Origin of the sequence: Asaia bogorensis NBRC 16594 (assembly GCF_001547995.1) — a bacterium.
GTDB classification, from domain to species: domain Bacteria; phylum Pseudomonadota; class Alphaproteobacteria; order Acetobacterales; family Acetobacteraceae; genus Asaia; species Asaia bogorensis.
Genome location: NZ_AP014690.1, coordinates 2,311,175 through 2,541,860, shown reverse-complemented (window position 1 = coordinate 2,541,860; position 230,686 = coordinate 2,311,175). Strand labels below are relative to the sequence as shown.

Genomic DNA, 230,686 nt, shown 5'->3' with positions numbered 1-230,686 from the left:
CGTGCCGTAGAACAGGTTGGAGGCGAGCGCGATCACCGTCTCGACATAATTGTTATCGACGAGATATTGTCGGATCTTCTTCTCTGCCCCGTCGCGATAGAAGATTCCCGGGAAGCATACGATCGCCGCGCGGCCCTTGGCCGAGAGATAGCTGAGCGCATGGAGCACAAAGGCGAAATCGGCTTTTGACTTGGGCGCCAGCACGCCTGCCGGAGCAAAGCGGTCATCATTGATCAGAGTCGGATCATCCGAGCCGACCCACTTCACTGAATAGGGCGGGTTGGAAACGATGGCATCAAAGGGTTTGTCATCCTGAAAATGCGGCTGGGTTAGCGTATCGCCACGCTGTATATTGAACTTGTCATAATTAATGTTGTGCAGGAACATGTTCATGCGGGCGAGGTTATAGGTCGTGTGGTTGATCTCCTGCCCGAAGAAACCCTCTTCAATGATGTGTTCATCGAACTGCTTCTTGGCTTGCAGCAGCAACGAGCCGGAGCCGCAGGCCGGATCGTAGATCTTGTTGACCTTTTTCTGCCCGTGCATGGCAAGCTGCGCGATGAGCTTCGAGACATGCTGCGGGGTGAAGAACTCTCCGCCAGACTTGCCCGCATTGGCGGCATAATTCGAGATCAGGAATTCATAGGCGTCGCCGAACAGATCAATCTGACTGTTGTGGAAGTCCCCGAAATTTAATTCTGCAACGCGCTTAAGCACCTTAGCCAATCGGCTATTCTTTTCCGTGACGGTATTGCCGAGGCGCGTGCTGGTCGTGTCGAAATCGGCGAACAGGCCCTTGATGTCTTGCTCAGACGGATAGCCATTGGCTGAGGCTTCAATAGCCGTAAAGACCTGTGCCAGATCGGTGTTCAGGCTGTCATTGGTGTTGGCGTTGTCCGCTACATTGGCGAATAACTGGCTAGGGTAGATGAAATAGCCCTTGGTCTTGATAGCGTCGTCCCTAATGTCATCAGTGATGACATCATCGGATAAAGCCGCATAGTCGATGCTCTCGTCATCCGCCTCGATATATGAGGCGAAATTTTCGCTGATGAACCGATAGAAGAGCGTGCCAAGGACATACTGTTTGAAGTCCCAGCCATCGACCGAGCCACGCACATCGTTCGCGATGTCCCAGATTTTCCGTTGTAGCACTGCGCGTTGTTCCTGGCCGGTCATCTCTCTTTATCCCTCTTTGGACCGGCTTTACGCTTGATCCAGTCCTTAATATCCACGCGCTGAAACCGCAGCGCGCCGCCAACTCGGAAGCTGATCAGCTCATTGTCGGCCGCAGCCAGACAGGTAGCTGGCGCACAAAACAAGTTTACCCTACATCCGGACGGCCGGGCAATTGGCCGTTGTCAGCAGTGTTCGTCCCAGATCCGGCCCGGTCCGCGCACTGCCTTCGAATAGCAATAAAGATTTGCGCTGGTCATGTTCGCTTTGCGGAAAGCGATCTGGGCAGCGGTACGCCCGATATAAAGCGGAAGCGGACGTCCTGAAATGTCTAGGCTTCTCTGCGTTCACCTGTCGGTAATCGCTAGATCAAGCGTCTCGTAACTGATTGCCTCGACAACACGCTTGAGATTAGGGACGTCAATTGCGGAGGTGTAGTTCATGGTCCCCTGGCTGCGATGCGTCGCTTCATGCCCCAGGAGACGATCAATCCAGATTTCGCGTAGTTCATGCCCGGTATTACGCAGCTTGGTCGAGACTGTGTGCCGGAAGCTGTGGAAACAGACTTCCCTGGGGAGACCGGCTCTGCTTCGCAGACGCGCAAAGGCCTGAGAGAAGCTCGCTGAGCGGTCGCCCGTTTTTGTGACGACCAGATCCGGGAACAGCCAGACCTGATCGGGCTTCATGAAAGACAGAATACCCTTTGCAATCAGCTCAGGGTGGATTGGTACAATGCGTGTGCCAGCTTGTGTCTTTGGGGACCACCCGCTCTCGCTGTGCGGGCGGACCTGGAAACAGGCGATACCTTCCATCATCTCGATATCGGCGCATCGCAGGTTGCAGATCTCACCCAGTCTCATACCTGTATAGGCAGCAATATTGATGATTGCGGCTGCCGTGCGTGCAGAGGGCATGCGGCTCGGCCATGGTGTCGCGCTGAGCTGCGCCAGCTCAGCGTCGCTGAAGCAGCGTCGTTCGACCTTCTTCGTGACATGGTAGTCCCAGCCTGCCCAGATATTGCGTGACACCAGATCACGCTGCAACAGGAGCGCCCAAAGAGCGGAGAGACGAGAGAAGTGGTTCTTGACCGTCTTGGCGCTGATGGTCTCGAGCTTCTCGGTTTCAGCGCGAGCGACCTCGTCACGGATCGAGCGGCCGTTGCGTTCCTTGCCATGGGTGGAGGGAAGGCGGAAGAGGAGATCACGGAACTCGCCTGCCGTCTCGCCGGTAATCCGTTCGACCTCCATGTCGCCGAAGGCATCGATGAACAGGTTAAGCGCTTTGCGCGTGCCGCGTTTCGTATCCTCTGAGCGATTGGTATCTGGATAGATAAAACGCTCCGCAGCCATGCTTACTGTAAGAAGCTTCGAGCGGGAACCAGAGCTTGCAAGCTTTTTCCTCGGCATGGATAGTTTGCGTGGGTCTGGTTCAGCAGTCAGCGGCACTGGGGCGATAGGTTCGCTCTTCGTGGCGGTTCCAATGTCGACGACGATGCTTTTCAGGAGATTGACCTGAGCGGCCAGATTAGCGGCCTCCGCACGCGCTTCAGGCAGATCCTTCTTCACGATTTTCCGCATCGTTTCGAGCCGCTCTGTATCCTTGGCAAGATAGGGGCCGATGATGGAGAGAAAACGCGTCACGAGGTTGTTGAACTCGAGGAAACGTACCTGAACCTCTGTCATTTCCCTCTCATGCTTGAGTTCGAGCAGGCGCATTTCGATGGCATGGGCAGACTCGGTATCGCGAACGAAGCTCTCATAAAAAGTGATGATCTCGTCTGGTGTGGGCGGTCGGGCTTTCGAGTCACTCATGGCGCGCACCTTATCGAAGAACTGTCCGGTCCGGTCATATAGCTGTGCCGCCCGTCTGCGAGCCTCGAGTTTAGCCGAAGTATCAAGCGAAAGGGAGATCTCGGACCGCCTCAGGAGAGGCTGGATATCCTTCGGCACGGCCCTGCGAAAATGGTAGCGGGACCCTATCAGACGCAGCATCAAAATTTCCCATTCTGGGAAGAAATCCGGAAAAACCCCGGTTTGACGCGTTGAGAGCCAAAAAAACCATTAATTTCAATGAGATAGTGGTGCGAACTATGGGACTCGAACCCATACGCCCTTACGGACTCGAGATTTTAAGTCTCGTGCGTCTACCATTCCGCCAAGTTCGCACAGCACGGCTCAGGCTCTAGCACGTGGGGGAGGGGGTGAAAATCCCTTGCGGGCTGCTTGGCCATTATCCCAGCGCCATCAGCGCTGCACCATGCTGCCTGAGCCAGGCTTGTGCCGGCTTGCGGTGTTCATGAAACCGCTCCACCAAAGTCCAGAAAGCCAGGCTATGGTCGAAATGCGTCAGATGGGCGAGTTCGTGCACCATCACGTAACGGCGAACAGATTCGGGCATCATAATGAGGCGCCAGTTCAGCATAATCCGTCCGGTTCGTGTGCAACTCCCCCAGCGCGTGCGGGCATTGCTGCAAGCGAAACGCGAGATCTGGCACGACATTCGTTCTGCCTCATGAGCGAGTTCGGCAGGGAGCATCAACCCGGCCCGATGCCTGAGGAAAACCAGAACACGTTGCTCGAAGCGCTCAATGGGACCGTTGATCCGTAGGCTACCCTTTTCCATAACGGCGCTCTGTCTTTGCTCCGGCGCATGAATCAGGGTGACCGGGTAATCATCAAGCAGGATGGTGCTTCCCGGAACAAGGGCGGTCACAGCTGGCAGGGCATTGAGTCGTTCGCGCACCCAGCTGTCATGAGTGAGCAGAAAGCGTCGCGCATGGGACAGCGGTAAATGGCGGGGGCATGTCACCACGACCTGGCGGTTGGCTCCGTCGATGCGAAGCGAAATGCGCTTGGCACGCGCAGAGTGTCGCCACGTCACCGGGTAGGCGGGTTCTGTCACCAGCGTCGTTTGGTTGAAGGCCGCTTGCGCCGTTTTTTCGCCACGCCGGGGGGAATTTCCGCCGGCCACTCAACGATATGGTCTTCCAGCATCCCGGCTTCGCGCTCGCTAATCATGCGGCCTTTTCCCGAGATTCCCGCTTCGTGCACAGAGTCAGCCGAGCCCGTGCGCAAATGGTGCCAGGCGGGGAGGTCCTGTCCGTCACGGATCAGCACATAGGCGCAGCTTGGCGGCAGCCAGTCGATATCGGCGAGAATTTCCGGTGTAAGCGAGACACAGTCAGGCACCTTGCGAAACCGCGTGGGATATTGCGAGCACTGGCAGGTTTCCAGATCGAGCAGACGACACGCGACATTTGTAAAATGGATCGCGTCGGTCTCTTCGTCGCGCAGCTTGTGCAGGCAGCATTTGCCGCAGCCATCACACAACGATTCCCACTGCGCCTTTGTCATCTCAGACAAGGGGATCACCTGCCAGAAAGGATGCTCGGGATCAGACATGAGTGAACCTGCCGAGAATGAGGCAAGAGGTCAGGGTGGCAAGGGAAATCAGGCCAGAGAGCAGGATAGGGCCTCTTAGCAAGGGAAACCAGAGCAGACGCAAGCGCGCGCGCGGGCCAGCGCCAAGGCCGGAGGCAGCCCGCGTCAGTCCTGCCACCTTTCCTGCCAGGCGCTGGCATATGGGCAGGATGCAAAATGGCGCAGTCAGAAAGCCGCTCAGAAACCATCCCGAATAGTGGGGCCAGTGTGAAGCTTCGCTTCCAAGCCAGAGTGCCGCTATGGCTGCGGCGTAGGCGCTATGGGTAAAAATTGTGTTCAGATGGAAAAATCCGGTGAGACGGGACGCTCCTCTGGACAGGACAGCCAGCAGGATCAAACAGGTGGCCCATCCGGCAACAAGGGCGAGAGCGGCGAGACTCATGGCGCTGCGGTCAGCCAGGTCTGAAAGCGTTTCTGAAGCGCATAATAATTGATGGCCCAGAAACTGTCGCTCACGGACAAAGCGCGAATGTCGCGTCCATCCTGCGGGGCATCCTGCGTGTCGTCATGCAGCGGGGTCTGGTCGCGCAGCATCCTGATCACAGCCTCTGCCTGCTCGGGAGGTACGTTGCGCGGTATGGCCCACGACACTTTCTGGCGAAGGGACTGACGCCATTGCGCGGCGAAGGTGGCTTTCTCTCCCAGATCGGCCAAGCGGTCATGGGGGGTTGAAAGCATCAGGGCAGCGCCGCTGCTCATGATGCGGGTCGCCTCTGCGGGTGTGCGCCACCAGACAAGATAGGGGCGCAATTGATCGAGCTTGCGAAATGCGCGATCTGTCCCTGCGGGAGAGGCCAGAACGGTATAGACGTCGCCGGGTGCAACACCATCAGCCATCAGAGCTATCTCAAGCGTGCCTCTGGGGTCGAGACGCAGGGCACGTTTGCCCGGATGGCGGGCAATATCCCAGAAATCGGCCCAGTTTGGCGCGTCGTCACCAAGTCTGCCTCGGTCCCACGCCAGGACGATACTCTCCTCCCCGGCGGCAATGCCGCAGGGTGAGCCCGGTGTGCTGCGTGACCGATCGCTGATGGGGAGCGCTGGAAGCGTCTGCACTATACCGTCACGACAGGCGGCATACAGGGTGGTGTTGTCGATCATGGCTGCAAGCCATACCGGCTTGTGTGCCAGAGCAGCGTCACGCAGCGTCGTTAGGCTGCCATCCCATTCCTTGAGCGGATAGGGCTGGTCGGGCATCAGCAGGGAATGGGCATCAAGACTGCCTGACAGCACGGCCAGACCGAGTTGTGACGTGGCTGCGTGGGAGAGCTTTCTGGTCTTGGCATGATGGGCAGCATGATGGACATGGTGCCCTGCTGCGGCAGCCTGAAGGGGAAAAGCGGTCGACAGTACGGGCAGGCACAGCGTCACGAGCAGCATCCACGCGGCCTTGTTCAAGGCAGCATGGGACCGGCGGTCAGGTCTGGAAGGGGAGAGTGACGCGTGCAGGAAACAGCCTTCCTGTTGAGGGAAATTGATCGGAACGCCTCTTATAGATCGTCTTTCATGGGAAAGGCCACAGCCTGACTGGCCTGCCATGCGAGTTGTAGTGTTGCGCCGGGGGTCATCTGCCGCGTCGACTGGATGAGCGGACGCCGCATTTCGATTTCTACCCCGTCAGAAAGGCGTAGCCGCAAGCGCATCTGTTCGCCGGTATGCAGTACCGATTGGAGCGTTGCAACAAGAGGGGCGGGGCCTTCTTCATCCCCGCCGGATGCGGCGAAAAGAGGCGTCATACGATCAGGGCGGATGCACAGCACGCAAAGGCTGTCATCTTGCAGATCGGCATCGGCCAGAGCTTCCACCACGCCGCCACAGGCAAGATGAATCGTGGCGATATCGTCCTCAATCGACAGAACGCGACCTGTCAGCAGATTGGCTTCTGTAAAGAGGGAGGCGACCCATGGGGTTGCCGGACGGTCAAGCAGGGTGCTGGCACTGGCACATTGAACAAGGGTTTCGCGATCGAACAGGGCAATGCGTCCCCCAAGCCATACAGCGTCCTCACGATCATTGGCGGCGTAGATCAAGGTCAGTCCGAGAGCCTTGTGAAGCTTCGCGATCAATTGCCGTGTCCGGCCAATCGCACGCAGATCAAGGCCGGACAGGACATCGTCAAGCACCAGCACAGATGGGTTGCATGCGAGCGCGCGCGCCAGTCTGAGCCTGACATCATATTCCGGTGGCAGGGTGTCGGCTCGCGTCGAGGCAAAGCCATCGAGACCGAGCAGGGCGAGAAAATGGCTCACGCTTGCACGGATCTCATGGGCGGCCATGCCACGTACACGAAGCGGAAAAGCGATATTGGCAGCGACCCCGAGATGACCAAAAGCAGGCTCGCGACGGGAAACAAGCACGATAGGGCGCTGCCCCGGAAGGGTATCGCTGGCGTCCAGACCTGCAAACGCCACGCGTCCGGCGGCAGGTGCGACAAACCCGCCCAGGATATCGCAGAAGAGGCTCAGTGTTCCGGGGGTTTCAGCAAGCAGGCTCAAAGCCTCGCCCTTCACGAGGTTGAGCGAAAAGCCGTCGGCCCCCGGGGTGAGCGCGAGCGAATGAACCGACAGGGGCGACCGATTGTCCCCCGATGAACCTGACATGAAACCTCGCCTGAACTCAGAACGTTATATCCGAAACCATAAGATGCGGTTCAGACCGTATGAGGAGTTGTGACATGAGCAAAACTGACGTCAAGAAGTCTGTCGACAATGCCAGCAAATCGGCTCAGGAACAGATCGACAGCCTGAAGGACCAGCTGGAGCAGCTGCTCAAGGATCGTATCAACCCCGCACTGCTGGATGTTGCCGGACGGGCCGATCAGGCCGTGGCCAATGCACGAGAAATCACTGACGTGCAGCTTCACAATGCCGAGGCTCGTGTACGCGCCCGCCCCATCGCTGCAGTTTTGATTTCTGCCGTCATTGGCTTTATTGCAGGACGTGTCTCCAAATAGGCTGTCTTCTCTCTCGGGCAAGGCGGCCTCCTGTTCCAATCCGTTTCAGGGTTGGATGTTCGGCGGCTACCCTGCCCGGGTTGATCTCTGGCGGGTTCGCCTCTGGCACGTCCAGCACTGGCACGACCACACCGTAAAGGCTTGCGAATCTCCATGAAGGTCATTGATGTCGGGCAGGAAGCCCTTCAGGCTCAGGGCGAAGTTCTGCAGCGCGTCGCAATGCGTATCGGCCGCCGCGTGGCCTACTTCATCATCGCTGCCATCTTCGGGCTGTTCGCGCTTGTGTCATTCCACGCTGTCCTGTGGGCCTTCGCTTTCAGCGTGCTCCACTTCTCGGCTTTCGCCTCAGCGTGTTCGGTGCTGGGGCTCGACCTGCTCTTTGTCATCATCTTTGGCTTGCTCGGCACGCGCAATATCGCTGATCCTGTCGAATTCGAGGCCAGACTGCGTCGTGATCGCAAGATGATCGAATTCAAGCAGACACTGGCTCTGTCGACCATTGCCGGGTTACTTGTCGGCCCTATTGGTCGCTTTACAGGCAAGCAACTCTTCGAGATTCTGCGCAATATTTTCACCCGGCGGTAAACCTGCTAACCGCGTTGTGAGGTTTGTTGCCTCGAATCTAATGCAAAATTCAGGTTTGCCTTCTGGCGGCGAACCTGGCTTTCCCCTATGACCTTCCGTTAGTTGCCTCAGGCGTCAGGTCCGGGGCTCATCCGGGTTCGGTCAGGTCGTCCGGTGTCTGCGCCCCGATAGCATTGCGGGAAATTCCGCACCTTATGCTTTCGGGCTTGGCTCTCTCCCTTCTGATCCCGCAAGGTTGATACTGGAAGGAGGAGGGAGGCTGATGCTCGCGGAATTCGATCTTTTCGGCGTGTTCATATCTCCCATCGCCGTCTACTCTCTTGCCGCTATCCCCGTAACGCTTTTCATCCGGTTCCTCCTCTGGCGCACAGGCGCCATCGAGTGGTTCTGGCATGTCGCCCTGTTCGAAGTGGCGCTCTATGTCTGCGTGCTTTGCCTGGTGGTGCTCTATGTGTGAGGTCGAGAGGCAACGTGGCACCCCGCCCGCCTCACAGAGGCGTATGATGGGTTATGTCGCCTGTGGTGTCTGGCGATCTCCCATGCATGCTGCCTGCTTTCCCGCCCCGAATAACCTGGCCTCTTACAAGGAAATTCCTCCGTGTTGCTCGCTCGTACACTGATCCGGGTCTTTCTGACATTCGCGGTGCTCGGGGTGACGATCCTGCTGGGCTACACGCTGTGGGAGACTTACATGATCGCACCCTGGACGCGTGATGGGCGCGTTCGCGTGTATGTGGTCGATGCAGCGCCTGAAGTGTCGGGGACGGTGGTGAGTGTGCCGGTGCACGACAATGATTTCGTTCATCGTGGCGACCCGCTTTTCGTGATCGACCCGGTGCGGTTCCGCCTCGCGATCAAGGAGGCGGAGGCCCATCTGGCGAGCGCGGAGGAAGATCTGAAGCTGCGTCGCAACGATGCCAAGCGTCGCATGGGATTAAGCGGTATCGTCTCGGCTGAAGAGCAGGAAATCTACAATTCCAATGTCGAGACGCAGGAGGATGCGGTCAATGCAGCGCGTGCCACGCTCGATGTGGCGAGGCTGAATCTCCAACGCTCCATCGTCTACTCGCCGGTTGAAGGTTACGTAACCAACCTCAATCTGCGCGTGGGTGACTATGCGCATGAGGGGCAGTCCCGCATGGCGGTCATCGATGCTGACAGTTTCTGGATCAACGCCTATTTCGAGGAAACGAAGATGTGGGGCGTGCATGTGGGCGACGTCGCCCGCGTGAAGCTCATGGGCTACCGCGAGATCATTCCGGCCCATGTCGTTTCCATTGCCCGCGGTATCAACGACCAGAACGGATCGCCGGACAAGCTGGGACTGCAGGATGTGAATCCCATCTTCACCTGGGTCCGTCTGGCGCAGCGTATTCCCGTGCGTATCCATCTTGATCGCGTGCCGCCCGAGGTCATTCTGGCGGCCGGAATGACCTGCACGGTCACGGTAGGCACCCCGCCACAGGGGCAGCGGGGCCGTCTGACCACCTGGCTGCAGAACCATCTCTGATCATGGTGTCTCTCCCCCGCAGGCTTTGCGCCTTCACTTTTGCTGCCTCGCTTCTTGCCGGATGCACGGTCGGGCCCGCCTACAAGCCCGACCGCATGAAACTGCCCGATGGCTTCGTCGAGACCGATCACGCGGCCACCGCAGAGGAAATCGCCCGCACTGAGGCCGAGATGAAGGAGTGGTGGGGGCAGTATAACGATCCGCTGCTCAACCGGCTCGTGGCGCAGGCCATCAAGGGCAATTATGACCTCCTCATTGCCGACCAGCGTATTATCGCCGGTCGCGCCATGCGTGAAGAGGCAGCCTCCGCCTGGTACCCGCAGCTTGATGTCAACGCAGGCGGTGGCTCAAGTCGGTATTCCATAAATATCGACAACTGGCCGATCAGACCCGGCAATCCTCAGAACCGGCCAGAGGCATCGGTCCTGACCTATGGTGCCCAGGCCAGCTGGGAGATCGATGCGTTCGGACGCATCAGGCGCGAGGTCGAGGCGAGCGAACGCGCCATCGATGTGAGCATCGAGGACCGACGCGCCACGTTGATGACGCTGCTTTCGGATCTGGTACGCGCCTATATCTCGCTCCGGGGGGCGCAATTGCGTTTCTCGATCGCGCAGGCCAACGTCAAGAATGCCCAGAGCGAGGTCGATCTGACCAAACGTCTCTATCTGGAAGGCATAGGCAACACGCTTCAGACCGCACAGGCGCAGAGCGAGCTCGATAGCGAACTGGCTTCGCTCGAACCTCTCAAGGCCCAGATCGACACGCTGAGCCACGGGGTAAGCGTCCTGCTGGGCGATATGCCGGGCGATCTCAAGGCAGAACTTGAGGCATTGCCCAATGGGACAGCCTCCCTGCCGGTCATGCCGCGCTTTCCGGCCACATTGCCCTCAATCGTCGTGGCCAATCGCCCCGATATTCGTGCCGCCGAGCGGGGCTATGCCGAAGCAACGGCTCGCATCGGCGTGGCCGTAGCCCAGCTCTACCCCAAATTCTCGATTCCCCTGACATTCAACCCGAATGCCTCCGCCATGTATCAGGCGTTTCAGGTCAATGCGATGAGCTGGTCCTTCATGATGCTGGCAACCTTGCCGGTCATGCACGGGGGGCGTTTCACCTCGCAGGTGGTCGAGGCGCGCGCACGGGCCGAGGCCAGCCGTCTGACCTATCGCAAGACCGTGCTCAATGCTTTCCGCGAGGTCGAGGACGCCATGACGTCATGGCTGCATAACGACCATTATGTCGCCCAGCTGCATCAGGCAGCAACCGATAGTGGTCTGGCAGCTGACAGGGCAAGGCGGCTCTATGCAGCGGGTCTGACCGATTATCTGAATGTCCTTACGACGCAGCGCACCTTGCTGGGGGCTCAGGACCGTGAGGCAGTGGCCCGTACGGCCAGACTGCACGATTCCGTGGCGCTCTACACGGCGATGGGCGCAGGGTGGCAGGGTGTGGCGATGCTCGATACGGCCTTGCCCATCGATGCGGCAAAGCAAAGTATCCTTGCAAAGGCCTTCTCGCGCTAGCTCACTTGAATTGCTGGCAATGGTCACAATATACAACTTATGAATTCTGTAGTATTCACGGAAAGCAAGGAGAAACAGGCGTGAAAGATCCTTATGCAGCGCTTGGCCTGACGCGCAGCGCCACGGATAAGGAGATCCGCAGCGCCTATCGCAAGCTCGCCAAGGAACATCATCCGGACCATAATCCGAACAACAAGAAGGCTGAGGAGGCCTTCAAGGCCGTTGGTGCCGCCTATGCCATTCTGGGCGACAAGGAGAAGCGCGCGCGCTTTGATCGCGGTGAAATCGATGCCGAGGGGAACGAGAGAGGGCCCTTCGGTGGCGGTGGCTTTGGTGGCGGCCAGGGTTTCCATGGCGGCGGTAACCAGTTCAATCAGGAAGATCTGGGGGCCTTTTTCTCGGAGATGTTCAGCGGCGGTGGCACCGGCGCCGATTTTGGTGGGGGGCCATTTGGCGGGCGTCGTCGGACGCGCCGCGGGGCAGACCGATCCTATACGCTGACAGTCTCGTTCGAGGATTCCGTACTGGGCACGACGAGCCGTGTGACCTTGCCCGAGGCAGGAACGGTTGAGGTCAAGATTCCTGCCGGAATCGAGGATGGTCAGACCTTGCGCCTGAGTGGCAAGGGTGGTGCCGGTATGGGAGAGAATGCCCCTGCCGGTGATGCGCTCATTACGATTTCGGTGACGCCAAGCACGACCTATACCCGCGATGGTCGCGATCTCAGGGCAAATGTGCCGGTTGATCTGGAAACAGCCATTCTTGGCGGTAAGATCGTGATCCCGACGCCCAAGGGGCAGGTGACCATGAAGGTGCCTCCCCATTCCGATACCGGTACGGTGCTGCGGCTGGGTGGCCGTGGTGTCGCCGAGCGCGGCCAGCACAAGGCGGGAAACCTGTACGTCACACTCCAGGTCAGGATTGGTGACGTCGATCCCAAGCTCGAAGCGTTCTTTGCCGAACAGCGCGCGCAGCAGGCTGAGGAGGCCTGATAACGGTGGCGAGGCCCGGTTTTTTCGACTGGAAGCTGATCTTCACCCGTGAGGTGATGGGGGCCATTGTCGCCCTTCTTTCCACCGCATTGCTCGTGGTCCTGTGCTATGGCGGCATGAGGATCTCGGGGATCTGGGCCGGACTTTAGTCTTTCCATCACGGGGGAGTGTGATATCTCGGGTCCACTGATCTGATTTCTTGACCCGGACCCCTCCTCATGAGCGCATCCTCTCTCACAGAGCTTCCGACGCGACGACAGGCCTTCTCGGTCGTCTTCGCGATCGAACTCTGGGAACGTTTTGGCTATTACGGCATGCAGGCCGTACTGACGCTCTATCTGGTTCAGCGTCTGGGGCTGAGCGACGTGGCAGCCAATGTCATGATCGCCGCCTTTGTTGGTCTTACCTACATCACCCCGGTTCTTGGCGGCTTTGCGGGCGATCGCATCCTTGGCCCAAGGCGCACCATGCTGATGGGTGCGTTTGCCTTGGTCTTCGGTTATGCAGCGCTTGCGCTTGCTGACCAGCATCGCTCATTGCTGTTTTTCGCCATGGCCCTGATCTCGGCAGGGAATGGCCTGTTCAAGCCCAATGCGGCCAATCTGGTACGTCGCATCTATGAGGGCGACGACGCCGCGCTCGATGCCGCGTTCACCATCTATTACATGTCGGTCAATGTGGGCTCGACCGTCTCAATGCTCATTACCCCGCTGCTGCAGGATCGCTATGGACCTGCAAGCGCCTTCCTGACCTGTTCGGGCGGTCTTGTCGTGGGTTTGGCCTATTATTTCTGGCGTCGCCGCTGGATCCATCACGCTGGCTCAGCGCTGGATCAGGGGCCTTTCCAGCTGAAACCGTTTCTGACTGTGTTTGGCGGGTTTGTACTGACCGTGCTTGTGCTGACAGGCATCATCGCGAGTCCCGGGATCGCACGGCTCTGCGTCTGGTGCGCCACGGCGGCCATTGCCTTCCTGTGGGGGCGTCTCTACTGGCGCTCGGGCAATGCAGCCCGACCCGGTTTACGCCTGACTTTCCTGCTCTGTCTGGAGAGCATGGCCTATCTGATTTTCTATCAGCAGATGATGACATCGCTTACGCTTTTTGCGCTGCGTGCTGTCGATGGTGATCTTCGTATCGGTGGCGTCACCCTGGTGCATCTCAGCGCGGGCCAGTTTCAGGCGCTCAATCCGATCTGGATCATGCTGGCGAGCCCGGTTCTGGCAGCGCTGTATAACCGTCTGGCCCGTCAGGGGCGCGACCTGTCCCTTGCGCACAAGATGGTGCTTGGCTTCGGCCTCGTGACGCTGGGCTTTCTCATCTGGTGGATTGCCGCTTCTCATGCCCAGCCTCTGGTTTCGGCTTGGGTCATGGTTCTGGGTTACGGTCTGATCTCGATTGCCGAGCTTCTGACTATGGCGCTGGGGCTGGCGATTATCGCCCGCTATACCCTGCCCGAGAGCAGTGGCTTCATGATGGGGTCGCTCTATCTGCTATGGGGCGTGGCCATGTACGCTGGCAGCCTGGTTGCCAATTTCGCTGCGGCCACAGGCACACCGGCGACGGGCGCTGCTGCGGCGGCGCTCTATGTGCCTCTCTTCCGCGATCTGTTCGTGGCAGGGTTGATCCTGACAGGTGTTCTCGTATGCCTCTTGCCGCTGGCGAAGCGCTGGGATCGTGAGCATGTTCTGGCGACAGGCCTGCACGCCAATCCTGATGCCCGCCCCGCCATGCCTGCCGAAATGGAAGGCTAGTCCTCCCGGGTCGGGGCGGTCTCTCTGGGCCGCCTCGACCCGCAGCTGTGATCCGGTTTTGCAGGTCGCAGGGGACGACAGGAACACTTGATGCTTTGCTGCGGTGCGTCGTCTACACCCCCCGGCAGAGGCGGTTATTTGTCACCTGATTATGGGTGCAAGGCCGAAACGTGCCGCTCTAATGCTTTTGAGAGCAGGCGTTTCTTGCAAGCGCCCCTTGCTCTCGATACGCCGCCTCCGGCGCGTGCGAGGTCGAGCGCTGACCATGCAACCTGCTTCAGGCCTGTTTCCAACATCCTGATATCCCTAAACGATGAGAAGCAGAATGCCACCGCACGCTCGGGTTTTGCCAATTGCTTCGCATGATGCCTATGATCCTGCCGTTCAGAATGACCCTGTTCAGAAGGACGACAACATGAAGCCGAACTCCCGTCTCGCTCTCGCCGGTCTTGCTCTCATGGCCGGTACGGCAGCTCTGCCCTGCCTGCCCGTCACAGGGCTCGTTTCACCGGCATTGGCTGCCAGTGCCCCGGCTGCCGACGCGCTGCTGACGCTCAAGATTCTCAAGGTCGAGGGCAACAAGGCCGTCTCGACTGACGAAATCATGGCAGCGCTCCCCTATCATGTGGGTGATACCGTCACGCGCGATCAGCTCGATGCAGGCGTGCAGAAAGTGGCGGATCTCTACAAGGCCAAGAATATGGGTGCCAAGTTCAGCGAGAAGGAGCGCTTTGTCAAAAACACGGTGCAGTTCTATCTCGTGATCGAAGAGCAGGCACCACAGGCCGCCGCAGCCCCCGCGCCGTTCGTGCTCGACAAGGTCGAGTTCGTCGGCAACAAAAAAGTGCCGACCGCCGAACTTGAAGCTGTGACGAAGCTGCGTCCCGGTGCCACTGTGACAGCAGAGGCCGCAACCGCTGATACGGTGGCTATCCAGAAGGTCTATCAGAAGCATGATCTGGGCGTGCAGATCCAGCCAGTTGCCACCCAACCCAATCACGACAACCATGTCGTGCTGACCTATCAGATCACCGAGAAGTAAGGCGGTCCGATATCGTCTCTCGCTATAAACCGGCGCAGGGTGCCGCGGTACCCTGCCTGCCGGATCACCCGACCTTTCCCGTCAAGGGGCAGGCTGACCGTCCAGCGCCTCGAAGAAGGCGTCGTCTAACCGGACCGGTTTCAGGGCAGACGGAAGGTAGAGGGGGTGCTCGGGTCGGCCTCCCTTGCTCAGCCTCAGAACGAACAGGGGAATCCCGGCGGCGTGCAGGGTCTGCGCGACATGGTTGCCGCGTGCCCGTAATGAAGGGTGGGTGGGTGAGCCATAGGCCAGTATCACCTTGTCGGCCTGCCGCGCCATATCGAGCAGCGCCGCATCATTGCCTGGCCCCACAGGGTCCTCGACTTCAAGCAGACGTTTCTGGTCTGTGCAGCGATAGCCAAAGCTATTGCCGACAAACATCGCGCCATACCCCCACTCGCGGGCATAGCGCTGGCATTTGGCAACGGTCCGGTCGTCGCCATACTCGGTGGCCACAGACGGGTTCATCATAAGCCACATGATGCTGGGCTTTTCCGGCGCCCATACCCTGTGCAGGCGGTAGCGATAGCAGTCACCGGGGCCATCGTAGAGGGCGGTGCTGGTCACGTCACCCTGCAGGCGCAGGGGACGCGACGCACCGACATGGTGGGTCTTGTCTGATGAAGTCATGAATGAAGTGGCCACCCGTCACAGCGCGTGGCCCGATCCCTATTTGCGGCGGTTCTTCATGGTATCTGCCTTGAAACTCTTCAGCGCTGCCAGCGCCTTGCTGACATGATTGCCCGGAGAGTCCGTGCTGATTGTGTCGATAATCTGCCCTTCAGGCGCGATCACGTAGGTAATCCGCTGCGCAATATCGAGCATAGGCATCTTGGCATCATACAGGCGCGTGACCTTGCCATCGGTATCGGACGCTACGGGGAACTGTCCCTTGATCTGGCTGACCGAGAAATCATCCAGTTTGTGGATGTTGTCCATCGACACGCCGATGACACTGGCGCCAAGCGCCTTGAACTGGGGCATGGCGTCCGCAAAACCATGCGCCTCGGCCGTGCAGCCCTTGGTGAAGGCCGCCGGGTAGAAGTAAAGCACCACGGGGCCGTTCTTGAGGGCGTCGTGCAGCGTATAGCTGGTTTCCTGCCCATTCTGCGTGGCGGGAAGCGTGAAATCCGGTGCTTCACCCCCTTGCTTAAGCGCAGCATGTGCCGAGGGGACCGCCGCTGCTATCGAGAGTGACAGGAGAGCGGCGGAAACGGGGATAAAACAGCGTTTCATGATGTCTCCACAGGGAGCTGGGTCAGAATGATGATCCCGGAGAGACGACGACGCAGGGTGTGTCGCGGCCCATCTTCCGGCAGGCGGCCACGGCATTGTCATGGGAGAGATTGACCAGACGCGCCCGATACAGATGCGCCCGGCCCGACTGCACCGTGGAAACCTGACTACGCGCACCGGAAAGCGAAGTTCCTGCATGATTCTGGGCCTGAGCCACGGCGCGGGTGGCCTGCACGGCAGAATTATAGGCACCTACCTGGATAGCCCAGTTGCCGGGTGTGATGGCCGGGGCCGCGCGGGATGGGGCTGTCTGGCGAGCGGGGCGCGGCGTCATGACAGCCAGTACCGGCTCGGCAGAAAGACGCCGTCCGACCGGGATAGGCTGTACAGGTGCCCGTCCCGCCCAGGCCTGCGCCACATTATCGGTCGATGAGTCAGAAGACGAATCCGACGCCGAACTTGTCAGGCTTGCCATCTGGACCGGGGCGGGAGTCGCCACGATACCGCGTGCGGCCCAGGCCGAACTGACGGAAGCGCGGTTCGATGCGGGCGCAGGCGCTTCTGCCACCTGCATGTCCTGCTGGTCGGCACTGTAAGTGGCTGCCTGCGCCTGATGTCGCCATGCTGCCCGGACAGTTGCCGTTTCACTGTCATTCTGGGCGACCATGGTCGCAGCCGAGGGGTCGTGCTGGGCTACCAGCAGATCGGCCGCCGAGCGATTGCGCGGCCAGATCCCTGCGATCTGCGGCCCGACATGAGCAACATAGCGGCGGGTTTCGCGCGGCAGGGCGCGGCCCCGGCGAAGATAGGAGTCGAGACTGCCGGGACCGTCATTATAGGCAGCGAGGAAGCCCGGAGAGCCATAGATGTCGTACATCTGCCGGATATAGGCTGTGCCCGCCATGATGTTGTCATGCGGGTCATAAGCGTCGTCGCCGAGGCTGTACTGCATGCGCATATCGTCATAGGTGGGCGGCATGAGCTGCATGAGCCCCATTGCACCCGGTGCCGACGTCGTGAACTGTCCGTTGCGATCGTACAGTCTGCCTCCCGATTCCTGCATCATGACGGAGCGAATCCAGGTGCTCGGGACGTCAAAACGCTGCGATGCCTCCTCGATATACGGTCCCCATGGGTCATCTGCCGGACCTGGCGGGGCGTAGTAGGATTTGGCGTGCTCGCGGTAATGGGCGGCTTCCTGTGCAACCGGTACCTGAGGGCGCTGCGGGGTGCTGGCGCAGGCGGAGAGCAGGGCTGTCATTCCTGTGATCAGCAGGAGACGATTGGGCGGTGCCCCCGCAAGACGGGACCGGCCGGCTTCTTGCTGTCCGGTCTGGAAAGTCGAATGACGGGGAGGAGCCATGATGGATTTCACCTGATGCAACCGAGCTTGATCCGTAATATGGGGCAGGATTGAGGCAAAACTACGGAGCCGATCAAGAGAAAGAAAGCCTAAAATCACGAGATAATAGGGTGGCGAGTGATTTCGCTGGCAACATTGTGTCCCGGTTGCGGAAAAGAACCTTATCAGCTACGCGAATTGTCCTGTGCCTGGGGTGTTTTCAGGCGCCTGTCCTACAAGAGACTGTCAGCACTCCCCGGAGAGACATGAGCAAGAGTCGTTATGCCCTCGCATGGAATGATATCGTGTCAGGGCTGCGCATGTGGCGCCTAGGCGCCACGCTGGGCTGGACCGATATTCGCCTGCGTTATCGTGGCTCGGTACTGGGGCCATTCTGGCTCACGCTCTCTGCGCTTGTCATGATCGCCTCGATGGGTGTGATCTATGCGCGTCTCTTCCATATGGTGCTTCGCGATTATCTGCCCTACCTCTCGCTTTCCATGGCGCTTTGGCAGGTCGGGATCGCCAGTCTGCTGACGGAGTCCTGTACCTGCTTCGTTGAAGCGGAAGGGACGATCCATGCAATGAAACTGCCCTACACCCTTCACGCCATCAGGCTGCTGGTGCGCAACCTGATCGTGTTTGGTCACAGTATCATTGTCCCCATCGGCGTCTTTGTTGTCTACGGTGTCTGGCCGGGAATCATCAGCGTTGCGGCCTTGCCGGGCCTCGTTCTGTGGGCGCTGAACGGTTATGCGGCCTGCCTGCTGCTGGGGCCTTTCTGCGCCCGGTTCCGTGATATCACATCCGTGATCGGAGCTTTCATGCAGATTGCCTTCTACGTGACACCGATCATCTGGCAGCCAGAACAGCTGGGCCCACGTGGCCGGTATCTCGTGTTCAACCCGTTTTATGACATGATGGAGCTGGTTCGGGGGCCCATACTGGGCCATTTACCCAGCCTCAGCGTCATCGCGGTCTCCTGTTGTGTCAGTCTCGTATGGTGCGTACTGGGCTTTCTGACCTTTGTCAGAACCCGTGAGCGCCTTGCGTTCTGGGTGTAAAGACGATGGCCTCCATTACCCTTCGGGATTACTCCCTGATTTATCCCATGTTTCATGGGAGCGCACGGTCGTTCAAGAAGAGCCTGTTCAAGGGTGTTCGGCAGAAGATCCAGAACAGGCAGGCGGTGGGCGGCAGTATCGTCAGTCAGGACGATACGACCATCATCGTGGCGCTTGACACAATCACGCTCTCGATCAGCACAGGTGAACGTGTTGGCCTGATCGGCCATAACGGCGCTGGCAAGTCCACCTTGCTAAGGGCTCTGGCCGGGATCTATGAGTCGTCAAGTGGCCATTTTGACGTGCAGGGTGAGGTTCACTCGCTCCTCAGCCCTCAGGCCGGGATGAATACCGAGCTGACCGGGCGGGAGAATATTCGCCTCTACGCTCGCATTCTTGGAATGAATGAGCAGGAAGCGAAGGTTCTCGAAACAGATGTAGAGGCTTTTGCGGAACTGGGCGCTTTTCTGGATCTTCCTGTCAGGCACTATTCCTCAGGCATGGCTATTCGTCTGGGCTTTGGTCTGGCAACCTCGCCACGCCCCGAGATCCTGCTCATGGATGAGTGGTTCATGGCAGGGGATAGTCATTTTCAGGAAAAGGCCCGCGACAGGCTGAGCCGTTTGATCGAATATGTCCGCATCCTCGTAGTCACCTCGCATTCCCTGCCCATCCTGCAAAAGTGGTGCACGCGCATCATCTGGATGGAGGGCGGACGCATCAGGATGGATGGGTCGCCAGGCGAGGTCATCGAGGCCTACAAGGCTGCGGGGCAAGCCTGAACGCCACCGTGCCCTGTAAGGGGGGGCGATGGAAAGGATGAACCAGAGCCGCTGCCCTTCAGACAATCCTGAAGGGCAGCGGTGCCTTGATCGGATCAATTCGTCTCAGCTTTTGAAAATGCCCGTGATGGTCGAGAGGAGCGACAGAGCCTCCTCACGCGGGCGCTGGAACGTGTTGCGACCGATGATCGAGCCAAACCCGCCGCCAGCATGGATGCCACGGATGGTATCCAGCAGGGCCTCGGTGCTCTCATGTTCACCGCCCGAGAAGATCACGATGCGGCGCCCGGCAAAGGTTGACTGCACGACGTGGCGTACACGCGCCTCCATGGTCGAGATGTCGATCTTCTGCTCGAGATAGACCTTTTTGGCGGCCGGCAGGGAAAGCGCGTCTGTCGGCGGTTTGACCTTGATGATGTGCGCTCCACATTCAGCGGCCATATGCGCGGCATAGGCGCAGATATCGATGGCGGTCTCTCCGGCCTTGTCGAGCATCGGGCCGCGTGGGTAGCTCCAGACGATGACAACAAGACCCGCGGCCTTGGCCTCCTGGGCCAGTTCACGCAGCTCGTTCATCTGATCGAAGCAGTACTCGCTGCCGGGATAGATGGTGAAGCCGATGGCCGAGCAGCCCAGCCGCAGGGCATCGGCAATCGTGCCGGTGACGGCCTGGTTCTTCTCGGTGGCCAGCGAGTTCGAGCTGTTGCATTTGAGGATGAGCGGCAACTGACCGGCAAAGGTCGAAGCACCTGCCTCAAGCATCCCGAGGGGGGCGGCGAAGGCATTCAGTCCGGCCTCGATCGCCAGCGAGAAATGATAATGCGGGTCATAGGCCGGAGGGTTCGCCGCAAAGGAGCGGGCAGGTCCGTGCTCAAACCCCTGATCGACGGGCAAAATGACAAGTTTGCCGGTCCCAGCCAGCACACCTGTGTTCATCAGACGGACAAGATTGGCCTTGGTGCCGGGATTATCTGACTCGTAGTTGGCAAGAATCGCTTTGACCTGCGGCGTAAGTGACATGCAACGCTCCTGTTTTACTGCCATGCCCGTCATTTTTGAGCTTCCGGGCGACCATCATACCGCTGTTTAACTAATGCGCGGGCGCTCCGTTTCTTTCGTAGCGTCAACAACTCTTCACAGATGCGATATCGTTTGCACGGACGATGGATCCTGTGCCGCTCTGCCGCGTTCGGGAGGTGGCTTCAAATGGCCTGTATGCGACCCGGATTGTCGCGGCGCGGTGGGTCTATGTGGGCAATAAAGGAGCTTTCATGCGATATTCCGGTCAGGTCCCGCTATTACCGGTCAGGCGCAGCAGGCTCGCGGTCCCAGTAGTTTCCCTCATTGCAGTCCTCGGTGTGTCATTTGCCAGCGGCGAACCAGCACGAGCCGAGCCGGTTGCGCTGATCCATGCGCGTGTTGTCGATGGCACAGGCGCACCGGCACGCACGGATCTTGCGATGGTGGTCGATCATGGCCAGATCATCGGTCTGGCCACGACACCGCCTGCGGGGGGCAGGATCATCGACCTTCAGGGCAAGACAATCATGCCCGCGTTGATCAGTGACCACAGTCATGTCGGGCTGGTAGACGGGATGAGTGCGGCTTCGGCCAACTACACACGCGCCAATATTCTCGCAGCGCTTAACCAGTACGTACGCTATGGGGTTCTGACCGTGACGGCGCTCGGGTTGAACAAATCCCCCCTGTTCGATCAGCTGCGTCACGAGCAGCATGAAGGGGCCAATGATGGGGCGGATCTTTTCGGTGTCGATCAGGGTATCGGTGCGCCTGCCGGGATGCCGCCCGAAGCCATGATTGACGGCATGGGGCGTGACCAGATTTTCCGCCCGTCCACCCCGCAACAGGCACGACAGGCGGTAGACCTGATGGCCGATGAGGGGACGGATTTCGTCAAGATCTGGCTCGATGATCTGCGTCTGACCAATCCGGGCAAACCGCCCTTGCCGCTGCTCGGTGCGCCTGTCTGGGATGCAGCCATCAAGGAGGCTCACCGACGTCATCTGCGCGTGGCGGTCCATATCCATGATCTGGACCTCGCCAAAACGGCCCTCCAACATGGGGCCGATATTCTGGCGCATGGTGTGCGGGACAAGCCGGTCGATCAGAGCTTCATCACCCAGATCAGATCCACCGGAGCCTGGTATATCCCGACATTGTCGCTGGATGAGTCGACTTATTATTTTGCCGAGCATCCGGAAACACTGGGGCAGCCTGTGGCGCATGATGCCATGTCACCGGCCCTTCGCGACAGGATTGCCGATGAGCAATGGCGCAAGGATAGTCTGGCGAAGCCTTCGGTCAGCGCGGCACGCGCCGCATTGGCAATGAACGAACGCAATGTTCTTGCCCTGTATCGTGCCGGCGCGAAGATCGGGTTCGGGACTGACTCCGGGGCGACGCCGCTTCGCCTGCCCGGCTACGCCGAGCATCGCGAACTTGTCCTGCTGACGGAATCAGGCCTTACGCCGTTGCAGGCTATCAATCTGGCGACTCAGAAAGCAGCGGCTCTTCTGGGGCTGCAGGATCGCGGCGTCTTGGCTGTCGGGAAACGAGCTGATTTTCTCGTCATTGACGGCGCGCCAGACCGCACCATATCTGATATCGACCTGATCTCTCAGGTCTGGCAGCGCGGCAAGCCGGTCTCGGATGGGCTCGTCATTAAAGGGAAGACATTATGATTCGTCATTTCGGGTCAAAGCGTATTCTGGGGGTGGCCCTCGGGGCGCTCTCTCTGGCTGCCCCCTCGCTTGCGTTCGCGCAGCAAGGCCCGGCACCCCACCGCTATGCGGACGGGACTGGCAACAACATGATTGAGCAGCTGAATTCATCCCAGCTGAATAACAATTACAAGGGGCCGTATTACAACCGCGGAGAGGCACCGCCGCCGTTCAGGCCCGTGCAGGTGCAGCCGCCGCCACCCCCTGTACGCCCGCACAGGCATCATCATCGCCCGCATCCGGTACCTCCCGGACCCATGCAACCTGTTCCCCCCGGCGGTCCACGCTGAGCAGGCCCTGCCCATGACCCCTGTTGTCATTCTGGCAGGGGGACAAGGCAGTCGGCTGGGGTATCGGGACAAGGCACTTATCCCAGCCGGGAGGGGGGCTTTGCTCGATCTGCTCCTCGACCGGTTACGGCCACAGGTCGGTCCGGTTGCGCTCTCGACACGACGCGATTGCGAAACAGCCTATGGCCGCAACCTGACACAGCTTCAGGATCGACATACCGGGGCAGGCCCGCTCTGCGGTGTGCTTGCGGCACTTGAATGGGCGCAGGATCTTGGCGAGACGGCCGTATTGACGGTACCGGTCGATACGGCGCTCGTCCCGAACGATCTGTTCAGACGGCTGAAAGCGCCGCCTTGTTGCGCCATGAGCCGAGGGCGCCCTCATCCTCTCGTTGCGTTGTGGCCCGTGTCGTCTCTACCCCTGTTGGATGACTACCTGAGCGCAGGCGTGGCATCGGGCGATCACCGACACTTGGCCGTCTGGAGCTTTGCACGACATATCGATATGACCCCAATCGCGTTCGATGATGAGGGGCCGGACCCGTTCTTCAACGTCAATACGCCAGATGATCTGCTGGCTCTGACAACGCTGATTGAGGCGTGATTACGCGGACTCAGTCATCAACAGCCCAAACTCACGCAATGCCGGAACAAAATTCTCGTTTTCATGGCGTGAGCGGGCAAGCTTGACCAAGGCGAAGCGTTGCAGCGACGTCAGCGAGCCCCATGCCTCGCGTGTTGGCGGTGAGACGTCATCTGAGGCGGCCTGCTGAAGGACACAGTCAGGAATCGCCGCGCTATCACGCCAGAGATGATCCTCATTTGCCGGAAGGGGCTTGGGTGGCGCATCACAGCGTTGCGCGATAAGGGACAGAAGATGAGCGTGATAGCGGCTCTGCTCGTCTGGCGTGACACAGGCGCGTTCCAGCAATTCACGACGTTCGTCTGGAAGAAACTGGCTCCATTGGCGCAGGCTTAGCTTGATACCTGTCAGATCGAGCTTCATTCGCACACACATCGGTATGCAGCGTAACGATCCTGCAAAATCCTGCTCGAAACCGAAAATTCCCTGTGAAGCTGGTGAGGAATTAGGGATCATGTGGTCATCATTTCCAGGGTTTCGGGTCTGACAAGGCGATGGCCGCCGCAGAATACAGAGAAGCGGTCCCGCCGCGCATTGCCGATCAGGGTCATATCTGCCTTGCGGGCAATCTGGATGGCGCGATCGGTTGGAGAGGAGACCGCGACCAGTGTCGAGATACCCAGGGTCAGTGCCTTCTCAACCATTTCGTATGAGCAACGGCTGGTCAGCAGGCAAAAGCCTCGCCCCGGATCCCTTGGTGACTGGCTTAGTATGCCGATCAGCTTGTCCAGCGCGTTATGACGCCCGACATCCTCCCGCACATAATGGATAATGCCATCGGGTGAGGCCCAGGCCGCAGCATGCACCATATGAACCTGCTGGTTCAGGACCTGCTGGTCTGGCAGGGCATTGAGCGCCGCGCGTATGGATGACACCGGAATACTGTGCGCGGGAAGGCTCGGTGTTGCAGTGGCAATATCGTCAAGCGAGGTCACGCCGCAAAGCCCGCACGAACTGCCCCCGGTCAGCAGGCGCTGACCCCGACGGATCAATCGGCTGAAATCGGCACCGGTGATGCGTATATGCGCCGTTAGCTGTTCTTCATGACGCTCAATATGGCAGGAGATCATATCGCTTGGTGCCGCAATGATTTTCTCGGTAAGCACGAAACCAAGCACGAAATCATGCAGATCCAGCGGTGTGACCATCATGACCGCATGAACATGGAATTCATTGAAAATCAGGGTAAGCGGTATCTCTTCCGCAATGCCAAGCTCGATCCGCTCCTGAACGCCCTCGGGGCCAATTTCGATGGCGTGGCGCAGCACATGGGCCGCTGCAAGACTATCCGGTCTCGTCGTCATGACGTCCCCTCCGCGAGGAAAACACGCACCGGGATCGATTTGGCGGCGGGTGTGCCACTGATCTCGTCGAAATGGTTGAGAGGCAGCAAGGGGTTAAGTTCGGGGTAGTAGCCCGCAATTGCGCCGCGCGGCATGGGATAGGCCACTGCCACGAGATCGTTCACGCGGCGATGGATGCCGTCTGTCGAGATCGTTTCCAGGCTGACAACCATTTCCTGTGTAATGCCGCGCTCTTCCATGTCCTCATCATTCATGAACACGACCATGCGGGTGTTGTAGATGCCCCGATAGCGATCATTCATGCTGTAAATGGTCGTGTTGAACTGGTCATGAGAGCGTATGGTGGAAAGACGCAGCATGGCAGGATCATCGACCGCATCATCGACGGCGAGGCCCGGAAAGAGCAGGAACTGCGCCTTGCCGGTCGGGGTTTTCCACGCGCGACGACGCGGTGGAATGTCGAGATGAAACCCTTGAGGGTTGCGTATGCGCGCGTTGAAATCGGCATAGATGTCGGGATAGACCGCCGCAATCCTGTCGCGGATCAGACTGTAATCGGTGGGGAACAAGGCCCATGGGATGGTGCTGTCCGGCAGGGTAGCCTGCGCCATGCCACAGACAATGGCGACTTCCGAAAGCAGGTCCGGGCTGGCGGGCTCGAGCACGCCGCGCGAGGCGGTGACATTCGACATGGCGTCTTCGATCGTCACGAACTGTTCGCCGGTCGCCTGACGGTCGATCTCCGAGCGGGCCACGACCGGCAGGATGAGCGCATCGCGCCCGTGGACGATATGGCCTCTGTTGAGCTTGGTTGCGATACCCACGGTCAGGTCCAGACGGCGCATGGCCTCATAGGCGCGCGGTGTGTCCGGGATGGCATGCACGAAATTGCCGCCCATGCCGATAAAGACGCGGGCCGTACCGGCAAGCATTGCCTCGACCGAATCAACAGCATGATGGCCATGGTCCCGCGGAGGCTCGAAACCAAAGACATCGCGCAGTCGGTCGAGATAGACCTGGCTTGGCTTTTCATCGATGCCGACGGTGCGATCGCCCTGAACGTTGGAATGGCCCCTGATCGGCGCAATCCCTGCGCCCTTCTTGCCAAAATTGCCCCGCAGCATGAGAAAGGCCGCAATCTGCTGGATCATGCGGGCACCCTGCTGATGCTGGGTAATGCCCATGCCAAAGCAGATGATCGTGGCATTCGACCGGGCATAGATGTCGGCTGCGCGCTCGATCTGGGCCTTGTCGATGCCAGCAATACGCTCGATTTCCGACCAATCCTGCTGCATCACCTCCTGGCGCAGGGCCGCAAAACCTTCAGTGTGGGTGGTGATGAAGTCATGATCCAGCACGCTCTCGCCTGCCTGATCCCGCTCGAACAATGCCTTCATCATGCCCTTGAAGAAAGCGAGATCACCGCCGATCCGGATATGAACAAATTCGGTCGCAATCGCTGTCGATCCCCCGGTTGCCATCTGCACGGCATCCTGTGGTTCAGTAAAGCGTATGAGCGATCGCTCCGGCATGGGGTTGACCACAACGATCGGCACGTTGCGTTTGCGGGCATGGGCCAGAAGCCCCATCATGCGCGGTGAATTGGTGCCGGTATTCTGCCCGACAATGAAAATGGCCTCGGCATGGTCAAAATCATCCATGACCACTGTGCCCTTGCCAATGCCAATGGCACCCGGAAGGCCGCGACTTGTCGGCTCATGGCACATGTTGGAGCAGTCGGGGAAATTGTTGGTGCCATAGGCCCGCACAAAGACTGAATACAGAAACGCTGCCTCGTTCGAGGTTCGTCCCGAGGTGTAGAATTCGGCCTGATGTGGCGAGGCGAGGCCCCGCAGATGCTGCCCGATCAGGGCGAAGGCGTCGGGCCAGCTGCACGGAACATAGTGATCCGTCTGGGCATCATAGCGCATGGGTTCCGTCAGGCGGCCCTGTTCCTCAAGCCAGTAATCGCTCTGTGCGGCAAGATCGCTGACGCTATGCTGCGCAAAAAACTCCCGTGTGACGCGTCGCTTGGTGGCCTCGACCGCCAGACCCTTCACACCATTTTCGCAGAACTCGATCTTCTTGTGCCGCGTGGGGTCCGGAAAGGCGCAGCTCGGACATTTGAAACCGCCCGGCTGGTTCATGGCCAGAAGCGCCCGCGATCCCTTGCCCACCACGCTCTGCTCCAGCAGGGCCTTGGCCGTTGCCTTGACCGCACCCCAGCCACCCGCAGGATGGTGATAAGGGCGATAAACGGTCTTGCGTTCGGACATGGACGGGTCTCCGGTGAGGGGGCAGAACCTCATCTTAAACGCATGAACCTTGCCAGCGTCGAAATCGCGGTCTCATTTCTGCGTGAGGGAAAGCACGAAACCCCTTACACCGAAGCCCCGGCGTTGCCCGTCGGTTCAGAAACTGCTGACCACTGAGAAGAACATGCCCCGCCGCTGGCCGTACTGGGCCTGGGTGACGCCCACGCCGCTGCCGTCACGCAGCTGGTAACGATGGTCGAAAAGATTGACCACATCGGCCCTGACCTTGAGGGAATGCCCAACCGGCACCCTCGTGAAGGTATGGGCATAGCCAATGTTGAAAATGGCATAGGCAGGCTGCTTCTCGAGATTGGCAAAGCCGCTGCGCAGGCCGTAGCCATACAGGAAGTCGAGATAGGCCATATCATGCTTGTTGGCATAGGAAACCCCGGCTGAAGAGGTGAACTCTCCCTGATGGTCGAGCTGTATGCCGTGGCGCTGGATATAGGCCAGCTCTGCTGCCTCGAACTGGTATTGCGCCGAGTTGATGTCCTTCGCCCAGGTCTTGACGAAGGAGAAATTGCCATAGACCGACCAGCCTCCGTGACGCCATGAGTTGCCGATTTCCGCCCCGTAAACGCGGCCGCGGCGATAACTGAACGGTGCAAGAATGACCGCGCGCCCGAACTGCCCCAGATCGCCCTGGTCATGTGCCCATTTGCCAAACGCATCGATCGTGATCTGATAGTCGCGCGTGACATGCTGGAGAATGCCGACATCGACGTAATGCGATTTCTCGACCCGTGTGGGTATATTCAGCATCGTATCGGGCGCATTGGTCGTGCCCGCGAATTTCTGAAGCGTCGCATCCGATATGTATTGCGGCGAGGGCGGCGCGAAGTAACGGGAATAGCCGAAATGTACCGTGGTCGACGGGCTGGCTTTCCAGACCATGTTGGCGCGCGGGCTGACCTGTCCCTCGCTATTGAAAGACGAGGCAAAGCGGTCATAACGCAACCCGTAATTGAACGTCAGGCGCGGCGTGATATGAAATTCATCCTGGATATAGGCCCCGGCCTCGACGGCCCAGTTTCCGCTATGATCGATGATGCGCCTCGGGTCGATCGTGCTTTGGGCACCGGTCTCATCAACAGGAAAGGCCAGCGTGTCGGTATCGAGCTTCTCTGAGGTATATTGCGCGAGCAGGCCAAAGCGCAGCACGTGATGCGGGGCAATATCGTAGGAATTGTCGATTTGCAGACCGCCCGTGGTGAAATCATTCACTTCGTGCTGCGATATGCCTGAAAAAGCGAGATCCCTGCTGGGGTCATTGCGATAGCCGATGCGTCCGTAGCGGAAATAGGGCGAGATCTGGAGGTTCGATTTCTCTGTGCTGCGCTGGTAGGACATCACGGCATAGTAGTTCTGCTCGCTTTGGCCGTCGCGCAACAGACGCGACTGGATGTCCGGATCATCGGGTGCAATGGTGGAGGACTGATAGAGAATGGGCAGGGCGGTTGTGTTGGGCAGCTCGAAATCGGCGTAGGAAGCGCTGGTCAGGAAACTCAGCCGGCTTTCATCGTCAATCTGATAGGCGGCATAACCGAAGGCCTTGCCCTGCTGGGTCGTGTCATGGGTGGCGCGAAAGCTGTTCGTCGGGTTTTCAATACCGATGTCATTGCGGTTGTAGGAGGCCGTCACGAAGTAGTCCCACCGGCCCTTCGATCCTCCCAGTTGCAGCGACGGAATGAATGTGTTGTAGCTCCCGCCATAGAGCGAGATCTGGTTCTCCTTGAGCGTTGCGCCACTCTTGGTCTTGACGTCGATGACGCCCGACGTGCGAAAACCGAACTGGGCGGGTAGCGTGCCTGTCAGCAGGTCCACCGACTGGATGATACGACTGTCGAGTTCCTGCCCGAAGCCGTTCAGCCCCTCAGGCAACAGCACGCCGTTCACGCGATAGGTGAGGCCACCATGCTCGCCACGCACATGCACCTCGCCATAGCTGTCCATCACGACACCGGGGAGCCGGAGCAGGATCTGGCTGAATGCGGCGTTTTCACCACCCGGTGTGACCTGTATCTGCCGCTGGTCGATGCCATAGGAAACGGCCCCCAACCCCGGTGCGAGACGGCCACGGGCCTGATCCATATGGGCAGTGACAGTAATTTCCTCCCGATGCGGGGGAGGGGCGGCACTTGCCACGGCAGGCTCGCTGCCTGCTTTCGACGGCTTTGCCCTGTCCTTTGACGTCGCAACAGATTGGCGGCCTGCATGCGTGGCAGACGGTGCCGCGGGATCCCGATGCGCAGGCGGTTCCGGCGGTGATACCAATGGGGATTTTCGTGCGGGATCGGCAAGGGTTGTACCCGACATAAGAAGGAGGGCCGTGGGCAGACCAAGCCAGAACGCAGGACGACGAAAAAAGCCTGCATTATGAGTGAGTGCTCTACTGAATTCCATATACTCATTATTATAGCATTTGCTAATTTCAAACTTGAGACGAGGCATGAAAGGGTCCTGAGCAGGGTTGAGAGGCCAATAGACGAATGGAGGTGGTAAGATGCTGGATTGCCGAGGCGTCATGGCTCGCTGCGTTGCAGGCTGCGCCATGACGCTGCGGAAAGTGCCGGACTCAGCTCATGAGTGTATCGTAGAGCAGCTTGAAATTAAGCAGCAGGATCACGCCAGCGACGCCCCAGGAGAGCAGCTTCATGGGTGTGCCAATCGTGAATTGACCCATCTTGCGCTTGTCAGAAACGAACATCACGAGTGGGATGACCGCAAAGGGTAGCTGGAGCGACAGGACGACCTGGCTGAAAATCAGCAACGTGCCCACGCCATGATTGCCATAGAGTGCCGTGACCACCACGACGGGCAGAATGGCGAGGCCGCGTGTGACGAGGCGCCGGGCCCAGTGGGGCAGGCCAAGATGAAGAAACCCCTCCATCACGATCTGCCCGGCAAGTGTGCCGGTAACTGTCGAGTTGGTGCCCGCGGCGAGAAGCGCGACCGCAAACAGGGTCGAGGCCATACCCATGCCCAAAATGGGCGAAAGCAGGCGATAGGCGTCCTCGATTTCCGCCACGTCCTGATGGCCGGTATTATGGAAAGCGGCGGCCGAAACGATCAGAATGGCGGCATTGATGAAAAGCGCCAGCATGAGCGCCACTGTGCTGTCGAGTGTCGCCCATCGCAGGGCCTCACGCCGCCCGGTCTCGGTACGCGGGTAATCACGGGTCTGCACGATGGATGAGTGCAGATAGAGATTATGCGGCATGACCGTCGCGCCGATGATACCGATCGCGATATAAAGCATGGCGGGATGCGTGACGATTTCAGCCCGTGGGATGAAACCGGCCAGCACTTCTGCCACAGGGGGGGCTGCCGCCACGATCTGCGCTGTAAAACACAGGGCGATGATGCTTAAAAGCGCGATGATGAAGGATTCGAGATAGCGAAAGCCCCGATTCATCAGAAACAGGACGATCAGCGCGTCAAAGGCCGAAATCAGCGCGCCTGCCAGTAGCGGGATATGGAACAGGAGTTGCAGGGCCACGGCCGTGCCGATCACTTCGGCCAGATCGCAGGCAATGATCGCAAGCTCGCAGGTGAGCCAGAGCACGAGGTTCAGAGCGGGCGGAAGATGGTCACGACAGGCCTGCGCCAGGTCGCGTCCGGTGACGATGCCCAGACGCGCTGCAAGGGCCTGAAGGAGAATGGCCATCAGGTTTGAGATCATGATGACCGAAAGCAGCGTGTAGCCGAACTGCGCGCCACCCTGCAGATCGGTCGCCCAGTTGCCGGGGTCCATATAGCCCACAGCCACCATGTAGCCCGGACCGACGAAGGAGAGGAAACGACGTATCCAGCCCGACCCTTCCGGCGCAAGACGCACGGATGAGAAAACCTCAGGCAGGCTTTGTCCCTCACTGCCCAATGCGCGGACGAACCGCCGGGCTTTGGGCCCGGGAGGAGCCGGGTCGGGATGCGTCCCGCGAGCAGGTGGAAGAGAGGACATGATGCGTTACTCAAACCCAAGGCTTAGAAATATGCAATATACTATATTCACGAGTGAACGGTTTTGTGGATGCTAACGGTCCTGATGGCGCGAAGTTGACCGGGTATTTCCTCGCGGGTCGATGAGACTGCGAGCGGCAACGTCTGGACCGATCACGCAGCCTCGTCATGGGGGGAGACAGGCAGAATAGAAGGGATACGCGGCGGGCGAAGCGATGTCGTTCGGTAGAGGATGTTGTCAGCCGTCCATACCCCAAACGAGATGCACGCTTCGTCTACCGTGTCAGGGCGGGTTGTACTGCGAGCAACGCGCGGACTGCTGAAGGGGAGGGTGTTCGTTCAGTCGATCTGCCGCGCAAGGCTGCTGCGGGCGGTGAAGACAGGCATGCGATGACTGGAGCGCTGGCGCCACCGCGCCCCCGTCGCGGGGCCGCCAGAAAGCGTGGTCAGGACCGAGGGGATGGCGTCATGAAAGCGGTCAGGCCTGCTTCAAGCGCCTTGTGGAAAGCGGCCAGGGTCTCGTCACTGACATAATGCTCGATCCCCTCTGCATCGACCCGCACCGTCTCTTCGCTGATACCCAGAGCGCGGAGGAAATTCTCGACGATCTGATGACGGTTCTTGGCCTGATTGGCGACATCCTGCCCCATCTCGGTCAGGAACACGCCGCGATAGGGGCGGCGATGCACGTAGCCCTCATTGGCAAGGCGGGTGAGCATCTTGGCGACTGTTGGCTGTGAAACCCCCAGGCGGGTTGCGATATCCACCTGCCGCGCCTCATGGCCTTCAGCCAGAAGATCGGCAATGAGTTCCACATAGTCTTCTATCAGGGCATTGCGCCGCGCCGCCCGATTGAGACGAAAGCCTTCGGACTGCGTGTCGATATCGGGCAGGGTCATGTCACCTGCGCCGCTATCAGGCAGACCCGGCGAGGCAAACGCCTTCTCGCCCGGCTTTACATTTGCCGTCCCGCCTGCATCCTTACCCGATCGTGTCTTGCCGCCATTCATGGGTTTCTCATCGCAGATTAGGCGGGCAAGCTCAACCGTGGCGCCGATATGGCACAGTCAGAAAAGAGGCGGTGTCATAGGGCCATAGCCGTCCTGTGATCACGTCACGGTGCCTGACCGCGGCCCGCCTGATCCGGCATTGTGCGCCGCCCTCGTGCATGTCATGTCTCTGGCCTCAGCCGGCTGTTTGGACCGGGTGATGAAGGGCCGATGTCTCGTGACGAAGGCGGGCCCCACGACGGAACAGGTAAAGGCAGGAAGGACAGGATATGGCCGATCTCGACAGCATCGTTGCCGAAATCGCGCGTGACATGCAGATGATCACCGAGCGTGGCCATGTGGCAGATTACATTCCGCCGCTTGCCTGCGTCGATCCTGCCAAGTTCGGTATTGCAATCATTGACGCTGGAGGCACCGCTCATGTGGCGGGCGATGCGGATGAAGCCTTCTCGATCCAGAGTCTCTCGAAGGTATTCGGCCTGACCCTCGCCCTCACGCTGGAGGGAAGCGAGCTCTGGAGCCGCGTGCGTCAGGAGCCGTCGGGAAGTGCCTTCAACTCGATTGTCCAGCTGGAGAGCGAGCACGGTATCCCCCGCAATCCGTTCATCAATGCCGGGGCCATCGTCATTTCCGATATTCTGGTCTCCCGGCTGGGTCGTCTGGGTGCGCGTCAGGCGTTGCTCGATTTTGCGCTTTCGCAGTCCGGCGCGCCAGAGGGGCTGCATATCGATGAGAACATGGCCCGCCAGGAGCGCGATACGGGGTTTCGCAATGCCGCCCTCGCCAATTACATGCGTACTTTCGGCAATATCAGAAATCCGATCGAGGACACGCTCGATCTGTATTTCCACCAATGCGCGCTTACCATGTCGTGCCGTCAACTGGCTGAAATCGGTTGTTACCTCATGACGGGCGGGGTGGATCTGCGCTCCGGGCGGATGATCACCTCTGTGCCCGATGCCCGTACCACCATGGCCCTCATGATGATGTGCGGCCATTATGATGGGTCTGGTGCCTTTGCCATCCGGGTGGGGCTGCCGGGCAAATCCGGCGTGGGCGGCGGTATTATGGCCATCGCGCCCGGGCTGGCTTCGGTTGCCGTGTGGTCGCCGGGGCTGAACAGCCAGGGAAATTCCCTGCTGGGAACGCTCGCGCTTGAGCGTCTGGTGCAGCGAACCGGCTGGTCGGTGTTCAACCCGTTCCCCCTCTCGGTTCAGACCATTCCCTGATTCACGCGTTAGGCCTGACAGGATGGCGCTGAACAGTGGCGCTGAGGAATGGAAGGAGAGTTACCGTCGTGAGCTGTATTACCCAGTTTTCGACCATTGGGGCCCTGATGGCCGGAAATCTGCGGGCTGAGCAGAAAATCGCATCGCTATGCGCCTGCCACGAAACCGGGTTCGGCCTCGGTTGCTCTGCCGGGCTCAATAGCGAACTCACGATCTGCGATGGCCGTGTTTATGAAGCAACGGCGGGTGAGCCCTTGCATGAGTTGCCGCAGCACGACGCAGTTCCTTTCATGCAGATCACGGCGTTTCGGCCTCAGTTTCAGGTCGAAGTCGAGAACATTACCCATGAGACGGCCTATGATAGGCTGTGCACCCTGATCGCGCCCGATAATATCTTCATGGCAGTCAGCGTGACGGGGCTGTTCGAGCATCTCGTGCTTCGCCGCCCCCATCGCGCCGCAGGCGAGAGCGATCAGCATCGCGATGTTGAAGCTGTTGCCGCGAGCCAGAAAATCGACAGGTTCGAGGGGATGCGGGGTCGATTGATCGGTTTCTGGACGCCCGCCCTGTTCGGTCGCATTTCAGTTCCCGGCTTTCATTTCCATTTCCTCGACGATGAACGCCAGATAAGCGGGCATGTGCTGGAATTTGCCGCCCGTCATGCAACGCTCAGCGCGGAGGAAAAACCGACCATCGAGATTACCAACCCGCAAAGCAACTCGTTCCGGAATCGAACCATCGAGACGGACAAGCTTGATGACATGATCCACCGTATCGAGAAATAACCCGCCCCGGGACACGGGATGCAGGGCCGGACAGGCTGAACTGGCACAAAGCTCAGGCCACGTGCTTGCCATGATGGTGTTCTTCGCCATCATAGGTATTTATTTGCCTTTCTGCCGGGTCCGACGCCATGCATCCGCTCGATCGTCTTGTCATCCTGCTTTATTTTGCAGGGCTATGTTTTCTGGTCTGGCGTGTCAGCCGCCGCTCCGCAGGGTCGTCGCGGGATTTTCTCTCTGCGCATCATGACCTGCCTTGGTGGGCCCTGTGTCTCTCCCTTGTGGCGACCGAGACATCGACCCTGACATTCATCAGTATCCCGGGTATCGGCTATACGCAGGGGATGGTTTTCCTCGGTATCGCCGGGGGATATTTCATCGGGCGTGGCCTGGTCGCCCTGTGGTTTCTGCCGCGCTATGTCGAGGGCTCGATGACGAGCGCCTACACCGTGCTGGGCGCCCGTTACGGGGCCCCCATGCAGCGTCTGGCGTCCGGTGCATTTCTGGTCACGCGTTTCATGGCCGAGAGTATCCGCCTGCTTGCCGGCGCATTGCCCATCGTCTGGCTGTTCACGCAAAGCGGGTTGCCTGTGGGCCGCTGGAGCGTTCTGTCCGCCATTCTGGTTTTCACGTTGTTCTACACAATTCTCGGCGGGCTTCGTGCGGTTGTGTGGTCAGACGCGATCCAGCTCGGCATTTACGGTTTCGGGGCCGTGTTCTGTGTGGTGTATGTCTGGCTCGGCATGGTGGGACATGGCGCGCCGGGGCATGGCGCGCCGGGATCTGGTGCAGCAGGGCAGGGCTGGTCCATGGCCGTTCAGTCGGGCAAGCTCGCGGTCTTTCATCCCCTGACCGCACAGAACTGGCTGGGTGACCCCTTCACCCTCGCCGCCTCCCTTTTTGGCGGGGCTGTGCTCTCCATTGCTTCTCACGGCACAGACCAACTCATGGTGCAGCGTATTCTGGCAGCGCGTTCATTGCGGGAAGCCCGCATGGCCCTGATTGGCAGCGCTGTTGTGGTGGCGGCCCTGTTCGGGCTTCTCTCCCTTCTCGGGGTTCAGCTCTGGGTTGCCCGCGCAGGGCGCAGCCTTGCTGCGGATCATATGATGTCTTCCGACGCGCTTTTTCCTCATTTCATGATTGAAGCGTTACCCGCCGGGATTGCCGGTCTGCTTATCGCCGGGGTGCTAAGCGCCACGATGGGGTCGCTCTCTTCCACACTCAACGCGATGGCCGGGGCAAGCCTGACTGATTTCGGTCCGAGGCCCCGTCGCTGGATCGAACAGGCGGTGCAGCATATCGGCTATCGGCCTGGCCCGCTCTCTGCGCCACGCTTCATGACACTTTTATGGGGGGCTGTGCTGCTTGTCGGGGCGGCCCTGTTCACGATGGGAAGCAAATCGGCGGTTGTTCTGGGGCTTACCATCGCCGGGTGGTCCTATGGGCCGACACTGGGGGCGTTTCTCTGCGCGCTGTTTTTGCCCGGCCTCGGGGCTCGGGCGGTCATGGCGGGATATGTCGCATCCCTTGCTTGCATGGCGCTTGTACTGATCGTTGGTCAGCTGCGTGGTGTCGCGATTGCCTTTTCATGGCTTGTGCCACTGGGCATCCTGTTTCACCTTGGTGCTGCGGGGCTGTATCGCGCTTTGGCGGGACAGCGCGCCGCTCGCCCAGAAGCTGCCAGTCAGGAGCCCCAACGTGACTGAAACACCGTCAGATATCCTTCCGCAGACGCATGCTGTGGAGAAACTCCAGACGGAGCAGCAGGACCCGCGCTACGCCACGATCGAGCTTTGGCCAACGGCATCGATCCTCGATGCGCTGGCTGAAGCGCAGATGGCGGCCACGGCGCTTGTCCGGGAGGCTGTTCCATCGCTTGAAGCGGTCATTGAGGCGGCCCTGCCGCGTTTACGGCGGGGAGGAAGGCTCTTTTATGTCGGTGCCGGCACGGCGGGCCGGGTAGGTATGCAGGACGGGGTGGAACTGACCCCCACCTATGGTTGGCCGCCGGAGAAGCTGGTGATGCTGCTGGCAGGAGGCAGTGCCGCCGTATCGCAGGCTGCCGAGGGGGCCGAGGATGATGAGCAGGCGGCCTGTGCGGAGATGAACGCCAACCATGTGGGTCCCGATGATGTGGTGTTTGGCATCGCGGCGAGCGGCAACACACCTTACAGCTGCGCGGCGCTCGGTTTCGCGCGCAGCAAGGGGGCGCTTACCATTGGCATAAGCTGCGTGGCAGAGGGTCGCCTGCTGCGTGAGGCCGAGCTTGGCATTGCACTGCCAACAGGCGCCGAAGCGGTCGCGGGCTCGACACGGCTCAAGGCAGGGACAGCGCAGAAAGCAGCGCTCAACCTGCTCTCAACCACGCTCATGATCCGTCTCGGGCATGTCTATCAGGGGCTGATGGTCGATATGCGTGTCACCAACGCCAAGCTGGCACGGCGAGCGATCGGCATGGTGCGCCGCATCGCCGGGGGAACCGATGCGGAGATCGGGAATGCGCTGAAACAGGCCGATGGCAACGTCAAACGTGCTGTGCTGCTCCGTCACGGCATGACGCTGGAAGAAGCCGAACTCGCCCTGAAGACGCATGGGGGTGATCTGCATGCGATACTGGGCCGCAAGACAAAGACCGGCTCATGATCTCGTCCCGACAGGATGACGGGCCCCCAACGGGGCATGACGGCAGATATGAAGGCACGGGCAGATTTCTGCGCGTGATCGGTCTGATGAGCGGTACATCGCTCGATGGGGTGGATGCCGCCCTGATCGAGACGGATGGCGTGAGCGTACGGTATCGCGGCGCTGCGGTTAGTCTGCCCTATGAGGCCTCATTGCGTGAGCGTGTTTATGCCCTGTTCGGCCAGGCAGCCGCCTTTGCCGGTGAGACGCTCGACGCCCTGCCGGAAGAATTCAGGGCGGTCGAGCGCGAACTGACCGATGCCCATGTGCGGGCTGTGCAGCAAGTGCTGAAGCAGGAAGGTACGGCCGATCTTGTCGGGTTTCATGGCCAGACACTTTATCACGCGCCGGAAAAGGGGCGGACATGGCAGATGGGCGATGCCTCTCGTCTGTCCCACCTGACCGGGCTGCCGGTCATCCATGATTTTCGTTCGGCCGATGTCGCGGCAGGCGGGCAGGGCGCCCCTTTGGCGCCCTGGTATCATGCGGCCTGTCTGGGCGATATGCAGGGGCCAGTGGCGATCCTCAATATCGGCGGCGTGGCCAATGTCACCTTCGTTGGGGCGGATGGGACCATTTTGGCAGGCGACACTGGCCCGGGGAACGCGCTGCTTGATGACTGGGCCCTGCGCCATACAGGCGTGGCGTGCGACCGGAATGGCGCTCTGGCGCGTGCGGGGCAGGTCGATCAGGCTATTCTGGCCGGTCTGATGGCCGATACTTTTTTCGCACGGCCCCTGCCCAAATCGCTGGATCGGCAAGCTTTTGCGATGGCGCTGGAGCGCGTGTCGGGACTGGGGGCAGAGGATGGCGCGGCGACCCTTGTGGCCTTCACGGTGCGCAGTATCGCCCAGAGCGCCCTACCGGAGGTGCCGCGTGGCTGGTTCGTGTGCGGGGGCGGGCGGCACAATCCGTCGATCATGCAGGCGCTGAGCCATGCTTTGCCGGGCACGGTCGCGGCGGTGGAAGCGCTGGGGTGGAATGGTGATATGGTCGAGGCCGAGTGCTTTGCCTTTCTTGCCATGCGCAGCTTGCGCGGCTTGCCGCTCTCATCGCCCGGCATCACAGGGGCGCCCGGTTTCGGCTCGGGGGGCAGGCTGAGTTGCTCAGCGCTCGTTCCATCGTCGGTTCTTGGAGGGGCATTCACCCGCTGATGGGATTTCAGGAGTGGGTCTGCGCGTTCTTTCATCGTGTCAGTCCAGCCATCCCCAAGGCGTGATGCGGATCCCGGCTAACCCCGATTGACACTCTGTCCAGGCTGGTGCGTTGATGACCTGTAACAAAGGATGGACCGAGCATGGGCAAATTGATGGCATTTCTGGTGGGCGCACTCGCTCTCACTTCCTGTAACGGGATCGATCATGCGGCTTGCGCCAATGATCCGACGGCCACCTCCTATCAGGTGACGAGCGCAAAATCGGTTCTGCATACCTGCAACTGACCCAGAATTTCCCGGCTGGCCGGCGTTCGCGCAGGCTGCCGGCCTTGCTTCAGCCGGTCTTCATGATCAGCGGCGCAACTCTGACCGTACCGTGAGTCATAAGGCTGGAGATGCGACGATTTCTCGCTATTGTCAGTAGAAATTCATGTCGCTGAAATATTAACAAATCAGACCAAAAATAGTCATCAAACTGTAGTTTGATACGCAGGAACCCCTCGCACAAAGTGCCGCCCGATATCGCAAGCGTAACGACACGCATGCCGTCACAGTATCGGAATCGGGTTATGTCGCGTCCTATTTCCTGCAAAATGGCTTCTCTGCTCGCGTCTGGCGCTCTTGTGGCCCTGCTTCCGCCGCGACCCGCCTGGGCGGTGCATCATGCCCCCCACTCGGCGCACAAGGGCATGCCTGTCAGTTCAGGCTCACGGCCTGCCGCAAGCCGGGCCAAACGGCATGAGCCGGTAAAAGGCCAGGATGAAAACGTCAGTGTCTCAGGGCGTCGTGCCGTTCTGGGGGGCGGCTTGATGGCGCGGCAAACCGTTGCGCGTTCGATCAGTACGGTGACGCAGGAATATATCGCGAGGCAGTCGCCGCTGGTCAATCCGGGCGTGCTGGTCTCCAGCCTGCCGGGCGTACAGGGAAATAACGAGGGACCACTCAGCACGAGCTCGGAGACAGTTCATATCCGTGGTCTCGACCAGACCCAGATCGGCATGATCTATGAGGGCATGCCACTGGCTGATCCTTTCACCTATAGCGCTTACACATCGGCGATGGTGGATAACGAGGATCTGGCAAATGTCTCGGTCAGCCAGGGATCATCGGACCTCACGGCGCCAACCTATAATGCCGATGGCGCCCAGATGACCATGAGCCTGCGTCATCCCTCGGACCATTTCGCTCTATACGCCGAAGGCTCCGGTGGAACGCACAGCACCAACAAGGAATTTGTACGCGTCGATACGGGCGAGCTGGGCCATAGTGGTGTGACTGGTTTCGTTTCCGGCTCGTATTCCAGCGGCAATCTGTGGCGTGGCCCCGGAAGCCTGTATCGCTGGCATCTGGACGGAGCGCTTCTGAAACACTGGACGCCTAAGAGCAGCTCCGAGGTAATTTTCGGATATAATTATGCGAACCAGACGGAGTGGGTCTATCCCAATCTCGCGCAATGGCATCAATATGGTACGGGCTATAATACGCATGGTCAGTATACACCGGGAGACACGCTGTATTACAAGCTGAATACCAAGGCCACCAATGCCGTGGTCGGCACCATCAAGAACCATTTCGATCTGGGGAGCGGTTGGTCGCTCGATGCCCAGCCCTACGCCGTTGAGACCTATGGCCCCAATAATTATGGCGCGAATATCCCTGTGACGAACGGGTATCGGGGTACCGAGAAATATGCCGTTCTCGATGGCTATACGCCGCAATCCGGCACGGTCACGGCCATCAGCATTCACCCCTGGGTACAGACCTCAAGCGGGCTGAACATGATCGCTGCCTGGCACCGTGGCATCAATACGCTGAAATTCTCCTACTGGTATTCCTACGCCGTTCATACCGAGTTTCAGAACCATTATCCGGTGAATGCCATGGGGCAGTACACGCAGAATAACAGCTATCTGACCGTGGGTGGAAAAGCGGTCACCCAGTATGACATCAATGGCTTCCAGCAGCTCAACGCGCTCGGTATCGAGGATCAGATCAAGCTGTTTCATGACCGCCTGACCATCGATGCGGGTTTGCGCGCCAATATGATCTCGCGCCAGTTCACTGAAGATCTACCCGGATCGACCCCGTACAAATCGATCAAGAACATGTTCATCCCTGCGCCGCAGGTGCTCATCAGCTATCAGATCAACCCCGATGACCAGATCTATGTGAACGGCACCACAGGTTATCGCGCCCCCTCATCGTTTCAGGCGCAGGTGCCGGTCTATACCTTCACGACGCCCGTACCTGTCACGCAACCTCTGGCAAATTTCACGCCCGAATACATGATTGGCGAGGAAATCGGCTTCCGGCATTATGGGCCGGTCATGCTGAGTGTGGCGGGCTTCAACTATAATCTTACCCATCACCAGATCAGTTCTGTATCCTATATTCCTGGGACCAGCATTCTCACCTCGCAACCTATCGATGCCGGGGGTGAATCAGCACAAGGCGTGCAGGCTGAGCTTTCGACCCGTCCCTGGCATCATTTCAGCGCCTATGCCTCGGGCCAGTACATGCACACCCGTATTGGCAATAATATCGCCTATATGGGCGACATTCTGCCCACCAAGGGGAAGCAGGAGGTGGCTTCTCCCAAATTTCTCGGAGCGCTCGGGCTGACCTTCGATGACGGCACGACATTCGGCAATTTCAATTTCCGTTACTCCGACTCTCAGTATTCAACCCTTATGAACGATCAGGGCATCCCGTCCTATTTCACGGCCGATGCCTCGATCGGCCGTTATCTGCCCCGCTTCGGGCATGTAAGACCCAAGGCGATGCTCAGCCTGATTAACATCGGCGATGTGCATTATCTGTCATCCATCACGGGTTTCACGCCGAGCGCTGCGAGCCAGATCAAGGGGCTGGGGGGCAAGACGCTTGTCGGGTCTCAGCCTGCCTATGCCGTAGGGACCGGCTTTGCAGCCATCGCGACCGTGTCTGCTACCTTCGAGTGAAAGGCAGACGGAACACGGCGATGTGAGAGCCTGCATGCGGAACATGCGGCGCGTCGCAGCCTTTCTTTTGGCAATCACTGCGAAAGGCTGTTCCGACCCATGAGCCAGGCTCTCATTATCCACGCGCCCCATGATCTGCGCCTTGAGACATTCGAGACGCAGCCCCTCCAGGCCGGTGAAGTCATGGTGCGGGTCGAGGCAGGGGGTATCTGCGGTTCGGACCTGCATTATTATCATCACGGCGGCTTTGGCGCGGTGCGCATCAGGCACAAGATGGTGCTTGGTCATGAAGTAGCTGGGCGCATTGCGCAAAAGGCACCGGATGTGCAGGGGCTCGAAATCGGTGATGTCGTGGCCGTCAATCCGGGTCTGGCCTGCGGCCATTGCGCCATGTGTCTGGCTGGACTGTCCAATCACTGCACCGATATGCGGTTTTATGGCAGTGCCATGCGCAACCCGCATGTGGATGGTGCCTTCAGGCGGAACCTTGTCTGCAAGGCCGTTCAATGCGTCAGGGGACATCACAAATCACCTGCCGATCTCGCCCTGGCCGAGCCCTTCGCCGTTGCGCTCCACGCTGTCAGACGGGCGGGCGCACTGCTTGGCAAAAAGGTGCTGATTACGGGGGCAGGGCCGATCGGAACACTCGTGGCGGTTGCAGCCCGACTGAATGGTGCGAGGCGGGTGATTGTGACCGATATCCTCTCCGAGCCGCTCGAAATAGCGCGCAAGGCTGGCGCAGATGAGGTGATCAACGGGCGGGAAGAGCCTGATGCGCTGGCGGCGCTCAAGGGGCAGGTGGATGTGATGATCGAGTGCTCAGGCAATGAGCAGGCGCTCAGAAATGGTATTGATCTGATGAGCCCTTGCGGGACGATCGTTCAGCTTGGTCTTGGGGATGATGTGACTCTGCCGCAAAGCCGTATCGTGGCAGGCGAGCTGAACTGGGTGGGGTCATTCCGGTTCCGTGAGGAGTTTGCCCTTGCAGTCGAGCTCATCGATAACGGCAAGGCTGACCTCTCGGCCCTCGTCACGCACCGCTTCGCGCTCGAGAGAGCGAGAGAGGCATTCGATCTGGCCTCGAACCGCAAGGAGGCCATGAAAGTGCTGCTTACGCTCTAGGCCTGATCCCCTCAGAAGGCTGCGGCGATCGACCCGATGAACTGCCTGGGCGATGCGACAAAGAGATTGCTGTTGTTATCGCCCGACACCGATGCCGCGCCATAAACGCCACCGATGTAATTCTTGTCAAAGAGGTTGGTGACGCCAAAGCTTGCCTTGAAATGCTCGGCAAAGCCGATACGGCCGAAATCATGAGCAAGAGTCAGATTGGCGAGCCAGTAGGACGGAATGTTCAGATCATTGAGAAATGTCATGGGTCGTGAGCTGATATAGTTCACGTTGAAATTGAACTGTGTCGCACGCCATGTGTAGGCCAGATTGGCCTTGTACATATAGGCTGGATAATACACCTGACGCTTGCCTTTCAGGCTGTAGATCTGACCGCCGTAATTGATGCCCGTGCCCTGATATCGCGCGTTGTTCCAGCTGAAGCTGTTGGTGATTTCGAGCCCCTTGACCGGACGGATGGCACCGAGGATATCGACCCCATCCATGGTTTCGCGGCCGACATTCATATAGGCATTACGCGTGTTGTTCGACGTCCCTTCGGTGATCGAAGCCAGACGATTATAGTAATCTGTGTGATAGTAATCGACTGTGCCGGTGAAAAATCTGGTGTCGTAGCGATAGCCCACGACGTAATTCCATGTCCGTTCGGGCTTGAGGATTTTCTTGTTCGCGTCAAACACCTGTTGCGCGGGCTGCGAGGCATTGCCGAGCCCACCCCAGGCCGTGCCGGAAGCAACCTGCGAGTAGTAGTCATAGGCGCGCAGGTTTTCGGCAATATCCCAGTAGATCTCATGATGATCGAGGAAATGGTAATCGAAGCTGAAATGGGGCAGGAAGGCGCCTGATGCCGTCAGGGAGCCACTGGCAGGGCGTCGATAATAGGTGTTCCAGCCCTCGGCCTTGAGGCGCTGCGTATAGTCATTTTTCGTGCCGCCATGCGTGGTTTGGGTGAGTGATTTGAAACCCGCCAGCAGTGTCATACCCCTGATGATGGTCCAGCGATCCTGCAGGAAGAACTGGAAACTGTTCGAGTTATAAGTGTCCTCGAACCACGTGGCCCCTGTTCCCTTCCTGAGGTCGGACATCATGTTGTGGGCGCTGGTTGGGGTGTCCTCGTACAGGCGTGCGTTGTAGATCCAGCGATTGTTTTCATACCAGAGCCCGCCCTCAACGAGATTATGATGGGGCGCTTCGTAGGAAAGCTTCTGCGTAAAGCCGATGCGCTGCATGCCGGCATGGGCCCTTTGCAGCGCCATGGGAACACCACTTACCGTACCATCCGCCAGAAGCATGGGCACACCGTAGCTTGGGGACGTCACGAAATTATTGGTGCCGCCATAAACACCGCTGGCCACATTGCCATAGGCCACCGTGTCAGAATGCAGGCGCGTAGAGATATCGAAATGACCGTTGACCGAGGACAGGTAGCTACGCTGGATCTGGGAGCCATCCCATGCGTAATTCCCCACCTCGCTGTTGGAAAGAACACCCTCATAGCCGGGCGGCACATCATCGGTGAACTGGGCATAATAGGCCCAGAGCTTCGCTTTCTCGTAATCGGGTTTGAGGTAGGTGGTATCGCGTCCGAGACGCTCCCACATGTTTTTCGTCAGACTCAGATAATTGGCCTGGGTGAAATTGCCGAACCCGAAGAACCCGGTGATCTTGCCGTGGTCTCCCACAGGCTGCACGAGTTTGGCATCGGCCTGTAATTCGCGCTGATAGCCTTCGCCCTTCCAGAGTTTGCTCTCGGTGCGGGCGAAGGACGCATAAAATTTCGTACCGCTCGGGTTGAGGATGCCGCTATCGGCCCTTCCATAGGTGCGAAAGGCGTTATAACTGCCAAAGCTCTGGCTCACCCGACCGCCGGCCTTGTCCGCAGGGTCGGAGGATGTGTACGTCATGGCGGCGCCCAAAAGCTGCCCCGAGAACGTATCGAGCGAGCCTGCGCCCTGCGAGATGGTCATCCCCGCCAGATCATCCTGAATCATGGCCTGGGTGATCGAGACGCCGTTCTGGTTGGTAAAGCCCTGCGTGCCGAGCGGTATGCCGTCAAGCGTTGCGCCGATCTGTGTCTGCGTGAAGCCGCGCACGTAAAAGGTATTGGCGGCGGTATCGAGGCCGAAAGCGTCGGACGACGTGAAATTGGCTCCCGGTGTAGTGAGAGAAAGGACCTGCATCGGGTTCGTGCCGGGAATGAAACGATCCATGACGCTGCGCGAGATCGCGACTTCGGCAGCATGGCTGCGCAGGCGCTTGCCGCTGACAGAGATCGACTCTTTCTGCGCAAGGACGGCCAGGGCAGCAGTCTTTCTGGCCGTTCCGGGTGTCTTTTTGCGTGCCAAAACGGATTTTTCCGCCTTCTGGCTGGCGTGAGACGCGGCCATGACAAGAGAAGGATTGTAGCCGATAGATATGAATACCATGAGGAAAGCGCCAGAACGGAGTCTGTTTTCTGGTATCATCACTTTCCATCGACGCATGACCGCTTTTCCGTAATCAGTTTCTTTCTGATTACGATAAAATGACGATATCGAAATGGTCAATCGCTTTTCGTTACGGAAAGTCACCAAATTTTCAGGTTCGTGCCGGGGGCTCAGGCAAGTGCGCCTGCGTCACGCTCTCTCGCTGGCACCGACAATCAGGCCTTGCCTGTCCACCACCAGCACCCCGATTTCACAGTCTGGACAAGCGAGCGTCTTGCGCGCGGTGGCGCAGGCCGCTTCGGCAATGAGTTTGCCCAGCCTTTCATCAGCGAGGGCGGCATAGCCCTGCGCAATAGTCTTGGCTGCATCGAGTTGTGCCATGCGGGAGGCGGATAAGCCCAAAGGCGCGGCGATGCTGCGCAGCGCGGCCGGATTGGCCAGGGTACGGCTGGAATGCAGATCGAGATGGCCCTCGGCTAGCTTGGTCATCTTCGCAATACCGCCAGCGAGAGTCAGGCGCGGCACCGGATGCCGATGGAGATATTTCAGCAAGCCACCCGCAAAATCACCCATCTCGATGAGGGCGGCCTCACTCACTCTGTAGCGCAACCGCGCAGCATTTTCCGAGGTCGCACCGGTGCTCGCCACGATATGGGGGAGATTGAGAGCGCGTGCGACATCGATGCCGCGATGGATCGAATGGATCCAGGCCGAGCAGGAATAGGGTATGACAATGCCGGTCGTTCCCAGAACGGAGAGACCGCCAATGATGCCAAGGCGAGCATTGAGCGTCTGTCTGGCCAACACCTCACCATCGGCAATCGAGACCGTCACGATGGCATCCGCCCCTTCTGGCGTGACCTGCAGGAGTGCTGCGCGGATCATTTGTCGGGGCACGGGGTTGATGGCGGGCTCTCCCGGCGGCAGGGGCAGGCCGGGCTGTGTGATGGTGCCAACGCCTTCGCCAGCGCGAAAGGCGACACCCGTGCCCGCAGAGGCTTGCTCCACTGTCACACGCATTATGGCGCCATGGGTTACATCCGGGTCGTCACCGGCATCCTTGATCACACTGGCCCATGCGGTTCGGCCGTCTTTCCCATGCCCGTTGAGCGCAAAACACGCTTCCTTGCCGCCGGGCAGGCTGATCGTCACCGGGTCGGGGCAGATATCGTGCCGCAGCAGAGACCAGGCTGCCTTGGCTGCGGCCGTAGCGCAGCTTCCGGTTGTCCATCCGCGACGCAGGGCCGTGGCTTGCGTCATGACGGCGTTGGCTCCTCTCATCGCGTGGGAGGAAATACCTCCTGTTGCAGGTCTGTGTGTTCTTTACATAGACGGCCCCGCGCCGCCAGTGCGGCGTGGTGGAGCGACGGCAACGGAAAGGCGCACGCCTTGTGCGTGCGGGCACGCAGCGCTTGTCTGGGGCGCTCAATAATGCGGACGTAACAATTCTCTCTGTATTGGCTGGATAACACGGCTATGGTTGGGGGCTTCTCCTGCAAGAAGGAAACACTGACCATTCCCGCGCCCGTTCTTCTCACCATTGTTGTGGTTCTCGCTCTCTTCCTTGTCTTCTGCCTGTTGTTCGGCGGGATCATGATCGTGCCGGGGCGGATGGTTTACGTCACCGAGTTTCTCGGCAAGCCGCAGCGCAAGCTTCTCGAAAGCGGCCTTCACTTCCGTATTCCGTTGCTGACACGCGTTTCGTACAAGGTGTCCCTCCAGCAGATGCAGGTAGAGACCTCTTCCGAGGTCAAGACGCTGGATGACGTGTTCATCGAGATACGCTGGGTGCTGCTTTACAGTGTCCGTGATGACAGCGAGGCCGTGTTCAACTACGCCTACAAGGTATCGCAGCCCGTCAAGCGTCTGGTCTTTCGGGTAGAGAATGAAATCCGGCAGATTGCGTCCACGATGACGCTGGCCGCGCTCTACTCGCAACGCAACGAGATTGCCCGCCGCGTCATTGCCGATCAGGTGGCCGATGCCCTTGAATCGGGTCTCGATATCCATGGCGTTACGATCGAGCAGCCCATGCCACCACGCGAGATTCAGGAGGCCATGAATAACAAGCTGGCCGCCATTGCGCGCAAGGACGCCGCGCAGGCTGAAGCCGAGGCCGAAATGGTGCGGCGCGTCGGTATTGCCCGCGCCGAGGCCGAGAGCAAGAAGCTGCAGGGTGAGGGTATCGCCAATGAACGCAAGGCGATTGCGGCAGGGTTTGCCGAGGCGGCGGAGCTGTTTCGCCAGAGCGTGCCGGGTGTGAGTGAAGAGGCAATCCTGACCCTCATGCAGAATGTCAATCAGGCCGATATGGTGGTGACCGCCAGCCGCTCAGGCAAGGCAACCGTCATCTTTGTTCCGACCGACATGAATGTTGGTCAGATCGCCGCGGCCACGTCAGGGCGATTCGTCTCATCAATCGTCTGATCTGAACGCGATAAATGCGGATCATGGGGGTGTAAGGCGCCCCTGACCGTCAGCAGGGGCGTCGGTCAGGGTGTTGAGAAAATCCACAATCCTGTCGCGTTCGGCCTCCGTCAGGGCAGGTTTGTCACGAGGCCCGAAAGGCGCGTCATTCCTGTCGACATTGGCGCGGTATTGCCTGGGCAGATCGTCATAAAGGGCGACCGTTCCGTCTCTGTTGCGAGGATAGAAGCGCGCGGGCTCGATATCGCGCAGCACATAGAAATCCATTACCTCACGCAGGGAGGTGAACACGCCATTATGGAAAAAATGCCGACGCGTGGCGCTGTTGCGCAGTGAGGGGGTGCGAAAGAACCCGCAATAGCCAGAGGCGGCGCCGATATCGGTCCGGCCGGCAGCGCACAGACCCAGATCCACACTGCCGGGCAGGGCGAGTTTCTGTCGTGGCGCGGCAAGGGCCTCGTATTGATGATCGGTGAAAAGCGGTGGTCGCCCCTCCGCATCGACCGTGCTGAGATGACAGGCGGCGCAATTTCCCTTTTCCGGATCATTGAAGAGTGCCAGACCCTCCGCTTCATGGGGTGTCAGACGCGCCTTGCCCTCAAGCCAGGCATCATAGCGGCTGGAGTAAGGGTGAAAGCCGGGGGATTCGATCTGATATCGGGCAAGAGCAAAGAGGGCTTCAGCGACCAGCATGTCATCGGAGGCTGAGCCACCGACCAGCGCCATCAATGAATTCGTGTAGGGTGCATGGCGCAGGCGCTGCACGACATCAGCCTGCGTGGCAGCCATTTCGCGCGGATCGAAAAGTGGACCCGCTGCCTGCGCCTGTAGCGTATCGGCCCGGCCGTCCCAGAATAATCCGCCCTGAGGCACGAGGGCCAGGGCAGAGGCCGCCGTGTTGTCTGCAGATTTGGCCGCGCGCGGCGTCTCTGGGCCTGTCTGCGCAGGAGCAGGGGGTGCGGCCTCGCTGGTGGCATCATCCGGCCCGACACTGAAGGGGGGCTGGCGCTCCCGATAGGTGAGAGACGGCACCGCCCTCACGCCCGCAGCCTGCATCGTCCGTCCACCGCGGGCAAATACACGGTCATCATCGGGCGCGTAATGAGCCTTTGGCACATGGCACGAAGCGCAGGAAAGCTGCCCCGACCCCGAGAGTTTAGGGTCGTTGAACAGATCGCGGCCCAGTCGGGCCATCGCGGAAAGGGGCGCTGTTGCCGGACGCAGGAGCGTGACGGGGCAGGGATTGCTGCCATCGGCACGTATGCTGCACTCAGGGGCGACGTTTTGCGAGGCGGCAAGGGCCAGACCGGGATGACATCCCAGCATCCAGACGGCCCCGATCCAAAGCGGGAAAACCCGCTTGATCAGACGGGCACGCCAGCCTTGCAAAGGCCTTGGTGCGTCAGTGCGGGATGCAGTGGGTGCAGGCGATTTTTCAGAAGACCGTCGGCGCATCATGCAGGATCGAGCCGTCTCTGGGGGCAAGATAGAGCGGCGACAGGTCAGGCTGTCCCTTGAAGTCGAACAGCGTATCGAGGTCGTTCGCGTCCTGATCGAATGATCCGCCACCCAGGCGCGCCCCGGCAAGCCAGTTATTCTCGATGAAGCGCAGGACTGAACTCTGGGTCAGCAGGGTATGGTCAATCGCATTACGGCGTGCCCAGGGGGAGAGAACCAGAAGCGGCGTCCTCGTGCCCGGACCGCATCGCCCGTTGACCGGTTTGCCCTTCAGCCCGGCAGGGGCAGGCGCGTTGCCGCACTGGCCAGGGCCATCCAGCTGATCGGCCTGCGGGTCATGAGAGCTGTGCTGGGGTTTGACGAAGGCATGGTCATACCAGCCATCGGAATCATCATAGGCAATGATGATGGCCGTGTCTTTCCATTCAGGACGGGACTGGATGAAATTGACCAGACGTACCACGCCCTCCTGCTCGTCCAGCGGGTTGGAATAGCCCGCATGGGCATCCTGAAAGGCGGGAAGTTTGAGGAACGACACCGCAGGCATATGACCGGCCCGTGTGGCGGTGATGAAATCCTCAAGATCATACTGGTGGTTGGCGGGGTCTTTCGTCCTGCCGTCCATGCCAAGCGTCTGACCGATGGCCGCAACACCCGAAGGGCGCAGATGTTTGGGATTGGCGGTGGAGGGATAATACTGGAACCAGTTGTGATGAGGAATGTAATCCACCACTGTCTGGGCAACGACGCTCGAATAGGTGGCGCGCTGGCACCCGGTTGTCCCGTTGCGGTTGCGGGCAGACAGATCAAACCCGGCCATGAAGCCGCCCCAGCTTACGCCTTTCGCCGTCAGCAGATCACCGATATTGCGGCCTTCCATCCAGACCTGCTCACCGGGAAGCGAACAGACGTCTCCGCTGGGGTCGATATCGTTGATCATGGTCATACGCCCCTGATCATCCGCTCCCGGCCCGCCATTGCCTGACCCATCCGGGATGAAGGGCGAGGGATGCTCGCGCGTGCTCCGTTTCTCGGCCGAGGCAGTGACATGTAGACCGTTGGTCTGACCCGAAACGATTTCGAGCGCGCCGGGCGTGGAGGGACCATAGGTATCGGTAAAGGCATTATCGCTCATGGCGAAACGCTGTGCGTAGCGCCAGAGGGCGGTAACCGTGTTGCCATCAAAATAGCCCATGACCTGACCGCGCGTGGAAAAAGCCCCGACACCGCCGGGTGAGGCCCTGCCAGTGTGAAGCGGAAACAGATCGGCCTTGCCGCCATTATAGGCCATCTGTTCGGCCGTGTAGCCGTGATTCTGGTCGGCCGTGCTGGCCTGCGTCCGGTCCAGCCGGAAGGGTAGCGCTGCGTCCGCACCATTGGCCGGGTTGGTGTTGGGGTTATGGGTCAGGAGATTGGCGCGCAGAAGGGTATTGGCAGGCGGTGTGCCAAGCTGCGGCAGAAAGATCGGCTCACCTTCGAGATTGGCTGCCTGGGGATAGGTGGCGAAATAATGATCGAAGGAAACGTTTTCATCGAAAATGACGACCACATGCTTGATGGGTGTCCTGGTTCGGAATCCCTCCGCCGCATCACGGACAGTCTGCGCCTGCGCCGGTTTCGCAACGAGGCTTGGGCTCAGGCAGGTCAGGGCAAGGAGGGCTGCGGCGAGAGAACGTGTCGGACGAGTCATGATCAACGGCGATAACATCTGTTCAGCGAGGAGAGAAGCGGCCTTTTGTCTGAAGCGTGGGGCCGGATGTAAAGCGGGTCACGCCTCAGGTCTGGTCATCCTCACGCAGGGGCTCTTCATCGAGAGCCATGAGCGCGCCGCGACGCGATTGCAGGGAAATGGCTGTCAGACGGTGCTCACGCCATGCCGCAACAAGCGTCTGGCGCCAGCGATCTGAAGGGGCTGAGGATCTGTCGTGCTGAAGCTGAAGTTCCATTGACCTGCTCCTTTTCCAGAAGAGTGCCGGGTTACGGCGCCTCGATAAAGGATTCCCGAGAGCCGGTGTGTGACCGTTCCATGAATTCGCCGCGTCGGAATGTTGCAGGCATTCGAGGTCGGCCTCTGGAGATTTCCCGGTTGGGAGACGGGCGCTCCTCCCAACCTGAAAATGTCACATCGGAAAAGGTAAAAACCGTGTTGAAACCTAGTTAAAGCCCGCCGAAACACCGGCGAAAACGCCAAAGCCGTCGCCGGGTTGAAACACCGCGAGCTGCTTGCCTGCGGCGATGTAGCCCGGCACGACGATCGAGGCGTAATGCGTGTTGGCGAGGTTGTTAAAGGACAGGAAGACCTGCCGGTGTTTGTGCGGCCACTCATACCCGATGGTGGTGTTGAAGATGTGGTAGGACGGTGCGTAATAGGTGTCATCATAGGAGCCGGAGACTTTTGACGAGACCTGTGTATTGAAATTGGCATAAAGCCCGTTCTTCAGGTCGAGGCGTATTTCCCCCTGATAGAAATGCGCCGGTATGCCCGGCAGGGCGTTATGGCCGAACACCGCGTCATGCTTGAAGTGGAAATCCTGCCAGGTATAGGACTGGCGCAGGCCAAGCTTGCCCCCTGACCATTTGATGAGATCGGTTTCCAGCGAGGCCTCGACACCCTGATGCGTCGTCGGGCTGGCATTGGAATAGGTGGCCGCACCGTAAAGCTGGGAGAGCGGCGTCATGACCGAGAGCAGCTCATTGCGTACGTCTGAATAGTAATAGGAGACGCTCCAGCGATTGTTTTTCCACTCTCCCCGTGTGCCGACTTCATAGGTCGTGGCGGTCTGGTTATCGAGCTTTACCCCCGAGGCATTGAGGCCCTGCGCCGGGCCGGAAGTGTAGAGCGCGCCGGAGAGCAATTGCCAGTCATTGGGCGGCTGGAAGCTGCGGCTGACATTGCCGTAAATCGAGGCATGGGGCGAAATCACGTAGCGAAAGCCGCCACGGGGCGTAAAGCCGAGCCCGGAGGTGCCAACAGAGCTCCGCGTGGGATAGGTGACCTCGGTCGAACGCTGCACGAAATCCAGAGCGCCAGCTGCTGTCAGCCAGAAATTATGAAACAACTCAAAATTGTTCCGGATGTGAAAGTAGTTATCGGTGCCGCCGTAATTCGAATGGCGCAGCACGGTGCCAAAGGGGATTTTGGCATAAATGCCCGTATTGGTGCGCGACCGGTTGGTTTGCCACGCCTCCAGATCGGTATAGGTATCGATGCCGAACAGCGTTTCGCTCTTGTGGCCCCAAACAGTATCGTTGCGGCTGTAACGCAGCACCCCCGCGACTGTCTTGTAGCCCCAGCGCTGGGCGGTCGCCGTATTCTGGATATCGATCGGCGCATCCTGATAATCGAAACCGAGTTCGAGCTTCGAGCGGTCATCGATACGGATCGTGGTCATGTCGCCATAGAATTTGCTGCCGGGCTGGATGCGATGCCCGTGCAGCGAAGCGTAAAGCGCCTGAGCCTGTTTGGGGTTGGTTTCGATCTGGTCGCGGGTCAGATAGCCCGGATAGCCGTTCTGCGTCTGGCGATAGCGAAAGAAGAGGCGTGTCGAGACATTGTCATTGAAGCGATAGCCGTAATTGGCATTGACGCCGAAGCTGCTCGCTGCCGTCTGGGCCTGATACCCGCCGCGATAGGATTTGGTGAGGCTGATATAATAATCGGACTTGCCGATGACGGCGCCAGAACTGATCTGCTGCTTGTTGTAGTTGAAGCTGCCTGCCTCGACACGCGCCTGGAAATGATCGGCCGTATAGCCCGTGGGCGCCACGTAATTGATGGCACCCCCAAGCTGCAACCCGCCATAATCGAACGCATTCGCGCCGCGCAGAACCTCGGTGTACTGGATGCCTAGCGTCTCGAATAGCTCATAGGGCGTGCCGGCAGGGGTGGTGACGGGGAGCCCGTCGAACATCAGCAGAATACCGGAGCGGAAGTAGTTGGTGCCTGTCTGGATGCCGGAACCACGAATGGAGAGGCGCAACCCGTCGCCGCCGCCAGAGCTTTGGGCAAAGACGCCGGGCTGGAAAGCCAGAAGATCGGCATTGGTCAGATTACGGCTGCGAAGGACTTCCTTCGAACTGATGACGGATACCCCACCCGGCACGGTTTCGAGCTGGCGGCTCGCTGCTGCGGCCGGGGAGAGACGATGCTGCGAAACGGTGATCGATTCCGCTTTGCCGATGACAGATTTCGCGCCACTGCGTCGATCGGGCGTCTGGACGCCCCTTTTGGCTCGATCGGTGGCTTTTGCCGATGCTGCGTATGCTGAAGTTGACGGCGACTCAGCGCTTGAGCCAGGCTGAGTGGCCGTGTGACCGGGCTGCACGGGAGCAGGGTTGCGGCTCGGTGAGACGGCGGCAAATGCCGTCGAGACGGGAACAAGGCTCACCCCGGCCAGAAGGGCGAGGGAGTGGGGGCCAAGCGTGTTGCGACGCGGGAGGGGCAATTCAGATCGGTGGCGGTGTTTCATAAGGGCGATATCCGGGGAGGGTGATGAATAAACTGGAGAGCGTGCGAGAAGGCGGACATCGGTCGTGTGAGGGGATAAACGGTATATTTTCGTTGTTCATTATTTCACTCATTTATAATCGTTGAATTACGTCGCGGATCGTCCGGGCGCAGAGGGAGAAGCCCTTCATGCTCGGAGGGTGAAAGAGGGGGCGCTCACGGGGCCTGGTTTGAGGGGCAGAGCGTCTGCCCCCTGTTTCCGTCCCGTGTGCGATACAGGGCATGACACAGGGTCGGGTCAGCATCGGCGTCATAGCCGAACACCTCCCATCGAAGCGCCATATGCAGCGCAATGCCGAACAAGGGGGCAATCAGGATGACCCAGAAGATCTGCATACCGAGTGCTGTATAGAGCGTGGGCAGGGCCCACATGCTCAGTGTGCCACTGAATCCGGCTACGAAGTTGGTGAAGCCGATGCCTGTGCCGCGCAATTCGGTCGGGTAGCTGAGCGTTGGATAGACCATCTGCTGGCATCCTGGCCCGAAACCCTGAGCAAACAGGAAGAGGGCAAAACCGCTCATCACCGACACGATGCCCAGACTACTATGCGGCGTGCCGGTCAGGGCAAGCAGTAGAATGCCCGCCACCTGCATGGCATAACCGGCGAGGGTGATCGGTCGCGATCCGAAGCTGCGGGTCAACCTGACGCCAAGCAGGCCGCCACTGAAGGCAAAGACCAGATTGAGCAGGATGGACACACCCAGCACTTCGGTGCGTTGCAGGTGCAGCATGGACGACAGAAGCCCCGGCAGACCAAAGGCAATCGCTGCATAGGAGGTGGCGCTCACGATCTTCATGCCAATGACAAGCGTGGTGCGCTTGAGCAGGGGCTTGCGCAGCAGGGCAAACAGGCTGGGCGGCGTCTGGCGCGGCGGCGCTACCGTGATATGCAGAACTGGGTCCACCCCATGTGTGGCGCGCAGGATGGCGGCGGCTTTTTCCAGATCACCGTGGCGGGCAATCCAGAGCGGCGATTCACTCATGTAGCGGCTGCGCACCAGAATGATGATCAGGGCAGGGACTGCGCCAAAGCCGAGCGAGGCACGCCACAGCCAGTCCGGGTGGCTGGTTGGCACAATGGCGTTAAGCGCAAACACGAGTATGAAGCAGGCTGAGGAGGCCGCATACCAGGTGGGGCACCATGCGGCGGCCCGCCCGGCCTTGCTTCCCTTGCCCGAGAGCTTCGAGAACTCGGAGAGAAACGCCATGGCAACGGGCAGATCCATACCAACGCCAAACCCCATGGCAAAACGGGCCAAGATGAGAATGCTCGCGCTTGGTGCAGCAGCGGCAACAAGGGCCGCAATCACGAAGCATGCCATGTCCGCCATGAATACAGCGTAGCGGCCGATACGGTCAGTCAGCCATCCGCCCATGATACTGCCAATAATTGTTCCTGCGCTCATGGCGGCCGCTACAATTCCGGTTTGTGAGCCGGACAGGCCGAAATGCTTCTGCACATCGCCAATGCCATAGGAGAGGGTCGTCAGGTCATAGGCGTCAAGAAACACGCCGCCCAAAGCCAGCAGCACGATGATATTGGCATGACCCTTGCCGCTCGGCCCGCGATTGATCAGGGCCGCAATATCATCGGCCGAGCGAATGATCGGGCGTTCGGGCGCATGAGAGGGGGCGGCACTCATGATCGGACCTCATCGGGCAGACGTTGCGTTGCAGGAGAGAGGAGGGCTGCGAGATGGCGGGCCACCGACTGCGCGTTTTCGGTCACTTCGGGCAGGCCCATCAATTCGCCAAAGGTGCCGCGTGACAACGGACCCGCAATAAGCACCGAGTCCACCTTGTGGCCATCAGACAGCGCGTGATGATCAAGGCTGGTGTGCAGTCCAAGGCCGGTCGGGTCCGGGGCAAGGGCGCCCTGTGCTGCGAGCGACCGCAGCACAGGCATATGTGCGACAATGCCTGCATGGTCGGGGCCGGTGGTATTGATCACGTGATCCACCACAAGGGGAAAGGAGGGCTCCCCCAGCTTTGTCCTGTCCCGGGGCTGGATGCGCAGGCGCACACCACCTTCCGAGATTTCTGCACACACGAGGCGTGCAGCACGCAGGCTGAGGGTTTTTTCGGCCAGACGCTGTGTGAGGATGGCGTCGATCTGCGGGGCGATACGGAAGCGATGCACATCCCAGAAGGGGCGCAGGTGACGTATCAGCCGTCGACGTTCTGAAAGAGAAAGTGCCGACCACAGAACAAGCCCTTGCTTGCGCACGGCGTCGATCACTTCGTGCCATGACAGATCGGCATGATCGCGCAGTGCCTGCCGCACATGGCGCAGCAGGCCCCTTGCGGTCGGGGCCGGCGCAATGGGGAGAAGTTCGGAGAGCGCCGAGGCCTCGGCAGCATGAGCGCGCGGTCGTAGCCCACGCCGCGAGAAGGCGACGATGGGTCCTTGATGGCCGCGTGCGGTCAGGCTGGCCACGACATCGGCCATGGTAAGGCCCGTTCCTATAATGGCCACACGATCCTGCACCCCGATGCGCGACAGCGCGTCGTCACGCCACGGGTTGGCAATCACGCGTCGGTCGTGGGCGAGCGCCCTGAGCGGCACCGGCAGGGCGGGTGCGGGATGGGTCAGGGCGATGACAAGCCGTTCCGCCAGGATGGGCGGCCCATCGCTGAGAGCGATACGCCAAAGCCTGTCGCGCGTGATATCGAGCGCCTCGGCGCGGATATGCCGCAACCGCCCCGATGTGATTTCGGGGGCGAGGCGGGCCGCAACATAACGGCCAAACTGCGTCCGTGAGGGGTAGAGATCGCCCGAGGGTAGAAAGGCGTCAGGATCGGTGGCGGACAGGGCATCAAGATCGAGCCATGCGCGGAAATCTCCCGGCACGCTGGTATCGAGACTCATGCGCGACGCGGGCACATTAATCCGGTGCTCCGGGTCCTGCGTGCCATAAGCGAGCCCCGCACCAAGCTGGGCACGTGGCTCGATAATTGCCACCTGGCCGGCAGCGAGGTCAGGGCGCAGCCTGAGCAGATGATAGGCCACCATCGCACCTGAGGCGCCGCCGCCGATAATGGCGACCGGGTAGGAGGGGGATGCGCTGCCCATTATGACGCCGCGATCCGTCCGGGCCTGTGGCTTCCGGCAATGGTTTCGCCAAACGGGCCCATATTGCTGCTGGCCTGCTTCGTACGCACGGGATGGGCGGTTGGCAGCAGCGGCAGTACGAGTTCACCGAAGCGATAGGCTTCCTCAAGATGTGGATAACCCGAGAGAATGAAGCTGTCGCACCCTGCGCGGCGGTATTCATCCATACGCTCGGCAATGGTGGCCGGATCGCCCACGAGCGCCGTTCCCGCGCCACCGCGAACCAGCCCGACACCGGCCCAGAGGTTTGGGCTGATCTCGAGTTTGTCACGCCGGCCGCCATGCAGGGCGCTCATGCGTGACTGCCCCACGGAATCAAGCCGCGCAAAAACAGATTGCGCCTCGGCAATCGTGGCATCATCGAGTTTCGAAATCAGCCGATCTGCCTCTGCCCAGGCCTCTGCCGTCGTTTCGCGGGCAATGACGTGAAAGCGTATGCCAAAGCTGACCTCGCGCCCCGCTTTCGCAGCAGCCTCGCGCACTCGGGCGATCTTCTCGCGCACAAGGGCGGGCGGCTCGCCCCAGGTCAGGTATTTCTGTACCCGTCTTGCCGCAATATCGATCCCGACATCGGAAGAGCCGCCGAAATAGAGCGGCGGGCCGTTTTCCTGATGGGGCGGAAAGAGCAGCCGACCATCCTCGATGCGGAAATGCGGCCCTTCATGGGCGATCGTCTCGCCACGCAGAAGGCGCGAATAGATATCCAGAAATTCGTCGGTAATGGCGTAGCGCGTGGGATGGTCATGAAACAGCCCATCGCCGCCATTTTCGCGCGGGTCACCCCCTGTTACGACGTTGATCAGCAGACGCCCTCCGGACAGGCGGTCGAGCGTCGAGGTCATGCGCGCGGCGAGCGTGGGTGACTGGAGCCCCGGACGCACAGCCACAAGGAATTTCAGACGCTCGGTCGAGGTGACCAGCGCGGAGGCAACAACCCAGGAATCCTCGCAGCTGCGCCCGGTGGGCAGAAGCACCCCATAATAGCCCAGCGAATCAGCGGCGCGGGCAATCTGTTGCAGATAGGGCAGATCGACCGCGCGACCGCCCTCGCTGGTGCCAAGATAACGGCTGTCACCATGCGTGGGCAGGAACCACAGGACGTTGATCTTGTCCGGGGTCGTGTGGGCTGCACCACCATCACCTGAACGCCCCCCGAAAGAGGTGCTGTCTACCGGTGCGAACGGAAGGGAGAAAGGGGGGCGGGTCATGGCAGGGCGCTTTCTTTCTGCACGGTCTCTTGCCGTGGGCTGGTCTGTGGTCCCGATGCGGGCTCTGGCGTGCGCCGAGTTGGCGGGGACGTGCTTATGGGATGTGCGCCGGGCGCTGGCGGGGTGGCCCAGAAGGCCGGGGGCTTGCGATAGGCGGAGGCGGGATGGGTGTCGGGCAGGCGGTCACGCCCTGTCAGGCGATGGCGCAGCGTTTCACCCTCTGCCGGGGCAGGCGGCAGCCTTCCGCGGCGGCGCAATTCGGGCGCGATCAGGGTGGCGTAATCGTCCAGCGTTTCGTGACTGTGATATTGCCGCAGATTGATGCCATCGATGCCGTCCTCATCGAGCCAGGTCTCGATGGCATCGGCAATCTGCTCCGGCGTGCCGGCGATGAAAAAGCGCCCCTCGTCAAAGCTTGCGATCTGCGCGAGTGCCGCACCGACTGTCTGATCGGCACCAAAGCGACGCCCCATATTGCCCAATTCACGCCCGCTTTGAGAAAGGGCCTGACCGATGGTAAGCGCCGGGTCGAACTGTCGCAGGTCGATTTCAGCCTGAGCATGGACCAGTGCGCCCTCCACGGAATACAGAGCCCGGTAGCGCGCCAGTTTGGCCTCGGCTTCCTCGGTTGTGCGGCCTGCAATGAGACCGGCCATCACATAGAATTTCAGCTCCGAAGGATCGCGCCCTTCCGCTGCGGCCGCTGCGCGGGTGCGGGCAATATGGTTGCGCACCTCATCCTGTGTGCGACCGCCAATGAATACGGCCTCGGCATGGCGTGATGCCGTTTTCAGCCCGCGTGGCGAACCGGTGGCCTGAAACAGAACCGGCGTGCGCTGCGGTGTGGGCTGCACAAGATGCGGCCCCTCGACACGGAAATGCGTGCCGTCATGATTGATGTGGCGCACACGAGCGGGATCGCTGAAGCGATCACCTTCGCGATCCGCAATGACAGCCTCCTCCTCCCAGCTGCCTTCCCAGAGCTTGTAGAGCACTTCGAGATATTCATCGGCGCGGTCGTAACGGCTGTCATGTTCCAGCTCGCCATCCAGACCGAAATTGCGTGCGGCATTGGGCAGGTAGGAGGTGACGACGTTCCAGCCCACGCGGCCATTCGTCAGCAGGTCGAGCGTGCTCATGCGCCGCGCAAAGGCAAAAGGTGGTTCGTAGGTCGTGGAAAATGTCGCGGCAAAGCCGAGCGTGGTGGTAACGGCGGCCATTGCCGGAATGAGCGAGAGCGGATCGAGATTCGGAATCTGCAAACCAAGACGCAATGACGCATCGAGCCCGCCAAACCGGTCATAAATGCCGATCACGTCCGCCAGGAAGATGGCATCCATCCCCGCAGCCTCGGCCTTGCGGGCTGTCTCAAGCCAGAACGCCATCTCGCCGAAACGATGGCGCTGGTTGCCTTCCTCGCGCCACATGCCGTGGACGATGTGACTGACGCAGGCCATCTCGAACAGATTGACGTGAAGGGTCTTGCGTTTGCCGGGCGGTGCCGCGCCCTGCCGATCGGGGTGGGGTGCAGGGCTCATGCTGCGTTCTCCCGGTTTGCGTCTGCCGCAAGGCGGCGCAGCCCGTCGCGATAGGGTGTCCATAATCTGGTGCCGTTGAGCGCCACATCGCCCAGTTCGCGCTGACGCTGTGCGGCGGGATTATGCGAGGCCAGTGTGCGGGCATTGCGCCAATGCCGATCGAGACGCCGCGTTTCGGAAGTGGCCGAGGCACCGCCAACCTCGAACAGGGCCGTGGCAGCTTCAAGCGTCTGCTGCGCGATGATCTGCTGCGCCTTGAAGATTTCCTCCTGGGCCTTTTCGATGGCATCGTCATCATGCTGCCCGGCAAGGAAGAGCGGCTCGATCTCCTCAAGCGCCTGTGCTCCGCGATCAGCAAGCACAGCGGTCGAGTAGGCAAGAGAGGACAGACGTCCCACGACGCTCTGCACGATCGGGTCATCCTTCTGGACCACCTTGCCCGGCACGCCGAATACCCGCTCGCGCGGGCGGACAAAATCCATCGCATCGCGCAGCACGGCCTGGGCGATGCCTGCGAGGGTCGTGTTGTGGAATTGCTGGTAATAGGCCCCAAGGAAAGGCTGGCTTGGCGGGGCGTCAGATGGTGAGCGTTCGACAATCTGCCAGGGCTGCAGCGGGACCTGCTCGAAAATTGTGGTGCCGCTGCCGGTCAGGCGTTGGCCAAACCCGTCCCAGTCGTCCAGTCGGGTAACGCCGGGGGCGTCTGCAGGCACGAGCACGCGCACCCTGTCACTGCCGAAAGTGGCCCAGACGATAATCCAGTCAGCATAGAGCGTTCCGGTCGAGTAGTATTTGCGTCCGTTCAGCCGCAGCCCCTCAGGGGCCTCGGTAACCTGGGTGGTGACGCTCGTCTCGTTATTGCGCTCGGCCATGGCCGCGCCCAGAACCCGGTTTTCGCGTATCAGGCCGCGCCACCGTTCGGCATCCGGCAATCCGGCGCGCAGCGTTTCAACGAAGGCAAAATGCGCCCGGAAAATCTGTGGAATATTGGAGTCCGCGCTGGCGAGGTCACGCAGGACCCTGAAGCTTTGAGACAGGCTCAAACCTGCCCCGCCTGCCGCCTTGTCCAGACGCAACCGACCAAATCCGGCCTGAGCCAGAGCGGCAACAGCGTCATGCGCAGGGGCTCTTTCACAGTCGCGCTGCGCGGCATCTCGAGCAATAACGCGAAAAATCTCTGTGAAAACCATGACAAAATCCCTAAGGAAGGACTGAATTTAGTGAATTCAACAACAAAAAATAGTTGTTATATCGACATAACAGAATGGAATGATATTTTTTGTCAACGGTGAATCACGTTAAATTCGTTAATCACTATTATAGATCGTTATAATGTATAGCCGACGGTTAGGCGTCCTGCCTGGTCTGGGTGATCCGTGCTCCGCACTTGACGGCTCTTCCTGCACTGTCGCCTGAGGGGTAGAAACGGGGCCAGTTGATGCAGCATGGCGAATAGCGGGGCAGGGGCGGCAAATGGCAGGCGAAGCTTATCTCGATGAATGGAAAGCAGCGCTCAGCCGGGCGACGGGTGCGCTCTATCTCGTCATGGTCGAATGTATTGCCCATGCGATCCGCAAGGGGGATTTGCAGGAGGGTGAGAGGCTCCCCCCTCAGCGCGAGATGGCTGCCCGTCTGGGCACCAATCTCAGCACGGTAACCCGCGCCATTGGCGAGGCGCAAAAGCGCGGCCTGCTCGATGCAACGGTCGGACGCGGTACATTCGTCAGGATCAACGCGGGCGATGGTTCGTGGCGTCAGACCGGCGCCAGCGTGATCGATCTCACCATGAACTCACCGCCTCTTCCCCGCGACCCGTCCCTACAGGCCATGATACAGGGCGAGATCGCCTCCATATTTCGCCATCAGGATGTGCAGTCCCTGATGTCATACCGCGTGACTGGCGGAACGCAGCAGGATCGCCAGCTCGGGATCAACTGGCTGGCTCCCGTTCTGGGGCGCAGGCGGGCAGGTGAACTGCTGATTGTGCCGGGCGCCCAGGTTGCGCTGTCGGCCATCATGAGTTCTCTCGTCAGGCCGGGTGAGGCGATTGTCACGGATTATCTGACCTATCCGGGCATGAGGTCGATTGCCGCCCAGTTTGGCTATGTGCTGCTTGGGGTCGATCATGATGAGGAGGGAATGAATCCCGAGGCACTGGACGAACTCTGCGCGCAGCACAGACCCCGGGTTCTGTATTGCACCCCGACCCTTCACAATCCGACCGCTGCCACATGGTCAGTCGCCCGGCGTGAGGCCATACTTGGCATCGCCAGACGCTATCAGGTGCAGATTGTCGAGGACGATCCCTATAGTCTCCTCCTCAAGGCGCCCCCGCCGACACTGGCAATGCTCGATCCGACACGTGTCATCTATGTCGCCACCTTGTCCAAGGTGCTCAGCCCCGGTTTGCGCACGGCTTACATCGTCCTGCCCGGCGCGGAGATGACCCGCCGCATCACCTCGGGCGTGCGGGCCATCTGTCAGGCCAAGGCAGGCCTGCTGGACGCGCTCGTGTCACGCTGGATCGAGACCGGTATTGCCCAGCAATGCCTGCGCGGCATCCGCGAAGAACTGACACAGCGTCATCATGTGCTGCGGCAGGTAATGAGCGATCATTTTCATGACCGTTCACCCAGCCCTCATGTATGGCTGCCTTTGCCCGAATGGTGGACCAGTGCCGATTTCGTGGCGTTCGCGAGGCGGCAGGGGCTGGCTCTTGTGCCCGGCTCTGTCTTTGCGGTGACCGGGCATGCACCCCCGGCGGTGAGGATCGCACTTGGAAGCGCCCCTGACCTCTCCGGGCTGCGGGACTCGCTTATCAATCTGCGTTCAGTGCTGGATTATCGCCCCGCCAGCGGATTTTCCGATATTGTGTGACCGAGACAGTGCGTTCTGTCGTTCACGAAAAAGAGAGCGAAAAACCACAAGTTTTCAATGGTATGGGGTTGTCGCAATGGTTTGTCATTGAATGATCGGTATATTGTTTGGTGTTGTATCGGATAATGTTCCCGAAAATCGTCAATAGCTTCTTTTGTATGGCCTTTTGGTCCATACAATATTTTGCATTTGCAGTCAGTTTCGGTCATGGTGCGAGGAGGGAACAGGGTGTTCCGGTTCTGCCATACGCGGCGGGGCTGGGTGGCCCTCTCCAGGAAAACCAGCAACGGGATGGCGCCGGGGATATTCGCTCCACCGTCGACGCCTCTCCGTCAGGGAGAGTAAGAATGACCGCAGAAGTCGCCAACATGTCGCTGGAAATAAGAGAAGCGAAGGCGCAGCGCCGTCTGCGCTACCGTATGATTGCCATGGTGGTCGGCGTGCTTATGTTCCACGTCTGTCTTGCCTGGGCCATCGCGGGCACTTCGGTCGACATGCAGGACCACTTCCACACCAATTACTGGGCTCTTGGCGCCACGTTGTTCTGGGCCATGTATGCGGTTTACAACATGAGCGTCTCGTAAGGGCGCTCACCCTCTCTTACGCGCGACGAGGCGGCCATGACGCGGCGATAGATCGCCTCGTAATTGTCGATCATCGTCTCGCGGCTATAGAAAGCCTCTGCCCTGTACCGGGGAAGCGACCTGTCGATGCGTGACGCCTCCCGGATCGCCAGAGCAAGGCCGTCAACATCCCCCGGTGACGCATAACGTCCGGCTGTCTCGCCGATGATCTCTCTTGCAGCACCCTGATCGAACGATGCCACAGGCAATCCGCTCGCCATGGCCTCGACAGCAATCAGGCCAAAAGGCTCATCCCAGCAGGGCGTGAATAGCAAAAGCGCGGCCCGCTGCATCTCGTTCGACAAGGCGGCGCCTTCCAGAACGCCGCCATAACTGATGCCCTCGCTCAACTCAGGTGCGATCTCCTGATCGAAATAGGCTCTGTCCTCCAGATACCCGAAGAGACGAAGCGACATATTGGCGCGTTTTGCCGCTGCGATGGCCAGATGCGGACCCTTGTTGCGTGTTATCCGCCCGCACCAGATGGCGTGATCGCCTCCCGCGGCACCGAAGGGCCAGCAGGCCACATCGATCCCGTTATGCACAACCATGCTCTCGGGCGGGACGGCCTGCCCCCACCATGAGATGTTCTGTCGGGCGGATGTCACTGTGACATGATGGGTATCACTCAGTGTGTCGCGCACCACGCCGTGTATGGCGTCAAATGGCGGGACATGCAGCGACGTCACGCAAGGCAGGCCGGTACGTTTTGCTTCCTGCATCACAAAACGATGGAGGGAGTTGTTGTGAACAATGTCATAGTGTCCCGAAAAAATCCGGTGGCGGGCCGCGCCAAAGGCCTTGTCGAGAACGGTGTAGAGCTCCGGATGGGGGGTCGTATTTTCCCAAGGGTAGTCGCGGTCATAGTGAACAGGCAGCAAAGAATCGATCGTAAAGGCGGGATCGCTGTCACCCGCAGCGAAAAGCGTGACGTCATGCCCCCGCGCCATCAGGCCTCGCGCGAGATGAAAACTATGCGCCTCCATCCCACCCTTGAATGGTTCGGCAATCGGGTGGCGCGGATGCGCCACCAGGGCAATGCGGAGCGGGCGGTTCATGATGACGACCCGTCACTCAGCCGCGATGGCGACAGGGTTCACCGCGTCGGGGCGTAAAGAGCCATGAGGTACTGGCAGGGGCGGGGCAGTTTCAGTCGGTCGCAGCGCAGCGAAAGCGGCTTCACGTGTTGCCTGACGCTGCTCAAGAATTCTGATGACCGAAGCCGTATTGGCATAGGGCTGATGAGCCTGCTGTCCTGTCAGGGCCAGATCGTCTGCATTGGGGGCACGCAGGATACGGATAGGTTGTCCGGGCGTGTCATCGATCAGCCCCATGAGCCGGAAGGCGTGAAGCCAGTGGCCCATGGTCCGGTAGCCCCATTTGCTCTGAAAAATCTCGGCGTTCCGAACAACCGTCTCAAGATGGTGAACGGGCGGCATATGATGCGTGTGGTGCTGATGGTAGACGCGTGCGCCATTGACCCAGGCCAAGGCATTGCCGGCAAGAGTGAAACCCTTGGCAAAATCCGTGTCCTCACCGCCATAGCCGATGAATCCTTCGTCGAACCCGCCAGAACTCGCGAAGCGTGTCCCGCGAATAGCGAAATTGAGCGACCAGAAGCAGCGATAATCCGGGCAGGATTCCACCCCGTAGGCCGGGGGGCCGCGTCGGTCGGAATGGCGCTCGCTGACGGCCTCGAAAGCAGCGTAGGTCCAACCTTCATCATTTGCCCCGGCGGGGAGGTACATGACCTCACCCATCAGCAGCCCGTCGCAGGTTTCCAGCGCATCCCGATAATCCCGCAGGCAATGCGGTGCCGGGATACAATCGATATCGAGAAATACGAGAGCCTCACCAATGGCTTGCGACGCCGCAAGATTACGCGCGGCAGACAGATTCATCACCCCGGCAGGGGCAAGGATCTGACGCGCGGGAAAATCCACCTCTGGCAGGTTTTCATAGGGCTTATCCTGCATCACGATAACGATGAATTCGTCAGGCTGGACGCTCTGGCGCGACAGACCGAGCATCATATTGGCCAGATGGCTGGCGCGCCCTCTGGCAAGGGTCAGAACCGAAAGCGTATTCATGGCAGGAAACTTTCATGCGCGGTGGCGCCGGTCATGGTGGAAGGGGGCTCATTCCAGAGGCGGGCAATCAGGGTCTCAAGCCAGTGCGCAACACCCTCGGCGGGACGATCATCTATGGCGCTGCGCTGGATGCCGGGCCGATGGTTCAAATAGGTCTCTTCCAGCGCTTTTGCCCAGGCGAGCGCCGAGGCAGGCATGTGCTGGCGTATGACGGCCATATGGGCGGCTTCGAGGCACTCGGCCTTGCGACGCTGTTCATCGAAATAGCGCCATTCCGGGATAGCAAGCCATGGCTTGCCGGCGGCGAGAATTTGCTGGCAGGTCGTATTGCCTGTGCTCGCAATGATGCAATCGGCCGCGGCGATATAGTCTGTCGCGTTGGATACCCACCCGCGATGAAGAATATTGCCAGGCTCTGTTGCGTGCCAGTCGCGTTCCAGCGCGCCGATTGTGACCCACAGGGCATCGGGGCGGTGGCGTGCGCCGACTGTGATGGGGGCCAGAGTGAAACCCGATCCGCCGCCGCCTGTCATGACAAGGATCATTTCCCTGTCTGGGGCGATGCCGATGCGTTGTCGGGCCACTTCCTTTTCAGGCAGGATCTCGGGCTTGCCGAGGCCACCGGCAAAGAAAATCTGCTGCAGCCGTGAGGTCGTCCATTCAGGTTGTGCTAGCTGGGCCGAAAACGGCGCCAGCAGACCGACTGCGCCATCATAAGCTGCCTGATGCCCCTCGTCGTCACGGTCGCCGTGTTGCAGGATCTTGATATGCGGCACACTGCACAGGCGGCAAAGCTGGGCAATTTCGGCCGAAACATCACAAATCATCAGGGCCGGGTCTGCCTCGACAAACCACGCCACTATCTGCCCCATAGCCTGCCGTATGCCGGGCCATCCAAGCGGCGCACAATGCAGGGTGCGGGGCGTGGGCATATCTGCCAGCGCCGCGTTTTCCACCCCGGTCGCTTCGAAAAGCGACGGAATGACGGTCAGGCTGACATGGGCGGGCAGGTCAGGAAACAGATCGGCGCGGGCACAGAAAATGCGTACCGGACGCGTATCGGGCAGAGCGTTGATGATCGCGAGGCAGCGCTCAGCATGACCGCGACCCTGATGATGCACGAAATAACCAATAGGGCGTGTCATGCGGACCATCCTGACAGTTGCGGCTGGGTTGCGCTGTCAATCAGCTGGGAGAATGCAGGCAAGGGAAGAACCGATGGCGCGATGTTGCCTGACGGCAAGACAGTAGTTGCAAGCCTGCGCGGGGCAGGGCGTGCCAAACGCTGACGCTGGCGTCCAAGCTTGCGGTAGAACTCGACAGAGTCCGCGGCGTAGTTTTCCCAGCCCAGGAGCGCCTGATGTCTGGTAGCTGACCCCGAAAGCCGTGCCCATAGTTCGGGCGACGACAGCAGATGGTTCAGCCTGTCCGTCAGGCTGTCTGGTGAATCAGGGGAGAAAAGCAGGCCATGCCCCAGTCTGGCGATGATATCGACCGGACCACCCCGATTTGTGGCAAGGACGGGCAGTCCGACCGAGGCCGCTTCGAGCAGGGTCAGACCGAAGGGTTCGTGACGCGCCGGATTGACCAAAACGCCTCTCGTATGAGCCGCAAACCGGTAAAGGCTGGCAACATCATGCGCCTCATGAGCAGCAGGTAGAGCAAATTGCCCCTCCAGCCCCGCTGCATGACGGATATGATGCAGTTGTGCAATTACACCGGCTTCTTCCGTGCCGGGTTGCACACCGGCATGTTGCCCCGCGAGAATGACCAGATTGGCGCGCTCGCGCAGGCCGGGATCACTTGCATAGGCCTGAGCCAAAAGGACAAGGTTCTTCTTCTCGACAGCGCGGGCGATTGCCAGAATGACGGGGCGATCAGGATGAGCCAGATGGCGGGCGATAAAGGTCCGTCCTTGCGCGGCGGGTGCGGGATCGAGCGTGGGGACGCCGGGTGTGATCTGGCGCAGACGTGAGCGGTTGAGCGCGACGCCGTAGCGGGGGATCTGGTGGCTCGCTTCATCGCGGGTTGAAACGATGATGCCATCGGCCTGAGCGATGGCGCTTCGCTCCATGGCGATACGCGCGTGCAAAGCCGGGCAATTGCGCCCTCCCGCCTGCAATTTGTCGATGCCTAGTGCATGGGGTGTGTAGATGACGGGAATATTCAGCTTTTGCGCAAGAGCGAGACCAAGCTGGGCAGCATCGGCAAAATGCACATGAATAGCGTCGTAACGCTGGTCCGGGCGGCTGGCATGGCGCAGCAGGGCTTCAGTCAGGTCAGGAAGGTCCGCAAGAGCGGCATCTTTTTCGCGGTAAGGCGAGGCAGGAGCACCGATGCGCCGGATCGTGATCTTGTCCGAGACACATTCGATCTCCTGATCGTGAATCAGACCAAGCATTTCATTACGAAAACGTCTCGTAATGATTGTGATATGATCAACGTCAGGACGGGCAGCCTGTGCACTGGCTGCCTCAAGCACATAAGCGATATGACCGCCCGTATCGGGCGTAATTCCGTAGGTAACCGGGGGCGCGCGAAGACAGCCGCCCAGCGCAATGTGAAGTATATGCACGCGTCACCTCGCTCATGGGGCGATGTAACGTTTTCGGGAGAGAACGGGTTGCGCCGCCTAGGGACTCATTCCGCGTCCCATTTCCTCGTGTGGCGCTTGAGAGACTCTCGTTGAATCACGAGCGGTCATGCAAAGCCGACTACGCATGGTTGTCGACACCAGTCCCACGCTGCAGCGCGTCCGGCGAGGATAGGGATGTGTATGCCCAAGGGAGTGGGCGACAGGCGTCATGGTTCGAGCCTGTCGCATCACGGAAAATCAGTCCCGGTTGATCAGGATATCAATCGGGGGGCGGCCATTGAGATAACCCAGCGAGAAAGCACCGGCCTCGGGCGCGATGCCGTCATGCAGCAGGCTGCGCCAGGCACCCTGAACAGGAAGCATTGTTTCGCTCAGGCCGCGATGGTGAATGCATAGTCCCTCATCGGGCGCCAGCGCCATTGTCAGCCGCGGCGCAATGATGAGACAGGAGCCTTCCATCGTTTGCCGCTGGAAGGCAATTACATGCTCTGCCAGAGGGCCGGTGGCCATCAGTGGCAGATAACGCCCGGAGGCAAAAAGATCCGTGTTCTCAAGGCGAAGAGCCAGAACGGTTTCGATCAATGCCTGCTTGATGCGCCCATTTTTCCACCCGGCGCTGCTTTGGGCAAAGGGCAGGGCTTCATCGAGCATTGACTGGTGGCCGGGATAATCGACGGGTCGGCGGTTATCCGGATCGACAAGGCTGAAATCCCAGGTTTCACGACCCTGATAAAGGTCGGGAACACCGGGGCTGGTCATGCGCAGCAATGTCTGTGACAGGCTGTTGAGCGTGGCGGCCGGGCTGATGCGCGCGACATAGGATGACAGGCCTTTGCCAAAGTCTCCGGTCATGCAGCGATGGGCGAAATCCAGACAGGCTTTCTCGTAGGCTTCGTCAGGATTGCTCCACCCGGTCTGGCTGCCGGCTTCACGCAGCGCCTTCGTCAGATAGGCGTCGATACGTTCGCTGTAATCGCTGAAACCAGCCTCATTTAGGGGCCAGGAAGAAATCAGCGTCTGGAAAATGAAATAGGCATCGGCCGATATGGGTGAGGGACCATGGGCAGTCTTTTCAAGGAAAGCCTGACTCTGGTCCAGCCAGCGCCGCGCCGTTTCAGGCCAGTTGGCCGCCGGCTCACTGAGAACCATGAGCCGAGCCCGTCCATCTTCCCCGCGCTTGTGGTCATGCGTTGCGGTGGTAAGGAGTGCCTGGGGGTGGTTGGCCAGACGCTCGATATTCATGCTGTGAAAGCTCTTCACAGGGGCTGCGAACCGATCGGGGCTGCAACCGACATCGTTGCGCGAGAGAAGGCGGGCATAGCGATAGAACGCTGTATCCTCACCTGCCTTGGCCGTGAGGGGCGCTGTGAGATGCTCGAAGCGTTCGAGAATATCCTGCCGTTCCGTCGTGTCGATCCGGGCATCGGCAAGGTACTGGCAAATCTGGTCCAGTATCTCGTGCTGATAGACAGGCAAAATCTGCTGTGCTGCGAGACGTGCCCTGTCGATGGCGCGAAAATCGGCACCGGAATCACCACCATCGGCGAAGTAGCTGCGATAGACCGGAAAGACGGTCAGAAGGGCGCGCAGGGCAACGCCAATGGCGTGCGGCGTAAGGTCACGACCCGACGGGAACTGCCCCGCAAGCCGCGCTGTCAGCGCCTCGAAATCGCCCACGAATGAAGTGTCGAGTTTTTCATGCCGGGCCCCGTGCTCGACGGTTTCAAAATCGGCCGGACCGTAAGCGGACCACAATTCGGTTAGTGGTGCCTCGCCACGTGGGTCATGAAGGGCAAGATCAACCTGTTCGAGAAAGTCGTAGCCAGTCGTCCCCGTGACCGGCCATTCCAGTGGCAGGATTTCGTTCTTCTGAAGGATTTTCTCGATGAAGAAAGGTGCCTGATCGCGCAGACCTTCCGGGCGCTCCCGCCGCAGGGTGTCCAGACGGGCGCGAAGTCTCGTGCAGTATTCCGCCGGGCGAGCGAGGCCATCGACATGGTCCACGCGCAAGCCGTCGATCAGGCCTTCACGATAGAGCTCGAAGACGAGTTTATGCGCGTCATCAAACACGTCCTTGCGGTCCATACGCAGGGCAACGAGGGAGGTAACATCGAAAAAACGGCGCCAGTTGACCAGATCGCCTGCAACGCGCCACCAGGCCAAACGGTAGTGCTGGGCCTCAAGCAGGGCTTCCAGTCTCTCCCTCCCGGTCTTGCTGTCAGGGGTGATCAGCGCGTTGAGTTTCGTCAGGGTCTCATCCGTTATGGCCGATGTTCTGACGCTTCCGGCCTCGGCAAGCAATCCGGCTTCGCTTTGTGCGGACAAAGGATAAAACTGATCGCCGTAATGGATGGCGAGATGGTTGGACGCCTCATGAAGCGCGATTTTCAGATCACCGCTCCTGATGGTGTCATCGAGGGGATCGCCGAGAAAAGGCAGCAGCACCTTGTTGTGCAGCATCGGGCTGGCTGGTGACCAGTCGATGTCGAAATGCTGGGCATAGGCGCTGTCGCGCCCGTGGCGCAGGACATCCATCCACCAGTGATTGGCGGAACCGACCCCCATATGGTTGGGGACAATATCGAGGATAAGCCCCATACCTTGGTCACGCAGCGCCGAAACCAGATTCTTTAGCCCTTCAATGCCGCCACGATCCGGGTCGATCGTGTGGCAATCGATCGTGTCATAGCCGTGCATGGAGCCAGGGGTGGAGGACAGGAGCGGCGATGCATAGACATGGCTGATCCCGAGCTTTCTGAAGTAGGGAACCAGCGGGACGGCGTCGTTGAGGGTGAATTCACGATGAAATTGCAGCCGCAGGGTTGCTGTCAGAGGCAGATAGGTCATGCGCGTCACTCCAGTCCGGCCACCAGACTGCCGGGTGGCAGTTCTTCTACGGCGCGTCGCGCTGCCGAGCTATAAAGGAGCGTGGCAGGTTCGGAAATCTTGCAGGTTTCGTGGTCCGAAAGATTGATGGCGATCGACAGGATTGATCCATCGTCGAGTTTCCAGCGCGCCAGCACCGATTTATCGCCAATCACGCTGGCATCGAGGCTGTGCACATTCGAGAGCCTCGGCACAAGAAAGCGTTTGCGCAGGGAGAGGAGGCTATGGGTGCGGTCAAGCCAGATACGCCCATCCAGCGTGGCGCGCTCATCACGATCCGGGCGCGACTGGTCGAAGGTCGAGAGCGCATTGGGGTCAGGGATGGTCTTGCGCTTTTCGGGATCCTGAAACGAGGCGAATTTGGCAAATTCCTTGCGTCTGCCCTCACGCACGGCGTCAGCCAGTTCATCATGAAAATCGCAGAAGAATAGGAAGGGTGTGGTGCAGCCCCATTCCTCCCCCATGAACAGCATCGGGACCATGGGGCTCAGCAGCAAAAGAGCATAGGCCGCATGGAGGGCTTCGTGCGCTGCGAGTGAAATCAGACGCTCGCCCATGGCACGGTTGCCGGTCTGGTCATGGTTTTGCAGGAACAGGATAAATTTGGTTGCGGGCAGGTCGCCGCTCGGCATGCCGCGTTTCTTGCCCGAATACGGGTTCATCTCACCCTGATAGGTAAATCCCTCATGCAAAACGCGGGCGAGTATGCGCGTGGGGTTATCGGCGAACATCTCATAATAGCCCTCCTTCTCCCCCGTGAGCATGACATGCAGTACGTTATGGCCGTCATCATTCCATTGGGCGGTATAGCCATCACGCAGAAGGCCTGCGTCGTTGTTTTCGTTTTCGAGAATGAGATGCACGTAGCGACCGGGCTCGATTGTCCCGGCGACGCGCTTGCGCAGCTTGCCGAACCACGCATGATCGGTAATGGCCGAGGCCGCATCGATGCGCACACCGTCAAACCGGAATTCCATCAGCCAGTAGAGCACATTGTCGATGAAGAAATCGGCCACTTCAGGCTGCGCAAAGGCAATGCCAGTGCCCCAGGTGGAGTTGTTGTCGTGATCGAAAAACGCTTCGGCGTAGTCGTGCAGGAAATTCCCGTCCGGGCCGAAATGGTTATAGACCACATCCAGCAACACCATCATGCCTTTGGCATGAGCCGTGTCGATGAGCCGCTTCAGCGAGTCAGGGTCGCCATAGGCCTGCGTCGGGGCGTAGGGCAGGACACCATCATACCCCCAGTTGCGTGTGCCGCCGAAGCTGTTGACGGGCATGATCTCGATGGCCGTGATACCCAGCGCCTTGAGCTCATCCAGACGATCGCGCACGCCATCGAAACCGCCGAGCAGGCCGGCATGGAGCTCGTAAATGACGGCTTCGACCCAAGGGCGCCCAGCCCAGTTCCGTGTTTTCCAGATATAGGAAGACGGGTCTGTCACGACGCTCGGCCCATGCACGCCATCCGGCTGACTACGGCTGGCCGGATCGGGAACGGCAAGATCGTCCCGTACGCGATAGCGATAGCGGGCACCTGACGGACATGACGTTGTCAGGGTGAACGTACCGTCAGATTCGGCCTGCATGGGCAGGGGCGCCTGGTTTTCCAGTTCGAGGCTGACGGCCTCGCATGACGGCGCCCAGAGCGCGAAACGCGTTGTTCCGTCACTCTGGGGGGTGGCACCAAAACGGGTCTGGTAGAGATACGCTTCTGGCATTGGTGCCTCCGGTTGGGGAAGGGTCAGCCGTGCTTCGGGACGAGATACAGAACGGCGAGAGGAGGAAGCGTCAGGACGAGTGAATGTTCCATGCCATGAGCAAATTCTTGCGATGCCATGACGGGATTGTCATGAACCACGCCAGAGCCACCCAGCTCGCTGCGGTCGGTGTTGACACGTTCGACCCATGCCCCACCACACGGCACGCCGATGCGATACTCATGATGGACCACGGGCGTCATGTTGCACACGACGAGAACAGGGTTAGCCCCCGGGGCCTGACGCAACCAGGCGAAAACCGTATTTTCGGTATCGTCTGCGATGATCCATCTGAAACCGTCATGGTGGTAATCATGAGCGCTGAGCGCCCGTTCCTCGCGATAGACCGCGTTCAGCAGGCCGACCGTATTGTGCATACCTTTGCCAAGGTGATCATGCAGGCGGTTCCAGGCGAGTTCGCGATCATTATGCCATTCTTCCCACTGGGCGAGCTCACCGCCCATGAAGAGCAGCTTCTTGCCCGGATAGGCCCACATCAGGGCGTAATAGGCGCGCAGATTGGCATGTCGCCGCCAATCATCACCCGGCATGCGCGACAAAAGGGATCCTTTGCCATGCACGACCTCGTCATGAGACAGCGGCAAAATGAAATGCTCGGTATAGGCATAGACCATGCCAAAGGTGAGGTCTGACCCATGATAGCGCCGCCATAGCGGATCCTGCTGCATGTAGCGCAGCGTATCGTGCATCCACCCCATATTCCATTTGAAGCGAAAACCCAGCCCACCGACCTCAGCAGGCGCAGTCACACCCGGCCAGGCCGTCGACTCCTCGGCAATCAGAGCAGCGTCATGGCAGTAATCGCGTATGATCCCGGAGAGCTCGCGCATGAAATTCACGGCCTCCAGATTTTCACGGCCGCCATAGACGTTGGGACGCCACTCGCCTTCCTTGCGGCTGTAATCGCGATAGAGCATGGAAGCCACTGCATCGACACGCAGGCCGTCGATGTGAAAATTTCTCAACCAGTAGAGCGCACTGCCGGTCAGGAAATTGCGAACCTCCGTGCGCCCGAAATTGTAAATGAGCGTATGCCAGTCCTGATGGTAGCCCTCCATCGGGTCGGAGTGCTCGTAAAGATGCGTGCCATCGAACAGGGCCAGCCCGTGGGCATCTGCCGGAAAATGCGCCGGTACCCAGTCCATGATGACACCGAGCCCTGCCTGATGGCAGCGGTCCACAAAGCGCGCGAATTCCGCAGGCGTTCCGTGGCGCGAGGTTGGCGCATACATGCTCAGAGGCTGGTAGCCCCACGAGCCCGAAAAGGGATATTCCGTGATCGGCATCAGCTCGATATGGGTGAAGCCAAGCTCGGTGACATAAGGAATGAGCTTGTCACCCAGATCATTCCAGCTCACATAGCCGGTCGGGCTGTTCAGGCGCTGCCATGATGGCACGTGCAGTTCATAAATCGAGATCGGTGCCTCGAGCGACTGCCGTGCCGCACGCTGCGCCATCCAGTCCTGATCCTGCCAGTCATGCTCGAGCGGTGGGGCAACGATCGAGGCTGTGGCCGGGGGGAGCTCGGCATAACGGGCATAGGGGTCCGCTTTGGCGGGCAGAATGACACCCCCTTGTGCCATGATCTCGAATTTGTAGCGCTCGCCAGATCCGATGCCCGGAACGAACAGCTCCCAGATGCCTGCGCTGTGGCGCAGGCGCATGGCATGACGACGCCCATCCCAGATGTTGAAATCGCCGATCACCGACACGCGATGGGCATTAGGTGCCCAGACGCTGAAGCGTACACCCGATACGCCGTCGATCTCACAGATATGGGCGCCCATGATCCGGTCGATATCGCGATGATTGCCTTCCGCGAAGAGATAGAGATCAAGATCGCCAATCAACGTGCCGAAGCTGTACGGGTCGTGCGTTTCCTGCCAGCCATCCGCCCATAGAATGCGCAGGCTGTAGCGTGTGGAGGTCGCGGCTATGGTCGCCTTGTAGATGCCGCGCTCATCGATGCGGTCCATTTTCTTTTCGAGCGGGGGCTTGTTCTTGCGTTCAGCCAGCAGTCTGACCTCGACGGCGTCAGGGTAGAACACGCGTACGACCCCGTTACGCCCTTCGCGATGGCGCCCAAGATAGGAAAACGGATCATGAGCGCGACCTTCGACGATCTCGTCGATCAGGGATTGCTCCTGAGGCTTGATGGCCCTGATGGTGGGCTGCGTGGTTTCTGTATCGGTCATGGGAAAGACGATCTCGCCTCAGGGAAGTGTGCAAGCGGTGAGGCTCACGGGCTGTAGGGCCCGCGAGCCATTCAAAGCTGGATACGGATGCGTGCGGTCAGGCGCTGGTTCCGAAACGGGGCAGATCGGTGCGGCCCAGACCGGGGTTGCGTGGCCGGCTCTGCGGCATTCTGGCTGTGCGAGTGAAAGACGTATTGGGGGCAAGCGGGATGCCCACATCGCTCAGTCGAGGCGCGATCTCCCCTTCGCCAATCAGGCGGGCCGGTGCGCGACCAGCCATTTCGAGAAGCAGTCGCGCATAATGGGCGGCTTTCCCATGCCACGACACATCATGGAGTGAGCCATTGCGTTGCAGACGCGCCCAGACTGATTTCTGGCGATAGAGCCTCTGAGCATGACGGATCGCGCGATACAACGCATCGCCCTGGGTTGGGGAGAACAGGATGCCATTGGCCACACCTTCCTCAATGGCCGCGGCATTAGCGTCCACAATCGTGTCGGTCAGGCCACCCACGCGTGCAGCGATTGGCACAGAGCCGTAACGGAGGGCATGAAGCTGCGTCAGGCCGCAGGGCTCGAAGCGGGAGGGTATGAGTGAGGCATCGACCGCAGAGTGCAGGCGGTGGCCGAGTACCTCATCATAACGCAAATGGCAGACGAGATGGCGCGGATAGCGCAGCTGCAGGGACCGGAAAGCCTGCATGATGTCATTGTCACCCACGCCTACGACGGCGAGCTGGATATTGGCCTGGAAGAGACGCGGCGCGATTTCGGCCAGGATATCCACACCTTTCTGGCGGGTGAGACGGCTCACGATACCCAGCAACATGGCGTTCGGGTCCTGCGGGAGGCCGAACTCTGCCTGGAACACGCGCTTGTTGGCACGACGGCCCGCGATGTCGCCAACCGCGTAAGGGAAGATCACCGCTGGATCGGTCAGCGAGTTCCAGTCATGGAGATCGATGCCATTGAGAATGCCATGCAGGTCATTCGCCCGCGTGCTGAGCAGACCCTCGAGACCCATGCCGTTTTCGGCCGTCTGGATTTCCTCGGCATAGGTGGGTGAGACCGTAATGAGCTTGTCTGCAAGCTGCAAACCGGCCTTGAGATATCCGAGCTTGCCGTAGAATTCGACCCCGTCGACTGAGAACGCCTGGTCGGGCAGACCGATGCGCGCAAGAAGATCGCGGGGAAAGAGCCCCTGAAACGCCATGTTGTGAATGACATGGGCAACCGGTGGTGCAGGCAGATTGTCGTAGCGTAGATAGGCACTCACCAATCCAGCCTGCCAGTCATGAGTCATGACAACGTCGGGCTGCCAGTTTGCAAGGCAACCCTGGGCAATGCAGGCCGCGACACGGGAGAGCACGGCAAATCGCATGTCATTGTCGGGCCAGTCCCGCCCGTCCGGACCCAGATAGGGGCCACCTGCACGATCGTAGAGATCGCTCGACTCGATTGCGTAGAGATGATGCCCGTGCGCTGTTCCCTCCCACAGGGTGACGCGATAGCCGAGCATGTCGTGGAACACATAGGCCTGCACCTTCTGGGTCAGAGCCTTCATGACTGCGGGATAGCCGGGCAGGATGGTGCGGGTGCGCACGCCATGATGACGCAGGGCGGTAGGAAGCGAGGCCGCCACATCGCCCAGCCCTCCGGTTTTGACGAAAGGAAACATCTCTGCCGTGACGGAAAGCAGCTGCAAATCCGTCGGAAGCGTAACGATCTGGTCTGACGGCATGGCGAGCCTCGTCTGGGAAATCGGGAAGAAATTGCAGAGCCATTTGGATGCTAATACTTGTGAAACGCTTCGCATCTGAAATCGTTAACCGCTCGCGTTTATGTTATCAGCACTTTCCCTTTCCATAGCGTTAGGCCCCTCGAACCCGGGTGCAGATAGGGAAAATGCCGGTCTAACGGGTCAGGATGGAAAGAAACTCATGAGTGATTCTTTTGCGAAACGCCTGAAGGAAGGAAGCCCCGCCGAGAGAGGCGCCGTCTATGACGGTAAGGGCGTCAATTTTGCCGTATTCTCCGCCAATGCAGAGGCGGTCGAGATCTGCCTGTTCGACCAGAACGGCGAGAAGGAAACAGACCGGATTCGCCTGCCGGAATATACAGATCAGGTTTTCCACGGCTGGGTCCCGGACCTGCGTCCGGGGCAGCTCTACGGCCTGCGTGTGCATGGCCCTTACGAGCCCGATGCCGGTCACCGCTTCAACCCGAACAAGCTCCTGCTCGACCCCTATGCGCGTGAGCATTTTGGCGAGATCGAATGGAATCCTGCGCTCTTTGGTTACCAGATTGGCCATGCCGACAAGGATCTGAGCTTCGATGAGCGTGACAGCGCAGCATACATACCGAAATGCGTGATTACCGATCCTGCCGCTCAGAACCTGCGTCCGCTGGGTACGCGCTGGTCAGATACGGTGGTGTATGAAACCCATGTCCGGGGCTACACCCTCAATCATCCTCGCGTTCCACGGCGCCTGCGCGGCACCTATGCAGGGCTGGCCAATCGCCATGTGATCGAGCACCTGAAATCGCTTGGCATCACGACAATCGAATTGCTGCCCATCCAGAGCTTCGTCGCTGATGAGTATCTGGTGAACAAGGGCCTTACGAATTACTGGGGCTACAACACGATCGGCTTTTTTGCCCCTGACACGCGCTATGCTGCGGATCAGGATGATGCCCTGACCGAAGTACGTCGCATGGTCGCCGCCTACCACGAGGCGGGCATTGAGGTTGTCATGGACGTGGTTTACAACCACACCGCAGAAGGCAACGAACTCGGCCCGACCCTCTCCTTCAAGGGGCTGGATAACGCGACGTATTACAGGCTCATGCCTGACAATAAGAGATTCTATATTAATGATACCGGTACTGGTAATACGTTCAACCTGACAAAAACTGCATCATTACAGTTTGTTGTTGATAGTCTGCGCTATTGGGCCAATGAAATCGGTGTGGATGGCTTCCGCTTCGATCTTGGCACCATCCTCGCGCGCGAGGTTGACGGGTTCGACAGTCAGTCGGGCTTCCTGCGCATTTGCCAGCAGGATCCGACCCTTACCCATCTCAAAATGATCGCCGAGCCCTGGGATATTGGTCCCGGCGGGTACCAGGTTGGCCAGTTTCCTCCCGGCTGGGCCGAATGGAACGATAAGTTCCGTGATACGGTGCGCGATTTCTGGCGCGGCGAGGCCAAGGCTGATGTATTGGCGCCGCGCCTGCTTGGCAGCCCTGACCTGTTCAACCATCTGGGTCGTCAGGCCTGGGCCAGTGTCAATTTTCTCACGGCTCATGATGGCTTCACGCTGTGGGACTGCGTCTCGTATAACGAGAAGCACAACGAGGCGAATGGAGAGGACGGCAAGGACGGCACGTCGGATAACCGCTCATGCAATTACGGCGTGGAGGGTGAGACGGACGATGCAGCCATCAACGAAGTGCGCTGGCGTCAGTGCCGCAACATGATGGCGACCCTGATCTTCTCGCAAGGCACCCCCATGATTGTGGCGGGGGATGAGTTCGGCAGAACCCAGGGCGGCAACAACAATGCCTATTGTCAGAATAACGACATCTCCTGGGTTGATTGGCGTCTCAGTGAAGGGGGGGCTCGTCTTTCCAAGTTCACCACGCGGCTTCTCGCGCTTCGTCGACGCTTCCCGATCCTGCGTCGCGCCCGGTTCCTGACCGAGGCCTATAATCCTGAACTCGACGTCAAGGAACTGACCTGGATCAGCGCGTCCGGTGGCGACATGCAGCAGGATGAATGGTCGCTGGCACAGTGCTTCGGGCTCATGCTGGATGGTCGGGCCCAGCCCAGCGGTATCATGCGTCGCGGCGCTGATGCCACGCTCTTGCTCATCCTCAATAGCTGGCACGATGTGGTGGAGTTCACGCTGCCGAAGGCAGAAGGAGACGAATGGAAGCTGCTGCTGGACACCAACCGGCCAGATGACGGCGAGGCGCTGGAATCCGAGTTGTTTGAGCAGGAGCAGGTTTATACCGTGACAGGGCGCTCGGTTCTTCTGTTCGAACTGATCACCAAACCTGAAGCAAGCTGAGCCTTCTTTGGCCTGGAAACTGATGATGGACGGTGCCTCTGGGGCGTCTGTCCATCATCAGTATTTGTATGTGTGAGCGTGGCTGTTGCGAAAGGCCTTTCCATCCTGCGCAATCACACAGGCATGTCACGATTATCGGCGATAGCCTCCATCGAAAGATAGGAGGTGACGGTGTCCAACTCTACCTTGCTGATAAGCATCTGATAGATGCGGTCGAATGCGTTCATGTCCTTGGCGACGACCTTGAGCATGTAGTCGTAATCACCCGCCAGACGGTGGAAATCCACGATATTGGGTATGGCCAGAACGGCCTCGCGAAACTGGCTCAGCCATTCGCGTGAGTGGTAGCGTGTACGTACCATCACGAATACCGTAACACCCAGCCCTATGGCCGTTTGCGACAGGCGGACGGTTTCTCCCTCGATTACACCGCTGGCTCGAAGCGCATTCAGACGGCGCCAGCAGGCATTCTGCGACAATCCGACCTTTTCGGCCAGACCCCGCTGGGAAAGCGATGAATCCTGTTGGAGGGCTCGGACGATGGCGCGGTCTATCTGATCCATGAAACCGAGAAAAACAGATCATTTGATAGAAATAAAGCATAATTTGAGATGAAATAGGGTGAGTTTTCCACCATTCCATCGCTCTATCCTGTGTTCATCCGATCACAGGAGCCATTACCATGCTGAACCCCGATACCTGCCTCGATGATTTTGCCGTTTCTCTGAAGGGCGAAGAGGGGCTGGCAGGGCTTCGCAAAGGGGTCATTGGTGAGGGTGTGCCTGTGCCGGGGCCGTTTGGCGACCATCCGCTGCTCTATGCCGATTACGTGGCATCGGGACGTGCGCTTCAGCAGGTCGAAAGTTTCGTCCTCACGCAGGTTCTGCCCTACTACGCCAATAGTCATACCCAAGCGTCCTATTGCGGGCGCATGATGACAAGGCTGCGCGCCTCAGCGCGCGCTCATATCGCCCGGCTCTGCAAGGCAACGGAGGCGTACAGCGTTGTTTTCACCGGCTCAGGTGCGACGTCAGGCATCAACCGTCTCGTCAGCCTTATGGGCGTTACACAGGCCGTCGCTGAAGGCAGAAAACCGCTCGTTCTGATCGGGCCTTACGAGCATCACTCCAACATTCTCCCGTGGCGCGAAAGCGGGGCGGAAATCATCGAGATTGGCGAGGCCGTGCAAGGTGGGCCTGATGTGGCAGAGCTCGCCCGCGTGCTGGAATCCCTTACCCCGGGACGACTGGTGGTGGCAGCCTTTTCAGTAGCCTCGAATGTGACCGGCATCCTGACCGATGTCGCGGCCATCACGACCCTGCTCAATGCGCATGGCGCGCGTTCGGTCTGGGACTATGCGGGCGGTGGGCCGTATCTCGCCATCGATATGGCAGCGGGAACGCCTGCCCAGATCGATGCGGTGGTCGTATCACCCCACAAATTCGTCGGCGGGCCCGGTGCTTCGGGTGTAATGATCGTTCGTGATGCTGCCGTGGCCATCACACGTCCGAGCCTGCCCGGTGGTGGGACGGTGCGTTTTGTCTCGCCCTGGGGGCATGATTACTCCGATCGCGTGAGCGACCGTGAGGAAGCGGGAACACCCAATGTGGTGGGCGATATCCGTGCGGCGCTGGCATTTTTGGTGAAGGACGCCATCGGTCAGGATTTCATGGATGAACGTCATGCCGAACTGCGCGCGCGGGCGCTGAAGGCATGGGGCGACGTGGCAGAGATCGAACTGATCGGTGCCTCACCCGACAAGCCGGCTCTGCCGATTTTCTCCATGCGCATCCGCGATCATCAGCGCGGCGGTCATATCCATCAGCAGCTTTTCACCCGCTTGCTGTCCGATTGCTACGGTATTCAGGCACGTGGCGGCTGTGCCTGCGCCGGGCCCTATGCGCATCGTCTGCTCTCCATCGATGAGCCTGCCTCGGCAATCCTGCGTCGCGAGATCCTGTCGGGTCATGAAATCGAAAAGCCCGGCTGGACCCGGCTGAACTTCAGCGTTCTGATGAGCGACGAGAAGGTTGATCGGGTCATCAACGCGGTGGCGACGCTTGCGCGACAGCCATACCCGATGGCCGATATCTATCGCTGCGACGAGCAGACAGCCCGCTTCGAAGCGCTCTCAGCCTGAAGGATGGCCTCTGCGGGAGCGAACAAGGCAAACCCTGTGTCCCGCCAGGCTCTGACCCGGCGGGACGGTCGTCAGGATATCAGGCGTCCTCTTCGGTCTCGTTCTGGGCAATCTGAAAGGCCCCGGCATTGAGCTTCGAGGCGGCATGATGCCCCAGCGATACCGCGCCAAGGCAGAGCACGGCTGAAAGAATGATGTTGAGCATGGCGCGGCCCCATGCATCGGCACGCATCAGATCCAGTGTCTGGAGGCTGAATGACGAGAAGGTGGTGTACCCTCCGCAAATCCCGACCATGACAAAGAGCCGCATGTTTTCTGAAACGGGAAAGCGGCCATGGGCGAGCGTCAGCGTACCGAAAAAACCGATGACGAACGACCCGACCGTATTGATGGCCAGGATCGTGCCCCACGGCATGGAGCGGCTATAGGGCGCGGTCGCGACAGAGACGAGATAGCGCCCCAGCGTGCCAAGGGCCCCGCCAAGCATGACGAAAAGACAGGCAGTGAAGGACATGAGGGGGAATAGCTCCGGTCTGGTTCGTCGGGATCACCGCCTTATCATAGCGTGGCCGAGGCTTACAGGGCTGTCTCGCGCGGCATGACCTTCCTGAGCCGGTACAGGCCCAGCGTCTCGATGCTTGCCCCTGCGCCCGTCGCCTCAAGCTTGAGGAAGCTGAGCGGGTTGGCCGGAAAGAGCAAGGCGGTTCCAACCGAAAGGCCACCATTGGCGAAGACCTCAAGCGTGCAGGCATCAAGCACCAGACGTATGTCGAAATGGCGGTCATCGGCATTGAGAGGGGTTGAGAACTGCCCGGTAAAGAAAGGCTGCTTGAAACCGTTGAGATCGGCCCGGTCAATCCAGAGCTGACCGCTGAAGGCGTCAAACCCAACGGTCAGGTTCTCGCCCATATCATTGCCGAACACGATAACGAACCGACCTGTGCGCCCCTTGTCCCCCAGCGGCAGATTAGGGGGCATCTGGTCAACGGTCGCACTCAGGACCAGTTCGAGCGCCACGCCTTGCGGGAGGGGCACCGAGGCACTGGCACCGGCGGCCAGACGCTGACAGGTGAAAGCGATGGGCGCTTCACGCAGCGTTTCCAGCCCTCTCGGGGCCTGGGCGAGGCGCAGCCAGCCGGCTGAGTCATGGCGCAGTGTCATGAGCCGGGGCAGGGTCATGCAGCCGCGCCAGCTTTGTGTCGGGAGTTCCTGACAGTATTGCCAGTTGCCGAGCCAGGCGATGGAGACGGCCTGCTTGCCCGGCATGTTCTGGTAACATTGAAGGGCATAGGCATCCTTGGCAAAATCCGTCAGCCCGATCACGGTGTCATCGGGGGTGAAGCGACTGCCATCGAAGCTGCCAACGAAATACTGGGTGATGCTGCCCCCCGTCGGCCCACCGGGATTGACCGAGATGAACAGAACCCAGCGTGACCCGCCGCCTTCAACGGGAATCTCGATCAGATTGGGGCATTCATAATCGACGCCATACAGGCCGGACGGGCCGAAATCGCTGAGATGCACCCAGTGTCGGAGATCGATGGAGGCGTAGAATGCAATCTGATGCAGGCGTGACTTTGCAACCACCATGACCCATTGCCGGGTAGGTTCGTGAAAGATCACCTGCGGATCACGAAATGAGTTGCTGCCGATATCGAGCACCGGATTCTGGGCGATATCGTGGAAACTCTGCCCCCCGTCCTCACTGATCGCGAGATATTGCGACTGCTTCTTGGGCGTGGCGCGGGTGTAGAGGGCAACCAGTCCACCTTGCCCCTCCTTGAACAGGCCTGAACTGTTCTGTGCGTCCAGCACGGCGCATCCAGTATAGGCCTCGCCAGCCGGTGTTTCATTGAGCGCAATCGGCTGGTCCTGCCATGACAACAGATCCTTGCTCGTCGCATGCCCCCAATGCACGTGACCGGCATAGGGGGCAAGGGGGTCATATTGATAATAGAGATGAAAAACCGATCCATCATGAATAAGCCCGTTGGGGTCGTTCATGAAACCGCTCTCGGGTGAGAAATGGATCGTGGGGCGATAGAGGGCATCGCTTTGCGTGCGAATGACCGGATGGGCGGTGGCTCCTGGCTGGTCGGCAGGGGAGGGATGCGAGGCGTTCGGCTCGGCCTTTCTTTCCTTGTCCGGTGCCTTGGGTGCCGCCACAGGGCCGGGCGCGGCCTGCGCCAGTGCCGTTCCCATCAGGCCACCTCCGGTCGCGACAAGCGAAGCGAGGGCCCGTCGGCGGCTCAATCCGGGGAAAACGGGACGCTCGGTCATCATAACTCTTTCTGTCGGCATTGGAGGAAGGCCGAGGTGCCCCCCGATGGAAAACCAGCATAGGTCAGCGATGGCGCAGCGCCAAACCGGGTCCCTACGCAGTGCCTTGGGTGAATGCGGTGCCTGCCCACAGAGGCTCGCGCCCAGATCAAAAATCACGGAGTGGTGTTCTGCTCACGCAAAAAATCATCGGATTTTGTGAATAATAGATCTATTTCATGAGACGACGTCGTTATATCTAACAGTTCTGTCATGTTCGCGTATCGTTGGAGCATGTCGGGACCTGCAAGGAATGACGATATGGCACAGGCACTGGTTCTGGAAGAGCGTAGCAAACTGTCGCTGCGGGACATTGCCCTAGATGACACGCTTGGCCCTGATGATGTGCGTATTGCCATCCATACGGTCGGGATCTGCGGGAGCGATGTGCATTACTATACGCATGGTGCCATCGGGCCGTTTATCGTGCGCGAGCCCATGGTGCTCGGGCATGAGGCCTCGGGGACCATCACCGCGCTGGGCAGCCGCGTCTCGGGGCTGAAAATCGGTGACCGTGTGTGCATGGAGCCGGGCATTCCTGACCCGCAATCGCGTGCCTCCCGTCTGGGGCAGTATAATATCGACCCTGCAGTGCGCTTCTGGGCAACCCCGCCTGTGCATGGTTGCCTGACCGCCTCTGTCGTGCATCCGGCGGCTTACACGTACAAATTGCCTGATCGTGTGAGCTTTGCTGAAGGGGCGATGGTCGAGCCGCTGGCGGTCGGGGTTCATGCCTGCGTCAAGGCGCGCCTGCAGCCCGGCGACGTCTGTCTTGTTACAGGAGCAGGGCCGATCGGGATCATGACAGCGCTTGCGGCGCTGGCCTCCGGGGCAAGCCAGGTTTTCATCAGCGATTTCTCGGCCCCCAAACTCACTATCGCCGGGGCTTATCCCAATATTGTGCCGATCAATCTGGCAGAAGGGAAAGCAGCAGAGCGCATTGCCTTGCATTGCGGCGAGGGCTGGGGGGTTGATGTCACGTTCGAGGCGAGCGGTTTCGAAAGCGCCTATGACGATGCGATAGCCTGCACGCGCCCCGGTGGCCGTCTCGTTCTGGTCGGCATGCCGCCGCGCAAGGTCGCTTTCGATATCGTGGCGGCTCAGGCGAAGGAGCTGAGCATGGAGACGATCTTCCGCTATGCCCATGTCTATGATCGCGCGATTGCCCTGATTGCCTCGGGCAGTATCGACCTTAAGCCGCTTGTCTCCGGTACTTATCCCTTCGGTGACGCCATCGCCGCCTTTGAGCGTGCGGCAGAGGGGCGCGCCGAGGATGTCAAATTGCAGATCACGCTCTGACGCGCCGCCATTTCCCCTGAGCGAGACAACAACGTGCTGTCTTCTGCGCATAATCCGAGAGTGCCGAGACGACCATCGGGTGGCGTTGGGCGTGGGGCCGTCAATCCGGCCGTGCTCGAACTCATCCCGGAGCGGAAATCGTTCAGTTTCCGCTGGCATCAGCACGATTATCCGGCGGCGATTGCCCGCTGGAACCATCACCCGGAATATGAGCTCCATCTGATCACGTGCGGGACCGGCAGGGCAATGATCGGTGATTATATTGGCCCTTTTGAAGCCGGTCAGCTGGTGCTTGTCGGCCCCGATCTGCCTCATGCATGGTTCAGCCCGCTTGCTGAAGGGGAGGTGCTGAAAGGCCGTGATGTGGTGCTTCAGTTCAGCCAGAGCTGGATAGAAGGGTTGATCGCCCTCTGCCCTGAACTCGCGGGCCTGACGCGCCTGCTGGCTGATGCCCGCTACGGCGTTGAGTTTACGGGCGCGCAAGCCCTCGCCAACGGTCTTGCGCTCAGAAATCTCGGTGGCCCAGTTGGGGAGTCCATGGGCGAGCAGCCTTGCACGCCGGATGGTTCGACCGATGACACGATGGAGCGTGCTGCCGCTGATAGCGGTGTGCGTCTGGCTAATTGCATCGCCCTGATGGCGCGTCTTGCAGCTTCCCCCTGGAGGCGCCTTTCCGGCAATTGCCAGAAAATGCAGGACCCCCTCGCACAGGGGGGCTCGGGCGCCGTCAGGATCAACCAGCTGGTTCGTGCGCTTTTATCTGCCGATCCGGCAACGTTGCGCCATGAAGATATTGCCGCCTCTCTGGGTATGACGGCATCGGGTTTCTCGCGCCAGTTTCGCGCGGTCACCGGTGAGACATTCATGAGTTTTGTGCAGCGTTTGCGCATCGATCATGCCTGCCATCTTCTGAGCACCACACATGATGCGATCACGGTGGTCTGTCTCGAGGCCGGTTTTGGCAATCTCTCGAATTTCAACCGGGTTTTCCTAAGCCTGCGTGGCTGCACGCCGCGACAGTTCCGGCACCACTCGCACCAGATTACCGCCCCCTGTTTTCCCGGGTGCCACAAGGCGCCTCTTCCCGAAGGATCGACCCTGTCATGAACGCTCTCTCGAACCGCTTTTCGCTTGAAGGAAAGATTGCCGTCGTGACCGGCGCCTCACGCGGCCTGGGGGTCACGATCTGTGAGACCCTGAGCGCAGCTGGCGCCGATATCGTGGCTGTGGCGCGTGACGAGGCCCTGCTGGAAGAAACACGAACCCGCGTAACGGCGAATGGACGTGAATGTCTGGCACTGGCCGCAGATCTTCTGGATGCCGAGGCCGCCGAGGCAGTAACGGCCCGGATCAAATCGACGCTAGGTGACGCGACGATCCTGGTCAATAACGCGGGCATGAGCATCCCGCGCTCGCTGACCGAGCAGAGCGTTGAGGAATGGGATTCCATCCTGAACCTCAACCTGCGTGCGCCCTGGCTTATGGCCCGTGCGCTTGCACCTGGCATGATTGCCGCCAAGGCAGGCAAGATCATCAATATCAGCTCGATGGCCAGCGGTGTGGCGCTCGTCGATCATGGTCCCTATGTCGCGTCGAAAGCCGGGTTGAACGGCCTGACCAAGGTGATGACCGCTGAATGGGCCCAGCATAACATCCAGGCCAATGCGGTCTGTCCTACCGTGGTCTGGACGCCCATGGGCGAGCGCGTATGGGGGGAGGGGGACAAGCTTCAGCGTTTCCTGGAAAAAATCCCCGCAGGCCGTGTGGCCACGCCGCAGGAAGTGGCCGATCTGGTGCTTTATCTTGCCGCGCCCGCCTCAGGCATGATCAATGGGCAGGAGATCTTTGTCGATGGCGGTTATACCGCGCTGTAAGGGGTGTCACAGGGCTCGTTATCATCCCCATGGGAGAAACGGGTCCCGCAAATCGGCATAAAGACCGGGATCGAAAGCGCCGGTATTGGGCGGTGTGATCAGGCACGCGTCAAGCGCCTGACGCAAGGCGGCCTCGTTCAGGTTGGCACCGATAAAAACGAGCTCCTGTCTGCGGTCACCATAGCAATGGTCCCATAGCGCATCGAGTGTTTGCCGCCATTCAGGATCGGTCGGCCAGTCTGCCGCAGGGATACTTGCCCACCAGCGCCCGGCGGCCTGGTTGCGCGCCAGCGAGCCGGCAATACTCAGCTCTCCCACCCAGTCGGGGCGGGTCGCCAGCCAGAAATACCCCTTGGCGCGCACAAGCCCCGGCCATGAGCGGGCGATCAGTGAAGCGAAGGCTTCCGGCTCGAATGGTCGCTGGGCGCGATAGACGAAGCTGGTCACGCCATAGGCGTCGGTCTCTGGCGCATGCATGTGCGGGTGATAGAGTTCCTGAAACCAGCGGGCATGGCGATGGGCCCGCTCGAAATCGAAAAGGCCGGTATCAAGCACCTCCCGCGAGGCAAGACGGCTTTCCGAGGTTTCGATCACCCGGGCCTCGCTATTGAGGGCGTTGATGATGGAGCGTGCGACCCGGCGCTGCGCCTCGCTTGCCGTATCGATCTTGTTGAGCACGATGACATCGGCAAATTCGATCTGCTCCGTCAGAAGATCGACAAGGCTGCGGTGGTCATCCTCGCCAGCGCTCTCACCCCGCTCATGCAGGAAATCGGTGGAGGAGAAGTCATTGAGCAGATTGACCGCATCGACCACCGTCACCATCGTATCGAGCCGCGCCACGTCGCTCAGACTATGCCCTGCCTCGTCACGAAACTCGAATGTGGCGGCAATGGGCATAGGCTCTGCAATGCCTGTTGATTCAATCAGCAGGTAGTCAAAGCGATCAAGAGCGGCAATGCGGCTGATTTCCGTCAGAAGGTCGTCGCGAAGCGTGCAGCAGATGCAGCCATTGGTCATCTCAACGAGGTTTTCCTCTGCACGCGTCAGATCGGCATGGCCCGCGCGAATGAGTGCGGAATCGATATTCACCTCACTCATGTCATTGACGATCACCGCTATCCGCAAGCCTTCGCGGTTATGCAGCAGATGGTTCATCAGCGTGGTTTTCCCTGCGCCGAGATATCCTGAGAGTATGGTCACCGGCAGGCGCGTGTCACGGTCTCCCTTATTGGTCGCGAGGGTTTCGGCGGTCTCGGCGGAAAGATGAGCGGGGGAAAGGCTGGATGAATCGGGCATGAGGCGCTCGGGGCAAGGGAACGGGGAAGGATTGAAATCTTTGCTAGAACTGTTATGTTATAACATAACTTACTCTGAGGGCCACCCATGATTGCTTCCTGCCCGACGCGACGTATCCTCGCCTTCCGTAAAAGCCCGCTGGCGGTCACACTCCCTTCCGGCGACCTGACGACGCTGCCACTGGGCTTGCACGCAGAGGTGCGCGATGCGGCCTATCGCTACCTTGCGACCCGTCCCGCCGTGATTGTGCTGCGCGGTACGCGTGATGAGTTGGGGGTGAAGCTGGCCGATGCCTTGCAGGGCACGTTCGACGCCTTGCGCGAGGATATCATGTCGCTTGTGTCGCTCTACGCCGATATGACGGGGCACTCTGTCATGCGGGTCAGGCTTGAGCGGATCGTGACGGATAGCTGCCGCAAATTCCATGTCGATCACCTCGCCTTGCGTCTGTTGCGCAGCTATGTCGGGCCGGGCGTGCAATGGACACGCGATGACGGCGCCCACATCGAGGATACCCCGCCAGGGGCGGTTGTCTTTCTGGCAGGGACGGCCCATCCCGACTGGTCCGATCAATGCACGGTGCGACATCGGTCTCCACCGATGACAGCGGCACAGCTTCAGGTCGGGGGAAGGCTGCTGCTGACGATTGACGAGACTGCGTTGGGGCATGACGGTCTGATCGATGCCTGCTGCGAAGAGGATCATGGCACAGTTGATCGCGGCCTGCCCCCGCAGGACGGGTACGCGCCGGACGATGATGCGGGGTTGCATGTTCGCCATTGAGAGCTGGCCCGACGGGCAGGATATGCTGCACGGGATGGCTTCCCTGTCAGGCCAGGTTCCCCATGTCCGCGCCGGTAATCTGGAGGACACACTGGCAAGCCTGACCCGTCAGGATCTCGATATGGTCATCTGGACGCGCCAACCTCCACAGAGCTGGGTGGATGCCATGAGAGAGGCCTTGCCGCCTCTGGAGCCGCTCTCGCTCTCAGGAACGGTCGAACAGGTGATGCAGGCGGCTCAGGCTCTTGTTTCGGAGGAAGGATATCCGGATTTTCTGGCAGAGGACCTTGCCCATTGTGCGTCGCTTGCCGCGGCCCTCTCGGGATCGAACCGGATCAGTCTGGTTCTCACCACGGGCGTGGCCGGGGGGCAGCCTGAGCCGGGAGGGCGTCTGTCGCTGTTCTGCGCCTATGGTCATGATGAAGCCGGCTGGAATTCGGGCAAGCCCTTCACAGGTCCGCGCCTCACCCGGTTCGCGCCGTTCAGTCTAGCTTTCATGCCAGTCCGGGATGAAAGTCGGGTGAGGATCGATCTGGACAAGGCCTCGCTCGGCGTTGTGCTGTTCCTGCGTGCCGACTGAGGGCCCAGCGTCAGGGGGTGATCAGAGCGAGATCTTTCCCTGACGATGCAGTGTCTGGATGCGGTCGGCGGTGCGCAGGGCAATGGCGGTGATGGTCAATGAGGGATTGACGCCCCCTGTGGTCGGGAAAATCGACCCGTCGCAGATCCACAGATTGGGGACATCCCAGCTGCGACAATCGGCATCAACCACCGATGTTTCTGCCGAAAACCCCATCCGCGCCGTTCCTGCCAGATGGTTGGTATCGTTCTCCTGACGCCAGATATCCTGTGCGCCAATGAGTTCGAGTGAGCGCTGCATTTCGCCCAGAGCGTGCTGGATCATGACCTTGTCGTTATCCTGCCAGCCATAGGTGATACGTGTGATGGGCAGGCCATACTGGTCTTTCTCATCAGCCAGCGTGACGCGGTTATTCATGCTGGGGAGCATTTCCCCTACCATCTTGAGGCCGACCTGATGGTTATAATCCATCATTTTCTGGCGCAGCGCCTCGCCCCACAGCCCGCGCGATGAGGAAACGGCAGAGGACCATTCCAGCGGCAGGGGACCCTGGGCCATCCAGCAATACCCGCCAAAGAAATCCTTCTTGTCCTCATAGTTCCAGTGCTCAGTGATGGTTAGAGAGGGCGGTCCCTTGTTCCAGCGCACCGTCTCTTTCATCTTGCCATAAACAGCCTGATTGGATTGAACCATGAGGTTGCGCCCCACATAACCCGACCGATTGCCGAGCCCTTGCGGAAAGCGGTCTGTGGCCGAGTTGAGCAATAGTCGCGGCGTCTCGATGGCATAACCGGCAACGATGACCTGTTTCGCCTTCTGGAAATGCCACGTCCCTTCGCGATGATAATGCACACCGGTCGCGACACCCTGCGCATTGGTCTCTATGCGTCCCACCATGGCAAGATCGCGAATCTCGGCACCGGCCTTCAGGGCACGGGGAATATAGGTCACAAGCTGGCTCTGTTTGGCGTTGGTCGAGCACCCGACACGACAGAAGCCACGATAGACGCAAGAGGGGGAGTCGCCGCGCGGTGCCGAGACCGTGGCGAGAGGCGTTTCAGACCATTGATAGCCCATCGCCTCGGCACCACGCGCAAGCCACTCCGCCGCGCCGCCAATTTCATGCGCACGATAGGGATAGCGTGGCCGTTTTGGCCCCCAAGGGTAGGAAATCGGCCCGGCAATGGCGAGGTCGCGTTCAGCCTTGTCGTAATACGACCACATCTCGCGCCAATCGAGCGGCCAGTCGACCGCATAGCCCAGCTTGGTGCGTGACTGGAACCATTCGGGCCTGAATCGTAATGAAACCATAGCGAAATGGACTGTTGAGCCGCCAACGGCCTTGCCGCTGTTATTGCTGCCCATCTTGATCGGATTTGCCCCGTCGATCAGCCGTTCATCGGTCCAGTAAAGCTGGCTCTGACTGGTCTCGTCAGAGGCAAAATCCTCAAGCGGCCTGAAATACGCGCCCGCATCGAACCCGATGACTGAATAACCCATCTCAGCCAGACGGGCGATGAGGGGACCGCCACCCGCCCCGGTGCCAATCACCACGAAATCCACCGGCTCATTCTGCGCATATTCGCGCATAGGCACCCATTCGCCCTTGCGAAAAACATCCGGTGCGCGGCCATTAATGGCGCGCGGTGTGAGCAAGGGATTATCGGACATGACGGTTTTCCTTGCGCACTTTCTCGACCGTTTCGGGCGTGGCTTCGATCGCCTCCCAAGGGTCGCGGCGGTCATTCTGCATACGGACGTAGCCCCGTGGGCTTGCTGGACCCCCAAACCCGATTTCGCTCCAGGCAGTGGGATGGGCGTAATAGGCGGAGAGGATATCGGTCAGCACATGTCCATTGAAGAAAAGCTGCATCTGCTCAGCGCTCCACCCGGCATGGCCCAGACGACCGGCCCCGGCTTCGCGCATCAGGTTTTCCTGATCGGCAGCGGATAGAAGGTGGAATGAGGCATTGTGGCGTGCGCGGGCTTCGGCTTCGAATACCGCCAGGCCGCTCTTCCATGTTTCGCGCTGGGGGGGCAGGGCTGCATCGCGAAAACCGGGGCGCTCATCTTTGAGCAACTTCTGGTCAACATAGGCAGCAAGCGGAACGGGCGCGCGATCATTCGGCTGGGGCATGACTCTGTCGCAAAGGGCGCAAAGCGTCAGCCATTCCGCCTGCTCCAGAAAGCGCGCCTCACGCGGTACAGCGAGGCGCTCGTCAATCACACGGCGCGTCGCATCGTTCCATGAAGGACCGAGGCGCTTATTGAGCACATCATAACCCGGATAGCGCTCAGACATCGCGGTCATCCTCCATCAGATCGAGCGCCGCGAGCCCGGCAAGCGCCAGTCCGGTGAAGGCGGGCGGGGCCGGAATAGGGGGGCCATTGAGCAGGTTCTGCTGGATGTTGCGCCAGCCATCCATGTCACGTCCGACGCCAATCGCATGAAAGACGGTGCCGGACACCCCCATGATGGCGGTAGCGCGCAGCCACCAGCGTGTCAGGCGACGGTCCGTCCGGGCATCGCCCAACGCAGCATGGGTGATGGCCACGGCAGCGGCAGGCGGCATGGCAACAGGCAGGACCATGAACGGGTCATGGAAACTCCCGCGGAAATGGAGCAACCCGGCCTCACCCGTTGTGCCGACCATGCCAGCGCCGGTGACCGCGCCGATGACGCGCCCTGCGGGCAGACCGAACAGTTTCGGCACGTCGCCCGGTTTTGTCTCGCGCACTCGTTCAGAGAAAAAACCGAGAAGGCCAGAGAGCCCTATGGCCATGGGCGCCCCGAGCGGCGCCCCGTAAAAGAGGTTCTGCCAGATGAATCGTCCCGGCTTCTGGACGACATTCCAGATGTGAAACCCGGTACCCACCAACCCCACGAGCCCTGTCAGGGCATAAACCCCGTCGCGGACCAGATGCGCATGAGCGCGTCTATCCGCCGTACCATGCGCCGAGACGGCGAGGGCGAGGGCCGAGGTAACAAGGGGGGTGTACATCGCCTTGTTTGCAAAATCGCCCCGGTAATGTTCGACGGCACTGTCGAAAAAAACCGAAGCGGCCAGTGTGCCCGCGGAACGGTTGAGGCGTCTTGCGGCGAGATTGGCGCGATCCGCCGAGGGAGGCGGCTCTGCCGCAAGGGCAGGGAGGGCGGATTTCCGGCTCATGCGCCCGCCTCGCGTTGCGGCAGCGAAGGCCGCCGCTGTGAGCGCGCCGGTCAGGCCGAGGGCCCAGCCGACCGCGCCACGCGGGCCACTATAACGCGGCATTCAGGATTTCTTCGAAGGCAGGAACGTGGCCAGCATTTCCTTCGCTGACCCACGGATGACATCGAGCAGTTCGGGTTCGGTCGGCAGGGAAGAGAGGAAAGCTTTGGCCTGTTGCAGGGTGATGTGCGGTGGCAGGGGCGGCACGTCGGGATCGGTGCGGGCTTCGAGGATAACGGGTCGATCCGCGTTCAGGGCCTCTTCCCATGCACCGGCAATTTGATCGGGGTGATCGACCAGAATACCCTTGAGGTCGAGCAATTCGGCGTATTTGTGATACGGGAAATCTGGAATGGATTGCGTGGCGGTCGTCTTGCCCTCGCCAAGTTGGACGCGCTCCTCCCATGTCACCTGATTGAGGTCCTGGTTGTTGAGCACGAGAACGATCAGTTTCGGATTTTCCCATTGCTTCCAGTATTTGGAGATCGTGATCATCACGTTCAGGCCATTCATCTGCATCGCCCCGTCGCCCATGCAGGCAATGACGGTCCGTTCAGGAAAGGCCATTTTCGCGGCGACCGCATAAGGTGTGCCAGCTCCAAGCGAGGCAAGGCCGCCCGAGAGCGAGGCCTTCATGCCACGACGGATTTTCAGATCCCGCGCAAACCAGTTGGCGACCGAGCCTGAATCGGCGGTGATGATGGCGTTTTCAGGCAGACGGGGTGACAATTCCCAGAATACGCGCTGCGGGTTGATCGGGTTGGCGTCCGTCATGGCGCGGGCTTCGAGAACCTTCCACCACGTCTCGACTTCCTTCTCGATTTTTTCGCGCCAGCTCCGGTCGCTCTTGCGCTGCAAAAGGGGGATCAGGGCGCGCAGCGTTGCGGCGCTGTCGCCTTGTAGGCAGACTTCCATCGGGTAGCGCAGAGAGAGGTTGGAGCCGTTGATATCGATCTGCACGCCGCGTGCCTGACCCGGATTGGGCAGGAACTCGCTATACGGATAGGCCGAGCCCACCATCAGGAAGGTGTCACATTCCTTCATCAGGTCCCAGGACGGTTTGGTGCCGAGCAGGCCGAGTGAGCCAGTGACATAGGGCAGTTCGTCTGGCACAGCGGCCTTGCCCAGAAGCGCCTTGGCAATACCGGCGCCCAGCAGGTCGGCGATCGCAATCAGCTCATCCGTCGCTTCCAGCGCGCCTGCGCCGGCCAGAATGGCGACTTTCTTGCCTGAATTCAGAATTTCCGCGGCGGCCTGCAGGCCATGCATCTCTGGCACGGGGCTGATGACTGTCTCGCCAATGCCGGTATGGGTAAAGCCATGCGCCACAGGCGCTTCCTTGTAGGGCAGTTCCTGCAGGTCGTTGGGGACGATTACGATGGTAGGGGCACGTTTGTCACGGGCGATACGCACGGCGCGATCGATGGCGTGTCTCATCTGCGAAGGTTCGGTAACGGTAACGATATATTCCGAGCCGACATCTTTGCAGAGCGATTGCAGATCGACTTCCTGCTGGTAATTCGACCCGATACAGGTGCGCGCCTGCTGGCCCATGATGGCGACGACGCCCACATGATCGAGCTTGGCGTCATAAAGTCCGTTGAGCAGATGAATGGCACCCGGCCCCGAGGTGGCAAAGCAAAGCCCGACCTGACCAGTGAATTTGGCATGGGCGGAAGCCATGAACGCCGCCATTTCCTCATGGCGCACCTGAACATATTCCACACGCCCGGCATCGATCTCGCGCTGAAGCGCCACATCGATCCCGCCTGCACCATCACCCGGATATCCATAGGCCCTTTTCAGGCCCCATTCCTGAAGGCGTTTCCACATGAATTCGCTGACATTCATGGACATGGCTCTGATGCTCCGGCGATTGGCTGTGTGCCAGAGCAACGTCGCGTCAAGCGGGAATGTTCATTTTCATACTTTGTAAAATTATTTTATATTCATGAACCGGAATGATCAGAATTCGCTGTTTCCTGCGGTATCCGATGCTGAAAACGGGATGAACCGGGACAGGATAAGCGTGGTGTACGAGATGTCACTTTAACGTGACGACGCTGCAAAAGCGCGAGAAGCCTCCGGCCCCGTTCCTGCTTCATTGCCATCGTATCAGCATGAACCTTCGGGAGATCTTCTCATGTCCATCACGGCCAAACGGCGTTTGAAAGATATCTATCAGCTTACCGATTTCGAGAAGGCCGTTAAACGCTATCTGCCCAAGGCTGTGTATGAGTATGTGCGCAATGGCGCCGGGTCGGAAATAACCCTTCGCCGCAACCGGGCCGTCTTCCAGCGCTATTTGTGGCGGCCCTATCGCCTGCGCGATGTGTCCAGTCTCAACACCAAGATCACCCTTCTCGGTGAGACCTATGACCAGCCTTTCGGGTTCGCCCCGACGGGTGGTGCTGCCATGACCCGTTATGACGCAGACCGTATCGAGGCATCGACCGCGCGTCGCCATAACCTTTTCTATGCGCTCTCGGCCAATTCGCTCACACCTCTTGAAGAGATCATACGCATCAATCCCAAGGCCTGGTTTGCGGCCTATCTGCCCAGCGATATGGGCATCATCGATGGGATGATCGATCGTGTGCAGGAGGCGGGCTATCCCGTCCTTCTCATTACCTGTGACGTGCCTGTGCCTGCACAACGTATCGCCGAGACACGGGCAGGCTATTCCATGCCAATCCGCCCCAATCTGCGCGCTACACTCGGTGGCATGGCGCATCCCGGTTGGACATTCGGCACGCTGGGCCGCACGATCCTGCGTGATCGCAACCCGAAGATCGTGAACATCCGCCCTCAGGGTGGGCCGGGCCTTTTCTCCAATGAGATTGCCGCTGTCGGCGGGTCGCCTCACTTTACCTGGGACCATATCCGCCACATCCGGTCGCGATGGAAAGGTAAGCTCGTGCTCAAGGGGCTGCTGCGTCCTGAGGATATTGCCGAAGCCGCCCGGATCGGGGCCGATGCGGTTGGCATTTCCGATCACGGTGCCCGTCTGCTCGACTCTACCATCGCCCCGCTTGAGGCTCTTGGCGACATCAGGCAGGCAGCGGGCGATATGGCCGTGATTGTCGATAGCGGCTTTCGTTGTGGCGGTGATGTGCTCAAGGCCCTCACGCTCGGCGCCGATGCGGTCATGCTGGGGCGCCCGTTCCTTCAGGCCTGTGCGCTGGCGGGCAGTGCCGGGCTCGACAAGGCCATTTCCATTCTCAGCACCGAAATCAGCCGGGATCTGGCCCTGCTGGGTGTCACGGGTCTGGAGGCACTCAAGGAGGATCTGCTCAAGGATCTGGGCGATGTCCGTTTCGCCGAACAGGCGACGGAAAAAACCTGACCGATTGGGCAGAGGGGGTATCGGAACGCGGGGCAGCTTGTGTCATGATCGCGCCCACCTCCACCCCTGGCGTGAAAGACTGGGCTATGAATGCGACCGAACGCGGCATACGTGAGCAGTTCTCCTTCTGGCGGGCGCTGTCGTCTCCCGGTTCTTCGCCCGAGCCCGGTTTTGCCCATGTGGTGATTGGCTGTGGCACCTCAGTGCATATCGCTGACAGCATTGCCTGCGCGCTGAACGAGGCCGGGTTTGCCGCACGTGCGGTGCCGGGCAACGAGTGGACGCGTCGCGCCTCATCCTATGTACCGGCCGGGACACCCACCCGCATGCTGGCGTTGTCGCGCAGCGGTGAGTCGACCGAGACCGTGGCAGCCGCCGCAGCAGGCCTCAAGGCAGGGCTTGATGTCTTGGGCGTTACCTGTGCGCCCGGCAGCGCCCTGACGCGCGTTTCGAGCGAATCCTTCGAGGCTGAGACCCACCCCGAGGAGGGGATCGTGATGACCGCCTCGGCCAGTCTGATGTTGATGACGGGCCTGCGCTATGCCGGGTTGTCCATTACGCCTGATACGATTGTCGCTGCCGAGGCCCTGCTGGAGGCTTCCGACCCGCATCTCGTTTCACTGATTCAGGGGCGCTCGCATTTCGTGTTTCTTGGCGGCGGCGCCTATTACGGTGTGGCCCGTGAGGGGGCGCTGAAGATGCAGGAGATGAGCCTGAGCCAGAGCGAGGCGCATCATCCGCTCGAATATCGTCATGGCCCGATCAGCCTGATCGATGAACATTCCTTTGTGGTCATGCTCTATCATCCTGATACCCGTGAGGAGGAAGAGCAGGTAGCGCGTGAGGTGATGGAGAAGGGAGCGGTCGTGCTTGGCCTTGGCGGTCTGGGCACGGTTTCCCTCCCCGTGGGTGGCGATCAGGGTGCGGGACCACTGGTATGTCTGCCCGTGCTGCAACTTCTGGGCGAGTACGTGGCGCGCGCCAACGGGCTTGACACGCTGGCGCCACGTCATCTGACCAAGGTCGTCACATTCGACGCCTGACCGGTTTATCCCGAGCAAGGTGCTCTTGCCCCGTGTTGCATCCGATGGGGCAGCCATCGAGCCACAGGTGGGGTCGTGCCTCAGGTGTGTCTGACACCGATGGCACGAGCCTATGGCAACCCGGACGGTCGCCGGACGCTGGGAGCGAGGAAAAATCGAATTCCTCGCCCAGACCTGCCGGAGCCGATCGATGCGCGCACCCATCGCCTACCACCCCGACATCGAGAAAGGCTCGACAGATGAAGGGGCCACTCACGAGCAACTGCGTCGGACATTCCGGCGCATCATTACGGCGACGCATCGTGACATCGGCACGGCTTCGCGCGGGGTTCATGCCAAGAGCCATGCCCTGCTTGAAGGGACATTGCATGTGGCGGCCAATCTTCCGCCGGAGCTTGCGCAAGGGCTTTTTGCGACACCAGGTGCCTATCGCCTGACGGCACGGCTTTCAGCCATACCGGGCGATCCGCTGCGCGATGCCGTTTCAGGGCCACGTGGCTTTGCCCTGAAAATTCATGACGTGCCCGGTCCGTTGCTGGAAGACAACAAGGGGGTGGCGGTACAGGACTTCCTGTTTGCCAATGGTGCCGTTTTCGGGGCACCCGATGCCAGGGGATTTCTTCAGAATCTGCGCGTGCTGGCGCTGACAACCGATCGGGCAGAGGGCGCCAAAGCGTGGCTTTCGCGCACGCTGCGCCTGATACAGAGACTATTGACGCGCTTTGCCAGACCCAGTGCCACCCTTGCTGCGCTGGGTGGATTTACACCCACTCATCCGCTGGGCGACCGGTTTTACTCGCAGGTGCCGGTGCGTTTTGGTGATTATGTCGCGAAGCTCGATCTCGTGCCTGATTCAGAGAGCTTTCGTCGGCTGACGGGCCGTTTGATCGATATCGATCATGATCCGGTTGCGATACGCCGGGCGATCAGGCGCGTCATGGCGCAGGAAGGTGGGCGCTTCAGCCTGCGTGCGCAGCTTTGCCGCAATGAAGAGCAGCAACCTGTCGAGAATGCCGCAACAGAATGGAGCGAGGCTCTCAGCCCTTTCCACACTGTGGCAACGCTCGAACTCCCGCCACAGGATAGTTGGAACGAGGCGCGATCATACCAGATTGATGAATGTCTCTCGTTTTCACCCTGGCATGGGCTCGAGGCGCACAGACCGCTTGGCAATATCATGCGTGCCCGACGGGCGGCTTATCCTTTCTCTGCGGGATTGCGGTCCAGGCTAAACGGATGCCCTATGAAATTCTTGCCGTGATAGATGGCTGATTACATGCGTGTAGTTGAAACGTGCGTTAGGTGAGACTTTCTGCGGACGTTAGTGGGGTCCGTCTGGTATAAGTGCTTCGGTTATTGTGCTACTGATTTTTACGACAAAACATTTCTTTCGTTTGATTGCGAAAAGTTCATTTTTTCATAAAACAGTCATTCAACTGACTTATTGGGTCGTTTATAGCATCGCGCATACGGTCCAGAGGCAGAGTCAGTCAAATTCATGCGCGCGCGTTCCCTTACTTCCCTGCTGCTTCTATGCGGCGTTGTCATGCCGGAAACCGGTTTTGCCGCGGGGCAATCAGATGACATCGCCACCCTGCGCCGTGAAATGCTTGAAATGCGGGCGCAGATGCAGGGGCAGATCAGCGATCTGCGCCGGGAACTGGCGAAGGAACGCACCCTGCGCCGTCAGTCGGAACTTGCGCAAAACAAGGCGGTGTCTAACCGTCATGGTCGTGTCACCGGCGTTGTTGGCACAGCCAGCCCTCATGATGTCGCTGATGCGCGACCGGGCTTGCCTGTGAGATCCGATGGGCCGCAGCACACCAAGCCTCATGAAGACGCCCCTGGTGTTCTCATGGCATCAGCCGGGGTGGGCGGCGCTGCCTCGCAAACCGCTAGGGCAGTGCATACCTCGGCGTCTCCTTCCAGCCCGGGGAGCGGGGCGGGCACTGCATCGCCCGGCCCTACATCGCCCGGTCAGGTGAACAATTCTGGAGGGGAAGGCATCCAGCTGGCCGCGGCCCGGTCACATGGGGAGGGCAAGCCCTCTGACCCACAGGTAGCTTATGATACCCATCTGATCCCGCCGCCCGATCATGGTCTGAACATGTCACTGGCCGATTTCCGCCGGGCCACGAAATCTGCTGAAACGGTCGATATCGGCGGAATACGGATCGGCTTTCCTGCTGGGCGTCCGACCATCGCATCCAGTGACGGGCTCTATGCCTTTTCGGTGGGGCTGGTCATGCATCTGGATATTGGCGGTTTTCCGTCAACGGGCGGTACGGCTCAGGGGCAGACCGGTCGTTTTCCCAAGATGAACGAAAATGCCCGTCGCCTGCGTCTGCCGCTGACATGGCGTTATGGCAATCTTCTGGCCAACCTTACGCCAGAATGGGGGCGCACGGTCGACGGGACGGCTGGGCTCTATGAGGCCAATATGGTCTATAGTGGCATCCACAATTCGCAGTTCACCTTTGGCTATTATCAGCCTCGCGTGACGATGCAGGATTCAGAATCGTCCAACGGCTTCATCCTGATGGAGCGTGCCTCGATTTCGGAAGTGGTGCGTCTGATTGCTGCGGGCGATACCCGTATGAGCCTTGGTGGGCGTACGCATGAAAAGCGCTGGTATCTCGGCGCTTATCTGACGGGTCAGACCTATGGTGATCGCACCAATGACCCCACAGTGTCCGACAGCCAGATGGGTGGTTTGCTGCGTGTGGCGGGTCGCCCGGTGGCAACACCCAATGTCGATCTCCACCTTGGCATGTCCTCAACCATGTCTTTCAAACGCAACCAGACATCGCAGGGACGTGTCCTTTCGCTTAGCGATCGTCCTGAGACACGCCTGACCAATGAGCGTCTCGTCTCTACCGGGACCATCGCCGATATCGGCAAGGTCTGGGCGATCGGCCCGGAAATTGCCCTGCGCTACAAGGCCGCGCTCATCCAGGCGGAATATTATCATATCGGTGTCGACCGTACCGCGGCTGCAAGGGTCAAGGGTCCCGCGCCCAATCTCGGCTTTGATGGCTATTATGTTGCGGGCAGCTACACCCTGTTCGGACAGCCGCGGCGCTACAGCCCCAAGGATGCCGCGTTTTCATCGCCCGCTCCGAAAGAGGATTTCGATATCTGGAACAATAAATGGGGCGCGCTCGAACTGGTCGGACGCTGGAGTGTGCTCGATTTCAACAGCAATCTGCGCGGCGATGCGCCTGCCTCGGTGACGGGCGGGGTGCGCGGCGGCACACAGACCGTCTGGTCGGGTGGGCTGAACTGGTACATCAACCGGCATTATCGCATCCAGCTGCAGTACAGTCACATCGATGCCACGCGCTCCCAGACGGTCGGCACAGTCAATAACAAGGGCCGTTCGATCAATGCGCTGGGCAGCCGTATTCAGGCTGCCTTCTGAACCTGTTGACCGGCTCGGGACGACCCGGCGTGAAGGGCAGCCCCTTTGTTCAGGCGGTCTTCAGCGTTGGGGCAGCGTACTTGCGATGCGGTCAGCCAGTTGCTCGAACAGTTTTTGCAGCAGGGCCGCCTTGGCCGCATCATCGGCCACACTGCCCTGCACGCTGAGACTGGCACGGCCCTGACGCGCCGGGCGGGCGTCGTCGCTAGGCAGATCGCTCCATGAGGCAAGCAGAATAGCCTGACCCTGCTTGGTCAGATCCATACGCTCAATGGTGATGCTCAGGCGTGACTCCGGTGGTTCCAGAGGGGAATGGGCCGTGATCGTGCGTTGCGGCCAGTCCTGCGAAAGGCGCGCCACGATCAGATCGGTCGCTGATTGCGACAGGCGGCTGGCCCAGCGCCCGTTGCTGCTGCGTATCAATCGACTGCCATCACGGACCAGGATATCCTGTGTATCCAGATAGTCCGGCATGACGATACGCGGAACATAGACCACCGCCATTCCCGTGCCTGCCGGTAAGGCCGCGCCCGGATCCGGGGCAATTGTATAGAACTGTACGGGCGCCGAGGCACAGCCCGTCAGCAGGCCCAGAGCAATGGCCGGAATAAGCTGGCGCGTTTTCATTGGCGGCGTCCTGTCAGCAGAAGTTGCGGGTTGCGCTCCACATCATTGGCAAAGCCGCGCAACGCCGCAGCCGCCGAGGCAATATCGCGCAAGCTGGCATCCAGATTGGCGCGATCGATCGAGCGGGGTGAGGTCATGCCTTGCAGGTTCGACAGCGTCTTGTTGGCGGTCACCATGGTTTCGCGGCTGTTTTGCAGCAGCAGACGCAATTCCTGCCCGCGCGCCGTCAATTGATCGGACCCGGTCGTGGCCAGCCGGTCCACGCTGGCCAGGGTGCGAAGCAATTGCGGCTGGACGGCTGTGATCATGTCATGTGCGGCATCGAGTGTCGCGCGTGTGCTCTGCGATGTCTGTTGCAGGTTGTCGGCAAGGGCCGGCAGGCGCTCATCGAGCATTTCGGCCAGATGGTGCATGATGGCGATGGTTGCAGCCGCGTCATCGCTGAGCTTGCGCAAAGGCAGGTGGGTGATGGTATTGGTAATGGCCTGAATGGATGACTGGCGCGTCGGGATCTCGGTTTCGTTCGTGAGTTCGGGATGGAGGATTGCCGGCGTATCGGGCGAGATGTCGAGATCGATCTGCGACGTGCCCGTGACAAAGCTCTTGAGGTTCATCTCACCGCGCAGACCATGATCGACGAGGCTTTTCAGGCTCGGAAGATGGCCATGCTTCTGCCCGGCCACCAAAATATCGTCGCGTCGCAGCGTGACATAGACCGGGATATAGGCCTCGCGGTTTTTCGGATCGTATTCGATGGCAATGCGATCGACCGCACCGACCTGTACGCCACGGAAATTGACCGGTGCGCCCACAGAAAGACCGTTGGTTGACCCACGAAAGATCAGGACTGCCCGATCTGTATGGGTGAACGGATGGAAATTGCCGAAAAAGACAAAGGCCGCCACCATGAGGGCCATACCACCCAGCACGAATGCGCCGACAAGGGCTTGCCTGTTCATGAGGGGGATCCTTCTTCGTTGCGTTGCCGGTTCATGAAAGCATGGACCTGACTGTCGTCGCAGTGATCGCGCAGAAAGCGCGGCGAGCCGTGGGCGATGGGTCTCTTGGTGATGGCATCGAGAAAAATGCCATCGTCTGCGATACTGAACAGACTGGGCAGTTCATGGCTCACGATGACGATGGTCGCGCCCAGACCGTCACGCAGATTAAGGATGAGGTCATCCAGACGCGCTGAGGTGATCGGATCGAGCCCCGCAGAGGGCTCGTCGAAAAACAGGATATCGGGGTCGAGGGCCAGAGCGCGAGCAAGGCCGGCGCGCTTGCGCATGCCGCCGCTGATTTCCGACGGTGCGAGATCGATGGCGTCGAGCAGGCCCACCAGAGCGAGTTTGAGCTCCACCAGCCGTCTGACGGCCCGGGCATCGAGAGAGGTGAACATCTGCAGGGGCAGGGCGACATTCTCGCCCACAGTCATGGAGCTCCACAGGGCACCGCTCTGGAACAGCACGCCAAAGCGGTGATTGATCTGCGTGCGATCGGCATCCGTGCCTTTCCAGTAGTCCTGCTCGCCAACCATGAAGCGGCCCGTAGTGGGACGCAGCAGACCGATCATGCTTTTAAGCAGGGTGGATTTGCCGCAGCCCGAGCCCCCCATCACCGCGAAAATGCTGCCCCGCCGCACCGATAGATCGATATGCGACTGGATGACCTTGGGGCCGAAAGCGAGGGTCACGTCCTGCATTGTCAGGATGGCGGGAGCAGGGGGCTGTGTGTCTGTCTCGTGGCTCATGGCTCAGACCCCCAGACTATTGGCGATGACAGCAAAGATGGCATCGAGCGCGATGACCCCGACAATACCAATCACCACGGCCCGTGTTGCGGCAATACCGACATCCGCCGCCGATCGCCCAGCCTTGAGGCCGATGCGGCAGCTCGTCAGCCCGATGAACGCGCCAAACACGATGCTCTTGACGAAGCCGAAGATGAACTGGCCGATGCCAAAGGCAATGACGGTCTGATGAAAATAGCCAAGGCTCGTGATGTCGAGCATCGATATGGCCACCACATAACCGCCCAGCATGCCAATCAGACAGCCATAGAGATAGAGAAACGGCATGGTGACGACGAGCGAGAGCACAGCGGGCAGAATGAGGTAGGAAGAAACCGAGATGCCGAAAACCTTCAGCGCGTCGATTTCCTCATTGCCCTGCATGGTGGATATGCGTGCGGCATAGGCCCCGCCTGTGCGCCCGGCCATGATGATGGCCGTCATGACCGCTGCCATTTCGCGCACGGTCGCAATGCCGACCAGGCTGGCGACATAGATACCTGCGGCGAATTTCTGCAGCTGTACGGCACCGACAAAGGCTAGAATGGCACCCACAAGAAAATTGACCACACCGACGATCAGCAGGGCTGACGGGCCAGCATTGAACAGATCGGAAAACAGGTCACTGCGCCGCAGGCCAACACGCCGGAACAGCGAGCGGAACGCCGCCAACGCCGTGCGTGAGGCCATGCCAGCCACGATTCCCGTCTCGGCGAACACATCAATCGCCTTGCCCCCGACATGTTCGAGAACGGGCTGGCGGGGTTTTCTCTTCGGGGTCGCGGGGCCAGCCTGATCAGGAAGCAAATCAAGCAATTGCTGCATCGGATGCGGCAGGAGCGTGGCGTCAAACACGCGCTGTGACGCATCGCACAGGCGGCGCACATCCCACAGAAACGCGATCAGCCCGGTATCCCAGCCCGTAACGCCGGAGACATCGCAGGCCAGTGTAGTGGCCTCGCCCATCGGCGCGAGTGCCTCAACCGTGCAGTCCGGCAATGCTGAATCATGGCTAAGCCAGGATCCTGTCAGGACGAGTCGTGCTGAGGGAGATGCCGCGTCCTGCGTCATGCGATCAGGGGGCGGGATGATCTCAAACCGGCCGGTTGGCATCGTCCCTGCCGTGTCGGCCGTTGGACGCGCGTTCAGGACAGGCGATGTGTCAGGGGTGTTGGGGGTTTGACGCATCAGGCCGTCACGCTGTCAGAGTATCTAGACAGAAGGCGTGTTGTCGAGGCCGTAGCGGAGGCTTTTGGTTTGCTGCCATCATGCGGTGGTATTGTGAGGGCAAGACTGCGCCCGCGCAAGAACAGCGGGCCCCACCTGGGGGCAGGCTGCCCGATATGTGATCACTGCACACCGTTCCGGCTGGCGGCGGTCGGGTCGCTTAATTGACCCGACATGCCCCTTCCGGCCGTTCGATCAGTGTTCCTCCATATAGAATTCCACAGGAACGGTAAGGCTCAGTGTGGCACCCGGTATGGTGTCGGGCGGGGCAGGCAGAGGTTCGGCGCGCCGGACAAGCGCGAGGGTCTCGTTATCCAGCAGGGCATAGCCGGTCGGTCTGACGAGACTGGCTGAGAGCACATGGCCTTTGCGGTCCATCGTAAAGCGCAGCATCACCGTTCCTTCCTGATGCTCGGCCTGTGCCTGTGCCGGATAGCGCTTGAAACGTTCAAGCCGCGCCAGAAGACTGCCCTGCCAGCTTGCCTTGGCCTGCGACATTTCCCGCGTCGAAGGCGCTCCCTTGGCGCTGGTGGCCGATACGGTTGATGGGGGCGCATCCGAAGGTGGGGGTGCGGTATTCGCTGTCGACTGCGTTGGCACGAGTGGAGCGACGTGGCGCGGTACGGGCGGTGTGGGCGTTACCTTGCGGCGCACCGGCGGCACCTTGATTCTGGCAGGCACCGGCACGGGCGGCAGGGGTGCGGGCGACGGAGGAGCCATGATTTCGGGAGGTTTTTCAGGCGCGGGCAGTTCCGGCGTGGCGACCTGAGGCGGCCCGGGCGGCCGCTCCTGGGGCGGTGAAGGAATACTGGCGGGCTCGGGTGCAAGATCGATGGCGATCGCAGCAGGCGGGGGCGCATAGGGAAGGGGCGGGGTTGCCCGCAGCGTCGAGGCTGTCCAGATCCCGAGACCCGTCAAGGCAAGGATGGCGAGTGTAGAGCAGCCACCAAGACGCCTTTGCCTCTGCCCCTCAAGCTTCTGATGAAGCTGGTAGACAGCGCGAAAGGACAGCATGTCTCCTGCTGCGGGTGAAGTCACTGCCGGGGTGGCTGGCGCCGTGCGATAACGCCTTGCGGTCACGGTTCGTCGCCCTCCTCCTGACCTTGCAGATTGACGAGCGCCACCTTCAGGAACCCTGCCTTGCGCAGCAGATCCATGGTTTTCATCAGCGTCTCGTAATCCACGGTCTTGTCTGCGCGCAGGAAGATGCGTTCATCCTTGTGGCCGTTCGTCAGGGTCATGAGGCGCAGGGGAAGCGCCTCATTGCTGATATCGTCCTCACCCAGAGCCAGGGATTTGTCGGCCTTCACCGTGACGAAAATCGGATTGGCCGGACGCGGGGCAGGTTTCTGGGTTGAGGAGGGCAAATCCACCGGAACGTTGACCGTGCTTAGCGGTGCCGTCACCATGAAGATAACCAGAAGCACGAGCATGACATCGATCAGCGGTGTCACGTTCAGCTCATGGGCATCAAGCGCCGTATCGTCGGCATGACGCATACGCAACGCCATGGTCAGCGCCCGGCCTGCTCGGCACGCGGTGTTGCAAAGCGCAGCACCTGCCCACCGCCGCCCTGCACATGCAGGCGGCTCAAGTCGCGTGAGACGAGACGCAGGATGAGCGCGGTGAGATCACCCACCTGCGCCTTGCAGCCAAGGCACTGTCGCGACAGGAAATTATAGATCACGACGGCTGGGATGGCCGCCACGAGCCCAAGCGCCGTGGCAAGAAGGGCCTCGGCAATGCCGGGGGCGACCACAGCAAGGCTCGTGGCCTTCGTGGCGGCAATACCGGTGAACGAGGTCATGATGCCCCATACCGTGCCGAAAAGCCCGATAAACGGCGATGTCGCGCCGATCGTAGCCAGAATTCCCGTGCCGCGCATCAGGCGACGCCCCTCTGCGGCTTCCAGACGCTCAAGATGCAGCATGATGCGCTCTTTCAGCCCTTCGCGGTCTTCCAGCACATCGGCAGAGCGTGTCCATTCATTGGAGGCTGCGAGCAGCAGGGCGCGGACGATGCCGATATCGGGGCAAAGCGACTGGGACTCGGCAAGCGAGGCTGCATTTTCCAGCTTCAGTTCGGCCTGTGACAGTGCACGCCTGACACGCATGACCTCAACGACCTTGGCGATAAACACCGCCCAGCTGATCACGCAGGCCACGATCAGCAGCATCATGACGAAGCGCACGACGGGGCCGGCACCGAGGAACATTTCCCACGGGGTAAAGGGAAGTGAGGCGAGGTCGCCAGCGGGCGCAGCCATGGGGCTCTCCTGTCATTCTGAGGGGCGGTCACCCATCCGGGGACATTTTGCTCTTGTTACGGGATGTAACCATCCGCTGAGTCCCTGTTAATCAGATTCATTCTCAATTACAAGAAAGCGATTGCACAGGAGAGCGCTCATGCTGGTTCATATTCCCAATGTCCTGACACCTGAAGAGCTGCGTCATTGCCGTCAGACGCTTGAGCAGGCGTCGTGGCTGGACGGCAAGGTGACCGCCGGGCAGCAATCGGCAAAAGCCAAGCACAACCTTCAGGTGCCTCAGGATTGCGAGACCTCGCGCGAACTGGGCGAGATCGTGTTGCGGGCGCTGGGACGAAACCCCGTGTTCAATAGTGCCGCCCTGCCGCTGCGCGTCTTCCCGCCGCTCTTCAACCGCTACGATGTGGGCATGAAATTCGGCGCCCATGTCGATAACGCCATACGCCCCATTCCCGAGAGCGGCTTCAGAATCCGGACCGATGTGTCCTCAACGCTCTTCATCACCGGGCCGGATGAATATGACGGGGGTGAACTGGTGATTCAGGACACTTATGGTGAGCAGCGTGTCAAACTGCCCGCTGGTGACATGGTGCTGTATCCGTCTACCAGCCTGCATCGCGTGAGCGAGGTGACACGCGGCTCACGCTGGGCCTCGTTTTTCTGGAGCCAGTCCATGGTGCGCGACGATACGAAGCGTGCCCTTCTGTACGACTTCGACCGTTCGATCATCGAGACCCGCAAGGCTCTCCCCGATGATCATCCGGGTGTGCTCGGGCTGACCTCGACCTATCACAACCTGCTGCGTCAGTGGGCGGAGCTCTGAGCCACCACCCTACCGCGCTGCTGCCTTGCAGGAGTAGATGAAGGGGAGGTGCTTTGCCAGCGAGGCAGACGCCCTGTCTGCTTCGTTTGTCTGAGTGGCAATTCAGGCGTGATATTCAGGGCTGGCCCCATGATGGCACTTGCCGTTATGTCGGGCGTTCCGGTCTCCTGAACCCGAGTGTGCCATGTCGCCCCGCTTTTCCCTTCACGGGCAACGTCTCCTGCTGGTGGGAGCCCCGTTCTGCGCGGTTCTGCTGCCCATGCCTTTTCTTTATGGGGCCTCATGGCGGCTGCTTGGTGTGCCAGTGAGCCTGTGGTGGCTGTTTGCCTGTCTGCCGTTCACGACACTCTGCCTTGCCCTTGCACTCCGGCCCATGGGGCCCCTTAACGATGATGCTGCACCTGTCGGAGGGGCAGAACGTTGAGAGTGGCGGGTTTCGTTCTCGTCCTCCTGCTCGCCCTGGGTTTGGCCTGCGCGCCGCTCAGAAGCGGCGTCACCCGTGACCCTCGCGCCTTTTTTGCCGCACGAGGGCAGTTCGGCGTTGCGCTCTTCTTTCTGCTTTCAGTGGGCGAGACCTATTCGATCGGTTCGGTTTTGGGCTTTCCCGGAGGTATCGCCGCGAGCGGTTCCATCGACGTGGCATTGTGGTTTGTCGGGTATATCCTGCTCGCCTTCCCGGTCGGGATGGTGCTGTATCCCCGGTTATGGCGGGTGGGAAACCGCCTGGGCGCCATAACCCTGCCAGACATGCTGGGGGGGTATTTCCGGAGTACGCTTGTCGGGCGTGTGACGGGCCTTGTGCTCGTTATTCTGATGCTCCCGCTGGGGACCATGCAGTTCATAGGCCTGGATGCGGTATTCTCGACCCTTGCCCTACCGGTTTCCCCTATCATGCTCAGTGCGTTCGCAGCATTGCTGGCGTTCCTTTTTGTGGCGGGTGCCGGATTGCGTGGTGCGGCGCTGAGTGCGGCATTGAAGGATGGCCTGATCCTGCTCTCCATCGTCTGCGTGGCGTTTGCAGCCCTCTTGGCCTGGCCCCATCAGGCGACGCGCCCTCTCAACGTGGCGCTGCGTGGTGCCAGTCCACATCCTTTTTCGACCTGTGTGATGATCATGAGCACGATCGTGACGCAGGCTTTCGGCTTTTGCATTGCGCCACAAACCGCTGCCGCTGTCTTCTCGGCCCGCGATCCGCAAACCATCAGACGGGCCCAGATCTGGATGCCGCTCTATATGGTGCTGTTTCCGCTGCTGGTCGTCATTGCGTGTTTCGGCCTGACCCATCCCGTCATTATGGGACGGCCCGACTCAGTCTTTCTCTCGGTAGCGTCGCATCTTCTGCCGGGGTGGGGTGTCGGGATCGTCTCAGGCGCAGTGGCCCTGACCGCGCTCGTCTGGCTCGGGGCGGTGTGCCTCAGCCTTGCGGCGATCGTCACCGGCAGTTTCACGCCGCATCTTTCTGCCCCTGCGCAAAAGCGTACGGGTCTGGCCATCATTGCGCTCTATCTTGGCCTTTCCGTGCTGACAGCTGCCCTGCATACCGCGCTGATCGTGACACTCAACCGGCTGTTCTATGTAGGGCTGGTGCAGCTCCTACCCGCCGTGCTGCTTTGCGTGACGGGATATCGCGTTTCCCCTGGACGGCTGCTTGCTGCCCTGTTCCTCGGGCTTGTATCGGGTGGCGTGGTTTTCGCCTTGGACTGGGGCCCCTTTGGTCTGAGTCCGGCTCTTCCGGGTTTGCTGGTCAATGGTGCGATACTGTTTCAGGCCGGACTGCCGCGCAGGGATTCTGTCTGCCACGGCGAAATGGGGAGGAAGGCCAAAGGCGCCTGATCTCTGAAGGGTCAGGGCCGAATGCGGGAGAACGCTATCTGGGCGGCAAGAGCCATAAGAAGGGTTGTGACGCCGAGCACCGACAGGGACAAAAGTGGGTCCAGCATAGCGTGGCCGGTCAGGGCGCCTCTCATGCCGTCAATGCCGTAGGTCAGCGGGTTGCTGAAGGCGAGTCCCCTGATAAGGCGGCTCTGCCCTTCAAGGGGGAAGACAGCGCCGGAAAGATAGAAAAGCGGCGTCAGGATAAAATTGACGGTTTGTGAAAAGCTTTGGGCATCGCTCATGACGGAGCCCAGCACCGAGCCGAAAAAGGCAAAGAGCAAAGCCAGAAGCAGGGCAAAGGCTAAGGCGAGCGCCAGATGGGCGGGTGAAGGGAGAACACCTGCCAGTGTCAGGCATATCACACTCACGATGATAGCCTGGATCAACGCGACACTTGCCACACCCAGCGCACGCCCGAGCAGGATCCAGTGTCGGGAAACCGGCGAGACCAGTGTCTCCTTGATGAACCCGAACTGCCTGTCCCACAGCAAATCCGCACCTGAATAGACCGTGTTGAACAGGATACCTGCGCCCACCACACCCGGTGCGAGGAACGTGAAATAATCCCCTTCGCCCGCCTTGCGAAAAACTGGCGCAAAGCCCAGACCGAGGGCAACGAGAAACAGGAAAGGCTGTGCCAGCGCCGAAATCAGCCGGCCTCGCGCACGCAAGAAGCTCCTGATTTGCCTGAGCCATAAATTATAGATGACATCGATCATCAACGCGGCTCTTCCCCGGCGGTCAGAGAGAGGAAGCTGTCTTCCAGCGAACCTTGCTGGGCATGATCCATCACAGCGCTGACCGCGCCTTGGGTCAGGATGCGTCCTTGTTTGATCACAGCGACGCTCTGTGCAACGCGTTCGACCTCATCGAGATAATGGCTCGTCAGGAAAATGGTCGTACCCTGATGGGCCTGCAACGCCTGTAGATGATCCCACAGCACACGCCGTGATTGCGGGTCGAGCCCGAGAGTCGGCTCATCCAGAAAAATCAGGGCTGGGCGGTGCAGCAGGGATCTGGCGATCTCGACCCGCCGCTTGAGACCGCCACTCAGGGTCCTGACCATCTGCCGCGCGTGGTCCGTCATATCGAACAGGGTTAGCGCGTCTGCAATACGTGACGCTCTCTCGGCACGCGGGATGCGGTAGAAAGCGCAATGGATCCAGAGATTCTCCTGCACGGTCATGGCAGGGTCCAGGGTACATTCCTGGAAGACCACGCCGAAATGACGCCTGGCTTCCATCGGGTCATTGGCCAGATCGATGCCATTCAACAGGATGCGTCCGCTATCAGGGGGAAGCAGGGTGGTCAGCATCTTGATCGTGGTGGTCTTGCCTGCGCCGTTGGGCCCCAGAAAGGCGAAAATCTCACCGCGAGCGACCGTGAAATCCAGACCCGAGACAACCTGCCGATCCCCGTAGGATTTGACCAGCTTCTCCACCCTGATCACAGCCTGTGGCGCGCCTGCCATGCCCGAAGGCGCTGAGGGCACGGCATGCTCCGGTCTGCATGAGCGATCATGAGCTTGCTCGGTAGAGGGCTTGGCTGGCGTCAACGCGGTAATATCCCTGTGGTCAGGGTGGCACTCCGGGTTTCCTGCCTCAACAGGCCCCAGCCCTCAAGTATGTCGATGGCGCTCTCGACACCCTGCTCTGCTTCGATCAGTGGACGCAATGAGGCGGCCTTGTCGCGCGGAGCGCGTGTTGTTGCGCGCCCGATGGCCTCGGCCAGCCTTTCGGCGGTGAGTGTCCTGCGCGACAGGCGCATCGGGCTGATACCGATAACCTTCAGGCGCCAGCTCCAGAAAAACTGGTCAGCCAGAAACGGTATGATCACCTGAGGCAGGCCGGCGCGCGTGGCAGCCGCCACCGTTCCAGCGCCCCCGTGATGAACCGCAAGGGATACGCGGGGAAAAAGCCAGTCATGGGGGGCGTTGTCGATGAAAAAGATATCCCCCTCCTGGTCGGGCTTGAGGTTTTTGAGCGCTCCCCAGCCTGTCGCGACGATCGCGCGTCGCCCGGTCAGGCGCAGGGCCCTGAGAATGAGCGCGGTAAATTTCTCCGGGTTGCCGGTCATCATGCTGCCAAACCCGACATAGACCGGGGCAGGACCGGCGGCGAGAAATGCTTCCAGCTCCGGTGAGGGGCGCCAGCTTGTTTTCTGGTCGTAGAACCAGCTCCCGGTTACGGCAATGCGGTCACGCGACCAGTCAGCGGGTTGGGGCTGGATGTGCCGGCTGAAGGCATAAAGCAGATAGCGCCTGTTACCCGCGCTGTCCGTTTCGGACCACGGTCCCTTCCAGCCAATGGGAGGCAGGGACAGCTCGCGACGCATGATCGCCACCGGAAACGACATGAAACGCCAGATCAGGAATCGTGCCACATGGGTCAGCGCCTTATGCAGGATACCGGGCAAGCGCAGGGCCGGGTTCGGCCACAGGGGAGGCACCCATTTCGACGGGGTCATGGGCATGAATTGCGCCTGAACGAACGCTATGCCCCGCTTCTGGGCAATCGAGGCTCCGAGTATCGTGCCGGAGCCCGATCCGATGACGAGTTCTGCTCTTTTCGTGGCTTCCATCGCCTGCCTGACCCAGAGAGGCATCCACCGACACAGGGCACGAGCGACCTGCCATCCCATGCGCAACTGGTTTCCCTTTTCCAGCACAGCATGTTCCTGTGTCATCAGGTCGGCGAAATCGGACTCGATGGGCGCAAACCTGAGACCACCGCCCCTTATGAGGGCTTCGTGGCGCGCTGATGTGGCAATGCAGACGTCGTGACCCCGTCTGGCGAGGCCCTGCCCAAGGGCGACGAACGGACGCGCATCGCCCTGCGTGCCGATGGTGAAGATCACGATTTTCATGGCGGCATCCGGTCAGGCGGCAGAGAGGCAGGATGCGGGCGTGCGGTCCTGCGCGAGGCCGATATTGATCCAACGCGCAACGGTCTCGACATGGCCGGGCAGCAGCATATCGCCATGACGGCAGTCAAGGTCATGGGCCGTGATATGGCCAGAGCTGTACGCCCTCCAGGCATACGGGTCGTCCGAGATGATCGTCACCTCGTTCTGGCTTCCCTTGTCCGCAGCCCTGAGGAACAGGATATCGGCATCATTGGGCGTCGGAACATGGGCGAGCAGCATCTCGATATTGCGTCTGGTGATCAGGCGCAGCTTCTCGGCAAGGCTGGTCAGGGCATTGAGGTCGATTTCAGGCAGATCCGGAAGCACCGTTGTGTCCAGTGTTTCCAGAAACAGATCGGCCAGGCCATCGAGCGTATCGGGCAAGGCTGCATCCTCGACCGGAGCGATCTGCAGGAATTGCAGGGCAGCGCGTATGGCCTGGGGGCTATCCGGCGCAAGGCTCTGATCCTGGAGCAGGCAGGGATAAGAATCCAGCATGGCCAACAGGGCTATCTCCTCCCCCTCCTGTCTTAGGAGAGACGCAATTTCATGGGCAACAACGCCACCCATGGACCACCCGACCAGATGATAGGGGCCGTGCGGCTGCAAACGCCGCAATTCGGCAACATAGAAGGCCGCCAGGGCCGCGAGCGTGGCGGGCGCATCGTTCTTCAGCAGGAGCCCGGCATCCTGCAGGCCATAGACCGGATGGGACTCAGAAAGGAGTGGGGCCAGCGTGTTGAAGTTCCAGCTCATGCCGATCACGGGATGAAAACAGAAGACCGGCGCGTTGTGTCCCTGTTCCCGTATGGCAAGGCATGGCGCAAGCGGGTCGCAGGTGACCGAGCCCCCTTCGAGCAGGGGAGCCAGAAGGGCAATTGTAGGAGCGGCAAAAACCTGCCCGACAGGAAGCGCGTAACCCTCGCGTGAGAGGCAGGCGATCATCTGTACGACCATGAGGCTGTCGCCGCCGAGTTCGAAGAAGCTGGTATGGATGTCGACGCGTTCGAGATCGAGCAGTTCGCCCCATAATGCGCTCAGCCTGCGTTCCGCCGGGGTGCGGGCTTCGGTGAAGGTTGTCGTCTCCGTCTCTTCACGCAGGGAGGCCAGCGCCGCCCGGTCAAGCTTGCCGCTTGTCATGCGCGGCAGTGTCTCGACGCAGACGATACGCACCGGGATCATCTGGGGGGGAAGCAGGCCAAGAAGGGTGCGTCTGATCTGTGAAGGGTCGAGCTTTGCGCCATGGGTTGCGGGTACGAGATAGGCGGCGAGGAGAGACGTGCCGCGTGCAGGGTCTTTCTCGATCATCACGGCGGCCTGCAGGATTTCTGGCAGGCTAAGCAACGTACTCTCGATCTCACTGGGTTCGATACGCATCCCGCGTATCTTGATCTGCTGGTCGCCGCGCCCAAAGACGGTCAACGTCCCGTCATGTCCAATTGCCGCCCGATCGCCTGTGCGATAGGCCTTGTGTCCAGGTACCCCAAGAGGGTCGGGGATGAAGCGGCTTGCCGTGAGTTCCGGCTGATTGAGATAGCCCGAGGCAACGCCATCACCCGCAATCAGCAATTCGCCGACAACGCCATCTGGCAGCGGGGTTTGATCGGGCCCGATGATGTAAAGCTGTGTATTGGCCAGAGCATGCCCAGCGGCCGGCGTATCGGTTTCCTGAGGGTCGAGATGATGCGTCGTAGACCAGATCGTGGTTTCCGTGGGGCCATACAGATTATGCACCGCCCGGCCGAGATGCAGCATCTGGCGCGCCATATGGGCTGGCATCGCCTCGCCGCCGCTCATGAGCATTATACCCTGCAGGGCGCTGCTCTCGGCTGTGCCGAGCAGGGTCTGCCACAGCGTCGGGGTCGCTTGCATGGCTGTGATGCCATGTTCCCGAACAAGGGCTGCCAGACGGCCTGGTTCCAGGATATCCTCGCGGCTGGCAATGACACAGGCCCCGCCGGATGTGAGCGGCAGGAGCATTTCGAGCACGGCAATATCAAATGTCCAGGCCGTGACGGCCAGAAGTGTTTCCTGCGCGCCATAGGCCAGTCTTTCCGTGATGGCATGCAGGAAGTTTGTCAGGGCCTTGCGGGGAATAACCACCCCCTTGGGTCGCCCGGTCGTACCTGAGGTATAGGTGACATAGGCCGTGTCATCCGGGACGGGCGAGGACGAGGCTATCTTCCCTCGCGAAAGTCGCTGCAGTGTGGACGCGTCGCTCGCAAGAGCCCATGCGGTGTATTCTGCCGCCCAGTCGAGATGGGCAGCGTCCGGCACAATGACGGCACTGGGTTCAGCATCTTCGAGGATCAACTTTGCCCGTGCCTGGGGCGAGGCGATATCGAGGGGCAACCATGCGGCGCCTGCCTGCAGGACAGCGGCAACAGCAAGGATCATGCGTCTGTCGCGTGGCAGGGCCAGAGCGACCAGCTTGCCCGGCCCCATGCCTTCTGCCCGAAGCTGTTCGGCCAAAGCGCCGCTCTGTCGAAGAAATACCTCACGCGTCATCACGCCATAGGCATCGCTGACGAGGGGGCCGGAGCCGCGACTGACCCCATGGTCGATAAGCTTTGTCAGGGGCGTGGTGGGCCAGTCGCGGCGGGTTGTCCGGTTTCTGGCTTCCTGCGCATCGCGTTCCTCTGGCGTGAGCAGGGACAGATGATCGAGCGTGGTATCGGGTACGTTGGCGATCTGTTCAGCCAGACGCAGGATTCGGGTCAGATGCGCATCCAGCTCATGGGCCGCGTAAAGCGCTGGGTTGGCATCGCATTGAAAACACAGGCCAGCACCGTCCTTGCGGTCGAAGACGAAGATGGTCAGATCCTCCATCGCGCCATTGCTCAGATTTTCGTTGCGCGCGGTGATGGGACCGAAGGAGAGATTATAGTCGAAAGGCTCGATATTGATGCCGATACGGCTGATCTGGGTAGTATTGCTGAACATCCCGAGATCACGCCGCATATCCTCGTAGCGATATTGCTGGTGGCGTAATGCATTACGCATGGCCCGACGTGCCATGCCGACGAGGTCGGCAAAACTGGTTTTGGGTGCGATCCTGAAACGCAGCGCCACAGCATTGGCGACCATGCCGGGCGTGTGTCTGAGCTGACGATTGGCGCGTGCACTGACGGGCATGCCCACGACAAGGTCGGATTGTCCGGTAACGCGATAGAGATAGGCCACGAGAAGGGCTGTCAGTGTCTGGGGGAGGGTCGCCTCCAGCGCACGGCCGATCCGGGTCAGACTCTCGGCGCGCTCATCCGACATGAAAACTGCGCGGGTTATCGCGCCGCCAGCCTCGCCGCTGGGGGCACGTTGGGGGCGCAGCGACAACGAAACCGGCTCGGGTGCTTCTGAAAGCGCTTCGCTCCAGTAGGCCTTGTCCTTTTCGAAGCAAGGCGACTGCCGGTAGGCCTGTTCCTGCTCATGCAGGGTCGAGAGTGGGAGGAAGGCGGCCTCCGGGGGGGATATCCCGTCATATCGCGCGCTGTAGTGGGCCGCGACACGCGCTGCCACCATCCCGCCTGCAAATCCGTCCAGCACGGCATGATGACAGCAGTGAAACCAGATATGATACGTGTCGCTGAGCTGCAGTAAGGCGTTTTGCCACAACGGATCATGTTCGAGATCCAACGGTGCACGCAGGCGTTCAAGCATCCAGTCACGGGCGGACTGTTCCGGATCGGGCATGTCGTGGAACGCGATGACAGGACAGGTGACGGATCCTGGTGGGCGGATCGTGTAAACCGGACCCTCTGGTTTTTTGACGATGGCGGTCCTGAGCGTCTCGGCCTCGGCCTGTACGCAGGTGAGTGCCTCGATGAAGAGATCTGTGCGGAGTGCTCCGCGAAGATGGATCGCTTCCGCAATATTCAGGCTCGATCCTGAAGGGGCGAGAAATTGCGTCATCCACAACCCACGTTGTGCAGTGGTCAATGGCAGCGTCGCAACGCGGTTTTCGTGCAGCATCGTTCGGTGCCAAGGCCTCTTTGAGGTATTATTATTTTGGGTGTGGCTCCGGTGACTTTTAAGGAGGATCGGAGTGTTTTACAATAACCGATACCCCAAATGCAGTGTCACACCGGAACTTGATCGCCATTGATGATCATGCTGCCGATACACGCATGGTCGCCGTATGGCCTTGGGCACTTAAAAACAGGCCAATAGTCGCTGATCATGTGAAAAAGAACGGACAGAGTCTTTCAAACCATGGCGCAGGCAGGCCGAATGGTCCGTAAGTGACACGAAATATCACATTTGTTCAGTTTGATCAGATGAATGCCGGGTGCTCGCAGCAGGCGATCCAAAGGCCCTGTAGTGGACAACATATTGACAAATATACATAATTATAACAAAGTGCCGTAGTTCACATGCAAAAACAGTAATCAGGATCGTTCTGGTCCCACATAATAGGTAACGAATATCACTCTCGTTAGTGTGATTTCGTTCACAACCGCTGTTACGGTTATGGTTCTTGGGCACTTAGGGTGTTTTCCCGGCACACAGTATGGGGCCCATTATGGTTCATTCAATCGTTCACGCAGCGCATACCGGCCATGGCGATGGCGCTTCGTCCCAGTCTCCCGCAGCACGGCCCAAGCTGGACCGCATCTTCAACGACCCCGATGGCGTGGTCGAAGACGGCGTGCGCGGCGCACTCCTTGCTCATCCCGACATCATTGTAGAAACGGCCAATCCGCGTGTCGTCAAGCGCGCCAAGACCACGGGCCGTCGCAAGGTCGGCGTGATCACGGGTGGCGGTTCGGGCCATGAGCCGGCGTTCCTTGGCTATGTCGGTACGGGCCTTCTGGACTCGGTTGCCATTGGTGAGATCTTCTCTTCTCCGACGGCTGTGAGCTTCCTCGACGCCATGAAGGAAGCCGATATGGGCGCTGGCGTAGCCTGCCTGTTTGGCAACTACGCGGGTGATACGATGAATGTCCGCATGGCGGCGCGTGATGCGCAGCAGGCTGGCATCAAGGTCGAGACCGTGGTCGCCACCGACGACGTTGCTTCGGCTCCGGCAAGTGAAGCCGAGCGCCGCCGCGGTGTTGCTGGCGAAATCCTGATGTGGAAAGCCGCCGGTGCGCGCGCTGAAGAAGGCGGCTCGCTGGATGAGGTGATTGCCGTTGCCCGCAAGGCCATTGCCAATACCCGCTCCATCGGTGTCGGCCTCACGCCCTGCACCATCGTTGCCAACGGTCATCCGAATTTCTCGATCGAACTCGGCACCATGGAAGTCGGTATCGGCCATCATGGCGAGCCCGGCGTGTCGGTTCAGGAGCTCGGCCGCTCGCGCGATATCGCCAAGCTGATGCTTGAGCACATCCTGCCCGACCTGCCCTTCACCAAAGGCGACCGCGTGACGGTGCTGCTCTCGGGTCTGGGTGCCACCCCGATCATCGAACTCTATGTGCTTTACGCTGATGTTGCCGATCTCCTGAAGGAGAAGGGCATTGAGGTGGCGCATCGCTTCGTTGGCAATCTCTTCACCTCGCTCGAGATGAAGGGCGCCACCCTGACGATCATGAAGACCGATGAAGAGCTGGATCGCCTGATGGCTGCTCCCGCCGAATCCATCGGTCTGGTGCGCGTCGGCGCTGGTGCGGCACAGGTTCAGGCTGCTGAAGCGCCTACGGCCAAGGCCGACCCGGTCGAAGCGCTGGTCAAGACCGCGACGGGCGAGAAATACGTGCCCAAGAGCGGTATTCCCGTTGCCGAAACCACGAAGGTCATCCCGGCCCTGGTCGATGCCATCGTCAAGGCACGTGACTGGCTGAGCGAGATCGACGGCAAGATTGGCGATGGCGATCACGGCATCAACATGGCCAAGGGCTTTGCCCGCTGCGGTGATGCGCTGGGTGCCAACCCGCCGGTCATGGAAAAGGGCCTCGATGCCCTGTCAGACTCGCTGATGGCCGGTATCGGCGGCTCGATGGGCCCGCTTTATGGCCGTTTCTTCGAAGGCATGGCGATCCCGCTGCGCAATGTCGAATTCCTTGATGGCAAGCTCTTCGCCCAGATGCTCGATGGGGCGCTGGCCGGCATCAACAGCCTTGGCAATGCCCGCGTAGGTGACAAGACCCTTGTCGATACGCTGCAACCTTCGGTTGAAGCCTTCCACAAGGCACTGGATGATGGAAAGTCGTTCGAGCAGGCCCTGATTACGATGTCGGAAGCGGCAGAACGTGGTCGTGACTCCACAATCGATCTGGTGGCCCGTATCGGCCGCGCCAGCCGACTGGGCGAGCGTTCACGTGGCGTGCTCGATGCCGGTGCAACCTCCTGCTGCCTGATCCTTCAGACGATCGCCAAGGAGCTCGTGGCTCCGGCGCGTAACCACAACGCCTGATACGCCACGAACCGAAAGACCAAGACCATGAACAAGATTGTTACGCCTGACCTGGGTGCCCTGCAGAAAGAAGCAGCCAGCGTCGCCCTGCCGGAAAAGATGATGGCCGTCGTCGCCTACGAACCCGGCGATTATCGCTGGGAAGAGGTGGATGTCCCCCGCGCCGGTCCCGATGACATCATCATCGAAGTCGAGACCGTTGGCATCTGCGCCGGTGACATCAAGTGCTTCCTGGGCGCCCCTTCCTTCTGGGGCGACAAGGAACAGCCCCGCTACGTCAAGCCGCCGATGATCCCGGGCCACGAATTCATCGGGCGCGCTGTCGAGATCGGCGAGAACCTGCGCGGGCAGTACAAGGTGGGTGACCGCCTGATCAGCGAGCAGATCGTTCCCTGCGACGATTGCCGCTACTGCAAGGGCGGTCAGTACTGGATGTGCGAGCGTCACGACCTGTACGGCTTCCAGAACAACACCAACGGCGCCATGGCGAAGTACATGCGCTTCCCCAAGACGTCGCGCACCCATCGTGTTCCCGAGGACATGCCTGCCGAGGCGGCTGCCCTGATCGAGCCCTATGCCTGCTCCGTTCACGCTGTGAACCGTGCGAACATCCAGCTTGATGACGTGGTGGTTCTGGCGGGTGCCGGTACGCTGGGTCTGGGCATGGTGGGCGCTGCCCGCCTGAAGAACCCGAGCAAGCTGATCGTGCTCGACACCAAGCAGGACCGTCTGGATCTGGCCAAGAAGTTCGGCGCGGATATCGTGATGAACCCGCTTGAAGAAGACGTGGTGGCCAAGGTCAAGGAACTGACCGGTGGCTATGGCTGCGATGTGTATATCGAAGCAACCGGCCATCCCTCGAGCGTTCGTCAGGGCCTGCACATGATCCGCAAGCTCGGCCGCTTCGTCGAGTTCAGCGTGTTCGGCGATGAAGTGACCTGCGACTGGTCGATCATTTCCGACCGTAAGGAGCTGGACGTGCTCGGTGCGCATCTGGGTCCGTACTGCTACCCCTTCACCATTGCCGCCATTGCCGATGGTCGTCTGCCGGTCGAGGGTGTGGTGACCCACTCCCTGCCGCTGGACCAGTGGAAGGAAGGCTTCGACCTGATGAAGAAGGGCGACAAGTCCATCAAGACGGTCCTGATCCCATAAGATCAAACGTGTATCAGGTGGGAAAGGCGGTTCCGAAAGGAGCCGCCTTTTCTGTTTTCAGAGTGTCAGCGTGCCCGCAATGCGTGGCGTGACAGTTCCCCCGACCCAGATCGTCTCCCCGTTCTTGACGATTGAAACACGGCCATTGCGGCCCATCGCAGTACCCTGGCTCGCGATATAGCTCTCCGGGGCTGCGCCCTTGCCAATCATCCACTGGGCCATGGCGGCATTGAGACTGCCGGTCACCGGGTCCTCAAATCCCTGGTTCTGGCCGACAAAGGCCCTGATCTCTAAGGCAGCGCCTGTCTCATCACGGTCTTCCTGCCAGGGCGCCACGATCCCGTAGAGATTGTCGCCCATTCTCGACCAGTCAGGCCTGACCGAGAGCACATCCTTGCGCTCACGAAGGGAGAGAAGCTGCCAGGGTGGGCCATTATCCCCCCAGGCAGCATCCAGAATATCATCGGGAGCAAGGCCCAGCGCCGCGCAGGCGGTATTGCGCTCTTCGATCGTCAGGGGGGTGGCCCGTCGCCTCGGTGGGGCTGCGAAAGCAAAACGTGTATCATCAACCCGCACGCGCACCAGCCCCACATCACATTCCTGCACGATGGTGCCATTATGGGTGTTGCCGGGGAGGGAGGCCCATACAAAGGCTGTGCCGAGTGTCGGGTGCCCCGCAAAGGGAAGCTCACCGCCGGGCGTGAAGATACGCACACGATACGAGGCCTCGGGCGTCGTGGGGCGTAACAGGAAGGTTGTCTCGCTCAGATTGGTCCAGTTGGCGATGCGGGCCATCAGCGCATCATCAAGGCCATCGGCATCCAGAATGACCGCCAGGGGATTACCGGCGAAGGGTGTGGCGGCGAAAACATCGACCTGCCGGAAGGGATGGTCGCTCATGATCGACCCTTTCGTAGAGCGGGAGAGACAGAACACAAGCGTAACAGACAAAACATTGCACGGGCCAGACCGGCCGAAAATCGCCACAAACCGCCGCTTGAACCACGGGACGATAGAGAGGACCTGAAGGCAGGAGGAGCACAACCATGAGAGGCGTGTCTAGACTGGGCGTTACGCTCGGGGTCAGCATCATCATGGGTCATGCCGGGATTGCACGGGCTGATTCTCTTGCCACGCTCGGTAGTCTCTCGGCGTTACGCGAGCACGGCGTGATGTTTCACGTGCAGCATACCAACGAGACGCAGGCGATGATCGGCTCTCCCACGCCCGGGCTGGGGCTGGAGAAGGGTGTCGGCAATGTCGGTATCTTCACCTATGGCAGCGACATCGACTGGGAACGTCTGGCGGCCCTGCAAGGTGTCTCGACGCATATCATTCTTGCCAGTGGCTATGGCAGCCCGACGAGCCACAAATTCGGAGATTTTCTGAATCCGAGCCAGGCCACCTATGGCGGTGTCGGCAATGTCGTGATCCATCTGGTCTCGGCCTATGTTGAAAAATCCATGCTGTATGACCGGGTGAGCGCGGCTGTGGGGCGCATGACGTTCCTTTCCGATTTCTCGGCCAATCCGCTCTACTGCAATTTCATGAACGGCGCTTTTTGCGGCAATCCGCGTGCAGCATCGGATAACAAGGCTCATGCGCCATTCCCCATGTCGAACTGGGCGACACGGGTGCGCGTGCAGATTACCAATGAGATGGCCATCAAGACCGGTCTCTACCTGACTGAAACCGAGGCGATCTATACGCACCATCAGACACGCACGGGCTTCAAGTTCAACGGCGCCACGATCGATGGCATGGCCCTGCCGCTTGAGCTGAGCTGGACACCGGCCTTCGGGCCGAGGAAGGGCCTGTCTGGTCTCTACAAGCTCGGCTTTGTTTACGACACGGCCCGTCATGACAGCCGTTTCGAGGGCATGGAAGGGCAGAACCTCTATCTGGTCAGCGCATCGCCACGCCAGATCAAGGGGGCATGGTCGGCATGGGTCATGGCGGATCAGATGGTCTGGCGCTTCAAGGGGCATGGTCGCGATGCCGGGCTGACCCTGCTGGGGGCGGCTTACTGGAACGCGCCACGCACAGCCTTGCGCAAGGCCCAGTATTCTCTGGGATTGTTCATGCGTGGCATGATCGCCTCCCGCCCGAGCGATGCCATCGGGCTTGATATGACGGTCATTCAGGTCTCGCGCGCTGCGCGCCGGGCGCAGCTGGCCGCCTATGCGCAGGGGGGGCATTTGCGGGGGCATACCAGACGACCTCAGGATTGGGGGGGCATCATCGAGGTGTTTTATCAACTGCATATCTGGCGTGGTGTCTCGATTGCGCCTGACCTCCAGTATTACATCAACCCTGGGCTACAGCCTGGCCTGCGGAACCAGCTTCTGATGGGCGTCAAGACGCATATCGAGTTCATCTGACACAATGAACTCTGACTCGCGTGAAGCAGGCGCATCTTGCCAGGGAAGCCTGCTCGGGCTGTGCCGACGAAATGTTGCAGAAAAAGCACATATCTGGTCCGAGTTAAGAAAGATTTTAAGAATCGTTTGCATCTGAATGTAACTTGCCCGAAACACAGCATCGAAGGCCGAGCGCCGCGATTCTGAGTATTGATACCTGCATCGGCAGGTAATGGAGAGGAATTTCCGAGTTGTATTCGGATATGTCAAAACATTTCAGGTCGTTCTGCGCCTCGCTTTCGCTGTCAATAACGGATTTCTGGTGAGTCGTATGCCTGAAGACTGCACGTTCCCTTGTGGAACGCTGAATAATAGCGCCCCCCGCACAGTGGTATCCGGTAGTTACTCAGGCAAACAGAAACGTCTTCTGCTGCTGGCGCTCACGGCCGGTATGGGGCTTGGCGCTGCCGAGGACGCTGAAGCGCAGGATGCCGTCACGACAGACCAGAAGGCGAGTGATGGGCAGTCCATCGCGCTGCCAGCCGTGCGCGTGCACGGCAAGGAGCAGATCAACACGCTCAACACCAACACGACGACGCTTGATATCGGCCGTATGCCCGATAACGTGCGTGAAACGCCCCAGACGGTCAGCGTCGTGCCAAAGCAGCTGATCGAGGAGCAGCGTCTCTTCACGCTCGATCAGGCGCTGTCCAACGTGCCGGGCATCACCATGTCTGCCGGTGAGGGCAATGGCGGCATGAACGGCAACCAGTTCCGTATTCGTGGCCAGCAGGCACGTGGCGACATCTATGAGGATGGCCTGCGCGATTTCGGCAATTATGTGCGCGACGTTTATAACACCGAGAGCGTCGAGGTGGTGAAGGGACCGTCTGGCGAGTATTTCGGTGCCGGCAATGTGGGCGGCGTCATCAATCAGACGCTCAAGAAGGCGCATAGCGGCAATGCTTTCGGGGCTGATCAGTCCTTTGGCAGTGGCATGCAGTATCGTGGTTCGGCGGATGCCAATTACGAGATCAATGCCCATACCGCCCTTCGCGTGAACGGCATGTACAACAAGCAGATGGTGGCAGACCGCAACAATGTCCGCACCGATCGCTACGGCGCTGCTGCCGATCTGGGTGTCGGGCTGGGCACGAAGAACACCTGGCATCTGAATTATCAGTGGCTCGGCAGCCGCGGTCGTCCCGATTACGGCGTGTCGATGATCCAGATCGGCAAGACCTATCGTCCGATCACGGAATACGGCCTGCCACGTGACACGAATTATTCGCGCAATTTCGACCGCGACATGGGCAATGTGCACATTGTCACCTCGAAATTCGCTTCCGTGCTATCCAAATGGCTGACCCTGTCGAACGACACACGTTACTCGCATTACACCCGCAATTTTGCAGCGACGACGCCCGCAGCCTGCTCCGGAGCGTGCGCAACCTCCTTCCTGGCTGGCGGCAATCCGACACTGACTTATGGCGCCGGTGGTGGCATGGGGTACGATCAGGCTGGCTGGGGCGTGCAGAATGTCAGCATGGGCCATTCCAAGTTCCGGACCGGCTTCATGCACCACGATATTCGCGCTGGTGTGGACATCAATTATACCAAGGATGATCGTCTTTACGGCACCTGGATCAACCGGGTGAATAACCAGCAGATCCGTGCGCCGCAATTCGAATATCCGGGCACCATGCTGACCTTCCCGGCAACGGGCAGCCGCACGGCGGATTTCCGCGATCTGGGTCTGTTTCTGGCAGACAAGATCCACCTGACCAAACAGATCTCGGTCTATGGCACGGTGCGTTGGGACGATTACCGCTCGACCTATTGGAGTGCGGCTCAATCCTCGATCGGCGTGCAGAAGCAGAAATCGAACAAGTTCAGCCCGTCCGCCAGCCTGATGTACGAACCGCTGGAGAACACGACCTTCTACTTCACCTTCTCGCAGTCCTATAAGCCTGTGGGTACGGATGTTTCCTCACTGACCATGAGCTCGACAAGCATCGGCGATGTGGCGGCCAATGGGCGCGACCTCAAGCCGCAGCGCAGCGACCTGTATGAACTGGGTGGCAAGGCCGATTTCTTCAACAAGCGCCTTGGCGTGACTGGCGCAATCTTCCAGATCGAGCAGAACAACTCCTTCACCTATGACGATGACGGCAACATCATCACTGGCTTCCAGGATGCAGGCTCCGGTCGTCGTATTCGCGGTCTTGAAGTCAGCGCCACAGGCAAGCTGACCCGCAACTGGGAAATCTATGGCTCCTACGCCTATATGGGTGGCAAGGTGACGAACAGCGCGCTTTATGGCGGCAATCGTGCACCGCAGCTGCCTGCGAACAGCCTGTCGGTCTGGAGCACCTATGATGTGTCCAGTCTGGTCCTGAAGCCCAATAACGGCAAGCTGCAGGCCGGCGGTGGTGTGCAGTATTCGTCGGGTTACTGGTCCAACGAAGGCCGTACAGGGCGTATGCCGGATAACGTGTCGCTCAATGGCATGATTTCCTACGACATTTCGCACTACCATGTTCAGTTCAACGCCAATAACCTGACCAATCATCGCAACTACGCCTCGGCCTTCTCGACCTCGCGTGCTGTCCCGCTTTCGGGTCGGACATTCCTAGGTTCGGTCGGTCTGCGCTTCTGAGCCATGCGGGCTGACGTTCCTGAGCCGGATCGGGATAATCATGAAGGGGAGGCAGGCATAACGCCTGCCTCCCCTCAGGTCGTTGCGCCGCGTTTGCCGCCGCTCGAAAACTCGGTGGCGGCGCAACTCTATCTCGCACAATGGAATCTTGATCGTGGGGCGATGAGCGAGGCCTTCTGCCTTTTCTCACAGGCCGCGCAGTCAGAGCATCCGACATGTCTCAATATGCTGGGGCGTGTGTTCGAGCAGGGCTGGGGGACGAAACGCGACGTGCATGAGGCGCGTCGCCTCTTTGAGCGCGCAGCATCAGGCGGTGAGGGATGGGCGTTTTATAATCTGGCCGATCTTTATCTGAACGGCGATGGTGTGGTGCAGGACCGTGTTCGCGCCTGTACCCTTTACATGGAGGCAGCCCGCCGCGGTGTGGGGAAGGCATTCAATATGCTCGGGCTGATTCACGAGGATGGCTATGGTGACTGCCCTGCCAATCCTCTCCACGCTAGAGACTATTATAGTGCCGGGCGCGATTGTGGCGACGCGACAGCTGCTATCAATCTGGCCCGGCTCGACGCGCTGAGTGGCGTCTGAAGGATAGTCATCGGCCCGAGGTCGGATGCGCCGGGGCGATGTGCGGCGCTTAGTTGACCGAGGCTTCCTTGCGTTCTCCCATTGCAAATGCCTTGAGAATTGATTCTGCAAGCAACTTGGCTGCTTTGGGCGTCAGGCGCAGATGAGCGGTCGGTGCCACGACAATCTCGTTACCATAAGGGCGCTCTGCCGCGAGTGTGACCGTGATGATACCTCCGACATGACCATAGACCGGCACGTTGTCGGCAAAGATGATCGGTGCGGATTCTGCACTGAGCGATGCAATCCCCTGTGCGATCTGATGCAAGATCTTGTCTGAAGTATTATCTGCCATTTGCAGAGTGCCTTTGATTATTGATTGAACGCAGCCGGGTCGAGGCGACGTTAAGGATGTCATAACGCCTTTACCCGAACAAGCACGGTTCTTGAGGCAAAAGCGTGGCGCGTCTTGCAGGCTTGGCGTGAAGCTTCGACGTCGTGTTCTGAATACGTGACCGACATGGCCTCAAACAAGGCCAATATGAGCCCATACCCGTAATGTGAGAAATGCTGGCGCGCATCCGATTGGCCTATCAGGAAGGTTGTGTCGGATGCCGTCTTTTCAAGCCAGGCGTCAGATCATGCGGCTCATGCCTGTCGCGACGGGAGCCTGCGTATCACCGGAGAGAACGATGGCCGATTTCTCGGCAAGGATATTCTCCAGCGTCAGATCAGCCCGTATCTTGCCGCTGGGTGTGCGGATCACAAAGCCCTTGCGAATGAAATAGAAGGCGAAACGGGCGATGCGATAGCTGTTCATCGTTGTGACGATCCGCTGTCGAAGGGACGGAATGGCCTCGATAGCGTCGTGCTCGATGATCAGACTTGGCAGGTCGCGCTCAGGCAGGGCGGGCGGCACCACGACGCAAAGCGCGCCATCGAGTGTCTGACTAAGTGAGAGGGCGATATCATTCGTATAGTAGACATTTCCCTCATAGAGGAATTTTTCACTCAGGCGCCCGACATGGAAAAGCTCGCCATGGTGAATAAAACCGAAATCCTGCGTGCGGAGATACCGTTTGCCTTCGCGCTCGACAAAGAACTGGGCATTGCGAAGCGGACTGTTGAAGTAGCCAACACTGACGCTGGGACTATCGATCCAGATTTCACCGACCGTGCCCTCGGGCAAAAAGGTCTGATGTTCGGGCTCGACGATATGGATATGCTGATCCTCATGGGGCGTGCCACAGCTTGCAAGAACGGAAACGGTCTCGCGGTCAGCCTCGCTGCCTGGATTGGCGAGCGGCAGCGCCTTGCCGTGACTCAGGGCTTCGCGGTCGAATGCGACAAGACTGACACCGGCGCCTTTGCGTCCGGAGGTCACGAGCAATGAGTTTTCGGCCAGACCGTAACACGGGTAGAAGGACCCGCCTCGGAAGCCCTGTTTCTCGAAGCGCGTCTTGAATTTTTCCAGCGTATCGGGACTGATATTCTCTGAGCCATTGAAGGCAATGGTCCAGCGTGAAAAGTTCCAGTCAGGCGAAATGTCCTGCTCTGGCAGGCGGGCGCAATAGCGGTACGCAAAATCCGGGCCGCCGGAAATGGTTGCGCCATATCGGCTGATCGCCTGAAGCCAGCGCGATGGCTTCTCGATAAACTTGTCAGGTCCCATGAAGTAGAAGGGATTGCCCGCAGCCAGTGCAGGAAGCACGGCGCCAACCAGACCCATATCATGGGTAAATGGCAGCCAGCTCAGCCCGGTATCATTGTCCTGATATTGAAACGAAATGAGTTGCGCGTGAATATTGTGGCAGATGTTGCGATGGGTGAGGCAAACGCCTTTCGGGTTTTCCGTCGAGCCCGAGGTGTACTGGATGACAGCCAGTGTATCGGATGTGAGCGCGACCGGCTCATCAAGCGGCACCGCCTTGAGAGCGCTCTCAAGCGGAATCCACTTCAAGCCACTTTTGGCGGCCTGCCCCTGATGGAAGAGGGTCAGTGTATCGCGTTTGCCCAGTACAGCCTTTGCCTCACTGTCCTGCAGTATGAAAGCAAAGCGTTCCGTAGCCCCGATGGCGCTGGGATAGACACCTGAAACAGGCACGTGCCCTGCATACAGGCACGCAAAGAAAGCCACGATATACTCGATGCCGTTTTCGAAAAGGAGAACGACATGGGCGCCCTTGGGCAGGGTACGTGCGAGATGGGCACCTGCCGACGCTGCACGCTCATGCAGTTCGACGGCGCTTAGCGTTTCGGTGACGTTCTCTCCATCACCGAGAAAAAGGAAAATCGGATTTTCCTTTTTCGTCAGGCGGCGGAGCCTGAGCAAATCGACGAGCGTGCGTTCCTTCCAGGCCTCTGTTCCGACAATGGCCTGTTCGTCTTCATACATCTTGCAAAGCCTGTTCGCTGTCGTCGGAGGAAGGCACTGTCACCGTGGCGTGTTGCGCATGCAGTTTGTCGCAGTAAGCGATGACATGTTCGGGCGTGATCAGTTTGGTGCATTCGAACTGCCGGGGCGTGTCCGCATGGCGTGGGCAAAAGAGGATATCGCTGTGCTCGAAGGGTGTTCTGATATCATGCCAGCAACTGTTGCAGACATGAGGATTGAACACGCGATAGGGCGTATGGAACTCGTTTGACGGATGGGTAAATCCACTGATCATGACAACCGGCGTTCTGGCTGCCCAAGCGAGCCAGGACAGGCCACTTGAGAGGCCGATAAAGAACGCCGCGTGATGGAGCCACCAGGCGCGTTCGGCGAGCGGACGGTCCCCCGTTTCGTCACGGGTGCCATGCGGAATATAGTTCCAGTGATTGCGATGACCGCCCACCGGGCTTTTGTCGATGCACACGACCTCGTAGCCAAGCATGTGCAGATGATCAATCACCTTGTGCCAGCCATGCGGGTTATTCCAGTACTTGCACTGGCTTGAGGCCTGGGTAGCGATCACGACATAAGGCTTGTCGATCGGGCGCGTGGCGACGGGCCATGGCGTGATACGCGGGGGTACTTCCTGATCGTCGACGCCCAGAATATGCGCCGCTGTCCGGTGCAGGCCCACCAGACGGAAATCCGAGGGCTGCCAATTGTGGTCAGCATCGCTGAAAAAGAGGCCGATATAGTACGTGGCGTAGAATTTATCGCGTTCGGCTGCATACTCGGCGAGTGTGCAACACCGGATCCCTGGGTACTGACCGGCAAATAATTTGCAGGCTTCCGGGTTCATGGCGACCGTTAATCGGCAGTGGTGTTTTTCCTGGAACTTGATCGCATAGGAAAACCATCCAACAGCGTCGCCCAACGTGTTGCCAGGCAGCAATATGGCCACGTCCCGGTCACGGCAGTCATATTCGTGAACGAGAACGGTCTCGTTGGTATCAAGCGACTGCACCTCGATACGCATGGGGATGAAGTAGCGCTTTACTCCGAGGATCGTGCAATTGCTGGCTTCATCGTTATAAAGATATATCGAGCGCTCCATGTCCATCATTTTGACCTGCCAGCGACCCGGCGGCACGCTGATGCGCGCCCCTGCGTTGAAGTCGAAGGCAATATCGTGCTCGGTACGTTGTGTGGGCGACGGCGCTGGTTCAGGGAAAGCGCCGCCGTCAAGCAGCGCCGGAGCGCTCGATACGTTTGAGCTGGATGATGTCGTTGTCGCGTCGTTCTCTGCCTGCGGTTCGGCGCTTTCGTCGCCGTCCGCCGGCTGGTTTGACGCCGCACCAGAGGTGTCATTTGAGTCGAAGTTCAGGATTGAATCAATGATGGCATCAATCTTGCTCATATCAGCCTCGGCTCTGCCGGTCGGCGATGACCTGATTGATCATCAGTTCAACCTGTTCGTATGCGATCATCTTCGTGCATTCGAAGTCACGCTCTGTGTTGGCGTGACGGGGGCACCACATATAGTTCGTACGGTCGAACTCGATCGTGACGTCATTTGAACAACCATTGCAGACATGTCGATTGATTACACGGTATGGGGTCTCAAACTCGTTATAGGGCTCAGTGAATCCGCTGATCATGATGACGGGGCAGGCACTTGCCCACGCTAGCCACGACAAACCGCTCGACAAGCCGATAAAGAAATCGGCGTGCTGGAGCCATCTTGCACGCTCGCTCAGCGGGATGGCTCCGGTCATATCCTCGGCGCCGTGGGGAATATGGTGCCAGATCGTTTCGTGACCGGCAACACGATCACGATCGATACAAATCACGCGGTAGCCCTTTTCCTTCAGATAGCTGACGGTGCGGTGCCAGCCCTCGGGATTATTCCAATATTTGTTATGGCCGGTCGCTTGGGTGCCGATACAGACATAGGGCTCCTCGATAGGGCGCCCCCCATCGGCAATGCGTATCCTTGGACGTCTTTCCTTTGGGGGCATTCCCAGGATGTAGGCTCCTGATACGATCAGGCCGACTTGCCGGTAGTCGGTGGGCTGATGATCGCGGTTCAGATCGTTGAAGAAGATAAGAACCTTGTAGCGCGCGTAAAAGCCTTGCTCGAGGATCGACTGGTCCTCAGTAACAATGAGTGCATCGTTTCGTCCCGCAAATAGATCCGCGAAACCCGGGCGTACAAGGCAATGTATACGACAACGATGGCGAGCGGCAAAGGCTTCGACATGCCCCATCCAAGCCAGATGATCCCCCAGAGCGCCAAGGTGCATATCAATCAGGATATCCTTGCCGACAAGACTGAAGTCATGCTCGAATACAGTCACACCCCTGCGCTGGACACGGAAGGCAAAAGGAACAAAGTATCTCTTGGTCGTGCAAACCACGCCAGCCGCGAGATCTTGTGCGAACAAAAGAGTTTGGGTGGCGGTATCCTTGATTTCTACGCGCCATTTATCAGGAGGTAGGCCGATACGGCAGCCGTCCTGAAAGTCGTACTTAATTCCCTCGGGGCCGACCTGGCTCAGCGGAAGGTCCATTTTGATGCTCTCGGCTATACGGCGCGGCAGCGCGCGCTGTGTTCAGCACATATCTCGCCGTAAACCCGAAGAACGGCCTGACGTGTAGCGCTAACTGAATATTGACGAGCGGTCTTTTCAGCATCGTCGAGCATTCTGTCAATGCGTGGCGACCTCTGCTTGAATTCAAAAATAAGTTGAGCGAGACAGTCGACGACTTCCTCACATTGTTCCGGTGAGAACCAGTGGCCATTGCGGTGCGAGGCATAGTCCTTTCCGCCTGTCCCATGGAAGCCCACGAGCGCGCAGCGGGACGCCATAGCTTCAAGTGGGGTGAGCGGAAGTGCCTCTTGTCGTGACAAAGCTAGAAATATAGCTGACTTTCCCATGATGTCCGCGACTTCGCTTTGACTGCAGTTTTCCAAGAGGTTCCAGGGGACATTGCTGGTTTCAGGATATTTGAGATGCAGCATGCACATAATGATAAAAAAAAGCGGTGAATTCACGCTTTCTGCGGGCCATTTGCGCGGATTGGTTGTGATGCAAAGCTGTTTTTCCCTGGGGTGGAAGAGCTTTGTATCAACCGAATTCGGGATGATGTATACCTCGGGAACGCGCAAGACCGCTTTGAGAGACTGGGCTGTCTCATTTCCTGGTACGATGAAATGCCGGAAACCCATGTCATGCAAAGCCTGGCCGCTCTGTCTATAGCTATAAAGATAAAAAGGATTTTGGCAGAATAATACCTTCGTGCCCGCGAACGGTGTCATCGCCATTTCGAGCAGCCAATCTGCTAAAATTTCAGGGAAAATCAGAATATCGTCGTCCGCCGCGCTGAAATTGTCGCAAACGGTGATGTGGTCCGAGACTTCTATCCACGTTGGCTTGCCGGCCGGCTGGTAGACCATCACATCGTAGCCTACCTGCGCGAGAATTTCGGCATGCTGATAGGTGACCTTGATCCCGCCCGAGATGACTTCTGGGCTGAACGGATTAAGAAAAATAATCTTCACTCTCAGGGTCCTTTATCGGTGCGAAAGATTGTCATGCAGCGAGGTATAGGCTCTGGGCCCGATGTTCCAGTGACGAAAATACGACCTGCTTCCCGCCTGCATTGTTGCACGACACCTTGGCATTTCTGTTCCACCAAGCACAGGGATATCCTTTCCCACGGTGCAGTCACTCGCGCTTGCATGCTGCTGAAATATCCCCGACAGAGCGTCATAGAAAGTAATTCAGACCATAAACCGAATGGGACGCAGTGATTGTCATTAGCGACAACAAAATCACGGCAGTATCAATCTTAAATCGGGATTCTAACAGGACGATTTGACGTTCGCAAAAGTTAATTGATTACATTTGATTGACTATGACGAAGTATTAATTTTCACTCCTTTGACGCGCAAAGCGGCGCTCTGCGCCAAGGCCATCCACTTTTCGGATAGCGCGAAAGTGATAGCATTATACAAACACTTACTTGTTGCATCGCCCGCGAGTTCATGACATCTGTTGTTTGCTAATAGACAACGTGCCTCTCCTTCAGGGGAGGCGCTGTCGATGGTCGGTAAATTGAGGCGTCTAAAAAGACCTCATCGCGCCGCACGCGATGGCTGGATGCATCAGACCGTTATTTGTTGAGGGATAAAGATGGCTATCACATCCAATGTCACCGCAAGCGGTGCGAAGATTTCTAGCGCAGCCGGTGTCTACTCGGTTCTCAGTGGCGCAACACTGACCGTGCAGGGCGCCGGGTTCGTTACGAATGGCGCAATTGTCTCCGGGTTCGGTAACGGTCCGAACAATTCGGGTGCTATCCCTGGCCAATCGGGTGGCACTAACTATCCGGCGTTGTTGCTCGCATCCGCCGGTGGCATTGTTTCCGGCTCGACTGTAGGCTTTGGCGGCGTCGCCATGGGTGTTTATGGCGGTACTGCGGCAGGCGGAACGGCTATGAACAGTGGCTCCTTTGCAGCTGCAAACGGTGGCTTCGTAAGTGGCGTGACTATCGGTTCGAACGGTGGTTTGCTGGCTTCGACTGTCTCTGGCGAAGGTGGTGGTGCTGGAACCGTTATCGATTCCCATGTCTTGGCTGGCGGTTATGCGCTGGCTGGTGGCGGCTTCACTATCAAGGGGCAAGCTTTCGCAGGGTCTGGTGTCATCTCTAGGGGTACATTTGACGTCGGCTCTACGGAGATGCTCGTCTCGGGTGGCACAGATGTGGGAAGTCTCATCGGCGGCACCCAGTTCGTTTCATCTGGGGCAAGTGCTCTCAAAAGCATATTCAGCGCGGGGACCCAGCTCATCTCGGCTGGTGGCGTTGCCAGCGGATCGATTGCTTCGGCAGGTGGTCGTATCGAGGTTTACGCTGGGGGAGTCGGCTCCTCGTTTACGATCGGGTCGGGCGGAACGCTGCATGTAAATGCCAATGGTGTCGTGAACGGGGTTCAGGTTCAAGCAGCGGGTGCTGCGTCAGCGGATATGGCCGCGGTGATATCTGCAGCAACAATATCCGGCGGTGGTACATTGTCTCTTGCTTCGGGTGCAACGCTTGTAAACGGCGTGCTCGCTGGAACCACAAAAGACGGTGGTGCTGGTGGCCTGCTGGTACTCGAGTCTGGGGCGGTTCTGAGTGGTATTACCAGAATGGGCTGGAAAAGCCGGTTGGATATTGACAGCCTCCTCTACAATTCCGGTGCGACGATCCAGGCGTCAGGTAATACGATATCTGTCCTGAACGCAGACGGCACGGTGATGTGGACCGGTTCGTTGACCGCAGGTGTGGCGTCTGACTATCATTTGGAGGCCGATCCCACTGACGGAAGCATGGTCCTCGTGTACGACAAGTGCTTTCTAAAGGGGACCATGATTCGCACCGATCGCGGCGAGATTGCGGTTGAGAATCTGGTCGTGGGCGATCAAGTGCTTGCCATGGTCAATGGTAAAGAAGTGCTGCGTGAAATTATCTGGACCGGTCATCGCTCGACCACGGTTCGTCAGGGATTGCCCGACGATGAAGCCGGTTATCCGGTACGTATTAAGCAGAATGCGCTTGGTGAGAATGTGCCGCATAAGGATCTGCTTGTAACGCCTGAGCACGCCATGTTCCTGAACGGTGCCTTTGTGCCGGCTCGTATGCTGGTAAATGGAAGTAGTATCTTCTATGATCGCACTATTACCCAGTTCGATTTTTATCATGTGGAAACGGACGAACATTCGATTATTTGGTCTGATGGTGCACTGAGCGAAAGCTATCTTGACACTGGCGATCGCAAGACCTTTTCGCTGAATAGCCCGGTTGTGCGTTTGCTGAATGCCCCCCAGCGGGATTGGGCTCTCCATGCCGCTGCGCCGCTGAAGGTCGAGCGCGATTTTGTCGAGCCTCTCTTCAATGAACTCGAAGCGCGGGCGAAGGTTCTCGGTATGGAGCGAATCGCGCTTCCTGCTGCGACGACTGAGGATTCCGATCTGCATCTGGTTGATACATCTGGGCGTGTGATCCGTGCTCTGCGCAAGACGGGTCGTGCGCACGTCTTCATGGTGCCAGCTGATGCGAGCGAATTACGTATCGTCTCTAGGACTGCCCGCCCGGTCGACATGGTTGGACCGTTTGTAGATGACCGCCGTCGCCTCGGTGTGCTCGTCGGGGAAATTCAGATTTGGGAAGCGGGTGAAACTCGCGTGCTCGATACGCACCTCAAGGCAGATGCGTTGTCTGGCTGGGCTAACCGCGAGCAGGGCGCTCATCGCTGGACAACGGGGAATGCAGTTCTTCCGTTGACGGATATGCGTTCGGGCGTTGCTGCTATGCTTTCAATCGAGATCCAGGCGGGTGGCCCGTATCTGATTGAAAAGGAAGCAGACGTTGATCAGGCCGCCGCTGGGTAAGCGATCCTGATCAGTACGGCGGGGCGGAAGGGGGTATCGACCCCTTCCGCCCTTTTTCATGTTTGATGACCGACTACCGAGCCGTTTGGGTTCGGCTGTCAGGATATGCGGTCCTGCTTCTCGCGCGGAAAATTCACGTTTTTTTTAGCGCAAGAAACCAGTCGGGATATGCCGCCTCACCATTGAGGGGACATCTGAAAACACCGGGAAAACATGGACTTAGTTATCCGCCAAAATGAATGTTTGTATAATCAAAATATGGGATAGAATGCATCTATAATAAGTTCTGATATATCAGCTCGTTGCGTGTCGATTTCTTCTATGTCAGGGAATTATGAGTTAATTAATTGTGAACGATCACATGGTGTGCCCCATCTTCTGTATTTCTGTGCGGAAGATACTGCCTATGCTTGTCGCCAACATGGCAGTACGGCGCCGATGAGACGTTCCTGGCGGGGAGGATGGCACATGGGTATTACCTCTACAGGCATGAGCGGTAACGCGTCGATTACAAAGACGGGTCCGACAACATACCGTGTACTGAGCGGCGCGACGCTGATCACGACAGCTGCGAAATATTCAACGTCTAACGTCTATGTCGACGGGCTCGGCGCCGGCGGAACCAACAACCCTGCGATGCTCATTGCGTCCGCAGCGGCTGTTGCCTATGGCGCAACGGCCGTATCAGGAGGCGTTGTCCTCGCCGGTGGCAAGGGCATGGTTGCTGGCGGTACAGCCTATAACAGCGGTGGTTTTGCGGCCATCAACGATGGTGTCGTCAGTGGTGCCACGATCGGGAATCAGGGTGGCGTCCTTGCCAGCAAGATGTCCAACTATGCTGGTTCGCCTGGCCTTATTGTCGATACCCATGTGCAGTCGGGTGGCGTCGGGCTGGCGGGCGGTGGCTTTACACTCAAGGGACAGTCTTTTGTTGGTCCGGGCGTGATTTCCGCCAGCAAATTCGACATTGGGTCTACCGAGGGGCTTGCCAGTGGTGGCACGGATCTTGGGAGTATTGTTGGCGGGACACAGCTCGTTTCGGCTGGCGGATCGGCCGTTGGTACGCTTTTCAGTGCGGGCACGCAGTTGCTGGGCGCAGGTGCTTGGGCCAGCGGATGTATCGCTTCTGACGGTGGGCTTATTCATGTCGGCGGCGGCGCACGCAGCCTTGCTGCGACCCTTGGCGCAGGCGGCAGTCTGGTGGCTGATGCCTCTGCCACGGTCGACACGCTGACGATCCAGGCCGCTGCTGCTGCCACGCTCAAGGCGCAGTCCTATATGACGTCGGCGCTTATTGCAGCGGGCGGCACGTTGACTGTCAATTCCGGTGCGACCCTCGTGAATGCCGTTATTTCGGGTATCAGCAAAGATGGCGAGGGTCCTGGTGGTCTACTCGTCGTTCAGTCTGGCGCTGTTCTCAAGGGAATCACGATCGGCTGGAAGGGGCGTATCGATGTGGATACGCTGAGCTGGACCGATGGGCAGCGTATTGTCTACGGCAATAATTCGATCAGCATTGTCGATGCGACTGGCAAGGTTGTCTGGACGGCTGATGTCCATGGGACGAAGGGCAACGCTGCGACGGATTATCACCTTGAGCGTGATCCGACAGACGGCAGTACGATCATCGTCTATGACAAGTGCTTCCTCAAGGGCACCATGATCCTGACAGATCGCGGCGAAATTGCCGTCGAAGATCTGGCGGTAGGCGATCGCGTGGCGGCTTTCGTTGATGGCGAGACCGTTTACCGTGAGATTGTCTGGCTGGGTCATCGCTCTACAATCGTTCGCACGTGGCTCGAAGATGACGAGGCGGGTTATCCCGTACGCATCGTTCGCAACGCGCTGGGCGAGGGGGTGCCGAGTCGGGACCTTTTGGTGACACCCGAGCATGCCATGTATCTCAATGGGGCTTTTGTACCCGCGCGTATGCTCGTTAATGGTCGCAGTATCTTCTACGATCGCACCATCACACACTTTGATTATTATCACGTCGAAACAGATGAGCACTCCATTATCTGGGCGGATAACGCTCTGAGCGAGAGCTATCTCGACACGGGCGACCGCAAGCGTTTTGCGCAGTCTGGCGCTGTCGTGCACCTTCTGAACGCTCCCGAGGCAACATGGGAGGGCGATGGAGCCGCTCCGCTGCGTGTTGATCGTGGTTTTGTCGAGCCTCTGCATGCCTCTCTGGCGCACCGCGCCGCGTCGCTCAACCTCGGATCAAACCAGCAAGCGCCTGAAATTACTGAAGATCCTGATCTTCACCTCGTGGACGAAAAGGGGCGCATCATGCGCAGGATGCGCGTGGTCAATCGTTCCAGCGTGTTCATGCTCCCGCCCGATGCCAAGCGCGTGAGGCTGGTTTCGCGTGTTTCGCGTCCGGTCGATGTGATTGGGCCATTTCATGATGATCGTCGCCATCTAGGCGTGCTTGTTGGCGAAATCCAGATATGGGAGGCCGATAGAACACGTCATCTTGCTGACCATCTGAGTGATGAAACTCTTGAAGGTTGGGCAAATATTGAGGATGGTCGTCAGCGCTGGACAACTGGTTCTGCATTGATTGATCTCAGTGATCGACAGTCTGACGCAGTTTGTATTGTTGCAATTGAAGTCTTGGCAGGTGGGCCATATCTTACACAGGCCCCCGCCCAACTTTGCGGAGCTCAGGTGGGCTGAGTTTCATGGTTTAATCGGGCCTCTTCTGAAAGGGGGACCCAGGGCGGCCGTCATGGCCGCCCCGTTTGCGTTTGGGGATTGTTATTTATGTTTCATGTTATGGCCCTGCGGCATGCCAGGCAGAACCCGCAATCCCTGGCATTTGACAGCCTCGCACAGGATTGGACGTTTGGTCAGCTTGATCATGATGTGACGGCTGTAACCCAGGCATTGATCAAACTCAGAGAGGCTGATCCGAGGCTGGTCGGGATCCATTGCGGTAATCTTTACTGGCACTGGGTACTGATTCTGTCTCTGGCATCACTGGGGCTTGCAAGCGCCTCATTCCCCGAGAGTTCCGACCCGTCCTTTCTGCGTGATGTCCGCCTCCTTGAGCCGGATATCATGATTTCCATGGGAGGGTTATCGCTGCAGGATGTGCAGGTTCTCGAAATCAGTGACGACTGGCTGGCGCGTGTCTGTCAGGCTGATGCGAAGCCCTGCAATCACGCGATTGATTATGATGCTGTGTGCCGCTACGCGATTGCCGCAGGAACGGATGCCGAGCGCCAGGTTCTTGCCATGACGTTCCGTCAGGCGGAAATGGCGATCATGCATATGGTTATGCAGGACCAGTCCCTTACTGCCGTTGCCGCCACGCATCCCCACGTGCTTTCCACAATCGGCGTCATCTCGCTCACGGGCTTCATTGTTGGTTGCACCGGGTTGTGCAGCGGCTCACCGCTCAACTTTGTCAGTCACACCGATATTGGTATTCTGATTGCACGAAAGATCCCGACTGTTGCCGTCGTCACGCCGGGTCATCTCGCACATATTCTCGAGGTTCTGCCGCCGGGCATGAGGCCGCTCGATACGCTCAGGCTGGTAGTGACAGGTGGCCGTCTCAACCATCTGCTGCGTGACAAGGCGCTGGCCCGGCTCACGCCTCATATCCTGTCAGCCTATGGGACGGATGAATGCGGCGCTCTTGCGCTCGGCGATGCCGCAAAATTTACAGCGGACGATATGGTGGGTGTTACCCCTCCCTGGGTCACTCTGCAGATTGTCAACGAGCAGGACGAACTGGTCGCACCCGGCAAGGAAGGTATTGTCCGTATCAGGAGTTCCGGTCTGCTCGACGGTTATGTCGATCGCCTGTCAGGTCAGGCCCGTCGGTTTGCGGAGGGCTGGTTCTATCCCGGTGATCGCGGGCGGATCGATAAGGAAGGCATAATTTGTATCACCGGGCGTGTGGATGATCTTGTATCCATTGGTGGTGAAAAATTCGATCTGGGCGTCGTTGATGACATTGCGCGGGATATGCTCGAAATGCGTGAACTTGGCAGTTTTCTCTCTCTTGATGAGACCGGGCGCACACGCATCAACATCGCCATTGCCTCTTCTTCGGAGTTCGACACGGAGCGTCTCGCTCAGGCGCTCAGGGCTTTCTATCCCACCCTGCCGCCCGTTCGTGTGATGTCCGTTGATCATATTCCCTGGTCACTCGATGGTCGCGTGGATCGCGAGAGATTGTCGGGTGCCTTCCAGCGTTCGGAAAATTCGCTGGGTTGAATAACAAGAAGGGTCGGCATTGTTCGGCCCGCAACAACAGGCACAGGATGCGAAATCCTGGCAGCGCCGTATAAAAAGTAAGGTTCGAGTTCCATCATGTCGCGCAACAAAAAATCTGATATCGCCATCATCGGGATCGGATGCCGGCTGGCACCCAACATCACCAATGTTGACGAGCTCTGGTCATTTCTTTGCGCCGAAGGGGAAGCGGTTACCGACATCCCGGAGGAGCGCTGGAGCGTCAAACGCTTCTATGCCGAGGAAATCGAGTCCCCGTCGAAAACCTATATGCGCAGGGGGAGTTTTCTTAAGCGCAACATACATGAATTCGAACCACTCTTTTTCGGAATCTCGCCGCGTGAGGCGCAGATCCTCGATCCCCAGCAGCGCCTGCTGCTTGAGGTGACGTGGGAAGCCATGGAGACGGCGCGTGTCCTGCCGTCTCGTCTGTCCGGTCACAAGACGGGTGTGTTCATCGGCATTTTTGCAATCGATGCCCATGCTCACACATCGAGCCCCTATAATCTACCGACCGTACGTGACCATTTTGCCGCTACGGCGACGCCCTCAACCATGCTCTCTGCCCGTCTGGCGCATGTGTTCGATTTCCAGGGACCATGCATGTCGATCGACACCGCATGCTCGTCGTCCCTTGTGGCCCTGCATCAGGCCTGCCGTGCCTTGAATGAGGGCGATATCGATGTCGCTATCAGCGGCGGTGTCAGCCTTATGGGATGCCCCCAGACGTCGATCTTCATGTCAAAGGGGCATTTCATCGCGCGTGACGGTCGCTCGAAAAGCTTCGATGCCGCAGCCGATGGTTATGGTCGTGGCGAAGGCAGCGTGGTGTTCATCCTCAAGCGCCTGGAAGACGCCGAGCGCGATGGCGATACAATTCATGCCATCGTGGGCGCAACCGGCGTCAATTCGGATGGACGCACGCAGTTTCTGACGTCGCCCGATGCTGGCGCGCAGTCGCGTCTCATGACCGAGGTTCTGGAACGCGCCGATGTCGATCCGCGCGACGTGGCCTATGTCGAGACGCATGGCACCGGAACGCCGGCAGGTGATCCGATCGAGACCTACGCGCTGTCGCAATCCATTGCGCGTTTCAAGGACGAGAAACTCGTTATCGGTGCGGTCAAGGCCAATCTTGGTCATACCGAAGCAGCAGCCGGTGCGCTTGGTACGCTCAAGGCGGCACTCTGCCTGCGTCATCAGGCGGTCCCCCCCCAGCCAGGGCTCAAGACGATCAACCCCTCGATCCATCTGGACGAGTGGAATCTGGAGATCCCGCGCGGCTCGACACGATCGCTCGGTGAGGGGAAGATCGCGCGTTTTGCAGGCGTCAACTCGTTTGGTTACGGTGGTACCAACGCCATTGCGGTCCTGCGTCGCCCCGATGACAAGGCCCCCGTTCGCAGCGGGCACAATGCTGCCCGTCGCATCAATGGCAAGATTCCATTTCTGCTCACCGCGTTTTCCAAGACCTCGCTACCGCTCATGGCAGCAGCTTATCGCGAACGTCTCGATGGTGAGGCACAGCCTGCTCTGGGCGATCTCGCTTTTAGTCTCGCCACGTCACGCACCCTGTTCCGCCATCGCCTGCTCGTCATGGCGCGTGACGAACAGGAACTGGCGGACAGGCTTGATGCCTATCTGAAGGACCAGCGCGAGGAAGGGATGTTCCAGGCAACGGTCGAGGCAGAGTCCGGCCGTGGCATGGTGTTTGTCTATTCCGGCGTCGGCCCGCAATGGTGGGGTATGGGCCGTTACCTGCTGCGTGAGGCGCCGCAGGCTGTTCTGGACAAGGCGCGCGCCTGTGACGCCTTGTTCAAGGCGTTGTCAGGTTATTCGATCTGCGATGAAATCCTGCGTGAGGAAGCCGATAGTCGTATCGACAACACGGCCATTCTTCAGCCCGCCATTTTCCTGATCCAGGTTCTCGTCACTGAATATCTGGCATTGCAGGGTATTCTGCCGGATGCCGTGGTTGGTCACAGCATGGGCGAGGTTGCTGCCGCCTATGTCTCTGGCGGCCTCAGCCTGGAAGACGCCGTCACCGTTATCTATTACCGCAGTAACCTTCAGGGTACGCTCGACGGCACAGGCCGCATGCTTGCTGTGGGCCTCTCCGCAGAAGCGGCAGCCGAGCTGATTGCGGCGGAAGCACCGGAACTCTGCGTGGCTGCCGTCAACGCACCGACCACCTGCACACTTGCAGGGCCGGAGGAGGCGATACGCCATCTGGCCGCGCACCTCACGCAGAAGGGTCTGTTCAACCGCGTTCTGAATGTGGAAGTCCCCTTCCACAGCGCCGTGATGGACCGGATCGAGGGGGATCTCAAAAAGGCTCTCTCAGGGCTCGCACCGGGTGCGGCATCCACGCCATTTTATTCGACAGTTTACGGCAAGCTTGCCGATGACGACCACCGGGCAGATTCTGGCTACTGGTTCAGCAATGCCAGACAGCCGGTCCTCTTTGCCTCCGCTATTGAATCCTGCCTGGCCGATGGCTTCACGCAGTTTGTCGAGATCGGGCCGCACCCGGTCATCGGGCGTGCGCTTAAATCTGTTGCGGACAAGCAGCAGGCCAAGCTGAGTGTCATCAGCACCCTCAACCGGCAGGAAAGTGAGGCAAAATGCCTCGAGAATGCCGTTGCTAATATCATCCTGCATACGGCGCGCCTCGATTGGGCAGCCATTACCGGAGGGACGCTGATCGACCTGCCGACCTATCGTTGGTCGCGCGAGGTTTTCCATGCGGAAAATGAGCGCGAGCGGCGGTTCCGTCTGGGCGGAACGGGCCATCCGCTGATCGGCTTTGGTGCCATGACACCGGGGAAATCCTGGGTTGTTGATCTTACCGAACTGGGCGTGCCCTGGCTCAAGGATCACTGCATCGACAATGTTGTGCTTCTGCCTGCCGCGGGATTCATCGAGTCCGCTCTGGCGGTCGGTCACGAGATCGAGGGTCAGACAGGTGTCGTGCTCGAAAACCTCGAGATCATGGCGCCTCTTGTGGTGCAGTCGGGCGATAACCCGATCTTGTATCTCGATTACGACGAGAGCCGCCGTGCGCTTCGTTTCCATAGCGCCAAGGAAGAATTCTCTGAGATGTGGATCGACCACGGCAAGGTCGATATCCTCTCCGCAGCGCCGTGGCCCATGCCGGTCATCGACCGTGCGATGGTCGAGCAGGCGCTCGAGCAGGGCGTGGATGGGGCCGGGCTTTATGAAAAGATCCGCAATCACGGCTTCCATTACGGGCCGCGTTTCCAGACCCTGCAGCGTCTTGCTGTGCAGGATCGGGTAGCCTATGCGCGTATCGGCCTGACTGAAGACGAACTGGGTTCGGCAGAAGCCTATTATCTGCATCCGGCCTTGCTTGATGGCGCAATGCACGCGCTGATCGGGCTCGTCCCCGAGAGCTTCTCTGATCATATGTATGTGCCGGTTGGCTTTGATCGTCTGAGCTGCTTCGGCCTGGGCACGACCGAGGTGCTGGCACGGGTCGAGATCACGGCGATCACCAAGAGCCAGATCGAGGCCTCACTGCGCCTTTACTCCACGACCGGTATGCCGGTCGCCGAGGTCAAGGGCATGCGCCTTGCCGAAGTGCCGCGCATCCACAAGGAGGCCGCTACACGCGTCGAGACGCAGGAGTATTACACCAAATGGATTGAGTCCGAGGCGTCGATCCTGTTTGCCGAGCCCAAGACCGTGCTTCTCGTCGGGCACAAGAGCACGGCACAGAAGAAGCTCTGCGCCTTGTTCGAGGAAAATGGCGTGACGGTTCTCTCGACGCCGCGCAGCGGAGAGATCACGCCCCAGACAATCGGGCTTGAGGCGGGCCTGACGCTGGATGCCATCATTTACATGGCAGGCCCGACCCCCGACGCGGATTTTGAAAAGCTTGTCGGACAGATCGATGACATGGTGACGTTTGGCACCCGTCTTCTGATGGAGGGGCAGGACAAGCAGCCGAAATTCATCTATGTCTCCGAAAACGCGATCTTCTTCGACCCGGAAGATGTGCTGGCCCACAAGGCCAAGGTGCATCCGGATGGGGCCGCGCTGGTCGGTTTCTTCAAGGGGCTGGTCGATGAGCGCCCCGACCTTCAGGGCAAGGTCGTCGATGTCGATACATTGGCCGGTCAGGAGGCGCTGACGGCGCTCGCGGCTGAAATCCTGCACGAGGATAACGAGGCTGAAGTCGCGCTGCGCGAAGGTCGCCGTTTCACGCCGCGTTTCATGCCTGTCGAAGGGCAGCCGGATCGCCCGCTTGCGCAGCTTCCTGGTACGCCTGGCATCAAGTTGCAGAAGAGCCGTACGGGCACGCTCGATGGCCTGTATTACAAGGCTTTCGATGTCCGCCCACCGGGACGTGGCGAGATTACCATTCGCGTGCTGGCCACATCGCTGAACTTCAAGGACATGCTCAAGGGCATTTCGGTCCTGCCCGACAAGTTCCTGCTTGATACCTATCACACCACCGAAATGGGCATGGAGTGCTGCTTTGAGGTTGTGGCCGTTGGCAAGGGCGTCAAGAATTTCGAGGTGGGCAAGCGTTATCTGACCTGTCATCCGGGGTGCTTCACCTCGCATATGACACTGCCGGTCAAGGGCTTCCGCGTGATGGCGCTCGACCTGTTCGAGACGGCCGGTCGCCCCCTGACTGTTGCCGAGGCAACGGGTCTGCCGATTGCCATTGCGACAGCGCTTTACTGTCTGCACGACCTTGCGCGCCTCAAGAAGAACGAGATCGTCCTGATCCATTCGGCGGCAGGCGGTGTGGGTCTTGCTGCGATCGAGATTGCCAAGATTATCGGCGCACGCATCTTTGCAACGGCCAGCAGTGATGAGAAACGCCAGATCCTGCTTGATCGGGGCTGTGAAGCGGTGTGGGATTCCCGCAGCCTCGCCTTCTATGACGGTATTCTGGAAGTAACCGGTGGTCAGGGCGTCGATGTTGTCCTGAACAGTTCCCCCGGTGAAATTCAGGCTCATAGCCTTGCGCTGCTGTGCAATACCGGTCGCTTTGTCGAAATCGGCAAGAAGGATATCTGGGAAAAGCGCGACCTGTCGCAGTTCAGCTTCAACGGCAACGTGTCTTTCCATGCCTTTGATCTCGACCTGATGATGGCGCGTGATCACCGCAAGGCGGTGTCGATCTTCGACCGGATTCCCTATCTGTCACGCAAGTTCGACACGGTCATTCTGCCGCACAAGGTCTATCCCGCTTCCGAAGTGCGCGACGCCTTCAAGTTCATGTCGTCTTCCAAGCATATCGGCAAGATTCTCGTGTCGTATGAGGATCTGACGAATGTGCGCGCGCAGCGTCAGCCGGTCCGGCCTGTCGATCCGGCGGCTGCCTATCTGGTGACAGGGGGGCAGGGCGGCCTTGGTCTCGCTACGGCGGCCTGGCTGGCGGCCAGTGGCGCACGGCATCTGCATCTGATGGGGCGCAGCGTACGCCGTGACAAGGAGACGCTCGACAAGATCAAGGCTCTGAAAAAGGCCGGTGCCCGCGTTACGCTGCATTATGGCGATGTCAGCGTTTACGAGGATGTGGCCCGTATCAAATCGGCCATTCTCGAGACGGGTATCCCGCTCAAGGGTGTGTTCCACGCCGCAGGTATTCTCGATGACCGACTGATTTCAAAATACTCGGAAGAGAGCCTGCGCAATGTGCTCAAACCCAAGGTACTGGGCGGGCACCATCTGGACGTGCTGACACGCGACTGCCCGCTGGATTACTTCGTGCTCTATTCCTCCATTGTGACGGTCACAGGCAATATCGGGCAGAGCAGCTATCTCGCGGCCAATGCCTATCTCGATGCGCTGGCCAGTGCCCGCCGCAAGGCAGGTTTCCCCGCGGTTTCTGTCCAGTGGGGCCCGATTGCCGAGGTTGGCATGCTGGCCCAGGAAGGCAGTGTCGTGCAGTTCTTCGAGAATGCAGGGTTCCGTCTGCTCGAAAGCAACGAGGCGCTCTCGCTGCTGCCCACGCTCATCAATCGCGACCGCGATACCGTAGCGGCCATGGCGATCGACTGGGAGACATGCTTTGGTCAGCATGGCGCGATTGAGCGTAATCCCAAATTCGCTCTTATCCGACGCGAGAAAAGCATCAAGAACACCTCGGCGCAGAAGCTGGCCCATCTCCAGAGTCTGTCACCCGAAGAGCGTTACGAGTTCGTGCTGGATAACGTGAAATCGATCCTCGGGAATGTTCTCAAGCTTGAACCAGACAGCATCGATCCGGGTGCACGGCCAAACGAGCTGGGAGTCGATTCACTGGCAGGTGTGGAAATCCAGACGGCGATCAAGACAGAATTCAATGTCGAGATCTCTCTGCTTGTCCTGTCGCGCAATGAGCCGATACGCGAAATTGCCCGTAACGTGCTGCGTCAGATCAGTCTGAACATGGCGTCTGCCTGAGGCGGGACGGTATCGGGTGGGTTTGGTAAAAAGGCTGGTGGACGAGAGTCCACCAGCCTTTTTTTATGTCTGATCGTATGAGGGCAGGGCGCTACGCTATTCGTTTTCCATCGTTTCGCCCGGAAGCTCGTCCGGCTCTGCCCACGCAATGGCGCCCACGATCACGCTGGACCCAATAACAAAAAGCTGTGCCGACAGCGGAAGGCCGAGATTGCGCCCGAATACCGGAACAAGCTTGCCTGCAAGCCCCTGCCCAAGCGAGCCAATGGCATAGCTCAGCCCCATGCCGAAGCTGCGCGTGTCCGAAGGGAAGCGCTTGGCGAGATAATGCGGCACAAGGGCAAAGACGCCCGAGGCAGCAAGCCCCATGATCACGGCCGATACCAGCAGAACGGGATAGGTCTCCGCACTGAGGAAAGGATAGATTGTAAGGATCACCACAAGCAATGTGCCGATAATCACGCGCAGATCGCCGAAGCGGCTGGCCAGCGCCCCGCAGGACAGCTTGCCCACCAGCGAGCCGATACAGAAACAGCCGATTGGCCAGAACACGAGCGCCGGCGTCAGGTGATGAACATTGCGCAGGATCGTTGGATAAAGGCTGTAGATGGCGGCCTTCTGAAACTCCAGAAACGACATGAGCGCAATGGCCTGCACGGCCGCCAGCGTCAGGATGAATTTGGCCTTGGGCTGGGGTGCCGCGCCATTGAGCCCCTTCTGACGCTCCTGCTTGAGCGTCCATACCGGGCTTTCCTGAACGCCCCAGCGTATGAAGAGGGCGAGCACGGCGGGCGCCAGCCCGATAAAGAACAGCAGGCGCCACGAGTAATGCGGCAGAATGACCGCCTGGGCTGCGGTCGCAGCTAGAAACCCGAGTTCGTAACCCGACATCATGATGGCCGAGGCCATGGCGCGGCTTTTGCCGGGTACGCTCTCCATCAGGAGTGCTGCGGAGGCCGTCCACTCACCGCCAAAGCCGATGCCGAAAAGGAACTGGATGACAATCAGGCTGATCAGGCTGTGAGAGAATCCTGTGGCCGCAGAAAACACGCCAAACCACAACACACCCAGCAAAAACGCCAGACGGCGCCCGTAACGGTCTGCCAGCCATCCCCACCCGGTATTGCCAACGGCACGCCCGATGCTTTGCGCCAGAAGTACCGTGCCCATGGCGCTGATGGTGGCCCCGAAATCATGGGAGATGTCGGGCAGGGTGAGCAGCAGTGCTGTCTGGTCGAAGGCGTCGAGAAACCAGCCGAGGAAAGCGGCGAAGGTGACGCGCCAGAAGGGTTTGAGCGCGATCAGCGGGGGGTAGGTGAGGATCTGGGACAGGTAGGATTGGCGGGCGGAGGCCGACATGGTCTCGTCCTTGAAATGGGGGAGCGAAAGGAAGCAGGGGGATGGGAACGTCTGGAGAGAGAAGGAGTAAAATCGAATGGAAGCGAAACGGTTCCATTTCGCCAATGGGCCGGCGAGACAGAGAGTGATGTTTTGAAGGGGCGTCAGGGGGTGTTGATAGAGGACCGATTCACTCCTCATTCTGCCCTGATGGCGGCGGGAAATCGAGTCCCGTTTGTCATCTGACTCCGATTACGCTGCACACTTGAAAGCAAGATGCGCGCGGGGCAGGTGCAAAGCGTTAAGAACATATTATCATTCTCACTTTAGCATGACCTCCTCCTACCCTTGCCGCGAGGAGCTGTGCCGCTTTGCCACGAGATAGCAGCCCGATCGACGATCCTGGCGTGGCAGGGCAAAGCCGTGCCGTCCTTTCGAAAGCGGCCCTCGAAGGGCGCGCGTTGTCAGGAGGGCCGGGTATCAGTGCTCTGGCCGTGCAGCCCGGCCTTTCGACCATGACGATGCCTGACAGGGATTTTCCGGAGAGTGATCGTGCCGGGGTGCGGGTGTCGTGCGTCACGCTCTCAAGCATCGTGCTTCCCGATATCACGCGGGCCGACCTTGCGGAGCCGCGTCTTACGCCGGAATGCTGTCACGTGGCTGCCCTTCCGGCATCGGGAATGCCGACGCAGGGGGGCGGGTCGGAAGGCGAGGGGCGTACACGACGTCGCGTCCAGCCTGCCCGACGTTCCGGAGCGGGGGCAGGGTCACCTGAGCTGCGCTGGACCGGTCGCTATGGCCGCAAGGGCGGCCATATCAGGCTCATTGGCTGGGATGTCGCGCCTTCGGGCCTCCAGGGTTTTCGGCGTTCACTGCAGGACGGGCAGGACAGTGCGAAGGCAGATATCGCTGTGCTGCGTGAGATCTGTCGTCGTATGGCACCCGTTGGAGGGCATTACAGGGCAAGCCTGACCCTGACGGACCCTCTGTCGCCTGACGAGCCCTTCGTACTGGCCATGCAGGCGGTCTTCGCCGAGACCGGCTTTTCGCCTCAGGCCCTGCGCCTCGTGCTGGATGAACGTCGTTTTACGCTCGCAGGGCGTGACGAGGCGTTGTGTCTGGCGGTTCTGGTCGATTGGGGGGTCGAGTTATGGGTCGGGCGTTTCGGTCAGGGGGTGTCGAGCCTTACCCTGCTGCGTGAGCGTGCCGGTACGGGATTGATCGCAGGCGTCAGTCTCGAAGCCGGGCTGGTTTCTGCGCCATCAGGGCTATGGCGGCTGGCCCATCACAAGGAGCGGCAGTCCGAGGAGCGCCTCGATCCGATCGCCGCCAGATTTTTCTCTACCACATGCGAAGCTCTGCAAGCGCTTGGAATCAGGACTCACTTCGCCCGGATCTCCAGTTCTGCGCATTACGGTTTTGCGCTTGCTGCCGGGTTTGATGAAATGAGTGGCTTGTGTCCGGAACTGGAAGGCATTGCGATGGAAGCAGAGCCGCCCTGCGCCTGAAGCAGGGCTGGACGAAACGGCCTAGTTGCGACAGGTTCCGCCCGTGTCTCCCTTCGCGTGGGTGCGCACCCATAACGTGAGTTTAACTTGCCCTGAAACGCGGTTAGCTGTTCTGCGCTATGGTCAGACAAGAGGGAATAACGAGATGGCGCAAGTGGATACAGTCTACGACAAGTATTTCCAGACAGCTCTGGACGGCCTCAAGGCCGATGGCAGCTACCGGCATTTTGCCGAGCTCGAGCGTCATGCCGGACAGTTTCCCCACGCCTACCATCACGGTCTGAAGCGCGATATCACTGTGTGGTGCTCGAATGACTACCTCGGCATGGGCCAGCACCCGGACGTGCTTAAGGCAATGCACGAGAGCCTCGCCCGTAGCGGTGCCGGTGCGGGTGGCACGCGAAACATCTCAGGCACCAATCATGAGCATGTAGCGCTTGAAAAGGAGCTTGCAGCCCTTCACGGCAAGGAAGCAGCGCTGCTTTTCAATTCGGGGTATCTTTCCAACTGGGCGACACTGGGCACGATCGCAGCGCGGCTCAAGGGCTGCGTCGTGCTTTCTGATGCCGCCAACCATGCCTCGATGATCGAGGGCATACGCCACTCACGCGCTGAAAAGATGATTTTCCGTCATAACGACGTCGAGGATCTTGAGGCGAAGCTCAAGGCGATCCCGCTCGATACACCCAAGATTGTCGCCTTTGAATCGGTCTATTCGATGGATGGCGATATCGCCCCGATTGAGGCGATCTGCGACCTTGCCGATCGTTACAATGCCCTGACCTATCTGGACGAGGTTCACGCTGTTGGTCTTTATGGCCATCAGGGCGGTGGCGTTGCCGAGGAACGCGGTCTGGCGCATCGTCTCTCGGTCATCGAGGGGACCCTGGGGAAGGGCTTTGGCGTGGTCGGTGGCTACATTACCGGTAGTGCTGCGTTGTGCGATTTCGTGCGCTCTTTCGCCTCAGGCTTCATTTTCTCGACCGCGCTTCCCCCGATGGTGGCGGCAGGAGCACTGGCAAGCATCCGTCATCTGCGCAACAGCCAGAGCGAGCGGTCGGCGCATCGTCAGGCCGTGGCATGGCTGCGTGAAAGCCTCGACCGTGCCGGTATCCCCCATCTGGACAACCCGTCGCATATTGTGCCGGTCATGGTAGGCGACGCGACGCGGTGCCGTGCGCTTTCTGACGCTCTGCTTCAACGCTTTGGTCATTACATCCAGCCGATCAACTATCCGACCGTCCCGCGAGGCACCGAGCGCCTGCGCATCACGCCGGGGCCCCTGCACACCAAGGAAGATATCGACTCCCTCGTCACTGCGCTGGCCGTGCTGTGGCGCGAGCATCAACTGGCCAACGCCGCCTGAGAGATGCAACGCATCCCCGCGACAACTCCGACACATGTCGAGGTTGTTGCGGGCAGATGATGTGATACGCCGTGCTTCGCGGCCTGGCCTGCACCGGAAACTCCTGCCGCACACTCCGGGGGCAAGCGTGAGGTCGATGACCCCACTGCAACGAGCGATACCCGGGCCCGTGTTTCACCCGTCAGGTGATTTATTGCGTGATCCGCCATTGTTCGGATCCGTCGGGACGGTATAGGCGGGTCATACATTACCGAACTTCTGTTTCCGCAAGGATATGCCTGATGTTGTCCCTTTCGCGAGCGCCCAATCCGGGTGCCACGGTCCTGACACTCGAAAACAGGTATTCCGCGCGACGGCCTTTTTCATGGTGTCTGCTGATCTGTCTCCTGGTTGGCAGTCTGTGCTTGCAATCAGGGAGCGCGCGCGCCCAGACGCAAGCCACTGCGGCAGTGCCCGAAGCACCGCGCATCACAGCCGATCAGGCGCGGCAACTCGCTTCGGTGCTCAATAACGATGCCAAGCGCCGCGAATTCCTGACGACACTGCAGAATCTCAGTCAGGCCCAGCAGGCGGCCAATCCGACCGATACAGGTGAGAAAACCGGTCCGAAGCTCAAACCCGACGGGCTGGGGGCAGAATTGCTTGGCAGTGCCTCCGACTGGACCCATGCTGCCAGTGTTCAGGCGCATAGCCTGCTGCGCACCGTCGTGGATGTGCGCGCCATTGGGCCGTGGTGGCGCCACATGCGCAACGATCCGGCAGATCGTCAGGAATCGCTCAAACTGCTGCTACGCGCCCTGATTCTGGCTGCAGTGAGCACCTGTCTCTTTTATGCGTTGCGGCTTCTGTTACGGGGGGTGCGCAACCGCGTTGAGGCGCTGGCTCGCATCAAGGGGCGTTCTGCGCTGGCGCGTGAAATCGATGATCGTCAGGCCGCAGAAGAGGCAGCCGACGAGGCTGCTCGGGGAGACGCTGAGTGGAAGACGGGCGACGGAAGCTCCACCACTGACCAGACCACTCTTTCCGACAATGCGCCGCCTTTGGCGCAGGATCACGGCGATGCCTATCAGCAATCCGCTGACGAAGCCTCGCCCCCTGAACAGGAGCGCCCGACCGTTCAGACGGAAGGCCCCTCAAGCGGCGCGAAGCCCATTCCCGATACGCAGGATCGAGAGCGTCTGTCGCGTTTGCGGCATCAAGGCGCACTTGCCCGACTGACGCTTGTTCTCAAGCGGCTTCCTTACAGCTTCCTCTGCCTGTTGCTTGACTGTCTGCCGGTGCTGGTTGTGCCTTTCATTGCCTTGCTGATCGTCATTGCCGATCCGGCGGCTGACGAGTTCACAACGGCCTTGCTGCGTGCGCTGAGCCTGACGGCTCTGGTGGCTGGAGGGCTGATCATTGCCATACGCACCATTCTTGCGCCGCAGCGCCCCTGGCTGCGCCTTGCCCTGCTCTCAGATTCCGCGGCGAGCTTCCTGTTCGACTGGCTGCGTCTGCTGATCCTCACCACAGGAATTTCTGCTGCTGCGCTCGAAACGCTTGATGATTGTGGCTTGCCCGACAGGGTGATCGAGGCACTGCTCAAGATCCTGACGCTTGTTCTGCATCTGATGGTGGCGGTCATGATCATCCGCAGCCGCCCCAAGGTCATGCGATTTTGCGCGCGTAGGGAACGGCGTGGTTTTGGCGCCAGCATGTTGCATCTTTTCGGTCGCACCTGGTGGGTGGTTGCGCTCTTCTTCGACATGGGCCTTTGGCTCGTCTGGGCGGCGGAAATCCATCACGGTTATGCGGCAATCTGGAAGCTCTTTCTGCGCAGCGCTGTGGCGCTGGTGGTCATGCGCTGCGTCAGCATCGTGCTGTACGGGCTGCTGGAACGCGTGTTCCGCTCGGCTCCAGGCTGGGTCACGCTGAGCGAGGATGCACAGACACGCTTCAGCCGCTATTACGCCCCGGCACAGCGGGTCACGTCTGTCATCATCATTGCGCTGACCGTTCTTGCTCTGGCCAGTGCCTGGGGCGCGCCCATCAAGGTCCTGTTTGGTGCCGGTGGGCTTGGCTATCGTCTGGCCTCGTCATCCATGACAGTGCTCATCGCCTGCCTTCTCGGGGTTGTGGTCTGGGAGGCGAGCAACATCATGCTCGAGCGCTATGCCCGCAAGGTGGGCGGGCTTGATGACGGTGCGGCCAAGGTGGCCCGTGTGCGCACATTGCAGCCCATGATCCGTATCGTCCTCATGGTCATTCTGGTGGCTGTCATCGGGCTCACCGTGCTGAGCGAGATCGGCGTGAATGTTGCCCCGCTTCTCGCAGGGGCCTCGATCTTTGGTGTCGCGTTGGGTTTCGGCTCGCAAAAGCTCGTGCAGGATTTCATCAACGGGATTTTCCTGCTCATGGAAAATGCTCTGACGGTGGGCGATGCCGTCACGCTCAACGGTACCTATGGCGTGGTCGAGCATCTCTCGCTGCGCACGGTTCATGTACGTGCCAATGATGGCTCCATGAATATCTTTCCGTTCAGCTCGCTTGGTCAGATCATCAATTACAACCGTGATTTTGCCCGTGCCATTATCGTGGCCGAGGTCGGGTATGAGACGGATACCGATGAGGTCGTGAAGGTCATCAATGATATCACGGCCGAGATGCGGGCCGATGAGAATTTCAAGGCCCTGATCATCGACGATTTCCAGATGTGGGGTGTGGACGCGCTCAATCAGACCTCTGTCACGGTGCGCGGTACGTTGCCGACAATCACCTCCGGGCGCTGGCCTGTGCAGCGTGAATTCTATCGCCGCCTGAAAAAGACGTTCGAGGCGCGGAATATCCATCTCCCTTATCCAACGCGCTATGTGGAGGTTACGGGGCTGGCAGGTATGGGAGGCAGCGACGGGCCAGAACACGACCGGCGATCAGGCGAAGAAGGTGTCACATTGCGAGAGGGACGCGTCCCAACCTCCCGACCCGAATGACGGGTTGCGGCCTCAGGCTTACTCGGAACTGCCTTGAGGCCAGGTGGCCCCGTGCCGCATGACGGGCGTGTAGATGTTACGCTGTAACGACGGGTCTGTGTGACGATGGGCACAAAATCGCCTCGCCGCAGGGGCTTTGTCGCAGGGAATCTGGCCGCTCCGCGCCGATCGGCCCGGAGGGCAAAACCGATCGGCTTCGTATGTGAAGCTAGCCGCGCCTGAGGGCGTTTCTCAGTTTCTCGTCAAGCATGGCCGTGGTGAAGGGTTTGGGCAGGATATGGATTTTCTCATCCTGTCCACTCCGGTCAAATATGGCCTGTTCCGCGTAGCCTGTGATGAACAGCACCGAGAGTAATGGCCGCAGCACGAGCGCCGCATCGGCAAGTTGCCGTCCATTCAGACCACCCGGCAGACCGACATCGGTAATCAGTACATCATACAGGCGTTCCCGGTCATTGAGCAGGGCGAGGGCTGCCGTGCCGTCGCTTGCCTCCTGAACAATGGCGCCCCAGTCTTCGAGCGTTTCACGAACGGTAAAGCGCAGCGTCTCCTCATCATCGACCAACAGGACGCGCAGGTTACGCAGGGCGTCGCCATCCGGCGAGAGGTCAGGCGCGACGACAGGCGAGGGCAGGGCGGCGGCATGGCTGGGCAGCCAGATATGGACCGAGGTTCCCGCACCAGGGATCGAGGCAATGCTGACCCGTCCCCCCGATTGTCTGGCAAAGCCATAGATCATGCTCAGCCCCAGCCCGGTCCCCTTGCCCAAGGGCTTGGTGGTAAAGAAGGGATCGAAAGCGCGCGCCATGACATCGGCGCTCATGCCCACACCCGTATCTGTCACCGAGAGCACCTGATAGATCCCGGGGCGCACCCCCCATTCTTCGGCCTGAAGGGCCCCCAGCGTGGCGCGTGAAGTGGCAATCGTCAGGTGCCCGCCCTCGGGCATGGCATCACGGGCGTTGATCGACAGATTGAGCAACGCATTTTCAAGCTGGTTGGTATCGACCAGGGCCGGCCCGATGGTTTCGTCCAGGCAGAGTTCGAGCACGACAGCTGGCCCGACTGTGCCGGCAATAAGGTCCTGAAGCCCGAGGATGAGAATATTGATGTCAGCGGGTTGCGGGTCGAGTGTCTGACGGCGCGAGAAGGCCAGAAGGCGATGCGTCAGGGCGGCGGCGCGATCCGTGGCACCTTGCGCCGCCGTGATATAACGGTCCAGCCCCTCTGTACGTCCCTGGGCGATACGACGTGTCAGGAGCGAGAGTGCGCCCCCGATCCCGGCCAGGATATTATTGAAATCATGGGCGAGGCCGCCTGTCAGCTGGCCGACCGCTTCCATCTTCTGCGACTGGCGAAGCTGATCCTCCAGAGCGATGCGATCGGTCACGTCACGTCCGATCAGATAGATGTCTTCTCCCTCGGTCGAGCCGGACCAGTTGAATGTGTGCCATTCCCCATCCTGATGCAGAAATCTTAGGTCAACGCCATGATCGAGCTTGCCCTCGCGCAGCAGGGCAAGGGCCTCGGTCGCGCGTGCCATATCGGCTGGATGCACCAGCTGCTCGGCCTTGCTGCCAATCCAGTCACGCGCCTTGTCCCCAAAGCAGGTCTGCCAGCTCGGATTGAGGTAGCGCAGCCTGCCGTCACGATCGGTAAGGGCCAGCAGGTCGGCGCTGATCGCCCACAACCTGTCGCGTTCACGCGTACGGCGTAGCACCTGCTCTTCAAGGGTTTCGTTCATGCGGCGCAGGGCTTCCTGCGCGCGCATCTGGCGTATGGCGGCCCAGCTTCTGTCAGCAATCGTACGAACGAAGGAGAGCGTGATGTCGTCCCAGCAATGGGCGTGGGCAAAATGGACGATGGCGACAGCCTGCAGAACACCGTTATCCATGATCGGCACATTGAGCAGGGCGCAGATCTGGAGCGGGGCAAACTGCGCAGCCTGCGCAGCAGTCAGGGGATCAGTCCTGACATCATCGATGGCAACAACTTCACCGGCCTTGAGCAGATCGATATAGGAGCCAAAGGACCGGAAGGCATAGAGCCCCGAAACATCGGGGGTTTCAGGGTCCCGGCGCCAGCAATCTGTAACCTGCGCCAGTTCGCGCTCATGATCCACATCGGCAAAACCGGAACGGTCTGCCTCGATGGTCATGCCCAGCGTCCGCGCTGTAAGCGCCAGAATGTCAGCCTCACTCGTCAGCGCGCGCAGTTCGTCACCGAAAGTCACCAGCGCCTCACGCTTGAGCGTCTGGCGTTTGGGCGCGTCGATATCGAGCAGAATGCCGGGGAAATGACTGATCTGGCCGTTATGGTCGTAGGTGCACGAGCCATTGGCCTCGATCCACCGGCTGGCACGCGAGCCGTCGTCGCATAGACGAAACTCGCAGCGGAACGGCTTGCGCTCGTGCAATGCGGTGTCAAGCGCTTCCTGAAGAACCGGGCGATCTTCAGGGGTGATGCAATCCAGCAATTGCGTGAGCGCCACCCCCTCGGCAAGTCGGGCCGGGGAGAGACGGAGCGTCTCCGCCATGCGCAGATCGCCCGTCACAAGCTGGCGTTTGGCGTCCCACAGCCACATGCCGATGATGGTGCCGGCCGCAAGTGCAAGCTCAAGGCGCTCGTGTTCCTGATTGGCCACCGTCATGTCACGCGAGACACCGAGGATACGCTCTGGCCTGCCCCCGGGGCCAAGTATGGGTGTCACCACGACATCCCACAGGCGTTTGCGCCCATCGGTCGTCTCGACATATTCCTGGAAATGGCTGGTGAGCCCGTCCCTGGCAGCGTCGATCGCGTTCAGCGAGAGCTTGCGCCCGCGCTCCTGCCACACATCGGGCCAGTATACCCCCAGCATGTCGGCGGGCGAGCAAAGACCAAGCACCAGAACAGCGCCGTGATTGACGAAGGTGATCTTGCCGTCGAGATCAAGGATCTTCACGCAGTCACTGGCGCTGACGAGCAGCGAAGTGACGAAAGACTGGCTGGCGCGCAGTGCAGCCCGTTCATCCGGATCGATCGTGGTGTCGATGACCGTCCCGGTGCAGCCATCAGGATGGGGATGCACACTGATATGAACGGCTCTCGGCGGTCCGTCCGTCTGCCGGAAGGCTACATCGCCTGTTTCAGCCCTCGTCAGCCATGCGACAGGATCGGTTTCCGGCAGGATTTCAGCATCTTCATGGAAACAGGCCAGAAAAACCGGCCATTCGACACCGAGACGCAAGGCTTCAGGATCGAGGCCACAAAGAGACGCGAGATAAGGATCGCCCGTCAGCAGACCACTCTTGGCATTCCAGAGCAGAAAGCCGAGCATGGCCTCGCGTGAACCGTTCTCGCCGGGAGGGGGCGTCGCATCCGGTGTGACGACAGGCGCCTTATGCAATGGGGCATTGAGGGTGCCATTCCGCCCTGCCACAGCGAGGGCACGCGCGTCCCTTTGGCCTATGGTGCCAAGAAGGGTGGCATGAGCCTGAACGATGCGCTTTTGCTGCGGGGATAAAGGGTTTTGCCGAGCGGCTGCTGCAATCAGCCCTGCGACTGGGGTGCCGAAGGGAAAGAAGTCCCAGCCGGCAAACTCACCCTCGCCTGAGAAGGATGACTCGCGGGTCCAGTCCTGTCCCGTCGCGCGTGAGAGATCAGGAAATACCGGTATCGCGTCGCGTGTTGCAGCCCCGCCCTGTGCCGTTGCGACAAGATGCGCATGACCGCTGCTGACAGCAATGAGCGCGAAACCGATGTCGGGGAATGTTTCGCACAGGGGGTGCAACGCCGGATGGGTTGCGGTGACCCGTGAACTCGTCAGGTTATCCGGACCGGGACGCTCCCAAAGCAACATGTGATACGCCCCCGGATGTTCAGGCTGCCCCCGGGTTGCGAGGGCAGGACAGGCGTCTCAGGCACCATACGATGAGCCCGCTTGATCCGGTTCAGTCATAGCCCCCTGAACGTGAAAGCGTAAATACAGAATCCGGGGCCGATTACACGGATGCCGTCAAACCCCCGTCAACAGTCAGTATATGCCCATTGACGAAGCTCGAGGCCTCGGAGGCGAGAAACACAGCAGCGCCTACCAGCTCCTCACTCTTGCCCCATCGTGCCGCGGGGGTGCGCTGGCACAGCCATGAGGAAAAGGCCGGATCGGCAACAAGGGCTGCGTTCATCTCCGTTTCGAAATACCCCGGGGCCAGCCCGTTGATCTGCAGCCCGTGCCGTGCCCAGTCGGTCGCCATGCCCTTGGTGAGCATTTTCACGGCCCCCTTGGTTGCGGTGTAGGGGGCAATGCCGGGACGCGCCAGCTCGCTCTGCACAGAACAGATGTTGATGATCTTGCCGCGCCCACGCGTGATCATGCCTTTCGAGACCGCCTGGGCGACAAAAAACACCGAGCTGAGATTGGTGGAGATCAGACGGTCCCATTCGGCACGCGGAAACTGGTCGAGAGGCGAGCGGAACTGGATGCCGGCGTTGTTGATCAGGATATCGATCGGTCCTTCGGCCTCGACGGCCTCGACACCTGCAATGACCTGATCCTGATTGGTGACATCGAAGACGCTGCCGCGTGTCACGATGCCCTCGCCCTCAAGACGGGCCCGTGCGGAATCGAGATGTGCCGGGTCACGCCCGTTGAGAATGATTTCAGCCCCGTAGCGCCCCAGACCCTGTGCGAGCGTATAGCCGATGCCGCGCGAGGCGCCGGTGATGAGGGCGCGCTTGCCCTTGAGGGAAAAAAGGGCGGGCTCGGACATGGCTGGATCCTTCTCTGGACGGTCCGGCCCGTGACTGTCGGGGCGGACATGATCTGGCGGCTCGCTGAACACATTATCGTTTCGAGCCGCTCATATGCTGGGCATGGTATCAGGGATGCTCAGACTGCCCAGCCGACATTTTCGTGTGGTTTCTTTCAGCCATCCTTTGCCTGCACCGTCGTCACATCACGGGAGGGGATGACAGGGGCGTATGTCCGGAGAGTTTTCAAGTGCCCTTGCCCAGGCAAGTGAGCGGGGCTGTGTCGCCGCCGATCTTGGCGCGGCGCATAGGGCACGCCATACAGGAGGAATGACCAAGGAAGCGACCTATCTCCCTATCGCCCTGCGCCTCGATGATGGCCGCGCTCTCGTAATCGGGGGCGGGCAGGTGGCCGCTAACAAGCTGCGCCTGCTTTTGGGGCGCTGTGATGATATCGCCCAGATCGGTCCGGTTCATGACATCGAAATCCGCCAGGCGATCGACAGCGGCCACGTCACCCATCTCGGCGAGGCACTCGACGCACATCGTATCAGCGCGTTGCTGGGGGAGATGCGCATTGTTTTCGCGGCCACCGAGGATGCTGCGTTCAATCGCGTCATTGCGGCACAGGCGCGCGAACAGGGGGTGAATATCTGCGTCGTTGACGATCCTGAGCCATCCACTTTCATCACCCCTGCCATTATTGACCGGACCCCGGTCCAGATTGCGATCTCGACCAATGGCGCAGCGCCCGTACTGGCCCGGCGCCTGCGCACCCAGATTGAGGCGCTGCTTCCCGATGGGCTCTCGCGTCTCGCGCGCTTCATGCAGGCGCAGCGCACTTGGATACGCCGTGCCCAGCCGGACACCATGATCCGGCGACGGGCATGGGAGGATTTTGTCGATGGCACGGGTGCCGAGCAGGCTTTGCGGGGAGAGGATGAGGCTGCAAGAGCCAGTCTCGAACGCAGCCTAGGTGGCGTGCCGAGAGAAGGCGAGGTCTGGCTGGTCGGTGCCGGGCCGGGTGATCCGGACCTTCTCACGCTGGCGGCCCTGCGCCTGATGCAGAATGCCGACACCGTCCTGTATGACCAGTTGATTCCAACCGCAATCATGGACCGCGTACGGCGTGACGCAGAGCGTGTGTTCGTTGGAAAGAAGCGCAGCCACCACACCTTGCCGCAGGAAGGGATCAATGACGAGTTGATACGCCGCGCCAAAGCGGGTGAACGCGTTCTGCGCCTGAAGGGAGGCGATCCGTTCATTTTCGGGCGTGGTGGTGAGGAAATGGAGGCGCTGGTGGATGCGGGTGTCACTGTACGCGTCATCCCCGGCATCACGGCAGCCAGTGGTTGTGGCGCGGCGGCAGGCATCCCACTGACGCATCGGGACTGCGCACAGAGCTGTGTGTTTGTCACCGGTCACGCCCGCGCCGATGGCACGCTCAATCTGGATTGGCCGAGTCTGGCCAAGAAAGGGCAGACACTCGCCATCTATATGGGGCTCGCGCCGATGGCAGATCTCTGCGCCCAGCTTCAGGCCCATGGCCTGCCCGCCGACTGGCCCGCCGCTGTAATCGAGCATGGCACGCGTCATGATCAGCGCGTGCATGTGGCAACGCTTGCGACGCTGCCTGCGTTGGTTATCGAGCGCAATGTGGCAAGCCCGGCGCTCACCCTTGTGGGGGAGGTGGTGAACCACCGCCGCTCGGGGCGTTGGGAAACAATTCACCATAAAGAAGCGTGAGTTCGTAGTTTACCCATTGCACGGTGTTGTCTGAGGTATTATGTCGAGCGTGATGGCGCAATAAGCGATTTTTCAGTGTGGATTTAACCGATCATGGCCCTGACCCAGACCGAACGGCAGATCCTTGAAACGACCGGCGAGGAAGCAATCCTGGAGCGCTCCATGGAGGTGCTTTCAGGGCGTATGGCGCTTGTCTCGTCCTTTGGGGCCGAATCCGCGCTGCTTCTTGCTCTGGTTGCCGATATCGACCGCGATTTTCCGATATTCTTTCTCGATACCAAGCGCCATTTCCCCGAGACGCTGAGCTATCGTGATGCCCTGATCGATCACCTTGGACTGACCGGGGTTGTGAATATCGCGCCCTCGGCCAAGGCGCTGCATGATCGTGATCCACAGGACATGCTGGCCGATTTCGACCCGGATGCCTGCTGCGCCTTGCGCAAGGTCGAGCCTATGGATGACGCATTGAACGATTTCGATGCGTGGATAACCGGGCGCAAACGCGGTCAGGCAGCGACACGCGCCTCGATGGCCGTCTTCGAGCCGCTTGCGGACGGGCGAGCTAAGATCAATCCGCTTGCCTCCTGGACGCGCGAGCGCATCGCAAGCGAAATGACCCGGCGTGACTTGCCGCGTCACCCCCTGACGGCCCTCGGTTTCAAATCCATCGGCTGTGCGCCCTGCACACGGGCCGTGGCCGAAGGTGAGGACCCCAGAGCCGGACGCTGGGCCGGCCAGACCAAAACCGAATGCGGCATTCACCTGCCAGCGCGATAACGGAGCATAAAATGAGTTTGGCGTCCCCCACCCTCGCCACGCCGCGTGCCATGGACGATCTCGATCAGCTTGAGGCGCAGAGCATCTTCATTCTGCGTGAGGCCTATCGCAAGCTGCGTCCGCTCTCCCTGCTCTGGTCTCTGGGCAAGGACAGCAATGTCATGGTCTGGCTGGCACGCAAGGCGTTCATGGGCCGCGTGCCGTTTCCGGTCATGCATGTCGATACGGGCAAGAAATTCCCTGAGATGTATGCCTTTCGCGAGGAATACACCAAGAAGTGGAACCTCGACCTGATGCTTGGCGATTGCCCGCCGGTTGAGGAAATCGATCCGTCCCTGCCGCCTGCGGCGCGTTCTGCAGCGCGCAAGACCGCCGGTCTGGCCAGCCTGATTGAAAAGCACAAGCTGCGCGGGGTCATTGCCGGCATCCGCCGTGACGAGCAGGCAACCCGCGCCAAGGAGCGCGTGTTCAGCCCGCGTGGGGCGGGTCATCGCTGGGATGTACGCAATCAGCCGCCGGAATTCTGGGACCAGTACGCCACCCCTTATGAGGACGGGATGCATATCCGTGTGCATCCGCTGCTGTCGTGGCGCGAAATCGATATCTGGCGCTACATCGAGCGCGAAAACATCCCGCTGGTCGATCTGTATTTCGCGAAGAACGGCAAGCGTTACCGCTCGCTGGGTGACCAGGACATCACGAGCCCCATCGACAGCAATGCCTCGACTCTCGCCGAGGTGATTGCCGAGCTTGAAAACAGCAAGACATCCGAGCGTGCTGGTCGCGCGATGGATCATGAATCAGAAGACGCGTTCGAGCGTCTGCGTGTTGCGGGTTATCTCTGAGCCATGGGCGAAATCATGAAAAACAACGACCTCCCAGCCTCGCTGCGCGCAGCTGCCACGCCGATCGTTATTGTTGGCCATGTCGATCACGGCAAGTCGACGCTTATTGGCCGTCTGCTTTACGACACGGACAGCCTGCAGGACGGAAAGCTCGCTCAGATTGTTGAGAGCAGCCGCAAGCGCGGCCTTACTGTCGAATGGAGCTTCCTTCTCGACTCGCTTCAGATCGAGCGCGATCAGGGCGTAACTGTCGATTCCACCCGTATTCCTTTCCATCTGGGCGGGCGCGAGTTCGTTATTGTCGATGCGCCCGGCCATCGCCAGTTTCTGCGTAACATGATCACTGGTGCCGCTGACGCCGAAGCCGCCGTCCTTGTGGTAGACGCGCTTGAGGGCGCTCAGGAGCAGACGCGTCGTCACGCGATGCTTCTGCGCCTGATCGGCATCCGTCATGTGATCGTGCTGCTCAACAAATCCGATCTGCTGGATTTCGATCAGGCGAAGATCGCCCAGGCCGAAGCCGATGTGCGCGACTTGCTGGGTCGTCTCGAAATCACAGTCGAGGCCTTCGTACCGGCCTCCGCTCGTGATGGCGACAACATTGCCAGCCGCTCGGAGCGCGCGCCCTGGTACACGGGGCCGACGCTGGTTGAGGCTCTGGCCGCCGTACCGGCACCGGCCTCACGCCTGGCTCTCGATTTCCGTATGCCTGTGCAGGATGTCTATCGCTTCGACGATGTGCGTTATGTCGCCGGGCGGATCGAACGCGGTGTCATACGCGCAGGCGATCGCATCATGATCGGCTCACAGGGGCAGCAGGCCACAGTTGCAGAAATCTGCCGCTGGCATGCGCCGGAAAATCCTGTCGCGGGAGCAGGTGAATCCATCGCGTTGCGTCTGGAGCCCGATCTGGTGCCGGATCGTGGGGATCTGCTTTATCCGGCGCAGGAAAATGGGGCGGCACCGATCCGCACAGCGCGCCTACGCACGCGTCTTTTCTGGCTGCGTGGTGAGCCCCTGCGTGTGGGTGAAAGCTTTACCCTGCGTCTGGCCACAGCCGAACATGATGTGACGGTCGCCTCGATCGATGCCGTCGTGAACCTTGATGATCTCACGCTGTCGCCCGGTGACGAGGTGCCGCCGGATGGGTTTGCCGAGATCACCCTTGTGGCCTCTCATGCCATCCTGTTCGACCCGTTCTCGCCAGGTTACAGCGATGGGCGTGGTGTGCTGGTGGATCGCTTCCAGCGCATCGTGGGCGGTGCGCCACTGCTTGGGGCTGCTGAACTGCCGGACGGTGCCCATGCCATCCACCCGACAGCCAGCAAGGTAACTGCCGCGCAGCGCCAGTCTTTGCATGGTCACAAGGGCGCTGTGTTCTGGCTGACTGGCCTGCCGGGTTCGGGCAAGAGCACAATTGCCCGGGCGGTCGAGACCGATCTGGTCGCAGCTGGAATTCGTACAACAGTGCTCGATGGCGACACGCTGCGCGCCGGTCTGTGCAGCGATCTCGGATTCTCGCCAGAAGATCGACGCGAGAATATCCGTCGCGCAGCCCATGTGGCGCGTATTCTGGCAGAGAGTGGGCAGGCCGTGATCGTGGCTCTTGTCTCCCCTCTGATCGAGGACCGTGCGCTTGCGGCGCAGATCGTGGGCGAAGGTTTCCACGAGATCCATGTGGATACGGCGGTGGAAATCTGTGAATCCCGTGACCCGAAAGGACTCTATGCTGCCGCGAGAGCCGGGAAGATTGCAGATTTCACGGGCGTCAGCGCGCCTTATGAAACACCGGCTAACCCGGCAATGCGCCTTGAAACGCTCGGGGCCTTGGACGGAACGGTGCAGGGTTTCGCGTCCTTCGTGCGCGGTGTGATCATCGCGTGAAGAGCGGATCAGGCGATTTTTCGGGTCGCCTGATCTTTTCTTTCATCCAGAAGGCGGTTCGCTCAATCATCTGTAAACGGTGAGTGGGCGGCCGCTTCAGCTTCCAGAGCGCAGCGTGCCTCGTCCGGGCGGGTTTTCTCCGCCTGCATGGCAAGGAGCTCTTCACGGGCCTTTGGCATCAGGGCCCGAATGGCCGGATTTTCAAGAGTGGTAACGGCAAAGGCCCCGGCCGCCTGATAGCCTGCGGCAACATCCGACGCCCAATGCACCCCGCATATGATGCGGCTTTCTCCAATCACACGACCACGTTGTAGCAGTTCTGCGCTGCGTTCCGGCAGAAGTGCGGAGAGGACAAGCGCGGTGGAATAGCCGGCGATGGTATGACCCGACGGGTAAGACGGGCTTTTCGCCAGTCTCTCATCACGCGCAACGCAAATGGGCGCATCATTGCCGATAAAGGGACGCTTGCGCTTCCAGTAATGCTTTTCTTCCGACGTTCTGCCGCTTTCGGCCTTGGCCATCATGTCGAGGATGCGCGCCAGAGTCGGGGCCTGGGCGATGTCGATCGTAAAGCCTGCCGCACAGGAAAAGCCCTTGAGGAAGGGGGCAGGGCGCAAATCGGCGTCGCTCTGCGCGAGTGCCCAGCGTGGCGAGCCCATGAGCGCGCGTGTACGAGCGAAAATGCGGTCATCATCACCTTGCGAAGCCAGCCCGGCCGATGGCGGGGTTGCAAGGGCCAGACGCTCATCCGGCAAATGGGCGGTATCGAGAGGCTGGGTGGGTGCTGTGGTGCACGAAGCGAGAAGGCAGAGCAGAAAACCGCTCCGGACAAAGGAATTCCGACCGGATTTGGGAGGGGTCATGTCGAGCCTGTTCGTTTCATATGGGATACGAATGGCTGTTATCAGTATTGGAAGATTCGCGAAACTGTCTCAGCAGGCAGGATGTGCCGTGACACACGCCTGCAACGTCATCAGAGGGGCATTCAAGGCAAAATCGACGCGAAATGAGCCCCATAGCGCGGCGGTTCGGCGGTAGCCGGAGCAAGTGATGATGATTCCCGGTCATCGAGCAGTCCAAGGATGGTTGTGGTCCGAATACGCTCTGCGGGTGAGGCAAAATCATAGATCACCTCGCGGGCAGCGCGACTGGAGACAATTATACCAGCACGCCGTAACTCTCCGAGCTGTTGTGACAGGGCAGGTTGACCGATGCCGGTACGGGCCTCGATTTCAGCCACGGTAAATGGAGCATCGATCAGGACCGAGAGGATCGATAGGCGCTGTCCCTGCCCATAAAGGCGGAGACGCTCGACGAGCCGCATCATATGCTGATCGTTCAGGGGCGTCATTGCGAATCATCCGCCTGAAGGCAGTGGAACCAGGGCTGTTCGTGCTGGGTGTTGATTTCTTCCACGGTGAGCGATGGGGGGCGGAAGATAGCACCACCAGGCTGCCAGCTCTCCGGTGTTAGGGCGTCGCCACGCGCGGCACGTTGCAGGGCCGACACCGTGCGAAGAATTTCGTTTACCGAGCGGCCCACACAAAGAGGATAAACCAGGATGGCCTGTATCCGTCCCTCAGGGTCGATGATGTAGGTCGAGCGCACTGTGCTGCTGTCCTGAGCTGTGGAGTCGAGCATGCCGTAGGCTCGCGCAACGGCCATGGAGGGATCCTCCACCACCGGGAAGCCGATTTCGGTACCGAGATCGCGCCCGATGGCGTTGATCCAGGCCAGATGGGACGAGAGCGAGTCGACGGAAAGGCCGATCAACTGACAGCCGAGTTGATCGAATTGTGGCTGGGCCTTTGCAAAGGCGACGAACTCACTGGTGCAGACCGGCGTGAAATCGGCGGGGTGCGAAAAAAGCACAACCCATCGTCCCCTGAAATCACTGAGTGTGAGGGGGCCCAATGTCGTGCGGGCGCGGAAATTTGGGGCGAGGGTACCGAGACGCAGGGGTGTCTGTGCCTGTTCTTGCATCATCATTCATCTCCTGCGTCGTTAATCGGCATCGGTGCCGACCGATTCACGATTTAACGTTGGGTGCCTGTGTTGTCCTTGACGGGAGCAACTATCACAATTACATAAATCGAGAAATATCATATTCAGTAAATATGTAATTCACGATCAGTTCAGCGGAGCGCGCATGATGGATGACGCAACGATTGCCCAAGCAGCCAGTCAGATCGAGGCCACCAGAGCGGGCCAGTCGCCGTGCCCGGTGGTGCGCAGCTTCTTCGACGAAACAACTTTCACGGCCTCGCACGTCGTGCACGACCCCCGTACCCGCGAAGCGGCGATTATCGACAGCGTGCTCGATTATGACCCCGCTTCCGGTCGTACCGGGTCATCAAGCGCTCAGGCCATTCTTGAGTATATCCGCGCTAAGTCCCTGACCGTGACCTGGCAGCTCGAGACTCACGCTCACGCCGATCACCTGTCTGCAGCGCCGTGGCTGCAGGAGCAGCTGGGAGGCAAGCTCGCCATAGGTGCCGAGATCACCCATGTTCAGGAGGTGTTCGGCAAGATCTTCAATGCCGGTACGCGCTTTGCACGAGATGGCTCGCAGTTCGATCATCTGTTCCGTGATGGCGAGCGTTTCAGGATTGGTGAAATCGAGGCGATTGCGCTGCATGTGCCGGGTCACACCCCAGCCGATATGGCGTTCGTCATCGGTGACTGTGCCTTTATCGGTGATACGCTCTTCATGCCCGATTTCGGAACAGCCCGCGCGGATTTCCCCGGTGGCGATGCGAGGCAGCTCTATCGCTCCATCCGTCGCCTGCTTTCCCTGCCGCGTGAGACGCGTCTCTTCCTGTGTCACGATTACAAGGCGCCCGGGCGTGACTGGTTTGCCTGGGAAACCACCATTGGAGCACAGCGCGACAGCAACCTTCACGTGCATGACGGTGTGAGCGAGGACGAATTCGTCGAGATGCGCACGAAACGTGATGCGACTTTAAGCCTGCCCAATCTCATTATGCCCTCGGTCCAGATCAACATGCGCGGGGGGCGACTGCCGGAGCCGGAAGAGAACGGTACGCGTTATATCAAGATACCGCTCGACAAGCTTTGAGAGGACGCTGTGCGGTATCCAGCCTGAATGGCCTGCACAGCATCTTGCTGACCCCCGCCCGTTACAGAACGCAGCATCCAGCCGGTGCGCATTGACCCGGCCCGCAATACAGCCCGAGAAGAGAGAGGCAAGCTCATGTCCCTTCGTTTCCTGACGGCCCATTTCGCCGTATCGCCCCAGATCAGGGTGGAAGATCTGCCCGCGCTCAAGGAGCAGGGCTTCAGCGGCATTATCTGCACCCGTCCCGATGGTGAAGAAAAGGATCAGCCCGGCGTGGCCGATCTGGGTGTGGCGGCGGAAAAATGCGGGCTGGCTTTTGCCTATATCCCGGTGCGTATGGGGGCTACGCCCGATGCGCATAGTGTTTCGGTCATGCGCCAGACCCTTGCCGAGATGACCGGGCCTGACAATACGGGCAAGGTTCTGGCCTATTGCCGCTCTGGCCGACGTGCGGCTGATCTTTATGAGCTGGCTTCGACCCAGAAGGAAGAAAAGCCCGCTGGCGCGCAGCGTTTCGATGTTGTTGTGGTCGGTGGCGGCGCGGGTGGTCTCGCCTGCGCAGCAAGCCTGTTGCGTCGTCGGCCCGGGTTGCTGGTCGCTGTCGTGGAACCCTCGACCGAGCATTACTATCAGCCGGGCTGGACCCTTGTGGGTGGGGGTGTCTTCACGGCGCAGCAGACGCGTCGTTCTGAGGTCGGGCTTATCCCGGCGCGCGCCAACTGGATCCGCCAGGCTGTCACGGCCTTCCTGCCGGAGCAGAACCGCATCGAGCTGGGTGATGGGACCCAGATTGCCTATGAGGCGCTTGTTGTGGCGACCGGGCTCAAACTCGACTGGGCTGCTATTCCTGGGCTGGCCGAGACACTGGGCAAGAATGGCGTCACGTCAAACTATCGCTACGATCTCGCCCCCTATACCTGGGAACTGGTGAGCAAGCTCGAAGAGGGCAAGGCGCTGTTCACCCAGCCGCCCATGCCGATCAAATGTGCAGGGGCGCCACAAAAGGCCATGTATCTCGCCTGCGATGCCTGGCGTCGTCGTGGGGTGCTGGGTCGCGTGCAGGTCGAATTCGATACAGCGACGCCCAGCCTGTTCGGTGTGGCCGATTTCGTGCCGGCCCTGATGGATTACATCAAGGGCTACAGCATTGACCTCAACCTCAAGTCACGGCTGGTGGCGGTCGATGGCGAGCGCAAGATTGCAACCTTCGAGCGTGTTACGGAGGCCGGTACGGCGCGTGTCGAACGCGCATTCGACATGCTGCATGTCGTGCCCCCCCAGACCGCGCCCGATGTCATTCGTTCCTCGCCGCTCGCTGGCGCTGATGGTTTTGTGTCGGTCCATCCGGATACGATGCAGCACACGCAATATGCGAATGTCTTCGCTGTGGGTGACGTGGCCGGCACAAGCAATGCCAAGACGGCTGCCGCTGCACGCAAGCAGGCACCTGTGGTGGTCGAGAACTTGATTGCCCAGCTTTCCGGGCGCAAGCCGGATGCCGTGTATGACGGTTACGGCGGCTGTCCGCTGACGGTTGAGCGCGGCAAGATTGTGCTGGCCGAGTTCGGCTATGGCGGCAAGCTGCTTCCGACCCTGCCGGGCTGGCTGCTGGACGGCAAGAAGCCCACACGCCTGGCCTGGTTTCTCAAGGAACAGATCATGCCGCGTCTGTACTGGGATTTCATGCTGAAGGGACGCGAGTTTCTGGTGCGACCCGCCCGCAAGACCGAGGGCTGATCTCGAGCAATGCTGTTGACCCCGTTCATGCCTGACGCGTTCATGTCTGCCTCGTCTGTCCCGGCTCTGGCATGCGGGAGTCTGGTTGGTCTGGTTCTGGGCCTTATCGGCGGCGGCGGGTCCATTCTGGCTGTCCCGCTGCTGATCTATGTTGTGGGGGTGCGTAACCCCCATATCGCGATTGGCACGAGCGCTTTTGCTGTCGCGATCAACGCGCTGGCAGGTCTGCTCAGCCATGCGCGTGAGCACACGGTCAAATGGCGCTGCGCCGGTTTCTTCGCGCCTGCCGGGATGCTTGGCGCGGCGCTTGGGGCCCAGCTCGGCAAGGCGATGGATGGACAGCGACTTCTGTTGCTGTTTGCCGGTCTCATGGTGCTTGTCGGGATCGCGATGATCCGTGGCCGTCATGACGAGGGCATACCGGGGGCGGCGTGTAATCGTGACAATGTCTGGAAGGTTGGGCTGTTTGGCCTGTGCACAGGCGGGCTGTCCGGATTTTTCGGTATTGGTGGCGGGTTCCTGATCGTGCCGGCACTGATGGCGGCAACGCATATGCCTGTCCTCAATGCCGTGGGCACCTCACTTGTGGCTGTTGCGGCTTTTGGTGTGACGACGTCTGCCAGCTATGCGCTTTCGGGCCTTGTGGACTGGCCTTTAGCCCTGTGGTTCATCATGGGGGGCGTTGTCGGATGCCTGGTGGGGACGAAACTGGCCAGCCGTCTCGGTAAAGGGTCCGGTGCCACGTTGAAACTTCTGTTCGCTGGCCTCATCTTTCTCGTGGCGGCCTATATCGCCTATCGCACACTCTGAAAGCGCAGGGATTTTGTTCTATGTGCGCCTTCAGAGGGTCTCGCCCCTACCCTGAGGCGCCATGCGGCGTCTTCGAAATATACCCGGAAAGATGAACTCCCATGAGCGCGCCTGACAGCAGACTGACGCAAGACGATATCCTATCGGCAGTGGAGGGGCTGGTAGCGGCCGAAAGCGACATGATCGCGAATATGGCCAATATCGCAGCGGTTCTCTTTGAGGCACTCCCGCGCATCAACTGGGCAGGGTTCTATCTGCTGCGCGAGGGCGAACTGGTTCTGGGGCCGTTTCAAGGGCGGGTAGCCTGTACCCGCATTGCGCTGGGGCGCGGGGTATGTGGCAAGGCTGCCAGCGAACGCAGTATCCAGCGTATCGATGATGTCCACAGTTTCCCCGGCCATATTGCATGCGATGCGGCATCAGCGTCGGAAATCGTTCTGCCTCTGGTCAGAAACGGTGAATTGCTGGGCGTACTCGACATCGACAGCCCCGAGCAGGCGCGTTTTGGCGATGCGGAGCAGGCTGTGTTGGAGCGCGTTGTTACCCTCCTGCTCGAAGCCTGAGGCGAGATCGCGCGCGGCCTGATCGTGAGGGAAAGGTCATGTGCGCAGTCCGGCAGGGGCATTGCTGAGGGCAAAAAGAAGGGATGAGAGCTTTTCTGTGGGTGTAACCCTCGACCCTACCCTGCCAAGAGAGTCAACGCCGATGGTATGCCTCTCAAATCTATAGGGGGGCAGCCCCGTCGTCGCCGCGCCGCTCAGCTGAGGCCATATGAGCGCGGCTGCGGCGGCATTGCATTCTCCTGTTGATTGGACGTTTCCTGCGCCTCCATTCGGATCGCGTGTCACGAAATAATCGCTATGCGGCTCAGTCGCTCGGACGGTTCCAGACGACAATCGAAATCGGAAAGCTGAAAACAATGCCGCCTTCTGTCTGGCGTGGCATCATGTCCGATCTGTTCTCACCGCTCGCAATCTCCTGCATGAAAAAGGACGCGAGAGCCTCGCGATCTTCTTCGGCAACCTGATCGTTCAGGCGGGATTCCAGACGGTATCGGATGGTCTCCACATGGAGCAAGCCCGCCTCATCACCCAATGCCACGATCTGACTGAGCGTAAGAGCCGTTGTGTGCGAGGGGTCACGCAGCTTCTCGGCATGATCGTATTGGCTCTGGCAGGCTGGAGCGGGTGTCGCATCGATGACGACAATCCGACCGCCGGGACGACAGACACGGATCATTTCTGCAAGGCAGGCCTGCGGTGTTTCCATGTGATGGAAGCTGTAACGCGTCACCACCAGATCGAATTGTGCGTCCTCAAAAGGCAGCGCCATCGCGTTCCCGATCTGGAAAGAGGCTTTGACGCCCAGCCGATCGGCACGTGCGCTCGCCTGTGCGATCATCGCGGGGGTCAGATCCAACCCGGTCACCTCGGCCCCAGCCTCTGCCAGCGCGCAGCTAACGATGCCGGGACCACAGGCCACATCCAACGCCTTCACGGCTGGGCCGGGCGCACAGGCCTTCATGGTCTGGGCCATGCTCTCCGCCTCGGCATGAATGGGCAGGTCAGCGAAAGGGGCTGCCCATTGGGTGAATTGCCGTATGACGGTGGCATTGTGCGGGTCAGGGGCGTCAGTCGGGCGTGCAGATGCTGGTAATACAGACATGGTGGTTTCCTCTCCTTGCCTGGCAGGATAGGAAGATCGCTAATGGCCGACTAACGTCCTTCGGCCAGAAAATGACGGGAACCGGCCAAATGAAAATCCTGAGCAGCACAGAGACCACGGCTGTTCTGGTCGAAGCAGGCCTCGACAGGCCGCAGCAGAAATCCTTTGCATTGCGGCAATCCACCGATGCGATTTTCTATGACTGGCATGAGCATTCTTATCACCAGATCATCTGCGCCCGTGCCGGTACCACGCAGATAGAGGGGTCAGACGGGCGCTATCTCCTGCCTGCCGCGCACGCCTTGTGGATTCCTGCCGGGACGCGCCATCGCACCATGATCCGCAATCATGACGGCATGTCCTTCTTTCTTGCGCCGGACGATACGCAGACTGCGGTCGAGGCAATGACGACATTTCCTCTGACACCGATCTTGACCGAGATGATGTTCTACGCGTTGCGCTGGCCGGATGGACCACAATCCGCCGATGCGCTCGCGCAGAGCTTCTTCAATACCCTCGCGCTGCTTTGTCATGAGCGGATCAAGGCAGCGCCTGCCGCCGGGCTCGCCTTGCCCATGCCACGGCACCCACGACTGATACGGGCTATCGATGCGGCATTGCTTGACCCGGCATCGGCCACGATGACCCGGATTTGCGCCTGTGCTGCCATGTCCGAGCGCAGTTTCCGCCGCCATTTTCAGGCTGAAACCGGGATGGGCTGGCAAAGCTGGATAACCCAGGCGCGCCTGTTTCATGCGGCCCTGCAACTGGGACAGGGGCAGCGTGTGACCGATGTTGCAGCAGAGTGCGGCTATGCGTCATTGAGCGCCTTCGCCAAGGCCTTCAATCAACGTTTCGGTCTGACTCCTGCACGGTTCAGGGCACATGCGATGCAAGAACGCTAGGCAGGATTGCTCAACGGCGCGAAGGTAATCCCACCCGGTCCTACTGAAATAGGTTTTCTGCAGGCGTTTCCGAAGGACGACGACCCTCCGGTGGTGCGTGGGGGAAACTCATGGTCACGGCCCCGCCTGAACCCTGACCGGACCGGACTCTAATGTGCCGCGTCCGGTGGTGTGCTCTCGTAGCGGTCCCAGTGCGTGGCGAGGTCGCGCACCACAATGCTGCCAATCTGATAGGCTGCGTTCACCGACGGGATGAAGGCCGAGTAGCCTTTCTCATTGGCTTCGTCCGAGAGAAGCTGCGCGGCCGTCTGGCCCGGTGGGGGCATGTCGAAATTGCTGGCAGTGCGCAGGATGAGCGCGCGTTCGGGATCGACGCGCCCAGCCTTCGCCTGAAGGGCGAGTGCCTGACAGAAGGCCACGTCTTCCTCGGCGGTAGTCGCCATCACACCCTGATTATCGGTCCAGTAGCGCACCCAGCGCTCGGCCCAGCGATTCATCAGCTTGCCCACCCAGAAGGTCTCGCCCGAAATGGTATCACCCAGCATGACAGAAGGCGGCTTTTGCGCTGCGGCATAGCCATGATAGCGGGCGCGGCTCTGCTTCATGCCCTCGCTGTCGGGCAGGGAAACGGAACGGGTCAACTCATAGGCCCAGCGGGTAAGGCCGGGATTGAGGGTGTAGAGCATATCGCCCGAGAGGGAATGCAGGGGTGGGCGTGGTGTCTCGTCGGGGCGACTGCCCTGTACCGGCGTGAAGCCGTCAGGCCAGTCCTTGGGAGTTTCACGCGGGTCGATCAGATGGGAGAGCCCGCCATTGATGACGCGGGGTGCCCAGACGGCGGAGCCGATCGTACCAAAATTGGGATCGATCCCCGCGATGCCAGCCAGCACGAAATAGCTGTGGCGCAGGTCGAAGCGTGGGTCGAGCAGCAGCGCCGTCATGGCAGAGGCCATATGTTCGGGGCCTTCGCCAGAAGCGATGGCAAGCACCTGCAACTCCGGGTTGTAATGCATGACCTCATGGTCAGTGCCCGGGGCGGGAAGCGTCTGGCTGAGCGGGAATTTCTCGATCCAGTTCTGATATTCGCCCGGTGTGTCGCCCGTGTCCTTGCCGATTTCAAAGGTCGTCACAACCACAACGCGCACAGGGATGGTGGCGGCAGAGGCATGACCCGTGGCCGGTGCCGTCGGCCCGGCAGCATGGGCGGGAGCTGCGGCCAGGCCCGCGGGAACACTGCACAGGAGGAGGGAGAGGGCGAGGTGGTGGCGAAGGCCTTTGGGGCGTGTCATCATAGGAAAAGGGGCTCGTGGCTGACGGTGTTTTCGAAGGCTGCGAAGTTCTGTTCGAGCTGAAGCTGAAGGCGCGCCTTGGGGCTTTTCTTCAGGAAATCGGCGCAGGCAAAGCTCTGCGGAGCCTTGCACAGGGTGATGACGTGATCTCCGTCCCATAGGCTGGTGCCGGGTATGAAGGCATAGGTCAGGCTGTTGCGCGAGATGGTCTTGAGGTCGGCATAGGTCAGGGGGGCGGTTGAAAGGGCCCTGACATAGGCCTCTGTGAGATTGCTGCGGGACACGCCCTCATCATCGGTTGAGAGCACGACCGGCACATGGGCGCGTCGATACAGCCCCATCGGATGGGCGGCACCGCTCACCCCGAGGATCTGGTCATTGCTGGTCAGGTTGATTTCCACCGCGACGCGGCGCTGGGCCATTTCACCCAGCAGGCGAACAGCGTCTTTTTCCCATGTGATGTCCACGCCATGGCCGATACGGTCTGCGCCAGCAATCTCGACAGCATCACGAATATGGCTCTGCAGCCCGGTGACAGGCACCAGTGCGGGGGTGAGTTCGCCAGCATGAAGACTCAGGCGCACATCGGGATAGAGCGCGCCAAGTTTTGCGAACATCTGCATGTGCAGGGCGTAGTCGGCCATTGCTACGGCATCGTCTTCAGGGGCGACGAAGTTCAGGCCGACAAAGCGCGGGTCTTCATGGGCAAGGGCATAACCCGCATCGAGCTGCGCAAACACCTCGGGAGGGGTCATGGTCCTGATGGCCTGAAACAGATAGCGCACCGTCACAGCACACCCCGGATGGGCAGCAGGCGTATCGCATTGCAGGATGTCGCGCGCCTGATGCTCCATCTCATCCGTCTCATGGCGCGCTTCGGCCACGAGGCGGGGGCGCTCATCATGAAGCGCCTCATGGGCGGCATCGAGGTCGAGGTCGTGCAGGGGATGCTGGTCGCCGGCTTTCACCATGCTGCCCAGTGCGGGTGAGATCATCAGTTCCAGATAGACCACATGATCGGCTGCAGCCTGATCGCGCGCCTGTGCAAGCATGGCGCCCTGATGGGCCGAAAGCACCGGGGCAAAGCGCCCGAAAGTCGAGAAAAAGTGATCGTGCCCGGAGCGGTCTGCTGGCGTGGGAACGAAATCATGCATCGAAAGAGAATCGATCATGAGCTCGCGCGCGTCCTGTCGGGTGCGAAGCTGGGAAGCGGGCATATCGCCCGGCGTGGCCAGACGGCACTTTGTGGGCAGGATTCGTCCCTGCGCCAGAGAGACGCATAGGCCGTCCTGACCGGCCCAGTCGAGGAAGCTTTCAGCCGGAATGGCGCCAGCCAGATGATTGTGCAGATCGCCCCCCTTGGGAAAGCCGCGCAGAAACACGGTCAGGCGCGCTGGGTCATTACGTAGATGATCGAAAATGCGCGAGGTTGCCTGCGTGTCGGCTGTCTCGGCATGGGCAGAGGCAGACGAAAAGACGAGCGGAACGGCAAGGGCGAAAGCGGGCAGGATGCGGGGCAACATGCCGCGAAACGTGACGAAACCTTTTGGGTTTTGCAAGCACGCGAATACGCAGGATATCGCTTTTATCGGCATGACGGCGGCACGAGGCTGAGGGAGCCACCCGATACGTCTTCGCAGAAATTGCCTGAAATCAGGAATGTCTGCGCGGGATCAGTCGGTTGGCAGCAGGCTGTGCTGGAACTGAACCGGAACAGGGCCCGGACAGAAGCCGGGAGGCACCCTGCCTGCTGCACGGGGCAGGAGAGGCAGGAGATACCTGCGTACCGGGCCGGGTGGCGTCGAGACGCTACCCGGCCAGGTACGATAGAGCGGCTTACTTGCCGGCCAGAGCGTCCTTGACGTTCTTGGCGGGGGAGTAGCTGAGCTTCTTGGAAGCTGCGATCTCGATCGTCTCGCCGGTCTTGGGGTTACGGCCCTGACGTGCTGCGGTCGAACGGACCTGGAACTTGCCGAAGCCCGGGATGGACACTTCGTCGCCCTTGGTGGCGGCTTCGATGATGCTGGCCCAGACGGTGTCGAGGGCGGTCTTGGCGTCGGCCTTGGTGCCACCGGTGGCAGCGGCGATGCGGTCGATCAGATCAGTGGACTTCATAGTGATCCTCTTGCGTTTGAAATGGCCGTGGAGCCTTAGGCGCAGTTCGATGAGAGAACAAGGCAGGAAATGCAATATTCCTGATTGTTCTCTGCCGTCGAATCTTCCAATCATACAAGAGTTTCCGGAAATGGCGAAGGGGCCGCCCTCGTTCAATCAACCAGTTTCCACCTTAGAGGGGGGTAATCCATGCGTCAGACGATACGCTTCTATCTCGGGGAACGGCTCGTCAGCCTGTGTGATATTGCCCCCGACACAACCTTGCTTGACTGGTTGCGCCATGAGGGGCGTACCGGCACGAAGGAAGGATGCAACGAGGGCGATTGCGGGGCCTGCATGGTGATCGTGGCGCGGCTGCGTCAGGGCAGGCTTGCGGTGAAGGCCGTCAATGCCTGCATCCAGCTGCTGCCCATGCTGGACGGTGCCGCTGTTTTCACAATCGAGGATATCGGGACACCGGGAGCACTCCACCCCGTGCAGGAGGCCATGGTAGCGCTCAACGGCGCCCAGTGCGGCTTCTGCACACCGGGTTTTGTGATGTCGATGGTGGCGTATCGTCAGGCCGAAGGCGCATCGGATGACGATGCCGCGATCGATGCAGCGCTTTCGGGCAATCTGTGTCGCTGCACGGGTTACGCGCCCATCGTCAAGGCAATGAAACAGGCGCTTCTGGCTCCTCCTGCCGCCTTCGAGCAGAGGGTGGCAGAGATGACCGAGCGCCTCCACGCGTTGGCAGACGGTCAGGATGTGCTGATCGAGCATGAGGGCAGCAGTCTTTTTGTGCCTGCTACGGCGGAATCCCTGGCGCTACGGCTGATCTCGTTCCCGGATACCGTGATCGTGGCCGGGGCGACGGATGTGGGGCTCTGGGTGACCAAAGCCATGCGCCCTCTGCCGCGCGTCGCGTTCATCGGGCAATGCGCGGATCTGTTGCGTCTGGAGACGGGCGCCCAAGGCCCCTATGCCAAGGGCCTTTATGTCGGCGCCGCCGTCACCTACGAGGAGGCGCGCGAGGCGCTCGCGCGGATTCTCCCCGATTTCGGCGTGCTGATTGGTCGAATCGGCTCCACACCGATCCGGAACAGTGCGACGCTTTGCGGCAATATTGCCAATGGTTCACCGATTGGCGATGGCCCACCCGCGCTGATTGCCGCCGGGGCAATCCTGCATCTGCGTTGCGGCCTTGAGAGACGGGATATGCCGCTTGAGGCGTTCTTTCTGGCCTATGGCAAGCAGGACCGCCGACCGGGCGAGTTTGTCGAGGGTGTGAGCGTACCAGCACCGCTGCCGGGAACCTTCTATCGCAGCTACAAGATCTCCAAACGCTTCGATCAGGATATCTCTGCGGTTCTGGGCGCGTTTGCGCTGCGCTGCGACGCAAAGGGGCGTGTAATCGATGTGCGACTGGCTTTTGGTGGCATGGCGGCTACACCATGCCGCGCCCATCACGCCGAAAAGGCCCTGATGGGTGCCCTGTGGAACGAGGACGCTCTGGAAGCCGCCCGCGAGGCCCTGTCGCTGGATTTCAAACCGCTGAGCGATATGCGCGCCAGTGCCTGGTATCGCCAGACGGTCGCTGCCAATCTGCTGACGCGGTTTTTCGAAGAGAGCCGGGGTGAGACTATGCGTCTCGCCAAGGCAGGGAGCCTGGCCCATGTCTGATGTTCAGGGTCTCATGGACACGCCAATCGCCGGGTCAGGCAGACATTCTGCCGCCGAGGGCGCAGGCCCGGGTTCGATGAAGCACGAAAGCGCCATTCTGCATGTGACCGGGCAGGCACAGTATATCGACGACCTCTCCGAGCCCAAGGGGCTGCTGCATGTCGTGGCGGGGCTAAGCGAAAAAGCCCATGCCCGTCTTGTGTCGGTCGATCTGTCAGCGGTGCGGGATTATCCGGGTGTGGTGCGCGTCATAACGGCGGCAGACATTCCGGGAGACAATCAGACCAGCCCGGTTCACGCCAATGACGAGCCCTTGCTGGCGGTGGATCTGGTCCAGCATGTTGGTCAGCCCATCTTTGCCGTGGTGGCGACCGATCGTGCCATTGCGCGCCGTGCCGTGCGTCTGGCGCGTATCGACTATGATGAACTGCCAGCACTGCTCGATATCGACGCTGCGCGGGCCAATGGAAGCCCTCTGGTCTGGCGCCCGCTGACGATGGAGCGCGGTGCCGTTGGTCCCGCTCTGGAAAGCGCACCGCGCAGGCTGAGTGGCTGCGTAACGATTGGCGGGCAGGAGCATTTCTATCTGGAGGGGCAGGTGGCTCTGGCCCAGCCGGGTGAGGCCGGCGAGATGCGGGTCTGGTCCTCCACCCAGCATCCCTCTGAAACACAGCATCTCGTGGCAAGTGTTCTGGGCCGCCCTCACCATCTGGTCACGACTGAAATCCGCCGGATGGGGGGCGGGTTTGGTGGTAAGGAGTCTCAGGCCAATGGATGCGCCTGCCTGGCTGCGCTTGCGGCAGAGCTGACCGGCCAGGCGGCCAAGATGCGCCTTGATCGTGATGATGACATGATGATCACGGGCAAGCGTCACGATTTTCAGGTGCGATACGATGTCGGCTTTACCAGCCAGGGTGATATTCTTGCCGTGGATATGGAACTGGCGGCCCGTTGTGGCTGGTCAGCTGATCTCTCAGGGCCGGTGACGGACCGCGCCCTGTTTCACGCTGATAACGCCTATTATTACCCCGATGTGCGTTTCCGCTCACAGGCGCTCAAGACCAACACGCAGTCCAATACGGCTTTTCGCGGGTTTGGCGGCCCGCAGGGCATCGTTGCTGCCGAGCGTGTGATTGAGGAAATTGCGTTTGCCACCGGGCAGGACCCGCTCGATATCCGTCTGCGCAATGTCTATGGCACTGGTGAGCGCAATCTGACGCCCTATCACATGGTCGTCGAGGACTCGATCAGCGATCTTGTCATGACGCAGCTGGCAGAGCGCTGCGATTATCGTCATCGCAAGGTAGCCCTCAGAGCGTTCAATGCAACCAGCCGCATGCTGCGCAAGGGGATCGCCCTGGTGCCAGTGAAGTTCGGCATCTCGTTTACGGCAACGCATTACAATCAGGCGGGTGCTCTGGTTCATGTCTATACCGACGGGTCGGTGCAGGTGAATCACGGTGGGACGGAAATGGGGCAGGGTCTGCACACCAAGATGGTGCAGATCGTCATGCAGGAATTTGCCCTGCCTGCTGACTCAGTGCGCATTACCGCCACGACGACCGGCAAGGTGCCCAATACCTCAGCCACGGCGGCATCATCTGGCGCAGATCTGAACGGTATGGCGGTGCTCGATGCCGTGAGCCAGATCAAGGGGCGCATGATCGCTTTTGCTGCTGACAAATGGCAGGTTGCGCCCGAGACAATTTCTTTCACGCCCGAGGGTGTCTGCAGCGGGGACGAGTGTGTCAGCTTTCGTGATCTGGTGTGGCAGGTCTATTTTGCCCGTATCTCGCTGTCAGCCAGCGGGTTTTACAAGACGCCCAAAATCTCCTGGGATGCCGCAACGGGGCGTGGGCGCCCATTCTACTATTTTGCCTATGGTGCGGCCTGCGCTGAAGTCACGCTCGACCTGCTGACAGGTGAGAACACGATAGACCGTGTGGATATTCTTCATGACGCGGGGCAATCCCTCAATCCGGCCATTGATATCGGCCAGATCGAGGGGGCTTTCGTTCAGGGCGCGGGATGGCTCACCACGGAAGAACTCGTCTGGGACGAGAAGGGCCGCCTGCGCACCCATGCGCCAAGCACCTATAAAATTCCAGCCTGCTCGGACCGACCGCATATCTTCAACGTGATGCTGTTGGAAGATGCCCCCAACCGTGAGGAAACGATCTACCGCTCGAAGGCCGTGGGCGAGCCTCCTCTGGTCCATGGCGTTGCAGTTTTGCATGCGCTGTCCGATGCGATTGCCAGCCTGGGCGACTACCGGCGTTGTCCGGGGCTGGATGCACCCGCGACACCCGAGCGGCTGTTGCGCACCATCATGGCCATGAAGTCATCTGTCGCCCAATCGTCCGATACCCGGCCGTCATCTGCTGCCGTGGGCGCTCCGACGGGAGAGAGCGTCTGATCGACCTTGACCTGATCCGGCGCTGGCAACGCGAGGCGGTTGCCGTGCTCCGGATCCTCGTGGCCGACGCTGCGGGCTCGACCCCGCGTGAGGCCGGGGCGTTCATGCTGGTGTCTCACAACGCCCAGACGGGCACGATCGGTGGTGGAACGCTGGAATGGGAATGCCTTGCCCAGGCACGCCGGATTCTAAGCGGTGCCGCCCTTGCGCAGGAGTATCGCTATCGTCTCGGACCCGAGGCCGATCAATGCTGTGGCGGGGCCGTGACGATACGCTACGAACCGGTTTTCGATCTCGATCATGAATTGTCCTGCCTCGAGGCGGAACAGGCTTCATGGCCTGTGGTAAGCGTGTTTGGTGCAGGGCATGTTGGCCGCGCCCTGGCCCAAGCGCTTTCCCCCCTGCCTCTGGCCTTGCGCTGGATTGATTCACGAGCCGATGAATTCGGGCTCGTGCCCGAGGGTGTGACAATGAGCGTGACGCAGGATTGGGAGGCCGAACTCGCCTTGCTGCGCCCCGGTGATGGTGTGGTGATCATGACACCCAGCCATACGTTGGATGCACTTATCACGGCTGCTGCCCTCGATCGTGGCGATCTGGCCTATGTCGGCCTGATTGGCTCGCGCACCAAGCGACGGCGGTTCGAGGCCGGATTTCGTGCGCTGGGGATGGCACAGCACAGGATTGATGCGCTGGTCTGCCCTATCGGGCATCATGACGGCCCATACAGGATCCGTGACAAGCGTCCTTCGGTCATCGCTGCCCTCGTTGCGGCGGAGTTGATCGTTAAACTCGTTCATGGCGGCCAGGCGAGCAATGGGTGTGGTTCAACATAAGCAACGGAATGGCGGGAGGCCGACCATTGCCAGCCCACTGGCCCGACGCGCTGTGATCAGCCATCTGGCAACATCTGCGCGGCCTGGCCCGTTGAACACGCATCAGTAACTTGTATCCAAGGAGACATTCATGACCGGCCCTGGCCCCATACGCGGCGTGTTATTCGATATGGACGGGCTTTTGCTCGATAGCGAAACCCTGTCTCTCGATGCCTTTACTCTCGGCGCGCGTGATCTGGGCTATGACATGGATCATGAATTTGCGCGCCAGATGATCGGCCTGCCCGGTGATGCCTGTGCCCAGCTGGTGATTGACAGCTTTGGCCCCGATATCGATCTGGCTGCATTGTTCAGGAGGCAGAATATCCGTCTGCATGAACTGGTTCAGGCGGGGAAGCTCGTGCTGAAAAAAGGCGTGCTTCCGTTGCTGGAAATGCTCGATGCCCGCCAGCTGCCTCGTGCCATTGCCACATCCTCAGGGCGTGAGCGTACCGAGGCGCATCTGCGTCATGTGGGGATCTATGACCGGTTCGATGCCATCATCACGCGGGACGATGTGACCCGCGGCAAGCCGGACCCGGAGCCCTATCTGCGCGCTGCTGAGGCGATCGGGGTCGAGCCCGCCTATTGTCTGGCGCTCGAGGATTCCCACAATGGCGCCCGCGCGGCCCATGCCGCCGGGGTTAGGGTCATTGTGGTGCCTGACCTGATGGTCCCGAATGAGGAGATCACGGAGAAGGCCCATGCGATCATGAATGATCTTCATGAGGTGTGCGACTTCATCGATCGCGCAGGCTGATTCTTCGCAGTTGAGGGGGGCGGGCGAGGGATACTTACCTGTCCCTTGTCTGCCGTATTCGATTGAAGCTTGTCAGGGGGAGCGCGTTGCGCCCTCAGCCGCTTCTAGTGACAGCCACCGCCCTTGCAGCCGGAGCATCCCCCGCAGGACTTGCCTTCCTTAGGCGTCGGGGCACCCGCCGCGTGAGAGACATGCAGGCCAAGCGCGGTTTTGATGCGGCGCGCATGGGCAGGAAACAGCCGGTTCAGCCAGAACACCACGGCGACCACGATAACGGCGATGACGATGAGAGGCTGGATCATGGGCCTTATCCGCTAAGGGCGACAGTCACATGATAGGTAAGAAATGACGCGAGATAAGCAAGGCCGAAAAGATAGGCCGCAGCACCGGCGACGACTTTCCATGAACGCGTCTCACGCCGCATGACAGCTAGGGTGGAGATGCATTGCGGGGCATAGACATACCATGCCAGCAGCGAAAATGCCGTGGCCATGCTCCAATGAGCGCTGAGCAATGGCAGCAGGGCACTTGCTGCACTGTCTTCATTGGCACCCAGCGCATAGACGGTGGCCAGCGCACTCACCGCGACCTCGCGCGCAGCAAGGCCGGGTATGAGCGAGACGCAGATCTGCCAGTTGAAACCGAGCGGGGCGAAAATCGGCAGCATCCAGTGCCCGATATGGCCAGCGAGGCTGTAATCGATTGCGGCCCCTGTGGCATTGGCGGGCGGGGCTGGGAAACTTGAGAGCGCCCAGAGAAGCACGTTCAGGGAGACAATGATCGTGCCCACGCGGGAGAGGAACATGACCGCGCGCTGCCACAGGCCCAGGGCCACGCTTTTCAGATTGGGCGAGCGATAGGGGGGCAGCTCGAGCATCAACGGATGCTCATCGGACGCCACACCGCGTGTCATGAGACGCGCGGCAACAATGCCGCTGAGAATGGCCACAAGGTAGAGCGCAAACAGCACGAGGCCCTGAAGCCCGAGAAAGCCAAGAACCGTTCGATGCGGCACGAAAGCGCCGATCAGAAGTGTGTAGACCGGCAGGCGCGCTGAACAGGTCATGAGAGGTGCGATCAGGATTGTCACCAGACGGTCGCGCGGGTTCTGTATCGTACGCGCCGCCATGATGCCCGGAATGGCACAGGCGAAGCTGGAAAGCAGCGGAATGAAAGAGCGTCCACTCAACCCGGCCAGAGCCATTACGCGGTCGAGCAGGAAAGCGGCTCTTGGCAGATAGCCTGTCTCCTCCAGGGTCAGGATCCAGAGGAACAGGATCAGGATCTGAGGGAGAAAAACGATGACGGTTCCTGCTCCGGCGAAAATGCCATCCGCCAGAAGGCTGCGCAAAAGCCCGGGTGGCAGGGGTGAGACCACCATCTGCCCCAGAGAGGCGATGCCGGCTTCCAGTGCATCCATGAGCGGCTGTGCCCAGGCAAAGACCGTCTGAAACATGAAAAACAGCACGACCAGCAGAATGATCGGCCCCCAGACGGGGTGCAGGAACCAGCGGTCGAGCCTGTCAGCCAGCCGGTCGCCACGCAAACTCCCTTCATTGGTGTAGCGGGCGATAAGCTCGCCCGCCCGGGCATGCAGGTCGACCTCTTTGCCGGGTGGGGGCGGGGTCAGGGTCTCGGTCTGATCCAGTGCCGCAAGAAGATGGCTCACACCGCTCTTGCGCAGGCTGATGGTCGGGATGATGGGCAGATCGAGCGCTGCGGCGAGGCCCGGCACGTCGATTTTGAGCCCGAGACGCTCGGCCTCATCCATCATGTTGAGCACGACCAGCATGGGGCGGCCCAGCTGCATGAGTTCGAGCAGAAAGCGCAGATGCAGCCGCAGATTGCTGGCTGAGACGACGCAGATGATCAGGTCAGGCTGTTTTTCGGAAGGGTGGCGACCCATGCAGACATCGCGCGTGACATCCTCATCCGGGCTGGTGGCGCTCAGGCTGTAGGCGCCCGGCAGATCGAGCAGGCGTACTGACCGGCCATTGGGCGTCGTGAAATACCCTTCCTTGCGCTCGACCGTGACCCCTGCGTAATTCGCGACCTTCTGTTTGCTGCCGGTCAGCTGGTTGAACAGCGAGGTCTTGCCGCAATTGGGATTACCGACGAGGGCGGCACGCAACGGAAGGGTCTCCGTTACGGTCGAGGTCACGGCATCCATCAGGGATCAGTGATCGCGCTTGAGCGAGACGCGTGCAGCTTCGCCACGACGCAGGGCGAAGCAGGTGGAACCAAGACGAACGGCAATGGGGTCATGGCCGACCGGCCCGGTCGCGACGATCTCGACAGGTGCGCCCGGAATGAAGCCAAGCTCCCCAAGGCGCAGGGCGATCGGGTCATTCTCCGTACGGGAAACGACCTGACTGATCACCGCGTGGGCGCCTTTGGGAAGGGAGTCGAGAGTCATGGGTCAATACACCTGTAATCTGGGGCGAGACGCCCTGAGAACGCTTCTCAATTGCCTAGATAGTCCTTCATGTTTTCTTAGGGAAGGGGGAAGGGGTGAAATCCTTTGATTACGAGCGTGACCTCAGCCTCTGTCCCGGCAATGACATGACGTGCGGCGTTGATGGCTCTGACGAGTGCCGCACGGGCTTGCGGGCTGTTTCGCCAGCAAGTGCTACCAAGCTGATGGGCTATAGTGTGGCAGAGCTCATCCGCTGAGGCGAGCGCGAGTGCAGAAAAACTTGTTATTCCGGCGTCCTCGAGGCGCCGTATTACGGTGGGACCAACGCCTGTTTGCGATAGCAATATATCGCGTTCACGAGCAGAAAAACTCACGGCATTATCTCTATAATGGTTAATTGCAAGTATGTAATCTGTTATACATCAATATATCCATCATATACTTCGGAAAGATGATGGCGACGCAATGGTTTTCAAACATTGCCAAAGGTTTTCCAGCTTTTGATCTCGCTATTTTGATCGGGTTTTGTAGTTGATTCAAGGTAAGGCAAGACTTAATTCAGTGTTCAACGAATTCGCCCAAGCAAGGCGAAATATAAAGTCACAATTCAGCCTGTATCGAGTGCGCACCGTGCCAGCAAACAACCCACAACCCGTTCATGACGTCCTGATCATGGGGGCTGGTCTTGCCAGTCTTACCTTGGCCAAGCAGTTGCTGGACAAGCAGCCGACGCTCGATATCTGCATCGTTCACAATCGCAAGTTTCCCTATCCCGAGCGGATTCACAAGGTGGGTGAATCCACTGTCGAGATCGGTGCCTATTATCTTGCGCAGGTTGTTGGGTGTAAAACTCACCTCGAGACTCAGCATCTGCGCAAGATGGGACTACGCTTTATCCAGACGCAGGGGCTGACGGGTGAGGCACCCTATCGCGAGCTCGGGCTCGAATATTACCCCTATCATACGACTTATCAGATCGATCGCGGACGGCTCGAGAACCATTTGCGTGACGAACTCGGCAACAGGGTCACGCTGATCGAGAATTGTCGTGTCCTTGGAATGGAGAAGGGGAGCGATCACAACACCGTCTCCGTTCGTGATCATGATGGCACCGTGACCACGCGCGATGCACGCTGGGTCGTCGATGCTTCGGGCCGCGGACGCGTATTGATGAAGCAGTTCGGCCTGCAGAAAGAGGCTGCTGTCAATCATTCGGCTGTCTGGTTCCGTGTCGGTGGGGATGTCGACATCAACGAGTTCCTTAACGCCGCCGATGCAGCCAATCCGTTCACTGACGCGCAGGAGCGCGGACGCAGCACCACCCATCTTGTCGGCAAGGGGTACTGGGTGTGGATCATTCCCATCAACAAGCAGACGACCAGCATCGGAATCGTATTCGACAACAGCGTGCACAAGCTGTCAGAGATGAGCTCTCATCCGCTGGCATCGGACTGGCTCAGGCGTCATGAACCGCGCATGCAGGATTATCTCGAGGAGAAGGCTTTCGAGGTCATCGATTTTGTGATGCTGCGCAATTACTCCTATCTTTCCAAGCATTACCTCTCGGAAGATGGATGGGCCCTTACCGGTGAAGCCGCCGGCTTTGTCGACCCTATGTATTCCAACGGGACCGATCTGATCGGGCTCGCGAATACCATGATCACGAACGCGATTACCCGGCCCGACGGGAAGCAGCTGATCGGACAGATGAACGATCTGCTCTCGGAGGTCTATGCTGGTTTCGTCGATACGCATCATGATTCCAGCCCGCGCTTCGACGACTGGAATTACATGTTCGTCAAGACGAACTGGGATGCATGCTTCTATTTCATGTTCATGTGCGTTCTCTTCATGAACGACAAGTTCGACGATATCGAGTTTGTGGAGAGCATTCACGGTACGGTCGCAGAGTTCTACAAGATTCACCACGAGGTCATGACCTATCTGCGGACACCTGGCGCTGTGCAGGGAAATTACGAGTTGGCCGATTTTATCAGTCTGGTCGGTTCCATCCAGGATCATGCCAACCGCACGATCTTCCTTGATGACAAATCGAATGAGGCTGTCGCAGCGCGTCTGGAGCAGAACCTCGAGACTCTGCGTGAACTGGCAGCCTCGATTATCACCACGCAGACTTTCGACGAGAACTACTACAACATGGGCAAGAGGCTCGACGCTGCCTGATCCAGCGACGACTGAATGATAGCGCCGCTCCGCCAGGCTGCCGTGAAGCAGTCATGCCGGGCGGCGTGGCGCGACGTAATACCAAAACTGCGTCGCAAACCTCTGCATTAGCGGGGTGATGTTTCGGATTGCAGCCGGGACAGGCCGGGCCCCGTTTCCTCTGTCGCGATATCCTCTATAGATGACCTATATGATGGGTTGTGGGCGTGAGGCTTTGCCTCGTGCCCCGGAGGAGAGGCAGATGATGCGTGATGCAATCGAACGGCGTGTGAGGCAGGGGGCGGGGGCAGAGCCAGCCGATCTCGTCATACGCAATGTCAGGCTGTTCGATCTGGTCACGGGTGACCTGCTGCCGACCGATATCGCGATCTGTGGTGATTGTGTCGTGGGTATTCTCGACAGCTATGAAGGAGTGCGGGAGATCGATGGGCAGGGACGCATTGCCGTTCCCGGTTTCATCGATACGCATCTGCACGTTGAATCGTCGCTGATTACGCCATTCGAGTTTGATCGCTGTGTGCTGCCCTATGGCGTGACAACGGCGATCTGCGATCCACACGAAATGGCGAATGTGCTGGGCGGCGACGCCTTCGGGTATTTCCTCGAATGCGCTACCCGCACCGTGATGGATCTGCGCGTCAATCTGTCGAGCTGCGTGCCAGCCACACCGTTCGAAACCTCGGGGGCTGTTCTCGATGCTGACGCTCTCATGCACTACCGGTCCCATCCCAAGGTGATCGGGCTCGCTGAATTCATGAATTTCCCGGGCGTGCTTTCATGCCAGCCCGATTGCATCGACAAGCTCGTGGCTTTTGCGGGTGAGCATATCGACGGTCATGCGCCTCTTTTGCGTGGGCACAAGCTCAACGGCTATCTGTCCGCGGGTATTTTGACGGACCACGAGGCCACGCTGGCCGATGAGGCGCTTGAGAAGATCCGCAAGGGTATTACCATCCTCATTCGCGAGGGGTCGGTTTGCAAGGATCTGGCAGCGCTGGCGCCTCTGCTGACCCCCGAGACCTCGCAGTTTTTCGCTTTCTGCACCGATGACCGCAATCCGCTCGAAATCGCGCATGAGGGCCATATCGACTTCCTGATACGCAAGGCCATTGCGCTTGGCGTCGCCCCGCTCGCGGCCTACCGTGCGGCGTCCCTCTCGGCGGCGCGTGCTTTTGGCTTGCGCGATCGCGGGCAGATTGCCCCGGGACAGCGTGCCGATATCGTTCTGCTTGATGACCTCGAAACCTGTCAGGTCGCGCAGGTCTTTTCGGCGGGGCGTCTGGTTGACGAGGCGTTGTTTGCAGCGCGTGAGACGATCGACCCGCAGGGATATGGCACGATGCGCCTCGCCGCGCCGATCACCGCCGAAGATCTGATTATCGCTGCACCGGGGGAAAACAGGCCTGTCATCGGTATCGTGCCGGGGCAGATCATAACGGACTTCCTGCGTTTCGATCTGCCCGTGCAGGGTGGGGCGGTTCAGCCAGACCCGGCACGTGATATCGCGAAGATCTGTGTCATCGCGCGGCATGGCAAGAATGACAATATCGGCCGCGGTTTCGTCAAAGGCTTTGGCCTGAGCACCGGGGCGCTCGCCTCATCGGTGGGGCATGACAGCCATAATCTTTGTGTCGTCGGGATGAATGACAGCGATATGGCGCTGGCTGTCGCGCGACTGGCCGAACTCGGTGGTGGCTTCGTGGCGGTCCGGGAGGGTCACGTCGTGGCCGAATTGTCCCTGCCCTTGGCTGGGCTGATGAGCGACAGACCCTTCGAGGTTGTGCGGGCCGATCTGGAAAAACTGCGTGCGGCAGTCGGCGCCATGGGGGGCACGCTGGAGGAGCCCTTCCTGCAACTGGCGTTCCTGCCGCTGCCGGTCATTCCGCATCTCAAGATCACAGATCTCGGGATGATCGATGTGGATACCATGACACTGGTATCCTGAACGTTGGATAAACAAGGTTGATCAGGGCTGCGCCGGTGTGTACCGGCGCAGCGCCTTGCTCAGAAGTTGGTGGTGAACTGGCCGCCAATCACAGCGGCGTCGTTGAAGGTGGTTGTGGCACCGGGATGCTGCAGATACTGGAAGTCAAACTGCAGCGCCGTGGCCCGTGCCAGATGCACGCTGTAGAAAGCTTCCCAGACCTGTTCCCAGTTCTGCACGCCGTAAACGTTGCCCCACTGGTTGGACACGAAAGGCAGCCCCAGAGCGACTGAGGATTCCTGCTGCAAGCGCACCGAGCGGCTCATGTTCATATGCTGGAACATGACACCGATCTGGTCGAGCGGGCGATGCCAAGGCGTGCCGCTTTGAAGGAGGCCGATCCATTCATGATCACGCATGGCCACCACATTGCCCTGGGCGTAACCGACACCGCCGATAACGATCAGACCATCGGCCAGGCCTTTACCACTGCGCATGAGCATCTGGTCGAACATGAACCAGCTGGACCACATACCCGATTGCTGGCGCGCGCCCAGGCCGCTGGCCTGATAGGAGCCGCCATAGCGATCCTCATAAAGATGCGGGTAGCGTGAATTGTCGTAATAAAACCCGACCTTGTAGTGACCCAGCAGCTTGTCCTTGCCGAATGCGGGATCCCAGCCAGCCTCGAACTGAGAGCTGAGCTTGCCCAGACCATCCTGGGCAAGGGCCCAGCCTGACACGCCGCCATTGAAGGAATGCGGGCTGACGGCAAACAACCCACCCATGAGATAGGTGCGCTCCGTCGGGCGCACGCGCAGCACGGCGCCGATATTGGCAGAGGGCCAGTCGCGTCCGCCCGGCGCATATTTGCCCGGTGCAAAATTGCCGCACACGCTGACATTCATGAAGTTACAGGCAAGTGCATCGAAGTCGAAGAACGTCCCGGTAGGAATCACACCAGCGGAAAGAATGACCCGGTCATGTAGGAAGGTCTTGTCAGCGTACATCGAGACAAGATGGGCGACGACATTGCCGCGCGCGCCGTAGATCTGCTCGGGGTTGGAGACATAATCGCCCAGCGAGTAGCTGAAATTGCGGCCATGACCGTTCACGACCAGCATATGTGTCCAGAATCCCTTGAACCCTGCCAGCTTCTGCCAGTCGATGTCGAGTTCGGCTGCAACCTGACCGGCAAAGACATTATCACGCGTGCGCCCACCCGTGAGATTGCCCATATATTCCTCGTTAAGCGCTATGTTGAGGAAGATACCGCGCTCTTGCATCCAGCTTTGCGCCCCGCCCCAGTCACCCAGAAGATGCGGATTACCATAGAGGGAAGGAACAAGCGGCCCGATGGGCACAGCGCCCTGACCGGCAATGGGAAAACCCATCGCAACGTAATCGTCACTCTCGAGGGTCTTGGCCGTCTGCGCCTGAGCGTGAACCTGTGTGGCTGAGACCGCACCGCAGGCGAGCGTCAGCGACAGGGCGAGAGAGGCTCGCCATCGCCTTGCGGGACGTCTTTTATGGCCCGCAGAGGGGCACGCGCCAGATGGGCTGGAAGGGGTGTGCGGGATCAGTTCTGTTCTGCTCATCACTCTGACTGGTCTGAGTTGGCCGCTGCCTTCAAGCGGCAGCGTGATTGCACAAGGCATTAACAGAAAGACATGTTCGCGCAACACCAAGAAAAAATACAAGATTTCGTGTGATATTGTTACAAACTCGTGAGAGGATTGAGGGATTTCTCACGCCTGTCCCCACCTCCACTCATGCCTCGTAGGTTTTGCGTCCGCCAACCCAGATCTCGCGCACGGCAAGTGCTGCATCCATTACCACCATATCGGACAGCTTTCCGCAGTCGAGTGTGCCACGGTCGTGAAGGCCGAGATAACGCGCCGGGTTGCTGCTCACCAGTGCGCTCGCTTCAGGCAGGGAGGCCCCATGGGCCACAGCATTGCGCAAGGCCTGATCGAGCGTCAGCACGCTGCCAGCCAGCGAACCGTTCGGCAGGCGGACCACGCCATCCTTGATGACCACATCCTGACCACCGAGCGAACTCGGGCCGTCAGGCTGACCCGCGCCACGCATGGCATCGGTCACAAAAACCAGACGATCACGCATGACGCGTGAGGCGAGCCGGAAATTGGCCGGATGCACGTGATGGGTGTCGAAAATCATTTCCGCATAGCTGGCGTCATGACACATCAAGGCGGTGACCGGGCCCGGATTGCGGCCCTCCACAGGCGACATGGCATTGAAAAGATGCGTCCCGCCGCCGACCCCTCCTGCCGTACAGATACGGCAAAGGGCGGTTACGCTCGTTTCGTAATCTGCCGTGGTATGGCCGAGACTGACGCGGATGCCGGCAGCAGCGAGGCGATCTATAGCCTCATCAGCGTGCTCTATCTCGGGTGCAAGAGTCACCACGCGCACGCATCGGGCTGCCAGCACATCATCGAGCTTGTCGGAGGTGGGGGCTATGGTGAAAGGCGGTTGCGCCCCGAGCTTGTGAGGGCTGACAAAAGGGCCCTCCAGATGGACACCATGAATACGCGGCTCATCGGAACCGGGATTTTCCATGATGCCGGCCACATCATGAAGCGCGCGCATGACATCGGCCCAGGGACGGGTGATTGTGGTTGGCAGGATTGTGGTCGTGCCATGCTGCATATGAAATCGTGCGAGCGTTCTGATGGCCTCGGGGCCATCCATCGTGTCAGCGCCGCCCCCGCCATGTACGTGCCCATCAATGAAGCCGGGCAGGATGTAACGATCGGTCGCCCCGGTAGCCGGCTCGATGGATCGGATCACTTCATCGAAGGAAATTGTACCGGGCATGATACGATCTGGCAGGACGATCTGTCCGGTAAGCTGGGTAAGCACGATCCTATTCTCCCTGTGAGAGCCCGACGCGGCCATAGCGGCGGGCGTAACCGAGAATGATGAGATAGGCCGGAATGACGATCATGGCGAACATGCCCTGAAAGCCGAAGACCGGTTTGAGCCAGACATAGAACTGGGGCACGACCGCACCGCCGCTATACGACATGACCATGATGGCCGAGGCCATGGCCGTGAGATGACCGGCGCCGCGTATGGCAATCGGGAAAAGGGTGGGCATGATCATGGCATTGGTCACACCCAGCAGTGCGACGCAGAAAACGGAGGTATAGCCATGGGTCAGTACCGCCAGAACGGTCAGCACACAGCCGACAAGGCAGGACAGCTGTACATAGACTTCCTGCCGTATGAACCGCGGTACGATGATGAAGCCCATGATATAGCCGACCAGCATCCCCGTCAGCGTCAGGGCCGTGAAGAATTTGGTCTCATCCAGAGGCAGGCCAAAGCTTTGCCCATAGGTGCCAATCGCATCGCCCGCCATCACTTCGATGCCGACATAAAGGAACATCGCAATGAAACCGAACACCAGATGCGGCTTGAAGAAGCTCGGGCTTGCGCCGTCGCCTGTCTGGATTGGGGGGGCTTCAAGATTGGGGAGGGGGGCGAAGGCCACGATGGCGGCGATAATCACCAGAATGCCGGCCATACCCAGATAGGGCAGATAAAGCGCCTGCACGAAATTGTTGAGCAAGGCTTCACGGACAACAGGGTCGGTAGCAGATTGGGCTTTCTCTGCGACGGCACCGATATTGCGCATGACCAGGAGGCCAAGCACCAGAGGCGCTAATATCCCTGCAGTCTTGTTGCAAATTCCCATGATCGAGATGCGTTGTGCCGCGCGATCGGCTGGTCCCAGCAGGCTGACCAGCGGGTTGATCACCACCTGCATGAGCGAAATACCCGCCCCGAGGATCAAGAGGCCGGTCAGAGCCCCCGGATAGATACGCCACGCGACAAATTGTCCGAAAACCGCGACGCCAAGAGCCGAGACGAGCACCGAAAGGGTGAGCCCTGTCTTGAGGCCGAGGCGTTGAGCAATCAAAGACGTTGGAATGGAGAACAGGAAAAAGGAGAAATAAAACGCTAGCGGAATGAAAAAGCTGCTGAATTCGCTTAGCGAGAAGGCCACGCGTACAAACGAGATGAGCGGACCGTTAAGCCAGGTCACGAATCCCATGGCGAAGAAAATCAGCGCAGCGATAGCCAGGGCGCTGTAGCCATAAGGGCCAACCAGCCGGTTATCATGTGAAGTGAGTTGGGACATTTTTCGGTAGATCCTCAACTTGAACGAGAAACTATTTATTTTACAAAATGAACTATGCGGATTATAGGTAAGATGCGCCAATCTGGCCAGCATCATTTGCAAGTTTCGGTTTCACAATAATCGGAAGTGCGCGAAGGCGCTGAATCTCTCGCCCCTCCTGTTGGGCGCCCACGGGCAGGAGAACGGAGCTGGCTCTGCGTCGGTGGGGCTGAGGAAATTCAGACTTGAGGATGACGCGCCAGGCAGGTCCAAGGCGTTGCGATCCGGACGTCGTCACGAGGTCTCACTCGGGAGCCGTATTGCCTGCGTGCGATAACCAGGACGACATGGGTGATCGGGTCGGCGAAACAGGGCGATCCGGGCTGGTCATCGCGATTTTGCTCACCATATTCATGAATGGCAGTGGGACGCATGGCTGCACGCTGTGCGACACCACCACATCGTACCGATATGCCGCCCGGCGCGTCTCAACATGAAGGTCGGGGTGGGTGGAATATCCGGGTACGCATGGAGGCGCTCGTCAGACAAGGTTTGAATCTCACCTGATATAATTTCCTACATAAAACAATGCTTGAACAAACGAGCGGTATATAAACAATAATAACTGTAAAAAAAATTAGGCCTTGTATAATCACGGCGAATCAAAGGATAAGTATGTCCTTGGCCGATGGGTTATAGTTAGGTTTTAGCTGATGGTTCTGGACAGGGGTGTGACTATTTAGGTAGATTCAAATTTGACTTCTGGTTCGGATTGTATCACGCCTTCTTCAGGGGAAATGCTTCGGCGTCCCGGAATATGGAAGATAGAAGACCAACAATTACTTTAGCAGATGAAATAAGAGATGTTCTCGACAGGCCATCATCGTATCCTGAGTGTGCTCAGCCGTTCCGGGCCGCAAAGTCGCACTGACCTCGCGCGTGTCCTCAATCTGAGCAAGGCGAGTGTGACCGCTCTGGTACGTGAATTGATAGAGCGTAACATTCTGGATGAGAGAGAACGGGTCTTCGGTTTTGGTCGTCCGTCGGTCATGCTCGGACTCAGGCAGGATGCGGCGAGTTTTATCGGGATATCGCTGCAGAGTGACCCTGCCCACGTGGTGCTGACAGACCCTCATGGGCGCATTCATGCCCAGCTGACTTTTCCGCTTCTGTTCGATGTCGAGCCCTGTCTTGCTGCCATGGCCGAGGCCGTTGGAACGGTACTCGGCATGGCCCCGCCGGATATCGGCAAGGTTGCAGGTGTCGGCGTCGTCATTGCGGGGATTGTTTCGTCCGATAGCCAGACGTGCCTCGCCTCGGAAACACTGGGGTGGCACGATGCCGAGATCGGTTCGCGTCTGTCCGCCATGACAGGTTTGCCGGTCTTCGTCGAGAACGATGCGAATGCTCTTATTGTAGCGGAACAGCTTTTCGGTAATTCCGGCGATTTGCAGGATTTCAGTCTCGTTTTTGTCAGCGAGGGCATTGGCGGTGCGCATATCGTCAATGGGCGGCTTCATAGGGGGCGGCATGGGGGGGCCGGTGAGATGTCACATGCCCCGATTGCCATTGATGGCGAAGCGCTTCCATGCCGCTGCGGGAACAAGGGGTGTCTCGAAACTCTGGCTGCGCTCCCTGCCATTCTGGGAGCAGCGCGCCGTGTAGGCTTGCCGGATGATATTGAGGGTATCGACCAGATGGCGACGGATGGCCATCCCGAAGCCCTGACGATATTGCACAGGGCTGGTACGGCGCTGGGCGTGGCACTGTCTCAGGTGATCCAGTTTGTCGATCCTGCCCGTATCGTTGTCCGCCTCGATCCCCATCTGGTTGAAAGCGTTTTTGCCCGCGCGCTGCGTCAGGCGGTGGAAGCTCATGTTCTGCGTCGTGACAGTTACCTTACCGAGTTGCACCTGGCGCCGCTTCAGCCACTGGATTTTGCCACGGGTGCAGCCAGTCTGGCGGCTCAGCACTTCCTGTTCGGCAACGCCAATCTTTAATCGCGCTGCGCCTCAAGGGTGTTTGTGAGCGGCTTCGCCTGAGGGCTTCGGGTTGCGACGGGCATGTTCCCTGTGCTTGGTCTTTCGAGGGCTGCACGTCTCCTTGCCGGGTTCTAGGCGTGCGGGGTGGGCGGGTCAGTCTACTGCGAGGCGACCGGAAGGGGAAGCGAGATGACACGTGAAGCGTGAACAGGGTGTCGTGCCAGGGCAGCGCGCCAAATCTCATGAGGTCGACCGGTTACGGACCCTTACCGGAACGACGAGTCTGGAGATCTGCATTGACGATATGGCGGGGCTTGAAGCAGCCCAGCTTGATCAGGTCGATCGCATCGAACTTTGCGCAGCGCTAGACCTTGGGGGCCTTACGCCCTCAGGCGGGTTTTTGGCGCAGGCGCGGCGCTCCCGCGTGCCGGTGTTTGTGATGATCAGACCGCGAGCAGGCAATTTCATATTTTCTCCCACAGACATTGCCCAGATGGAGAACGATATCGCGCTCGTACGGGAGGCGGGTATGGATGGTGTTGTGTTGGGCGCTTCTCTGGAAGATGGAACGCTCGATTATGCGCTGCTCGAGAGGCTGTCACTCGCCTGTGGGAGTCTGCACAGGCAATTGCATCGTGTTTTCGACCTCACACCTGACCCGATTGCGGCACTCGATATGGCGATGGATCTGGGGTTCGAGCGCGTACTGACATCCGGGCAGGCCATTCGTGCGCCTGATGGTGCGGCCTGTTTGCGCAGGCTGAATGATCACGCGCGTGGTCGTATCGACATCATGGCTGGCAGTGCTGTGCGCCCCGACAATGTGGGCGACCTGATTGCGTCAAGCGGTGTGAAATCGTTCCATGCCTCTTGCCGGATAAAATCAGCAGTGCAGGATGGGCGACTGGATCATTTCGGATTCGCAGCGTCTCACGCTGTGACATCTTCTGCGGAGATCCTTCGGCTGCACGAGGCGATACGCACGGCATGCCCGGAGTGACCTGCTTCTGAAAAAGGATTGGGCCTGATGTTTCTCCCGAAAAGGGTAATCCACTCCGGGGTTGCGCTTGGTGTATTGCTGGCTGGCTGTGCCGCGATCCGACCTGCCTTGGCTGCGCCATTGACCCCGATTTTCATGCCCCAGCCTGCCAGCGTTGCACTGGATGCGCAGAGCCTTGCGCTTACGGCGCTGCCGGATATTCACTGGTCACACGCGCCCACCCCCTTGCTGAAACGGGCTGCTGCGCGCTTCAGCGCACGTCTCGCAGCGGCTGGCGTTCGCCCCGCGACGGGTCATGGGCCCACGTTCACGATCGACGTAGGGCGAGACCCTGCCTATCTGACGCTCGACGCGCATGAGGCCTACAAGCTGGATATTTCTGCCACGGGTATCAGGCTGACTGCCGATGGCCCTGCTGGTGTAATCCATGGTTTTGCCACGCTGCTGCAGATGCTGGACACGAGAGGCGCTGCACCGGTGATCGCGCAGGGGCGTATTGTCGATGCGCCACGCTTCAAATGGCGCGGTCTCATGTTCGACGTTTCGCGTCATTTCCAGTCCACCGATACCATCAAACGCCAGCTGGATGCGATGGAACTGACCAAACTCAATGTCATGCACTGGCATCTGAGCGATGGAACCGGCTTCCGGGTGGAGAGCAAGCGCCTGCCACGCCTTCAGGAACTCGGCGGGCATAGCCGTTACTACACGCAGGATCAGATACGCGAGATCATCGCCTATGCTGCCGACCGGGGCATACGGATCGTGCCGGAATTCGACGTGCCGGGGCATACGCTTTCCATTCTGGCGGCCTATCCCGAGCTTGCCGCGCAGCAGCCCGTCGTGACGATGAAGGACTGGGTGAAGGATTGCGATGTCGCTTCGGGTAATGGCGAGACAACGACCCATTGCGCGAAGCACCCTAACCTCAACACGCCGGCAATGGACCCGACGAGCCCCAAAGTGCTCGAATTCGCCCGTATCCTGTTTGCCGAAATGGCACGGCTTTTCCCGGATCGCTATTTTCATACCGGGGGTGATGAGGTGGTATCCAGCCAGTGGACAACCAACCCGCAGATCACGGCCTATATGCAGGCGCACGGCTACAAGGATGCGCCTGCCATGCAGGCGGCCTTTACCGCAGAGATCGAGAAGCTCCTCGCTGCCGATGGCAAGATCATGATGGGCTGGGATGAGGTAAGCGAGGCCCCCATACCCAAAAACGTCGTTGTCGAGGCCTGGCGCGGCTCCAAATGGATTGGGTCCGCCACGCGTGTCGGTCACCCGGTGGTCGTGTCATCGGGATATTACCTCGATCTGCTCAATCCCTCGACCACACATTATGCCGTCGACCCGTTCGATACGCGTGCCGATGGTCTCGCACCCAATCTGCCGGGGCAGAAACCTCGTCCGCTTGACGATGCCTTTACGCTCGATCCCAATGCGCCACCGCTGGACGAGGCTCAGAAGAAACTGGTGCTGGGTGGTGAGGCACCGCTCTGGACGGAAGTCGTATCTGATGAAATGGTCGATGCGCGTCTTTGGCCGCGTTCCGCCGCCCTTGCCGAGCGTTACTGGTCCGATCAGTCGGTAAGAGACCCGCAGGCCCTTACAGATCGGCTTCCGCTGGTCATGAATATGCTCGAGACATTCGGCTTGCAGGCGAGTGATCATCAGGCCCGGATGATTGCCCGTCTGACCCCGCAGAATATCACGCCATTGACGCAGCTGGTCGCGATTACCGTGCCGGTGCGCAATTATGCAATCAACCGGCTTGCGAGCCACAAGGGTGATGAAATCCTGAGTTCCCCTGCGGCAATTGCGGGACCGGACAGCTTTGAGGGGAACGAATTCAACGCGCTTGCCGCGCGCTACAAGGCAGGAGATCGTAGCGTTATCGCTGCGGTGCAGAGTCATCTTTTACGCTATATCGGCAACGACAAGGCGTTTCAGGCTTTACCCGCGCAGCCAGTCATTGATGAGGTGAAGCCCGTTTCGGCTCAGATCGCGGCGTTGTCACAGCTTGGCCTAGACGCCATGCAGCCGGGCAGGAAAAGCAAGGACTGGCATGAGCATGCCGAGGCTCTCCTTGCCGAGCAGGATGCCGCTTACGCCGCGAGCGCTGACCACGAAGCCTCGAACCATACGAACCAGCCCCCGGGAGGGCTGTTGATTGCTATTGTGCCTGGCATAAAGGCGCTGATCGCCAGCACCGACTGAAAAAAAGGGGCTCCGGTTGATTATTCCGGAGCCCCTTTCCCATTCAGGAGAATATCCTGGGCACTGATATGGAAGGGGCAGCGCCCCTAGGATACGCCGCGCCACGACGCCTACCCGTAAAACAGGCTTAAAAATGCGACGCAGCACACGGGATTTTCAGCGCGGCCGGAAGTCTGCATCGCGTCTCGTCTGCTCTGTCAGGGCAGAGGCGCTGGCCTCGTCCAGAATGACCGTGCAATGGTCATGAAGCCGAATGGCCGACGCGCTGACCTGCGGCGTGACATCACCTTCAAGGGCGCACGCCACGATATCTGCCTTGGCAGAACCAAGCGCAAGAAGCAGAAGATGTTTCGCTTCGAGAATGGTCCCGACGCCCATCGTCAGGGCCCGATCAGGCACCTTTTGAGGGTCACCACCGAACATGGCGGCGTTCTGCTCGCGGGTGCGCTCATTGAGCGTGACACAGCGCGTGCGCGTGTCGAATGGCGAGGGCGGTTCGTTGAAGCCGATATGCCCTGTATCGCCGATGCCGAGTAATTGCAGGTCAATCCCGCCTGCATTGCGTATCGCCTGCTCGTAATCCGCACATTCCTGCGCAAGATCAGCGGCGACCCCATTTGGAAGGTGTACGTTTGTCTGGGAAATATTGACATGACGAAAAAGCAGATCGTTCATGTAGTAATGATAGGACCTGCGGTCATCGGCGGAGAGGCCAACATACTCATCAAGATTGAAGCTGGTCGTGCTTGAAAAATCGAGCCCCTGTTTCTGGTGTAGTCGGACCAGATCCCCATAGACGCCTTCCATGGTCCGCCCTGTCGCCAGGCCGAGCACAGGCGATGCGCAGGAGGTCATCACTGAGGCAATTTCGGCTGCGGCGAGTCGCATGGCGGAGCTGGACTCTGGCATAATAATAAGGCGCATGGACGGTCATGATCCTGTGTTGTGAAGCCCCTGATACATCCGGGGCAATACCGATTCCATCTCCTGATAAGACCTCCCCCTTTGTTTATCGACATAAATTAAGTGAAAATCGCGGGATCGACACTCAAACGTGACGTAATGCTGGTTTTCTGGCATTAATTTTGCCGAAAACTGGCAAATCACTTAGTTTTTCCAATAAACAATTGCAGGGCGAAAATCAGCCGTCTAACGTTTTGCAGGAACGCGGAACGATCTGGACGGACAACAAACTGTTCTTCCCATCGCGGCCGATTTATTTTGAATCCTCCACGCAGACGGGAGTGGACCATGCGCCATCTAAGACGTGATCTCCTTGTTTTCTGTTCCGCTATCGCAATGAACTCGGTGGTTGGCGCAATCGCCGCACAGGCAGCGGAAACGCCCGATGGAAGCGGACAGTCCGGCAAGGCGCCGGTTGCCGCTCCGGCGCATAAGGCAGGCGCTGCGCATCGCCGGGCGGGGAGTGCGACTGAGGGGTCTGTTCTGGGGGCCAACCCGCAGGCAGAGGAAATCTCGGTCAGATCATCCAGCCGTCATGCGGATGGGACGACCAATACCACGCCGGGCGGCGGGTTGATGCCAAAGCAGACTGCGCCGCGCTCACAGAGCGGGGTGACGCGCGACTTCATTGCCAAGCAGGCGCCCACGGGCAATATCTCGTCGATGATCGCCAATCTGCCGGGCGTGGTCTATGCTAATCAAAGCCCGCTTGCGACGGCGGGTGACAATATCACCATGCGTGGCATGAACCAGAGCCAGATCGGTTACCTGTTTGAAGGTGCACCGCTGGCTGATCCGATCAATTACGAGCCTTACACGGCGATGCTTGTCGATACGGAAAATCTGGGCTCCGTGACGGTTTCACAAGGCTCGCCCGATCTCAATGCGCCGACATTCAACGCGGTTGGTGGGCAGATTTCAGCGACAGCGCTCAACCCGTCGCACAAATATGGTGGCTTCATCAATCTGATGGGAGGCAACAAGAGCGCCAACAAGGAATTCCTCCGTCTGGATACGGGTGATATTGGCCAGACTGGCATTCGTGGTTTCGTATCGTTTTCGCACCAATCGAACAATAACTGGCGTGGTCCCGGCGGGCTGAAACGCTATCATGTGGATGCGAAGTTCGTGAAGGAATGGGGTGATGGCAACTCGATCAGCGCCATTTTCGGCTTCAACAAACAGGAGCAGACGCCTTTTCGGTCGCCAACGGCGGCCCAGTGGAAGCAATGGGGCGAGGGGCTGACCTATAGCGATCACTACACGCCAGGAGATGCCAGCTACTACAAGCTTCAGTTGAGCAATCTGAACTCGGAGGATGTCGTGGTGCCCATGCATTTCACGCTGGCACGCGGGCTCAAGCTGAGTGTCACGCCTTATTATGTTCACCAGTTCGGCCCCGCTGTAGGTGGTGAGAATATTCCGGCATCCGGTGGTACTTTCGGGACGCAGGTCTATGGCAATCTGAACCAGCCTTACGTCACCAACGGCAAGATCACGACGGTTGCGGTCGATCCGTGGAACCAGAAAGTCGGTGCCATCAATACGTCTCTGGACTGGACCTCCGGGCACAACACGCTATCTGGCGGTTACTGGTATTCCTATGCAACCCATGAGGAGCACTCGACCTTTGCGACCGTGGATTTCTCGGGCAAGGCTGCCAATTCCTATGGAGCCTATGGCATCCGTGTGCCGGGCGGTGATCTGCTGAGCGGCTACAACCTCAATTTCATGCAGCAGATCAACGCGCTGTTCATTGCCGACACGCTCAAACTGCTCAATGACAAGCTGACACTGAGCGCGGGCTTTCGTACGGTCATGGTCTCACGTCAGGGGACGAATGACGTACCCGGAGCCGATCCCTACAAGACAGTGCGCAATTACTTCGCACCTCTGCCACAGGTGGCCATCAGCTATGCGCTGACGTCCAAGGACCAGATCTATATCAATGGCACGACCTCATTCCGTGCGCCGGCTTCGGTGCAGGCCTATAGCCAGATTTTCGATCCCAACTCAGTTGGGGCCACATCACAGCCAGGCAGCCTGAAGGGCGAGTACGGTATTGGTGAGGAAATCGGTTATCGTCATAACGGCACGCTGATCCATTTTCAGGTTTCAGCATTCAACATGAACCTGACCAGTCATCAGGTAAGCTCCACCTCCTATATTCCTGGCACCAATACGCTGGTTTCCATGCCGATCAATGTGGGTGGCGAGACGATCCGCGGTATTCAGGGGGAGCTGGGCCTCAAGCCCTGGCATCATTTCAGCCCTTATGTCTCGGCCCAGTACCTGCACGCGACAACGGATAATAATCTGCCTGTCTCGGCGACCAACGCAGCGGGTCAGTCTGTCATCGATTATCTGCCAACGGCGGGCAAGACGATGGTGGCCACACCGCATGTGACGGCGTCCGTCGGTCTTGCCTATGACGACAACAGGCAGTTTTTCGGGAATTTCAGCCTGCGTTATATCAGCTCGCAATATTCCACGTTCATGAATGACCAGCGCATGCCGGGCTATGTCGTGTCAGACATCACGCTCGGTTATCGCCTGCCTCATGTCGCGCATTTGAACGGCCCGAAAATCCAGCTCAATCTGGTCAATATCGGCAACAACATCTATCGTTCCGCACCAGCCAGTTTCGTCACCAGCGCCCAGAGCCGCACAGGGATTTACGGCAATCAGACCAAAGCTGGCTCACCGATCTATCTTGTTGGTGGCAACTTCGCGGCTCTGGTTTCACTCTCGACCGGGTTCTGATCCGGGGTGGATCAATAACCGGATCGACTTGACTCATCGCCCCCGCCCGGAGAATGTCCGGGCGCGTTTCAATGGCCTAGAGACGGGAAACACGTGCGGAACAACGATATTGTCGCCATTGATGGCGGCGGCACGAAAACACTTCTTCTGCGCGTCAGACCTGACGCCTCCCTTGCCGACATACGCAAGGCCGGTGGGTCGAATCCGTTTGACGTGCCAGAGTGGCGGAGCGTGATTACAGGGCTGCTGGAGGGACAGCAGCCCTATATTCGTACGGCTGCTTTCGGCATGGCTGGATTTGGCGAGAGCGGGCGTCTCAGCCGCGAACTGGCGCAGACACTTGGTGCAGCCTGTCCCGCGCCTCATGTCATCCATAATGATGTCGATATGGCCTGTCGGGGTGCCTTTCTGAACGGGCCGGGCGTGCTGCTGCTTTCCGGCACAGGGTCGATGGCCTGGGGGCAGGATGAGCAGGGGCGGACAGCCCGTGTAGGTGGCTGGGGCAGTCTCTTTGGCGATGAGGGAAGTGCCTACTGGATCGGGCGTCTGGCCCTTGCGCATCTGGCGCAGGTTCTGGATGGGCGCCTCCCTGACGAGACCGGCTTTCAGGCGCGTTTTGCAAGGATGCAGGGCTGGCCGGAGGAAATTACCGGGTGCACGAGCGCTCTTCAGGAATGGTATGCAGGGCTGCACGAGGCCAGACCGGCTGTGGCAGCCCTTACCGCAGGGCTGGGACGACTGGCAGAGCAGGGGTGTATCGTCTCGCATGACCTGTTTGCGCAGGCGGCAGAGCACCTTGCGCGGCATGTCCATGCCCTGCGTCACAGGCTCGACGCGCCGCATCTGGCATGGAGCTATGCCGGGGGCACCATGCGCAGCCCTGTTCTGCGCGAGCGTATCACGCAGCAATGCGGTGCGCCTGTCGCGCCGGGTCTGCCCCCCATCGGGGGAGCCGTGCTCGTTGCGGCTCAGCTGGCGGGCTGGGTTACGGACAGCGCCTTTGTCGCGCGACTGGGTGAGGCTCTGGAGGCTGCCGGGATCAGCTAGGGCGCTTCGGCGCTCTCGCAGCCTCTATCGCGTAACAACGATGACGACGTGATGGCAAGGCGTGCCTCGCCGGTCTAGGGTGGCGAGATCACGCACCGGAATGGAGCTTGCGATGCGCGTCGCGCTTGGACAATTCATCGTTTCGGCCCAATGGGAAGAAAACCTTGCCATAGCGAGCGGGATGATCGCGCAGGCCCGAGCGGGTGGCGCGAAGCTGCTTGTTCTGCCGGAGGGGATATTGGCGCGCGATCCGGCAGACCCGGATCATGTACTGCGCACGGCGCAGAAGCTGGATGGGCCGTTTGTGACCGGGTTGCTGGCGGTCACACAGGATATCACGGTCGCGTTTTGCGTGAACGTGCCTGATGGGGCAGGGCGGTTTCATAATACGCTCGTTGTCATGCGCGATGGTGCTATCCTGACCTGCTACAGAAAGCTGCATCTTTACGATGCCTTTGCCATGCAGGAATCACGCCTGATTGCCCCCGGCCATGACCTGCCACCTGTTCTCGATATCGGTGGCGTGCGGATCGGGTTCATGACCTGTTACGATGTGCGCTTTCCGGAAATCGCGCGTCATCTGGCGCTCTCGGGTGCGGAGGCGATTGTTGTGCCTGCTGCCTGGTTACGCGGGCCCGGCAAGGAGCGGCACTGGGAAATCATGCTGGCGGCCAGAGCGCTCGAAAACACCTGTTATGTGCTGGGGGCGGGCGAGTGCGGTCCGCAGAATATCGGCAACAGTATGGTGATCGACCCGCTTGGCGTGGTGGTGGCCGCGCAGGGCGTCCGGCCGGGGCTGATCATGGTGACGCTCGATTGGAGCCATGTGCAGGAGGTCAGGCGCATATTGCCTGTGCTCGAAAACCGGCGTTTCGCTGCGCCTGTTCTGCGCGACGATCTTTGAGAGTGCAGCGAGGATGCAGGGCGTGGTCGCCTCTTTCTGGCGACAGTGCTGCCCTTCTTGCGCTCTCACGAAGCGGTGACCTCTCGCGAGCTTGAGTAAACCCGACCGGCTTTTTCATGTTTATCTCATGAATAACGTTAAACGGCACAGTAATTCTGTTGCTGATAACGGCTATACTGAGTTCGGGCGGTTAGGCCCAGACATCCCCCGAAGGTGTCGCCCTACCGCCTGCTGAAAAGGTAGATAAAATGTCGGGAAACAAGGCAGCCCCTCCATTTCGCGAACGCTATGGCAATTTCATCGGCGGACAGTGGCGTGAGCCAGTTTCTGGCCAGTATGTCGATAATCACTCGCCAGTTGATGGTCGCGTGCTGTGCCAGGTTCCCCATTCCACCCCTGCTGATATCGATATGGCGCTCGATGCCGCCGAGCAGGCGCGTGAGTCCTGGGGCCGGACCTCGGTGGCTGACCGGGCGCTTCTTCTGCTCAAGGCAGCGGACCGTATGGAGGCCAGTCTCGACCTCATTGCCCGTGCCGAAACCTGGGATAACGGCAAACCGGTGCGTGAGACGCTCAACGCCGATATTCCGTTGGCGATTGACCATTTCCGCTATTTTGCCGGGTGCATCCGGGCGCAGGAAGGCAGTCTGGGCGAAATCAACGACACCACCGTGGCTTATCATTTTCATGAGCCGCTGGGTGTTGTCGCGCAGATCATTCCCTGGAATTTCCCGATCCTGATGGCCGCATGGAAGCTGGCGCCTGCGCTTGCCGCTGGTAATTGTGTGGTCATGAAGCCCGCTCAGACGACGCCCGCCAGTATTCTGGTGGTAATGGATATCATTGGTGATCTGTTTCCGCCGGGCGTGCTCAATATCGTCAATGGCAGCGGGCGCGATGTAGGGGATTACCTTGCGAAAAGCCCACGCATCGCCAAAGTGGCCTTCACGGGTTCGACCGGTGTGGGCAAGACCATCGCTCATGCCGCCGCGGAAAATCTCATTCCTGCGACGCTCGAACTGGGTGGAAAATCCCCCAATATCTTCTTTGCCGATGTGATGGATCGTGATGATTCCTATCTCGACAAGGCCATTGAGGGGTTTGCCATGTTCGCGCTCAATCAGGGGCAGATCTGCTCCTGCCCGAGCCGTGCGCTGGTGCATGAATCCATTTATGAGCGCTTTATGGAGAAAGTGCTGCCGCGCGTGCGGGCCATCAAACAGGGCGACCCGCTCGATCCCGCCACCATGATGGGGGCCCAGAACTCGCAGATGCAGCAGGACAAGATCCTGTCCTATATCGCTATCGGCAAGGAAGAAGGGGCTGAGCTTCTGACGGGCGGCAAGGCGGCAAAACTTGGCGGAACGCTGGATGACGGCTTTTACATCGAGCCGACTGTGTTCCGTGGCAATAACAAGATGCGTATTTTCCAGGAGGAGATTTTCGGCCCCGTTTTGGCGGTGACGACCTTCAAGACCGAGGAAGAAGCCCTGGCCATTGCCAATGACACCGAGTTCGGTCTGGGTGCGGGCGTATGGAGCCGTGAGGCGAATACCTGCTACCGTATGGGGCGTGGGCTACAGGCCGGGCGCGTATGGGTGAATTGCTACCACGCCTATCCCGCTCACGCGGCCTTCGGTGGTTACAAGAAATCCGGTATTGGTCGCGAAACGCACAAGATGCTGCTCGACCACTACCAGCAAACCAAGAACCTGCTGGTCAGCTATAGCGAGACGAAACTCGGTTTCTTTTGAGGATCGTCGTCATGCAGCGATAGTCTTAACAACCAGAAAGGCGCCTTGTCGGGGCACCTTTCTGGAGCAAGTGCTTAGGAAATTGAAAGAAACGGGCCGACGTTCTCATTCAATGCATATATGACGAGAAATTCTGCCTAGCCTCATTGGGAGCTGCCGAGACGAAGATAACGAGTGGCTCGCCACTATCTGCTTTGCTGAGTGGAATGAGCGCCTTGTCCCTTGTCCAGCGCTGCGTTGGAGACTCAATACTATGCCAGCCATTTTGGACTCCGGTAATGCTGTTGGGATCGATGTCGATGCATGTTTTTGAAGTGAACACCTTGATCCCTCCAACTAGTAATCCGAGTTCACGTCGGTCATCCACAAAAGGGCCGATCCTGTCACAGGGCCTATGTGTGTTTATGCGGAGGAAGATGTCCTGGCCTTTCGGCTCGACCATGAAAACATAGCCCTCTGCATTCTTGCGAAGATACCGCACCTTCCGCCCACCCTGCATTTCGAGGAAGATATCTTCTTCTGGCTGGGGCTGTGTGTTGGGAGCAGAGATCTGATCTGCATGCAATGCCAGCCTGAGCCAGATAGGCTCAACAAATTCACGGCTTGTCTGCAAGGGGGCGGCAGCGTCCTTTGCCCACGAGCGCATCTTGTGCCGCGAGGCGGGTGTGTCTGATGCCCAAGCCTGAAGTCCGAAAATTACCCGATTGCCTGTATCCAGATAACTCTCGCTCAACGTATTATTGGCGAAGATCAGTCCATGCGTTTCCAGCTCGAAATGGTGGTATTCGTAGAATGAAAGCGTATCTTCATAGGTAATAGAGTAGTCGTTAACCAGCATACGTGCAGGGATCAGTGCTCCATCGAGGTAGAGGCAATGTTCGGAGGTGACGACTAGGTCTTTTGAAGGCAAATTATCGCCCAGCGCGCCAGCATGAATGCGTACCGGGTGCCCGGCCAGATCTTTGTGGCGTGTACTGCGCGTCGAACAGAAACCGGACCCCGTCCAAATGATTTTTTCAGCAACGACTACCCCCGCGCGCAAGACGAGCACCTCATCGCCTGGCTTAAGAATTTCGACAGGTTTATCTCCCTGCGGTGTGGCGATAAGCGTACCGGGTAGGTAACAGACTTCCGGCACGGGGGTGCCGTATTTGAGTTCTTCGCGCCATAGGTCGGCAGATCCGGAACCGGCGGCTTGTAAGTTAGTTGTGCTGCTTGCACCCTGTGTGACTAGATTGAGTGCATCGGTGCTTGCGCCCGGTATATAAGTCCAATGTCCGCTACCTATCGGCTGGTTCTGCGTGAAAATCCAAAGCTCCCCCTTCTCGTCGGTGAACGCCAAAGTGCCTGCACCAATCGACATTCCTGACCCTCCTTGTATCGGGAATGTCCTGACGATCTTTCCGGTTACGGGGTCACTCCCCTCGACAATATAGGTAAAGCTTCGATTTAGATAATCGATATAGAGCGTACCTTGTGGGCCATTACTGAGCGAACCAGTTTGACGCGAGCCCGATAGCTGTGTGGGGCCGCCACTGAGATAGACCGACCATTTCATGATACGAACCGGGGGCGGCTGTAAGGCGTATTTTTGCTCAACGTACCAGAGGTAGGATGACGCAGTTCCAGCCATCTGAGTGGGCTTTCCAGCTGCGCTAGGTGTTACGACAAGGAGAGTGCCGTCACCGGCAGCGTAATAAGTCCACCGGGAATTTGTGAGGGGAGTATTCTGGGACAGGATCCAAAGTTTTCCATTGCTATCGGTAAAGGCAAGTGTCCCACCACCGAGCGAAGTGTTTTCTGCCCCCACGAGAGAAAAGGTTTTATCGATCGTGCCTTTCATGAGGGTGCCATCGGCAGCCTCGTAGGTGAAGCTCTTATCGTTGTAATTGACAGCCAACTTACCCTTGTCACTGCCAGAAAGACCGCCGGAGGTCGTACCGCTGCTCGCGAGGTCTGCGGGACCTGTTGAGAGGTAGCCCTCCCAGATGCCGATATTGTTGGTCGTTGCGTCTGTGCTCGCTGCCTCGGCGGTCGACTTCTGAACTGTATCGGTCTGCATGATATCTTGCGTCTCCAGAAACCCGGGCACAACGCGTGGATCGTTTAATATAGAAGGTGCATACCGGCCGCACTGCATCGTCAGTGCATAGCTTCGAGGCGTCGCGTAGTACTTCATCTATATTTCTGACTTGCTGCGATGGTACGAGTTTTATTCTTCATGAAAGAGCTTTCGTCATCCCTCGTTTGCATGACGTTAACTCAATATCTTTCATCTGACTAAAAATATTGGCGCAAGAAACCGAAATCTTGTTCAAGGGCATAAACTGAAAGTTGACCCCCGTATATTGCGCTGGTTGTAGAAATACTGTGCAATAAAACGCAGGTTAATGAGGTTGCAAAATCATTGACAAAAAAGATGCCATTACCTCTTGAGCGATCTGTGTTGAGTATTGACCTTATGTTTCCGAGACCGAGGTGCTTATTGATAAAATGCACGAAATGCCCCGAGATTTGGGGAATATTTATCGTGGTTTGTCCAGTCGCTTGATGTCGAAGACCGCAAGTTTTGCCAGTTGTGTTTCCGACTGGCTGGAGCAGCGGCCAAGCGAAGAAAGCCTAGTTTGTAATGCAGTCACGGGCACGTGATCTGCGTTAACGGCATGTCTGGAATGCACTGGGCGATGTCACTTTCCGGATGAGGCATCGTGACGCACGAGCAGGTGTGGTTTCGCGAAACGAGTCAACGACCTGTCAGAAGGTTCGCAACACATTGGCGGGACGAAGAACGGCTATTGGCCTTCACGCTCTTGGTTTTGGTCGATGCATCAAGGATGCAAAATTAAGGAAGTTTGGTGTGAAAAGTCTGAATGAGCAGATCATAAGGAAGATCAAGCTCAGATATCTGCATTTCATCGATGTTATTTGCGAAATGCAGTCACTTGTGGGGGCTGCGGCAAGGCTGAATGTAACACCTGCGGCACTCTCCAAAGCATGTCTGGAGATCGAGCGTATTCTCGGTGTGCAGCTTTTTATACGTTCTCACCATGGTATGGAGCCAACTGAGATCTGCCTGCGTATTGTCGAATCAAGTCGCTCTATCGGCCACGAACTGGATAGGCTCGTAAGAACGGTAAACGAATACAAGGGTATTGAGGTGGGGCCCCTTACAATCGGCTTACAGGCTATGGGGCTGGAGGCAAGGGTTATGGAGGGTATATCGGCCCTCAAGCGGAATGACCCTCAACGCGTTATTCGCGTAATTCATCGAGAACGAAGTCATCTTGTTGACATGCTAAATAGGCGTGAACTGGATATGATTTTCATCGATTCATTCCAGGTGGAGAAGCAGAGTCACATTTCTTTCTTTGCCATGCTTCAGGCAGGCTGCATTGCAGTATCGCAACATGGTGCGCGAAGTGTAAGAGAAATCGTTGAGGAGTGGCCTTCCTATCAAAATGATCTATGGATCCTGCCATTTAAGGGTATGGCGATACGCGATAGATTCGATGCTGTACTCTATTCACGCGATCTAGATCCACCGCCGAATCTTATCGAATATAATTCCGCTTCGGGTGTGAAAGAACTTCTTCTTGCAAGCGGGGGGTGGGGTATTATTCCGACTTACGCGCTCTCAAGCGCAGCCGACCATATAGGGTTCATAAGTGTGAGTGACTATGAAACGATGGAGGAAATGAGGCTGGAAAGTGGCCTCGCCTGGCTGGGTGCTTTTCCGCAAAAAACATATGTCGAGGAGGCTATCTCCGTGTTCAAGCAAATGGGAGGCACAGAGATGCCAGTCGCATAAAAGAACATGGCTTTTGCGATTGTCGAAAAAGCCATGTTCGCACGAGCCAGTAGCCAGCTATGCTTGGGTTCTTTACTTCGACGTGTCGTTATAAAATGCCGAGACGTCACGCGTGAGCGCGGCGCGGCTGGCAGGGCGGGTGTAGAGCATATGCCCGCCTTCATAGAGATGCAGCGCGATACGATCGGCGCCGACCGGGATATGGTCCTTGGTCCAGCGCGTGGTGCCGAACGGGCAGGCCATGTCGAAATAGCCATTGGCGATGAAGATATGCAGGCTGGGGTCGAGTGCCAGCATCTTGCGCAGGATGCCGACCTGATCGGTCAGCTGTGAGCCGGAGCTGGTGAATTTCCAGGCGCCGTTAACCTCCATGCTCAGCAGATCATAGGTGAGGTCGGTCTTGTAGCCGAGTTCATTGGCCAGATAGCCGCTATAGGCATTGCCATAGGCACGACCGAAGCCGGACAGCGTTATTTCCGGGCTCTGACCGTTCTCGATGCCATCGGCGTACGGGTCAGGGATCGACTGGGTGAAGTCGTAAATGCCGTACAGGCGTCCATTGCGGCTGCGCACGTCATGTGCAAACGGGTTGGGCTCGCCCATTTCCTTGGTGATGACATCCACCGGCAGGCCGGTGCGGGCGGCGAGATCGGTATAGAATTTCTTCGCGTCATCCCCCTTCGGCGGGGCATTGGCGATGGTGGTCAGATACGGCCCGAGCGCATAGTGATAAGCCTCATCCACCGCCTGCGGTGTCAGCTTGCCGGTTTGGGACAGATGCGAGGCGATGAAGGTGGGCAGCGCCATGGCCGAGGCCATCGGGTTGTTCGTGTTGTCCAGAAATTGCATCTGGATGGCAGGTGAGATCATCACGATGCCATTGACGATGAGGTTCTGCTGCTGCTGCAACGCATCGGCCACCTGTGCCGAGCGGATGCCGCCATAGCTCTCACCCACCAGATAATGCGGCGAGCCCTGACGTCCGTTTTCACCCACCCAGAGCGCAATGGCTTTGGCGAAAGCTTCGCCATCCTTGGTGACGCTATAGAACTGTTCGGCCGCCTTTTTCGGGTCGGTCGGCTGTGAATACCCCGTGCCCACGGCATCGATGAACACCATGTCGGTGGCGGGCAGCCAGCTATCCGGGTTGTCGGCCAGATGGGCGCGCGCGCCATCTTCCGGGTGATCCGCCGGGAATTGCAGTACACGTGGGCCTGCCGCACCGAGATTCAGATAGGCCGTGCCTGCGCCGGGGCCGCCATTGAAAAAGAACGAGACCGGGCGCGTCTGGGCGTTCGCCCCATCCTTCGTATAGGCCACGTAGAAGACCTTGGCGGAGGGCTTGCCCTCCTTGTCACGCAGCGTGACCGTGCCCGCATGGGCGGTATAGGCAATGCTCTGCCCGCCTGCGGTCAGATGGTGCTTGGTGATGGAATCCGCAGGCAGCAGCGCCGCCAATCCCTCCTTCGGCGCCTCGCTCTTGGCGGGCTCAGCCGCGTGGGCGGCGGGAAGAAGGGGCAGGGCGAAGCAGGCCGAAGCCAGCAACGCCGCAACAAGAGTCTTGCGCGACATGCAAAGTCCTTTCGAGTTTGGAACAGTATAACAATCTCGGAAGGGGGTGCAATGTGTGGGGGCTCAGGCCGCTCTCCTGAAACCTGCCAAAAAGCCTTCGCATTTGGAAATTCTTAAATGGCGACTTAGCATTGCGAGGATTTATCTTTGTTTTAGCTCCCCAGAGGTGACTATCGTCAAAGAGTGGGTGACAAAAATATTGCTCAACGTCGAGGAACGTATAGATCCGCATTCCCAGGAAAGGGAGGAATCGACACAGGCTTCCTTTAAGGCAGAGCGCGCTCTGCTTTCACCAGAAATACAATGGTCGAAGCTGTCATGTGTAAGACGTAGCCAGCGATATGATCCGGTACAATGGTCAGGTTGACGCCTTGTCCGTGAGCACTGCTTTTGTTGCGTGGCGTCGGAATGGCGCTTTCCAGCAATGTACGAAGACCTGTCAAGTTGTTTTGCCAGTATTCCGGAATTAATTTATAGTTGTATAAAGCAGAAATAAGTTTGCTTGCAGTGTCGTTTGGGTTGTGGTTCCACCCCCGCTTGTCAAGGATGACTTTCATCGTGCTCTCGAATGCTTTTGCGGCTTCGGTAATTGCTTCCTTGTGTTTTCCCCTACGATAATGGTCATAAGCAGTTCTAAATTCTTGCTCAGGGCCCGCGTATCGTTTTTCCCGCAGAAGCGCCAGCGCAGGTTTGACAGCTTCAGCATGTATCAGCTCGGATTCAATCCGTATTATCTCACCATTATACTCGTATCCTAGCCCGGCCATTTTCATTCGAGCGTTGATTTCCTCGATTGCGTTCTCAATGTGAGTCTCGGTCTCAGATCCAGGTTGTGTTGCTTTTTTTTCTTCCAAAATCCGACAAACTATTTCGATAGCGCTCAGAATTTTATCAATATTTTTCTCAAATTTTATGAAATTGAATAATTCATTTGGGGGATCATCAAAACCTAATTTGGGTGGCAGTCGATGCTCCCCAAACTCACGCCGCAAAATCTTTACAATACTTTCGCAGATATTGCGGAATCTTGATTGAGGTGTACCGTACTCCATCCTATTGCTAGCGTATGCGTCAAACCCATCCGAGGCAATCTGCACAATCTGTTCGCGTAGAGAATTTGGAAAACTGTCATAAGAGTATACGTCCGGGACATCTCCTCTCGCCTCCCTCTGTCGTTGCCAGTAGGTTTTGAAAATACCCAACAGATATCTCCTGATAATTATATATTTATAGGTTTATTTTGGTAAACGATATGATCAAATGTTTATTTGGTAAGGTCAATGTTCGTAATGATCTATATTGTTTATTTTACTAAAGCGACTGAGACCGTGCGTCTTTGCTCACCAGATGGGATGAAAGGGGCTTTCGCCCCTTTCCGGGGAGCGGGGCGGAGCCCCGCTTTCCCTTACTTTCCCTTCAAATTCGGTGCCAGCATGGTGCGCGGGTCGACCAGTCGGTCGAAATCGGCTTCGCTGACCGCGTTCAGGGCCAGGGCGGCCTCTTTCAGTGTGCAGTCATGGTCCATGGCGTAATGCGCGACTTTTGAGGCTGTGTCGTAGCCTATGGTGGGGGCGAGGGCCGTCACCAGCATGACGGATTCCGCCACATAGCGCTCGATGCGGGCGAGGTTCGGTGTGGTGCCTTCAATCAGGAAGGTGCGGAAATTCTCGCTGCCGTCATGCAGCAGGGTGATGCTCTGCATGATGTTCTGGATGATGAGCGGCTTGTAGACGTTCATTTCCAGCAGGCCACCGGCGCCGCCAAAACCCACCGCCACGTCATTGGCCATCACCTGCACGGCCAGCATGGCCAGCGCTTCGGCCTGGGTCGGGTTGACCTTGCCGGGCATGATGGACGAGCCGGGCTCGTTTTCGGGCAGATGCAGCTCGGCAAAACCGGCGCGCGGGCCGCAGGAGAGCAGGCGGATATCGTTCGCGATCTTGTAAAGCGCGCCTGCCACGGTGCGCAGCGCGCCAGAGAAATGCACGAGCGCATCATGCGCGCCCTGCAGGGCGAACTTGTTTTCACCGCTGATGAAGGCGGCATCGCTCAGGCGGGCAATTTCGGCGCAGGCGCGACCGGCAAAGGGGGCATCGGTATTGATGCCGGTGCCAAGTGCTGTGCCGCCAAGGGCGAGGGGGTAAAGACCCTTTTCGGCTTCCTGAATACGAGCGATGTTCTCGCGCAGCATTCCGGCATAGCCGTGGAATTCCTGACCCAGCGTGACCGGCACGGCATCCTGCATATGGGTGCGGCCAATCTTAACGATGTCCTTCCACTCTTCGGCCTTGGCCTCGATGGATTCCGCCAGACGGGTCAGGGCAGGGATCAACCTGCGACGGCTGCCTAGCACGACGGCCACATGCATGGCGGTGGGGAAATTGTCGTTGGAAGATTGCGACATGTTGACGTGATCATTGGGATGAACCGGGCGCTTGCTGCCCAGAGCCTCGCCGGAAAGCTGGCAGGCGCGGTTCGAGATGACCTCGTTGATGTTCATGTTGAACTGGGTGCCTGAGCCGGTCATCCAGACATGAAGGGGGAACATGTCGGCGTGCTGCCCGGCCAGGATTTCATCGCAGACTGTGGTGATCAGCTTGTATTGCGTCTCGCCCAGACGGCCGCTCTGATGATTGGCGCTCGCACAGGCGCGCTTGACGATGGCATAGGCCTCGATCATCTCGCGTGGCATCAGCTCGCGGCCTATACTGAAATAATGAAGCGAGCGCTGCGTTTGCGCGCCCCAGAGCTTGTCGGCCTGAATTTCGATTTCGCCGAGGCCGTCGCTTTCGATGCGTGTGTCGGTCATGTCAGATCTTCTCATAAGCACAATATTCGGGCGTCCAGACCAGAGACTGGATGCGTTCAAGCAATTCGTCATCGCTGAAAGAGGGGCAAACGCCATCTTCACGCGCCTGACGAGCGGCGGCTTCGGCCACGGCCAGAGCCACCTTGCGCAGCTGCGTGACGGGCGGAAGCAGATTGCCATCAGGGTTGCTGCGCAGCGGTGAAAGCGAGGCGAGCCCGCGGGCTGCGGCCATGAACATGGAATCTGTCACGCGGGTCGCGCCGGTGGCCAGCAGGCAGAGCCCGAGACCGGGGAAGATATAGGCGTTGTTGGTCTGGTCCACGCGATGGGTGCGGCCATGCAGGTCGAGCGGCGGGAAGGGGCTGCCCGTGCTGACCAGTGCGCGCTCATCCGACCAGGCCATGATGTCCTCTGGGGTGGCTTCGGAATGGGAGGTCGGGTTGGAGAGGGGGAAGATGATAGGGCGTTTGCAGGTCTTGCTCATCTCGCGCACGATGGTTTCGGTAAACAGCCCCTTCACGCCGGACACGCCAATCAGGATGCTGGCCTTGCACTCGCGCATGACGCTTTCGAAATCGGTGGGGCGGTCTTTCCAGTCCTTGCGGGCAAAAAGCGCCTGACCGTCGGTCAGCCCTTCGCGCCCGTCCAGCAACAGCCCGTCCTGATCGAGCATGTAGAAGCGGGCCAGCGCGTCTTCCTCGCTTGCGCCCTCGTCGAGCATGACCTGAAGCAGCAGCTTGGCAATGCCCACACCCGCAGAGCCCGCGCCCAGCATGACGATAGTCTCGTCTTTCAGCTTGCCGTCATGGGCCGCATTGGCGCTCAGAATGGCAGCAGTGGTGACGGCCGCCGTGCCTTGGATATCATCATTGAAGGTGCAGAGCCGGTCGCGATAGCGCTCAAGAATGGGGGCCGCATTGGCGCCGCTGAAATCTTCCCAGTGCAGGGCCACATGGGGCCAGCGTGTCTGCACGGCGGTCACGAAACGCTCGATGAAGGCGTCATATTCTGCGCCGCGTACGCGCTCGTGACGCCAGCCAATATAGGCCGGGTTTTGCAGCAGATCCTGATTATTGGTGCCGGTATCGAGCACGATCGGGAGGGTCTGGTCAGGCGAGATCCCCGCGCAGGTGGTGTAGAGCGACAGCTTGCCAATGGGGATGCCCATGCCGCCTGCGCCCTGATCGCCGAGCCCAAGGATACGCTCGCCGTCTGTTACGACAATCACACGCACATCGTCATAGGCCGGATTGTCGAGGATATCTTCCATCGACTCGCGCTCGGGGTAGCTCAGGAACAGGCCACGCGGACGACGCCAGATCTCGGAGAAACGCTGACAGGCTTCACCCACGGTCGGGGTATAGACCAGCGGCAGCATGGCATCGATCTTGCGGGTCAGCAGCGCATAGAACAGCGTTTCGTTCGTATCCTGCAGTTCGCGCAGATGCACATGGCGTGCAAAAGGTGAGGGCAGGGCGTCGAGGAATTTCAGCGCTGCCTCAACCTGCTGGTCCAGTGTCTGGACGGCCTTGGGCAGAAGGCCATGCAGCTCGAAAGCGTCACGCTCCTCGCTGGAAAAGGCGAGGCCCTTGTTAAGGAAGGGATGGTTGAGCAGATCCTGCCCCGAGAGCGCAACAGACAGCGTTCTGGTCATGGGCTTGTCTCCGGAAAAAATGGTCGGGGCGGTTTCGCCAGAAATCGCGGGCAGGAAGAAAAACATATGCTGAGTCATGTGGCGAGCCCTGATAGAGCTAACGTGATCGCAGCGTTATTATCCCGGCATTATTTTCCTGCCCCGCCTTCTGTGTTGTCGGCCCAATGGGGTGGCTGTCGCGCCGGGGCGGAATTACAGGTGCGTGATTACTGGTGCGCAGGTATGTCCGACCACAGGTCGATGTTCATGCCCGGTGGGCGCGTTGCGGTGTAAACCCCTCTCGCGACGGCGCGGGCCAGCACATCGGCGGCGATACTGCCCAGACGGGCTACAATCAGAGCCCGTCCTTCGTCTTTAATTATGCGGCGCTGCGTTGAGAGTGCGAAGATCGTATCGCCATCGAAAGGCGAGTGGACGGGGTGAATGGCCCGGGCGAGCCCATCCTGTGCCATCATCGCAATGCGCTTGAGGTCGTCCTGGTCGAGGGTCGCATCCGTGGCGATGCAGGCCAGGGTCGTGTTGGCACGTGGGGCGGGATCGAGTTTCGTACCGGTCCAGTCATCGGGGGCGACAGTGGCGGAGGAGATTCCAAGGCCGCCAAACTCCTGCCCCTGCTCGAAAGGGGCGGCCCAGAACTGACGTTGGTGCGGTGGTGTCACAGCACCAAGGCTGTTGACGGCGACAAGGGCCGCGACAGTGATCCCATCCTCCGTGACCCAGGAGGCTGAACCGATGCCGCCCTTGAGGCGGCCCGATGTCGCGCCGTATCCCGCGCCAATTGTGCCAAGTTCGAGGCTGCGCTGCGCATCGCGCACGGCTTGCATACCGAGGGCTCGATAGGGTGGGGTTTCGCCCCAGTTCTTGTCTCCGCCATTATCGAGGTCATACAGGATGGCGGCTGGAACGATGGGCGAGACGGGCACACCCGCAACACGGCGCATGGCAAAGCCACGCCCCTGCGCGCCAAGCCATGCGGCCACTCCATCGGCTGCGGCCAGGCCGTAAACCGATCCGCCCGAGAGGGTGAGGGCATCGATGCGATGGACGAGATTCCAGCCATTCAGCGCGTCGGTTTCACGCGTGCCGGGACCGCCGCCGCGCACATCGACAGCACAGGGTACGGGCTGGTCCGGCAGAATGACGGTCACACCAGTGCGGCGCACGCTGTCCTGCGCCTGCCCGATTTTGAGGCCCGCGACATCGGCGAGTGTGTTGGATTGCCCCACATGGCCGTGTGACGCGGCACGGGTCTTGCGTGTGCTCGCGAGCGCTGTCGCTGCCAGGCTGGCGAGGCAGAAAGCACGGCGTTTCATGGCGGGGGGTCCTTTGGGCATATGCTGGTTCGGGCGGGCCAAACTAGAGCGATTATGCGCAATCGAGCAATGAAAGACCCATGTTGGCCCAGAGTGAGCCAGTCAGCGCCACAAGGCAGTGCGGCTTCCGGGTGAGAATGATCCAGCCCAAAAGAAAAAAGCGCCTTCGGTCCCGTTCGGGATCAAGAGGCGCTTTCTCCGTTTCGCAACAGATCGGGTCCTGAAGGCTTCAGGCAGGAAGCTGGTGGTGGTCAGCGTTCATGACCGCCGCCAGCCAAGGCCTGATTAAGCGCTCAGATGTAATGCTCGCTCAGCGGGGCAAAGCCGTTGAAGCCGGTGGAGCAGTAGGTGGTGACATAAGCGCCGGTGGTCAGCAGCTCGATACGGTCCCCCGAGTTCAGGGCGTGTGGCAGCTGAACGCGGTTCTTCTCATACATGATATCGACGCCATCGCAGCTCGGGCCGGCAACGACCGTCTCACCCGTGGGCAGACCGTCATGCGGGGTGCGGAAACGATAGCGAATGGCCTCGCCTTCGGTCTCCGCCAGACCGCCGAAACGACCGATATCGAGATATACCCAGCGCGGATCGCTTTCCTTGCCACCACGGCGGCTGACAAGCACGACCTCGGTCGAGACAACCCCGGCTTCAGCCACCATGAAGCGGCCCGGCTCGATTAGCATCTGCGGCAGGGCGTTGCCGAAATGCTCGGTCATGGCGCGACCAATGGCCAGACCGAACTGTTCGATCTCGGGAATGTCGTCGCGGTAACGCACGGGGAAGCCGCCACCGAGATTGACCATCTTGAGGTCGATGCCAGCCGCCGAGAGATCGGTGAAAAGCATGGCAACCTTGGCAATAGCCGCCTCATAGGCAGCCGTGCTGGTCTGCTGGCTGCCCACGTGGAAGGACAGGCCATAGGGCTCGAGGCCAAGCTCGACCGACTTCAGCAGCAGATCCCTAGCGTGGTTGACGGTGGTGCCGAACTTGCGCGACAGCGGCCAGTCAGCGCCTTCATTCTCGACGGCAAGGCGGCAGAAAACGCGCGAGCCAGGGGCGTGTTCAGCCAGCTTCGCCAGCTCTTCCTCGCTGTCGAAAACGAACAGGTCGACGCCAAGACCGAACGCCTCGCGAATGGACGAGACCTTCTTGACAGTGTTGCCAAACGAAATCTGGCTGGGCTGTGCGCCAGCGGTAAGGCACTGGTGGATTTCACCAATGGAGGCCGCGTCGAAAGACGAGCCCAGACGCACGAGGCGCTCAAGGATCGGGGCAGCCGGGTTGGCTTTGACGGCGTAATAGATCTGCGCAAGCGGCAGAGCATCACGCAGGGCGTGATAGCGTGCCTCGACATGATCGACATCGACCACGAGGCAGGGAGTTGCCGGCTGCTGCTCGGCAAGATAGCGGACGATTTTCGGAGTCATGAGTCACTCCTCCCGAAATCCGCCCGGAACTGCACGGGCGGAATTGTTGCGAAACGGTCGAACGGACCGGCGATCAGGACGAGGCTGAGTGCTCGTGAAAGTGAGCAGGATCAGCCCGATTGCCAGAACGCTTGACGTCGTTGCGTAACCTACAGAGGGCCAGTGGCACGTGCGTTGCTGCGTGCGGCGCATATGGGACCAAAGCCCCCCTGTTGCAACTAAAAAATGGGTCGGACTTGTATTTTTCACATGGGGGCCGCAGTTGTCGCGTTTCAACGTCGGTGGGCCTGCAACGTTTCTCGTGCCGGGGCGTCATTCCGACAGTAAATCTGTGCCGCGCGCCGGGTGACATATACTGTGTCCATCAGGCGGAACGGGGCTGCTTGGGTAGAAGGAAGTGTTTGTGGACGAGTCACCGACCCAGAAAACTCAGTTGTCGCGAGCTGCTGCAGAATCGGGCGGTGCCCTTGGGGAGGCGCGACCGATCGAGATTGATACGACTGCAACGCGCAACGCGACCCCGGACAAGCGGGAGGAGGACGTCTCAGTAGGGGAAGTCGATATCCCGGAGGAGGCCTTGGGTCGCGAAGCACCCGGCACGGGAGCACGAAGCCCCATCCACATGCCGCTGGGTGGCTGGAAACTGGTCATGCGCCAGACATTCAGCAATCTGGGGTCGAGCCAGACCAGTCTCTCGGCTGCCGGCTGCGCCTTCTACGCCACGCTTTCGCTTTTCCCGGCCATATCCTCTTTGATTTCAGTCTATGGGCTGATTTTCGATCTGCAGACGGTCGAGCCTCAGCTCAATGTGCTGCGTAATCTGCTTCCGCCGACTGCGTTCGAACTGATTGCCTCACAGATCCATACGCTGATCGCCCAGCCTCATGCGTCACTGACTGTCGGCCTGATTTTCTCCACCGTGATCGCTTTGTGGTCCGCGTCTGCAAGCACGAAATCGGTGCTGTCTGCGCTCAACCTCGCTTATGACGTTCTGGAAACACGCGGTTTCTTCCGGTTTCAGTTTCTCGCTCTGGGGGTGACGTTCGGCGCGGTCGTGGGCGCCTGCCTTACGCTGGCCCTGATGGTGGCGTTTCCGGCGCTGATCGATTACCTGCCGGACCTGCTCAACAGGTTCGGTCTGCGCAACCTGCCGCCGGAAATCCTGTATCTCACGGATTACCTCATGAGCTACAGCACGCGCTACATCGTCCATTTCGGTGCGCCGGCTCTCATGCTGCTTTTTGTGTTCATGGCGGTGACGTTGCTGTTCCGCTATGGCCCCTGCCGCGACAAACCGGACTGGCGCTGGATCGTGCCAGGCTCGCTGGTCGCAACGCTCCTCTGGGTTCTGACCTCGCTCGCCTTCTCCTATTATGTGAGCCACTTCGCGAGCTACGGCTCAACCTACGGTCCCCTGGGCGCCGTCGCTGCCATCATGATGTGGTTCTTCGTTGGCACCTATGTCGTGCTTTTCGGTGCGGAGCTGAATGCCGGGCTCGAGGACCGGATGCGAGGCTTTAACCCCAAGATGCCCGGTATGACCCGTGTGCAGGAGGAATCTGAGCCTGCGGCGGTACACAGCGGGGATTAGAGAGCGGGCGTAGGCGCGCGAGGGCCTGAAAACAGAAAAGGCACCGGATCATACCGGTGCCTTTTTCTATTGAAATCGTAAGCCAATGACTTTCTGCTCAGAGGCGCATCAGGCAGATCAGTGGCCCCGCGGCCTCTTACTTATGGTGATGGCGGGCGTGATGAACCGGCGCGTGCGAGGCTGTGGCCGTTTTAGCCTCATGCGGTGTCATGACCGGGGTCACAGCGTCCATCGCCTGGGCATTCGTGTCGTCGGCCTCGGCCTCGGCCACTTCGATCGGCTCGTCTTCCTTGATCGGCGCGCCGGCCGGGATTGGAGCAATCTTCACATGGGCTGTACCGCTACCCAACATGCCGATCTCTGCGGCGGCTGCATGGGAGAGATCGATGATGCGGCTGTTGAACGGTCCGCGATCATTCACCGTGACGATAACAGAGCGTCCCGTGTCCTCGTTCTGGACGAGAACCTTGGATCCCATGGGCAGGGTCGGATGAGCTGCGGTTAGGGCATGGCTGTCTAGGCGCTCACCGCTGCTTGTGCGATGGCCGGCAAGGCGACGACCGTACCAGCTGGCGACGCCATGTTCCGACCAGGCGAGGACATTATGGCTCGCAAGAGCAATGCGATGGGCCCGCTTGGCGAGGGCAAGCCGCACTGAAGAAGCCCAGGGCGCATGATCGGCGGGGGCTTCGACCAGATGGTCCGGCTGGGAGGTCGTCGCGGCATGTGCGCCGTGCTTTGGCGCGAGCACTGTGCAAAGCAGAGCGATGCCACCGATTCGAGCGCGGAGACGCTTCTTGCAGCGTTCCGTGGAACTGTATGCGCGTTTTCTGCTTTTCATAGATGTCACGACAGCGTGCAGCCTTTTGCCCAGTTACTCCGAACGAACGATTGCCCCGACAAGCCAGGGCGGCGAACGACGTGTGTATCACAGACCGGCCTGATCACGAAATCCTGAGGCGGGGCGAGGTTTTTTGCACCGCATCATCACCGTGAAACAGGCACCTGTCTGTCTCCTGTGTGGCAAGTGAGCCTATAAACAGGGCAGGAATGAGGCGTAATCCTGCGGTGCGGCGCAGGGAGGCTTTTACGCAAGTTGTGAAAGTGCTACGGGCTCCTCTCATGATTCGCCCGATGATTGCCGTGCTTAACGGCCCCAACCTCAACATGCTCGGAATGCGGCAGCCAGAAATATATGGCCATGCGACCCTGGATGACCTCGAACAGGTCTGCATCCAGGCTGCCGAGCAGCTCGATGTTGCCATCGATTTTCGTCAGACGAATATCGAGGGCGAACTGGTTTCCTGGATCCAGGAATGCCGGGGGAGGGCGCGTGGCATCGTGATCAATCCGGCGGCCTATGGCCACACCTCCATCGCTTTGCTCGATGCGTTGCTGGCCACCGGTCTGCCGACGGTGGAGGTTCATATCTCCAATATCCATCGCCGCGATACCTTTCGCCATCATACCTATACCTCCCAGGCCGCAATTGGCGTAATCTGCGGGTTTGGTGTGCGTGGCTATGCCATGGCATTGCGTGCACTCTATGACATGATTGAAGACGAGGACGAACGATGAGCCGTATGCTCGTGGACGCGGATGCCATCCGGGCATTGGCTGATATTCTGACCGAAACCGGACTGACCGAAATCGAGGTCGCGGAAAAGGACAGCCGCATTCGTGTGGCACGCAATGCCGGTGGTCAGGTTGTGCACGCCGTGGGCGCTGCCCCTGTCGCTGCAGCGCCGGTTGCAGCGCCTGCTCCGGCTGCTGCGCCGGTCGATGCAGCAAGCCACCCTGGCGCTGTCAACAGCCCGATGGTCGGCATTGCCTATCTGGCGCCCGACCCGTCGGCACCGCCTTTCGTGCAGGAAGGTCAGGCCGTTGCAGCCGGTCAGACCCTGATGCTGATCGAGGCCATGAAGACCTTCAATCAGATCAAGGCGCCGCGTGGCGGCACATTGAAGCGTATCCTGGTTTCCAGCGGTGACCCGGTTGAATTCGGCGAAGCGCTCGCCATCATAGAATAAGCATTACTGACTGAGTCTGGGGCCTGATGTTTTCCAAGATCCTGATCGCCAATCGCGGCGAAATCGCGCTTCGCATCCTGCGCGCCTGCCGTGAACTGGGCATTGCAACGGTTGCCGTGCATTCCACGGCCGATGCCGATGCTATGCATGTCCGACTGGCGGATGAGGCGGTCTGCATCGGCCCGCCTTCGTCGCGCGAATCCTATCTGAACGTGGCGGCCATCCTCTCCGCAGCGACCATCACCGGGGCAGAAGCCATTCATCCGGGTTATGGCTTCCTGTCCGAGAATGCAGATTTTGCCGAGACGGTCGAGGAGCACGGCTTCGTGTTCATTGGCCCGACCGCCCATCATATCCGTACGATGGGTGACAAGATCATGGCCAAGACCACCATGCGTGAGCTTGGTGTGCCGCTTGTGCCGGGCTCTGATGGTGCCTTGCGCGATCTGGCAGCAGCGCGCGAAGTTGCCGCCAAGGTTGGTTATCCTGTGCTGATCAAGGCCGCCGCCGGTGGCGGTGGTCGCGGCATGAAGGTCGCTCAGACCGAGGATGAGATCGAGGAAGCCTGGTCGGTCGCTCGTACCGAGGCACGGGCAGCATTTGGTAATGACGAGGTCTATCTCGAGAAATATCTCGACAAGCCGCGTCATATCGAGCTGCAGATCATGGCCGACACGCATGGCAATGTCGTGCATTTCGGCGAGCGTGACTGCTCGCTGCAGCGTCGCCACCAGAAGCTCCTGGAAGAGGCTGGCTCACCCGTTCTGACCGCCGAAGAGCGTGACGCGATTGGCGCCACCGCAACGTCAGCGTTGAAGAAGATGGGCTATCGCAATGCAGGTACGCTCGAATTCCTGTATCAGGACGGCCAGTTCTGCTTCATCGAGATGAACACGCGCCTTCAGGTCGAGCATCCGGTGACCGAGATGGTGTGCGATGTCGATCTGGTGCGTGAGCAGATCCGTGTCGCGGCTGGTGAAGCCCTTGGATATGAGCAGTCGGACATCACGTTCAGCGGTCATGCCATCGAGTGCCGCATCAACGCTGAAGATCCCGAGACGTTCATGCCTAACCCGGGCACGATCAAAGTGTTCCATGCACCAGGCGGGCTGGGTGTGCGCATCGATAGCGCCATCTATGCGGGTTACCGCGTGCCCCCTTACTACGACAGCATGATCGCCAAGCTGATTGTCCATGCGCCGACCCGTGCGGAAGCCATTGCCCGCATGATGCGTGCGCTGGATGAATGTGTGGTCGATGGCGTGAAAACTGTCATTCCGCTGCATCGCAAGATTCTGGCGGATCCCCAGTTCCAGAAGGGTGACTACACGATTCACTGGCTGGAAAAATTCGTCGACTCACTCAAGAAGTAAGAAGCGCAAGGAAAGGCCCCGATGTCGGTATGTGTTGAAACCTTTGTTCTCACCTGCCGCTCGGGCAGCGTTCCTCAGGTTGTTGCCGCGCTTGAGGCGCCACTTGTGGGGCGTGCCGGCTTCCTAGGATGCTGGACAACTGAACTGGGCATCCTGAATCAGGTTGTCGTCATGATCGAGAAGCTGCCGGACGACATCGTGTGGCCCGGTTCTGATCACGGCGTGCAGGGCATTGTGCAGCAGGAATGGACGCTCCACGCTGGAACGTCCCCGCAGCCCGGCCTCCATGGCGGTGCCTATGAATGGCGTCTCTATGATATTCTGGACGGGTGCGAGGCACAGGTCGTCGGTCTGATGGAGGCCTCGACCCCCGCGCGGGCCGAGATCTCCCCCGCCTACGCCGTTATGACCGCCTCCCAGGGCGCATCACGCCTCCTTCACATCTGGCCCTATGCCGATCTCGCTGACCGTGCTGCCAAGCGGAAGCTGGCGGTGGAAAGTGGTGTGTGGCCGCCCAAAAATATCCTGCCCCTACTGGGTACCATGCAAAGCAGTATCCTGACGCCAGTGGCTTTCTCGCCCAGCCGTTAAAGGCAACGCTGTCGGGCTTCGCGCCCTGCGCATCGGATGACCGAAGCTCGGGCAGGAATGTCGTCCTATCCCGGGCACAGACCAATGGTGACGGGTCCGTTCGGCTGAGTGGCCAGATTGTTGCGCCAGCAAACCTCTCGAATCGGAGCATACGTGCCAGGGGCACAGACTGGGTGTCGGTCAAATGCGCCCCTTCCTTCGATCCGGCTTGTTCGGTCTCCTCGTGCACCGGGGGCGATATCGCTGTGCGGAGACATACCGCCAGCCCCCGGGGTCAGGCTGTCTGCATGACCAGCGTCAACAGGCCAGTATCCTGTCCTCCGACCGAAAGAGGGAGACAAGGATCATGTCAGTGAGGCAAAGCCTCCGCGGCGCCCGAAAAGCCTTCAGCTGCCATCGGGGTGATGGGCTGCTTTTGCAGCAGCCCATTCAGCGTTTCCAACGCCTTGTCGAGTTGCTGGTCCTGACCATTAAACGTCGCGACCGGCATGTTTTCGACAGCAATGTCGGGCTCCACACCGTGGTTTTCGACAAGCCAATGGCCCTTCATGTCGAAATAGGGATGCTGTGCAGTCCGGGGCAGGCCGTTATCGGCCAGACGGTCGGAGTCTGAGAGCCATACGCCCGCTCCAGCTGTACGCATGCCAATTAACGGCCCGATGCCGAGCGCCTTCACGCCTTGCGAGAAGGTCTCGCCATCCGAGTAGGTGAATTCATCGCACAGAACAACGATATGCCCCCTGAAGGCCTGTTGCATATTGCCTTGCGAAGCCTTGCCGTGGTCGGACCAGAACATCCAGACCTTGCGTAACAGCTGCGAAAGCACCCAGGAATCGATATTGCCACCCAGATTGCGACGAACATCGATAATCAGCCCGTCCTTATCGGTCTGGGCATAGAAGTCGCGCGTGAACGCTGCAATATCATCCGGGCCCATAGCGCGCAGGTGCAGGTAGCCTATCCGTCCGTGGCTGTCCTTTTCGACACGCGCGGCGCGCTCGCTTTCCCAGGCACGCAGACGCAGACTCGCCTCCTGCTTGGCGGACACAGGCGTGACGATGGTCTGGAACTGCCTGTCCTTGCGTTTGAGGGTCAGCAGCACCTGCTTGCCTGCCTGATTGGCAAGCAGCGAAGAGAGGTCTGGCAAATCGGCCAGGCTTTGCCCGTTGAGGGAGACAATCAGATCACCCGGCTGCGCATCGACATCAGGTGCTGCCAGCGGTGCACGATCCTGCGGGAGATCCGGGTTGCCTGTGTGAATGCGATCAATCAGAAAGCCGCCCGGCTGGCGTGTCAGATGGGCACCAAGGCCGGCAATCAGGGTTTCATTGTCGCGGGTTGTGGTTTCGGCAGGGCGAAGCTGCGAGTGAAGGGCATTGAGTTCACCCATCATCTGGCCGAGCAGATCATCCAGATCCGAGCGGTCACCTATGCGGGCCAGAAGCGGCCGGTAGCGTTCGCGAACACTGTTCCAGTCCACGCCATGCAGTGCAGGGTCATAAAAATGGTCTCGATGCAGACGCCACGCATCGGTGAACATGTCCTGCCATTCCGCACCGGGGTCGATGCGCAGTCGCAGGCCGTCGAGACTGACCTGTGACTCCGGCCCTCCAGCATCACCCAGCGTCGCGCCTGCCGGGACAAGCTGAATCTTGGGTCGCTGCTTTTCCTTGCCGGAGACCAGCATGAGTGTCTTGCCATCCGGTGTCAGGCTGAAATCCCTGAGATCTGCTGCAAAGACCTTGGGCTTGATCTCGTCACGGGTCACCTTGACGGAATACAGCGTCATCCCGTCGTTTTTGGCTGTCAGGTCGTCCGGCTTTTTTGCCAGCAGATAGAGATAGTCAGGCGCGATCTCGATCTGGCTGTAATCCGCCGCCGGGACGGGCAGTTGATACAGGCGTGCGGCCAGACCGTCGGGGTCGAAAACCGGGGTCTTGGCGTTCGAGGGCGCGGCTGGCTTCTCGGGGGGCTTGGCCGGAGCTGCCGGTTCGAGCTCATTATGCGGCGCAAAGGGGAAACGCGCGCTCTTGTGCAGGGCCAGCGCGAAAATTCCCGTACGAGGCCCGAACACGGGTGCGGGGTTGCGGTCCCCCCAGGGGCTGCCATTGCTCAGCTTGAAAAGCCTGTCGGACAGGAACCACAGGAAGTGACCATCCGGGCTGAAGCGCGGCGCGTAGGAATCGTAGTCCGGCGTCGTGGCCCAAAGCGTGGCCCCTGTTTCAAGAGGATAAAGTGCGATCTGGCGCCGGACATTATCCCCCCGCGCCCGTGTAAAGGCCAGCGCCCGGCCATCATGGGACCAGACCACCGACTCATAATCGCTCTGCCCGTCGAGACGAGCATCGTCGATGAGTTTGTCGGTGCGTGTCGCAACGTCCAGAATATACAGATGCCCGGCAAGATCGGTATGAGCGATATGGGTGCCATCGGGCGACACCCAGAGCCCGGTAGGCTCGCTCTTGCTGGCATGGGTCAGGGCCGTGCCTTCGGCGCCTCCCGTGGCCGGAAAAGCCCAGAGCTCGGATTCCCCGCCCTTGTCGCTGAATGCATAAAGCGTCTTGCCGTCAGGGGAGAGGCTGGCATGACGCAACCGTGTGCTCGCTGCGGTTGCCAGCGTGATGCGTCTTTGCGGCCCCGCGCTGGCGAGCGCCACGTGACCACGCAGGGTCAGGGCGACCTGCTTGCCGTTGGGCGCGAGATCGATATCGGTCAGATAGGGGAAAGGATTATCAAGCCACTGAGGGCGCCGCGCCGCATTGTCACTGACAACATCAACGGGAATGAGCGTCTCGGCGCCGGTATCGAGGTCGAAGTGATAGAGGTCGGCCCCGCGCTGATAAACCACATCGTGGCCGCTCAGGCTGGCCTGTCTGACGCCGAAATCATCATGTTGCGTGAGCGGATGGCCATCCGTGCCATCCAGCGCATAGCTCCAGAGATTGTCGCGGCCGCTCTGGTCGCTGATGACGATCAGCCGGTCTTTCCAGAGCATCGGGCGGCGCAGATTGACGTTTTGCGGCCCCAGACGTTCAGCTTCACCACCGCCCTTGAGGCGATAGCGCCAGAGTTGCGCCACGGCCCCGCCGCGATACAGCCTGAGGTGATCATGGGAGACAGCTGTGCCGAAACGGACGAAATAGAGCCATTGTCCGTCAGCGCTCAGGGCAGCGTCATTGGCATCGGCCAGAGGGTAGGTGCGCTTCGTGCCGCTTACGGGAAGGATCGCGCTTACTACGCGGCTCAGTCCCGGGCCCGTCGCGGGAGCAGAACTGTAGATAATGCCTGCCTTTCTGTCCCAGCCAATGGGCATGACATTCTGGTTCTCGAAGGTAACGCGCCTGGCCGTCCCCCCTTCGATCGGCATGACATAGATTTCCTGCGGGCCGTCATAATTGGCCAGAAAGGCGACCTGCTTGCCATCCGGTGAGAGAATGGGATGCGGATCCGGGCCGATTGGTGCGGTCAGGCGCGTTGCGTTGCCGCCCTGCAAGGGGGCGCTCCACACCGATTGCTCGTCATCAAAAACAAGGGTCGTGCCTGACAGGGCGGGATCACGCAGATAGCCGGGCGCAGCCTGGGCAGGAGGCGAGGCAAGGCCAAGCAGGGTCAGGCTGGCAATAGCGGTACTGGCGAGAAGGGAGGAGAGACGCATGAACACCTTCTGGAGCAACGAAATTCTGTGATGCGGGAGAGTGGCGCGGAAGCCTCACCTCGACGGGGTTGCAAATAGAAACTGTGAAGTGTCCTCAAACGCAAGCCTCATGGCCTGTATTCGGGTGCTGAGAAGGGACGGTACGGCGCAGGAAACGGCATTGGGAGGGGCCTTAGCTGGTAGCGGCGCGTAATCCGCTTCCGGCGGCCAGGGGGCACAGAGGCAGTGCCAGCGCCAGAAAGGCGCCGAGTATGCTCAGCTCCACCCTGTTGCTTTGACCATTGGCCGTCGCATCGGCGGCTGCTGCGCCAAAGATCAGCACAGGTGAGGAGAGGGGCAGAGTCAGAAGCGGCAGCAGGATGCTGCCACGTCGCGCGCCCAGCACGAGCCCCGCCGCCATTCCCCCCAGAAGCGAAAGCAGCGCCGTGCCCGGCACGAGCCCGGCCAGCAGTGGCAGGATATCGCCCGGCGTGCCCCCCAGCATGAGTGTAAGAGGGCCGGCCGCAACGAGCAGGGGCACGCCGGTTGTCAGCCAGTGCGCGATGATCTTGGCAAGCGCCACCAGCGAAGGGGGCAGGCCGAGAAGCAGGAGGTGATCGAGGCCGCCATCATCAAGTTCGGCACCAAAAAGCCGGTCGAGCGGCAACAGGCTGGCCAGCAGCGCGCAGACCCAGATAATGCCTGGGGCCATGCGGTGAAGCAGAACCGGCGATGGTCCAAGCGCCAGCGGAAAGAGGCTGGCACAGAGCACGAAGAAAAGAACAGCCGCGAGCGTGTCGGCCCCAAAGCGCACGGCAAGAGACAGGTCGCGCCGGATGAGGGAGAGGAAAGCGCTCACCAGCATGGGTCACGCCCCTGAAAAGCCGTGGGAGTGAGAGCGAGGGTCATGGCATCGGTCAGGGGCAGGGGAACATGGGTTGTGGCGATGATCATGCCACCCTGGGCACGATGCCGGGCCATTACATGCCCGAGTGTTTCGATGGCGTGCGCATCCAGCCCGAGGCTCGGTTCATCCAGCAACCAGAGGGGCGCGTGGCGCAGAAGGAGGCGGGCGAAAGCGCCGCGTCTTTTCTGGCCTGCCGAAAGAAGCCGCGTCGGCAGATCAGCCAGTGTTATCAGGCCAAGGAGGTCGAGAGCCTGATCCAGCGCTGCACTCTCGTCCCCTTTTGGTGTTCGTGCCCCAAATAACCCGGCCTCAAGGCCCAGGTTCTGACGCAGGGTAAGAGCAGGCTTGAGTGCATCCTGATGGCCAAGATACGCGATATCCAGAGCCTGTTCCGGATCGGGCCTGTCGGCTGACCTTGCCTCGCCATTCCAGGTGACCTGACCACCCTGTGCGGGGCAGAGCCCGGCCAGAAAACGGAGCAGGGTTGATTTGCCCGCACCATTCGGACCCGTGAGCAGGATGGCCTCGCCGGGCGCGAGCGACAGGCTGAGTCCATCCAGCACCAGACGATCACCGCGTATCACGGTTACGTCATGCAAACTGAGCCAGGGCGCTGGAGGCGAGGGAAAACCTGACATTGTGCGGAAATAACATCTTCCTGAGAGAGTTTTATTCGACTCTGTGCGAATAAGGGTCGAGACTGTATAGAAGGCTCAGCCCTTGAGGGCCAGTTGACAAGGCAGGAGGACAAGCCATGAGAACCGTTGGACGGGATTCCCTGGGCGTGATGCGGGATCTGGAGGTTGATGGCCGAAAGTACCACATCTTCTCCCTGCCAGAGGCGGCGGCCAAGCTGGGCAATCTGTCCCGCCTGCCAGTCAGCCTCAAGGTTCTTCTTGAGAACGTTCTGCGTTTCGAGGACGGGCTGAGCTATCGCACCGAAGATGCGCAGGCCATTGTCGACTGGACAGCGAAGGGCCATTCGGATCAGGAAGTGCCCTTCAAACCGGCGCGTATCCTCATGCAGGATTTCACCGGCGTTCCGGCCGTGGTCGATCTCGCTGCCATGCGCGACGGCATCATTGCCCTTGATGGCGATCCGGAGAAGGTGAACCCGCTGGTGCCGGTCGATCTCGTGATCGATCACTCGGTCATGGTGGATGTCGCGGGCAGCGCCGATGCGCTGGAACGCAATGTCGAGATCGAGTTCGAGCGCAATGGCGAGCGTTACGCCTTCCTGCGCTGGGGCCAAGGCGCATTCGAGAACTTCCGCGTCGTGCCGCCGGGTGCAGGCATCTGCCATCAGGTCAATCTCGAATATCTGGCGCAGGCCGTCTGGACCGGCAAGGTCGATGGCAAGGACTACGCCTATCCCGATACGCTTTATGGCACGGACAGCCACACCACTATGGTGAACGGAATGGGCGTTCTGGGCTGGGGTGTAGGCGGCATTGAGGCCGAGGCTGCCATGCTCGGCCAGCCTATTGCCATGCTGATCCCGGATGTGATCGGCGTGCGTCTCGAGGGTGTTCTGCCTGAAGGCGCGACCGCGACCGATCTCGTGCTGACCATTACCGAAATGCTGCGCGCCGAAGGCGTGGTTGGCAAATTCGTGGAATTTTTCGGCCCCGCCCTCGATCATCTGCCCGTGGCCGATCGTTCGACCATCGCCAATATGGCGCCGGAATATGGTGCAACCTGCGGGTTCTTCCCGGTCGATGCGCTGACGCTGGATTATCTGCACCAGACAGGCCGCGACGAGCATCGCATCCGTCTCACCGAGGCTTATCTGCGCGCCCAAGGCATGTTCCGCGATGCCGATACGCCTGAGCCCGTGTTCTCGAAGGTGCTGTCGCTCGATCTCTCGACCATCATCCCCTCACTGGCTGGTCCCAAGCGTCCGCAGGATCGCGTGGCCCTGACCAATGCGACGGCGGCTTTCGAGGAAGTGTTGACGACCACGCTGGGCGTGAAGCCCGACGACGTGCGCAAGCGCGCCATCGTGGCCGGGTCGGATTACGACATCGGTCATGGTGATGTGGTGATTGCGGCCATTACCTCGTGCACCAACACCTCCAACCCGGCGGTTCTGGTGGCGGCTGGTCTGGTGGCGCGCAAGGCCCGTGCGCTCGGCCTGAAGCCCAAGCCCTGGGTCAAGACGTCGCTTGCCCCCGGCTCGCAGGTGGTGACGGATTATCTCGACAAGGCGGGTCTCAGCGCGGATCTCGATGCGCTTGGCTTCGAGACGGTCGGTTATGGCTGCACGACCTGTATCGGCAATTCGGGTCCCATCGCCCAGCCGATCGTGAATGCGATCGAAGGCAATGGTCTGGTGGCGACGTCGGTGCTTTCGGGTAACCGTAACTTTGAAGGGCGCATCTCGCCCAACGTGCGCGCCAACTACCTCGCCAGCCCGCCGCTGGTGGTGGCCTATGCCCTGCTTGGCACCCTGCGCAAGGACATCACGAAAGAGCCCCTCGGCATCTCGAAGGATGGCAAGGAAATCTTCCTGCGCGATATCTGGCCAAGCAATGAAGAGATCGCAGCGCTCATCAAGTCCTCCGTCACGCGTGAGAGCTTTGTCGAGCGTTATGGCAGCATCTCGAAGGGCACGAAGCAATGGCAGGCTCTGGCCGTAGCCAGCGATGCGCGGACCTTCGCGTGGTCGGACAACTCGACCTATATCCAGAAGCCGCCCTATTTCGAGGGGCTGACCAAGGAGCCGGGCGAGACGCATGACATCGAGAATGCACGCATTCTCGCACTGCTGGGCGACAACATCACGACTGACCACATCTCACCGGCAGGGGCCATCAAGCCGTCCTCTCCGGCGGGCAAGTTCCTGAGCGAGCATCAGGTGGCGGTTGCGGATTACAACTCCTACGGGTCGCGCCGTGGCAATGACCGCGTGATGGTGCGTGGCACCTTTGCCAATATCCGTATCCGCAACGAGATGCTTCCGGGCGTCGAGGGCGGCATGTCGAAATACCTGCCTGATGGCACGGTGGCGTCGATCTATGACGTGGCGCATCGCTATCAGCAGGATGGCACGCCTCTGGTCGTGATTGGCGGGCGTGAATACGGCATGGGCTCCTCGCGTGACTGGGCCGCCAAGGGCACGAATCTGCTAGGCATCAAGGCCGTGATTGCAGAGAGCTTCGAGCGTATCCATCGTTCCAATCTCGTGGGCATGGGCGTTCTGCCTCTGACGTTCCGTGAGGGCACGACGCGCAAGACGCTGGGGCTGGATGGCACCGAGACGATCTCACTGGGTGGGCTCGAGTCCATTACCCCGCGTATGACCGTACCCATGACCATCACCCGCGCCAGCGGCGAGACCGAGCAAGTCGAACTTCTTTGCCGCATCGATACGCTTGATGAAGTCGCCTATTACAGGCATGGAGGGATTCTCCCTTATGTCCTGCGCGGGATGACCGAAACTGACTGATCACGCCGAGACCGTTCTCGACGCCAGAAATATCACCAAGAGCTTTGGGCGACATGTCGTGCTGCACGACATGTCGCTTCGCGTTAGGCGTGGTGACCTGATTTCCATCATCGGGCCTTCGGGCTGCGGGAAATCGACTTTTCTTCGCTGTCTCAATTTTCTTGAGATACCTGATTCCGGAACGATCCGGATACGGGATATCGAAATCGACACGGTCGCCGGTCAGGGCTGGAACCGCGCCCAGGAGCGTCGTGCCCATAAGCTGCGTGCCCATGTCGGCATGGTTTTCCAGTCGTTCAACCTGTTTCCCCATCGCACTGTTCTGGACAATGTCATGCTGGCGCCACGGGCGGTTAAAGGCATGGCAACTGGCGATATCGCGCCGCTGGCGCGTGGTCTGCTGGCGAAGGTCGGGCTCGATGGTCTGGCTGACCGTTATCCCTCGACACTGTCTGGCGGTCAGCAGCAGCGTGCGGCCATTGCCCGCGCCCTGGCCATGAAACCGGCCATCATGCTCTATGACGAGCCGACCTCTGCGCTGGACCCCGAACTGGCTGAAGAAGTTTTGCAGGTCATGCGCAGACTGGATGAGGAGGGCATGACCCAGATCGTCGTGACGCACGATATGCGCTTTGCCCGTGCGGCCTCGAACCGCGTGCTGTACGTCGAGGGTGGGCATATCATCGAAAGCGGCGACCCTGAAGAAGTGTTTGCGGCTCCCGAAGATGCCAGAACGCGCCGCTTCCTGAGGTCACTGCTGTGAACGTCTGCACCGTGCCAAGGCGGGTCCTCGCCGGCGCCCTGATGGGGGTGATGCTTCTGATCGGTGGCCATTCTGCCCATGCCCAGACATCTTCACCCCCACCAGCAATAGGCGAGGTGGCCTCATCGTCGGTTCTGAACTGGGCCTCGGATGGTGAGGCCAATGTACCCTATGTCTTTCACGACCCGGCGGACACGAATCGTCTTGAGGGATTCGAGTTCGACATGGTGCAGGAGATTGCCCGGCGCCTGAAGCGTACACCGCATTTCGTGCAGAATGATTGGGACGGTCTGATCCCCGGCCTCCAGCGCGGCATGTATGACATGGTGGTGGACGGCATCGAGATGACGCCCGACCATGTGAAGGCAGCGCTCTTCTCACGGCCCTACTATGTGACCGGCGATCGCATTGTGGTGCGTCGCGACCGTCAGGACCTTGCCAGTTTCGCGGCTCTCAAGGGGCATGTGGTCGGAACGATCAAGGAGACGCTGGCCGAGCGGCTGTTGCAGAACGAGCCGAGCATTACCACGCGTTCTTACGAAGAGGAGACCTATGCCTTTTCGGACCTGCGCAACGGGCGTCTGGATGCGCTCCTGCTCGACGGGCCCATCGCGCTTTTCTATGCCGGAGTGACCGATGATCTGGTGATTGTTGGCGAGCCGGTAGGGCAGACCCGCTATGGCATTGCCTTCAAGCCGGGCAATGTCGCGCTTCATGATTCCGTGGATCGTGTGTTAGGTGACATGATGAGCGATGGGACGCTCCAGACCATTCTGCGGCGCTGGAATCTCTGGACACCCGAGATGGCAGCTATGACGGGCGACCACACGGTGCGTGAGGTGCCTCCTGTCGCGTGGCTGCGCTATCGTGACGCCATGCGCAGTCAGCTCGGCTGGGTGGGGCTGTTCCACCGTTATCTCGGATTTCTGCCCATCATCGGCAAGGCGGCGGTGCTGACCCTTGTGGTGTCGGCCCTTTCCATGATCCTTGCCGTCAGTCTGGGGCTCGTGCTTGCCTTGTGCCGCCACTACGGCGTACGCCCCCTGCAATGGCTGAGCGGTCTCTACATTGAGGTTGTGCGTGGTACGCCCCTGCTTATCCAGGTTCTCTTCATCTTCTATGGTCTGCCGGGCATAGGCATCAAACTGTCGCCTTTCTTCGCGGGCGTGCTGGCCTTGGGCCTCAATTATGCGGCCTATGAAGCCGAAAATTACCGGGCTGGCCTCTCCTCTGTGCCGCGCGGGCAAATGGAGGCGGCAATTGCGCTCAACATGACGCGCGCCAAGGCTGTTCGGCTGGTAATCGTACCGCAGGCTTTCCGCACGGTCCTGCCGGTCATGACCAACGACTTCATTGCCCTGCTCAAGGATTCTTCGCTGGTGAGTGTGATCACGCTGACCGAGCTGACAAAGACCTATATCCGGCTTTCATCGACCTATTATGACTATATCGGTACCGGGCTTCTGATCGGTGCGGCCTATCTGCTGCTCGGTCTGCCTTTTGTCCGTTTTGCCCGCCATGTGGAACGCCGACTGGGGCAGAGCCTGACACGCTCGGGGCACCACTGAAAACTCTGTTACAAAACTTCTGAGTCCGATGCACAGGTAAGTGCGTCGTTCGCCGCAAGATTGTGCAGAGCGGGGTTCTTGTCCAGCTGACGCATTCCTTCCCTTCATGGCGGTTGCGAGTGGGCGCAATGCGATCAGATCTCGGCCCGAGTGTTCGCCTCATAGGGTCTCCGCATGGCGGCGATTGCGTAAAGATAGCTGAGAGCGGCGGCGCCTGCGATGGCCGCGTCACGCACGGCGGCGCGCGCGAGCAGATAGGCGAGATAGGCTAGAACGCTACGCAGTAAAAAATGTCTGAAGCCAGCAGGATCATTTGCACCCCACCCGTGAGGTCCCCAGACAATACCAGAAAAAATGGTGATTCCCAGAAACAGTATAGCCGGGTCGTGAGCCGTGCGCGCTGCAATGATGGCAAAGGGAACCAAAACACCGGTGACGGTGATGAAACGCATGAAAAGTTGAGTGATCGGATCGTGCCGGTTCGCCACTCTCAATCCAACCTGACCTCGCAGTTTGTCGATTAATAGAGCCAAGGGAAACGGAATGGCCGCAGCCATGAAAACGGGGAAGAGCGGTAGCTTGTCACCCATCCAGACGCCCGCCAGTGCCAATGATGACTAGGAGATGAGGCCGCCGAGCGGCATGGCCGACAAGCATTGCGCCAGGTAGGATTCGCGCAAGGTGTTGAGTGAGTCTTTGGACTAGTTATGCAAATATAGATTGTACTTGTATCGCACTAATGCCCTGAGCTTTAATAAATTTTCTAAATATGATCGATATGAGAGCGATATGTTGGTGTGCGTGCTGATTAAGAAGCGTATTCGCGGATCAATGTGGCGATCGCAGCGACAATATGAAGCGAAAAATGATGTGGCACTGCCGAGATGCGAACGCCTGCCTTCCCGCTCTTCAATCCAAAGCAGTTTCGATCAGGCAATGCTCAGATGGCTTTGACGCGCTTTAGGCGGCGTCCTTCTTAAGGCACGCCGCCTGCACGACTCAGGGAGCCGATGGGTCGTGGGCAAGGTCCGGCGAAAATGTCGGGCTACCCGCATCATGCGTCATGGCCTGCCGGAGGAGCGGCACCCAGCGAGAGAACCAGCGATCGGTCTTTCGTATGAATTCGTCGGCTGTAGGAACCTGCGACAACGTCGTTTTGTCCCAATAGGGAAGGGGGGCCAGCAACTGGACCGTGCCGGTCTTGGTGGGGGCAAGAAGATAGGTGATGCCTGAGCTGCCCTTGGTCGCATCGGTAGCACCACTGCTTAGAATCCAGTTGGCGACCACAAAAAGGGAGGGCATGGGAAAGCCCAGAGCGCTTAGTCTTTTGAACGCAAGCTGAATCAGCTCATCAGACGAAATGGCACCATTCGGCCCCATGACGGCATTGGCGATAAAAGCGCATTCATTGCGACCATCGGGCCGATCGGCATAGATATGGGCGCTATAATTACGATCGTCGTGACAGTGCGAGGCCGCTGACTGAACGACATCGAGAGGTAATTGCTCCGTGGCTGTCCGTGCAATCATGACGCCTGTGACAACACCACGATCGGTGCGCACTAGAATATTGATC

At 59.6% G+C, this 230,686-nt stretch carries 175 protein-coding genes, 1 tRNA gene and 1 pseudogene (2 of these 177 cut by a window edge); 84 read left to right on the top strand and 93 right to left on the bottom strand.

What is annotated here, in order from left to right:
- From Asbog_RS11175 to Asbog_RS11140, 9 genes and pseudogenes are all read right to left on the bottom strand, one after another.
- Positions 1-1,179: the 5' portion of a type I restriction-modification system subunit M gene (locus Asbog_RS11175; protein WP_062165195.1), read on the bottom strand. It extends 369 nt beyond the left edge of the window; the window shows 1,179 of its 1,548 coding nt (coding positions 1-1,179); the start codon lies at positions 1,177-1,179; its stop codon lies off the left edge, out of view.
- Between the two features lie 344 nt (positions 1,180-1,523).
- Positions 1,524-2,987 carry a tyrosine-type recombinase/integrase gene (locus Asbog_RS11170; RefSeq protein ID WP_146926333.1) on the bottom strand — a complete coding sequence of 488 codons (1,464 nt, stop codon included), beginning with the start codon at positions 2,985-2,987 and terminating at the stop codon, positions 1,524-1,526.
- A 15-nt stretch (positions 2,988-3,002) separates the two neighbouring features.
- Positions 3,003-3,167, bottom strand: a pseudogene (locus tag Asbog_RS14800) (DUF6538 domain-containing protein); the annotation flags it as partial.
- A gap of 87 nt (positions 3,168-3,254) precedes the next feature.
- Positions 3,255-3,340, bottom strand: a tRNA-Leu gene (locus tag Asbog_RS11165).
- Between the two features lie 65 nt (positions 3,341-3,405).
- On the bottom strand, positions 3,406-4,077 hold the full coding sequence (locus tag Asbog_RS11160; RefSeq protein ID WP_062165194.1) for a M48 family metallopeptidase: 672 nt from the start codon (positions 4,075-4,077) through the stop codon (positions 3,406-3,408).
- On the bottom strand, positions 4,074-4,577 hold the full coding sequence (locus tag Asbog_RS11155) for a YcgN family cysteine cluster protein (RefSeq protein ID WP_062165193.1): 504 nt from the start codon (positions 4,575-4,577) through the stop codon (positions 4,074-4,076). The genes Asbog_RS11160 and Asbog_RS11155 overlap by 4 nt, the downstream gene beginning before the upstream one ends.
- Positions 4,570-4,998, bottom strand: a complete 429-nt coding sequence (locus tag Asbog_RS11150) for a hypothetical protein (RefSeq protein WP_062165192.1) — start codon at positions 4,996-4,998, stop codon at positions 4,570-4,572. The genes Asbog_RS11155 and Asbog_RS11150 overlap by 8 nt, the downstream gene beginning before the upstream one ends.
- Positions 4,995-6,014: an extracellular solute-binding protein gene (locus Asbog_RS11145; protein WP_171840691.1), complete on the bottom strand. Its 1,020-nt coding sequence runs from the start codon at positions 6,012-6,014 to the stop codon at positions 4,995-4,997. The genes Asbog_RS11150 and Asbog_RS11145 overlap by 4 nt, the downstream gene beginning before the upstream one ends.
- A gap of 92 nt (positions 6,015-6,106) precedes the next feature.
- A complete protein-coding gene (locus tag Asbog_RS11140; RefSeq protein WP_062165190.1) occupies positions 6,107-7,216 on the bottom strand; it encodes an ABC transporter ATP-binding protein in 1,110 nt (369 codons plus the stop codon).
- A 74-nt stretch (positions 7,217-7,290) separates the two neighbouring features.
- Between Asbog_RS11140 and Asbog_RS11135 the strand changes: the two genes are divergently transcribed.
- The 9 genes from Asbog_RS11135 to Asbog_RS11100 all read left to right on the top strand — a co-directional run bounded on the left by Asbog_RS11135 (position 7,291) and on the right by Asbog_RS11100 (position 14,975).
- Positions 7,291-7,569 (top strand): hypothetical protein, encoded by a 279-nt coding sequence (locus Asbog_RS11135; protein WP_023980010.1) that lies wholly within the window; start codon positions 7,291-7,293, stop codon positions 7,567-7,569.
- Between the two features lie 153 nt (positions 7,570-7,722).
- Positions 7,723-8,154, top strand: coding sequence for a hypothetical protein (locus Asbog_RS11130; RefSeq protein WP_062165189.1), 432 nt, complete (start codon positions 7,723-7,725; stop codon positions 8,152-8,154).
- Between the two features lie 262 nt (positions 8,155-8,416).
- Positions 8,417-8,611, top strand: a complete 195-nt coding sequence (locus tag Asbog_RS11125) for a DUF1656 domain-containing protein (RefSeq protein ID WP_062165188.1) — start codon at positions 8,417-8,419, stop codon at positions 8,609-8,611.
- A 141-nt stretch (positions 8,612-8,752) separates the two neighbouring features.
- Positions 8,753-9,664: an efflux RND transporter periplasmic adaptor subunit gene (locus tag Asbog_RS11120; RefSeq protein WP_023980007.1), complete on the top strand. Its 912-nt coding sequence runs from the start codon at positions 8,753-8,755 to the stop codon at positions 9,662-9,664.
- Positions 9,665-9,666: 2 nt separating this feature from the next.
- The gene (locus tag Asbog_RS11115) at positions 9,667-11,190 is read left to right on the top strand and encodes an efflux transporter outer membrane subunit (RefSeq protein WP_062165187.1); all 1,524 of its coding nucleotides are present in this window, start codon (positions 9,667-9,669) and stop codon (positions 11,188-11,190) included.
- An 80-nt stretch (positions 11,191-11,270) separates the two neighbouring features.
- Positions 11,271-12,182 carry a DnaJ C-terminal domain-containing protein gene (locus Asbog_RS11110; RefSeq protein ID WP_062165186.1) on the top strand — a complete coding sequence of 304 codons (912 nt, stop codon included), beginning with the start codon at positions 11,271-11,273 and terminating at the stop codon, positions 12,180-12,182.
- A gap of 5 nt (positions 12,183-12,187) precedes the next feature.
- Positions 12,188-12,331: a hypothetical protein gene (locus tag Asbog_RS14585; RefSeq protein WP_162993523.1), complete on the top strand. Its 144-nt coding sequence runs from the start codon at positions 12,188-12,190 to the stop codon at positions 12,329-12,331.
- 69 nt (positions 12,332-12,400) lie between these two features.
- Positions 12,401-13,933, top strand: coding sequence for a peptide MFS transporter (locus tag Asbog_RS11105; RefSeq protein WP_062165185.1), 1,533 nt, complete (start codon positions 12,401-12,403; stop codon positions 13,931-13,933).
- A 325-nt stretch (positions 13,934-14,258) separates the two neighbouring features.
- On the top strand, positions 14,259-14,975 hold the full coding sequence (locus Asbog_RS11100; RefSeq protein WP_171840690.1) for a POTRA domain-containing protein: 717 nt from the start codon (positions 14,259-14,261) through the stop codon (positions 14,973-14,975).
- Positions 14,976-15,056: 81 nt separating this feature from the next.
- On the opposite strand, the gene Asbog_RS11095 is transcribed toward Asbog_RS11100, so the two are convergent.
- Genes Asbog_RS11095 through Asbog_RS11085 form a run of 3 tightly spaced genes read right to left on the bottom strand, consistent with a single transcriptional unit; the run spans position 15,057 to position 17,613 of the window.
- Positions 15,057-15,644, bottom strand: a complete 588-nt coding sequence (locus tag Asbog_RS11095) for a DUF1643 domain-containing protein (protein WP_062165184.1) — start codon at positions 15,642-15,644, stop codon at positions 15,057-15,059.
- A 39-nt stretch (positions 15,645-15,683) separates the two neighbouring features.
- Positions 15,684-16,250 (bottom strand): peroxiredoxin, encoded by a 567-nt coding sequence (locus Asbog_RS11090; RefSeq protein ID WP_062165183.1) that lies wholly within the window; start codon positions 16,248-16,250, stop codon positions 15,684-15,686.
- A 22-nt stretch (positions 16,251-16,272) separates the two neighbouring features.
- Positions 16,273-17,613 carry a lytic transglycosylase domain-containing protein gene (locus Asbog_RS11085; RefSeq protein ID WP_083510998.1) on the bottom strand — a complete coding sequence of 447 codons (1,341 nt, stop codon included), beginning with the start codon at positions 17,611-17,613 and terminating at the stop codon, positions 16,273-16,275.
- A gap of 245 nt (positions 17,614-17,858) precedes the next feature.
- Here Asbog_RS11085 and Asbog_RS11080 point away from each other — a divergent pair, with 245 nt between their 5' ends.
- Both Asbog_RS11080 and Asbog_RS11075 read left to right on the top strand, forming a co-directional pair.
- Complete coding sequence (locus Asbog_RS11080; RefSeq protein WP_062165182.1) at positions 17,859-18,656, top strand: ABC transporter permease; 798 nt, start codon at positions 17,859-17,861, stop codon at positions 18,654-18,656.
- 5 nt (positions 18,657-18,661) lie between these two features.
- Positions 18,662-19,438 (top strand): ABC transporter ATP-binding protein, encoded by a 777-nt coding sequence (locus Asbog_RS11075; RefSeq protein ID WP_062165181.1) that lies wholly within the window; start codon positions 18,662-18,664, stop codon positions 19,436-19,438.
- 105 nt (positions 19,439-19,543) lie between these two features.
- Here the strand turns inward: Asbog_RS11075 and Asbog_RS11070 are convergent, their stop codons facing one another.
- The gene (locus Asbog_RS11070) at positions 19,544-20,458 is read right to left on the bottom strand and encodes a class I fructose-bisphosphate aldolase (RefSeq protein WP_062165180.1); all 915 of its coding nucleotides are present in this window, start codon (positions 20,456-20,458) and stop codon (positions 19,544-19,546) included.
- A 251-nt stretch (positions 20,459-20,709) separates the two neighbouring features.
- Here Asbog_RS11070 and Asbog_RS11065 point away from each other — a divergent pair, with 251 nt between their 5' ends.
- From Asbog_RS11065 to Asbog_RS11055, 3 genes are read left to right on the top strand one after another with little or no spacing between them, the layout of a single operon-like run.
- On the top strand, positions 20,710-22,140 hold the full coding sequence (locus tag Asbog_RS11065) for an amidohydrolase family protein (RefSeq protein WP_083510997.1): 1,431 nt from the start codon (positions 20,710-20,712) through the stop codon (positions 22,138-22,140).
- A complete protein-coding gene (locus tag Asbog_RS11060) occupies positions 22,137-22,469 on the top strand; it encodes a hypothetical protein (protein WP_062165179.1) in 333 nt (110 codons plus the stop codon). Before Asbog_RS11065 ends, Asbog_RS11060 begins: the two co-directional genes overlap by 4 nt.
- Positions 22,470-22,482: 13 nt before the next feature.
- Positions 22,483-23,073 (top strand): molybdenum cofactor guanylyltransferase, encoded by a 591-nt coding sequence (locus tag Asbog_RS11055; protein WP_083510845.1) that lies wholly within the window; start codon positions 22,483-22,485, stop codon positions 23,071-23,073.
- Here Asbog_RS11055 and Asbog_RS11050 read toward each other — a convergent pair whose 3' ends face one another.
- The 6 genes from Asbog_RS11050 to mntR all read right to left on the bottom strand — a co-directional run bounded on the left by Asbog_RS11050 (position 23,074) and on the right by mntR (position 31,590).
- Positions 23,074-23,568, bottom strand: coding sequence for a nitrate reductase associated protein (locus Asbog_RS11050; protein ID WP_062165177.1), 495 nt, complete (start codon positions 23,566-23,568; stop codon positions 23,074-23,076).
- Positions 23,565-24,416 carry a formate dehydrogenase accessory sulfurtransferase FdhD gene (gene fdhD, locus Asbog_RS11045; protein ID WP_083510844.1) on the bottom strand — a complete coding sequence of 284 codons (852 nt, stop codon included), beginning with the start codon at positions 24,414-24,416 and terminating at the stop codon, positions 23,565-23,567. The genes Asbog_RS11050 and fdhD overlap by 4 nt, the downstream gene beginning before the upstream one ends.
- Entirely contained in the window at positions 24,413-26,692 is a 2,280-nt protein-coding gene (locus tag Asbog_RS11040) for an FdhF/YdeP family oxidoreductase (RefSeq protein ID WP_062165175.1), read from the bottom strand. The genes fdhD and Asbog_RS11040 overlap by 4 nt, the downstream gene beginning before the upstream one ends.
- Before the next feature lie 135 nt (positions 26,693-26,827).
- Entirely contained in the window at positions 26,828-28,822 is a 1,995-nt protein-coding gene (locus tag Asbog_RS11035; RefSeq protein ID WP_371861644.1) for a TonB-dependent receptor, read from the bottom strand.
- 484 nt (positions 28,823-29,306) lie between these two features.
- Positions 29,307-30,692 (bottom strand): Nramp family divalent metal transporter, encoded by a 1,386-nt coding sequence (locus Asbog_RS11030; RefSeq protein ID WP_062165174.1) that lies wholly within the window; start codon positions 30,690-30,692, stop codon positions 29,307-29,309.
- Between the two features lie 445 nt (positions 30,693-31,137).
- A complete protein-coding gene (gene mntR, locus Asbog_RS11025) occupies positions 31,138-31,590 on the bottom strand; it encodes a manganese-binding transcriptional regulator MntR (protein WP_031241733.1) in 453 nt (150 codons plus the stop codon).
- 380 nt (positions 31,591-31,970) lie between these two features.
- Here mntR and Asbog_RS11020 point away from each other — a divergent pair, with 380 nt between their 5' ends.
- The 8 genes from Asbog_RS11020 (at position 31,971) to Asbog_RS10985 (ending at position 41,632) form a co-directional block, all read left to right on the top strand.
- A complete protein-coding gene (locus tag Asbog_RS11020) occupies positions 31,971-32,930 on the top strand; it encodes a glutaminase (RefSeq protein WP_062165173.1) in 960 nt (319 codons plus the stop codon).
- Positions 32,931-32,998: 68 nt separating this feature from the next.
- Entirely contained in the window at positions 32,999-33,715 is a 717-nt protein-coding gene (locus Asbog_RS11015) for an acetolactate decarboxylase (RefSeq protein WP_062165172.1), read from the top strand.
- Between the two features lie 128 nt (positions 33,716-33,843).
- Positions 33,844-35,418, top strand: coding sequence for a sodium:solute symporter (locus tag Asbog_RS11010; RefSeq protein WP_062165171.1), 1,575 nt, complete (start codon positions 33,844-33,846; stop codon positions 35,416-35,418).
- On the top strand, positions 35,411-36,355 hold the full coding sequence (locus Asbog_RS11005) for an N-acetylmuramic acid 6-phosphate etherase (RefSeq protein WP_231944566.1): 945 nt from the start codon (positions 35,411-35,413) through the stop codon (positions 36,353-36,355). The genes Asbog_RS11010 and Asbog_RS11005 overlap by 8 nt, the downstream gene beginning before the upstream one ends.
- A complete protein-coding gene (locus Asbog_RS11000) occupies positions 36,352-37,548 on the top strand; it encodes an anhydro-N-acetylmuramic acid kinase (protein ID WP_083510843.1) in 1,197 nt (398 codons plus the stop codon). The genes Asbog_RS11005 and Asbog_RS11000 overlap by 4 nt, the downstream gene beginning before the upstream one ends.
- A 143-nt stretch (positions 37,549-37,691) precedes the next feature.
- Positions 37,692-37,835, top strand: coding sequence for a hypothetical protein (locus Asbog_RS14580; protein WP_023979983.1), 144 nt, complete (start codon positions 37,692-37,694; stop codon positions 37,833-37,835).
- Between the two features lie 284 nt (positions 37,836-38,119).
- Positions 38,120-40,510, top strand: coding sequence for a TonB-dependent receptor (locus Asbog_RS10990; RefSeq protein WP_146926336.1), 2,391 nt, complete (start codon positions 38,120-38,122; stop codon positions 40,508-40,510).
- A 99-nt stretch (positions 40,511-40,609) separates the two neighbouring features.
- Positions 40,610-41,632: an L-idonate 5-dehydrogenase gene (locus tag Asbog_RS10985; RefSeq protein ID WP_062165168.1), complete on the top strand. Its 1,023-nt coding sequence runs from the start codon at positions 40,610-40,612 to the stop codon at positions 41,630-41,632.
- Positions 41,633-41,643: 11 nt separating this feature from the next.
- Here Asbog_RS10985 and Asbog_RS10980 read toward each other — a convergent pair whose 3' ends face one another.
- The gene (locus tag Asbog_RS10980) at positions 41,644-44,067 is read right to left on the bottom strand and encodes a TonB-dependent receptor domain-containing protein (protein ID WP_231944565.1); all 2,424 of its coding nucleotides are present in this window, start codon (positions 44,065-44,067) and stop codon (positions 41,644-41,646) included.
- Positions 44,068-44,256: 189 nt separating this feature from the next.
- Positions 44,257-45,327, bottom strand: coding sequence for a cobalt-precorrin-5B (C(1))-methyltransferase (locus tag Asbog_RS10975; RefSeq protein ID WP_062165917.1), 1,071 nt, complete (start codon positions 45,325-45,327; stop codon positions 44,257-44,259).
- Between the two features lie 216 nt (positions 45,328-45,543).
- On the opposite strand from Asbog_RS10975, the gene Asbog_RS10970 reads away from it, so the two are divergent.
- Entirely contained in the window at positions 45,544-46,494 is a 951-nt protein-coding gene (locus Asbog_RS10970) for an SPFH domain-containing protein (protein ID WP_062165167.1), read from the top strand.
- 21 nt (positions 46,495-46,515) lie between these two features.
- Here the strand turns inward: Asbog_RS10970 and Asbog_RS10965 are convergent, their stop codons facing one another.
- From Asbog_RS10965 to Asbog_RS10930, 9 genes are all read right to left on the bottom strand, one after another.
- A complete protein-coding gene (locus tag Asbog_RS10965; protein ID WP_231944564.1) occupies positions 46,516-47,820 on the bottom strand; it encodes a cytochrome-c peroxidase in 1,305 nt (434 codons plus the stop codon).
- Positions 47,821-47,929: 109 nt separating this feature from the next.
- A complete protein-coding gene (locus Asbog_RS10960) occupies positions 47,930-49,642 on the bottom strand; it encodes a phospholipase C (protein WP_197669042.1) in 1,713 nt (570 codons plus the stop codon).
- 85 nt (positions 49,643-49,727) lie between these two features.
- A complete protein-coding gene (locus Asbog_RS14575; RefSeq protein WP_023979975.1) occupies positions 49,728-49,898 on the bottom strand; it encodes a hypothetical protein in 171 nt (56 codons plus the stop codon).
- 207 nt (positions 49,899-50,105) lie between these two features.
- Complete coding sequence (locus Asbog_RS10955) at positions 50,106-52,421, bottom strand: TonB-dependent receptor family protein (RefSeq protein WP_083510841.1); 2,316 nt, start codon at positions 52,419-52,421, stop codon at positions 50,106-50,108.
- A gap of 194 nt (positions 52,422-52,615) precedes the next feature.
- Positions 52,616-54,103: an MFS transporter gene (locus tag Asbog_RS10950; RefSeq protein ID WP_146926338.1), complete on the bottom strand. Its 1,488-nt coding sequence runs from the start codon at positions 54,101-54,103 to the stop codon at positions 52,616-52,618.
- Positions 54,100-55,533 carry an FAD/NAD(P)-binding protein gene (locus tag Asbog_RS10945; RefSeq protein WP_062165165.1) on the bottom strand — a complete coding sequence of 478 codons (1,434 nt, stop codon included), beginning with the start codon at positions 55,531-55,533 and terminating at the stop codon, positions 54,100-54,102. The genes Asbog_RS10950 and Asbog_RS10945 overlap by 4 nt, the downstream gene beginning before the upstream one ends.
- A complete protein-coding gene (ssuD, locus tag Asbog_RS10940) occupies positions 55,533-56,780 on the bottom strand; it encodes an FMNH2-dependent alkanesulfonate monooxygenase (RefSeq protein ID WP_083510839.1) in 1,248 nt (415 codons plus the stop codon). The genes Asbog_RS10945 and ssuD overlap by 1 nt, the downstream gene beginning before the upstream one ends.
- Positions 56,777-58,237: an NtaA/DmoA family FMN-dependent monooxygenase gene (locus tag Asbog_RS10935; protein WP_083510995.1), complete on the bottom strand. Its 1,461-nt coding sequence runs from the start codon at positions 58,235-58,237 to the stop codon at positions 56,777-56,779. Before Asbog_RS10935 ends, ssuD begins: the two co-directional genes overlap by 4 nt.
- 77 nt (positions 58,238-58,314) lie before the next feature.
- Positions 58,315-59,508 (bottom strand): acyl-CoA dehydrogenase family protein, encoded by a 1,194-nt coding sequence (locus Asbog_RS10930; RefSeq protein WP_062165164.1) that lies wholly within the window; start codon positions 59,506-59,508, stop codon positions 58,315-58,317.
- Positions 59,509-59,791: 283 nt separating this feature from the next.
- Between Asbog_RS10930 and Asbog_RS10925 the strand changes: the two genes are divergently transcribed.
- The gene (locus Asbog_RS10925; RefSeq protein WP_062165163.1) at positions 59,792-61,195 is read left to right on the top strand and encodes an aminotransferase-like domain-containing protein; all 1,404 of its coding nucleotides are present in this window, start codon (positions 59,792-59,794) and stop codon (positions 61,193-61,195) included.
- Between the two features lie 347 nt (positions 61,196-61,542).
- Positions 61,543-61,779, top strand: a complete 237-nt coding sequence (locus tag Asbog_RS14405) for a hypothetical protein (RefSeq protein WP_146926341.1) — start codon at positions 61,543-61,545, stop codon at positions 61,777-61,779.
- Here Asbog_RS14405 and Asbog_RS10915 read toward each other — a convergent pair.
- From Asbog_RS10915 to glgA, 8 genes are all read right to left on the bottom strand, one after another.
- The gene (locus Asbog_RS10915) at positions 61,758-62,876 is read right to left on the bottom strand and encodes a glycosyltransferase (protein WP_062165161.1); all 1,119 of its coding nucleotides are present in this window, start codon (positions 62,874-62,876) and stop codon (positions 61,758-61,760) included. The two genes, Asbog_RS14405 and Asbog_RS10915, sit on opposite strands and share 22 nt — an antisense overlap.
- Positions 62,877-62,888: 12 nt before the next feature.
- Positions 62,889-63,908, bottom strand: coding sequence for a glycosyltransferase family 2 protein (locus tag Asbog_RS10910; RefSeq protein ID WP_083510838.1), 1,020 nt, complete (start codon positions 63,906-63,908; stop codon positions 62,889-62,891).
- Positions 63,905-65,053: a hypothetical protein gene (locus Asbog_RS10905; RefSeq protein ID WP_062165160.1), complete on the bottom strand. Its 1,149-nt coding sequence runs from the start codon at positions 65,051-65,053 to the stop codon at positions 63,905-63,907. The genes Asbog_RS10910 and Asbog_RS10905 overlap by 4 nt, the downstream gene beginning before the upstream one ends.
- Positions 65,050-66,483: a glycosyltransferase gene (locus Asbog_RS10900; RefSeq protein ID WP_062165159.1), complete on the bottom strand. Its 1,434-nt coding sequence runs from the start codon at positions 66,481-66,483 to the stop codon at positions 65,050-65,052. The genes Asbog_RS10905 and Asbog_RS10900 overlap by 4 nt, the downstream gene beginning before the upstream one ends.
- Before the next feature lie 258 nt (positions 66,484-66,741).
- A complete protein-coding gene (treY, locus tag Asbog_RS10895) occupies positions 66,742-69,351 on the bottom strand; it encodes a malto-oligosyltrehalose synthase (protein WP_146926343.1) in 2,610 nt (869 codons plus the stop codon).
- A gap of 5 nt (positions 69,352-69,356) precedes the next feature.
- A complete protein-coding gene (gene treZ / locus Asbog_RS10890) occupies positions 69,357-71,111 on the bottom strand; it encodes a malto-oligosyltrehalose trehalohydrolase (RefSeq protein ID WP_062165157.1) in 1,755 nt (584 codons plus the stop codon).
- Between the two features lie 23 nt (positions 71,112-71,134).
- A complete protein-coding gene (glgB, locus tag Asbog_RS10885; RefSeq protein WP_083510837.1) occupies positions 71,135-73,366 on the bottom strand; it encodes a 1,4-alpha-glucan branching protein GlgB in 2,232 nt (743 codons plus the stop codon).
- A gap of 97 nt (positions 73,367-73,463) precedes the next feature.
- A complete protein-coding gene (gene glgA, locus Asbog_RS10880) occupies positions 73,464-75,107 on the bottom strand; it encodes a glycogen synthase GlgA (protein WP_062165156.1) in 1,644 nt (547 codons plus the stop codon).
- Positions 75,108-75,306: 199 nt separating this feature from the next.
- Here glgA and glgX point away from each other — a divergent pair, with 199 nt between their 5' ends.
- Positions 75,307-77,439 (top strand): glycogen debranching protein GlgX, encoded by a 2,133-nt coding sequence (glgX, locus tag Asbog_RS10875; protein WP_035444546.1) that lies wholly within the window; start codon positions 75,307-75,309, stop codon positions 77,437-77,439.
- Between the two features lie 113 nt (positions 77,440-77,552).
- Here the strand turns inward: glgX and Asbog_RS10870 are convergent, their stop codons facing one another.
- Positions 77,553-78,002 carry an Lrp/AsnC family transcriptional regulator gene (locus Asbog_RS10870; RefSeq protein ID WP_062165155.1) on the bottom strand — a complete coding sequence of 150 codons (450 nt, stop codon included), beginning with the start codon at positions 78,000-78,002 and terminating at the stop codon, positions 77,553-77,555.
- 119 nt (positions 78,003-78,121) lie between these two features.
- Here Asbog_RS10870 and Asbog_RS10865 point away from each other — a divergent pair, with 119 nt between their 5' ends.
- A complete protein-coding gene (locus Asbog_RS10865; protein WP_062165154.1) occupies positions 78,122-79,579 on the top strand; it encodes an aminotransferase class V-fold PLP-dependent enzyme in 1,458 nt (485 codons plus the stop codon).
- A gap of 79 nt (positions 79,580-79,658) precedes the next feature.
- On the opposite strand, the gene crcB is transcribed toward Asbog_RS10865, so the two are convergent.
- Both crcB and Asbog_RS10855 read right to left on the bottom strand, forming a co-directional pair.
- Positions 79,659-80,093 carry a fluoride efflux transporter CrcB gene (gene crcB, locus Asbog_RS10860; RefSeq protein WP_023979964.1) on the bottom strand — a complete coding sequence of 145 codons (435 nt, stop codon included), beginning with the start codon at positions 80,091-80,093 and terminating at the stop codon, positions 79,659-79,661.
- Between the two features lie 62 nt (positions 80,094-80,155).
- Positions 80,156-81,862, bottom strand: a complete 1,707-nt coding sequence (locus tag Asbog_RS10855; protein WP_062165153.1) for a glycoside hydrolase family 32 protein — start codon at positions 81,860-81,862, stop codon at positions 80,156-80,158.
- Positions 81,863-82,159: 297 nt separating this feature from the next.
- Here Asbog_RS10855 and Asbog_RS10850 point away from each other — a divergent pair, with 297 nt between their 5' ends.
- From Asbog_RS10850 to Asbog_RS10840, 3 genes are read left to right on the top strand one after another with little or no spacing between them, the layout of a single operon-like run.
- A complete protein-coding gene (locus Asbog_RS10850; RefSeq protein WP_062165152.1) occupies positions 82,160-83,197 on the top strand; it encodes an NAD(P)-dependent alcohol dehydrogenase in 1,038 nt (345 codons plus the stop codon).
- A gap of 33 nt (positions 83,198-83,230) precedes the next feature.
- A complete protein-coding gene (locus Asbog_RS10845; protein ID WP_146926345.1) occupies positions 83,231-84,304 on the top strand; it encodes an AraC family transcriptional regulator in 1,074 nt (357 codons plus the stop codon).
- Positions 84,301-85,071, top strand: a complete 771-nt coding sequence (locus tag Asbog_RS10840) for an SDR family NAD(P)-dependent oxidoreductase (RefSeq protein WP_062165150.1) — start codon at positions 84,301-84,303, stop codon at positions 85,069-85,071. The genes Asbog_RS10845 and Asbog_RS10840 overlap by 4 nt, the downstream gene beginning before the upstream one ends.
- Before the next feature lie 21 nt (positions 85,072-85,092).
- On the opposite strand, the gene Asbog_RS10835 is transcribed toward Asbog_RS10840, so the two are convergent.
- Complete coding sequence (locus tag Asbog_RS10835; protein ID WP_083510836.1) at positions 85,093-86,370, bottom strand: GTP-binding protein; 1,278 nt, start codon at positions 86,368-86,370, stop codon at positions 85,093-85,095.
- A gap of 87 nt (positions 86,371-86,457) precedes the next feature.
- On the opposite strand from Asbog_RS10835, the gene Asbog_RS10830 reads away from it, so the two are divergent.
- Positions 86,458-87,153 carry a DUF1826 domain-containing protein gene (locus Asbog_RS10830; protein WP_062165149.1) on the top strand — a complete coding sequence of 232 codons (696 nt, stop codon included), beginning with the start codon at positions 86,458-86,460 and terminating at the stop codon, positions 87,151-87,153.
- Positions 87,140-87,733 carry a DUF1826 domain-containing protein gene (locus Asbog_RS10825; RefSeq protein ID WP_062165148.1) on the top strand — a complete coding sequence of 198 codons (594 nt, stop codon included), beginning with the start codon at positions 87,140-87,142 and terminating at the stop codon, positions 87,731-87,733. The genes Asbog_RS10830 and Asbog_RS10825 overlap by 14 nt, the downstream gene beginning before the upstream one ends.
- Positions 87,734-87,754: 21 nt before the next feature.
- Here the strand turns inward: Asbog_RS10825 and Asbog_RS10820 are convergent, their stop codons facing one another.
- The 4 genes from Asbog_RS10820 to Asbog_RS10805 are packed head-to-tail and all read right to left on the bottom strand — an operon-like array spanning position 87,755 to position 92,793.
- Positions 87,755-89,404, bottom strand: a complete 1,650-nt coding sequence (locus Asbog_RS10820; protein WP_062165147.1) for a GMC family oxidoreductase — start codon at positions 89,402-89,404, stop codon at positions 87,755-87,757.
- Positions 89,394-90,035 carry a gluconate 2-dehydrogenase subunit 3 family protein gene (locus tag Asbog_RS10815; protein WP_197669041.1) on the bottom strand — a complete coding sequence of 214 codons (642 nt, stop codon included), beginning with the start codon at positions 90,033-90,035 and terminating at the stop codon, positions 89,394-89,396. The genes Asbog_RS10820 and Asbog_RS10815 overlap by 11 nt, the downstream gene beginning before the upstream one ends.
- Positions 90,028-91,005, bottom strand: a complete 978-nt coding sequence (locus tag Asbog_RS10810) for a hypothetical protein (RefSeq protein ID WP_062165145.1) — start codon at positions 91,003-91,005, stop codon at positions 90,028-90,030. The genes Asbog_RS10815 and Asbog_RS10810 overlap by 8 nt, the downstream gene beginning before the upstream one ends.
- Positions 91,006-92,793 carry a thiamine pyrophosphate-requiring protein gene (locus tag Asbog_RS10805; protein ID WP_062165904.1) on the bottom strand — a complete coding sequence of 596 codons (1,788 nt, stop codon included), beginning with the start codon at positions 92,791-92,793 and terminating at the stop codon, positions 91,006-91,008.
- A gap of 292 nt (positions 92,794-93,085) precedes the next feature.
- Here Asbog_RS10805 and Asbog_RS10800 point away from each other — a divergent pair, with 292 nt between their 5' ends.
- The 4 genes from Asbog_RS10800 to Asbog_RS10785 all read left to right on the top strand — a co-directional run bounded on the left by Asbog_RS10800 (position 93,086) and on the right by Asbog_RS10785 (position 98,752).
- Complete coding sequence (locus tag Asbog_RS10800) at positions 93,086-94,288, top strand: alpha-hydroxy acid oxidase (RefSeq protein ID WP_062165144.1); 1,203 nt, start codon at positions 93,086-93,088, stop codon at positions 94,286-94,288.
- Positions 94,289-94,332: 44 nt separating this feature from the next.
- The gene (locus tag Asbog_RS10795) at positions 94,333-95,331 is read left to right on the top strand and encodes an SIS domain-containing protein (RefSeq protein ID WP_231944563.1); all 999 of its coding nucleotides are present in this window, start codon (positions 94,333-94,335) and stop codon (positions 95,329-95,331) included.
- 190 nt (positions 95,332-95,521) lie between these two features.
- The gene (locus Asbog_RS10790) at positions 95,522-96,592 is read left to right on the top strand and encodes a catalase family protein (RefSeq protein ID WP_062165142.1); all 1,071 of its coding nucleotides are present in this window, start codon (positions 95,522-95,524) and stop codon (positions 96,590-96,592) included.
- Positions 96,593-96,829: 237 nt separating this feature from the next.
- The gene (locus Asbog_RS10785; RefSeq protein ID WP_062165141.1) at positions 96,830-98,752 is read left to right on the top strand and encodes an OprO/OprP family phosphate-selective porin; all 1,923 of its coding nucleotides are present in this window, start codon (positions 96,830-96,832) and stop codon (positions 98,750-98,752) included.
- A gap of 60 nt (positions 98,753-98,812) precedes the next feature.
- Here Asbog_RS10785 and Asbog_RS10780 read toward each other — a convergent pair whose 3' ends face one another.
- From Asbog_RS10780 to exbB, 7 genes are all read right to left on the bottom strand, one after another.
- Complete coding sequence (locus Asbog_RS10780) at positions 98,813-99,379, bottom strand: PqiC family protein (protein ID WP_062165140.1); 567 nt, start codon at positions 99,377-99,379, stop codon at positions 98,813-98,815.
- Positions 99,376-100,338, bottom strand: coding sequence for an MlaD family protein (locus Asbog_RS10775; RefSeq protein WP_023979477.1), 963 nt, complete (start codon positions 100,336-100,338; stop codon positions 99,376-99,378). The genes Asbog_RS10780 and Asbog_RS10775 overlap by 4 nt, the downstream gene beginning before the upstream one ends.
- Positions 100,335-101,129, bottom strand: coding sequence for an ABC transporter ATP-binding protein (locus Asbog_RS10770; protein ID WP_062165139.1), 795 nt, complete (start codon positions 101,127-101,129; stop codon positions 100,335-100,337). The genes Asbog_RS10775 and Asbog_RS10770 overlap by 4 nt, the downstream gene beginning before the upstream one ends.
- A gap of 3 nt (positions 101,130-101,132) precedes the next feature.
- The gene (locus Asbog_RS10765) at positions 101,133-102,239 is read right to left on the bottom strand and encodes an MlaE family ABC transporter permease (protein WP_062165903.1); all 1,107 of its coding nucleotides are present in this window, start codon (positions 102,237-102,239) and stop codon (positions 101,133-101,135) included.
- Positions 102,240-102,590: 351 nt separating this feature from the next.
- Positions 102,591-103,475: an energy transducer TonB gene (locus Asbog_RS10760; RefSeq protein WP_231944561.1), complete on the bottom strand. Its 885-nt coding sequence runs from the start codon at positions 103,473-103,475 to the stop codon at positions 102,591-102,593.
- A complete protein-coding gene (gene exbD / locus Asbog_RS10755) occupies positions 103,472-103,906 on the bottom strand; it encodes a TonB system transport protein ExbD (RefSeq protein WP_062165137.1) in 435 nt (144 codons plus the stop codon). Before exbD ends, Asbog_RS10760 begins: the two co-directional genes overlap by 4 nt.
- A 2-nt stretch (positions 103,907-103,908) precedes the next feature.
- Entirely contained in the window at positions 103,909-104,661 is a 753-nt protein-coding gene (gene exbB / locus Asbog_RS10750) for a tonB-system energizer ExbB (protein WP_062165136.1), read from the bottom strand.
- A gap of 139 nt (positions 104,662-104,800) precedes the next feature.
- Here exbB and Asbog_RS10745 point away from each other — a divergent pair, with 139 nt between their 5' ends.
- The 3 genes from Asbog_RS10745 (at position 104,801) to Asbog_RS10735 (ending at position 107,317) form a co-directional block, all read left to right on the top strand.
- A complete protein-coding gene (locus Asbog_RS10745; protein WP_062165135.1) occupies positions 104,801-105,484 on the top strand; it encodes a Fe2+-dependent dioxygenase in 684 nt (227 codons plus the stop codon).
- 184 nt (positions 105,485-105,668) lie between these two features.
- Complete coding sequence (locus Asbog_RS10740) at positions 105,669-105,908, top strand: hypothetical protein (protein WP_062165134.1); 240 nt, start codon at positions 105,669-105,671, stop codon at positions 105,906-105,908.
- A 2-nt stretch (positions 105,909-105,910) separates the two neighbouring features.
- Positions 105,911-107,317: an SLC5/6 family protein gene (locus Asbog_RS10735; protein WP_062165133.1), complete on the top strand. Its 1,407-nt coding sequence runs from the start codon at positions 105,911-105,913 to the stop codon at positions 107,315-107,317.
- An 11-nt stretch (positions 107,318-107,328) separates the two neighbouring features.
- Here the strand turns inward: Asbog_RS10735 and Asbog_RS10730 are convergent, their stop codons facing one another.
- The 4 genes from Asbog_RS10730 to Asbog_RS10715 are packed head-to-tail and all read right to left on the bottom strand — an operon-like array spanning position 107,329 to position 114,232.
- On the bottom strand, positions 107,329-108,078 hold the full coding sequence (locus Asbog_RS10730; RefSeq protein ID WP_062165132.1) for an ABC transporter permease: 750 nt from the start codon (positions 108,076-108,078) through the stop codon (positions 107,329-107,331).
- Positions 108,078-108,851 carry an ABC transporter ATP-binding protein gene (locus tag Asbog_RS10725; protein ID WP_146926349.1) on the bottom strand — a complete coding sequence of 258 codons (774 nt, stop codon included), beginning with the start codon at positions 108,849-108,851 and terminating at the stop codon, positions 108,078-108,080. Before Asbog_RS10725 ends, Asbog_RS10730 begins: the two co-directional genes overlap by 1 nt.
- A gap of 59 nt (positions 108,852-108,910) precedes the next feature.
- Complete coding sequence (locus tag Asbog_RS10720; RefSeq protein WP_062165131.1) at positions 108,911-110,224, bottom strand: glycosyltransferase; 1,314 nt, start codon at positions 110,222-110,224, stop codon at positions 108,911-108,913.
- A gap of 12 nt (positions 110,225-110,236) precedes the next feature.
- On the bottom strand, positions 110,237-114,232 hold the full coding sequence (locus Asbog_RS10715) for a non-ribosomal peptide synthetase (RefSeq protein WP_062165130.1): 3,996 nt from the start codon (positions 114,230-114,232) through the stop codon (positions 110,237-110,239).
- Positions 114,233-114,782: 550 nt separating this feature from the next.
- On the opposite strand from Asbog_RS10715, the gene dhaL reads away from it, so the two are divergent.
- Positions 114,783-116,615 carry a dihydroxyacetone kinase subunit DhaL gene (dhaL, locus tag Asbog_RS10710; RefSeq protein WP_083510992.1) on the top strand — a complete coding sequence of 611 codons (1,833 nt, stop codon included), beginning with the start codon at positions 114,783-114,785 and terminating at the stop codon, positions 116,613-116,615.
- A 27-nt stretch (positions 116,616-116,642) separates the two neighbouring features.
- Positions 116,643-117,770 (top strand): MDR/zinc-dependent alcohol dehydrogenase-like family protein, encoded by a 1,128-nt coding sequence (locus tag Asbog_RS10705; RefSeq protein WP_062165129.1) that lies wholly within the window; start codon positions 116,643-116,645, stop codon positions 117,768-117,770.
- A gap of 57 nt (positions 117,771-117,827) precedes the next feature.
- Here the strand turns inward: Asbog_RS10705 and Asbog_RS10700 are convergent, their stop codons facing one another.
- A complete protein-coding gene (locus tag Asbog_RS10700) occupies positions 117,828-118,670 on the bottom strand; it encodes a PhzF family phenazine biosynthesis protein (RefSeq protein ID WP_062165128.1) in 843 nt (280 codons plus the stop codon).
- A gap of 146 nt (positions 118,671-118,816) precedes the next feature.
- Between Asbog_RS10700 and Asbog_RS10695 the strand changes: the two genes are divergently transcribed.
- The 3 genes from Asbog_RS10695 to Asbog_RS10685 all read left to right on the top strand — a co-directional run bounded on the left by Asbog_RS10695 (position 118,817) and on the right by Asbog_RS10685 (position 123,377).
- Positions 118,817-120,151 carry a carbohydrate porin gene (locus tag Asbog_RS10695; protein ID WP_062165127.1) on the top strand — a complete coding sequence of 445 codons (1,335 nt, stop codon included), beginning with the start codon at positions 118,817-118,819 and terminating at the stop codon, positions 120,149-120,151.
- Between the two features lie 310 nt (positions 120,152-120,461).
- Positions 120,462-122,789, top strand: coding sequence for a TonB-dependent receptor domain-containing protein (locus Asbog_RS10690; protein WP_083510991.1), 2,328 nt, complete (start codon positions 120,462-120,464; stop codon positions 122,787-122,789).
- A 3-nt stretch (positions 122,790-122,792) separates the two neighbouring features.
- Positions 122,793-123,377 (top strand): tetratricopeptide repeat protein, encoded by a 585-nt coding sequence (locus Asbog_RS10685; protein WP_062165126.1) that lies wholly within the window; start codon positions 122,793-122,795, stop codon positions 123,375-123,377.
- Positions 123,378-123,426: 49 nt separating this feature from the next.
- Here the strand turns inward: Asbog_RS10685 and Asbog_RS10680 are convergent, their stop codons facing one another.
- The 5 genes from Asbog_RS10680 to Asbog_RS10660 form a co-directional block, all read right to left on the bottom strand.
- Positions 123,427-123,711, bottom strand: coding sequence for a hypothetical protein (locus Asbog_RS10680; RefSeq protein ID WP_031241304.1), 285 nt, complete (start codon positions 123,709-123,711; stop codon positions 123,427-123,429).
- A 279-nt stretch (positions 123,712-123,990) separates the two neighbouring features.
- Positions 123,991-125,751: an AMP-binding protein gene (locus Asbog_RS10675; protein ID WP_062165125.1), complete on the bottom strand. Its 1,761-nt coding sequence runs from the start codon at positions 125,749-125,751 to the stop codon at positions 123,991-123,993.
- On the bottom strand, positions 125,744-127,147 hold the full coding sequence (locus tag Asbog_RS10670) for an autotransporter strand-loop-strand O-heptosyltransferase (RefSeq protein ID WP_062165124.1): 1,404 nt from the start codon (positions 127,145-127,147) through the stop codon (positions 125,744-125,746). The genes Asbog_RS10675 and Asbog_RS10670 overlap by 8 nt, the downstream gene beginning before the upstream one ends.
- A gap of 1 nt (position 127,148) precedes the next feature.
- Positions 127,149-128,300 carry an autotransporter strand-loop-strand O-heptosyltransferase gene (locus Asbog_RS10665; RefSeq protein ID WP_062165123.1) on the bottom strand — a complete coding sequence of 384 codons (1,152 nt, stop codon included), beginning with the start codon at positions 128,298-128,300 and terminating at the stop codon, positions 127,149-127,151.
- A 14-nt stretch (positions 128,301-128,314) separates the two neighbouring features.
- Positions 128,315-129,292: a glycosyltransferase family 4 protein gene (locus Asbog_RS10660; protein WP_062165122.1), complete on the bottom strand. Its 978-nt coding sequence runs from the start codon at positions 129,290-129,292 to the stop codon at positions 128,315-128,317.
- A 634-nt stretch (positions 129,293-129,926) separates the two neighbouring features.
- Here Asbog_RS10660 and Asbog_RS10655 point away from each other — a divergent pair.
- From Asbog_RS10655 to Asbog_RS10640, 4 genes are all read left to right on the top strand, one after another.
- Positions 129,927-132,164 (top strand): Hint domain-containing protein, encoded by a 2,238-nt coding sequence (locus Asbog_RS10655; protein ID WP_062165121.1) that lies wholly within the window; start codon positions 129,927-129,929, stop codon positions 132,162-132,164.
- Positions 132,165-132,632: 468 nt separating this feature from the next.
- Positions 132,633-134,846, top strand: coding sequence for a Hint domain-containing protein (locus tag Asbog_RS10650; RefSeq protein ID WP_171840689.1), 2,214 nt, complete (start codon positions 132,633-132,635; stop codon positions 134,844-134,846).
- Positions 134,847-134,933: 87 nt separating this feature from the next.
- Entirely contained in the window at positions 134,934-136,397 is a 1,464-nt protein-coding gene (locus tag Asbog_RS10645) for an AMP-binding protein (RefSeq protein ID WP_062165119.1), read from the top strand.
- 96 nt (positions 136,398-136,493) lie between these two features.
- Positions 136,494-142,838 (top strand): type I polyketide synthase, encoded by a 6,345-nt coding sequence (locus Asbog_RS10640; protein WP_062165118.1) that lies wholly within the window; start codon positions 136,494-136,496, stop codon positions 142,836-142,838.
- Between the two features lie 96 nt (positions 142,839-142,934).
- Here Asbog_RS10640 and Asbog_RS10635 read toward each other — a convergent pair whose 3' ends face one another.
- On the bottom strand, positions 142,935-144,197 hold the full coding sequence (locus Asbog_RS10635) for an MFS transporter (protein WP_062165117.1): 1,263 nt from the start codon (positions 144,195-144,197) through the stop codon (positions 142,935-142,937).
- A 350-nt stretch (positions 144,198-144,547) separates the two neighbouring features.
- On the opposite strand from Asbog_RS10635, the gene Asbog_RS10630 reads away from it, so the two are divergent.
- The 3 genes from Asbog_RS10630 (at position 144,548) to Asbog_RS10620 (ending at position 150,019) form a co-directional block, all read left to right on the top strand.
- Positions 144,548-145,684 (top strand): hypothetical protein, encoded by a 1,137-nt coding sequence (locus Asbog_RS10630; protein WP_062165116.1) that lies wholly within the window; start codon positions 144,548-144,550, stop codon positions 145,682-145,684.
- Positions 145,685-145,829: 145 nt separating this feature from the next.
- Complete coding sequence (gene hemA, locus Asbog_RS10625; RefSeq protein ID WP_062165115.1) at positions 145,830-147,050, top strand: 5-aminolevulinate synthase; 1,221 nt, start codon at positions 145,830-145,832, stop codon at positions 147,048-147,050.
- A gap of 281 nt (positions 147,051-147,331) precedes the next feature.
- Positions 147,332-150,019, top strand: coding sequence for a mechanosensitive ion channel family protein (locus tag Asbog_RS10620; RefSeq protein ID WP_062165114.1), 2,688 nt, complete (start codon positions 147,332-147,334; stop codon positions 150,017-150,019).
- A 208-nt stretch (positions 150,020-150,227) separates the two neighbouring features.
- Here Asbog_RS10620 and Asbog_RS10615 read toward each other — a convergent pair whose 3' ends face one another.
- Positions 150,228-153,860: a PAS domain-containing protein gene (locus tag Asbog_RS10615; RefSeq protein WP_062165113.1), complete on the bottom strand. Its 3,633-nt coding sequence runs from the start codon at positions 153,858-153,860 to the stop codon at positions 150,228-150,230.
- Positions 153,861-154,002: 142 nt separating this feature from the next.
- Positions 154,003-154,770 (bottom strand): SDR family oxidoreductase, encoded by a 768-nt coding sequence (locus Asbog_RS10610; protein ID WP_062165112.1) that lies wholly within the window; start codon positions 154,768-154,770, stop codon positions 154,003-154,005.
- 310 nt (positions 154,771-155,080) lie between these two features.
- Here Asbog_RS10610 and cysG point away from each other — a divergent pair, with 310 nt between their 5' ends.
- From cysG to cysC, 4 genes are all read left to right on the top strand, one after another.
- Entirely contained in the window at positions 155,081-156,496 is a 1,416-nt protein-coding gene (gene cysG, locus Asbog_RS10605) for a siroheme synthase CysG (RefSeq protein ID WP_062165111.1), read from the top strand.
- 93 nt (positions 156,497-156,589) lie between these two features.
- Complete coding sequence (locus tag Asbog_RS10600; protein ID WP_023979511.1) at positions 156,590-157,273, top strand: phosphoadenylyl-sulfate reductase; 684 nt, start codon at positions 156,590-156,592, stop codon at positions 157,271-157,273.
- A gap of 50 nt (positions 157,274-157,323) precedes the next feature.
- Positions 157,324-158,118, top strand: coding sequence for a sulfate adenylyltransferase subunit CysD (cysD, locus tag Asbog_RS10595; RefSeq protein WP_023979512.1), 795 nt, complete (start codon positions 157,324-157,326; stop codon positions 158,116-158,118).
- A 15-nt stretch (positions 158,119-158,133) separates the two neighbouring features.
- Positions 158,134-160,002: an adenylyl-sulfate kinase gene (gene cysC, locus Asbog_RS10590; RefSeq protein ID WP_171840688.1), complete on the top strand. Its 1,869-nt coding sequence runs from the start codon at positions 158,134-158,136 to the stop codon at positions 160,000-160,002.
- 62 nt (positions 160,003-160,064) lie between these two features.
- Here cysC and Asbog_RS10585 read toward each other — a convergent pair whose 3' ends face one another.
- From Asbog_RS10585 to Asbog_RS10575, 3 genes are all read right to left on the bottom strand, one after another.
- Entirely contained in the window at positions 160,065-160,865 is an 801-nt protein-coding gene (locus Asbog_RS10585; RefSeq protein WP_083510834.1) for an acid phosphatase, read from the bottom strand.
- A gap of 122 nt (positions 160,866-160,987) precedes the next feature.
- Entirely contained in the window at positions 160,988-161,353 is a 366-nt protein-coding gene (locus tag Asbog_RS10580; protein ID WP_062165109.1) for an ArsR/SmtB family transcription factor, read from the bottom strand.
- A complete protein-coding gene (locus tag Asbog_RS10575; RefSeq protein WP_146926351.1) occupies positions 161,350-161,991 on the bottom strand; it encodes a peroxiredoxin in 642 nt (213 codons plus the stop codon). The genes Asbog_RS10580 and Asbog_RS10575 overlap by 4 nt, the downstream gene beginning before the upstream one ends.
- A 163-nt stretch (positions 161,992-162,154) precedes the next feature.
- Between Asbog_RS10575 and Asbog_RS10570 the strand changes: the two genes are divergently transcribed.
- The 4 genes from Asbog_RS10570 (at position 162,155) to Asbog_RS10555 (ending at position 166,191) form a co-directional block, all read left to right on the top strand.
- Entirely contained in the window at positions 162,155-163,081 is a 927-nt protein-coding gene (locus Asbog_RS10570; protein ID WP_062165899.1) for an MBL fold metallo-hydrolase, read from the top strand.
- Between the two features lie 135 nt (positions 163,082-163,216).
- Positions 163,217-164,818, top strand: a complete 1,602-nt coding sequence (locus Asbog_RS10565; RefSeq protein WP_062165107.1) for a bifunctional protein tyrosine phosphatase family protein/NAD(P)/FAD-dependent oxidoreductase — start codon at positions 163,217-163,219, stop codon at positions 164,816-164,818.
- 27 nt (positions 164,819-164,845) lie between these two features.
- Positions 164,846-165,628, top strand: a complete 783-nt coding sequence (locus Asbog_RS10560; protein WP_231944560.1) for a sulfite exporter TauE/SafE family protein — start codon at positions 164,846-164,848, stop codon at positions 165,626-165,628.
- Positions 165,629-165,729: 101 nt separating this feature from the next.
- On the top strand, positions 165,730-166,191 hold the full coding sequence (locus Asbog_RS10555; protein ID WP_062165106.1) for a GAF domain-containing protein: 462 nt from the start codon (positions 165,730-165,732) through the stop codon (positions 166,189-166,191).
- Positions 166,192-166,495: 304 nt separating this feature from the next.
- Here the strand turns inward: Asbog_RS10555 and Asbog_RS10550 are convergent, their stop codons facing one another.
- Entirely contained in the window at positions 166,496-167,293 is a 798-nt protein-coding gene (locus tag Asbog_RS10550) for a class I SAM-dependent methyltransferase (RefSeq protein WP_062165105.1), read from the bottom strand.
- Positions 167,294-167,382: 89 nt separating this feature from the next.
- Here Asbog_RS10550 and Asbog_RS10545 point away from each other — a divergent pair, with 89 nt between their 5' ends.
- Entirely contained in the window at positions 167,383-168,198 is an 816-nt protein-coding gene (locus Asbog_RS10545; RefSeq protein ID WP_062165104.1) for a helix-turn-helix transcriptional regulator, read from the top strand.
- Positions 168,199-168,347: 149 nt separating this feature from the next.
- On the opposite strand, the gene Asbog_RS10540 is transcribed toward Asbog_RS10545, so the two are convergent.
- The 3 genes from Asbog_RS10540 to Asbog_RS10530 all read right to left on the bottom strand — a co-directional run bounded on the left by Asbog_RS10540 (position 168,348) and on the right by Asbog_RS10530 (position 171,602).
- Complete coding sequence (locus tag Asbog_RS10540) at positions 168,348-169,487, bottom strand: purine nucleoside permease (protein WP_083510990.1); 1,140 nt, start codon at positions 169,485-169,487, stop codon at positions 168,348-168,350.
- Positions 169,487-171,010, bottom strand: coding sequence for an adenosine deaminase family protein (locus tag Asbog_RS10535; protein ID WP_062165103.1), 1,524 nt, complete (start codon positions 171,008-171,010; stop codon positions 169,487-169,489). The genes Asbog_RS10540 and Asbog_RS10535 overlap by 1 nt, the downstream gene beginning before the upstream one ends.
- A gap of 313 nt (positions 171,011-171,323) precedes the next feature.
- Positions 171,324-171,602, bottom strand: a complete 279-nt coding sequence (locus tag Asbog_RS10530) for an HU family DNA-binding protein (protein ID WP_023979527.1) — start codon at positions 171,600-171,602, stop codon at positions 171,324-171,326.
- 189 nt (positions 171,603-171,791) lie between these two features.
- Here Asbog_RS10530 and xdhA point away from each other — a divergent pair, with 189 nt between their 5' ends.
- The 4 genes from xdhA to Asbog_RS10510 all read left to right on the top strand — a co-directional run bounded on the left by xdhA (position 171,792) and on the right by Asbog_RS10510 (position 177,315).
- The gene (gene xdhA / locus Asbog_RS10525; protein ID WP_062165102.1) at positions 171,792-173,264 is read left to right on the top strand and encodes a xanthine dehydrogenase small subunit; all 1,473 of its coding nucleotides are present in this window, start codon (positions 171,792-171,794) and stop codon (positions 173,262-173,264) included.
- A 13-nt stretch (positions 173,265-173,277) separates the two neighbouring features.
- Positions 173,278-175,680, top strand: coding sequence for a xanthine dehydrogenase molybdopterin binding subunit (gene xdhB / locus Asbog_RS10520; RefSeq protein WP_231944713.1), 2,403 nt, complete (start codon positions 173,278-173,280; stop codon positions 175,678-175,680).
- Positions 175,677-176,516: a xanthine dehydrogenase accessory protein XdhC gene (xdhC, locus tag Asbog_RS10515; RefSeq protein ID WP_083510989.1), complete on the top strand. Its 840-nt coding sequence runs from the start codon at positions 175,677-175,679 to the stop codon at positions 176,514-176,516. Before xdhB ends, xdhC begins: the two co-directional genes overlap by 4 nt.
- A 130-nt stretch (positions 176,517-176,646) precedes the next feature.
- Complete coding sequence (locus Asbog_RS10510; protein ID WP_062165101.1) at positions 176,647-177,315, top strand: HAD family hydrolase; 669 nt, start codon at positions 176,647-176,649, stop codon at positions 177,313-177,315.
- Positions 177,316-177,419: 104 nt separating this feature from the next.
- Here Asbog_RS10510 and Asbog_RS10505 read toward each other — a convergent pair whose 3' ends face one another.
- From Asbog_RS10505 to Asbog_RS10495, 3 genes are read right to left on the bottom strand one after another with little or no spacing between them, the layout of a single operon-like run.
- A complete protein-coding gene (locus Asbog_RS10505) occupies positions 177,420-177,617 on the bottom strand; it encodes a hypothetical protein (protein WP_062165100.1) in 198 nt (65 codons plus the stop codon).
- Positions 177,618-177,622: 5 nt separating this feature from the next.
- Complete coding sequence (gene feoB / locus Asbog_RS10500) at positions 177,623-179,485, bottom strand: ferrous iron transporter B (RefSeq protein WP_062165099.1); 1,863 nt, start codon at positions 179,483-179,485, stop codon at positions 177,623-177,625.
- A gap of 6 nt (positions 179,486-179,491) precedes the next feature.
- Positions 179,492-179,731, bottom strand: a complete 240-nt coding sequence (locus tag Asbog_RS10495) for a FeoA family protein (protein ID WP_023979534.1) — start codon at positions 179,729-179,731, stop codon at positions 179,492-179,494.
- Positions 179,732-179,826: 95 nt separating this feature from the next.
- On the opposite strand from Asbog_RS10495, the gene Asbog_RS14570 reads away from it, so the two are divergent.
- The 3 genes from Asbog_RS14570 to ade all read left to right on the top strand — a co-directional run bounded on the left by Asbog_RS14570 (position 179,827) and on the right by ade (position 183,860).
- Positions 179,827-179,988 carry a hypothetical protein gene (locus tag Asbog_RS14570; protein ID WP_171840687.1) on the top strand — a complete coding sequence of 54 codons (162 nt, stop codon included), beginning with the start codon at positions 179,827-179,829 and terminating at the stop codon, positions 179,986-179,988.
- A 373-nt stretch (positions 179,989-180,361) separates the two neighbouring features.
- The gene (locus Asbog_RS10490) at positions 180,362-181,915 is read left to right on the top strand and encodes an NAD(P)/FAD-dependent oxidoreductase (protein WP_146926353.1); all 1,554 of its coding nucleotides are present in this window, start codon (positions 180,362-180,364) and stop codon (positions 181,913-181,915) included.
- Positions 181,916-182,159: 244 nt separating this feature from the next.
- On the top strand, positions 182,160-183,860 hold the full coding sequence (gene ade, locus Asbog_RS10485) for an adenine deaminase (protein ID WP_062165894.1): 1,701 nt from the start codon (positions 182,160-182,162) through the stop codon (positions 183,858-183,860).
- A 59-nt stretch (positions 183,861-183,919) separates the two neighbouring features.
- Here the strand turns inward: ade and Asbog_RS10480 are convergent, their stop codons facing one another.
- The 3 genes from Asbog_RS10480 to gluP form a co-directional block, all read right to left on the bottom strand.
- Positions 183,920-185,437, bottom strand: a complete 1,518-nt coding sequence (locus Asbog_RS10480) for a carbohydrate porin (RefSeq protein WP_083510831.1) — start codon at positions 185,435-185,437, stop codon at positions 183,920-183,922.
- A 172-nt stretch (positions 185,438-185,609) separates the two neighbouring features.
- Positions 185,610-186,680: an N-acetylglucosamine-6-phosphate deacetylase gene (nagA, locus tag Asbog_RS10475; RefSeq protein WP_231944712.1), complete on the bottom strand. Its 1,071-nt coding sequence runs from the start codon at positions 186,678-186,680 to the stop codon at positions 185,610-185,612.
- 49 nt (positions 186,681-186,729) lie between these two features.
- The gene (gluP, locus tag Asbog_RS10470; RefSeq protein ID WP_062165096.1) at positions 186,730-188,010 is read right to left on the bottom strand and encodes a glucose/galactose MFS transporter; all 1,281 of its coding nucleotides are present in this window, start codon (positions 188,008-188,010) and stop codon (positions 186,730-186,732) included.
- A 326-nt stretch (positions 188,011-188,336) separates the two neighbouring features.
- Between gluP and Asbog_RS14565 the strand changes: the two genes are divergently transcribed.
- The 4 genes from Asbog_RS14565 (at position 188,337) to Asbog_RS10455 (ending at position 193,191) form a co-directional block, all read left to right on the top strand.
- A complete protein-coding gene (locus tag Asbog_RS14565) occupies positions 188,337-188,486 on the top strand; it encodes a hypothetical protein (protein WP_171840686.1) in 150 nt (49 codons plus the stop codon).
- A gap of 366 nt (positions 188,487-188,852) precedes the next feature.
- Positions 188,853-189,989 (top strand): ROK family transcriptional regulator, encoded by a 1,137-nt coding sequence (locus Asbog_RS10465; RefSeq protein ID WP_062165095.1) that lies wholly within the window; start codon positions 188,853-188,855, stop codon positions 189,987-189,989.
- A gap of 178 nt (positions 189,990-190,167) precedes the next feature.
- A complete protein-coding gene (locus Asbog_RS10460; RefSeq protein WP_197669040.1) occupies positions 190,168-190,971 on the top strand; it encodes a copper homeostasis protein CutC in 804 nt (267 codons plus the stop codon).
- A gap of 27 nt (positions 190,972-190,998) precedes the next feature.
- Positions 190,999-193,191: a beta-N-acetylhexosaminidase gene (locus Asbog_RS10455; protein ID WP_062165094.1), complete on the top strand. Its 2,193-nt coding sequence runs from the start codon at positions 190,999-191,001 to the stop codon at positions 193,189-193,191.
- A gap of 156 nt (positions 193,192-193,347) precedes the next feature.
- On the opposite strand, the gene nagB is transcribed toward Asbog_RS10455, so the two are convergent.
- Complete coding sequence (nagB, locus tag Asbog_RS10450; protein ID WP_062165093.1) at positions 193,348-194,115, bottom strand: glucosamine-6-phosphate deaminase; 768 nt, start codon at positions 194,113-194,115, stop codon at positions 193,348-193,350.
- Between the two features lie 327 nt (positions 194,116-194,442).
- Here nagB and Asbog_RS10445 point away from each other — a divergent pair, with 327 nt between their 5' ends.
- From Asbog_RS10445 to exaC, 4 genes are all read left to right on the top strand, one after another.
- Positions 194,443-196,917, top strand: coding sequence for a TonB-dependent receptor (locus Asbog_RS10445; protein WP_062165092.1), 2,475 nt, complete (start codon positions 194,443-194,445; stop codon positions 196,915-196,917).
- A gap of 93 nt (positions 196,918-197,010) precedes the next feature.
- Entirely contained in the window at positions 197,011-197,964 is a 954-nt protein-coding gene (locus Asbog_RS10440; protein WP_062165091.1) for an N-acetylglucosamine kinase, read from the top strand.
- Positions 197,965-198,076: 112 nt separating this feature from the next.
- Positions 198,077-198,868, top strand: a complete 792-nt coding sequence (locus Asbog_RS10435; protein WP_062165888.1) for a deaminated glutathione amidase — start codon at positions 198,077-198,079, stop codon at positions 198,866-198,868.
- 248 nt (positions 198,869-199,116) lie between these two features.
- Positions 199,117-200,622, top strand: a complete 1,506-nt coding sequence (gene exaC, locus Asbog_RS10430) for an acetaldehyde dehydrogenase ExaC (protein WP_062165090.1) — start codon at positions 199,117-199,119, stop codon at positions 200,620-200,622.
- 109 nt (positions 200,623-200,731) lie between these two features.
- On the opposite strand, the gene Asbog_RS10425 is transcribed toward exaC, so the two are convergent.
- Entirely contained in the window at positions 200,732-202,684 is a 1,953-nt protein-coding gene (locus Asbog_RS10425; RefSeq protein ID WP_171840685.1) for a Hint domain-containing protein, read from the bottom strand.
- Between the two features lie 795 nt (positions 202,685-203,479).
- Here Asbog_RS10425 and Asbog_RS10420 point away from each other — a divergent pair.
- On the top strand, positions 203,480-204,430 hold the full coding sequence (locus tag Asbog_RS10420) for a LysR family transcriptional regulator (protein ID WP_062165088.1): 951 nt from the start codon (positions 203,480-203,482) through the stop codon (positions 204,428-204,430).
- A 72-nt stretch (positions 204,431-204,502) separates the two neighbouring features.
- Here the strand turns inward: Asbog_RS10420 and Asbog_RS10415 are convergent, their stop codons facing one another.
- The 6 genes from Asbog_RS10415 to Asbog_RS10390 all read right to left on the bottom strand — a co-directional run bounded on the left by Asbog_RS10415 (position 204,503) and on the right by Asbog_RS10390 (position 213,205).
- On the bottom strand, positions 204,503-206,002 hold the full coding sequence (locus Asbog_RS10415; RefSeq protein ID WP_062165087.1) for a S10 family peptidase: 1,500 nt from the start codon (positions 206,000-206,002) through the stop codon (positions 204,503-204,505).
- Between the two features lie 266 nt (positions 206,003-206,268).
- Positions 206,269-207,204, bottom strand: coding sequence for an STM4504/CBY_0614 family protein (locus tag Asbog_RS10410; protein WP_062165086.1), 936 nt, complete (start codon positions 207,202-207,204; stop codon positions 206,269-206,271).
- A gap of 203 nt (positions 207,205-207,407) precedes the next feature.
- Complete coding sequence (locus tag Asbog_RS10405) at positions 207,408-208,811, bottom strand: class II fumarate hydratase (RefSeq protein WP_062165085.1); 1,404 nt, start codon at positions 208,809-208,811, stop codon at positions 207,408-207,410.
- A 1-nt stretch (position 208,812) separates the two neighbouring features.
- On the bottom strand, positions 208,813-210,465 hold the full coding sequence (locus tag Asbog_RS10400; RefSeq protein ID WP_062165886.1) for an NAD-dependent malic enzyme: 1,653 nt from the start codon (positions 210,463-210,465) through the stop codon (positions 208,813-208,815).
- Positions 210,466-210,671: 206 nt separating this feature from the next.
- Positions 210,672-211,778, bottom strand: coding sequence for a P1 family peptidase (locus tag Asbog_RS10395; RefSeq protein WP_062165084.1), 1,107 nt, complete (start codon positions 211,776-211,778; stop codon positions 210,672-210,674).
- A gap of 293 nt (positions 211,779-212,071) precedes the next feature.
- Positions 212,072-213,205, bottom strand: a complete 1,134-nt coding sequence (locus tag Asbog_RS10390; protein ID WP_023979557.1) for a type III PLP-dependent enzyme — start codon at positions 213,203-213,205, stop codon at positions 212,072-212,074.
- A gap of 622 nt (positions 213,206-213,827) precedes the next feature.
- Here Asbog_RS10390 and Asbog_RS10385 point away from each other — a divergent pair.
- Entirely contained in the window at positions 213,828-214,796 is a 969-nt protein-coding gene (locus tag Asbog_RS10385; protein WP_083510988.1) for a YihY/virulence factor BrkB family protein, read from the top strand.
- A gap of 136 nt (positions 214,797-214,932) precedes the next feature.
- Here the strand turns inward: Asbog_RS10385 and Asbog_RS10380 are convergent, their stop codons facing one another.
- Positions 214,933-215,637: a septal ring lytic transglycosylase RlpA family protein gene (locus tag Asbog_RS10380; RefSeq protein WP_062165082.1), complete on the bottom strand. Its 705-nt coding sequence runs from the start codon at positions 215,635-215,637 to the stop codon at positions 214,933-214,935.
- Between the two features lie 281 nt (positions 215,638-215,918).
- Between Asbog_RS10380 and aroQ the strand changes: the two genes are divergently transcribed.
- The 4 genes from aroQ to Asbog_RS10360 are packed head-to-tail and all read left to right on the top strand — an operon-like array spanning position 215,919 to position 218,790.
- Positions 215,919-216,374, top strand: a complete 456-nt coding sequence (gene aroQ / locus Asbog_RS10375; protein ID WP_062165081.1) for a type II 3-dehydroquinate dehydratase — start codon at positions 215,919-215,921, stop codon at positions 216,372-216,374.
- Positions 216,371-216,826, top strand: coding sequence for an acetyl-CoA carboxylase biotin carboxyl carrier protein (locus Asbog_RS10370; RefSeq protein ID WP_023979561.1), 456 nt, complete (start codon positions 216,371-216,373; stop codon positions 216,824-216,826). The genes aroQ and Asbog_RS10370 overlap by 4 nt, the downstream gene beginning before the upstream one ends.
- Before the next feature lie 26 nt (positions 216,827-216,852).
- Positions 216,853-218,199, top strand: a complete 1,347-nt coding sequence (gene accC, locus Asbog_RS10365) for an acetyl-CoA carboxylase biotin carboxylase subunit (RefSeq protein WP_062165080.1) — start codon at positions 216,853-216,855, stop codon at positions 218,197-218,199.
- A gap of 21 nt (positions 218,200-218,220) precedes the next feature.
- Entirely contained in the window at positions 218,221-218,790 is a 570-nt protein-coding gene (locus tag Asbog_RS10360) for an NIPSNAP family protein (RefSeq protein ID WP_062165079.1), read from the top strand.
- A gap of 349 nt (positions 218,791-219,139) precedes the next feature.
- On the opposite strand, the gene Asbog_RS10355 is transcribed toward Asbog_RS10360, so the two are convergent.
- The 3 genes from Asbog_RS10355 to ccmA all read right to left on the bottom strand — a co-directional run bounded on the left by Asbog_RS10355 (position 219,140) and on the right by ccmA (position 223,969).
- The gene (locus Asbog_RS10355) at positions 219,140-222,445 is read right to left on the bottom strand and encodes a S41 family peptidase (protein WP_062165078.1); all 3,306 of its coding nucleotides are present in this window, start codon (positions 222,443-222,445) and stop codon (positions 219,140-219,142) included.
- Between the two features lie 172 nt (positions 222,446-222,617).
- On the bottom strand, positions 222,618-223,289 hold the full coding sequence (gene ccmB, locus Asbog_RS10350; protein WP_062165077.1) for a heme exporter protein CcmB: 672 nt from the start codon (positions 223,287-223,289) through the stop codon (positions 222,618-222,620).
- Complete coding sequence (ccmA, locus tag Asbog_RS10345) at positions 223,280-223,969, bottom strand: heme ABC exporter ATP-binding protein CcmA (RefSeq protein ID WP_062165076.1); 690 nt, start codon at positions 223,967-223,969, stop codon at positions 223,280-223,282. Before ccmA ends, ccmB begins: the two co-directional genes overlap by 10 nt.
- A 116-nt stretch (positions 223,970-224,085) precedes the next feature.
- Between ccmA and acnA the strand changes: the two genes are divergently transcribed.
- The 3 genes from acnA (at position 224,086) to Asbog_RS10330 (ending at position 229,110) form a co-directional block, all read left to right on the top strand.
- Complete coding sequence (gene acnA, locus Asbog_RS10340; protein ID WP_062165075.1) at positions 224,086-226,779, top strand: aconitate hydratase AcnA; 2,694 nt, start codon at positions 224,086-224,088, stop codon at positions 226,777-226,779.
- Positions 226,780-226,849: 70 nt separating this feature from the next.
- A complete protein-coding gene (locus Asbog_RS10335) occupies positions 226,850-227,542 on the top strand; it encodes an amino acid ABC transporter ATP-binding protein (RefSeq protein ID WP_083510828.1) in 693 nt (230 codons plus the stop codon).
- A 50-nt stretch (positions 227,543-227,592) separates the two neighbouring features.
- Complete coding sequence (locus tag Asbog_RS10330; RefSeq protein ID WP_371861646.1) at positions 227,593-229,110, top strand: ABC transporter substrate-binding protein/permease; 1,518 nt, start codon at positions 227,593-227,595, stop codon at positions 229,108-229,110.
- Between the two features lie 134 nt (positions 229,111-229,244).
- On the opposite strand, the gene Asbog_RS10325 is transcribed toward Asbog_RS10330, so the two are convergent.
- Together Asbog_RS10325 and Asbog_RS10320 are read right to left on the bottom strand one after the other, a co-directional pair.
- On the bottom strand, positions 229,245-229,700 hold the full coding sequence (locus Asbog_RS10325) for a hypothetical protein (RefSeq protein ID WP_146926355.1): 456 nt from the start codon (positions 229,698-229,700) through the stop codon (positions 229,245-229,247).
- A 409-nt stretch (positions 229,701-230,109) separates the two neighbouring features.
- Positions 230,110-230,686, bottom strand: partial view of a hypothetical protein gene (locus Asbog_RS10320; protein WP_062165072.1) — the 3' portion only. 380 nt of this gene lie beyond the right edge of the window; only the last 577 of its 957 coding nucleotides appear in the window; its start codon lies off the right edge, out of view — the gene reads right to left on this strand; the stop codon is at positions 230,110-230,112.

Coding starts and splice junctions, on each gene's coding strand:
- Asbog_RS11170 (WP_146926333.1), bottom strand. CDS start 2,987: ATGAGTGACTCGAAAGCCCGACCGCCCACACCAGACGAGATCATCACT.
- Asbog_RS11155 (WP_062165193.1), bottom strand. CDS start 4,577: ATGTCTGATCCCGAGCATCCTTTCTGGCAGGTGATCCCCTTGTCTGAG.
- Asbog_RS11150 (WP_062165192.1), bottom strand. CDS start 4,998: ATGAGTCTCGCCGCTCTCGCCCTTGTTGCCGGATGGGCCACCTGTTTG.
- Asbog_RS11140 (WP_062165190.1), bottom strand. CDS start 7,216: ATGTCAGGTTCATCGGGGGACAATCGGTCGCCCCTGTCGGTTCATTCG.
- Asbog_RS11135 (WP_023980010.1), top strand. CDS start 7,291: ATGAGCAAAACTGACGTCAAGAAGTCTGTCGACAATGCCAGCAAATCG.
- Asbog_RS11130 (WP_062165189.1), top strand. CDS start 7,723: ATGAAGGTCATTGATGTCGGGCAGGAAGCCCTTCAGGCTCAGGGCGAA.
- Asbog_RS11125 (WP_062165188.1), top strand. CDS start 8,417: ATGCTCGCGGAATTCGATCTTTTCGGCGTGTTCATATCTCCCATCGCC.
- Asbog_RS11115 (WP_062165187.1), top strand. CDS start 9,667: ATGGTGTCTCTCCCCCGCAGGCTTTGCGCCTTCACTTTTGCTGCCTCG.
- Asbog_RS11105 (WP_062165185.1), top strand. CDS start 12,401: ATGAGCGCATCCTCTCTCACAGAGCTTCCGACGCGACGACAGGCCTTC.
- Asbog_RS11100 (WP_171840690.1), top strand. CDS start 14,259: ATGCCACCGCACGCTCGGGTTTTGCCAATTGCTTCGCATGATGCCTAT.
- Asbog_RS11095 (WP_062165184.1), bottom strand. CDS start 15,644: ATGACTTCATCAGACAAGACCCACCATGTCGGTGCGTCGCGTCCCCTG.
- Asbog_RS11090 (WP_062165183.1), bottom strand. CDS start 16,250: ATGAAACGCTGTTTTATCCCCGTTTCCGCCGCTCTCCTGTCACTCTCG.
- Asbog_RS11085 (WP_083510998.1), bottom strand. CDS start 17,613: ATGGCTCCTCCCCGTCATTCGACTTTCCAGACCGGACAGCAAGAAGCC.
- Asbog_RS11080 (WP_062165182.1), top strand. CDS start 17,859: ATGAGCAAGAGTCGTTATGCCCTCGCATGGAATGATATCGTGTCAGGG.
- Asbog_RS11075 (WP_062165181.1), top strand. CDS start 18,662: ATGGCCTCCATTACCCTTCGGGATTACTCCCTGATTTATCCCATGTTT.
- Asbog_RS11070 (WP_062165180.1), bottom strand. CDS start 20,458: ATGTCACTTACGCCGCAGGTCAAAGCGATTCTTGCCAACTACGAGTCA.
- Asbog_RS11065 (WP_083510997.1), top strand. CDS start 20,710: ATGCGATATTCCGGTCAGGTCCCGCTATTACCGGTCAGGCGCAGCAGG.
- Asbog_RS11060 (WP_062165179.1), top strand. CDS start 22,137: ATGATTCGTCATTTCGGGTCAAAGCGTATTCTGGGGGTGGCCCTCGGG.
- Asbog_RS11055 (WP_083510845.1), top strand. CDS start 22,483: ATGACCCCTGTTGTCATTCTGGCAGGGGGACAAGGCAGTCGGCTGGGG.
- Asbog_RS11050 (WP_062165177.1), bottom strand. CDS start 23,568: ATGATCCCTAATTCCTCACCAGCTTCACAGGGAATTTTCGGTTTCGAG.
- fdhD (WP_083510844.1), bottom strand. CDS start 24,416: ATGACGACGAGACCGGATAGTCTTGCAGCGGCCCATGTGCTGCGCCAC.
- Asbog_RS11040 (WP_062165175.1), bottom strand. CDS start 26,692: ATGTCCGAACGCAAGACCGTTTATCGCCCTTATCACCATCCTGCGGGT.
- Asbog_RS11035 (WP_371861644.1), bottom strand. CDS start 28,822: ATGGATCAGGCCCGTGGCCGTCTCGCACCGGGGTTGGGGGCCGTTTCC.
- Asbog_RS11030 (WP_062165174.1), bottom strand. CDS start 30,692: ATGTCCTCTCTTCCACCTGCTCGCGGGACGCATCCCGACCCGGCTCCT.
- mntR (WP_031241733.1), bottom strand. CDS start 31,590: ATGACCCTGCCCGATATCGACACGCAGTCCGAAGGCTTTCGTCTCAAT.
- Asbog_RS11020 (WP_062165173.1), top strand. CDS start 31,971: ATGGCCGATCTCGACAGCATCGTTGCCGAAATCGCGCGTGACATGCAG.
- Asbog_RS11010 (WP_062165171.1), top strand. CDS start 33,844: ATGCATCCGCTCGATCGTCTTGTCATCCTGCTTTATTTTGCAGGGCTA.
- Asbog_RS11000 (WP_083510843.1), top strand. CDS start 36,352: ATGATCTCGTCCCGACAGGATGACGGGCCCCCAACGGGGCATGACGGC.
- Asbog_RS14580 (WP_023979983.1), top strand. CDS start 37,692: ATGGGCAAATTGATGGCATTTCTGGTGGGCGCACTCGCTCTCACTTCC.
- Asbog_RS10990 (WP_146926336.1), top strand. CDS start 38,120: ATGTCGCGTCCTATTTCCTGCAAAATGGCTTCTCTGCTCGCGTCTGGC.
- Asbog_RS10985 (WP_062165168.1), top strand. CDS start 40,610: ATGAGCCAGGCTCTCATTATCCACGCGCCCCATGATCTGCGCCTTGAG.
- Asbog_RS10980 (WP_231944565.1), bottom strand. CDS start 44,067: ATGGTATTCATATCTATCGGCTACAATCCTTCTCTTGTCATGGCCGCG.
- Asbog_RS10975 (WP_062165917.1), bottom strand. CDS start 45,327: ATGACGCAAGCCACGGCCCTGCGTCGCGGATGGACAACCGGAAGCTGC.
- Asbog_RS10970 (WP_062165167.1), top strand. CDS start 45,544: ATGGTTGGGGGCTTCTCCTGCAAGAAGGAAACACTGACCATTCCCGCG.
- Asbog_RS10965 (WP_231944564.1), bottom strand. CDS start 47,820: ATGCTGGGATGTCATCCCGGTCTGGCCCTTGCCGCCTCGCAAAACGTC.
- Asbog_RS10960 (WP_197669042.1), bottom strand. CDS start 49,642: ATGACTCGTCCGACACGTTCTCTCGCCGCAGCCCTCCTTGCCCTGACC.
- Asbog_RS14575 (WP_023979975.1), bottom strand. CDS start 49,898: ATGGAACTTCAGCTTCAGCACGACAGATCCTCAGCCCCTTCAGATCGC.
- Asbog_RS10955 (WP_083510841.1), bottom strand. CDS start 52,421: ATGAAACACCGCCACCGATCTGAATTGCCCCTCCCGCGTCGCAACACG.
- Asbog_RS10950 (WP_146926338.1), bottom strand. CDS start 54,103: ATGAGTGCCGCCCCCTCTCATGCGCCCGAACGCCCGATCATTCGCTCG.
- Asbog_RS10945 (WP_062165165.1), bottom strand. CDS start 55,533: ATGGGCAGCGCATCCCCCTCCTACCCGGTCGCCATTATCGGCGGCGGC.
- ssuD (WP_083510839.1), bottom strand. CDS start 56,780: ATGACCCGCCCCCCTTTCTCCCTTCCGTTCGCACCGGTAGACAGCACC.
- Asbog_RS10935 (WP_083510995.1), bottom strand. CDS start 58,237: ATGGCCTGCGTCAGTCACATCGTCCACGGCATGTGGCGCGAGGAAGGC.
- Asbog_RS10930 (WP_062165164.1), bottom strand. CDS start 59,508: ATGGTTTTCACAGAGATTTTTCGCGTTATTGCTCGAGATGCCGCGCAG.
- Asbog_RS10925 (WP_062165163.1), top strand. CDS start 59,792: ATGGCAGGCGAAGCTTATCTCGATGAATGGAAAGCAGCGCTCAGCCGG.
- Asbog_RS14405 (WP_146926341.1), top strand. CDS start 61,543: ATGACCGCAGAAGTCGCCAACATGTCGCTGGAAATAAGAGAAGCGAAG.
- Asbog_RS10915 (WP_062165161.1), bottom strand. CDS start 62,876: ATGAACCGCCCGCTCCGCATTGCCCTGGTGGCGCATCCGCGCCACCCG.
- Asbog_RS10910 (WP_083510838.1), bottom strand. CDS start 63,908: ATGAATACGCTTTCGGTTCTGACCCTTGCCAGAGGGCGCGCCAGCCAT.
- Asbog_RS10905 (WP_062165160.1), bottom strand. CDS start 65,053: ATGACACGCCCTATTGGTTATTTCGTGCATCATCAGGGTCGCGGTCAT.
- treY (WP_146926343.1), bottom strand. CDS start 69,351: ATGACCTATCTGCCTCTGACAGCAACCCTGCGGCTGCAATTTCATCGT.
- treZ (WP_062165157.1), bottom strand. CDS start 71,111: ATGCCAGAAGCGTATCTCTACCAGACCCGTTTTGGTGCCACCCCCCAG.
- glgB (WP_083510837.1), bottom strand. CDS start 73,366: ATGACCGATACAGAAACCACGCAGCCCACCATCAGGGCCATCAAGCCT.
- glgA (WP_062165156.1), bottom strand. CDS start 75,107: ATGCCGTCAGACCAGATCGTTACGCTTCCGACGGATTTGCAGCTGCTT.
- glgX (WP_035444546.1), top strand. CDS start 75,307: ATGAGTGATTCTTTTGCGAAACGCCTGAAGGAAGGAAGCCCCGCCGAG.
- Asbog_RS10870 (WP_062165155.1), bottom strand. CDS start 78,002: ATGGATCAGATAGACCGCGCCATCGTCCGAGCCCTCCAACAGGATTCA.
- Asbog_RS10865 (WP_062165154.1), top strand. CDS start 78,122: ATGCTGAACCCCGATACCTGCCTCGATGATTTTGCCGTTTCTCTGAAG.
- crcB (WP_023979964.1), bottom strand. CDS start 80,093: ATGTCCTTCACTGCCTGTCTTTTCGTCATGCTTGGCGGGGCCCTTGGC.
- Asbog_RS10855 (WP_062165153.1), bottom strand. CDS start 81,862: ATGATGACCGAGCGTCCCGTTTTCCCCGGATTGAGCCGCCGACGGGCC.
- Asbog_RS10850 (WP_062165152.1), top strand. CDS start 82,160: ATGGCACAGGCACTGGTTCTGGAAGAGCGTAGCAAACTGTCGCTGCGG.
- Asbog_RS10840 (WP_062165150.1), top strand. CDS start 84,301: ATGAACGCTCTCTCGAACCGCTTTTCGCTTGAAGGAAAGATTGCCGTC.
- Asbog_RS10835 (WP_083510836.1), bottom strand. CDS start 86,370: ATGCCCGATTCATCCAGCCTTTCCCCCGCTCATCTTTCCGCCGAGACC.
- Asbog_RS10830 (WP_062165149.1), top strand. CDS start 86,458: ATGATTGCTTCCTGCCCGACGCGACGTATCCTCGCCTTCCGTAAAAGC.
- Asbog_RS10825 (WP_062165148.1), top strand. CDS start 87,140: ATGTTCGCCATTGAGAGCTGGCCCGACGGGCAGGATATGCTGCACGGG.
- Asbog_RS10820 (WP_062165147.1), bottom strand. CDS start 89,404: ATGTCCGATAATCCCTTGCTCACACCGCGCGCCATTAATGGCCGCGCA.
- Asbog_RS10815 (WP_197669041.1), bottom strand. CDS start 90,035: ATGTCTGAGCGCTATCCGGGTTATGATGTGCTCAATAAGCGCCTCGGT.
- Asbog_RS10810 (WP_062165145.1), bottom strand. CDS start 91,005: ATGCCGCGTTATAGTGGCCCGCGTGGCGCGGTCGGCTGGGCCCTCGGC.
- Asbog_RS10805 (WP_062165904.1), bottom strand. CDS start 92,793: ATGAATGTCAGCGAATTCATGTGGAAACGCCTTCAGGAATGGGGCCTG.
- Asbog_RS10800 (WP_062165144.1), top strand. CDS start 93,086: ATGTCCATCACGGCCAAACGGCGTTTGAAAGATATCTATCAGCTTACC.
- Asbog_RS10795 (WP_231944563.1), top strand. CDS start 94,333: ATGATCGCGCCCACCTCCACCCCTGGCGTGAAAGACTGGGCTATGAAT.
- Asbog_RS10790 (WP_062165142.1), top strand. CDS start 95,522: ATGCGCGCACCCATCGCCTACCACCCCGACATCGAGAAAGGCTCGACA.
- Asbog_RS10785 (WP_062165141.1), top strand. CDS start 96,830: ATGCGCGCGCGTTCCCTTACTTCCCTGCTGCTTCTATGCGGCGTTGTC.
- Asbog_RS10780 (WP_062165140.1), bottom strand. CDS start 99,379: ATGAAAACGCGCCAGCTTATTCCGGCCATTGCTCTGGGCCTGCTGACG.
- Asbog_RS10775 (WP_023979477.1), bottom strand. CDS start 100,338: ATGAACAGGCAAGCCCTTGTCGGCGCATTCGTGCTGGGTGGTATGGCC.
- Asbog_RS10770 (WP_062165139.1), bottom strand. CDS start 101,129: ATGAGCCACGAGACAGACACACAGCCCCCTGCTCCCGCCATCCTGACA.
- Asbog_RS10765 (WP_062165903.1), bottom strand. CDS start 102,239: ATGACGCAGGACGCGGCATCTCCCTCAGCACGACTCGTCCTGACAGGA.
- exbD (WP_062165137.1), bottom strand. CDS start 103,906: ATGGCGTTGCGTATGCGTCATGCCGACGATACGGCGCTTGATGCCCAT.
- exbB (WP_062165136.1), bottom strand. CDS start 104,661: ATGGCTGCGCCCGCTGGCGACCTCGCCTCACTTCCCTTTACCCCGTGG.
- Asbog_RS10745 (WP_062165135.1), top strand. CDS start 104,801: ATGCTGGTTCATATTCCCAATGTCCTGACACCTGAAGAGCTGCGTCAT.
- Asbog_RS10740 (WP_062165134.1), top strand. CDS start 105,669: ATGTCGCCCCGCTTTTCCCTTCACGGGCAACGTCTCCTGCTGGTGGGA.
- Asbog_RS10730 (WP_062165132.1), bottom strand. CDS start 108,078: ATGATCGATGTCATCTATAATTTATGGCTCAGGCAAATCAGGAGCTTC.
- Asbog_RS10720 (WP_062165131.1), bottom strand. CDS start 110,224: ATGAAAATCGTGATCTTCACCATCGGCACGCAGGGCGATGCGCGTCCG.
- Asbog_RS10715 (WP_062165130.1), bottom strand. CDS start 114,232: ATGCTGCACGAAAACCGCGTTGCGACGCTGCCATTGACCACTGCACAA.
- dhaL (WP_083510992.1), top strand. CDS start 114,783: ATGGTTCATTCAATCGTTCACGCAGCGCATACCGGCCATGGCGATGGC.
- Asbog_RS10705 (WP_062165129.1), top strand. CDS start 116,643: ATGAACAAGATTGTTACGCCTGACCTGGGTGCCCTGCAGAAAGAAGCA.
- Asbog_RS10700 (WP_062165128.1), bottom strand. CDS start 118,670: ATGAGCGACCATCCCTTCCGGCAGGTCGATGTTTTCGCCGCCACACCC.
- Asbog_RS10695 (WP_062165127.1), top strand. CDS start 118,817: ATGAGAGGCGTGTCTAGACTGGGCGTTACGCTCGGGGTCAGCATCATC.
- Asbog_RS10690 (WP_083510991.1), top strand. CDS start 120,462: ATGCCTGAAGACTGCACGTTCCCTTGTGGAACGCTGAATAATAGCGCC.
- Asbog_RS10685 (WP_062165126.1), top strand. CDS start 122,793: ATGCGGGCTGACGTTCCTGAGCCGGATCGGGATAATCATGAAGGGGAG.
- Asbog_RS10680 (WP_031241304.1), bottom strand. CDS start 123,711: ATGGCAGATAATACTTCAGACAAGATCTTGCATCAGATCGCACAGGGG.
- Asbog_RS10675 (WP_062165125.1), bottom strand. CDS start 125,751: ATGTATGAAGACGAACAGGCCATTGTCGGAACAGAGGCCTGGAAGGAA.
- Asbog_RS10670 (WP_062165124.1), bottom strand. CDS start 127,147: ATGAGCAAGATTGATGCCATCATTGATTCAATCCTGAACTTCGACTCA.
- Asbog_RS10665 (WP_062165123.1), bottom strand. CDS start 128,300: ATGGACCTTCCGCTGAGCCAGGTCGGCCCCGAGGGAATTAAGTACGAC.
- Asbog_RS10655 (WP_062165121.1), top strand. CDS start 129,927: ATGGCTATCACATCCAATGTCACCGCAAGCGGTGCGAAGATTTCTAGC.
- Asbog_RS10650 (WP_171840689.1), top strand. CDS start 132,633: ATGGGTATTACCTCTACAGGCATGAGCGGTAACGCGTCGATTACAAAG.
- Asbog_RS10645 (WP_062165119.1), top strand. CDS start 134,934: ATGTTTCATGTTATGGCCCTGCGGCATGCCAGGCAGAACCCGCAATCC.
- Asbog_RS10640 (WP_062165118.1), top strand. CDS start 136,494: ATGTCGCGCAACAAAAAATCTGATATCGCCATCATCGGGATCGGATGC.
- Asbog_RS10635 (WP_062165117.1), bottom strand. CDS start 144,197: ATGTCGGCCTCCGCCCGCCAATCCTACCTGTCCCAGATCCTCACCTAC.
- hemA (WP_062165115.1), top strand. CDS start 145,830: ATGGCGCAAGTGGATACAGTCTACGACAAGTATTTCCAGACAGCTCTG.
- Asbog_RS10620 (WP_062165114.1), top strand. CDS start 147,332: ATGTTGTCCCTTTCGCGAGCGCCCAATCCGGGTGCCACGGTCCTGACA.
- Asbog_RS10615 (WP_062165113.1), bottom strand. CDS start 153,860: ATGTTGCTTTGGGAGCGTCCCGGTCCGGATAACCTGACGAGTTCACGG.
- Asbog_RS10610 (WP_062165112.1), bottom strand. CDS start 154,770: ATGTCCGAGCCCGCCCTTTTTTCCCTCAAGGGCAAGCGCGCCCTCATC.
- cysG (WP_062165111.1), top strand. CDS start 155,081: ATGACCAAGGAAGCGACCTATCTCCCTATCGCCCTGCGCCTCGATGAT.
- Asbog_RS10600 (WP_023979511.1), top strand. CDS start 156,590: ATGGCCCTGACCCAGACCGAACGGCAGATCCTTGAAACGACCGGCGAG.
- cysD (WP_023979512.1), top strand. CDS start 157,324: ATGGACGATCTCGATCAGCTTGAGGCGCAGAGCATCTTCATTCTGCGT.
- cysC (WP_171840688.1), top strand. CDS start 158,134: ATGAAAAACAACGACCTCCCAGCCTCGCTGCGCGCAGCTGCCACGCCG.
- Asbog_RS10585 (WP_083510834.1), bottom strand. CDS start 160,865: ATGACCCCTCCCAAATCCGGTCGGAATTCCTTTGTCCGGAGCGGTTTT.
- Asbog_RS10580 (WP_062165109.1), bottom strand. CDS start 161,353: ATGACGCCCCTGAACGATCAGCATATGATGCGGCTCGTCGAGCGTCTC.
- Asbog_RS10575 (WP_146926351.1), bottom strand. CDS start 161,991: ATGATGATGCAAGAACAGGCACAGACACCCCTGCGTCTCGGTACCCTC.
- Asbog_RS10570 (WP_062165899.1), top strand. CDS start 162,155: ATGGATGACGCAACGATTGCCCAAGCAGCCAGTCAGATCGAGGCCACC.
- Asbog_RS10565 (WP_062165107.1), top strand. CDS start 163,217: ATGTCCCTTCGTTTCCTGACGGCCCATTTCGCCGTATCGCCCCAGATC.
- Asbog_RS10560 (WP_231944560.1), top strand. CDS start 164,846: ATGCCTGACGCGTTCATGTCTGCCTCGTCTGTCCCGGCTCTGGCATGC.
- Asbog_RS10555 (WP_062165106.1), top strand. CDS start 165,730: ATGAGCGCGCCTGACAGCAGACTGACGCAAGACGATATCCTATCGGCA.
- Asbog_RS10550 (WP_062165105.1), bottom strand. CDS start 167,293: ATGTCTGTATTACCAGCATCTGCACGCCCGACTGACGCCCCTGACCCG.
- Asbog_RS10545 (WP_062165104.1), top strand. CDS start 167,383: ATGAAAATCCTGAGCAGCACAGAGACCACGGCTGTTCTGGTCGAAGCA.
- Asbog_RS10540 (WP_083510990.1), bottom strand. CDS start 169,487: ATGACACGCCCCAAAGGCCTTCGCCACCACCTCGCCCTCTCCCTCCTC.
- Asbog_RS10535 (WP_062165103.1), bottom strand. CDS start 171,010: ATGTTGCCCCGCATCCTGCCCGCTTTCGCCCTTGCCGTTCCGCTCGTC.
- Asbog_RS10530 (WP_023979527.1), bottom strand. CDS start 171,602: ATGAAGTCCACTGATCTGATCGACCGCATCGCCGCTGCCACCGGTGGC.
- xdhA (WP_062165102.1), top strand. CDS start 171,792: ATGCGTCAGACGATACGCTTCTATCTCGGGGAACGGCTCGTCAGCCTG.
- xdhB (WP_231944713.1), top strand. CDS start 173,278: ATGGACACGCCAATCGCCGGGTCAGGCAGACATTCTGCCGCCGAGGGC.
- Asbog_RS10510 (WP_062165101.1), top strand. CDS start 176,647: ATGACCGGCCCTGGCCCCATACGCGGCGTGTTATTCGATATGGACGGG.
- Asbog_RS10505 (WP_062165100.1), bottom strand. CDS start 177,617: ATGATCCAGCCTCTCATCGTCATCGCCGTTATCGTGGTCGCCGTGGTG.
- feoB (WP_062165099.1), bottom strand. CDS start 179,485: ATGGATGCCGTGACCTCGACCGTAACGGAGACCCTTCCGTTGCGTGCC.
- Asbog_RS10495 (WP_023979534.1), bottom strand. CDS start 179,731: ATGACTCTCGACTCCCTTCCCAAAGGCGCCCACGCGGTGATCAGTCAG.
- ade (WP_062165894.1), top strand. CDS start 182,160: ATGCGTGATGCAATCGAACGGCGTGTGAGGCAGGGGGCGGGGGCAGAG.
- Asbog_RS10480 (WP_083510831.1), bottom strand. CDS start 185,437: ATGAGCAGAACAGAACTGATCCCGCACACCCCTTCCAGCCCATCTGGC.
- nagA (WP_231944712.1), bottom strand. CDS start 186,680: ATGCCCGGTACAATTTCCTTCGATGAAGTGATCCGATCCATCGAGCCG.
- gluP (WP_062165096.1), bottom strand. CDS start 188,010: ATGTCCCAACTCACTTCACATGATAACCGGCTGGTTGGCCCTTATGGC.
- Asbog_RS14565 (WP_171840686.1), top strand. CDS start 188,337: ATGGGTGATCGGGTCGGCGAAACAGGGCGATCCGGGCTGGTCATCGCG.
- Asbog_RS10465 (WP_062165095.1), top strand. CDS start 188,853: ATGTTCTCGACAGGCCATCATCGTATCCTGAGTGTGCTCAGCCGTTCC.
- Asbog_RS10455 (WP_062165094.1), top strand. CDS start 190,999: ATGTTTCTCCCGAAAAGGGTAATCCACTCCGGGGTTGCGCTTGGTGTA.
- nagB (WP_062165093.1), bottom strand. CDS start 194,115: ATGCGCCTTATTATTATGCCAGAGTCCAGCTCCGCCATGCGACTCGCC.
- Asbog_RS10445 (WP_062165092.1), top strand. CDS start 194,443: ATGCGCCATCTAAGACGTGATCTCCTTGTTTTCTGTTCCGCTATCGCA.
- Asbog_RS10435 (WP_062165888.1), top strand. CDS start 198,077: ATGCGCGTCGCGCTTGGACAATTCATCGTTTCGGCCCAATGGGAAGAA.
- exaC (WP_062165090.1), top strand. CDS start 199,117: ATGTCGGGAAACAAGGCAGCCCCTCCATTTCGCGAACGCTATGGCAAT.
- Asbog_RS10425 (WP_171840685.1), bottom strand. CDS start 202,684: ATGCAGACCGATACAGTTCAGAAGTCGACCGCCGAGGCAGCGAGCACA.
- Asbog_RS10415 (WP_062165087.1), bottom strand. CDS start 206,002: ATGTCGCGCAAGACTCTTGTTGCGGCGTTGCTGGCTTCGGCCTGCTTC.
- Asbog_RS10405 (WP_062165085.1), bottom strand. CDS start 208,811: ATGACCGACACACGCATCGAAAGCGACGGCCTCGGCGAAATCGAAATT.
- Asbog_RS10400 (WP_062165886.1), bottom strand. CDS start 210,465: ATGACCAGAACGCTGTCTGTTGCGCTCTCGGGGCAGGATCTGCTCAAC.
- Asbog_RS10395 (WP_062165084.1), bottom strand. CDS start 211,778: ATGAAACGCCGTGCTTTCTGCCTCGCCAGCCTGGCAGCGACAGCGCTC.
- Asbog_RS10390 (WP_023979557.1), bottom strand. CDS start 213,205: ATGACTCCGAAAATCGTCCGCTATCTTGCCGAGCAGCAGCCGGCAACT.
- Asbog_RS10385 (WP_083510988.1), top strand. CDS start 213,828: ATGCCGCTGGGTGGCTGGAAACTGGTCATGCGCCAGACATTCAGCAAT.
- Asbog_RS10380 (WP_062165082.1), bottom strand. CDS start 215,637: ATGAAAAGCAGAAAACGCGCATACAGTTCCACGGAACGCTGCAAGAAG.
- aroQ (WP_062165081.1), top strand. CDS start 215,919: ATGATTCGCCCGATGATTGCCGTGCTTAACGGCCCCAACCTCAACATG.
- Asbog_RS10370 (WP_023979561.1), top strand. CDS start 216,371: ATGAGCCGTATGCTCGTGGACGCGGATGCCATCCGGGCATTGGCTGAT.
- accC (WP_062165080.1), top strand. CDS start 216,853: ATGTTTTCCAAGATCCTGATCGCCAATCGCGGCGAAATCGCGCTTCGC.
- Asbog_RS10360 (WP_062165079.1), top strand. CDS start 218,221: ATGTCGGTATGTGTTGAAACCTTTGTTCTCACCTGCCGCTCGGGCAGC.
- Asbog_RS10355 (WP_062165078.1), bottom strand. CDS start 222,445: ATGCGTCTCTCCTCCCTTCTCGCCAGTACCGCTATTGCCAGCCTGACC.
- ccmB (WP_062165077.1), bottom strand. CDS start 223,289: ATGCTGGTGAGCGCTTTCCTCTCCCTCATCCGGCGCGACCTGTCTCTT.
- ccmA (WP_062165076.1), bottom strand. CDS start 223,969: ATGTCAGGTTTTCCCTCGCCTCCAGCGCCCTGGCTCAGTTTGCATGAC.
- acnA (WP_062165075.1), top strand. CDS start 224,086: ATGAGAACCGTTGGACGGGATTCCCTGGGCGTGATGCGGGATCTGGAG.
- Asbog_RS10335 (WP_083510828.1), top strand. CDS start 226,850: ATGTCGCTTCGCGTTAGGCGTGGTGACCTGATTTCCATCATCGGGCCT.
- Asbog_RS10330 (WP_371861646.1), top strand. CDS start 227,593: ATGCTTCTGATCGGTGGCCATTCTGCCCATGCCCAGACATCTTCACCC.
- Asbog_RS10325 (WP_146926355.1), bottom strand. CDS start 229,700: ATGGGTGACAAGCTACCGCTCTTCCCCGTTTTCATGGCTGCGGCCATT.